202 protein-coding genes and 6 pseudogenes (2 of these 208 running past the window's edge) are annotated in these 229,141 nt (G+C 67.3%); 121 read left to right on the forward strand and 87 right to left on the reverse strand.

Annotated elements, in window-relative coordinates:
- From WS75_RS09365 to WS75_RS09405, 9 genes are all read left to right on the forward strand, one after another.
- On the forward strand, positions 1-1,254 hold the 3' portion of the coding sequence (locus WS75_RS09365; RefSeq protein ID WP_059528858.1) for a carbon starvation CstA family protein. The gene continues 825 nt to the left of window position 1, outside the view; only the last 1,254 of its 2,079 coding nucleotides appear in the window; its start codon lies off the left edge, out of view; it ends in the stop codon at positions 1,252-1,254.
- Positions 1,255-1,266: 12 nt separating this feature from the next.
- Positions 1,267-1,473 (forward strand): YbdD/YjiX family protein, encoded by a 207-nt coding sequence (locus WS75_RS09370; RefSeq protein ID WP_059598899.1) that lies wholly within the window; start codon positions 1,267-1,269, stop codon positions 1,471-1,473.
- A gap of 215 nt (positions 1,474-1,688) precedes the next feature.
- Positions 1,689-2,309, forward strand: a complete 621-nt coding sequence (trhA, locus tag WS75_RS09375; protein ID WP_059680228.1) for a PAQR family membrane homeostasis protein TrhA — start codon at positions 1,689-1,691, stop codon at positions 2,307-2,309.
- 380 nt (positions 2,310-2,689) lie between these two features.
- Positions 2,690-3,790: an ABC transporter substrate-binding protein gene (locus WS75_RS09380; RefSeq protein WP_059680229.1), complete on the forward strand. Its 1,101-nt coding sequence runs from the start codon at positions 2,690-2,692 to the stop codon at positions 3,788-3,790.
- Between the two features lie 43 nt (positions 3,791-3,833).
- Positions 3,834-4,727 carry a branched-chain amino acid ABC transporter permease gene (locus tag WS75_RS09385; RefSeq protein WP_059680230.1) on the forward strand — a complete coding sequence of 298 codons (894 nt, stop codon included), beginning with the start codon at positions 3,834-3,836 and terminating at the stop codon, positions 4,725-4,727.
- Positions 4,720-5,607 carry a branched-chain amino acid ABC transporter permease gene (locus tag WS75_RS09390; RefSeq protein ID WP_059680231.1) on the forward strand — a complete coding sequence of 296 codons (888 nt, stop codon included), beginning with the start codon at positions 4,720-4,722 and terminating at the stop codon, positions 5,605-5,607. Before WS75_RS09385 ends, WS75_RS09390 begins: the two co-directional genes overlap by 8 nt.
- On the forward strand, positions 5,604-6,395 hold the full coding sequence (locus WS75_RS09395) for an ABC transporter ATP-binding protein (protein WP_059680232.1): 792 nt from the start codon (positions 5,604-5,606) through the stop codon (positions 6,393-6,395). The genes WS75_RS09390 and WS75_RS09395 overlap by 4 nt, the downstream gene beginning before the upstream one ends.
- Complete coding sequence (locus WS75_RS09400) at positions 6,392-7,111, forward strand: ABC transporter ATP-binding protein (RefSeq protein ID WP_059680233.1); 720 nt, start codon at positions 6,392-6,394, stop codon at positions 7,109-7,111. The genes WS75_RS09395 and WS75_RS09400 overlap by 4 nt, the downstream gene beginning before the upstream one ends.
- A gap of 56 nt (positions 7,112-7,167) precedes the next feature.
- Positions 7,168-10,647 carry an indolepyruvate ferredoxin oxidoreductase family protein gene (locus WS75_RS09405; protein ID WP_218919267.1) on the forward strand — a complete coding sequence of 1,160 codons (3,480 nt, stop codon included), beginning with the start codon at positions 7,168-7,170 and terminating at the stop codon, positions 10,645-10,647.
- Positions 10,648-10,677: 30 nt separating this feature from the next.
- Here the strand turns inward: WS75_RS09405 and WS75_RS09410 are convergent, their stop codons facing one another.
- Positions 10,678-11,400 carry a GntR family transcriptional regulator gene (locus WS75_RS09410; RefSeq protein ID WP_059680234.1) on the reverse strand — a complete coding sequence of 241 codons (723 nt, stop codon included), beginning with the start codon at positions 11,398-11,400 and terminating at the stop codon, positions 10,678-10,680.
- A 275-nt stretch (positions 11,401-11,675) separates the two neighbouring features.
- On the reverse strand, positions 11,676-12,917 hold the full coding sequence (locus WS75_RS09415; RefSeq protein WP_059680235.1) for a D-amino acid dehydrogenase: 1,242 nt from the start codon (positions 12,915-12,917) through the stop codon (positions 11,676-11,678).
- 432 nt (positions 12,918-13,349) lie between these two features.
- On the opposite strand from WS75_RS09415, the gene WS75_RS09420 reads away from it, so the two are divergent.
- Positions 13,350-13,697 (forward strand): RidA family protein, encoded by a 348-nt coding sequence (locus tag WS75_RS09420; protein WP_059680236.1) that lies wholly within the window; start codon positions 13,350-13,352, stop codon positions 13,695-13,697.
- 80 nt (positions 13,698-13,777) lie between these two features.
- Complete coding sequence (locus tag WS75_RS09425; protein WP_059680237.1) at positions 13,778-14,551, forward strand: maleate cis-trans isomerase family protein; 774 nt, start codon at positions 13,778-13,780, stop codon at positions 14,549-14,551.
- A 64-nt stretch (positions 14,552-14,615) separates the two neighbouring features.
- Here the strand turns inward: WS75_RS09425 and WS75_RS09430 are convergent, their stop codons facing one another.
- On the reverse strand, positions 14,616-15,047 hold the full coding sequence (locus tag WS75_RS09430) for a nuclear transport factor 2 family protein (RefSeq protein ID WP_059680238.1): 432 nt from the start codon (positions 15,045-15,047) through the stop codon (positions 14,616-14,618).
- Positions 15,048-15,165: 118 nt separating this feature from the next.
- Entirely contained in the window at positions 15,166-15,519 is a 354-nt protein-coding gene (locus WS75_RS09435; protein WP_059680239.1) for a DOPA 4,5-dioxygenase family protein, read from the reverse strand.
- Positions 15,520-16,011: 492 nt separating this feature from the next.
- On the opposite strand from WS75_RS09435, the gene WS75_RS09440 reads away from it, so the two are divergent.
- The 3 genes from WS75_RS09440 to WS75_RS09455 all read left to right on the forward strand — a co-directional run bounded on the left by WS75_RS09440 (position 16,012) and on the right by WS75_RS09455 (position 17,537).
- The gene (locus WS75_RS09440; RefSeq protein WP_059680409.1) at positions 16,012-16,389 is read left to right on the forward strand and encodes a hypothetical protein; all 378 of its coding nucleotides are present in this window, start codon (positions 16,012-16,014) and stop codon (positions 16,387-16,389) included.
- Positions 16,390-16,615: 226 nt separating this feature from the next.
- The gene (locus tag WS75_RS09450; RefSeq protein WP_059680240.1) at positions 16,616-17,095 is read left to right on the forward strand and encodes a hypothetical protein; all 480 of its coding nucleotides are present in this window, start codon (positions 16,616-16,618) and stop codon (positions 17,093-17,095) included.
- 181 nt (positions 17,096-17,276) lie between these two features.
- Positions 17,277-17,537 carry a hypothetical protein gene (locus WS75_RS09455; protein ID WP_059680241.1) on the forward strand — a complete coding sequence of 87 codons (261 nt, stop codon included), beginning with the start codon at positions 17,277-17,279 and terminating at the stop codon, positions 17,535-17,537.
- A gap of 150 nt (positions 17,538-17,687) precedes the next feature.
- Here WS75_RS09455 and hpnH read toward each other — a convergent pair whose 3' ends face one another.
- Together hpnH and ispH are read right to left on the reverse strand one after the other, a co-directional pair.
- Complete coding sequence (gene hpnH / locus WS75_RS09460) at positions 17,688-18,848, reverse strand: adenosyl-hopene transferase HpnH (RefSeq protein WP_044844979.1); 1,161 nt, start codon at positions 18,846-18,848, stop codon at positions 17,688-17,690.
- Between the two features lie 12 nt (positions 18,849-18,860).
- Positions 18,861-19,802, reverse strand: coding sequence for a 4-hydroxy-3-methylbut-2-enyl diphosphate reductase (gene ispH, locus WS75_RS09465; RefSeq protein WP_059680242.1), 942 nt, complete (start codon positions 19,800-19,802; stop codon positions 18,861-18,863).
- A gap of 418 nt (positions 19,803-20,220) precedes the next feature.
- Between ispH and WS75_RS09470 the strand changes: the two genes are divergently transcribed.
- The gene (locus WS75_RS09470) at positions 20,221-21,408 is read left to right on the forward strand and encodes a glycosyltransferase (RefSeq protein ID WP_059680243.1); all 1,188 of its coding nucleotides are present in this window, start codon (positions 20,221-20,223) and stop codon (positions 21,406-21,408) included.
- 105 nt (positions 21,409-21,513) lie between these two features.
- Here WS75_RS09470 and WS75_RS09475 read toward each other — a convergent pair whose 3' ends face one another.
- Together WS75_RS09475 and hpnA are read right to left on the reverse strand one after the other, a co-directional pair.
- Positions 21,514-22,911 carry a hypothetical protein gene (locus WS75_RS09475; RefSeq protein WP_059680244.1) on the reverse strand — a complete coding sequence of 466 codons (1,398 nt, stop codon included), beginning with the start codon at positions 22,909-22,911 and terminating at the stop codon, positions 21,514-21,516.
- Positions 22,912-23,019: 108 nt separating this feature from the next.
- Positions 23,020-24,027, reverse strand: a complete 1,008-nt coding sequence (hpnA, locus tag WS75_RS09480; RefSeq protein WP_059680245.1) for a hopanoid-associated sugar epimerase — start codon at positions 24,025-24,027, stop codon at positions 23,020-23,022.
- A 204-nt stretch (positions 24,028-24,231) separates the two neighbouring features.
- Between hpnA and WS75_RS09485 the strand changes: the two genes are divergently transcribed.
- From WS75_RS09485 to WS75_RS09495, 3 genes are all read left to right on the forward strand, one after another.
- Positions 24,232-24,528 (forward strand): acylphosphatase, encoded by a 297-nt coding sequence (locus WS75_RS09485; protein ID WP_012367074.1) that lies wholly within the window; start codon positions 24,232-24,234, stop codon positions 24,526-24,528.
- A gap of 12 nt (positions 24,529-24,540) precedes the next feature.
- Positions 24,541-25,440, forward strand: coding sequence for an EamA family transporter RarD (gene rarD / locus WS75_RS09490; RefSeq protein ID WP_059680246.1), 900 nt, complete (start codon positions 24,541-24,543; stop codon positions 25,438-25,440).
- Positions 25,441-25,827: 387 nt separating this feature from the next.
- Positions 25,828-26,952: an OpgC domain-containing protein gene (locus WS75_RS09495; RefSeq protein WP_059680247.1), complete on the forward strand. Its 1,125-nt coding sequence runs from the start codon at positions 25,828-25,830 to the stop codon at positions 26,950-26,952.
- Between the two features lie 87 nt (positions 26,953-27,039).
- Here the strand turns inward: WS75_RS09495 and WS75_RS09500 are convergent, their stop codons facing one another.
- Both WS75_RS09500 and WS75_RS09505 read right to left on the reverse strand, forming a co-directional pair.
- On the reverse strand, positions 27,040-27,246 hold the full coding sequence (locus tag WS75_RS09500) for a hypothetical protein (protein ID WP_059528816.1): 207 nt from the start codon (positions 27,244-27,246) through the stop codon (positions 27,040-27,042).
- 120 nt (positions 27,247-27,366) lie between these two features.
- Positions 27,367-28,890, reverse strand: a complete 1,524-nt coding sequence (locus WS75_RS09505) for a peptide MFS transporter (RefSeq protein ID WP_059680248.1) — start codon at positions 28,888-28,890, stop codon at positions 27,367-27,369.
- 497 nt (positions 28,891-29,387) lie between these two features.
- Between WS75_RS09505 and WS75_RS09510 the strand changes: the two genes are divergently transcribed.
- The 7 genes from WS75_RS09510 (at position 29,388) to WS75_RS09540 (ending at position 37,403) form a co-directional block, all read left to right on the forward strand.
- Positions 29,388-29,969: a cupin domain-containing protein gene (locus tag WS75_RS09510; RefSeq protein ID WP_059680249.1), complete on the forward strand. Its 582-nt coding sequence runs from the start codon at positions 29,388-29,390 to the stop codon at positions 29,967-29,969.
- A 177-nt stretch (positions 29,970-30,146) separates the two neighbouring features.
- Positions 30,147-31,760, forward strand: a complete 1,614-nt coding sequence (locus WS75_RS09515) for a peptide ABC transporter substrate-binding protein (protein WP_059598912.1) — start codon at positions 30,147-30,149, stop codon at positions 31,758-31,760.
- Between the two features lie 11 nt (positions 31,761-31,771).
- Positions 31,772-32,710 (forward strand): ABC transporter permease subunit, encoded by a 939-nt coding sequence (locus WS75_RS09520; RefSeq protein ID WP_059598913.1) that lies wholly within the window; start codon positions 31,772-31,774, stop codon positions 32,708-32,710.
- Between the two features lie 13 nt (positions 32,711-32,723).
- Entirely contained in the window at positions 32,724-33,626 is a 903-nt protein-coding gene (locus WS75_RS09525; RefSeq protein ID WP_059680250.1) for an ABC transporter permease, read from the forward strand.
- Between the two features lie 132 nt (positions 33,627-33,758).
- Positions 33,759-34,751, forward strand: a complete 993-nt coding sequence (locus WS75_RS09530) for an ABC transporter ATP-binding protein (RefSeq protein WP_059680251.1) — start codon at positions 33,759-33,761, stop codon at positions 34,749-34,751.
- Entirely contained in the window at positions 34,748-35,770 is a 1,023-nt protein-coding gene (locus WS75_RS09535; protein ID WP_059680252.1) for an ABC transporter ATP-binding protein, read from the forward strand. The genes WS75_RS09530 and WS75_RS09535 overlap by 4 nt, the downstream gene beginning before the upstream one ends.
- A 160-nt stretch (positions 35,771-35,930) precedes the next feature.
- Entirely contained in the window at positions 35,931-37,403 is a 1,473-nt protein-coding gene (locus WS75_RS09540) for an OprD family porin (RefSeq protein ID WP_059680411.1), read from the forward strand.
- A 67-nt stretch (positions 37,404-37,470) separates the two neighbouring features.
- On the opposite strand, the gene WS75_RS09545 is transcribed toward WS75_RS09540, so the two are convergent.
- From WS75_RS09545 to WS75_RS09555, 3 genes and pseudogenes are all read right to left on the reverse strand, one after another.
- Positions 37,471-38,463 carry a DedA family protein/thiosulfate sulfurtransferase GlpE gene (locus WS75_RS09545; protein WP_059680253.1) on the reverse strand — a complete coding sequence of 331 codons (993 nt, stop codon included), beginning with the start codon at positions 38,461-38,463 and terminating at the stop codon, positions 37,471-37,473.
- 163 nt (positions 38,464-38,626) lie between these two features.
- Entirely contained in the window at positions 38,627-38,896 is a 270-nt protein-coding gene (locus WS75_RS09550; RefSeq protein ID WP_059680254.1) for a hypothetical protein, read from the reverse strand.
- A gap of 239 nt (positions 38,897-39,135) precedes the next feature.
- Positions 39,136-39,669, reverse strand: a pseudogene (locus WS75_RS09555) (phospholipase domain-containing protein); the annotation flags it as partial.
- Between the two features lie 598 nt (positions 39,670-40,267).
- Between WS75_RS09555 and WS75_RS09560 the strand changes: the two are divergent.
- A complete protein-coding gene (locus WS75_RS09560) occupies positions 40,268-40,768 on the forward strand; it encodes a GNAT family N-acetyltransferase (protein WP_059680256.1) in 501 nt (166 codons plus the stop codon).
- A gap of 257 nt (positions 40,769-41,025) precedes the next feature.
- Entirely contained in the window at positions 41,026-42,621 is a 1,596-nt protein-coding gene (locus WS75_RS09565) for a thioredoxin family protein (protein ID WP_059680257.1), read from the forward strand.
- Between the two features lie 48 nt (positions 42,622-42,669).
- Here the strand turns inward: WS75_RS09565 and WS75_RS09570 are convergent, their stop codons facing one another.
- Positions 42,670-42,921 (reverse strand): DUF4148 domain-containing protein, encoded by a 252-nt coding sequence (locus tag WS75_RS09570; RefSeq protein WP_059529113.1) that lies wholly within the window; start codon positions 42,919-42,921, stop codon positions 42,670-42,672.
- 507 nt (positions 42,922-43,428) lie between these two features.
- Positions 43,429-44,832: a GntP family permease gene (locus tag WS75_RS09575; RefSeq protein WP_059680258.1), complete on the reverse strand. Its 1,404-nt coding sequence runs from the start codon at positions 44,830-44,832 to the stop codon at positions 43,429-43,431.
- Positions 44,833-45,158: 326 nt separating this feature from the next.
- Between WS75_RS09575 and WS75_RS09580 the strand changes: the two genes are divergently transcribed.
- The 5 genes from WS75_RS09580 to WS75_RS09595 all read left to right on the forward strand — a co-directional run bounded on the left by WS75_RS09580 (position 45,159) and on the right by WS75_RS09595 (position 50,915).
- Entirely contained in the window at positions 45,159-46,646 is a 1,488-nt protein-coding gene (locus WS75_RS09580) for a sigma-54 interaction domain-containing protein (protein ID WP_059680259.1), read from the forward strand.
- A gap of 66 nt (positions 46,647-46,712) precedes the next feature.
- A complete protein-coding gene (locus tag WS75_RS09585) occupies positions 46,713-47,240 on the forward strand; it encodes a BON domain-containing protein (RefSeq protein ID WP_059680260.1) in 528 nt (175 codons plus the stop codon).
- 61 nt (positions 47,241-47,301) lie between these two features.
- A complete protein-coding gene (locus WS75_RS31795) occupies positions 47,302-47,586 on the forward strand; it encodes a hypothetical protein (RefSeq protein WP_179948890.1) in 285 nt (94 codons plus the stop codon).
- A 103-nt stretch (positions 47,587-47,689) separates the two neighbouring features.
- On the forward strand, positions 47,690-47,986 hold the full coding sequence (locus WS75_RS09590; protein WP_059467298.1) for an H-NS histone family protein: 297 nt from the start codon (positions 47,690-47,692) through the stop codon (positions 47,984-47,986).
- A gap of 571 nt (positions 47,987-48,557) precedes the next feature.
- Positions 48,558-50,915, forward strand: a complete 2,358-nt coding sequence (locus tag WS75_RS09595; RefSeq protein WP_059680261.1) for a GNAT family N-acetyltransferase — start codon at positions 48,558-48,560, stop codon at positions 50,913-50,915.
- A 679-nt stretch (positions 50,916-51,594) separates the two neighbouring features.
- On the opposite strand, the gene WS75_RS09600 is transcribed toward WS75_RS09595, so the two are convergent.
- Together WS75_RS09600 and WS75_RS09605 are read right to left on the reverse strand one after the other, a co-directional pair.
- Positions 51,595-52,146, reverse strand: a complete 552-nt coding sequence (locus WS75_RS09600; protein WP_059680262.1) for a hypothetical protein — start codon at positions 52,144-52,146, stop codon at positions 51,595-51,597.
- Positions 52,147-52,398: 252 nt separating this feature from the next.
- A complete protein-coding gene (locus WS75_RS09605) occupies positions 52,399-53,223 on the reverse strand; it encodes an IclR family transcriptional regulator (RefSeq protein WP_082729546.1) in 825 nt (274 codons plus the stop codon).
- A gap of 663 nt (positions 53,224-53,886) precedes the next feature.
- On the opposite strand from WS75_RS09605, the gene WS75_RS09610 reads away from it, so the two are divergent.
- A complete protein-coding gene (locus WS75_RS09610; protein WP_059680264.1) occupies positions 53,887-54,735 on the forward strand; it encodes an ureidoglycolate lyase in 849 nt (282 codons plus the stop codon).
- A gap of 56 nt (positions 54,736-54,791) precedes the next feature.
- Here WS75_RS09610 and prpR read toward each other — a convergent pair whose 3' ends face one another.
- Complete coding sequence (gene prpR, locus WS75_RS09615) at positions 54,792-56,771, reverse strand: propionate catabolism operon regulatory protein PrpR (protein WP_059680265.1); 1,980 nt, start codon at positions 56,769-56,771, stop codon at positions 54,792-54,794.
- 170 nt (positions 56,772-56,941) lie between these two features.
- On the opposite strand from prpR, the gene prpB reads away from it, so the two are divergent.
- From prpB to prpF, 4 genes are all read left to right on the forward strand, one after another.
- Positions 56,942-57,835, forward strand: coding sequence for a methylisocitrate lyase (gene prpB / locus WS75_RS09620; protein ID WP_057925585.1), 894 nt, complete (start codon positions 56,942-56,944; stop codon positions 57,833-57,835).
- Positions 57,836-57,951: 116 nt separating this feature from the next.
- Complete coding sequence (prpC, locus tag WS75_RS09625) at positions 57,952-59,124, forward strand: bifunctional 2-methylcitrate synthase/citrate synthase (RefSeq protein ID WP_040138846.1); 1,173 nt, start codon at positions 57,952-57,954, stop codon at positions 59,122-59,124.
- 82 nt (positions 59,125-59,206) lie between these two features.
- Positions 59,207-61,801, forward strand: coding sequence for a Fe/S-dependent 2-methylisocitrate dehydratase AcnD (acnD, locus tag WS75_RS09630; protein ID WP_059680266.1), 2,595 nt, complete (start codon positions 59,207-59,209; stop codon positions 61,799-61,801).
- Between the two features lie 26 nt (positions 61,802-61,827).
- Positions 61,828-63,018: a 2-methylaconitate cis-trans isomerase PrpF gene (prpF, locus tag WS75_RS09635; protein WP_059680267.1), complete on the forward strand. Its 1,191-nt coding sequence runs from the start codon at positions 61,828-61,830 to the stop codon at positions 63,016-63,018.
- A 58-nt stretch (positions 63,019-63,076) separates the two neighbouring features.
- Here prpF and WS75_RS09640 read toward each other — a convergent pair whose 3' ends face one another.
- The 7 genes from WS75_RS09640 to WS75_RS09670 all read right to left on the reverse strand — a co-directional run bounded on the left by WS75_RS09640 (position 63,077) and on the right by WS75_RS09670 (position 70,578).
- Positions 63,077-64,015 (reverse strand): alpha/beta hydrolase, encoded by a 939-nt coding sequence (locus WS75_RS09640; RefSeq protein WP_059680268.1) that lies wholly within the window; start codon positions 64,013-64,015, stop codon positions 63,077-63,079.
- 33 nt (positions 64,016-64,048) lie between these two features.
- Entirely contained in the window at positions 64,049-65,203 is a 1,155-nt protein-coding gene (locus WS75_RS09645; protein WP_059680269.1) for an acyl-CoA dehydrogenase family protein, read from the reverse strand.
- Between the two features lie 38 nt (positions 65,204-65,241).
- Complete coding sequence (locus tag WS75_RS09650; protein WP_059680270.1) at positions 65,242-66,564, reverse strand: MFS transporter; 1,323 nt, start codon at positions 66,562-66,564, stop codon at positions 65,242-65,244.
- A gap of 10 nt (positions 66,565-66,574) precedes the next feature.
- On the reverse strand, positions 66,575-67,630 hold the full coding sequence (locus tag WS75_RS09655) for a porin (protein WP_059680271.1): 1,056 nt from the start codon (positions 67,628-67,630) through the stop codon (positions 66,575-66,577).
- Positions 67,631-67,713: 83 nt separating this feature from the next.
- Positions 67,714-68,514: an enoyl-CoA hydratase/isomerase family protein gene (locus WS75_RS09660; protein WP_082729547.1), complete on the reverse strand. Its 801-nt coding sequence runs from the start codon at positions 68,512-68,514 to the stop codon at positions 67,714-67,716.
- Positions 68,511-69,731, reverse strand: coding sequence for a CaiB/BaiF CoA transferase family protein (locus WS75_RS09665; RefSeq protein WP_059680272.1), 1,221 nt, complete (start codon positions 69,729-69,731; stop codon positions 68,511-68,513). The genes WS75_RS09660 and WS75_RS09665 overlap by 4 nt, the downstream gene beginning before the upstream one ends.
- A gap of 64 nt (positions 69,732-69,795) precedes the next feature.
- On the reverse strand, positions 69,796-70,578 hold the full coding sequence (locus WS75_RS09670) for a crotonase/enoyl-CoA hydratase family protein (RefSeq protein WP_059680273.1): 783 nt from the start codon (positions 70,576-70,578) through the stop codon (positions 69,796-69,798).
- A 135-nt stretch (positions 70,579-70,713) separates the two neighbouring features.
- Here WS75_RS09670 and WS75_RS09675 point away from each other — a divergent pair, with 135 nt between their 5' ends.
- The 3 genes from WS75_RS09675 to WS75_RS09685 all read left to right on the forward strand — a co-directional run bounded on the left by WS75_RS09675 (position 70,714) and on the right by WS75_RS09685 (position 72,984).
- Positions 70,714-71,478 (forward strand): IclR family transcriptional regulator, encoded by a 765-nt coding sequence (locus tag WS75_RS09675; protein ID WP_059680274.1) that lies wholly within the window; start codon positions 70,714-70,716, stop codon positions 71,476-71,478.
- Positions 71,479-71,587: 109 nt separating this feature from the next.
- A complete protein-coding gene (locus WS75_RS09680; protein ID WP_059680275.1) occupies positions 71,588-72,640 on the forward strand; it encodes a CaiB/BaiF CoA transferase family protein in 1,053 nt (350 codons plus the stop codon).
- 146 nt (positions 72,641-72,786) lie between these two features.
- The gene (locus WS75_RS09685; protein ID WP_059680276.1) at positions 72,787-72,984 is read left to right on the forward strand and encodes a hypothetical protein; all 198 of its coding nucleotides are present in this window, start codon (positions 72,787-72,789) and stop codon (positions 72,982-72,984) included.
- Positions 72,985-73,047: 63 nt separating this feature from the next.
- On the opposite strand, the gene WS75_RS09690 is transcribed toward WS75_RS09685, so the two are convergent.
- The gene (locus WS75_RS09690) at positions 73,048-73,491 is read right to left on the reverse strand and encodes a PaaI family thioesterase (RefSeq protein ID WP_059680277.1); all 444 of its coding nucleotides are present in this window, start codon (positions 73,489-73,491) and stop codon (positions 73,048-73,050) included.
- A 271-nt stretch (positions 73,492-73,762) separates the two neighbouring features.
- On the opposite strand from WS75_RS09690, the gene WS75_RS09695 reads away from it, so the two are divergent.
- Positions 73,763-75,391, forward strand: coding sequence for a methyl-accepting chemotaxis protein (locus WS75_RS09695; RefSeq protein WP_059680278.1), 1,629 nt, complete (start codon positions 73,763-73,765; stop codon positions 75,389-75,391).
- Here the strand turns inward: WS75_RS09695 and WS75_RS09700 are convergent.
- Positions 75,364-76,473, reverse strand: a complete 1,110-nt coding sequence (locus tag WS75_RS09700) for an AGE family epimerase/isomerase (RefSeq protein ID WP_059680279.1) — start codon at positions 76,471-76,473, stop codon at positions 75,364-75,366. The genes WS75_RS09695 and WS75_RS09700 overlap by 28 nt on opposite strands.
- A gap of 105 nt (positions 76,474-76,578) precedes the next feature.
- Between WS75_RS09700 and WS75_RS09705 the strand changes: the two genes are divergently transcribed.
- The 4 genes from WS75_RS09705 (at position 76,579) to WS75_RS09715 (ending at position 79,770) form a co-directional block, all read left to right on the forward strand.
- Positions 76,579-77,277, forward strand: a complete 699-nt coding sequence (locus WS75_RS09705; RefSeq protein ID WP_059680280.1) for an MgtC/SapB family protein — start codon at positions 76,579-76,581, stop codon at positions 77,275-77,277.
- Positions 77,278-77,381: 104 nt separating this feature from the next.
- Complete coding sequence (locus tag WS75_RS09710) at positions 77,382-78,809, forward strand: hypothetical protein (RefSeq protein WP_059680281.1); 1,428 nt, start codon at positions 77,382-77,384, stop codon at positions 78,807-78,809.
- A gap of 175 nt (positions 78,810-78,984) precedes the next feature.
- On the forward strand, positions 78,985-79,140 hold the full coding sequence (locus WS75_RS34065; protein ID WP_179948891.1) for a hypothetical protein: 156 nt from the start codon (positions 78,985-78,987) through the stop codon (positions 79,138-79,140).
- A gap of 150 nt (positions 79,141-79,290) precedes the next feature.
- On the forward strand, positions 79,291-79,770 hold the full coding sequence (locus WS75_RS09715; protein WP_059680282.1) for a GNAT family N-acetyltransferase: 480 nt from the start codon (positions 79,291-79,293) through the stop codon (positions 79,768-79,770).
- Between the two features lie 168 nt (positions 79,771-79,938).
- Here WS75_RS09715 and WS75_RS09720 read toward each other — a convergent pair whose 3' ends face one another.
- Positions 79,939-82,752, reverse strand: a complete 2,814-nt coding sequence (locus WS75_RS09720; protein WP_082729548.1) for a heavy metal translocating P-type ATPase — start codon at positions 82,750-82,752, stop codon at positions 79,939-79,941.
- 380 nt (positions 82,753-83,132) lie between these two features.
- Between WS75_RS09720 and WS75_RS09725 the strand changes: the two genes are divergently transcribed.
- Complete coding sequence (locus tag WS75_RS09725) at positions 83,133-84,572, forward strand: DUF1254 domain-containing protein (RefSeq protein WP_059680283.1); 1,440 nt, start codon at positions 83,133-83,135, stop codon at positions 84,570-84,572.
- A 152-nt stretch (positions 84,573-84,724) separates the two neighbouring features.
- Positions 84,725-88,501: a DUF748 domain-containing protein gene (locus tag WS75_RS09730; protein WP_059680284.1), complete on the forward strand. Its 3,777-nt coding sequence runs from the start codon at positions 84,725-84,727 to the stop codon at positions 88,499-88,501.
- A 69-nt stretch (positions 88,502-88,570) separates the two neighbouring features.
- On the opposite strand, the gene WS75_RS09735 is transcribed toward WS75_RS09730, so the two are convergent.
- Positions 88,571-88,792: a hypothetical protein gene (locus tag WS75_RS09735; RefSeq protein ID WP_059448952.1), complete on the reverse strand. Its 222-nt coding sequence runs from the start codon at positions 88,790-88,792 to the stop codon at positions 88,571-88,573.
- Positions 88,793-89,081: 289 nt separating this feature from the next.
- Between WS75_RS09735 and WS75_RS09740 the strand changes: the two genes are divergently transcribed.
- Positions 89,082-90,758: an alkaline phosphatase family protein gene (locus WS75_RS09740; protein WP_059680285.1), complete on the forward strand. Its 1,677-nt coding sequence runs from the start codon at positions 89,082-89,084 to the stop codon at positions 90,756-90,758.
- A gap of 79 nt (positions 90,759-90,837) precedes the next feature.
- On the opposite strand, the gene WS75_RS09745 is transcribed toward WS75_RS09740, so the two are convergent.
- Entirely contained in the window at positions 90,838-91,734 is an 897-nt protein-coding gene (locus WS75_RS09745) for a LysR substrate-binding domain-containing protein (RefSeq protein WP_059680286.1), read from the reverse strand.
- Positions 91,735-91,896: 162 nt separating this feature from the next.
- On the opposite strand from WS75_RS09745, the gene WS75_RS09750 reads away from it, so the two are divergent.
- The 6 genes from WS75_RS09750 to WS75_RS09775 all read left to right on the forward strand — a co-directional run bounded on the left by WS75_RS09750 (position 91,897) and on the right by WS75_RS09775 (position 96,551).
- Positions 91,897-92,748: an ABC transporter permease gene (locus WS75_RS09750; RefSeq protein WP_059680287.1), complete on the forward strand. Its 852-nt coding sequence runs from the start codon at positions 91,897-91,899 to the stop codon at positions 92,746-92,748.
- 7 nt (positions 92,749-92,755) lie between these two features.
- Complete coding sequence (locus WS75_RS09755) at positions 92,756-93,787, forward strand: ABC transporter ATP-binding protein (protein WP_059680288.1); 1,032 nt, start codon at positions 92,756-92,758, stop codon at positions 93,785-93,787.
- A gap of 35 nt (positions 93,788-93,822) precedes the next feature.
- A complete protein-coding gene (locus tag WS75_RS09760; protein ID WP_059680289.1) occupies positions 93,823-94,911 on the forward strand; it encodes an extracellular solute-binding protein in 1,089 nt (362 codons plus the stop codon).
- A gap of 25 nt (positions 94,912-94,936) precedes the next feature.
- Positions 94,937-95,752 carry an ABC transporter permease gene (locus WS75_RS09765; RefSeq protein ID WP_179948892.1) on the forward strand — a complete coding sequence of 272 codons (816 nt, stop codon included), beginning with the start codon at positions 94,937-94,939 and terminating at the stop codon, positions 95,750-95,752.
- A 70-nt stretch (positions 95,753-95,822) separates the two neighbouring features.
- Entirely contained in the window at positions 95,823-96,302 is a 480-nt protein-coding gene (locus WS75_RS09770; RefSeq protein ID WP_156429749.1) for a TIGR00725 family protein, read from the forward strand.
- A 54-nt stretch (positions 96,303-96,356) separates the two neighbouring features.
- Positions 96,357-96,551, forward strand: a complete 195-nt coding sequence (locus WS75_RS09775; protein WP_059680292.1) for a YqaE/Pmp3 family membrane protein — start codon at positions 96,357-96,359, stop codon at positions 96,549-96,551.
- A gap of 103 nt (positions 96,552-96,654) precedes the next feature.
- On the opposite strand, the gene WS75_RS09780 is transcribed toward WS75_RS09775, so the two are convergent.
- The 3 genes from WS75_RS09780 to WS75_RS09790 are packed head-to-tail and all read right to left on the reverse strand — an operon-like array spanning position 96,655 to position 99,264.
- Positions 96,655-96,834, reverse strand: a complete 180-nt coding sequence (locus tag WS75_RS09780; RefSeq protein WP_059680293.1) for a hypothetical protein — start codon at positions 96,832-96,834, stop codon at positions 96,655-96,657.
- Positions 96,806-97,813, reverse strand: a complete 1,008-nt coding sequence (gene cydB, locus WS75_RS09785) for a cytochrome d ubiquinol oxidase subunit II (protein ID WP_059680294.1) — start codon at positions 97,811-97,813, stop codon at positions 96,806-96,808. Before cydB ends, WS75_RS09780 begins: the two co-directional genes overlap by 29 nt.
- 29 nt (positions 97,814-97,842) lie before the next feature.
- Positions 97,843-99,264 carry a cytochrome ubiquinol oxidase subunit I gene (locus WS75_RS09790; protein ID WP_059680295.1) on the reverse strand — a complete coding sequence of 474 codons (1,422 nt, stop codon included), beginning with the start codon at positions 99,262-99,264 and terminating at the stop codon, positions 97,843-97,845.
- Positions 99,265-99,746: 482 nt separating this feature from the next.
- Here WS75_RS09790 and WS75_RS09795 point away from each other — a divergent pair, with 482 nt between their 5' ends.
- From WS75_RS09795 to ltaE, 3 genes are all read left to right on the forward strand, one after another.
- Positions 99,747-100,073 (forward strand): hypothetical protein, encoded by a 327-nt coding sequence (locus WS75_RS09795; protein WP_059680296.1) that lies wholly within the window; start codon positions 99,747-99,749, stop codon positions 100,071-100,073.
- Positions 100,074-100,086: 13 nt separating this feature from the next.
- A complete protein-coding gene (locus WS75_RS09800) occupies positions 100,087-100,614 on the forward strand; it encodes a glycine zipper family protein (RefSeq protein WP_059680297.1) in 528 nt (175 codons plus the stop codon).
- A gap of 218 nt (positions 100,615-100,832) precedes the next feature.
- Complete coding sequence (gene ltaE / locus WS75_RS09805) at positions 100,833-101,846, forward strand: low-specificity L-threonine aldolase (protein ID WP_059598955.1); 1,014 nt, start codon at positions 100,833-100,835, stop codon at positions 101,844-101,846.
- Between the two features lie 109 nt (positions 101,847-101,955).
- Here the strand turns inward: ltaE and WS75_RS09810 are convergent, their stop codons facing one another.
- The 5 genes from WS75_RS09810 to WS75_RS09820 form a co-directional block, all read right to left on the reverse strand.
- On the reverse strand, positions 101,956-102,168 hold the full coding sequence (locus WS75_RS09810; protein WP_059680298.1) for a DUF1059 domain-containing protein: 213 nt from the start codon (positions 102,166-102,168) through the stop codon (positions 101,956-101,958).
- A 106-nt stretch (positions 102,169-102,274) separates the two neighbouring features.
- Positions 102,275-103,180: an HTH-type transcriptional regulator ArgP gene (locus WS75_RS09815; protein ID WP_059598957.1), complete on the reverse strand. Its 906-nt coding sequence runs from the start codon at positions 103,178-103,180 to the stop codon at positions 102,275-102,277.
- Between the two features lie 60 nt (positions 103,181-103,240).
- On the reverse strand, positions 103,241-103,630 hold the full coding sequence (locus tag WS75_RS33450) for a helix-turn-helix domain-containing protein (protein WP_156429741.1): 390 nt from the start codon (positions 103,628-103,630) through the stop codon (positions 103,241-103,243).
- Positions 103,631-103,655: 25 nt separating this feature from the next.
- Positions 103,656-103,799, reverse strand: a complete 144-nt coding sequence (locus tag WS75_RS33455; protein WP_156429742.1) for a hypothetical protein — start codon at positions 103,797-103,799, stop codon at positions 103,656-103,658.
- The gene (locus WS75_RS09820) at positions 103,796-104,074 is read right to left on the reverse strand and encodes a hypothetical protein (RefSeq protein WP_059680299.1); all 279 of its coding nucleotides are present in this window, start codon (positions 104,072-104,074) and stop codon (positions 103,796-103,798) included. The genes WS75_RS33455 and WS75_RS09820 overlap by 4 nt, the downstream gene beginning before the upstream one ends.
- Before the next feature lie 122 nt (positions 104,075-104,196).
- Here WS75_RS09820 and WS75_RS34890 point away from each other — a divergent pair.
- From WS75_RS34890 to WS75_RS09860, 11 genes and pseudogenes are all read left to right on the forward strand, one after another.
- Positions 104,197-104,392 (forward strand): annotated as a pseudogene (locus WS75_RS34890) (DNA adenine methylase); the annotation flags it as partial.
- 222 nt (positions 104,393-104,614) lie between these two features.
- Positions 104,615-113,026, forward strand: coding sequence for a two-partner secretion domain-containing protein (locus WS75_RS09825; RefSeq protein WP_082729549.1), 8,412 nt, complete (start codon positions 104,615-104,617; stop codon positions 113,024-113,026).
- Positions 113,027-113,031: 5 nt separating this feature from the next.
- Positions 113,032-113,244, forward strand: a complete 213-nt coding sequence (locus WS75_RS09830; RefSeq protein WP_257129350.1) for a hypothetical protein — start codon at positions 113,032-113,034, stop codon at positions 113,242-113,244.
- Between the two features lie 56 nt (positions 113,245-113,300).
- Positions 113,301-114,245 (forward strand): VENN motif pre-toxin domain-containing protein, encoded by a 945-nt coding sequence (locus WS75_RS33460; RefSeq protein ID WP_156429743.1) that lies wholly within the window; start codon positions 113,301-113,303, stop codon positions 114,243-114,245.
- Entirely contained in the window at positions 114,245-114,649 is a 405-nt protein-coding gene (locus tag WS75_RS33465) for a hypothetical protein (RefSeq protein WP_156429744.1), read from the forward strand. Before WS75_RS33460 ends, WS75_RS33465 begins: the two co-directional genes overlap by 1 nt.
- Positions 114,650-114,670: 21 nt before the next feature.
- On the forward strand, positions 114,671-116,707 hold the full coding sequence (locus WS75_RS09840) for a two-partner secretion domain-containing protein (RefSeq protein ID WP_059680302.1): 2,037 nt from the start codon (positions 114,671-114,673) through the stop codon (positions 116,705-116,707).
- A gap of 3 nt (positions 116,708-116,710) precedes the next feature.
- Entirely contained in the window at positions 116,711-116,851 is a 141-nt protein-coding gene (locus WS75_RS33470; protein WP_156429745.1) for a hypothetical protein, read from the forward strand.
- On the forward strand, positions 116,848-118,647 hold the full coding sequence (locus tag WS75_RS09845; protein ID WP_257129351.1) for a ShlB/FhaC/HecB family hemolysin secretion/activation protein: 1,800 nt from the start codon (positions 116,848-116,850) through the stop codon (positions 118,645-118,647). Before WS75_RS33470 ends, WS75_RS09845 begins: the two co-directional genes overlap by 4 nt.
- A gap of 81 nt (positions 118,648-118,728) precedes the next feature.
- Positions 118,729-119,574, forward strand: a complete 846-nt coding sequence (locus WS75_RS09850; protein WP_059680303.1) for a peptidylprolyl isomerase — start codon at positions 118,729-118,731, stop codon at positions 119,572-119,574.
- A gap of 430 nt (positions 119,575-120,004) precedes the next feature.
- Positions 120,005-121,075, forward strand: coding sequence for a rhodanese-like domain-containing protein (locus tag WS75_RS09855; protein ID WP_059680304.1), 1,071 nt, complete (start codon positions 120,005-120,007; stop codon positions 121,073-121,075).
- Between the two features lie 123 nt (positions 121,076-121,198).
- The gene (locus tag WS75_RS09860; RefSeq protein ID WP_059680305.1) at positions 121,199-121,858 is read left to right on the forward strand and encodes a glutathione S-transferase family protein; all 660 of its coding nucleotides are present in this window, start codon (positions 121,199-121,201) and stop codon (positions 121,856-121,858) included.
- Positions 121,859-121,994: 136 nt separating this feature from the next.
- On the opposite strand, the gene WS75_RS09865 is transcribed toward WS75_RS09860, so the two are convergent.
- Together WS75_RS09865 and WS75_RS09870 are read right to left on the reverse strand one after the other, a co-directional pair.
- The gene (locus WS75_RS09865; RefSeq protein ID WP_059680306.1) at positions 121,995-122,690 is read right to left on the reverse strand and encodes a phosphatase PAP2 family protein; all 696 of its coding nucleotides are present in this window, start codon (positions 122,688-122,690) and stop codon (positions 121,995-121,997) included.
- A gap of 526 nt (positions 122,691-123,216) precedes the next feature.
- Positions 123,217-123,855 carry a 2-hydroxychromene-2-carboxylate isomerase gene (locus tag WS75_RS09870; RefSeq protein WP_059680415.1) on the reverse strand — a complete coding sequence of 213 codons (639 nt, stop codon included), beginning with the start codon at positions 123,853-123,855 and terminating at the stop codon, positions 123,217-123,219.
- 221 nt (positions 123,856-124,076) lie between these two features.
- On the opposite strand from WS75_RS09870, the pseudogene WS75_RS33475 reads away from it, so the two are divergent.
- Positions 124,077-124,232: pseudogene (locus WS75_RS33475) on the forward strand (amidohydrolase family protein); the annotation flags it as partial.
- A gap of 25 nt (positions 124,233-124,257) precedes the next feature.
- Here the strand turns inward: WS75_RS33475 and WS75_RS09875 are convergent.
- The 3 genes from WS75_RS09875 to WS75_RS09885 all read right to left on the reverse strand — a co-directional run bounded on the left by WS75_RS09875 (position 124,258) and on the right by WS75_RS09885 (position 125,680).
- On the reverse strand, positions 124,258-124,734 hold the full coding sequence (locus WS75_RS09875) for an SRPBCC family protein (protein ID WP_059680307.1): 477 nt from the start codon (positions 124,732-124,734) through the stop codon (positions 124,258-124,260).
- Positions 124,735-124,854: 120 nt separating this feature from the next.
- Positions 124,855-125,340, reverse strand: coding sequence for an SRPBCC family protein (locus WS75_RS09880; RefSeq protein WP_059680308.1), 486 nt, complete (start codon positions 125,338-125,340; stop codon positions 124,855-124,857).
- Positions 125,303-125,680: an ArsR/SmtB family transcription factor gene (locus WS75_RS09885; protein ID WP_059680309.1), complete on the reverse strand. Its 378-nt coding sequence runs from the start codon at positions 125,678-125,680 to the stop codon at positions 125,303-125,305. Before WS75_RS09885 ends, WS75_RS09880 begins: the two co-directional genes overlap by 38 nt.
- Positions 125,681-125,875: 195 nt before the next feature.
- Between WS75_RS09885 and WS75_RS09890 the strand changes: the two genes are divergently transcribed.
- Both WS75_RS09890 and WS75_RS09895 read left to right on the forward strand, forming a co-directional pair.
- The gene (locus WS75_RS09890; protein WP_059680310.1) at positions 125,876-126,406 is read left to right on the forward strand and encodes a GNAT family N-acetyltransferase; all 531 of its coding nucleotides are present in this window, start codon (positions 125,876-125,878) and stop codon (positions 126,404-126,406) included.
- A gap of 172 nt (positions 126,407-126,578) precedes the next feature.
- Positions 126,579-127,157: a hypothetical protein gene (locus tag WS75_RS09895; RefSeq protein WP_059680311.1), complete on the forward strand. Its 579-nt coding sequence runs from the start codon at positions 126,579-126,581 to the stop codon at positions 127,155-127,157.
- A 163-nt stretch (positions 127,158-127,320) separates the two neighbouring features.
- On the opposite strand, the gene fabV is transcribed toward WS75_RS09895, so the two are convergent.
- Positions 127,321-128,523, reverse strand: coding sequence for an enoyl-ACP reductase FabV (gene fabV, locus WS75_RS09900; RefSeq protein WP_059680312.1), 1,203 nt, complete (start codon positions 128,521-128,523; stop codon positions 127,321-127,323).
- A gap of 204 nt (positions 128,524-128,727) precedes the next feature.
- Here fabV and WS75_RS09905 point away from each other — a divergent pair, with 204 nt between their 5' ends.
- The 4 genes from WS75_RS09905 to WS75_RS09920 all read left to right on the forward strand — a co-directional run bounded on the left by WS75_RS09905 (position 128,728) and on the right by WS75_RS09920 (position 131,891).
- Entirely contained in the window at positions 128,728-129,261 is a 534-nt protein-coding gene (locus tag WS75_RS09905) for a GbsR/MarR family transcriptional regulator (protein ID WP_006760784.1), read from the forward strand.
- Positions 129,262-129,405: 144 nt separating this feature from the next.
- Positions 129,406-130,659 (forward strand): SDR family oxidoreductase, encoded by a 1,254-nt coding sequence (locus tag WS75_RS09910; protein WP_059680313.1) that lies wholly within the window; start codon positions 129,406-129,408, stop codon positions 130,657-130,659.
- Positions 130,656-131,126, forward strand: a complete 471-nt coding sequence (locus WS75_RS09915) for a DUF2269 family protein (RefSeq protein ID WP_059680314.1) — start codon at positions 130,656-130,658, stop codon at positions 131,124-131,126. The genes WS75_RS09910 and WS75_RS09915 overlap by 4 nt, the downstream gene beginning before the upstream one ends.
- A 141-nt stretch (positions 131,127-131,267) precedes the next feature.
- Positions 131,268-131,891 carry a glutathione S-transferase family protein gene (locus WS75_RS09920; RefSeq protein ID WP_059608091.1) on the forward strand — a complete coding sequence of 208 codons (624 nt, stop codon included), beginning with the start codon at positions 131,268-131,270 and terminating at the stop codon, positions 131,889-131,891.
- A gap of 66 nt (positions 131,892-131,957) precedes the next feature.
- Here WS75_RS09920 and WS75_RS09925 read toward each other — a convergent pair whose 3' ends face one another.
- Positions 131,958-133,361: a serine hydrolase domain-containing protein gene (locus WS75_RS09925; protein ID WP_059680315.1), complete on the reverse strand. Its 1,404-nt coding sequence runs from the start codon at positions 133,359-133,361 to the stop codon at positions 131,958-131,960.
- A gap of 558 nt (positions 133,362-133,919) precedes the next feature.
- Here WS75_RS09925 and WS75_RS09930 point away from each other — a divergent pair.
- From WS75_RS09930 to WS75_RS09945, 5 genes are all read left to right on the forward strand, one after another.
- Positions 133,920-134,339: an HIT family protein gene (locus WS75_RS09930; protein ID WP_059680316.1), complete on the forward strand. Its 420-nt coding sequence runs from the start codon at positions 133,920-133,922 to the stop codon at positions 134,337-134,339.
- 232 nt (positions 134,340-134,571) lie between these two features.
- Complete coding sequence (locus WS75_RS34070) at positions 134,572-134,736, forward strand: hypothetical protein (protein WP_006760791.1); 165 nt, start codon at positions 134,572-134,574, stop codon at positions 134,734-134,736.
- Positions 134,737-134,903: 167 nt separating this feature from the next.
- Complete coding sequence (locus tag WS75_RS09935; protein WP_059680317.1) at positions 134,904-135,563, forward strand: methyltransferase family protein; 660 nt, start codon at positions 134,904-134,906, stop codon at positions 135,561-135,563.
- Positions 135,564-135,940: 377 nt separating this feature from the next.
- On the forward strand, positions 135,941-136,378 hold the full coding sequence (locus tag WS75_RS09940) for a hypothetical protein (RefSeq protein ID WP_059680318.1): 438 nt from the start codon (positions 135,941-135,943) through the stop codon (positions 136,376-136,378).
- A gap of 700 nt (positions 136,379-137,078) precedes the next feature.
- On the forward strand, positions 137,079-137,915 hold the full coding sequence (locus WS75_RS09945) for a bifunctional allantoicase/(S)-ureidoglycine aminohydrolase (protein ID WP_059680319.1): 837 nt from the start codon (positions 137,079-137,081) through the stop codon (positions 137,913-137,915).
- Positions 137,916-138,017: 102 nt separating this feature from the next.
- Here WS75_RS09945 and WS75_RS09950 read toward each other — a convergent pair whose 3' ends face one another.
- Positions 138,018-138,812, reverse strand: a complete 795-nt coding sequence (locus WS75_RS09950; protein WP_059680320.1) for an aminoglycoside phosphotransferase family protein — start codon at positions 138,810-138,812, stop codon at positions 138,018-138,020.
- Positions 138,813-139,023: 211 nt separating this feature from the next.
- Between WS75_RS09950 and WS75_RS09955 the strand changes: the two genes are divergently transcribed.
- Positions 139,024-141,138 carry a penicillin-binding protein 1A gene (locus WS75_RS09955; protein WP_059680321.1) on the forward strand — a complete coding sequence of 705 codons (2,115 nt, stop codon included), beginning with the start codon at positions 139,024-139,026 and terminating at the stop codon, positions 141,136-141,138.
- 8 nt (positions 141,139-141,146) lie between these two features.
- Complete coding sequence (locus WS75_RS09960) at positions 141,147-141,758, forward strand: trimeric intracellular cation channel family protein (RefSeq protein ID WP_059680322.1); 612 nt, start codon at positions 141,147-141,149, stop codon at positions 141,756-141,758.
- Positions 141,759-142,082: 324 nt separating this feature from the next.
- Here the strand turns inward: WS75_RS09960 and WS75_RS09965 are convergent, their stop codons facing one another.
- The 4 genes from WS75_RS09965 to WS75_RS09980 form a co-directional block, all read right to left on the reverse strand.
- A complete protein-coding gene (locus tag WS75_RS09965) occupies positions 142,083-142,310 on the reverse strand; it encodes a hypothetical protein (protein WP_059680323.1) in 228 nt (75 codons plus the stop codon).
- Between the two features lie 71 nt (positions 142,311-142,381).
- Positions 142,382-142,765: a DUF6232 family protein gene (locus WS75_RS09970; protein WP_059680324.1), complete on the reverse strand. Its 384-nt coding sequence runs from the start codon at positions 142,763-142,765 to the stop codon at positions 142,382-142,384.
- A gap of 133 nt (positions 142,766-142,898) precedes the next feature.
- A complete protein-coding gene (locus tag WS75_RS09975) occupies positions 142,899-143,159 on the reverse strand; it encodes a DUF2866 domain-containing protein (protein ID WP_059680325.1) in 261 nt (86 codons plus the stop codon).
- Between the two features lie 220 nt (positions 143,160-143,379).
- Positions 143,380-144,540 (reverse strand): porin, encoded by a 1,161-nt coding sequence (locus WS75_RS09980; RefSeq protein ID WP_059680326.1) that lies wholly within the window; start codon positions 144,538-144,540, stop codon positions 143,380-143,382.
- Positions 144,541-144,847: 307 nt separating this feature from the next.
- Between WS75_RS09980 and WS75_RS09985 the strand changes: the two genes are divergently transcribed.
- Positions 144,848-145,654, forward strand: a complete 807-nt coding sequence (locus WS75_RS09985) for a MetQ/NlpA family ABC transporter substrate-binding protein (RefSeq protein WP_059680327.1) — start codon at positions 144,848-144,850, stop codon at positions 145,652-145,654.
- A 142-nt stretch (positions 145,655-145,796) separates the two neighbouring features.
- On the opposite strand, the gene WS75_RS09990 is transcribed toward WS75_RS09985, so the two are convergent.
- From WS75_RS09990 to WS75_RS10035, 11 genes and pseudogenes are all read right to left on the reverse strand, one after another.
- The gene (locus WS75_RS09990; protein WP_059680328.1) at positions 145,797-146,912 is read right to left on the reverse strand and encodes a succinylglutamate desuccinylase/aspartoacylase family protein; all 1,116 of its coding nucleotides are present in this window, start codon (positions 146,910-146,912) and stop codon (positions 145,797-145,799) included.
- Between the two features lie 257 nt (positions 146,913-147,169).
- Positions 147,170-147,952 (reverse strand): ABC transporter substrate-binding protein, encoded by a 783-nt coding sequence (locus WS75_RS09995; protein ID WP_059680329.1) that lies wholly within the window; start codon positions 147,950-147,952, stop codon positions 147,170-147,172.
- A 225-nt stretch (positions 147,953-148,177) separates the two neighbouring features.
- The gene (locus WS75_RS10000) at positions 148,178-149,098 is read right to left on the reverse strand and encodes a LysR substrate-binding domain-containing protein (protein WP_059680330.1); all 921 of its coding nucleotides are present in this window, start codon (positions 149,096-149,098) and stop codon (positions 148,178-148,180) included.
- Between the two features lie 238 nt (positions 149,099-149,336).
- On the reverse strand, positions 149,337-149,930 hold the full coding sequence (locus WS75_RS10005; protein WP_059680331.1) for a hypothetical protein: 594 nt from the start codon (positions 149,928-149,930) through the stop codon (positions 149,337-149,339).
- Positions 149,931-150,084: 154 nt separating this feature from the next.
- Complete coding sequence (locus WS75_RS10010; RefSeq protein WP_059680332.1) at positions 150,085-151,473, reverse strand: NCS2 family permease; 1,389 nt, start codon at positions 151,471-151,473, stop codon at positions 150,085-150,087.
- Between the two features lie 632 nt (positions 151,474-152,105).
- Positions 152,106-152,213 (reverse strand): annotated as a pseudogene (locus tag WS75_RS33480) (aldo/keto reductase); the annotation flags it as partial.
- 20 nt (positions 152,214-152,233) lie between these two features.
- On the reverse strand, positions 152,234-153,349 hold the full coding sequence (locus tag WS75_RS10015; protein ID WP_059680333.1) for an alkene reductase: 1,116 nt from the start codon (positions 153,347-153,349) through the stop codon (positions 152,234-152,236).
- 89 nt (positions 153,350-153,438) lie between these two features.
- Positions 153,439-154,245 (reverse strand): 2,5-didehydrogluconate reductase DkgB, encoded by an 807-nt coding sequence (gene dkgB, locus WS75_RS10020; protein WP_059680416.1) that lies wholly within the window; start codon positions 154,243-154,245, stop codon positions 153,439-153,441.
- A 149-nt stretch (positions 154,246-154,394) separates the two neighbouring features.
- Positions 154,395-155,357 (reverse strand): LLM class oxidoreductase, encoded by a 963-nt coding sequence (locus WS75_RS10025; RefSeq protein WP_059680334.1) that lies wholly within the window; start codon positions 155,355-155,357, stop codon positions 154,395-154,397.
- 13 nt (positions 155,358-155,370) lie between these two features.
- Positions 155,371-155,694 carry a MoaF-related domain-containing protein gene (locus tag WS75_RS10030; protein WP_059680335.1) on the reverse strand — a complete coding sequence of 108 codons (324 nt, stop codon included), beginning with the start codon at positions 155,692-155,694 and terminating at the stop codon, positions 155,371-155,373.
- A gap of 28 nt (positions 155,695-155,722) precedes the next feature.
- Complete coding sequence (locus WS75_RS10035) at positions 155,723-156,925, reverse strand: MFS transporter (protein WP_059680336.1); 1,203 nt, start codon at positions 156,923-156,925, stop codon at positions 155,723-155,725.
- Between the two features lie 101 nt (positions 156,926-157,026).
- On the opposite strand from WS75_RS10035, the gene WS75_RS10040 reads away from it, so the two are divergent.
- The gene (locus tag WS75_RS10040; RefSeq protein ID WP_059680337.1) at positions 157,027-157,971 is read left to right on the forward strand and encodes a LysR family transcriptional regulator; all 945 of its coding nucleotides are present in this window, start codon (positions 157,027-157,029) and stop codon (positions 157,969-157,971) included.
- Positions 157,972-158,072: 101 nt separating this feature from the next.
- On the opposite strand, the gene zwf is transcribed toward WS75_RS10040, so the two are convergent.
- Positions 158,073-159,548, reverse strand: a complete 1,476-nt coding sequence (zwf, locus tag WS75_RS10045; RefSeq protein ID WP_059528548.1) for a glucose-6-phosphate dehydrogenase — start codon at positions 159,546-159,548, stop codon at positions 158,073-158,075.
- Positions 159,549-159,750: 202 nt separating this feature from the next.
- Between zwf and WS75_RS10050 the strand changes: the two genes are divergently transcribed.
- Together WS75_RS10050 and WS75_RS10055 are read left to right on the forward strand one after the other, a co-directional pair.
- A complete protein-coding gene (locus WS75_RS10050; RefSeq protein ID WP_059680338.1) occupies positions 159,751-160,329 on the forward strand; it encodes a TetR/AcrR family transcriptional regulator in 579 nt (192 codons plus the stop codon).
- A 206-nt stretch (positions 160,330-160,535) separates the two neighbouring features.
- The gene (locus WS75_RS10055; RefSeq protein ID WP_059680339.1) at positions 160,536-161,411 is read left to right on the forward strand and encodes an SDR family NAD(P)-dependent oxidoreductase; all 876 of its coding nucleotides are present in this window, start codon (positions 160,536-160,538) and stop codon (positions 161,409-161,411) included.
- Positions 161,412-161,539: 128 nt separating this feature from the next.
- On the opposite strand, the gene WS75_RS10060 is transcribed toward WS75_RS10055, so the two are convergent.
- From WS75_RS10060 to acuR, 3 genes are all read right to left on the reverse strand, one after another.
- Positions 161,540-162,118, reverse strand: coding sequence for a peroxidase-related enzyme (locus tag WS75_RS10060; protein WP_059680340.1), 579 nt, complete (start codon positions 162,116-162,118; stop codon positions 161,540-161,542).
- Between the two features lie 85 nt (positions 162,119-162,203).
- Positions 162,204-163,187: an acrylyl-CoA reductase (NADPH) gene (acuI, locus tag WS75_RS10065; protein WP_059680341.1), complete on the reverse strand. Its 984-nt coding sequence runs from the start codon at positions 163,185-163,187 to the stop codon at positions 162,204-162,206.
- 45 nt (positions 163,188-163,232) lie between these two features.
- On the reverse strand, positions 163,233-163,871 hold the full coding sequence (acuR, locus tag WS75_RS10070; RefSeq protein ID WP_059680342.1) for an acrylate utilization transcriptional regulator AcuR: 639 nt from the start codon (positions 163,869-163,871) through the stop codon (positions 163,233-163,235).
- A gap of 229 nt (positions 163,872-164,100) precedes the next feature.
- On the opposite strand from acuR, the gene WS75_RS10075 reads away from it, so the two are divergent.
- Both WS75_RS10075 and WS75_RS10080 read left to right on the forward strand, forming a co-directional pair.
- Positions 164,101-165,291, forward strand: coding sequence for a M20 aminoacylase family protein (locus WS75_RS10075; RefSeq protein WP_059680417.1), 1,191 nt, complete (start codon positions 164,101-164,103; stop codon positions 165,289-165,291).
- Positions 165,292-165,344: 53 nt separating this feature from the next.
- Positions 165,345-166,676, forward strand: a complete 1,332-nt coding sequence (locus tag WS75_RS10080; protein WP_059680343.1) for an MFS transporter — start codon at positions 165,345-165,347, stop codon at positions 166,674-166,676.
- Between the two features lie 46 nt (positions 166,677-166,722).
- Here WS75_RS10080 and WS75_RS10085 read toward each other — a convergent pair whose 3' ends face one another.
- Positions 166,723-167,643, reverse strand: a complete 921-nt coding sequence (locus WS75_RS10085) for a LysR family transcriptional regulator (RefSeq protein WP_059680344.1) — start codon at positions 167,641-167,643, stop codon at positions 166,723-166,725.
- A gap of 136 nt (positions 167,644-167,779) precedes the next feature.
- Here WS75_RS10085 and WS75_RS10090 point away from each other — a divergent pair, with 136 nt between their 5' ends.
- Positions 167,780-168,553 (forward strand): transporter substrate-binding domain-containing protein, encoded by a 774-nt coding sequence (locus WS75_RS10090; RefSeq protein ID WP_059680345.1) that lies wholly within the window; start codon positions 167,780-167,782, stop codon positions 168,551-168,553.
- Positions 168,554-168,612: 59 nt separating this feature from the next.
- Positions 168,613-169,728, forward strand: coding sequence for a succinylglutamate desuccinylase/aspartoacylase family protein (locus WS75_RS10095; RefSeq protein WP_059680346.1), 1,116 nt, complete (start codon positions 168,613-168,615; stop codon positions 169,726-169,728).
- Positions 169,729-170,011: 283 nt separating this feature from the next.
- Here the strand turns inward: WS75_RS10095 and WS75_RS10100 are convergent, their stop codons facing one another.
- Positions 170,012-170,800: an IclR family transcriptional regulator gene (locus tag WS75_RS10100; RefSeq protein WP_059599073.1), complete on the reverse strand. Its 789-nt coding sequence runs from the start codon at positions 170,798-170,800 to the stop codon at positions 170,012-170,014.
- A 227-nt stretch (positions 170,801-171,027) separates the two neighbouring features.
- Here WS75_RS10100 and pcaF point away from each other — a divergent pair, with 227 nt between their 5' ends.
- Positions 171,028-172,230, forward strand: a complete 1,203-nt coding sequence (gene pcaF / locus WS75_RS10105) for a 3-oxoadipyl-CoA thiolase (protein WP_059680347.1) — start codon at positions 171,028-171,030, stop codon at positions 172,228-172,230.
- Between the two features lie 97 nt (positions 172,231-172,327).
- On the opposite strand, the gene WS75_RS10110 is transcribed toward pcaF, so the two are convergent.
- The gene (locus WS75_RS10110) at positions 172,328-172,807 is read right to left on the reverse strand and encodes a DUF523 domain-containing protein (protein ID WP_373558500.1); all 480 of its coding nucleotides are present in this window, start codon (positions 172,805-172,807) and stop codon (positions 172,328-172,330) included.
- A 536-nt stretch (positions 172,808-173,343) separates the two neighbouring features.
- On the opposite strand from WS75_RS10110, the gene WS75_RS10115 reads away from it, so the two are divergent.
- Both WS75_RS10115 and WS75_RS10120 read left to right on the forward strand, forming a co-directional pair.
- Positions 173,344-174,888 (forward strand): methyl-accepting chemotaxis protein, encoded by a 1,545-nt coding sequence (locus WS75_RS10115; RefSeq protein WP_059680349.1) that lies wholly within the window; start codon positions 173,344-173,346, stop codon positions 174,886-174,888.
- A gap of 398 nt (positions 174,889-175,286) precedes the next feature.
- The gene (locus WS75_RS10120; RefSeq protein ID WP_059680418.1) at positions 175,287-176,831 is read left to right on the forward strand and encodes a methyl-accepting chemotaxis protein; all 1,545 of its coding nucleotides are present in this window, start codon (positions 175,287-175,289) and stop codon (positions 176,829-176,831) included.
- A 117-nt stretch (positions 176,832-176,948) separates the two neighbouring features.
- Here the strand turns inward: WS75_RS10120 and gabD are convergent, their stop codons facing one another.
- Together gabD and WS75_RS10130 are read right to left on the reverse strand one after the other, a co-directional pair.
- A complete protein-coding gene (gabD, locus tag WS75_RS10125) occupies positions 176,949-178,418 on the reverse strand; it encodes an NADP-dependent succinate-semialdehyde dehydrogenase (protein ID WP_059449015.1) in 1,470 nt (489 codons plus the stop codon).
- A gap of 100 nt (positions 178,419-178,518) precedes the next feature.
- Complete coding sequence (locus tag WS75_RS10130; protein WP_059467215.1) at positions 178,519-179,808, reverse strand: 4-aminobutyrate--2-oxoglutarate transaminase; 1,290 nt, start codon at positions 179,806-179,808, stop codon at positions 178,519-178,521.
- 120 nt (positions 179,809-179,928) lie between these two features.
- Here WS75_RS10130 and pdxR point away from each other — a divergent pair, with 120 nt between their 5' ends.
- Positions 179,929-181,437, forward strand: coding sequence for a MocR-like pyridoxine biosynthesis transcription factor PdxR (gene pdxR / locus WS75_RS10135; protein ID WP_059680350.1), 1,509 nt, complete (start codon positions 179,929-179,931; stop codon positions 181,435-181,437).
- A 96-nt stretch (positions 181,438-181,533) separates the two neighbouring features.
- On the opposite strand, the gene WS75_RS10140 is transcribed toward pdxR, so the two are convergent.
- Positions 181,534-182,370, reverse strand: a complete 837-nt coding sequence (locus tag WS75_RS10140) for a DMT family transporter (protein WP_059680351.1) — start codon at positions 182,368-182,370, stop codon at positions 181,534-181,536.
- A 114-nt stretch (positions 182,371-182,484) separates the two neighbouring features.
- Here WS75_RS10140 and selD point away from each other — a divergent pair, with 114 nt between their 5' ends.
- The 3 genes from selD to WS75_RS10155 all read left to right on the forward strand — a co-directional run bounded on the left by selD (position 182,485) and on the right by WS75_RS10155 (position 185,525).
- On the forward strand, positions 182,485-183,549 hold the full coding sequence (gene selD, locus WS75_RS10145) for a selenide, water dikinase SelD (RefSeq protein ID WP_082729556.1): 1,065 nt from the start codon (positions 182,485-182,487) through the stop codon (positions 183,547-183,549).
- A gap of 70 nt (positions 183,550-183,619) precedes the next feature.
- Positions 183,620-184,210, forward strand: a complete 591-nt coding sequence (locus WS75_RS10150) for a LysE family translocator (protein WP_059680353.1) — start codon at positions 183,620-183,622, stop codon at positions 184,208-184,210.
- A gap of 235 nt (positions 184,211-184,445) precedes the next feature.
- Positions 184,446-185,525, forward strand: coding sequence for a purine-nucleoside phosphorylase (locus WS75_RS10155; protein ID WP_059680354.1), 1,080 nt, complete (start codon positions 184,446-184,448; stop codon positions 185,523-185,525).
- Between the two features lie 228 nt (positions 185,526-185,753).
- Here WS75_RS10155 and WS75_RS10160 read toward each other — a convergent pair whose 3' ends face one another.
- Together WS75_RS10160 and ceoR are read right to left on the reverse strand one after the other, a co-directional pair.
- Entirely contained in the window at positions 185,754-186,050 is a 297-nt protein-coding gene (locus WS75_RS10160; RefSeq protein WP_059680355.1) for a DUF4148 domain-containing protein, read from the reverse strand.
- A 395-nt stretch (positions 186,051-186,445) separates the two neighbouring features.
- On the reverse strand, positions 186,446-187,450 hold the full coding sequence (gene ceoR, locus WS75_RS10165; RefSeq protein WP_059680356.1) for a putative multidrug efflux transcriptional regulator CeoR: 1,005 nt from the start codon (positions 187,448-187,450) through the stop codon (positions 186,446-186,448).
- 173 nt (positions 187,451-187,623) lie between these two features.
- Between ceoR and WS75_RS10170 the strand changes: the two genes are divergently transcribed.
- From WS75_RS10170 to opcM, 4 genes are read left to right on the forward strand one after another with little or no spacing between them, the layout of a single operon-like run.
- Positions 187,624-188,484: an alpha/beta hydrolase gene (locus WS75_RS10170; protein WP_059680357.1), complete on the forward strand. Its 861-nt coding sequence runs from the start codon at positions 187,624-187,626 to the stop codon at positions 188,482-188,484.
- Positions 188,485-188,515: 31 nt separating this feature from the next.
- Positions 188,516-189,733: a multidrug efflux RND transporter periplasmic adaptor subunit CeoA gene (ceoA, locus tag WS75_RS10175; protein WP_059680358.1), complete on the forward strand. Its 1,218-nt coding sequence runs from the start codon at positions 188,516-188,518 to the stop codon at positions 189,731-189,733.
- A gap of 46 nt (positions 189,734-189,779) precedes the next feature.
- Entirely contained in the window at positions 189,780-192,980 is a 3,201-nt protein-coding gene (gene ceoB, locus WS75_RS10180; protein ID WP_059680359.1) for a multidrug efflux RND transporter permease subunit CeoB, read from the forward strand.
- 10 nt (positions 192,981-192,990) lie between these two features.
- Positions 192,991-194,526: a multidrug efflux transporter outer membrane subunit OpcM gene (gene opcM / locus WS75_RS10185; RefSeq protein WP_059680360.1), complete on the forward strand. Its 1,536-nt coding sequence runs from the start codon at positions 192,991-192,993 to the stop codon at positions 194,524-194,526.
- Positions 194,527-194,710: 184 nt separating this feature from the next.
- On the opposite strand, the gene WS75_RS10190 is transcribed toward opcM, so the two are convergent.
- Entirely contained in the window at positions 194,711-195,601 is an 891-nt protein-coding gene (locus WS75_RS10190) for a LysR family transcriptional regulator (protein ID WP_059680361.1), read from the reverse strand.
- A 97-nt stretch (positions 195,602-195,698) separates the two neighbouring features.
- Between WS75_RS10190 and WS75_RS10195 the strand changes: the two genes are divergently transcribed.
- Positions 195,699-196,139, forward strand: coding sequence for a PACE efflux transporter (locus tag WS75_RS10195; protein ID WP_059680362.1), 441 nt, complete (start codon positions 195,699-195,701; stop codon positions 196,137-196,139).
- 104 nt (positions 196,140-196,243) lie between these two features.
- Here WS75_RS10195 and WS75_RS10200 read toward each other — a convergent pair whose 3' ends face one another.
- The 5 genes from WS75_RS10200 to WS75_RS10220 form a co-directional block, all read right to left on the reverse strand.
- Complete coding sequence (locus WS75_RS10200) at positions 196,244-197,095, reverse strand: alpha/beta fold hydrolase (protein ID WP_059680363.1); 852 nt, start codon at positions 197,093-197,095, stop codon at positions 196,244-196,246.
- 259 nt (positions 197,096-197,354) lie between these two features.
- On the reverse strand, positions 197,355-197,696 hold the full coding sequence (locus WS75_RS10205; RefSeq protein WP_059680364.1) for a DUF3579 domain-containing protein: 342 nt from the start codon (positions 197,694-197,696) through the stop codon (positions 197,355-197,357).
- 25 nt (positions 197,697-197,721) lie between these two features.
- On the reverse strand, positions 197,722-199,083 hold the full coding sequence (locus WS75_RS10210; protein ID WP_059680365.1) for a sigma-54-dependent transcriptional regulator: 1,362 nt from the start codon (positions 199,081-199,083) through the stop codon (positions 197,722-197,724).
- A complete protein-coding gene (locus WS75_RS10215) occupies positions 199,073-200,977 on the reverse strand; it encodes a sensor histidine kinase (RefSeq protein ID WP_059680366.1) in 1,905 nt (634 codons plus the stop codon). Before WS75_RS10215 ends, WS75_RS10210 begins: the two co-directional genes overlap by 11 nt.
- 157 nt (positions 200,978-201,134) lie before the next feature.
- On the reverse strand, positions 201,135-202,499 hold the full coding sequence (locus tag WS75_RS10220; RefSeq protein WP_059680367.1) for a 2-hydroxycarboxylate transporter family protein: 1,365 nt from the start codon (positions 202,497-202,499) through the stop codon (positions 201,135-201,137).
- Positions 202,500-202,921: 422 nt separating this feature from the next.
- Between WS75_RS10220 and WS75_RS10225 the strand changes: the two genes are divergently transcribed.
- The 6 genes from WS75_RS10225 to WS75_RS10250 are packed head-to-tail and all read left to right on the forward strand — an operon-like array spanning position 202,922 to position 209,141.
- Positions 202,922-203,761 carry a MetQ/NlpA family ABC transporter substrate-binding protein gene (locus tag WS75_RS10225; protein ID WP_059680368.1) on the forward strand — a complete coding sequence of 280 codons (840 nt, stop codon included), beginning with the start codon at positions 202,922-202,924 and terminating at the stop codon, positions 203,759-203,761.
- A 10-nt stretch (positions 203,762-203,771) separates the two neighbouring features.
- A complete protein-coding gene (locus WS75_RS10230) occupies positions 203,772-205,181 on the forward strand; it encodes an LLM class flavin-dependent oxidoreductase (RefSeq protein WP_059680369.1) in 1,410 nt (469 codons plus the stop codon).
- 18 nt (positions 205,182-205,199) lie between these two features.
- A complete protein-coding gene (locus WS75_RS10235) occupies positions 205,200-206,387 on the forward strand; it encodes a methionine ABC transporter ATP-binding protein (RefSeq protein WP_059680370.1) in 1,188 nt (395 codons plus the stop codon).
- Positions 206,380-207,036, forward strand: a complete 657-nt coding sequence (locus WS75_RS10240; RefSeq protein WP_047902352.1) for a methionine ABC transporter permease — start codon at positions 206,380-206,382, stop codon at positions 207,034-207,036. Before WS75_RS10235 ends, WS75_RS10240 begins: the two co-directional genes overlap by 8 nt.
- 54 nt (positions 207,037-207,090) lie before the next feature.
- Positions 207,091-207,933: a hypothetical protein gene (locus WS75_RS10245; RefSeq protein WP_059680371.1), complete on the forward strand. Its 843-nt coding sequence runs from the start codon at positions 207,091-207,093 to the stop codon at positions 207,931-207,933.
- Positions 207,930-209,141 carry an acyl-CoA dehydrogenase family protein gene (locus WS75_RS10250; RefSeq protein WP_059680372.1) on the forward strand — a complete coding sequence of 404 codons (1,212 nt, stop codon included), beginning with the start codon at positions 207,930-207,932 and terminating at the stop codon, positions 209,139-209,141. The genes WS75_RS10245 and WS75_RS10250 overlap by 4 nt, the downstream gene beginning before the upstream one ends.
- A 16-nt stretch (positions 209,142-209,157) precedes the next feature.
- Here WS75_RS10250 and WS75_RS34075 read toward each other — a convergent pair whose 3' ends face one another.
- Positions 209,158-209,967 (reverse strand): hypothetical protein, encoded by an 810-nt coding sequence (locus WS75_RS34075; protein ID WP_059680373.1) that lies wholly within the window; start codon positions 209,965-209,967, stop codon positions 209,158-209,160.
- A gap of 231 nt (positions 209,968-210,198) precedes the next feature.
- Between WS75_RS34075 and zigA the strand changes: the two genes are divergently transcribed.
- The 5 genes and pseudogenes from zigA to WS75_RS10280 all read left to right on the forward strand — a co-directional run bounded on the left by zigA (position 210,199) and on the right by WS75_RS10280 (position 214,900).
- On the forward strand, positions 210,199-211,407 hold the full coding sequence (gene zigA, locus WS75_RS10260) for a zinc metallochaperone GTPase ZigA (RefSeq protein ID WP_179948893.1): 1,209 nt from the start codon (positions 210,199-210,201) through the stop codon (positions 211,405-211,407).
- A gap of 60 nt (positions 211,408-211,467) precedes the next feature.
- Positions 211,468-212,388, forward strand: a pseudogene (gene folE2 / locus WS75_RS10265) (GTP cyclohydrolase FolE2).
- Positions 212,382-212,963, forward strand: coding sequence for a 6-pyruvoyl trahydropterin synthase family protein (locus WS75_RS10270; protein WP_059680375.1), 582 nt, complete (start codon positions 212,382-212,384; stop codon positions 212,961-212,963). Before folE2 ends, WS75_RS10270 begins: the two are co-directional and overlap by 7 nt.
- Positions 212,960-213,520 (forward strand): gamma carbonic anhydrase family protein, encoded by a 561-nt coding sequence (locus WS75_RS10275; RefSeq protein ID WP_059680376.1) that lies wholly within the window; start codon positions 212,960-212,962, stop codon positions 213,518-213,520. Before WS75_RS10270 ends, WS75_RS10275 begins: the two co-directional genes overlap by 4 nt.
- A gap of 3 nt (positions 213,521-213,523) precedes the next feature.
- A complete protein-coding gene (locus WS75_RS10280; protein WP_059680377.1) occupies positions 213,524-214,900 on the forward strand; it encodes a dihydroorotase in 1,377 nt (458 codons plus the stop codon).
- A gap of 211 nt (positions 214,901-215,111) precedes the next feature.
- On the opposite strand, the gene WS75_RS10285 is transcribed toward WS75_RS10280, so the two are convergent.
- A complete protein-coding gene (locus tag WS75_RS10285; RefSeq protein WP_059680378.1) occupies positions 215,112-215,960 on the reverse strand; it encodes a helix-turn-helix domain-containing protein in 849 nt (282 codons plus the stop codon).
- Between the two features lie 98 nt (positions 215,961-216,058).
- On the opposite strand from WS75_RS10285, the pseudogene WS75_RS10290 reads away from it, so the two are divergent.
- Positions 216,059-216,373 (forward strand): annotated as a pseudogene (locus WS75_RS10290) (DUF2167 domain-containing protein); the annotation flags it as partial.
- A 29-nt stretch (positions 216,374-216,402) separates the two neighbouring features.
- Here the strand turns inward: WS75_RS10290 and WS75_RS10295 are convergent.
- On the reverse strand, positions 216,403-217,800 hold the full coding sequence (locus WS75_RS10295) for an MFS transporter (RefSeq protein WP_059680380.1): 1,398 nt from the start codon (positions 217,798-217,800) through the stop codon (positions 216,403-216,405).
- 246 nt (positions 217,801-218,046) lie between these two features.
- Here WS75_RS10295 and WS75_RS10300 point away from each other — a divergent pair, with 246 nt between their 5' ends.
- Both WS75_RS10300 and WS75_RS34500 read left to right on the forward strand, forming a co-directional pair.
- Positions 218,047-219,624 (forward strand): aldehyde dehydrogenase (NADP(+)), encoded by a 1,578-nt coding sequence (locus tag WS75_RS10300; RefSeq protein ID WP_059680381.1) that lies wholly within the window; start codon positions 218,047-218,049, stop codon positions 219,622-219,624.
- Between the two features lie 155 nt (positions 219,625-219,779).
- Complete coding sequence (locus tag WS75_RS34500) at positions 219,780-220,109, forward strand: hypothetical protein (protein WP_257129352.1); 330 nt, start codon at positions 219,780-219,782, stop codon at positions 220,107-220,109.
- Positions 220,110-220,133: 24 nt separating this feature from the next.
- Here WS75_RS34500 and kdgD read toward each other — a convergent pair whose 3' ends face one another.
- Positions 220,134-221,048, reverse strand: a complete 915-nt coding sequence (kdgD, locus tag WS75_RS10310) for a 5-dehydro-4-deoxyglucarate dehydratase (RefSeq protein ID WP_059680382.1) — start codon at positions 221,046-221,048, stop codon at positions 220,134-220,136.
- Between the two features lie 230 nt (positions 221,049-221,278).
- Between kdgD and garD the strand changes: the two genes are divergently transcribed.
- The 4 genes from garD to WS75_RS10330 all read left to right on the forward strand — a co-directional run bounded on the left by garD (position 221,279) and on the right by WS75_RS10330 (position 224,603).
- Entirely contained in the window at positions 221,279-222,832 is a 1,554-nt protein-coding gene (gene garD, locus WS75_RS10315; protein WP_059680383.1) for a galactarate dehydratase, read from the forward strand.
- Between the two features lie 182 nt (positions 222,833-223,014).
- Positions 223,015-223,407: a nuclear transport factor 2 family protein gene (locus WS75_RS10320; RefSeq protein ID WP_059680419.1), complete on the forward strand. Its 393-nt coding sequence runs from the start codon at positions 223,015-223,017 to the stop codon at positions 223,405-223,407.
- 78 nt (positions 223,408-223,485) lie between these two features.
- Positions 223,486-223,941, forward strand: coding sequence for an RbsD/FucU family protein (locus tag WS75_RS10325; protein WP_059680384.1), 456 nt, complete (start codon positions 223,486-223,488; stop codon positions 223,939-223,941).
- A gap of 224 nt (positions 223,942-224,165) precedes the next feature.
- On the forward strand, positions 224,166-224,603 hold the full coding sequence (locus WS75_RS10330; protein ID WP_059680385.1) for a DoxX family protein: 438 nt from the start codon (positions 224,166-224,168) through the stop codon (positions 224,601-224,603).
- 129 nt (positions 224,604-224,732) lie between these two features.
- Here WS75_RS10330 and WS75_RS10335 read toward each other — a convergent pair whose 3' ends face one another.
- From WS75_RS10335 to WS75_RS33490, 3 genes are all read right to left on the reverse strand, one after another.
- Complete coding sequence (locus WS75_RS10335; protein WP_059680386.1) at positions 224,733-226,043, reverse strand: MFS transporter; 1,311 nt, start codon at positions 226,041-226,043, stop codon at positions 224,733-224,735.
- Between the two features lie 320 nt (positions 226,044-226,363).
- Positions 226,364-227,500: a branched-chain amino acid ABC transporter substrate-binding protein gene (locus WS75_RS10340; protein WP_059680387.1), complete on the reverse strand. Its 1,137-nt coding sequence runs from the start codon at positions 227,498-227,500 to the stop codon at positions 226,364-226,366.
- Positions 227,501-227,784: 284 nt separating this feature from the next.
- The gene (locus WS75_RS33490; protein ID WP_156429746.1) at positions 227,785-228,096 is read right to left on the reverse strand and encodes a hypothetical protein; all 312 of its coding nucleotides are present in this window, start codon (positions 228,094-228,096) and stop codon (positions 227,785-227,787) included.
- 63 nt (positions 228,097-228,159) lie between these two features.
- On the opposite strand from WS75_RS33490, the gene WS75_RS10345 reads away from it, so the two are divergent.
- Positions 228,160-228,954, forward strand: coding sequence for an AraC family transcriptional regulator (locus WS75_RS10345; protein ID WP_059680388.1), 795 nt, complete (start codon positions 228,160-228,162; stop codon positions 228,952-228,954).
- A 70-nt stretch (positions 228,955-229,024) separates the two neighbouring features.
- Here the strand turns inward: WS75_RS10345 and WS75_RS10350 are convergent, their stop codons facing one another.
- A protein-coding gene (locus tag WS75_RS10350) for a hypothetical protein (RefSeq protein WP_059680389.1) crosses the window boundary here: on the reverse strand, positions 229,025-229,141 show its 3' end. The gene runs 147 nt beyond the window's last position; only the last 117 of its 264 coding nucleotides appear in the window; the start codon falls outside the window, past its right edge; it ends in the stop codon at positions 229,025-229,027.

Below are 229,141 nucleotides of genomic sequence, written 5' to 3' on the forward strand. Positions count from 1 at the left end.
CTCGCGCCGCGCGACTACCTGTCGACGTTCCTGAAGATCGGCACGATCCTCGGCCTCGCGATCGGGATCCTGGTCGTCGCGCCGGAACTGAAGATGCCCGCGCTGACGAAGTTCGTCGACGGCACGGGCCCCGTGTGGTCGGGCAACCTGTTCCCGTTCCTGTTCATCACGATCGCATGCGGTGCCGTGTCGGGCTTCCATGCGCTGATCTCGTCGGGCACGACGCCGAAGCTGATCGACAACGAAACCAACGCGCGCTTCATCGGTTACGGCGCGATGCTGATGGAATCGTTCGTCGCGATCATGGCGCTGGTGGCCGCGTGCGTGATCGAGCCGGGCATCTACTTCGCGATGAACGCGCCGGCCGCGGTGCTCGGTTCGACGCCTGAAGCTGTCGCGAACACGGTCACGCAATGGGGCTTCGTGCTGACGCCCGACATGCTCACGCAGACCGCGAAGGCCGTCGGCGAAACGACGATCATCGCGCGTGCGGGCGGCGCACCGACGCTGGCCGTCGGCATGGCGCACATCCTGCACCAGGTGATCGGCGGCGAAGCGATGATGGCGTTCTGGTATCACTTCGCGATCCTGTTCGAGGCGCTGTTCATCCTGACGGCCGTCGATGCCGGCACGCGCGCGGGCCGCTTCATGCTGCAGGACCTGCTCGGCACGTTCCACCCGGCGCTCAAGCGCACCGAGTCGCTGCCCGCGAACCTCGTCGCCACCGCGCTGTGCGTGGCCGCGTGGGGCTATTTCCTGTATCAGGGCGTGGTCGATCCGCTCGGCGGCATCAACACGCTGTGGCCGCTGTTCGGGATCTCGAACCAGATGCTCGCCGCGATCGCGCTGGTGCTCGGCACCGTCGTGCTGTTCAAGATGAAGCGCGAGCGCTACGCATGGGTGACGATCGTGCCGACCGCGTGGCTCTTGATCTGCACGCTGACGGCCGGCTGGCAGAAGATCTTCGATTCGAATCCGAAGGTCAGCTTCCTCGCGCACGCGGCGAAGCTGCAGGCGGCGGTGGACGAAGGCAAGGTGCTCGCGCCGGCGAAGTCGATCGCGCAGATGAAACGGATCATCTTCAACGACTACATCGATGCGGCGCTGGCCGGCCTGTTCATCTTCGTCGTCGTGGCGATCGCGGGGTACGGCCTGCTCGCCGTGCTGCGCGCGCGTCGCGAGTCGAAGCCGACCGTGCGCGAGACGCCGTACGAAGCGATGCCGGCCGCGCAGGCGCTCGGCAGCGGACGATAACGGGAGGCCGCGATGTTCACCGATCTCGGCAGCGACCTGCGCAGTGCGGGGCGTTACCTCGGGCAGGCGTTGCGGCTGATGGTCGGCCTGCCCGACTACGACACCTATGTCGCGCACATGCGCGAAACCCATCCGGACCGCGAGCCCATGACGTACGAGGCGTTCTTCCGCGAGCGTCAGAACGCGCGGTACGGGTCGGGGGCAGGGAAGTGTTGCTGAACCGTGCCGGCGCAGCCGGCCGGTGAGGCGGTCCGTTGACGGACCGGGAAGCGCCGCGAAGGCATTCGCGGCGCTTTTTCTTTGGCGGGCCGGTGCGGGATGCGCGAGGCGCCCGTCACGGCGGCGTTTGACGTCGTGCAGCGCGGCAAAGTCCGGGCGCCGGTATCATATGAGGCATCATTTTTTCCCGAAGAATCCGCGCAGGAGAACCCGTCGTGCATGTCGGTGAGCGTTTCAACAGCATTTCCCATCTCGTCGGCGCGGTGTTGTCGGTGGCAGGGCTGGTCGCGCTGGTGACGATGGGCGCGCTCGACCGCGATCCCTACAAGATCGTGAGCTTCAGCGTGTACGGTGCGATGCTGATCCTGCTCTACGGGATCTCGACGGCGTATCACAGCGTGCGCAACCCGCGCCTGAAGGCGATCCTGCAGAAGTGCGACCATTCGGCGATCTATCTGCTGATCGCCGGCAGCTATACGCCGTTTACGCTGGTGACGCTGCGCGGCCCGTGGGGCTGGTCGCTGTTCGGCGTGAGCTGGGGGCTGGCCGCATTCGGCATCGTGCAGGAGCTGACGCTCGGACGGCGCACGCGGCTGCTGTCGATGATCCTGTACGTGCTGATGGGCTGGCTCGCACTGGTCGCGATCCGCCCGCTGATCCATGCGTTGCCGCCGGTGGGAACCGCATGGCTGGTGGCCGGCGGCCTGATCTACAGCGTCGGCATCTACTTCTTCATCAACGACGAACGCATCCGCCACGGGCACGGGATCTGGCATCTGTTCGTGCTGGCGGGGAGCCTGTGCCAGTTCGTCAGCGTGGCGATGTATGTCGCGTGAGCGGGGTGCGGCGCCGGCCGGGTGACGGCGATCCGTTCCGTGGCGTTGCGGCGCGCGCGTTGCTCCGGATCGGGGAAAACTAGAATACAAAAGTGTCGACACTCTGATAGCCTGACGATGTTCGATCAGGTCGAACCCGGTTGGCGCGTCGAACCAGACCCGATCAGGCAGGGCGACGCCGCGGCCGCAATCAGGCTTGGCCGGGCGGCCGCGCCGCTGGCGGCGAACCGGGCTCCGGCATGTCGCGGTGCGGGCTGGCGCGATGCACACGGGCCGCGCGATACCGTTTCATGTCCGAATGACTTTATTGACTTCCTTTTTTTTGCGCTAATGTGTCGACACTTGTGTAGTTTATAAATCCCGAGCGAAGAGGTGATGCCATGAAGCTTGCGAAAGTGCTGTATGCCAGTGTTGCCGCGACCGTGTTGTCGGCGGCGGTCGGTAAGTCGGTTGCCCAGACCGTTTCGGTCGGGGCCGTGCTGCCGCTGACCGGCGCGAGCGCATCGGTCGGCGACGACCAGCGGCGCGGCATCGAACTCGCGGTTGCGCAGGTCAATGCGCGCAACGGCGTGCTCGGACGCAAGCTGCAGGTGATCGTGGAGGACTCGGGCGGCGTCGCCGCGACCGCGCTCGGCGCCGCGCGCAAGCTGGTGTCCGTCAACAAGGTCCCGGTCGTGCTCGGCGAATTCTCGTCGGGCATCACCATTCCGGTCGGCGAATACGTGGTCCAGCAGGGCGACGTGCATATCAACATCGGTTCGTCGAGCCCGCAGATCCGCAAGATCGGCGACGGGTCGTTCAGCGTGATCGGCCTCGACGATCTGTCGGCGCGCTTCGCCGCGACCGACGTGTTTTCGCAGAACCTGAAGGACGTCGCGTTCATCGCGCCGAACAACTCGTACGGGCAGGGCGTGGCGGCCGAATTCAGGAAGCGCTTCGAGGCGCTCGGCGGCAAGGTGTCGTCGGTCGTGCTGTACAGCGAAGGGCAGTCGACCTACCGCCGCGAGCTGCAGCAGATGAGCCGCTCCCGGCCGCAGGCGTACGTATACAGCGCATACGGACAGGAAGCGGCCACGATCAACCGCGAAGCCTACGAGCTCGGGCTCAACAAGACGAAGTGGTATGGCATCTATCTGACGATGTGCACGAGCGATACGGTGCCGCAGGCCGCGCAGGGGCAGGAGGGGCTTGAAGTCGCGTCGATCGGTCAGGGCGGCAAGTCGTACGAGGACGCGTATCGGCAGAAGTACAACGAAGCGCCGAAGTCGTCGTTCGGCAGCTATGCGTACGACGGCGTGATGGTCGCGGCCGCCGCGATCAACCAGGCCGGTTCGACCGATCCCGCAAAAATCCGCGCGGCCATGCGGGCGCTCGGCGCGTACAGCGGCGCGACCGGCACGATCGCGTTCGATGCCGGCGGCCAGCGCCGGGAACAGCCGTACGACAAGGTCCGCTTCGATATCAAGGTCGTGTCCCGATAAAGGTCAGCCGCGCCGCCGCGCCGGCGGCGCCAGGAGCATTGCCATGCTGCAATTCCTCGTCGACGTGCTGATCCGGACGTCCGACATCATGCTCGTCGCGGTCGGGCTGAGCGTCGTCTACTCGCTCGTGCGGTTTCCGAACGTCGCGCACGTCCAGTACGCGATGCTCGGCGCGTTTGCCACGCTCGGGCTGACGCGGGCCGGCCTGCCGTTCGCGCTCGCGCTGGCGGGTTCCTGCGCCGGCGTCGGGCTGCTCGCGGTCGTCCTGAACACGCTGGTGTTCCGGCGGCTGCTGCGCTCCGGCAGCTCGATCGCGATGATCGGCTCGCTCGCGATCTCGATGATCCTGATCGCGGTCGTCCTCGGCGTCGCGGGTTCGCGGCCGTGGCGGTACGCACCGACGCTGTCGAGCCCGCTGCAGGTCGGGTCGACCGTCATCTCGATCGACCAGCTGACGTCGATCGCGTGCGGGGTCGGCTGCATCGGGCTGCTCGCGGTGCTGCTGTTCCGCACGAACGTCGGTCGATCGATGCGGGCGATGTCGTCGAATCCCGCGCTCGCCGCCGCGACCGGCGTCGACGGCGCGCGCGTGCTGAACGGGATCACGTTCCTGAGCGGCGTGCTGGCCGCACTCGGCGGGACCATGCTCGGGCTGACGGAGACGGTGCACGTCGGGCTCGGCAGCAATTTGCTGCTGCCCGTGTTTGCCGCGGCGATCCTCGGCGGGCTTGGCAATCCGCTCGGCGCGGCGGCCGGCGCGCTGCTGATCTCGATCGCGGAAACGCTCGTGACGAACGTCGATTTCGGCTGGGTGGTCGGCGGCTCGGACGTCTATGTGCCCGTCACGTACGTCAGCGCCGCATCGTTCGTGATCCTGCTCGTCGCGCTGTTGTTCAAGCCGTACGGCATCTTCGACCGGGAGGTCCGCCGTGTCTAGCTTCGTCCTGCACGTGGCCACGCTCGGCTGCATCTACGCGCTGCTCGCGCTCGGCCTGAATTTCCAGGCCGGGTTCGCCGGCCTGCTCAATTTCGGATTCGTCGTGTTCGCGGGGATCGGCGCGTACGCGTCGGCGATCCTGTCGTCGCACGGTTATCCGGCGCCGGTCGGAATCGCGATCGGCGTCGTGGCTGCGATGGCGATCGGATGCGCGATGGCCGGCCTGGGCCGCAATCTCGCGGCGGATTACTGGGCGATCGCGACGCTCGCGGTCGCCGAGCTGATCCGGACCGTCGCGCTGAACGAAGACTGGCTGACCGGCGGCGCACAAGGCATCAGCGGCGTGCGTCCGCTGTTCCCGGCGCGCACCGACGCGGGCGGCGATCTCGCGTTCTTCGCGCTGGCGCTGGCCATGACCGCGGCCGCGTATCTGCTATACGCGCGGCTGTCGCAAGGCCGGTTCGGGCGAGCCATCCGGCTGATGCGGGAGGAGCCGGCGCTCGCGACGAGTTTCGGCTACCGGCTGCTGCCGCTCAAGATCAAGGCGACGATGGCCGGCGCGGCCGTCGCATCGATCGGCGGTTCGCTGCTCGCGCACTACATGAGCTTCGTGGGCCCGGACTACATGCTCGCGTCCGAGACGTTCGCGGTCTGGACGATGGTGATGATCGGCGGGCTCGGCAACAGCCGCGGCGTCGTGCTCGGCGCGTTGCTCGTCGAGGCGATCTACAGCGCCGTGCCGTTCGCGAAGGACTATTTCGACATCGGCAGCGACATCGCCGGTGCGGTGCGCGTCGGCACGATCGGCTGCGCGCTGCTGGCCTGCCTGCTGCTGCGTCCCGGCGGCATGATTCCCGAACGGATCCGGAGCCCACGATGAGCGCGATTCTCCGTCTGCATGACGTCTGCAAGTCGTTCGGGGGCAATCACGTGCTCACTGGGCTGAATTTTCAGGTATACGCCGGCGAGATCGTCGGGCTGCTCGGGCCGAACGGCTGTGGCAAGAGTACGGTGCTCAATGCGATCACCGGCTACTGCGCGATCGAGCGCGGCGTGATCGAGATCGACGGCGCGGCGGTCAACGGTCTCGCCGCGCACCGCATCGCGGAACGCGGCGTGCGCCGCACGTTCCAGCTCCCGTCGATGCCCGCGCGGATGACGGTGATGGAAACCGTGATGGCGGCGTCGGTGCGCGCGCACGGCCTGATGAGCACGCTGGCGGGATGGGGCGCGACGCGCCGGATTGAACGGGAAACGCGCGAGCGCGCCGCGCACCTGCTCGACGAACTGCTGCTGACGAAGGTTGCCGATCTGCCTGCCGCGTCGATCTCGGGCGGACAGAAGAAACTGCTCGGGATCGCGTGCGCGCTGATGGGACACCCGACGTTGCTGTTGCTGGACGAGCCGATGGCCGGCGTGCATCCGAACCTGCGCGCGGAACTCGTCACCACGCTGAAGCGAATCAACGGGCAAGGCGTCACGCTGGTCATCATCGAACACGACATGCACTTCATCGCCGAGACGTGCAGCCGGTGCGTCGTGCTGGACAAGGGCAGGACCGTCGCGGACTGCCTGCCCGCCGAGCTCGAAAGCCACGAGAGCGTCGTCGAAGCGTATCTCGGCAGGAAAAGTCCGTTGAACCATCAGGCAGCGGGGACCCCAGCATGATTTCGGTCAACAACGTCGTAGCCGGCTATTCGCGTGACGTCGACATTCTGCGCGGCATCTCGATCGACGCCAGGCCACTCGAAATCGTGACCATCCTCGGCCCGAACGGATGCGGCAAGTCGACGCTGCTGAAGACCATCGCCGGCTACCTGTTGCCGAGGCAGGGCTCGGTTTCGCTGGACGACGCGGATCTCGGGCAGGTGCCGGTCTTCAGGAAGATCCGCCGGCACGGCATCGGCTTCGTGCCGCAGACGGACAACGTGTTCGGCACGCTGTCCGTCCGCGAAAACCTCGCGCTGGGCGGGCAGTTCATGCCGGAACGCGACCGGCGGCTGCGGCTCGAGCAGTTGCATGCCGCGTATCCCGTGCTCGCGCGGAAAGCGTCGGCGCGCGCGTCGAGCCTGTCCGGCGGCGAGCGCCAGATTCTGTCGCTCGCCCGCGCGCTGATGCCGCGTCCGCGCTTCCTGCTCCTCGACGAACCGTCCGCCGGCCTGTCGCCGAAGATGCTGTCGGAAGTCTTCGACGCGATCGTCGCGTTGCGCGATACCGAGCACGTCGGCGTGCTGATGGTGGAGCAGAACGCGACGGAAGCGCTGCGCATCTCGGATCGCGCATACGTGCTGTCGATGGGGCAGGTCGCGCTCGAAGGCACGGCCGCCGATCTGCTCGCGAGCGACGAGATGCGCCGGCTCTACCTCGGCGGGCGAACCCATTGACCGGTATCCGGAACGAGACGACCAGGGCGGCGCGATGCGCGGCCCCGCGCGAAGGAGTGAACGTGGCATTGCGAAAAGTGACCCTCGACGACAAATATGCGCTCGACACGGGCCGGATCTTTCTCACCGGCGTCCAGGCCCTCGTCCGGCTGCCGTTGATGCAGCATCGTCGCGACCGCGACGCGGGGCTCGATACCGCCGGCTATATCTCGGGCTATCGCGGGTCGCCGCTCGGCACGTACGACGGAGAGCTCGGCAAGGCGAGGCGATTCCTTGACGCGGCCAACGTCGTCTTCGTGCCCGGCGTGAACGAGGATCTGGCCGCGACGGCCGTGTGGGGCACGCAGCAGGCGGAAGTGGGTGGCGACGGCAAATACGACGGCGTCTTCGCGATCTGGTACGGCAAGGGGCCGGGCGTCGACCGCAGCGGCGACGCGTTCCGGCATGCGAACCTCGCCGGCAGTTCGAAGCACGGCGGCGTGCTCGTGCTGACGGGCGACGACCACACCTGCGAATCGTCGACGACCTGCCATCAGTCGGAACTGGCGCTGGTCGACGCGTCGATTCCGATCCTCAGCCCGTGCGGCGTCCAGGAGGTGCTCGACTACGGGCTGATCGGCTGGGCGCTGTCGCGCTACTCGGGATGCTGGGTCGGCCTGAAATGCGTGAAGGACACGGCCGATGCGTCGGCGGTGGTCGACGTTGACCCGGCGCGCGTCGACATCGTGCTGCCCGACGACGTAGCGATGCCGCCCGGCGGGCTGAACCTGCGGCAGCCGGATACGCCGCAGGAACAGGAATACCGGCTGCACAACCACAAGCTCGACGCCGTGCGTGCGTTCGTTCGCGCGAACCGGCTCGACCGGGTCGTGCTCGGCAATGCGCGCCCGCGCATCGGCATCGTCACGCACGGCAAGAGCTATCTCGACCTGCTGCAGGCGATCGACGACCTGGAATTGTCGGAAACGGCGCTGGCGGCGCTGGGCGTCGCGATCTACAAGGTCGCGTGCACGTGGCCGCTCGAACCGGAATCGCTGCGCGAATTCGCCGGCGGGCTGGAACTGCTGATCGTGATCGAGGAAAAGCGCAGCCTGCTCGAATCGCAGATCAAGGACTGCCTCTACGGGATGCCGGACGCGCCCGCGGTGATCGGCAAGCGCGACGAACGGGGCGGAAAGCTGTTTCCAGTGGAGATGTCGCTCAACTCGGTGCAGATCGCGATCGCGCTCGGGCAGCGCATTGCGCATCTTGCCGGCGACCACGCGATCGCGGAGCGGGTCGCGTTCCTGACGGCGCTGAGCCAGATTGCGCTCGCGCCCGAGGCGATGCAGCGCAGCTTCTACTTTTGCAGCGGCTGCCCGCACAACACGTCGACGGTGATTCCGCCGGGCAGCAAGGCATACGCCGGCATCGGCTGCAGCTGGATGGCGCAGACGATGGACCGCAGCACACTCGGCTATACGCAGATGGGTGCGGAGGGCATGGCGTGGGTCGGCGAAGCGCCGTTTTCGACGCGCACGCACATGTTCCAGAACATGGGCGACGGCACGTATTTCCATTCGGGGCTGCTCGCGGTGCGGGCCGCGCTCGCGGCGGGCACGAACATCACGTTCAAGATCCTCTACAACGACGCGGTCGCGATGACGGGCGGGCAGCGGCACGACGGCAGCCTGAGCCCGGCGGCGATCACCGCGCAGGTCCATGCGGAAGGCGTGCGCCGGATCGCGGTCGTGTCGGACGACCCGTCGAAGTATCCGGCCGATGCGGGCTGGGCGCCGGGCGTGACCGTGCATCATCGCGACGCGTTGCAGACGGTGCAGCAGACGCTGCGCGACATCCCGGGCGTGACCGTGCTCGTCTACGACCAGACCTGCGCAGCCGAGAAGCGCCGGCGGCGCAAGCGCGGGCAGCTTCCCGACCCGGCGCGGCGGCTGGTGATCAACGATCTCGTATGCGAAGGATGCGGCGACTGCGGCGTGAAATCCAATTGCGTGTCGCTGCTGCCGCTCGAGACCGAGTTCGGGCGCAAGCGCGAGATCGATCCGTCGTCGTGCAACAAGGACGAAACGTGCAATAACGGCTTTTGTCCGAGTTTCGTCACGGTGAAAGGCGGGAAACTGCGCAAATCCGGCGCCGGCGGCCTCGATGCGCAGACGTTCCCCGCGCTGCCCGAGCCCGAACTGCCTTCGCTCGACGCGCGTGCGTTCTCGATGATCGTGACGGGCGTCGGCGGCACCGGTGTCGTGACGATCGGCGCGATCCTCGGCATGGCCGCGCATCTCGAAGGCAAGGGCTGCGGCATCCTCGACATGGCCGGCCTCGCGCAGAAGGGCGGCTCGGTATGGTCGCACCTGCGGTTCGGCAAGCATCCGGCGGCGATCAAGGCGATCCGGATCGCGGCCGGCGGCGCGGACGTCGTACTGGGGTGCGACATGGTGGTGGCGGCCAGCCGCAAGACGCTCGCAACGACCCGCAACGGCCGCACGCGCATGCTGGTCAATACGCACGAAGTGATGACGGGCGAATTCACGCGGCATCCCGATCTTGCGTTTCCGGCGGCGGACCTGCGCGCCGGCATCGTCGATGCGGTCGGCGATACGCAGGTCGAATTCGTCGATGCGACGGGGCACGCGCGCGACCTGTTCGGCGACAGCCTCGCCGGCAACATGTTCATGCTCGGCTACGCATATCAGCGCGGGCTGATTCCGGTTGGCGCGGACGCGATCAATGCGGCGATCGAGCTGAACGGCGCGGCCGTGTCGTCGAATCAGGCAGCGTTCCTGTGGGGACGGCGGATCGCGTTGTTCCCGGACGCGTTGCGCAAGACAGCCGGCGCCGCACTGCCCGCGCGCGATTCGCTGCGGATTTCCGCGACGGTCGACGAGATGATCGAACGCCGCGTCGCGTTCCTCACCGCGTACCAGAATGCCGCCTATGCGCAGCGCTATCGCGCGGGGGTGGACCGGATCCGTGAATGGGAGCGGCGCGTGTCGCCGCGACAGGATGCGGTGACGCGCGCGGTGGCGAGCGCCTACTTCAGGTTGCTCGCGTACAAGGATGAATACGAGGTCGCGCGGCTGCATGCGTCGCCGGCATTTGTCGAGCGCCTGAAGCAGCAGTTCGAAGGCGACTTCCGGATCGCGTTCAATCTGGCGCCGCCGCTGCTGACCGGCCGCGACGAACGGACCGGCGAACCGCGCAAGCGGGAATACGGCGCATGGGTGCTGCCGGCGTTCCGGCTGCTCGCGAAGCTGAAGTTCCTGCGCGGTACGCCGTTCGACCCGTTCGGCCACACGGCGGAGCGCAGGATGGAGCGCGGCCTGATCGCCCGCTACGAGCAAACCATCGACGAGATCGTGCGTTGCGGAAACGCGCGCAATCTGTCCGCCGTGTTGCGGGCGGCGTCGATCGCGGACAGGATCCGCGGATACGGGCACGTGAAGGCGCGCAACGTCCGGTCGGTGGACGCGGAGTGGCAGGCCGCCGTCGCGCAACTGGCGCGGCCGGCCGTCATCGAACTGAAGGAGGTTGCGTAGGCCGGCCGTCGAGCCGCGCGTTGCGTCGCGTTATTGCGAATAAAGCTTCACGACGCCGGCATCGACGACTTTCGTGATCTCTTCCATGCGCCACGTGATGTGCGTCTCGGTCAGTTCGCGGCAGCGCTTCAGGTCGCGCGCCTCGATCGCGTCGAGGATCGCCAGATGCTCGGCGAACGCATCGTGCCCGCGTTGTTCGAGATCGACCCAGCGCACGAAGTGGATGCGCGCGTTGATCGCGTACAGCGCCCGCACCATTTCGTTGTTGCCCGACAGCGCGACGAGCCGGACATGGAATTCCTCGTCGCGCGTGACCAGCTCGGCCGCGGGGGCCGCGGCCTTGCTCTTCATCACGTCTTTCCAGAACTTGCGCAATGCGCGGATGTCCTTCGCATCGGCACGTTCGACGGCCAGCTGCACGGCCGACGACTCGATGCTGCGGCGCAGCTCGAACAGGTCGAAGATGTCCTGTCGGTTGAGCTCACGAATGAAGAAGCCGCGATTGGGGACGAAATTCAGCAGGTTTTCGGCGACGAGCCGATTGAGCGCTTCGCGAAGCGGCGTGCGGCTGACCTGGAATCTTTCGGCGAGCTCGAGTTCGTTGATGCGTTCGCCTGGGCGGATCGTGTAGAGGACCGCCATGGTCTTCAACTGGTCATACAGCTCGTTGACCGTCAGACCGGCCCGCTTGGGAGCGTTGGTCTCGCGCACGCGCGGCCGCGCGTCGCGCAACAATGACGAATAGCCAGCCATGTTCCGAAATTCCTTCGGGCGCCGTCGGCGCCGGTTCATTCAAGGTTGGCCGCCATCGCCGCTGCGCGTACGTCGTGATCGTCGTGCTGCGCGGCGGCGCGGCCGTGTCTGCGTCGCGCCGGCAGGCCGGGCGGCGTACTGCTGAACCGTGAAGCGTTCGGGCGGACCGGATTCACAAGTGTCGGCATGTTTGTATTCTACCGCAGTGCCGATCGGCGACTGCCGCGCGCGTAAGCCCGTGCGTGCCGCGTGCGGCGGCCCGTACAGCGCCCCGTTTACGCGACGAGGCCCTGCATGGGAATGGCCGGCGTGCGGCCGGCGATCAGGTCGGCCGTGATGCGCGCCGAGCCGTGCGACATCGTCCAGCCGATGTGACCGTGGCCGGTATTCAGGAACAGGTTGCGATATTGCCGGCGGCCGAAGCACGGCAGGTTGTTGGGCGTCATCGGCCGCAGGCCCGCCCACATTTCGGCACGGTCGTAGTTCGCGCCATCCGGATAGAGCGCCTGCGTGACGCGTTTCATGAACGCGAAATCCGATGGCCGGTGGCCGGTGTCGTAGCCGGCGAATTCCGCGGTGGCCGTGACGCGGATCCGGTCGCCGAAGCGCGAGATCGCGACCAGATTGTGCTCGTCCACCGCGGCCACGCCGGGCGGCGACGGCCGTCCGTCGATCGGGATCGTGAGCGAGTAACCCTTCACCGGGTAGATCGGCAGATGGATGCCGATCTGCCGGGCCAGGAACGGGCTGTAGCTGCCGAGCGCCAGCACGTAGACGTCGCCGATGACCGGGCCGGTGTCCGTATCGATGCGGATCACTTTGTCGCCGGCGGTTTCGATGCGGCGAATGGTGGCGCCGGTCCGGATCTGCCCGCCGCGAGCGGCGATTTTCCCGGCCAGCGCGCGCGTGAACTTGGCCGGATCGCCGGTTTCGTCGGTCGGGCAATAGATCGCGCCGACGATCCCGTCCCTGGCCGACGACAGCGCCGGATCGACGGCGACGACTTCATCGCGCGACAGCACCTTGATGACCTGACCGTCCGACTCGAGCAGCTTCATCTGTTCGACGCCGCGATCGAGCGCTTCCTGGCTGCGGTGGAAATAGAGAATGCCGCGTTCGTTGCGGTCGTAGTCGAGCGGATCGTCGGCCACGATCTGTGCGAGCACCGCTTGAGAATACGCGGCCAGCCGGTGTTTGAGCAGCGTGTTGCGGCGCGCCTTTTCCGCCGTGCACTCCATCAGGAACTGCCACGACCAGGTATAGAGGCGCGGGTCGGCGGAGAACCGGAAACGCAACGCCTGATCCTTCAGGAACAGCGATTTAAGCAGCGTCATCGGCGCTTTCGGCGACGACCAGACGAACGAATGACCGGGCGCGATCATCCCGGCATTGCCCCAGCTCGTCTCGCCGGCCACGACGTCCTGCCGGTCGATCAGGACGACTTCGTGGCCGTCCTTCTGGAGCTGATAGGCGGTCGTGACGCCGACCACGCCTGCGCCAAGCACGATAGCTTTCATGATGTCCTCGAGTCTGAATGCGGCTCCTGCATGCCGGTGCGGCGAGCGACTGGCGGACCTTCGATCCCGCCTTCCGCGACGAGCATGACGCCACTAAAAAGTGTCGACACAAATGTATATTTAACGAGCGGCAAATGCAATGCGGGTAAGCACGTCGACCCGGTAGCACGGTGTCGTCGCACCGTGCGCGATCGCGCGATCGCGGTGACGGCGATGCGCCCGGAGGGCCGTCCGACAGGGCTTGGCGGCACGTCTCGTTGTTGAGTGACATGTTGTTTCGGGCCCTCGCATGCCGGTTGGCGCGTCCTTCGACGGATCTCATATTCGTGCGAAACAAAGAGTTTGTCGATAAAAGTGTCGACAGATGTGTGTGAAATGATCTAGCCTGTGTCGACCATCAGTGGGTGGTATCGACACTTTTCAGGAGGCGCAATGCAGATCAGGCGTTACGAAAACGGCAAGCGGATGAGCCAGGCCGTCGTACATGGCGGGCTGGCCTTTCTGGCCGGGCAGGTCGCGGGGGATCCGAGTCAGGACGTGAAGGGGCAGACCGCGCAGATCCTCGCGAAAATCGATCGCCTGCTCGAACAGGTCGGGTCGGACAAGACGAAGATTCTGTCGGCCAGCATCTGGCTCGCCGATTACACGACGTTCGACGACATGAACGCGATCTGGGATGCGTGGGTCCCGGACGGACACGCGCCCGCGCGGGCCTGTGTCGAATCGAAGCTGGCATTTCCGCAATACACGGTCGAAATCGCGGTGATCGCGGCGGCATAGCCAGGCGGGCGCGCCGACCGGCGCCGGCACCGCTGCCGGCCTGGCGGCGCACGGCATACACTTGAACGGACATCCTGCACATGGACATCCTGGAATCTGCGGAACGATACGTACGACTGGATTTCTCGCTTGACGACGGCATTGCGCGTCGCGCGGCGATCGGCCTCGTCGTGCTCGCGACCGATCATACGATCGAATACGAATGGCGCAAGCTGCTGGCGCTCGACGGGGTCGGCTTCTATGAAAGCCGTATCGCCAATTCGGCCGACATCACGCCCGAGACGCTGCGCGAGATGGATACGCGGATCGCGCCGGGCGTCGCCGTGATCCGGCCGGGCGAGCGGCTCGACGTGGTTGCGTTCGGCTGCACGTCCGCATCGATGGTGCTCGGCGAGGACAGGGTGATCGAGCGGATTCGCGAGGCGCGCCCGAACGTCGCGTGCACGACGCCGGTCACGGCCGCGAGGGTCGCGTTGAATGCGCTCGGCACGCGCCGCATCGCGCTCCTGACGCCGTATCTGCGGACCATCAACGAATCGTTGCGCGACTATCTCGCGCAGCGCGGCATCGACGTCGTGCGGATGGGCTCGTTCGAGCATTCGGACGACAACGAGGTCGCACGCATCGACGCTGCGTCGGTGCGCCGCGCGATTCTCGAAATAGGCCGTCATCCGGACGTCGAAGCGGTATTCGTGTCATGCACGTCGCTTCGGCTGGCGGATCACGTTGCCGGGATCGAGCGTGAGCTTGGCAAGCCGGTGACGTCGAGCAATCACGCGATGGCGTGGCATGCGCTGCGGCTTGGCGGGGTCGACGATACGCTGCCGCAGTTCGGGCGACTTTTCACGGTCTGACGCGCAGCGCGGCACGCGGCCGAGTGGCGGCAGGCAGTGGCCGACCGGTGCCGTGCCGCGTCCGTCAGGCGCGCTCGCGCGCGGCGGCGGCGGCCGTCAACGCGTGAAACCCGACCCATCCCCAGTACACGCGGTGATGCGCGATCAGCCCGTCGCGCAGATCCATCACCTCGACGAGATCGACCTGATCGCCTTCGGGCGTTTCGCGCGGATATTCCCACGTGAGTTGCCGGCCGTTCGAGAAGAACAGCCCGGTTCGATACCAGCGTCCGAGCTTGTTCCCGGGATTGCGCAGGCCCGCCGCGAAGAACGCGCCGATCGCGGCCTTGCCGTGCAGCACGCCGGAGCCGTGATCGGGCAGCGTGACGACGATCAGCGGCGTTTCGAGTATCGCGTCGTCCGCATACAGCGCCATCAGCGCATCGAGGTCGCGCGCGACGACGGCGGCGTGCCAGTCTTGATGGACGCGTTGCGCATCGGTGTCGGCTTGTGTCATGGCGGCTTCCGGCAAACGTGGGTAACGGAACCACTGTATCGACACCGTGCCGCCGGACGTTTCAGCCCGGGCCGAAACGTGGATGTCGCGTATGCCGAACGCGACCGCGTGCCGCCCGTCAGCCGGCCAGCGCGCCGAGATTCAGGTCATGCGACTTGCCGATCCACACCGCGCTGTCGCGGTGGTCGCGCAGATCGTCGCCGGTATTCGGATGCAGGAAGACGTCGAGCGCGCCGTGATTCAGCACGAGCCACGGCACGATGGTGTCGAACTGCGCGGCGTCGAACGCGATCTGGTAGGACCACGCCGGATGCGGGCCGACGAGACGCTCGTGAAAGCGGCCGAGCTCGATGATCGCGCCGAATCGTTCTTCGACGACGAGGCGGAACGCCCATGCTGCGTCGCGGCTCGCGGCGTCGAAGTAGACGTGTGCGTGCCAACTGTCGATGGCGGTGGTGTCGATGGCAGCCATGGTGGAACTCGAGAGAAGAATAGGGAACGGATAAGTGCCGCGCCTGACGGCGCGATGCGCAATTATCTCGCGTCCTCGCGGGACACGTCTCGTCGCGAAGCGGTAAATCGGCGCGGTGGATTTGTCGTGTGTCAGGGAATCCGGTGCATTCGTCGAATCGTTTCCCGGTTGTGCCGGCGTGTGCGGCATCGTGCCGAAAGCCTAGCCTGGCAGGGCTTGTACCGAAATCGCATCGGCAATACGTCATTTCAAAAACCGCAAAAGCGATTGACGTGCCTCGTCGATTCGTCTGCAAAAACGCGATCAGGTAGTTGAATGAAATAAAGAAATTCCGCTCAGGCAGCATTGGCGAATCGCGTGGATCGCACCCCGTCCGTCGATGCCGAAAATATCCATTGCGGAATCGGCTATTCAAGCGCGTGGCCTCGCGACATACGATGATTGCACCGCATCGACGACGATCGATGCGGACACAACCATCTGGAGGCCATGATGCGATCCGTTGTTTCCCTTGCTTTCCTGTCCGGCGCGCTTGCCGTGTTGCCCGCCGCGAGCTTCGCGCAGTCCGTCGATACCGAGTGGCAGTCGAACGTCGCGCCGTTGACCTGGTCGGCGGCGCGTGCCGAAACCGATATGCAACTGACGCAGATGACGCGCGCCGGCTATCGTGCGACGACAGCCGGCAACCAGAACTATCCGCTCGCGATGCAGCGTGCGATCGAACGCGTGAGGTACCCGGTGCCCGACCGCTCGCGCGAGGAGAAGGCCGCGATGGAAGCGCGCGCGGCCAGCGCAGCGCAGAGCGGCCATCCGGTGAAGGCGTTCTTCGTGAAGACCGCGTACTACCTGAAGGGCGAGAACACGTTCTGATGCAGGAGCAGAGCATGGCATGCCTTGACCGACTCCCCGACGTGTTGCGCGCATCCGCGATTCGCCGGTTACCCCAGGCGTGCGCGACGCGGCGGCGGTGCGACGTGTGCGGCGGCGCGCGACGCCGCGCGAACGGCCATCGCGACGCGCGCCGCGGCGCCGTCGCGTGCCGCACCGCGTGGCCGGCATTCGACGTGGACGACGTCGCGGCAGGCGAGGGCGAATCATGAAGGCCGCTCGAAAAGGCCGTCGCCGCACGCCGTTGACGCGCGAGTGGCTGCTGCCGCTGCCGCCCGCGCATGTGCGCGACATCTCGCTGAAATGCCACATGGCGCTCGTCGCGCTGCGCGGCGAGCACGGCAGCGAAACGTTGCTGATGCGGCTGCGCACGAGCGTCTACCTGGTGTTCCTCGCGCTCGACGACGCGGTATCCCCGGATGCGAACATCGACCTGTGCGTCGACGCGGAGCGCGTGCTCGACGCGAGCATGGCGCGCGCCGCGCAAAGCGGCGCATGGACGCTGCACGACGACGAGTGCGCGGCACTCGAGCGTCTGCTCGCCGCGAACGACGCGTGCGTCGCGACGCTCACGCGGCACCGGCTCGCCGAGCTGTGGCGCCACGTGTGCGCGTTCGCGTCCAGCGAGCAGCCGGGGCTGGTCGCGCAGGCGGCGGCCCGAATGCGGGAACCGGCCGTACTGCATTGAGCGGTGGCAACGCAGCCGGCACCCTGGCTGCGTTTCATGCGTGTTCCGGTCCCCGGGGCTGCCGCTCGCCGCCCAATGTCACGACACGAGCCGAACGGCTTCGGTCGATGACGATCCATCCTCGCGTTCGCGGCGATCGTGCGTGTCGCCGCGAGTGCATTCGTTTCAGTCAGGAGGCGCGATGGCGCTATACAGGATCGGTGGCTACTTCACGTGCGGAAGCGGCCGCGCATTCAACGAGAACCTGCCGCCGGGAAGCGAGACGCCGGTTGCGGGCATCTATCGATGCACCGTTTGCGGCGACGAGATCGGCATCGCGAAGTCGCAAGCGTTGCCGTCCGACGACGCGCATCGGCACGATCTCGATCCGCCGTCCGACCCGCTGCTCGATCGCGGGCCGACCGCATGGCAACTGATCGCGGCGGCGGAGTCGAGACACTAGGCGTGCGGGCGTTCGCATGCTCGTGCATGCAGGAATGCACGCGGCCTTGCGACGACGCCCGACAAACAAAAGCGCCACGGAGCGAACTCCGTGGCGCTTCTTCGATGCGGGCCGCAGCGGAGGCGCGAACCTCCGTGCGGCGATACGCGCTTAAGCCGCCGTTGCCGGCTTCGCCGGCTTCTGCAGCTTGCCCTTGCCGGCGCGCTGGATTTCCTCGAGCTTGATCTCGACGTGGCGCGAGAACACGTACTCGGCCGGGCGCTGCTTCGCGATCGAGATGTCCGGCGCGAACGCGCCTTCGGTCTTGATGCCCTTGCGGCTCACGGCGAACGCCTTCAGCGGATGCGCGATCGTGTCCATCACGGCGGTGGCTTCGAAGCCGCAGTGGACCATGCAGTCCGCGCACTTCTCGTAGTTGCCGACGCCGTAGTTGTCCCAGTTCGTGTCTTCCATCAGTTCCTTGAAGGTCTTCACGTAACCTTCGCCGACCAGATAGCACGGCTTCTGCCAGCCGAACACCGTACGCGCCGGGTTGCCCCACGGCGTGCACTTGTACGTCTGGTTGCCGGCCAGGAAGTCGAGGAACAGCGACGACTGGCTGAACGACCAGCGCTTGCCGCCTTCGCCGCGCTTCAGGATTTCGCGGAACAGGTTCTTCGTCTTGTCGCGGTTCAGGAAGTGCTGCTGATCCGGCGCGCGCTCGTACGCATAGCCCGGCGACACGGTGATGCCGTCGACGCCGATCGGACCCAGCGTGTCGAAGAACTTCGCAACGCGCTCGGGGATCGCATCGTTGAACAGCGTGCAGTTGATGTTCACGCGGAAGCCGCGGCGCTTCGCTTCCTTGATCGCCGCGACGGCCTTGTCGTACACGCCATCCTGCGACACGGAGTGATCGTGCATCTCCTTGTCGCCGTCGAGGTGGACCGACCAGACGAAATACGGATTCGGCTGGTAGTCGTCCATCTTCTTTTCCATCAGCAGCGCGTTCGTGCACAGGTACACGAATTTCTTGCGCTTCATGATGCCCTTGACGATCTCCGGCATCTCCTTGTGGAGCAGCGGCTCGCCACCGGCGATCGACACGATGGGCGCACCGCATTCGTCGACGGCTTCCAGGCATTCCTCGACGGACAGGCGCTGGTTCAGGATCGGGTCCGGATAGTCGATCTTGCCGCAGCCGTTACAGGCGAGGTTGCAGCGGAACAGCGGCTCGAGCATCAGCGCGAGCGGGTAGCGTTTGTTGCCGGACAGGTGTTGGCGCATGATGTATGCGCCGACGCGGACTTGCTGGAGCAGCGGAATAGACAAGAGTTGTCCTCCTTAAACTTCGCGGGCGACAGCTTGCGTAAGCTTCGCCGGCAACTTGAATTCGACTTTTTCCTCACGGCCCGCCATCGTCGTGACATCGACGGGCCCCAGCGCGCGCAGCGCGCCGATTACATCCTCAACCATTTCCTCGGGCGCCGACGCGCCGGCGGTCAGGCCGACCGTCTGCACGCCCGCGAACCATTCGGGCTTCACTTCCGAGCCGTCGGCGACGAGATAGCTCGGCACACCGCTTTCGGTGCCGATCTCGCGCAGGCGGTTCGAGTTCGAGCTGTTCGTCGCACCGACGACCAGCAACACGTCGACCTGGCTGCTCAGCTCGCGCACGGCGGCCTGGCGGTTCTGCGTTGCGTAGCAGATGTCGCGCGTGTCCGGGCCGACGATGTCGGTGAACCGGCGCTGCAGCGCTTCGATGATGCCGCGCGTGTCGTCGACCGACAGCGTCGTCTGCGTGACGTACGCGACCGGCGTGTCGACCGGCAGCGTCAGCGTAGCGACTTCTGCCTCGCTCTGCACGAGGATCACCTCGGCCGGAATCTGGCCGATCGTGCCCTCGACTTCCGGATGGCCCGCATGGCCGATCAGGATCAGCCGGCGGCCCGCCGCGACGTACTGGCGGCCCTGCACGTGCACTTTCGTGACGAGCGGGCAGGTAGCGTCCAGCACGTCGAGCCCGCGCGTTTCGGCGTCGCGTTCGACCGTCTGGGCGACGCCGTGCGCGCTGAAGATCGCCACAGCGCCATGCGGCACCTCGTCGAGCTCCTCAACGAATCGTGCCCCTTTATTACGCAGGTTTTCGACGACATGCCGGTTATGCACGATCTCATGACGCACATAGACCGGCGCGCCGTGCTGTTGCAGCGCGCGATCGACGATCTCGATCGCACGGACAACCCCCGCACAAAAGCCGCGGGGCTGGGCAAGGATGACTCGCATAAGTGAGCGAACTCCGACGACAGACGCCGGGGTTCGAGGAGCTGGCACTGCTCGCTCGCCCCGGCTTGATGTTATTAAGGCAGGAAACGAACCGGCCACGCCAGGCCCCGGAACCCCGAATTAATCGCGCATTTTAACCCTATCGCGCCGTCCTTGCTCTGGTGCTGTATCGGCCGTGTTGCATTCGCCGCAGAGCCGCGTCGGCGCTCGCGCGCGCGGAACCCGGTAAACTGCGCGGTTTCGCGGGCAGTCTGTCCGGCTGCCCGGCGTCGCGCTCATTTCAAGGCCATTCGATGACCGTCGATTATTACGCATGTTGCCCTGCCGCCGATGCGGTCTTGGGTGTTTTAACTCCGACCCTGATTATGGCGGGACGATCCGGTGCCGTTCGCGCGGGCATCCGGCAGGAGGCGTGCCGATGATGCTGGCGATTACCTTCCTGGTGTCCGGCCTGTCGCTGCTGATCTGGATCGTGCTGCTCGTTGCGCGCGGCGGCTTCTGGCGCGCGCGCCCCGCGCGGGCGCTGCCGCCCGAGGCGCGCGGCGCCGCGGCCGAGGCAGGCTGGCCGGCCGTCGTCGCGGTCGTGCCGGCGCGCAACGAGGCCGACGTGATCGCCCGCGCGGCGACGTCGCTGCTCGAGCAGGATTATCCGGGCGACTTCCATCTGATCATCGTCGACGACCACAGCGACGACGGCACCGCCGACGCGGCGCGCGCCGCCGCGCTCGCGATCAACCGCGCCGACCGCCTGACGGTGCTGGCCGCGAAGCCGCTGCCGGCCGGCTGGTCGGGCAAGGTGTGGGCGCAGTCGCAGGGCATCGCCGCGGTGCGCACGCTCGGGCTGCCGGCCGACTATCTGCTGCTGACCGATGCCGACATCGGCCATCCGCCAGACGCCGTCGCCCAGCTCGTCACGCGTGCGCAGGCCGAACAGCGCGATCTGGTATCGCTGATGGTGCGGCTGCGCTGCGATTCTTTCTGGGAAAAGGCGCTGATTCCGGCGTTCGTGTTCTTCTTCGCGAAGCTCTATCCGTTCTCGTGGATCAACAATCCGCGCAACCGGACGGCTGGCGCCGCGGGCGGCTGCATGCTGGTCAAGCGCAGCGCGCTCGAGGAGGCGGGCGGCATCGAATCGATCCGCGGCGCGCTGATCGACGACTGCAGCCTTGCCGCGCAGATCAAGCATCGCGGCAGCGGCCGGCATCCGATCCGGCTCGATCTGGCCGACCGCAGCGTGTCGCTGCGTCCGTACGACAGCTGGCGCGACATCTGGAACATGATCGCGCGCACCGCGTTCACGCAGCTCCACTATTCGCCGCTGCTGCTCGCCGGCACGCTGCTCGGCATGACGATCATCTACCTCGTGCCGCCCGTGGCCGCGCTCGCGTATGGCGCGCGCGCCTGGCCGGCGTGGCTCGCATGGGCGTCGATGTGCACCGCCTATGCGCCGATGCTGCGCTACTACCGCCGCTCGCCACTGTGGGCGCCAGCGCTGCCGCTCGTCGCGCTGTTCTACGTCGGCGCGACGTTCGCGTCGGCGTGGCGCTACTGGCGCGGCAAGGGCGGCCAGTGGAAGGCGCGTGTGCAGGCGCCGGTGGAGCGCTGACAGGCGCCGGCGGATGCCGGTCGTTTCTCCGGATTTCGGCAAGCAAAAAGCCCGATCGATTGTGAGTCGATCGGGCTTTGTCGTTTACGGCGTCGCCACGCGTGCTTATCGCTGCGTCAGCATCATGTACATCTGGATCACGACGTCCGGCGAGAACGTGAACGGCACCCAGCCGTAGCCGGTGTGGCGCGCGACCAGCAGGCGGTCGCCGTTCGACTGCTTCTGCACGGCCATCATCGGGTTCTTCGTCGTCACGAAGCGCCAGCCGGCCGGGATGCCCGGCGGCGGTTCCGGCTGCATCGACGCGCGCGCATGCGCGAGTTCCTCGATCAGTTGGCCGACCTGCTCCGGGTGCAGCGTGATCGACTGGCCGTTGACGGTCAGCGTCAGTTCGTTCTGCGACGGGCGGGCGACGTGCAACGTCGGCTTGTCCGCGGCGGCGTCCGCTGTTTCGGCAGCGGGGGCGACTTCGATTGCGGTGCCGGCGGCCGGCGCGACGACAGCGGTGCCGGCCTCGGCGGACGGTGCCGTGGCTGCGTCCGCCACGGCCACGACAGCGGATTCAACAGCGGATTCGACAACCGGCTCTGCGACTTCAGCCGCGACGGCCGGGGTGGCTGCCACAGCCGCCGCGTTCGTCGCGGCGTCCTTCACGACGGCTTCGACCAGCGCTTCCGCGTCGGCGATCGCCTTCGCGTGACGCTCGGCGGCCGCTTCGGCCTGTGCGATCGCTTCGGCGTGGCGTTGCGCGACGGCCTCGGCCTCGGCAGTCGCCGCCGCGTGGCGTTGCGCGGCCGCATCGGCTTGCGCGATCGCTTCGGTGTGACGCAGCGTGACGGCTTGTGCTTCGGCGGTTGCCTCGACATGGCGCTGCGCGGCGGCTTCCGCTTCGGCGATCGCCTGCATGTGACGTTGCGCGAGTGCCTCGGCCTCGGCGATCGCCTGCGCGTGACGTTGCGCGAGTGCCTCGGCCTCGGCGATCGCGGCTGTGTGGCGCTTCGCGGCGGCTTCGGCTTCCGTGGTGGCCGCTGCATGACGTTGCGCGGCGGCATCCGCTTCGGTCGCGGCGGCGTGATGACGCTGCGCGGCGGCCTCGGCTTCGGCGATCGCGGCCGCATGACGCTGCGACGCGGCTTCGGCATCCGCATGACGCTGCGCGAGCGCTTCGGTCAGCGCGGTCGCCTCGGCGTGCCGCTGGGCGGCGGCCTCGGCCTGTGCGGCGGCTTCGATGTGGCGTTGGGCGGCGGCTTCGGCCTGTGCGGTGGCGTCGGCGTGGCGCTGCTGCGCGGCCTCGGCGTCGACGGCTGCGGCCGTGTGGCGCTGCGCGGCGGCCAATGCTTCGGTCTCGGCGGCGGCGTGACGTTCGGCTGCGGCCTGGGCTTCCGCGGCGGCGGCGCGCGCGAACGCTTCCGCGCTGCGTGCCGCCTGCTGCGCGGCATGGTGATCGTGGAGGAGCCGATCGACGCCCGCGTTGAGCGAATCGATCTGTTCGTTCAGGTTCATGCGTGTCTTCTCTGCGTAAGACCCGCGATTTTAACCGCTGCGCCGGTGCCGGTCCGTCAGCGACGTGTAACAAAGTGCGCAAAGCGGCGTGAAGCACGCCGCTTTGTGTTACTTCAGGTAGCCCGCCGAGGCGAACCAGTCCAGCGCGTCGCGCAGTCCTTCGCGGTACGGACGCGCGCGGTAGCCGAGCTCGCGTTCGGCCTTCGCGGACGTGAAATACATCTTGTTCTTCGACATCCGCAAGCCGTCGACGGTCACGAACGGCTCCTTCTTCGTGAACTTCGCGACGGCCTCCGCACCGATCGCGAGCGGATAGAGCGGCCAGCGCGGCAGCGCGATCGTCGGCGCCTTGCGGTTCGTCATCTGCGCGATGTCGGTCAGCATCTGCTGCAGCGGCAGGTTCTCGCCGCCGAGGATGTAGCGCTCGCCGATGCGGCCGCGCTCGAGCGCGAGGAAGTGGCCGTGCGCGACGTCGTCGACGTGCACGAGGTTCAGGCCGGTATCGACGAACGCGGGAATCTTGCCGAGCGCGGCCTCGACGATGATGCGGCCGGTCGGCGTCGGCTTCACGTCGCGCGGGCCGATCGGCGTCGACGGGTTGACGATCACGGCCGGCAGCCCTTCGTCGGCGATCATCCGCTCGACCGCGCGCTCGGCCAGCACCTTGCTGCGCTTGTACACGCCGATCGCCTGCTCGGCGGTCAGCGGTCGGTTTTCGTCGGACGGATCGCCTGCGCTCGTGACCTTCAGCGTCGCGACGCTGCTCGTGTAGACGATCCGCTCGACGCCTTCGGCACGCGCGGCGCGCATCGTCGCGACCGCGCCCTCGAGGTTCGCGCGCTCGATCTCGTCCGGATCCGGCGCCCACAGCCGGTAGTCGGCCGCCACGTGCAGCAGGTAGCGCACGCCGCGCAGCGCAGCGCGCATCGACGTCTCGTCGCGCATGTCGCCGGTGACGATCTCGGCGTCGAGATCCGCGACGTTCGTGCGCGGGCTGGTCGGGCGCACCAGCACGCGCACCGCATAGCCTTTCTGCTGCGCGATGCGTGCGACGGCCGAGCCGACGAAACCGGACGCGCCGGTGACGAGAACGAGATCGCGGGGGGTATCAGTCATGCGTTTCCTTCAGGGCCGCGCGCGGGCGGCGCGGCGGTTGTGCGTCGGCGAGATTGTACGTGGTCGGCGCGCCCTGCGACGCGAGCGCCGCACGGCGGCCGCAGCGGGCGACGGCCGCCGCGCGCGGCCGGCTTGCCGGGCACGTGTGCGAAGCGGCCGACGCGACTACAATGCCGGGCTTGAATGCTACGGGAGGGCGACGCGATGAGCCGTAATGAACTGGACGAACGGATCGAGACCTACTACGTGCGGGTGCGCGGCGTCGTGCAGGGCGTTGGCTTCCGTCACGCGACGGTGCGCGAGGCGCACGCGCTGAAGCTGCGCGGCTGGGTCGCGAATCTCGAGGACGGCAGCGTCGAGGCGATGATCCAGGGCCCCGGCGCGCAGATCGACCGGATGCTCGCGTGGCTGCGCCACGGGCCGCCGTCCGCACGCGTGACCGAGGTCACGTTCGAGGAGCGTCCGATCGAAAAGCGTTTCGAGCGCTTCCAGCAGCAGTAAGGCGAAAACGACATGACGGGGTATCCGGAGGCCGGGCGCGGCATCCTGCTGTCGGTGCTGGCGTCGACGCTGTTCGCGCTGATGTCCGCCTACGCGAAACTGCTCGCGCCGCTCACGGGGCTCGACATCTTCGCGTGGCGCATATTGTGGACCGCGCCGGGCGCGCTCGCGCTGATCGCGCTGCGCGGCCGCTGGCCGGCGCTCGTCGAGCTCGTGCGGCGCAGCGTGCGCGACTGGCGCCTGCTGATCGCGCTGCCGGCGAGCGCGGCGCTGCTCGGCCTGCAGCTGTGGTTGTTCCTGTGGGCGCCGCTGCACGGGCGCATGCTCGAAGTGTCGCTCGGCTATTTCCTGCTGCCGCTGACGATGGTGCTCGTCGGCCGCTTCTACTATCACGAACGCCTCGACCCGCTGCAATGGGCAGCGGTCGCGTGCGCGGCGCTCGGCGTCGCGCACGAGGTATGGGCGACGCGCGCGTTCGCGTGGCCGACGCTCGTCGTCGCGCTCGGCTATCCGCCGTATTTCGTGCTGCGTCGCCGGATCAACGCCGATTCGCTCGCCGCGTTCGCGCTCGAGATCGCGCTACTGTGCCCGGTCGCGCTCGCGATGGTGTCGACAAGTGCGACGCCGGTCGCCAGCCATCCGCTGCTGTGGGCCATGCTGCTGCCGGGGCTCGGCGTGCTCAGCACGCTCGCGCTCGCGAGCTACCTGAAGGCGAGCCGGATGCTGCCGATGGCGCTGTTCGGGATCCTCGGCTACGTCGAGCCGGTGCTGCTCGTCGCGGTGTCGTTGTTGCTGCTCGGCGAGGCCCTGAGCGTCGCGCAGCTCGCGACGTACGGGCCGATCTGGGCCGCCGTCGCGCTGACCGCGTGGCACAGCGCGCTGCTGATGCGGCGCTTGCCCATGCGCGGCTGAGCGCCGTCGCTCGGCGGCGCGACGGCGGCAACGAACGTGCCGCGCGGCGTGTGTTCGTTGCGTCGAATCTCGCGATGCTGGCGTCGGACTGGCATCGCGCTGACGTCCGGCTGGCGGCGTTGCCAGCTTGGCATCGCCGACGTCTCGCCTGTAATCGAACAGAAGATTCCGTTGCACTTTGTTACTTAGGGTATCCCCCCGCCGGCCGCTAGACTGACCTGACCGTCTTCTCTTCGTATGCGGCTTTTCCATGAACGGTCATCTCCGTGCCGGGCCGGCCGGGTTGGCGCGATGCGAGCATACGCGCATCGCCGCCGATCGCGCTCGCCCTCTCCCTTCCGAATCCTCCGCCGGCGCGTGCCGCACCGGCGTCGCGCAGGTGCGGCCATGTCGTTGAGCATGCCGCCCGCCGTCTCGGTGCCGCCGGCGCGCGGCGGCCGCCTGATCGAAGTCGATTTCTTCCGCGGCATCGTGCTGCTGATGATCGTCGTCGATCACATTGGCGCGAGCATGCTGTCGCGCGTGACACTCCACGCATTCGCGCTGTGCGACGCGGCCGAGGTGTTCGTGTTCCTCGGCGGCTTCGCTACCGCGAGCGCGTACGGCGCGATCGCCGACCGGCACGGCGCGCGCGCCGCGCAGCAGCGGTTCGTGCGCCGCGCGATGCAGATCTATCGCGCGTTTCTCGCGACGTCGACGCTGATGCTCGTCGTGTCCGCCGTGCTCGACCATTACGGGATCGACGCGCCCAACCTCGCGCTCGACGACGTCAGCGTGATGCTCGCGTCGCCGCTCACGGGCGCGGCCGAGCTGCTCACGTTTCAGCGCCAGCCGTATCTCGCGTCGGTGCTGCCGATGTACGTGCTGTTCGCGCTGGCGTCGCCGGTGCTCGTGCCGTTCGCGCGCCGCCGTCCGTGGCTGCTCGTCGCGTTGAGCGCGGCGTCGTGGGGCGCGGCCGGCTGGCTCGGCCCCGAGCTGCTGGACACCGATGGGTTCCGCTGGAGCTTCAACCCGTTTGCATGGCAACTGATGTTCGTCGCCGGCGTGCTCGCGCGCTGCCAGCCGTTCTATCGGCACGTCGCGCTCGGGCGCTGGGGCGCCGCGGCGACCGGCGTCGCGTGCGCGATCGTGCTCGGTTGCGCGAGCTACAAGCTGTTCTCGGGGCTGCCGGTGCCGGAAGGCGTGCTCAAGCGCGATCTCGCGCTGCCGCGTATCGTGAGCTTCGCCGCGATCGCGTGGCTGATGGCCGATTGCGCGCGCCGCGGCTGGATCGCGCGCATCGCGCAGGCCGTGCATCCCGTCGTCGCGGTCGGCCGGCGCGGCCTGATCTGCTTCGTCGCGGGTGCGGCGATCTCGCTCGTCATCGATTCGCTGCTGCATCCGGTTGCGAACGGCGCCGAGGTGCGGCATATCGGCGTGGGTCTCGCGGCCGACGCATGCGCGATCGGGTTGATGATGGCCGTGGCGGGTTCGGGAACGTGGTTCGCGCGCGGGCGCGGCGCGGCCGCATGAGCGGCGAGGAAGTACCGGCAACGCGGAAGCACGGGAAACGCGGAAGCGCGGAGGCGGCACGCAGCGTCCCGCGCGGCGTCGGTGCGGTCAGTGAGGTGAGCCGATACGGGAGCGGGGGACGGCGGTCGCGTCGTCGGATTCAGCGTCGTCGCGTTCGTCGGACTTCGGATCGTCCTGCTCCGCGAGCACCGCGTCGGCTTCGGCCGCGGCCCGGGCGGCGCGCAATGCGGTGCAGCGCTGCGCGTGCCGGATGTCCGACAGTATCCTCAAGAGCCGAGTCGTTTTGCTTTTCATGATCTTCTCCCGCCAGTGCGCATCGCGACGGAGCGGATGCGCCGTTGCAACCAGTGTAGGACGTGCTGGCCGCGCTGGCGGGAGAATGTGGCGTGCAGGCCGCACGCCGAGGGATAGTACTTACTGCGCCGAGGCCATCGCCTGCGCCTGTACCGCTTCTTCCTCGCGGCGCTCTTCCGCGCAGCGCTGATGCTGACGCGACAGACGGTTCATCATCGGCAGCAGCAGAAGCGCGAGCAGCATGCCGATCGCGGCGAGCCAGCCGAGCTTCTCGAACAGCGACAGGTAGAGCGGCAGCGATTCGGTGGCCGGCAGGTCGTGCGACGGCATCTGCGCGAAGTTCGCGACGACGCTGCCCAGATACTGCGACACACCCGTCGCGACGAAATACGCGCCCATCATGAAGCCGCTCATGCGCGCCGGCACGTAGCGGGCGATCATCGCGAGGCCGAGACCGCTCACCAGCAGTTCGCCGAGCGAGTAGAGGCCGTAGCCCCACACCATGAACCACGACGACACGCGACCGTCCACCGCGTAGCGGCCGCTGATCGTGAACACCAGATAGCCGGCAGCCACGGCGCCGAAGCCGAGTGCATACTTAGCCGCGACCGGCAGGTCACGGCCGCTCTTCGAAACCGCGTTGTAGATCCACACGAGCACCGGGCTCAGCATCATGATCCAGATCGGGTTCAGCGCCTGGAACTGCGCGGCGCTCCATGTGAACAGCGTCGTGCCGAACAGGATGAAGCGCGGATCGACGTTGCGCAGCGCGAACAGCGTCAGCGATGTCGACATCTGCACGTAGAAGATGAAGAACAGGATCACCTGGCCGATCAGCACGAGCGCCGCGATCAGGCCCGCGCGCTCCGAACGCTCCGACTTCGCGATCATGTACGCGAAGATCGCGAGGATCGCGAATGCGGCCGTCCACACGCTCGCGACCGCGAGCTGCTTGTGTTGCAGCACGTACAGCGTGATCAGCGCGAGCGCGACGCCGCCTGCCGCCACGCCGCCGAGGCGCTTCCAGCGGATCGGCTCGTCGTCGGGCTGCGAGCCGATGTGCGCGAGCGTGCGGTGCATCAGCATGAAGTTCAGGATTGCGAGCAGCATCCCGGCGCAGCAGACCGCGAACGCGGTGTGCCAGCCCCAGTGATCCTTGATCCACGGCGTCGCGAGCATCGACACGGTCGAGCCGATGTTGACCGCCATGTAATAGATCGTGAACGCGCTGTCGATGCGCGCATCGTCGCCTTCATAGATGCGGCGCACGAGGTTCGCCGCGTTGGCCTTGAACAGGCCGTTGCCGACGACGATCACGCCGAGCGACGCATACATGTATGCCAGCGCGTCGTTCGGCACCGCCAGCATCAGGTAGCCGGCGCACAGCACGGCCGCGCCGATGATCATCGTGCGACGGGCGCCGAGCACCTTGTCGCCGATCCAGCCGCCGATCGACGGCGACGCGTAGACGAGCGCGGTGAACGCGCCCCAGGTCAGGTTCGCATGGCTGTCGGTGAAACCGAGCCGGTCGACCATGAAGAGAACCAGGAGCGCGGCCATGCCGTAGTAGCCGAAGCGCTCCCACATTTCGATAAGGAAGACCGTCGTAAACGATCGGGTCTGTGAAACAGGTGCGTGCATCATCAATCTCGTTTGAAACGGACGGCGCGGATCGCGCGTCGCCTTGGGGTCGAACTGGCGCCGGAGCACTGTGGCCGGGTAGGCTTTGCGTCGGCGATGGAGCAGTCGGGCGGTTAGCCCGGGCCGGGGTCGGACGCCGCCAGGCAAGGCGGTGCACGACCCCGACCGGCGCGCGAATGGTAACGTTTGCCGGTCCGGTGCGTCAGGTCTGCGCCACTCAGGGAAACTCCCGATATGGCAGCAGCTTTCAGGAATATTCGTCTCATCATCTATTTGTAAGAATCGCGCCCGTCCTCCGCAAATTCCCGGAGAGCCGCTTGCAGCTTGCCTGTGAAGCGGGCGAGTCTGGCAAGATAGCGCGTCGTTTCGCTCGCTTCGTGCCCTGTTTAGTGCACCGGGCTCAACACCGAAGACGTGTGCGAACCAGAAGACTAAGCCAAATCGATCTAACTTAGTTACTTTCCATCAAACATTTTTTGACGACCACTTTTCGGCCTGCTATGGTTCCCCCCACTGAAAACTCGCAGTCGGCAGACGCTGCCGCAGCACTGGGCAGCAAGATCCGCGCGTTGCGCCAACGACTCAAGCGCACGCTCGACGACACCGCTACCGCCGCGGGGATTTCGAAGCCGTTTCTGTCTCAAGTCGAACGCGGGCTGGCGTCGCCGTCGCTGACGTCGCTGGCCGGTATCGCACAGGCGCTCGGCGTGACGGTGCAGTACTTCGTGGATACGCCGAGCGAGGAACGCTCGGTCTGCAGAGGCGATCAGTTGCGCTTCTTCGGATTCGCCGATTCGGCGAACCTGTTCGCGAGGCTGACCAACGTGACCGAAGGGCGTCAGCTCGAGGCGATCCTCGTGCGGATGCCGCCGGGGCAGAAGCGGTCGGAAGTGACGACACATGCAGGAGAGGAGTTCCTGTATGTGATTGAAGGGGAAGTGTCGCTGACGCTGGAAGGCAAGACGTTCGTCCTGCAGGCCGGCGACAGTTCGCATTATCAGTCGACGGTTCCGCACAGCTGGGTCAACACCGCGACGATCGAGTCGGTGGTGGTCTGGGTCGGTACACCGCGGCTGTTCTAACGCACAGGTATTCCTTCGTTTCGGAGACGGAATACCTGTCGAAAGAAACGTAAGGAATACTAAGATGCAATACGAGAATCACGGGCCTCCTCAATCGCTGCACCCGTCAGCGTCTCAAGCGTAACCGCGGCATTCGCCGCGCATCGCTCACCGAACAACCTTCTCAAGACTGCCACGATGAAATCCTTGCATGCCATGTCGGCCGTGCTGGCCGCGCTCGCCCTGACGACGCCCGCCGCTCACGCCGTGACCGTTCCGTCGAACGTCGCGCTCGCTCCTCAACAGGACCTGACGCGCCAGGTGCCCGCCGAAGTCGAGTCGCTCGACCCGGCGCACATCGAGTCGTGGACCGGCAACACGATCGGCCTCGACCTGTTCGAAGGCCTCGCCCGCATCGATGCAGCCGGCCAGGTCGTGCCGGGCGTCGCGCAGTCGTGGGAGCGCAAGTCGCCGCAGACGTGGATCTTCAAGCTGCGCCACGATGCGAAGTGGAGCAACGGCCAGCCGGTGACGGCAGCCGATTTCGTCTATGCATGGCAGCGCCTCGTCGATCCGAAGACGGGCTCGAAGTACACGATCCTCGTCGAGTTCGTGAAGAACTCGAAGGACATCATCGCCGGCAAGGCCGCGCCGACGACGCTCGGCGTGCGCGCGGTCGACCCGTACACACTGGAAGTGACGACCGACGTGCCCGTCGCGTTCTTCCCCGAACTGACCGCGATGGTGCCGCTCGCGCCGGTGAACAAGGACACCGTCGCGAAGTTCGGCGACGCATGGACGCGCCCGGGCAACATCGTCAGCAACGGCGCGTACCAGCTCGTCGACTGGCAGCCGAACAACCGCATCGTGATCTCGAAGGACGCGAAGTACTGGAACGCGCCGAAGGTCGTGATCAACAAGGTCACGTACCTGCCGATCGAAAGCGACGAAACGGCGATGCGCATGTACCAGGCCGGCCAGATCGACTACAGCTACTCGATCCCGTCGGGCATCTTCCAGCAGGTCAGCAAGCAGTTCGGCGGCGAACTGCGCCCGGGCCTGCAGCTCGCGACCTATTACTACTACCTGAACAACAGCGATGCGGCGCTCAAGGACAAGCGCGTGCGCCAGGCGCTGTCGATGGTGATCGATCGCGACGTGCTGACGTCGAAGCTCACGCAGGCGGGCGAGAAGCCGATGTACGGCCTGATGCCGAACGGCACGAAGGGCGTGCAGCCGTTCACGCCGGAGTGGGCGTCGTGGCCGATGGCCAAGCGCATCTCGACCGCGAAGGACCTGCTCAAGCAGGCCGGCTACTCGGACGCGAAGCCGCTGTCGTTCACGCTCACGTACAACACCAACGACCTGCACAAGAAGGTCGCGCTGTTCACCGCATCGGAATGGCGCACGAAGCTCGGCATCAACACCAAGCTCGAGAACGTCGAGTTCAAGGTGCTGATGAAGGAACGGCATGACGGCAAGGTGCAGATCGCGCGCGACGGCTGGTTCGCCGACTACAACGACGCGATGACCTTCTTCGACCTGATCCGCTGCGGCAGCTCGCAGAACACCGTCGGCTACTGCAACAAGCAGGTCGACACGCTCGTCGACGACGGCAACCAGAAGCTCGACGACAAGGCCCGCGCCGCGCTGCTCACGCAGGCGCACGACACGGCAATGAACGACACGCCAATGGTGCCGCTGTTCCAGTACTCGGCCGACCGCCTCGTGAAGCCCTACGTGGGCGGCTACTCGCTGAAGAACGTGATCGACATGCGTGCTTCGCAGGACATGTACCTGATCAAGCACTGAGTGGAGCGATCATGCTGGCCTACGCATTGAGACGCACGTTGTGGGCGGTGCCGACGATTCTCGCCGTCATCACCGTCTGCTACCTGCTGCTGCACTTCACGCCCGGCGGTCCGTTCGATACGGAGAAGCAGCTGTCCGCGGCGACGCTCGCGAACCTGAACGCGAAGTACCACCTCGACGAGCCGCTGTGGAAGCAGTACCTGCTGTATCTCGGTTCGCTGCTGCAAGGCGATCTCGGCCCGTCGTTCCGTTACGTCGACTGGTCGGTGAACGATCTCGTGAAGAAGGCGCTGCCCGTCAGTCTCGGCGTGGGCGGCGTGTCGATCCCGATCTCGATCGTGTTCGGCGTGCTGCTGGGTACCGTCGCGGCCGTGCGCCGCGACAGCGTGATCGATCGCTTCGTGATGCTGATCGGCAACTTCGGCAACGTCGTGCCGCCGTTCGTGCTCGGCCCGGTGCTCGTGTGGATCTTCGCGATCCTCTTGAAGACGTCGGCCGGCAACGGCTGGCTGCCGGCCGGCGGCTGGGGCGACGGCGGCTGGCAGTACCGGCTGCTGCCGATCGTGCTGCTGACCTTCATCAACGTGTCGCTGCTCGCGCGCGTGATGCGCGGCTCGATGATCGAGACGCTGTCGAGCAACTACATCCGCACCGCGCGCGCGAAGGGCCTGCCGGGCTCGACGATCGTGCTGCGCCACGCGCTCAAGCCCGCGCTGATGCCGGTCGTGTCGCTGTTCGGCACGGTCTGCATCACGTCGATCACGGCGGCCGTCGTTACCGAATCGGTGTTCGCGCTGCCGGGGCTCGGGCAGCTCGTCGTGAACGGCGCGATCAACCGCGACTACACGCTCGTGCTCGGCCTCGTCGTGCTGACCACCGTCTGCGCCGTGCTGTTCAACCTGCTGGTCGACCTCGCGTATGCGTGGCTCGATCCGCGCATCCGTTATTGAGCGAGGCACCGCGATGACTCCGACTACTCCTGTCGTCGGTCTGCCCGTGCAGACCGATTCGCCGCCGCGTTCGCGCTCGCCGCTCGCGCTCGCGTTCGCGCGCTTCCTTCACAACCGCGCGGCCGTGTTCAGCCTCGTGCTGCTCGCGCTCATCACGCTCGCGTGTTTCGTCGGCCCGTGGCTGCTCGCGGCCGATCCCGCCGCGAGCGACTGGGGCGCGATCAGCCTGCCGCCGACGCTCGCGAACCAGCACTGGTTCGGCACCGACGAGCTCGGCCGCGACCTGCTCGTGCGCACGCTGATCGGCGGCCGCGTGTCGATCGAGGTCGGCCTGCTCGGCACGCTGGTGTCCGGCCTGTTCGGCGTCGCGTGGGGCGCGACCGCCGGCTTCGCGGGCGGCCGCGTCGACTCCGCGATGATGCGCGTGGTCGACATGATGTACGCGATCCCGTACCTGCTGATCGCGATCCTGATGATGACCCTGTTCGGCCGCTCGTTCATGCTGGTCGTGCTGACCATCAGCGCGTTCTCGTGGATCGACATGGCGCGCGTCGTGCGCGGCCAGACGCTGTCGCTGCGCAACCGCGAGTTCGTCGACGCGGCGCGCGCGATCGGCGTGTCGCCGACATCGATCGTGGTGCGCCACGTCGTGCCGAACCTGCTTGGCGTCGTCGTTGTGTATGCAACTGTTTCGGTGCCGAACATCGTGCTGACCGAATCGGTGCTGTCGTTCCTGGGCCTCGGCGTGCAGGAACCGATGACGAGCTGGGGCGTGCTGATCCAGGACGGCGCGCAGAAACTGGAATCGATGCCGTGGCTGCTGCTGGCCCCGGCCGTCATGCTGTGCGTGACGCTCTACTGCGTGAACTTCGTTGGCGACGGCCTGCGTGACGCGCTCGACCCGAAGGATCGCTGAGATGAAACAACCCCCACGCTCACTACGTTCTCTGTCGACCGGAGTTGGCGCTTCAGCGCTTACTCCGGTCCCATGCACGGCTCCCCCCGAGGGGGCGGTCAGCCTCCTTGGGACGGCCCGGCGGAGGCTGACATGACCGCATTGCTCGAAGTTGAAAACCTCGGCGTGCGCTTCACGCGCAAGGACGCGCCGCCGATCGACGCCGTGAGCGGCGTGTCGTTCGCGCTCGAAGCCGGCAAGACGCTCGGCATCGTCGGCGAATCGGGCTCGGGCAAAAGCCAGACCGTGATGGCGCTGCTCGGCCTCCTGGCCGGCAACGGCACGACGACGGGCACCGCGCGCTATCGCGGTGACAACCTGCTCGAGATGGATACGCGCGCGCTGAACGCGGTGCGCGGCGACCGGATCGCGATGATCTTCCAGGATCCGATGACGTCGCTCAATCCGTTCCTGACGATCGAGCGGCAGATGACCGAGACGCTGCAATTGCATCGCAAGCTGTCGCGCAAGGAGGCGACCAGGCGCGCGATCGAGGCGCTCGAGTCGGTGCGCATTCCGGATGCGGCGCGCCGTATCCGCATGTATCCGCACGAATTCTCCGGCGGCATGCGTCAGCGCGTGATGATCGCGATGGCGCTCCTGTCCGAGCCGGAAATCCTGATCGCCGACGAGCCGACCACCGCGCTCGACGTGACCGTGCAGGCGCAGATCATCGATCTGCTGCGCGAGCTGAACCGCGAGCGCGGCACCGCGATCGTGCTGATCACGCACGACATGGGCGTGGTCGCCGGCCTCGCGGACGACGTGATGGTCATGTATGCGGGCCGCACCGTCGAATACGCGCCGGCCGAATCGATCTTCGCGGCGCCGTCGCATCCGTACACGATCGGTCTGCTCAACGCGCTGCCGCGCCTGACCGACGCCGACGACGCGCCGCTCGTCGCGATTCCCGGCAATCCGCCGATGCCCGGCACCGCACCGGCCGGCTGCGCGTTCGCGAAACGTTGCACGTATGCGGAGGAGCGCTGCGGTGCCGCGCGCCCCGCGCTCGAAACCTATGGCCCCGCGGGCGCGGTGCGCGCGTGCCACCGGCCGCTGGCCGATCTGACGGGAGGTCTGCGATGAGCGTCGATGAACGCCGCAATGCCGGCGCGACGGGCGACACGCTGCTGTCCGTCGAGGATCTGAAGGTGCATTTCCGCGTGCCGCTCGGCGGCTATCCGTGGTCGCCGAAGGGCACGCTGCGCGCGGTCGATGGCGTGTCGTTCGACGTGAAGCGCGGCGAGACGGTCGGGCTCGTCGGCGAGTCGGGCTGCGGGAAGTCGACGCTCGCGCGTGCGCTGATCGGCCTCGTGCCGATGACGGCAGGCACGGTGCGCTGGCGCGGCGAAGCCGTCGCGCCCGATCACCTGCGCGGCACCGCGATGCGCCGCGAAGTGCAGATGATCTTCCAGGATCCGCTCGCGTCGCTCGATCCGCGCATGACGATCGAACAGATCGTTGCGGAGCCGCTCGTCACGCACCACGCCGGCCTTGGCCGCGCCGAAGTGCGCCGCCGCGTGGTCACGATGCTCGAGCGTGTCGGCCTGAACGCGCATCACCTGCTGCGTTACCCGCACGAATTTTCCGGCGGACAGTGCCAGCGCGTCGGTATCGCGCGCGCGTTGATCGGCGAGCCGAAGCTCGTGATCTGCGACGAGCCCGTATCGGCACTCGACGTGTCGATCCAGGCGCAGATCGTGAACCTGCTGCGCGATCTGCAACGCGAACTGTCGTTGTCCTATCTGTTCGTCGCGCACGACCTGGCGGTGGTGAAGGCCATCAGCCAGCGCGTGCTCGTGATGTATCTCGGCCGCGTGATGGAGTTCGGCACGCGGCATGACGTGTACGGCGTGCCGCAGCACCCGTACACGAAGGCGCTGCTCGATGCGGCGCCGACGCCGGAGCCGGCGCGCGAGCGTGCTCGCCGTCCGATGCTGCTGGCGGGCGAGATGCCGTCGCCGCTCAACCCGCCGTCCGGCTGCGCGTTTCGCACGCGCTGCCCGGTCGCGATCGACGCGTGTGCGCAGGACGTGCCGCTGCCGGAAGTGCGGCACGGCTCGGCGGCGCGTGTCGCGTGCATCCGGGCGGGCGCGGCGGCGTGAAGTGACGCAGCAAACATAACCAGGCAGGTCAACAGGGGTAGGGTGCGGCGCGAACGATCTTCGCGTCGCGGGTAAAGGCGCGTCCTTAACCGGGCTCGCCGGGGGGCTGGAAGCGGATCGCAACCGGCGTGGACGACATCAACACAAGACGAGAATGACGATGAAAAAGCAAAAGACGATCGGGACGGCATCGAAGATGCTGCTTGCATGGGGCTTGCCTGCGCTTGCCGGCGTATCGCTGAGCGGTGTCGCGCACGCCGACGACGCGGCTCCCGCACCGCTGACGGTCGCGCAGGCCGCGCCGTCCGCCGGCGCAAGCACGTCGGTTGCGCAGGCAACGACCCCGAACGCCATTATCAACGCCGAGGCGAACCAGGCCGTCACGCCGCCCGATGAGCCTTCGGCGCAGTCGAAGTCGAACGGCTTCATCGCCGACAGCCACCTGAACTTCCTGTTCCGCAACTATGCGGACACGCTGGACAACAAGGGCGGACCGCATCGTCACGCATGGGTCCAGGGCGCGATGGCGAACTTCGAGTCGGGCTACACGACCGGCCTGATCGGCATCGGCTTCGACGCGTCGCTGTATGCGGCGCTGAAGCTCGACGGCGGCGCCGGCGCCGGCAGCATGGTGCACATCGCGAAGGGTGGCGGCGGTTCGAACCAGCTCGCGTGGGCCTATCCGGGCATCTACGACGTGAAGGCGCGCATCTCGAACACGGTGGTCAAGTACGGTCTGCAGGCCGTCGACAACCCGTTCATGGAGCAGCATGACAACCGCGCGCTGCCGCCGACGTTTCTCGGCGCGACGATCGTCAGCAACGAATTCAAGAACGTGATGCTCGAGGCCGGCAGCTTCACGAAGACCGATGCGCGCGGCCACACGACGCTCACCAACCTCACGACGCAGTATGGCGGCACGCGCATCAATCGCCTGACCTACGTCGGCGGCACGTGGGACTATTCGGACAACGGCGAAGTCGCGCTGTACGCAAACCAGGCCGATGACGTGTGGCACCAGTACTACGCGTCGGTGAAGCACAGCATCGGCGACGTGAAGTCGATCAAGTGGACCGGCTTTGGTAACGTTTACTCGACGCACGATACGGGCGACGCGCTGCAGGGCAAGATCAACAACAACGCGTACAGCCTGTCGGTGGCCGCGCAGCACGGTCCGCACGAACTGCTGCTCGGTTATCAGCAAGTGCTCGGCGACCAGTTCTTCGACTACCTCAATGAAACCAACGGCATCTTCCTGACCAACTCGATGGACGTCGACTACAACGCGCCGCACGAAAAGTCGCTGCAGCTGCGTTACACGTTCTACGGCAAGGAAGCGGGCCTGCCGGGCTTCAAGGCGATGGTCTGGGGCGTGACGGGCTGGGGCGCGGATGCGAGCGCGGGCGCGGCGGCGGATCCGAGCAAGTCGAGCATCTACTGGAGCAACGGCGCACCGGTGCAGGGCCGTCACCACGAGTTCGGCTTCATCCCGTCGTACACGTTCCAGAGCGGCAAGCTGAAGGACACGAAGGTCACGTTCATCGCGATGTGGCACAACGGTTCCGCGCACTACTCGGATGCGACCAACAAGGAATACCGCCTGGTCGTGAACGTGCCGCTGCACGCGTTCTGATCGAGGGGGGGCGCAACGCCCCCTTCGACATTGTTTGTCTCGCGCGGCCGGCCTGCGATCAGTTCGATCAGGCCGGCTTGTGCAACCCCGCCACCGGATCGTTCGCGGCGGGGATGTCTTCCAGCAGCGACGTGAGCTGGCGGCCCGTGTCGCGCCAGGCGTCGAGGCCGCCGCGCAGCGGCATTGCGTCGGTGAAGCCTGCATCGAGCAGGCGCTTGGCCATCAGCGCGGCCGTCACTTCGTTCGGGCACGAGCAATACACGACGAACTTCTGCGAGAACGGGTAGCGCGCGACGATGTCCTCGATGTGCCGCTCGTCCGCGAATTGCGCGCCGGGAATCGTGAACGGGTCGAGCTTGCGGTGCTCGGGCGATCGCACGTCGAGCACCACCGGCGCGGCCGCGTCGCGCAGCAGCAGGTCGAGCTCGTCGACGCCGATCCGCGCGCTCGCGAGCTGGCGGATCAGCGCGCGGCGGCGCATCCAGCGCACGGCAGCATAGATGGCCAGCAGCGCGACGATCACCAGCAGCACCGCGCGGCCGAGCCGGCTCGCGCCGGCGAACAGCCAGTCGATCTGCCGGTAGAACACGAGCCCCGCGGCGAGCCCGACGGTCGTCCATAGCGCGGCGCCGAGCGCATCGTAGCCGGCGAACGTGCGATAGCGCGTGCCGAGCGCACCGGCCATCGGCACCGACACGAGCGACAGCCCCGGAATGAAGCGGGCGACCGCGAGCACGCGCACGCCGTAGCGGCCGAAAAAGCGTTCGGTTTTCCTCACGCAGGTATCGCGCGACAGCGACAGCCGGCAGATCGTCTTGAGCGTCGTGCCGCCGTAGCGCCGCCCGGCGATGTACCACACGGTGTCGCCGATCAGCGCGCCGAGGACCGACAGCGCCAGCACCGTCAAGAGCTGCGAGCCGATCATCGCCGGCTGCATCGCGGCCATCGCACCGAACAGCACGAGCGTCGGCATCGCCGGCACGGGCAGGCCGATGGCCGCCGCGAGTACATTGGCGAAGACGAGAAGCGGCCCGTATTGGGCGACGAGGTCACGAAGCATGACGGCTGGCCGAAAAGGAAGCGCGTGAGGATGATGCGCGGATTGGCCGATTATCGGCCATTTTCAACCGGGCGGAGGGGAATGACGGAAAGCGCCTGACGGCGGCAGGGAAATGCGGGCAGAACGGTGAGCCAGTGCGTTGCACGTGGCTCACCGTCGGACGTCAGGAAGGGGAGCGGGCGAGCGAGGCGGCGCCGTGGTTTTCTCCGGGCAACTCGGCGCCGTGCGAGCGGATCGCGGCGATCAGTTCGGCCGGCGTGATCTCGTAGCGGACCTCGCGGTGAATGCCGGGCTTGCGTTCGTCGATCTCGATCAGCAGCACGCTCTTGCCGTCGGCGGTCGATTCGAGCCTGAGCGAGCGCAATTCGCGGCCGTCGGCCGGGTCGTGTTCGGTGAGCAGGGTCATTGCCCCGGATGAGCCGGTAGTGCGCATCGAACCTATCCTCGTGTCGTGTGTGCCAGATTGGCGAAGATGTCGTTGTTGAATGCAGCTTGCCGAAGTTTAACGCGAACGGGCCGCAACACGGAGCATTTTCGTGGACATGAAATGAGGGCTGCACCACCTATCCTTCTGATGTTTGAGCCGCGCCGGGCGGGCGTTTCAGCCGGATCGGACCGCGCCGCGCCAGGCGCCCGGCCGGTGCTCGGGCCGGGCGGGCGCTGGTGCCGTCGGAAGCGGGCGGCGAACCTCATCGCCGGGTCGCTGACCGAGTGGCGACCCGTTTCGACGCGGCCGGCCATGCGGCGCGGGAAGCGCGCGTCGCTGTCGGCGGTGACGGCGAAGTCGTACCCATGGCCGGTCGAGTCGAGCTTCCAGTGCAGTGCCGACTGGCCGCCGGCGTGTACCGCGACGGTCCACGTCGTGCCCGTGTCGTTGCCGTGACCGCGGTCGTGGTTCGCGCAGTAGCCGGACAACTGGCCGTACACCTTGTTCGACTTCACCGTGCCCCCGCCGTCGTCGGTCAGCGCCGCCCAGTCGCCGCGCAGCACCTTGCCTGGTTCGACGACGTAGCGGCGCGGCACGCGGTCGAGATGCAGCTTGTCGTAGACGTGGAACACCGCGGCCGTGAGGCCCGTGTTCGCGAACTTCAGCGTGACGGTGCCCTTGCCGGCATCGACCTGCGCGCTCGCATGCAGCTCGTACGGCAACGCGCGCGACGGGCGCACGCCGGTGGTCAGTGCAGGCGGCGACGGGGCCGGAACCGGCGGTCGGCTGAAGGAGTTTGCGGCGTGACGTCATGGCGCTTGGATCCTGTGAGGGTGGGACCGTTCGCGAGTTCGTCTGGCGGTGATCGGGCATCGTCCCGCCCCGGGACGATCGGCTGTGCGTGCGCGTTCGGGGCATCGGACGCGTATCGCGGCGATGCGCGACGTCGCGCGGATGCCGCGGCCGCCGTCGCGATCGTGCGTGCCGCGCGCTCGTGATGCGCGGGGCAGGTGTCGGCACACACCGGACCGGCGCGTGCCGGGATGGAGCGGCGTCCAGTCTAGGGAGGCGACATGACGTCGACGTGATGAACAAACGACATCGCATGTCGCTCGCATGACGTTGCGTGCGCAACGATTAGTTCGAGCGCGATGCGAGATTGAAAACAGTAAAGAATTACCGATCGGTGCACGCGTGACCGGTCAGAATTTTCCGGACGGGCGGGGATCGCGCGAGCGCGCTTCGTTGCGGATACAACCTGACGTGCAACGGCGTGATCCCCGTGTTTCAAATGCGTGAAATCGGCTAAGCTCGATGCGTTGCTGCGCGCCTGCGCAGTCCGCGCCTTCGGAGCGCCTTTTCGGAACCGGCCCACCCATGACCGATATCACGATCCGGCACAGCGAGACGCGCGACGTCGACGCGATCCGACAGATCGCCGCGCATCCCGCGGTGTACATGAATACGTTGCAGCAGCCGTTTCCGTCGCTCGAAAAATGGCAGAAGCGGCTCGACAACGTGCGCGAGCACGGCGTGAGCCTCGTCGCCGAAATCGACGGCACGGTGGTCGGCCATCTCGGCCTGCATCCCGAGCCGAATCCGCGCCGGCGCCACGCGGCGGCGCTCGGCATGATGGTCGACGCGGCCCGTCACGGGCGCGGCATCGGCGGCCGGCTGCTCGCGGCCGCGATCGATCTCGCGGAGAACTGGCTGAACATCACGCGTCTTGAGCTGACCGTGTTCGCCGACAACCACGCGGCGATCGCGCTCTACGAGAAACACGGTTTCCGCATCGAGGGCGAATCGCCGGATTACGCGTTGCGCGACGGCGTGCATGCGTCCGTGTATCACATGGCCCGGATCAAGGCGCGGCAGTGAAGGACCGGCCGTCGCGGACGTGACGGCACGCGGCCGCGAGGCCGCGCGTCATATTCAATCGAGAATTCGTTCGTTTTCCTTCGGCTGTACCCGTCGTATCGTCGAACGATTTGCCGGTCGATGCGGCCGGCTTCGCTTTTCCGTATCGATGCATGCGCGGCGCTGCATGTCGGCCGGCCTCATCGTCATCGCTTCACGGCCCTTGTTGCGTGCGCGGCATCCCCCTGAAACCGTCTTGTTCAACGGAACCCGCTTCGATGAAAACCGCTCTTCGCAATCTCACCGCCGCCTGCCTGTTCGCTGCCGCCAGTGCGGCGCTTGCCGCTGCCGCGCCCGCGGGCGCCCCGGTGGCGAACGCATCGCCCGACAGCGCGCATCTGCCGCCCGGCATCGCCTGGCAGCAGGGCGACGTCGATGCCGCGTTCGCGCTCGCGAAGCGCACCGGCAAGCCGCTGCTGCTGTACTGGGGCGCCGTGTGGTGTCCGTCGTGCAATCAGGTGAAGTCGACGATCTTCAGCCAGCAGGCATTCAAGACCCGCTCGTCGTTCTTCGTGCCCGTCTATCTCGACGGCGATACCGAAAGCGCGCAGAAGCTCGGCGAGCGCTTCAAGGTGCACGGCTATCCGACGATGATCCTGTTCCGCCCGGACGGCACCGAAGTGACGCGGCTGCCGGGCGAGGCCGATCTCGACCGCTACATGCAGGCGCTGTCGCTCGGGATGACGGCCGCGCATCCGGTGCGGCAGACGCTCGCGACCGCGCTGAACGACGGCGCGTCACTGACGCCGGCCGAATGGCATCTGCTGGCCGACTATTCCTGGGACACCGACGGCGCGCTGCCGGTGCCGTCCGACCGTATCGCGGTGACACTGCAGACGCTGTCGCAACGTGCGCGTGCGGCCGGCGCAAAGGCGGACGCCGCGCGGTTAGCGCTGAAGTCGGCGGTGGTGGCGGCATCGGACGATCCCGCGCAAGCCGGCGCGCTCGACAAGGCGGCGCTCGTCGACGCGCTGCGTGCGGTGCTGCGCGAGCCGGCGCTGGCGCGTGCCGATTCGGACGTGCTCGTCGCAGCGCCCGCGCGCGTGGTCGCGTACCTCGGCGCCGACGCCGCGCAGCGCACGAAGCTGCGCGGCGCATACGACACGGCGCTCGCGCGCCTGTCGACCGATACGACGCTGTCGTCGATCGACCGTCTGATGGCGCTGCACGGCCGCGTGCTGCTCGCGCGCGGCGATGCGCACGACGGCGCGCCGCTCGCCGCGCCGGCGCTGGTCGATACCGCACGCAAGCAGATCGCTGCATCGGTGCAGGGCGCCGCGAACGCGTACGAGCGGCAGGCGCTCGTCAGCGAAGCGGCGGACACGCTGACCGACGCCGGGCTGTACGACGAATCCGACGTCTTGCTGAAGGCCGAGTTGTCGCGTTCGGCGACGCCGTACTACTTCATGTCGGGACTGGCGGCGAATGCGAAGGCGCGCGGCGACAAGGCCGCGGCGCTCGACTGGTACCGGAAGGCGTACGACTCGGCGAGCGGCCCGGCGACGAAGCTGCGCTGGGGCGCGACCTATTTCGCGAATGCGGTCGCGTTGGCGCCGGACGATTCGGCGCGGATCGAAGCGATCGCCGCGAGCGTGCTCGCGCAGGCCGGCAAGACCAAGGATGCGTTTTATGGGGCGAACCTGCGCGCGCTGACCAAGGTCGTCACGCAACTGAATCGCTGGCGCGGCGGCGGCGCGCACGATGCGTCGGTCAGGTCGGTCGTGAAGCAGTTCGACGGGGTGTGCGCGAAGTTGCCAGCGGGCGATCCGCAGGCAGCGGCATGCGCGAAACTGATCGAGCCGGTGAAGGCGTGATGGCTTGCGCGGAAGCGGCCGGACGGGACGGCCGCGTCGTGACGGCGATTAGTGGCTCGACTCCGACGATGCACCTTGGTCGCTGCCATACCCGGCACTCTGCTGACGGGCGATCTTCGCTTCGGCGGAAACGATGCTGGCAGGGTAGAACCAATCGCTCGGCTGGAAGCCGGCCTGCTTGAGCGCCTTCACTTCGGCGTGAACCTGCGCGCGCGTGAGCGGCGGGTTCGACTGCGCTTGCGCGGCAAGCGGCGCGGATACGGCCAGGGCAACGGCAACTGCGTGAATCAGGCGCTTCATGATCGTGACCTCCATGTTTCCATCCGTGCGGCCGGCCTTCGTTCGACGGAGCGGCGGCGGTTGAAAGCAGTGTAGGCCCGGCCGCGGGCGCGAAAAATGCGATCGCGCCCAACTCAGTGTTCTGCCGCCGGCAACAATGGATGGCGGACGTGGACGTGGACGTGGACGTGGACGTGGACGTGGACGTGGACGTGGACGTGGACGCGGACGCGGACGGTGCCGGATGGCGGTGCGTGACGGGCGTCGGGCCGCGCGGCGATGTAGCGCCCGAGCGGCTCCGGTCGGACGGGGGACGAACCGGCGGATGGGAACCCCGGCGATCCGCTCCGGTTTGCGCGCGGAGGTGTCGGGAAGGTGCGGCGCGTCGCGACCAGCGTTGCGCTGCCTGCTTCGACGATGCCGGGCCGGTTGCCCAGCCCTGGCGTGCAGAGGAAGGAAGCTGCGCCGGCCGCGGCGATGCGGCCGGCCGAGGTGCGGCGGCGTTCGGAACGCCGCCCGATGCGGGGCTTACACGAGGCCCGTCGTGTAGTACACGGCGATCACGAAGAACACCGCGAGCGTCTTGATCACGGTGACCGCGAAGATGTCGCGATACGACTCGCGGTGCGTGAGGCCCGTGACCGCGAGCAGCGTGATGACCGCGCCGTTGTGCGGCAGCGTGTCCATGCCGCCGCTGGCCATCGCGACGACCCGGTGCAGCACGTCCATCGGAATGTTGGCTGCCTGCGCGCCCTTGATGAACAGGTCCGACATCGCGGCGAGCGCGATGCTCATGCCGCCCGACGCCGAACCCGTGATGCCGGCGAGCGAGCTGACCGACACAGCCGCGTTCACCAGCGGGTTCGGAATGCTCTTCAGCGCGTCGCTGACGACGAGGAAGCCCGGCAGCGCGGCGATCACGCCACCGAAACCGTATTCCGACGCCGTGTTCATCGCGGCGAGCAGCGCGCCGCCGACGGCGGCCTTTGAACCGGCCGCGAAGCGGTCGCTGACGCGCTTGAACGCGGTCAGCACGACCAGCACGATGCCGAGCAACAGCGCGGCCTCGACCGACCAGATCGCGACGACGGTCTTGATCGACGTCGTGACCGGCGTGTGCACGCCGGGCAGCACGTCCGGCGCGACCGTGTACGACGCGGCGCCGTACCACTGCGGAATCAGTTTCGTGAACGTGAAGTTCGATGCGCCGACGAGGATCAGCGGCAGGATCGCCAGTGCCGGATGCGGGAGTGCCGTCGCTTCGACGCGCTCCGGCTCGTTGACGAGCGACGTGCCGTAGCCTTCGCCCTTCGCCATTGCCGAACGGCGGCGCCATTCCAGATACGAGAGGCCGACGACGATGATGAACAGCGAGCCGATCGTGCCGAGCGCGGGTGCGGCCCAGGCGGTCGTCTTGAAGAACGTGGTCGGGATGATGTTCTGGATTTGCGGCGTGCCGGGCAGCGAATCCATCGTGAACGAGAACGCACCGAGCGCGATCGCGCCGGGCATCAGCCGCTTCGGAATATTGCTCTGGCGATAGAGTTCGGCCGCGAACGGATACACGGCGAACACCACGACGAACAGCGACACGCCGCCATAGGTGAGCAGCGCGCACACCGCGACAATCACTGCATTCGCACGCGAGCGGCCGATGTAGCGGATCGCGGCATGGACGATCGACTCGGAGAATCCGGACAGTTCGATCACCTTGCCGAACACGGCGCCGAGCATGAAGACCGGGAAATACAGTTTGACGAAGCCGACCATTTTCTCCATGAAGATGCCGGAGAAGACCGGTGCGACGGCGGCGGGTTCGATCAGCAGGACCGCGCCGAGCGCGGCGATCGGCGCGAACAGGATCACGCTGTAGCCGCGATACGCGGCGAACATCAGGAACGCCAGCGCGGCAAGGACGATCACGAAAGACAAGGGAGTCTCCTAATAGCTTGGAATGGCTTTGGTTGTTGTTCGATCGCGGGACGCGCCGCGAACCGGCTCAGGTTCGTGCAGGTTTCGTGCCATCGGCCGGATTGCGCCGCCGGACGTGGATCCGGCGCTGGCTGGCGGGCCCGCGCCGGCCAATGTCTGAAGATTCTACATAAATCGTCTCGATCGGGAGACGATTCGGTCGCCGAAACTGCCCTCTGAATCGGGCAGGGCTTTCCCGGACAAGGCATTCCGGGATGTCTCCGAAATGAGATACTGCGTCTCGTTCTGGAGATATCCGGCCAAGCATACGCGGAGACAACGACACGATGATGAACGACTGGGCCCGCCTGCCCGTCAATTACGGCGATGTGCTGCGGCGCGCCGCCGAGTCGCTGTTTCGGACTTTCGAGGATTCGAGCGCGGGCACGGTGGTCGTCGATCGCGATGCGCGCGTCGTGTGGATGAACGAGCGTTATGCGGCGCGCTTCGGGTTCGCCGATCCGCAGCAGGCAGTCGGCCTCGACTGCGAGGCGGTGATTCCGAACAGCCTGATGCGTGAGGTCGTGTCGACCGGACAGCCGATCCTGCTCGACATCATGGAGACGGGCCGCGAGCCGCTCGTCGTCACACGCCTGCCGTTGAAGAACGAGGCGGGCGAGACGGTCGGCGCGATCGGCTTCGCACTGTTCGACCAGCTGAAGACGCTCACGCCGATCTTTTCCCGTTACGCGCAGCTTCAGCAGCAGCTGATCGCGACGCAGCGTTCGCTCGCGCAGGCACGCCGTGCGAAATACACGTTCGCGAGTTTCGTCGGCACGAGCGCCGCAAGCCTCGAAACCAAGCGGCAGGCGCGGCGCGCCGCACAGGTCGATTCGCCGGTGCTGCTGCTCGGCGAGACGGGCACCGGCAAGGAACTGCTCGCGCATGCGATTCACGCGGCGTCGGCGCGCGCGCTCCAGCCGCTCGTGACCGTCAACGTGGCCGCGATTCCCGACACGCTGCTCGAAACCGAATTCTTCGGCGCGGCGCCGGGCGCGTATACCGGTGCCGATCGCAAGGGACGCGTCGGCAAGTTCGAGCTGGCCGATCGCGGCACGCTGTTTCTCGACGAGATCGGCGACATGCCGCTGCCGCTGCAGGGCAAGCTGCTGCGCGTGTTGCAGGACAAGGAGTTCGAACCGGTCGGCTCGAACCGGATCGTGCGTGCCGACGTGCGGATCATCGCCGCGACGTCGGCTGACCTGCCCGCGCTGGTCGAGGCCGGCCGCTTTCGCGCGGATCTCTATTACCGGCTCAATGTGCTGACGATTCATGCGCCACCGTTGCGCGAGCGCGCGTCCGACATCGCGGCGCTCGTCTACGCGACGCTCGAGGAGTTGGCCGCGCAGCACGGCCGCGCTGCGCACTGCGAACTGACCGACGATGCACTGCGGATGCTGTGCGCGTACCCGTGGCCCGGCAACGTACGCGAGCTGCGCAACACGCTCGAGCGTGCGCTGATGCTGTCGGATCGCTCGGTGATCGATGCGGGTGCGCTCGCGCCGTTCCTCGGGCCGGTGCGCGTGGTGCCGGATAGCGTGCCGGCGGGCACGCGGGCTGCTCCGTCGCCGGTCGGCCGGGATGCGGGCGATGCAGCGGGGGCGCCTGGTGCGCCGGTCGTTTCGTATGCCGATGCATTGGCCGCGTGGGAGCGTCAGTTCCTGATCGACGCGCTTGCGGCCTGCGACGGGAAGGTGGTCGAAGCGGCCGCGCGCATCGGCATCGGCCGGGCGACGCTGTACAAGAAACTGACGGCGCTCGGGATCGACCGGTAGCACGCGGCGGTGGATGCGCCCGGACATGAGGAGCGGCACCGGTGAAGTGCCCGACAGGAGACGACGATGAAGCGAATCGCAATTGCCGGATGGCTGGCCGTACTGGTGGCGACGTCCTCGCTCGCACAGGCGGGTGATGCGGACGCACCCGCGGTACGGCGCAACTGGTACAACGATCCGTTCGTCGCGCTGTCGCGAGGCTTCGCCGAATGCCCGCTGCCGCTCGGCCCGTGGATGACGCGCGCCGAGATGGAAGACGACGCGCATTACCGCGTCGAGCGCGGGACCACCTGCTGGCTCGCCCACCGCTGCACGAAACCGAATTCGTATATGTATGACGCGCCGATCGCCGAGGCGGCGAAAGCGCATTTCGCGGGCACCGATCGGCTGCAGGGCACGAGCCTGTGGATCACCGTGCAGCGGCGCTTCATCTATGTCGAAGGGTGTGCCGATCCGGCATTCGATCGGAAGGCGCTGGAGCGTGAACTCGGCGCGCTTCCCGACGTCGAGCAGGTGTTCGTTCGCATCACCGACGATCCGCACCGTGCCGTGCCGTACAAGACGCGCGGACGGCCGGACCGGGCGCCTGACTGAACGCGTGACGACGGTGCATGGCATACTCGCGGCATTAAAAAATCGGTTGACGGAAAGAACAATGAAACACATGCTTGCGTCGGTCTGTCGGTGGCCTGGAATGTATTGGCGTCAGGCCGGATTGTTGGCCCTCGTTGCGGGGCTCGGCGGGTGCGGCGGCGGGGCGCCACTGTTCACTTCGGATGGGCGTCCGACCACGCAGGTGCAGTGCACCGGTAGCGACTGGAGCAATTGCACGGACAATGCCCGAGCCATCTGCAACGGTGAATTCGACGTCCTTCAGCAATCCACCGATGACGCAATGCGAAATCTTCTCTTCGCATGCAAGAAGAAAAGCGGTTATTGATCCCGACATGACCGGATAAAGAGACCGTAATCGGGAGAGACGCTTTTCTATTCGCTTGGAGTCGGCTATTTTTCATGAATATCACTCACGGAGTCCCATCCATATGGCGACCTACAGGCAACTGACAGCGCAGCTCGAAAGACTTCAGCAAAAGATCGACAAGGAACGCGAAAAGGCGATTGCCGATGCGATTGCCGCCATTCGGGCAAAAATCGAGGAATTCGACATTACCGCGGAAGAGCTCGGTTTTCGACCGATCGGCGCTGCTGCTGCCGCGAAGCCGAAGCGTCCGTTGCCGCCGAAGTACCTGAACCCGAAGACGGGCGAAACGTGGAGTGGCCGCGGGCGGGCGCCGGCATGGCTCGGCAAGAACCGCGCGCGTTTCCTGATCAAGGACTGACTCCCGAAAATCCTCACCTTTCGTGCGCTGACTGACGGTGCGAACGGCCATGTGGCCGTCGCACCGTTTTGTTTTTGGGCAGCCGCGGCACGACTCAAAATCGCGAGTTGAACACCAATGCCGCGCGATTAACGGATATCGTTTTGCGAATTCGCCGCGATTCGACCGGATATCGCCGTGAATTCCCGTAAACAACCCCGCAATTTCGCGGCATGCGCGCATTGGCGTTCTCGATCTTAGCGGTGCAGGCGTACCGCCGATTGCGATCACCTCTCGCGCACTTGCGCGGCGTGCCCTGCTATTCCCGAACTTGCTCACCATGCCTCCTGTAAATCCTCACCTTCGAAACGGCGACCGGATGGGCGCATCGTGTCACCTTCGCCCGTTGCGTCGTGCAAAGACGTTGGTGACCGGCCCATGTTGCGGGCATTGATGCGCGTCGCACAGTTGGCCGTTTGGCATATAGGCAGCCGCATCGGGTTCGCCTATGCTTGGAGTTCGCGTCGACCAGCGCACGGCCATTCGGCTCGTGTGCCGGTCGGGTCGTTATTCGTTACCGTGTGGAGCCGATGTGACCGTCCGCCATCTCGATGCGTTGTTCCAGCCCAGGTCCGTTGCGGTCGTCGGTGCATCGTCGCGCGCGGGCAGTATTGGTGCGATGGTGTGGGCGCGCCTGCTCGACGGCGCGTTCGAGGGGCCCGTGTGGCCCGTCAATCCGAAGTATCACGAGCTGAACGGGCACGCGGTCGTGGCCGATGTCGACCGGCTGCCCGCACCGCTTTCGGTCGCCTTGATCTGCACGCCGCCTGCCACGTGGGCCGGCATCGTGCGCAAGCTCGGCGAGATCGGCACGCGTGTCGCGGTGATTGTCGGTGAGGCCCGCACCGACGCCGACCGCGCCGCGCTCGATCGCACGCTCAAGGCCGCGAAGCCGTTCGTGCTCCGTATCGTCGGGCCCGGCAGTCTCGGCGTGCTGTCGCCCGCGCGGCATGCGCATTTCGGCGCGCCGGCCTATACGGTGCGACCGGGTGGCGTCGCCTGGGTGTCGCAATCGAACGCGCTGACGAATGCGGTTCTCGGTTGGGCCGATGCACGAGGCCTCGGCTTTTCGCATGTCGTCGCGTTGGGTAGTGAGGCCGACGTCGATGCAGGCGATGTGCTCGACTACCTCGCGAGCGATCCCGGCACGCGCGCGATCTTGCTCGAGCTCGACACCGTGTGTGCCGCGCGCAAGTTCATGTCGGCAGCGCGTGCGGCGGCGCGCAACAAGCCGGTGCTCGCGCTGCGCACCGGGCGCGCCGATCCCGGTGATGCGCTTTACACGGCGGCGTTCCAGCGTGCGGGGATGGTGCGTGTCGATGCGCTCGACGATCTGCTCGACGAGATCGAGACGCTCGGCGTCGGGCGCGTCACCGCGCGCGGCGCGGCGACACTCGTGACGAGCGACGCAGGCGTCGCGAAACTCGCGGTCGATGCGGTCGCGGAGGTGCGCGACGTGCTGGTCGACTGGCCGGCCGAGGCAACGTCGGCGGTCGCGGCCGCGCTGCCGCATCTCCCCGGGCCCGGCAATCCGCTGACGCTCGGCGACGATGCGCGCCCCGAGCATTTCGGCGCCGCCATCAAGGCGCTTGCGCCGTTTCCGCAAACGGGCACGCTGTTCGTCGTGCATTCGACGTCCCACAGCGCGCCGGCCGACGCGGTCGCGCGCACGCTGATCGAATCGCGGCAGTACGCGCACCGCGGCATCCTCGCGTGTTTCTTCGGTGCGGTCGACGCGGCGACGCGCGACGCACTGCACGCGAACGGCATTCCGGTGCACACCACACCGCAGCGGCTTGCGCGCGCATACGCACGGCTCGTCGACTACAACCTCGGGCGGCAGTTGCTGATGCAGACGCCCGAGGGCACGCCGCTGCAGCCGGCCGAGTGCGTTGCGTCCGCGCAGGCCGAGGCCCGACGGATGGTCGAGGCCGGCGAGCATGAACTGGCCGGCGAAGCAGCGTTGCGCTGGTTGTCGCACTTCGGCGTGCACGGCGAGCCGGCCGATGCGCCGGTGGGCACCCGGGTCGTCGACGTCACAGTCGACATGTACGACGATTCGAACTTCGGCCCGGTGTTTCGTTATGCCGTGCCGCCGGCCGACGGCGTATCGGCGCCGTTCGTCGTGTACGGGCTGCCACCGCTGAATACGGTGCTCGCCCGCGCGGTGATGGAGCGTTCACCCTATGCGCGCCGCACGCCCGTCGAACCCACGCTCGATGCGCTGACGGCGCTGTCGCAAGTTGTTTGCGACGTGCGCGAGGTCGTCGCGATGTCGGTCACGCTGCGCGTGCTGTCCGACCGGGCATACGTGGTCGCGCCGCGCATCACGCTGGCGGCCGGGCGCAGCCGGCTCGCGATCATGCCGTATCCGCGCCATCTCGAGCAGACGCTCGAATGGCACGGCGAGACCCTGACGATCCGGCCGATCCGTCCGGAAGACGAGGAAGCGCACAACGAACTGCTGGGCGCGATGACGCCGGACGATCTGCGGATGCGTTTCTTTGGCGCCGTGCGCAGCTTCGATCATTCGCAAGTCGCGCGCATGACTCAGATCGACTACGACCGTGAGATGGCCTTCATCGTGTCGTTCACCGACGTATCGGGCCGGTCGCACACACTCGCGGTGGTGCGCGCGGTTGCCGATCCCGACAACGAGACGGCCGAGTTCGCGATTGCTGTCCGGCCCGATCAGAAGGGCAAGGGGCTCGGGCGGCTGATGATGGCGCGTATCATCGACTACGCGCGATCGCGCGGCACCGCATGGATGGTCGGCGAGGCGCTGCGCGAGAACACCGCGATGATCTCGCTGGCGAAATCCTGCGGTTTCGAGGTGTCGACAACGGAGGAACCCGGCGTGGTGGGATTCAGGATGAAGCTGCAGCCGTAATCGCGTCGGCGAGCGTGCCTGAACGTTCGGCGGTGTCGTGCGCAGCCGCTACGGAACGCGCGATGCCGGTGATGCGCAGCCGCGACCGGGCGAATTGTAGTTCGGAATGCAGATCGTTCGACACTTTCGCCTCACTGTGCGGATCGGTACGACGCTCGCTTTGCGACCGGCGGGAAAGGGCGATCTCGTCGAGTTACAGCGCCCGCGGTGGGCGGTTGCGTACGCTGGCGACCTCCGCGTATCGCCGGTTCCGGCGCAATATTCGAGCGCATTGACGCCCGTCTTGCGTACCGCCAGCATCGAAAGCGGACCAAAGGTGAGATTTTTCAGGAGCCGAAAGTGAGCTTTTCCGGGAGCAATGGGGTGAGTCGATACGGAAGCACCCGGTGAGCCTTCGCGGGAGCTGCCGGTGAGCCCTTGCGGGAAGCCCCGGTGAGCCTTTCCGGGAAGGGGTGGTGAGCGTCTGCGGGATGCGTCGGTGAGGACGTTCGGGAGGGGCTGGTGAGCGTCTCCGGAAACTTCAGGTGAGCTTTTACGGGATGCTCAGGTGAGCGCTTACGGGATGCTTCGGTGAGACTTTTCGGGAGCCTGCGGACGCAGTGCTCCGGCTGGCGCGGCGCGGGTTTCGGCCGGCGTCCGCGCCGGTGCGGGCACGCATGAACCGTGCCCGCGATCGCATTTATGCAGCAAGTTTCGACGCTGCGTCGTTCACCTGGTCACGCGAAATCGCGAGTTCTTCGAGGTGCGCGTCGGCATAAACGCCGCCGGTTTCGCGCTCGAGGCGGGCGATCGTCAGGGCGCAACGCGCGGTGTCCTTCGGCATCGCGATGAAGCGCTTGACCGATTCGCCGGACGTAAATGCATCGAACAGCGCGCTGCGCACGTCGTCCGGAAGCGTCTTGGTCCATTGGTACGGCTTGCCGTTGAACGTGATCGACGGCGGCAGCGTGCGCTCCTTCTTGGTGGCCGTGATGAGACCGTAGGTGCGCGCGGCGTCGCCGATCTGCTCGGGCGAGAAGAGTTCGTCGGGCGTGATGTCGAACTGCTCGATGTAGTTCTCGATCGCCCGCATCGCTTCGGCACGGTCGTCGCGCTTCTTCTGCGCGCGCGCGACGATGTCGCGCAGCTCGTCCGCTTCCTCGGGCGTGATCGTGAAGCTCGCCTGCTTCTGCTGAAGTTCGGAGAAACGCTGGAATTCTTGATCGTTCAGAAGTTTGGCCATGACATCCATCGGATACGACGGCCGCGACAGCCGGCCGTCGTCGTTTTTGAGAGGGCCGCTATTCTAGCGTAGCGCGGCGTCCGCGCATCCGGAAACGGTCTGCCGGATGCCGGTACGAGAGCCCGCGTGGCCAGCACGCATCGCACTCCGCGTACGCGAGTCGCGCCCGCCCGCCTGCCCGATCCGCTGGCCGTATGACCGAACGATCGCCCGCGCCCGAACGGTCTGCCACCTTCAGCGCGGTCGACCGTTCCGCAACGTTCAGCAAGTCTCCGCGCGGTGCATCGACAACTGGCCTGCCGTATCGCGCAGTCCTGCGAAGACCACCTCGACCGACGGCGCCAGATGCGCGTCGATCCGGCGCATGTACGGGCACGTCAGCACCGCGATCGCATGGCCGGACGGGCCGAGGATCGGCGCGCTCAGGTCGGTCACGCCGTATGCCTGGCGGCTGTCCTGGCGCACGTAACCCGACTGGCGGATGGACTGGCACGCGTGCGCGAGTTCCTGCTCGTTCATCGGGGTTTCGCCCTTGACCTTGCGATGCTCGGCCAGCATGTGCGCACGCTGCTCGGTACCCTGGAACGACAGCATCACGCGCCCCGACGCCGTATCGGCGAGCCCGACGCGCGAGCCGAGCCGCACCGACACACCCCATGGGCCGGGGCCGTCCACCTGCGCGATCACGAGCAGGTTGCCGCGATCGTAGACGGTCAGGTGGCACGACTGTTCCGCCACGTCGGCAAAGCGCTGCATCAGCGGCAAGGCCTCGGCGATCAGCCGGTTCATCGGAGGATGACGATGCGCGAGGGCGAACAGTTTCAGGCTGAGCGTGTAACGGTCGCCGCCACTCGAGCGCATCACGTAGCGGCGTGCGACGAGACGCTCGAGCATCCGGTAGATCTCGCTCGCGTTGCGGCCGAGTTCCTTCGTGATTTCGGTGCGGGTGAGTCCTTCCTTCTGTTCCGACAGGAGTTCGAGAATGTCGAGACCCTTGTCGAGCGCGGGTGCGCGATAGCGGTCGGCTGGGCCCATCGACCCCCGTGCGTCGCTGCCGGGGAGCGGATTATTGGTCGTTTGCATCATGGGGTAGGAAGTCCGGGGATTGCCAATCGGTTGGCGACGCACGCTGGCCGGTTTTGCACGCGAATTCGTGAAGCCGCATGCGGATGTGACTGCCATCCGCGCGAGCTTAACAACAAACATTCAGTGTGCAATGCAGCGTCTTTTTACCGATCGTTACCCAGCAAGAACGGATTACATATCGTTCCCGATGACAGGTTCATAATAAATATTCGCAATTCATCTTTGGGTGTCGACGGACGGCGTCTTTTGGCGTGAAGCCGAACGGTTCGGCAGGCCCGATGCTGCGGTGCAACCTCCATAGGCGCACCAATAGTCGGTATCCGTCGCGCGCCATTTCACGGCGGGCCGCCGATGGTACAAAGAGCGGCGGGCCAGCGACGGCGCGGCCGCGCGTGAAGCCGGCCGGCACAGCACAGGCCGGCACGTGTCGCGAATGCCGGGCCGTCGTCGCCGATGCGCAGACCGGCGGCCGCCCGTTCGATGCGCGTCGCACTCCGGTGCGGCGCCGCGATCGCTGCGCCTGCGCGAGCCTCGCGTGTCGATTGGCCTGCCGGATGCGGCGCCGACGCGCGTCATCGACGATCGACATTCAGTCCGGCGAGTGGCCGTCAACGGCTGCGTCGGCCGGTATCCTGTCACATTCGACAACAGAGGTTGAGCACGATGAAACTGCTTCGCTATGGCCCGTCGGGCCAGGAAAAGCCCGGTATTCTCGACGCGGACGGCCGGATTCGCGACCTGTCCGCGCACGTGCCGGATCTTGCTGGCGACGCGCTGTCCGACGCCGCTCTCGCGCGCCTGCGCGCGATCGATCCGGCCACGCTGCCGCTCGTCCCTGGCGAGCCGCGCATTGGCGCGTGCGTCGGGCGCGTCGGCAAGTTCATCGGCATCGGTCTGAATTATGCCGATCACGCGGCGGAAGCCGGCATGCCGGTACCGAAGGAGCCGGTGGTATTCGGCAAATGGACGAGTTCGATCTGCGGCCCGAACGACGGCATCGACATCCCGAAGGGCTCGGTGAAGACGGACTGGGAAGTCGAGCTGGGCGTCGTGATCGGCGCGACATGCAAGGACGTCGACGAGGCGCGCGCGCTGGATTACGTCGCCGGCTATTGCGTCGTCAACGACGTCAGCGAGCGCGAGTGGCAGATCGAACGCGGCGGCCAGTGGGACAAGGGCAAGGGCTTCGATACGTTCGGCCCGATCGGCCCGTGGCTCGTGACGCGCGACGAGGTGCCCGATCCGCAGCGCCTCGACCTGTGGCTCGAGATCGACGGCCACCGCTACCAGAACGGCAACACGCGCACGATGGTGTTCACCGTCGCGCAACTGATCGCCTACCTGTCGACCTGCATGACGCTGCAACCGGGCGACGTGATCACGACTGGTACGCCGCCGGGCGTCGGGATGGGCATCAAGCCATCGCCGGTGTTCCTGAAGGCCGGCCAGACCGTGCGCCTCGGGGTCGAGGGGCTGGGCGAGCAACGGCAGGTCACGCGCGACGCGCAGTAGGCCACGGCGGCGCGCGTCCGGTGCGGCATCACCTGCCGCACGTGTCTCGCCCGAACCTATTTCGCCGACAGCTTCCGCCACAGCGTCGTCTTGCTGATGCCGAGCATCGCGCACGCGCGATCGCGATCGCCGCCGCACGCATCGAGCACCGCGCGGATCTCGTCGGCTTCTGCGCGGCGTCGGCGCGCCTGGAGTGTCTGCGCGTCGTCGGTGTCGGTCGCGTCGGGCGGCGCCGCGAACAACTCGGGCGCGATCGCCTGCAGCGCATCGGGCGTGAGCGCCGCGCACGCGGCGCCCGGATCCGCGTCGCCTTCCTCGGCCAGTTCCACCGCGATCCGCTCGACTACGTTCTGCAGTTCCCGCACGTTGCCGGGCCATCGGTAGCGAGCGAGCGTCGCCTGCGTCGCCGCGAGCACGCGCACCGCATCGCCGACCTCGCGCACGCGTTCGGCCAGCCGCGGTTCGCGCCGCGCAGCCTGCACGAGCAGCGTGGCCGCGAGCGCCGGAATGTCGGTGGCGCGCTCGCGCAGCGGGGGCAGGCCAATGTTAAGGATGTTGAGCCGGTAATACAGGTCCGCGCGGAACGTGCAGTCCTCGACGGCCGCGAGCAGCGGGCGGTGCGTCGCGGCGATCACGCGCACGTCGATGCGGATCGGCTCGGTCGAGCCGAGCCGGATCACCTCGCGCTCCTGCAGCACGCGCAGCAGCCGGCTCTGCAACGACGGCGGCATTTCGCCGATCTCGTCGAGAAACAGCGTGCCGCGGTGCGCGGCTTCGAACAGGCCGGTCTTGCCGCCGCGCCGCGCGCCGGTGAACGCGCCTTCCTCGTAACCGAACAGCTCGCTCTCGAGCAGCGCCTCCGGAAACGCGCCGCAGTTGATCGCGACGAACGGATAGCTGTGCCGCACGGACAGCGCGTGCAGGCTCTGCGCGATCATCTCCTTGCCGGTGCCGCTTTCGCCGAGCACGAGGACGGTCGCGTCGGATTTCGCGTAGCGCCGCACGAGATCGCGCACGCGCGCCATCGGCGCGGACGCGCCGATCACGTCGTCGAGCGTGTAGCGCGCCGCGAACTGCTGCGTGTTCGGCTGCGAGCGCAGCGCGCGGTCGAGCCGTTCGACCGCGCGCGATTCCTGGAACGTCAGCACGCTGCCCGACGTCACGCCGCGATCGACGAGCGGCCCGCGATGCACGACGTAGCGCACGCCGCGCACGGTCGCAAGCGCGTCGCCGTCCTCGCCGCGCAGCGTGCGCAACTCCGGGCGCAGGTCGACCAGCGCGCGGCCGACGGCCGCCGCGGGTTCGACCCCGAGCGCCGACGCGAGCCGTTCGTTGATGGCTTCGACGCGGCCGCGCGCATCGAGCGCGACCACGCCGTCGCGCAGATGCTGCAACAGGTTGTCGAGTCGCTGGCGGCGAAACGCCTCGGCGTGCGTCGCGTACGCGACTTCGAGCGCCGTCTCGACCGCCTGGCGCACCGACGCGTGCGAATACAGGAACACGGCGCCCATGCCGGCGCTCGCCGCGAGATCGGTTACGAGGCCGGGGCCGACGATCGTCTCGATGCCGCGGTCGTGCAGGTCGTGCACGCAGGCTTCCGCTTCCTGCGCGGACTGATATGACGCAAACTGCACGTCGAGGCCGTAAGCGGCGACGAAGCGACGCACTTCGGGCGGCGTCTCGCCGGCGCTGACGAGCGCGATCCGCGTGGCATCGCGCCGTGCGCGCGCGAGCGCCTGCATCACGTCGAAGCCGGTCGGCGACACGACCACGACCGGCACCTGCGCACGCGTTTTCAGGAAGCCGCCGTTCGAGCCGGCCGCGACGATCACGTCGGGCCGCGCGGTGCCGGCCTCCGCGATCGCGCTCAACGCATCTTCGTACGCGCGCGTGACGATGCGCACGTCGGCACGTTCGTCGAATTCGCCGGCGATCTCGCGAAACAGGTCGCGCAGGCGGCTGATGCCCATCGCCCAGATGCGCGGGCGAACGGTGCGGTCGGCCGGGCCGACGGGCTTGGTCGAGGAGAGGTCCATGGCGATCGATTATGCGCGCGCGATTTCATTTTTGAAACTCGAAATTGCTGAATTGAAATAACCGGACGATTCATCGCGCGTGCCGGTTGCTTAAGAATCAGTGGGTTAGCGGTGTTTCGCGAGCTGGCCCGGTCCTTGCTGTTGATGGGCATTCCTTCAGGAGGCCGTTCATGAGCAATACGCATCTTCAAAGCGCCGGCGCGAAATTCCGCGCGGCAGTCGCGGCCGAGCAGCCGCTGCAGGTGGTCGGCGCGATTACCGCGTATGCAGCCAAGATGGCGCAGGCCGTCGGCTTCAAGGCCGTCTATCTGTCGGGTGGCGGCGTCGCCGCGAATTCGCTCGGCATTCCCGACCTCGGCATCAGCACGATGGAAGACGTGCTGATCGACGCGAACCGGATCACCAACGCGACCGACCTGCCGCTGCTGGTCGACATCGACACGGGCTGGGGCGGCGCGTTCAACATCGCGCGCACGGTCCGCTCGTTCATCAAGGCCGGCGTCGCGGCCGTCCACCTCGAGGACCAGGTCGGCCAGAAGCGTTGCGGCCACCGTCCGGGCAAGGAAGTCGTGCCGACCGAAGAAATGGTCGATCGCGTGAAGGCTGCGGTCGATGCGCGCACCGACGACCAGTTCGTGATCATGGCCCGCACCGACGCGGCTGCCGCCGAAGGGATCGACGCCGCGATCGAGCGCGCGATCGCATACGTGGAAGCGGGCGCTGACATGATCTTCCCGGAAGCGATGAAGACGCTCGACGACTACCGCCGCTTCAAGGCCGCCGTGAAGGTGCCGATCCTCGCGAACCTGACCGAATTCGGCTCGACGCCGCTGTTCACGCTCGACGAGTTGCGCGAGGCGAACGTCGACATCGCGCTGTACTGCTGCGGCGCCTATCGCGCGATGAACAAGGCCGCGCTGAATTTCTACGAGACGTTGCGCCGCGACGGCACGCAGAAGGCTGCGGTGCCGACCATGCAGACCCGCGCCGAGCTGTACGACTTCCTCGGCTATCACGCATACGAGCAGAAGCTCGACGAACTGTTCGCGCAGGGCAAGAAGTAACGCGGCCCGCGCGCCGGGACACGGTTCCCGGAATGCTTTGCATGAAGCCGGCCCGCGCGCACCCGCGCCGCGCCCGGCTGACATGACACCCCCGATACCCATTGGAGAACGGAAACATGAGCGAGACGAAAGACGCAGCAGCACCGGCCGCCGCAGGCGCATTCAAGCCGAAGAAGTCGGTGGCGCTGTCGGGCGTGACGGCCGGCAACACGGCGCTGTGCACGGTCGGCAAGACCGGCAACGACCTCCACTATCGCGGCTACGACATTCTCGACGTCGCCGAATCGTGCGAGTTCGAGGAAATCGCGCACCTGCTCGTGCACGGCACGCTGCCGAACCTGACCGAACTGGCCGCGTACAAGACCAAGCTGCGCGCGCTGCGCGGCCTGCCGAGCGCGCTGAAGGCCGCGCTCGAGCAGATCCCGGCATCGGCCCACCCGATGGACGTGATGCGCACCGGCGTGTCGGTGCTCGGCACCGTGCTGCCCGAGAAGGACGATCACAACCTGCCGGGCGCGCGCGACATCGCCGACCGCCTGATGGCGTCGCTCGGCTCGATGCTGCTGTACTGGTATCACTTCTCGCACAACGGCAAGCGCATCGAGACGGAAACCGACGACGACTCGATCGGCGGCCACTTCCTGCACCTGCTGCACGGCAAGACGCCGTCGAAGTCGTGGGTCGACGCGATGCACACGTCGCTGATCCTGTACGCGGAGCACGAGTTCAACGCATCGACGTTCACGGGCCGCGTGATCGCGGGCACGGGCTCGGACATCTATTCGGCGATCACCGGCGCGATCGGCGCGCTGCGCGGGCCGAAGCACGGCGGCGCGAACGAAGTCGCGTATGAAATCCAGAGCCGCTACAGCTCGCCGGACGACGCCGAAGCCGATATCCGCCGCCGCGTCGAGAACAAGGAAGTCGTGATCGGCTTCGGCCATCCGGTCTACACGATCTCCGATCCGCGCAACAAGGTGATCAAGGGCGTCGCGCACAAGCTGTCGAAGGAAGCGGGCGACCTGAAGCTGTACAGCATCGCCGAGCGCCTCGAATCGGTGATGTGGGACGCGAAGAAGATGTTCCCGAACCTCGACTGGTTCAGCGCGGTGTCGTATCACATGATGGGCGTGCCGACCGCGATGTTCACGCCGCTGTTCGTGATCTCGCGCACGTCCGGCTGGAGCGCGCACATCATCGAGCAGCGCATCGACAACAAGATCATCCGCCCGAGCGCGAACTACACGGGTCCGGAAGACCTGCAGTTCGTGCCGATCGAGAAGCGCTGAAACGCCTGCCGCGCGCGCCGGCGCCCGTGATGCGGGCCGCCGGCGCGCGCGGCACGTCTTACCCCGATTTCCGCCCCACATCATGAATACCGCCTACCGCAAACCCCTGCCCGGCACGTCGCTGGACTTCTTCGACGCGCGTGCCGCGGTCGAAGCGATCGCCCCCGGCGCGTACGACACGCTGCCGTACACGTCGCGCGTGCTCGCCGAAAACCTCGTGCGCCGCTGCGATCCGGCAATCCTCGCCGATTCGCTGAAGCAGATCATCGAGCGCAAGCGCGAACGCGACTTCCCGTGGTTCCCGGCGCGCGTGGTGTGCCACGACATCCTCGGCCAGACGGCGCTCGTCGACCTCGCGGGCCTGCGCGACGCGATCGCCGAGCGCGGCGGCGACCCGGCGAAGGTGAACCCGGTCGTGCCCGTGCAGCTGATCGTCGACCACTCGCTCGCCGTCGAGTGCGGCGGCTTCGATCCGGACGCGTTCGCGAAGAACCGCGCGATCGAGGATCGCCGCAACGAGGATCGTTTCCACTTCATCGAATGGACCAAGCAGTCGTTCGAGAACGTCGACGTGATCCCGCCGGGCAACGGCATCATGCACCAGATCAACCTGGAGAAGATGTCGCCGGTGATTCAGGTGCAGGACGGCGTGGCGTATCCGGACACCTGCGTCGGCACCGACAGCCACACGCCGCACGTCGATGCGCTCGGCGTGATCGCGATCGGCGTGGGCGGGCTGGAGGCGGAGAACGTGATGCTCGGCCGCGCATCGTGGATGCGCCTGCCCGACATCGTCGGCGTCGAACTGACCGGCAAGCGCCAGCCCGGCATCACCGCGACCGACATCGTGCTCGCGCTGACCGAATTCCTGCGCAAGGAAAAGGTGGTCGGCGCGTACCTGGAATTTCGCGGTGCGGGCGCGGCGAGCCTCACGCTCGGCGACCGCGCGACGATCTCGAACATGGCGCCCGAATACGGCGCGACGGCCGCGATGTTCTTCATCGACGGCCAGACGACCGACTACCTGCGCCTCACCGGCCGCAGCGACGAGCAGGTGAAGCTCGTCGAGACCTATGCGAAGGCGGCGGGCCTGTGGGCCGACACGCTGAACGGCGCGCAGTACGAGCGCACGCTGACGTTCGACCTGTCGAGCGTGGTGCGCAACATGGCCGGCCCGTCGAACCCGCACAAGCGGCTGCCGACGTCCGACCTCGCCGCGCGCGGCATCGCCGGCCAGTGGGAGGAGAAGGCGGGCGAGATGCCCGACGGCGCGGTGATCATCGCCGCGATCACGAGCTGCACGAACACCAGCAACCCGCGCAACGTGATCGCTGCGGCGCTGCTCGCACGCAACGCGAACGCGAAGGGCCTGACGCGCAAGCCGTGGGTGAAGAGCTCGCTCGCGCCGGGCTCGAAGGCGGTCGAGCTGTATCTGGAAGAAGCGAACCTGCTGCCGGAACTCGAGAAGCTCGGCTTCGGCATCGTCGCGTTCGCGTGCACGACCTGCAACGGGATGTCGGGCGCGCTCGATCCGAAGATCCAGCAGGAGATCGTCGATCGCGACCTGTACGCGACCGCCGTGCTGTCCGGCAACCGCAACTTCGACGGCCGCATCCATCCGTATGCGAAGCAGGCGTTTCTCGCGTCGCCGCCGCTCGTCGTCGCGTATGCCATCGCCGGCACGATTCGCTTCGACATCGAGAAGGACGTGCTCGGCCACGATCAGGACGGCAAGCCCGTCACGCTGAAGGACATCTGGCCGACCGACGAGGAGATCGACGCGATCGTCGCATCGAGCGTGAAGCCCGAGCAGTTCCGCAAGGTCTACGAACCGATGTTCGCGCGCAGCGCGGATGCGGGCGAGCGTGCGGCGCCGCTGTACGACTGGCGTCCGCAAAGCACGTACATTCGCCGTCCGCCTTACTGGGAAGGCGCGCTGGCCGGCGAGCGCACGCTCAAGGGCATGCGCCCGCTCGCGGTGCTCGGCGACAACATCACGACCGACCACCTGTCGCCGTCGAACGCGATCCTCGCGAACAGCGCGGCCGGCGAATACCTCGCGAAGATGGGCCTGCCGGAAGAAGACTTCAACTCGTACGCGACGCACCGGGGAGACCACCTCACAGCGCAGCGCGCGACGTTCGCGAATCCGACGCTCGTCAACGAGATGGCGGTGGTCGACGGCGTGGTGAAGAAGGGCTCGCTCGCGCGTGTGGAGCCGGAAGGCAAGGTCATGCGGATGTGGGAAGCGATCGAGACGTACATGAATCGCAAGCAGCCGCTGATCGTCGTCGCCGGCGCCGACTACGGCCAGGGTTCGTCGCGCGACTGGGCCGCGAAGGGTGTGCGGCTCGCGGGCGTGGAGGCGATCGTCGCCGAGGGCTTCGAGCGGATCCACCGCACGAACCTGATCGGGATGGGCGTGCTGCCGCTCGAGTTCAAGCCGGGCACGAACCGGACGACGCTCGGCATCGATGGCACCGAGACCTTCGACGTGGTCGGCGCGCGCACGCCGCGCGCGGACCTCACGCTCGTGATCCATCGGAAGAACGGCGAGCGCGTCGAGGTGCCGGTGACGTGCCGGCTCGATACGGCGGAGGAAGTGTCGATCTACGACGCGGGCGGCGTGCTGCAGCGTTTCGCGCAGGACTTCCTCGAATCGTCGCAGGCTGCCTGACCGGGTCACACAGGGACAACGCAAACATGGCTCACATTCCACAAATCAGGATTCCGGCGACGTATATCCGCGGCGGCACCAGCAAGGGCGTGTTCTTCCGGCTGCAGGATCTGCCGGACGCCGCGCAGGCGCCGGGCGCCGCACGCGACGCGCTGCTGCTGCGCGTGATCGGCAGCCCCGATCCGTATGGCAAGCAGATCGACGGGATGGGTGGTGCGACGTCGTCGACCAGCAAGACGGTGATCGTGTCGAAGAGCACGCGGCCCGGTCACGACGTCGACTACCTGTTCGGGCAGGTCTCGATCGACCGCGCGTTCGTCGACTGGACCGGCAACTGCGGCAACCTGTCGGCGGCCGTCGGGCCGTTCGCGATCAGCGGCGGTCTCGTCGATGCGTCGCGCGTGCCGCGCGACGGCATCGCGACCGTGCGTATCTGGCAGGCGAACATCGGCAAGACGATCGTCGCGCACGTGCCGATCACGAACGGCGCGGTGCAGGAGACGGGCGATTTCGAGCTGGACGGCGTCACGTTTCCGGCCGCCGAAGTGCAGCTCGAGTTCATGGACCCGGCCGCCGAGGAAGAAGGCTCGGGCGGCTCGATGTTCCCGACCGGCAACCTCGTCGACGACCTCGCCGTGCCGGGCATCGGCACGCTGAAGGCGACCATGATCAACGCGGGGATTCCGACCATCTTCGTCGAGGCCGAGGCGATCGGCTACACGGGCACGGAGCTGCAGGACGCGATCAACGGCGACCCGAAGGCGCTCGAGAAGTTCGAGACGATCCGCGCGCATGGCGCGCTGCGCATGGGCCTGATCGACACGCTCGACGAGATCGCGACGCGTCAGCACACGCCCAAGGTCGCGTTCGTCGCGAAGCCGGCCGACTATGTCGCGTCGAGCGGCAAGCGCGTGAATGCCGGTGACGTCGACCTGCTGGTGCGGGCGATGTCGATGGGCAAGCTGCACCACGCGATGATGGGCACGGCGGCGGTCGCGATCGGCACGGCAGCGGCGATTCCCGGCACGCTCGTCAATCTGGCGGCGGGCGGCGGTGAACGCAACGCGGTGCGCTTCGGTCATCCGTCGGGCACGCTGCGCGTCGGCGCGGAGGCGCGGCTCGAGAACGGCGAGTGGACCGTTACCAAGGCGATCATGAGCCGCAGTGCGCGCGTGCTGATGGAAGGCTGGGTGAGGGTGCCGGGCGACGCGTTCTGAGCGTTGGCGGTTTCAGCAGTGCGGACGCGGGCGGCTTCGGCCGCCCGCGTCGTTTTCGTCATCCGTGCAGGAAGCGGCGCAGTGCGTCGTGGCTGAGGCGGCGTGCGGCTTCGGACACGCGCGCACCGGGCACGATGTCGAAACCGTGCACGCCCCCGGGCAGCACGTGCAGTTCGGTCGGCACGCCCGCGCGCAGCAGGCGCTGCGCGTAGTCGAGATTTTCGTCAAGGAACAGGTCGAGCGAGCCGATCGACAGGAACGTGGGCGGCAGGCCGTCGAGCCGTGTTGCGCGTGCGGCGGCGGCGTACGGCGACACGCCGTCGATGCCCGGCGCGTGACCGAGCAGCGAGGTCCAGCCGAACCGGTTGTTGGCCGCATGCCAGACAAACTCGCCGGCATGTGGATGCGGTGCGCGCGTGCAGGTGCGATCGTCGAGCATCGGATAGATCAGATGCTGGAACGCGAGCCGGTATTCGTTGCGGTCGCGGGCCAGCAACGCCAGTGCGGCGGCGAGCCCGCCGCCCGCGCTCTCGCCTGCCACGCCGATTCGCGATGCGTCGAGGCCGAGCGCATCGGCTTCGCGGAAGACCCACGCGAGCGCCGCGTAGCAGTCCTCGATCGCGCCGGGAAACACGGTTTCCGGCGCGAGGCGGTAGTCGATCGAGATCAGTGCGCAGCCGAGCTGCGTCACGAGCGACCGGTGCACCGCTTCGAGATCCTTCGCCGCACCGCGCACGTAGCCGCCGCCGTGCATGTGGACGATCGCCGGGAGCGGGCGCGTGCCGGCCTCGGGCCGGTAGACGAGGACCGGCACGTCCGGCGCGCCGGCCGGGCCGGGCACCTGGCGGTGTTCGAGCGTGCTGCCGACGAGGTCGGGCGGCGGCAGCGGCAGCACGCGTTCGCGCGACTGCGCGAGGTTGTCGGCGCTGAGCGTGACGGTCGGCCAGATCCTGAGCAGCGGGCGGATTTCAGGATCGACGAGATGCAGGGTATTCAACGCGCGGCTCCATCGTGGAGTTGGGCTGCGCGGTCACAGTACGCTGCGTGCGACGACCCAACGGTGTACCTCGGAAGGGCCCTCGAAGATGCGCATCAAGCGCGCTTCGCTGGCCATCTGCTGCAACGGCATTTCCTTCGTCATGCCCATCGCGCCGAGCGTCTGCATCGCATGGTCGATGACGCTCGACGCCATTTCGGTCGCGAACACCTTGACCATCGAAATCTGCGTTCGCGCGTCCTGCCCGGCATCCACGCGTGCGGCCGCTTCGTAGGTCATCAGGCGGCACGCGTGGATTTGCGTCAGCGCATCGGCGACCCACCACTGGATCGCCTGCCGATCCGCGAGCGGCACGCCGAAGGTCGTGCGCTGTTTCGCATGGTCGCACAACATCGCGACCGCGCGCTCGGCCCGCCCGATGCACCACGCGGCCATCTCCAGCCGGCGGTTCGCGAGCCGTGCCTGCATCGGCGCGAACCCGGCGCCTTCCCGGCCCAGCAGTTGCGCGCCGGGAAGGCGACAGTCTTCCAGCACGATTTCGTACGTGGCCAGCCCGCCGATCATCGGAATCCGGCGTTCGATGACGAAGCCCGGCGTGTCGCGCTCGACGATGAACGCCGACATGCCGCCGCGCTTGCCCTTGCTGCGGTCGGTGAGCGCCATCACGATCGTCCAGTCGGCTTCGGGCGCATGGCTGATCCAGATCTTTCGACCGTTCAGCACCCAGCTGTCGCCGTCCCGCACGGCCGTCGTGGACAACGCGCCCGGGTCGGAGCCGGCACCCGGCTCGGAGATCGCCATCGCGGCGCGCGTTTCGCCGCGTGCGTACGGGTCGAGATAGCGCGCGCGCTGCGCGTCGTCGGCCACTTCGCACAGCATCCGCAGATTTGGCGAATCGGGCGGCAGGATGTACGGGGTGACGGTCGTGCCGATCGCTTCGTTCACGCCGACCATCGCGACGGCCGGCAGGTCGGCGCCGCCCGCGTCGGGCGGCGCGTCGAGCCCCCACAGGCCGAGCTGCCGGGAGCGTTCGTCGAGGTGCGCGCGTTCGTCGTCGAGCAGCCCGAAGCGCTGGCCGTCGGCCTCGCGCGCCATCACGGCCGCTTCGAGCGGAATCAGCTCGTCCTTCACGAAGCGTGCGACGAGGTCGCGGATCATCCGGTGATCGAGTTCGAGTTCGAAATTCATGAGAATCGATGAGGGTGAGGAAGGAGATGGCGATGCGGTCAGCCCGCATCCTGACGAGCCGCTGCGCCGCCGCGCAGCGTGCCGAGCAACGCGATGGCGCCGGCCGCGAGCAGCGCGGCGTTGAAATAGAGCCCGCCGCGCATCGATCCGGTGGCCGTGTTGAGAACGCCCATCAGGAACGGGCTCGCGAATCCGCCGATCGCGCCGGACATCGTGATCGCCGCGATCGCTACCGCCATCGCGCGCTTCGGCAGCGCGAGCCCCGGCAGCACCCAGAACGCCGGTAGCGCGGCGGCGTGCGTGGCGACCGCGATGCACAGCGCGATCACCAACTGCGGCGTGCCCGCGACGCTCGCGAGCCCGGCGAGCGCCGCTGCGCATGCGAGCATCGCGACCGCACCGTGCCCGCGCCATTCGCGCCGGCGTGCGGTGCGCCAGCCCATCCCGAGCATCCCGACGATGCCGCACAGGTAAGGCAGCGCGGACAGCAGCCCGATCTGCATCGCGCCATGCAGGCCGCCGCGATGCAGGATCACGGGCATCCAGAACACCAGCGCATAGCCGGCGGCCGCGATCGCGAAATTGGCCGCGCACAGCAGCCAGAAATCGCGGTGTGCGAGCAGCGGCCGCGCCGCGTGCGCGTTCGGCGTGCCGGCTTCGGCTTGCGTGTGCGCGGCGCGCAGCGCGGCCTTGTCGGCGTCCGACAGCCAGCGCGCGTCGTCCGGCCGGTCGTCGAGAAAGCGCAGTGCGACGAGGCCGAGCATGCTGCTCGGCAGCCCTTCGACGAGGAACAGCCATTGCCAGCCGCTCAGGCCGGCGGCGCCGTCGAAGTACGACAGAATCGCGCCCGACACGGGGCCGGCGATCAGCCCCGCGAGATACAGCGCGGTCATGAAGAGCGCGAACGCTTTCGCGCGCTGCCGCGGCGGATACCACGCGCCGAGATAGAACAGGATGCCGGGGAAGAAACCGGCCTCGAACACGCCGAGCAGGAAGCGACACGCGTAGAACTGCGCGGGTGTCGTGACGAACATCGTCGCGGCCGAGCCGAGCCCCCACAGCACCATGATTCGCGCGATCGTCTTGCGTGCGCCGATCCGTGCAAGCAGCGCGTTGCTCGGAATCTCGAACGCCATGTAGCCGAGGAAGAAGATGCCCGCGCCGAGCCCGTAGACGGCGTCGGAGAAGTGCAGCTCGGCCGCCATCTGCGCGTGCGCGAAGCCGATGTTGATCCGGTCGATGAACGACAGCGTGTAGCAGAGGATCAGGAACGGCAGCAGCCGGCGCGAGATCCGGCGGTAGAGCGCCGGCGTCGCGCCTTCGTCGACGGCGGTCGGTTGGGTCGAAAGGGTCGGGGTCATGGGCACTCCGTCAGAAGCGGTGAACGATGCCGAGCGCGAACACCTGCTCGGTGCCGGCAGGCTGCGGCTGCAGGCCGACGACGATGGTGTTGCGGGCGTCGCCGCCGTTCTTCATGTACAGGTAGCGCGCGTACAGCGACGTGCGCTTCGACAGCGGATGGTCGTAGCCGATGCCGAGCGCGGTCGCGTCGTTCGCCGAGCCTTTCACGTCGCGGCGCACGACCGACACGAGCACGCGATCGAGCGCGCCGACGTCGATCGACGCGCCGGCGCTCGCGGTCGAGAAGGCGGGCAGGTTCGCCGCCGTGCCGACGCCGTACAGAAACGCGGCGTACAGCTTGACGTGCGCGAACGCGTAGTTGGCCGCGAACACGTAGTGGCGGGTGGTCGATGGCGAGACGAGGACGGGCGACAGGTTGCCGGCCGACGTGTCGCCCTGGAAGCCGGCGCCGACGTAGAGCCCGCCGATCCGGTACTGAAGCCCCGCGCCGTAGTTGCGCCCGGCCTGCGCGGACAGCGCGTTCGGCGTCGGGAAGCCATACGTGGCCATCACGCGCAGGCCGTTCCAGGCGGGGCTCAGATACGACACCGCCTGGTTGAAGCGCGGAATCGGCGGCGTCGTGTTGCTGGTGATCGTGTCCGTCGACGTCGCGAGCAGCGCGAGCGGCGACAGCCGTTCGTTGAGTCCGAACGGATCGCCGTCGTACACGACGTAGAACGCGGGTGTGTATTGCCGGCCGAGCCGGAGGTCGCCGTAGCGCGTGTTCTGCAGTGACACGTACGCCTGCCGGTAGAACAGCGTGCCGCCCTGGAACGAGCCGTCCGCCGGCGAGAAGCCGCTTTCCAGTACGAACTTCGTCGACGTGCCGCCGCCGAGATCCTCGACGCCCGTCAGACCGAAGCGGCTCGTCGACGAGCCGCCGCCGCTTTGGCGCGCGCTCGACAGGCTGCCGATGCGATCGAATTCGACGTAGCTGTCGACGATCCCGTACAGCGTGACCGACGACGCGTGCGCCGATGTGGCGCACAGCACGCATGCGCCGACCAGGAATGCTTTCCGTTGCATGAAGGTTGTCTCCGTTCCATGTCTTGTTCGCGCGCCCGCGTTCTGGGAGCGGTTGCGCGCTTTGTCGTCTTGCTGCGTCGTGCTCAGCGCCCCTTGAACACCGGCTTGCGTTTCTCGAGGAACGCGCGGGCGCCCTCGATCCGGTCCTCGCTCGCATAGACGTCGGGGCCGACGTCCAGCCGCAGCGCGGCGGCCACCGGCAGCCCCAGGCTGCGCGTCGCGGTTTCCTTGATGCGGCGGATCGTGAGCGGCGCGTTCGCGGCGATCGTCTGCGCCAGCTCGCGTACGGTGTCGTCGAGTGCGGCGCCTGGCACGACGCGATTCAGCAAGCCGGCGCGCAGCGCGTCGTCGGCATCGAAGCGGCGACCCGTGAACAGCAGCTCCATTGCGATCGCACGCGGCAGCATGTGCGGCAGCAGCACGCTCGCGAAGTTCGCGCCCATGCCGACGCGCGCTTCGGGCAGCGCGAAATACGCGTGATCGGCGGCGATCCGCAGGTCGCACGCGAGCGCGATCTCGCAGCCGCCGCCGACGGCGTAGCCGTTGACGGCCGCGATGGTCGGCTTGCGCAGCTCCAGGATCAGTTCGTGCACGTTGCGTGCGAGCCCGCGCATCGGCTGCATCCCGCGGATCTCGGGGTCGCCGAGATCGATGCCCGCGCTGAACGCGCGTTCGCCCGCGCCGCGGATCACGATGACGCGGATCGACGGGTCGTCGTCGAGCGTGACGAGCTCGTTGCACAGCCGCCGGATCGACTCGGCCGACAGCGCGTTGGCGACGTGCGGACGATGGATCGTCAGCCATGCGATGCCGTTGTCGTCGTCGCGCAGGATCGACGGGGCGTCGTCGCCCGTCGGTGTGGAGAACGAGGCGGATGAGGTCATGACGCGCTCCCGGTGACGTCCGCACGCGTGTCGTGGAGTACGCCCGCTTGACGCAGCGCGTCCCGGCGCGCCGCGTCGATGCCGATCGCGTCGAGCACGGTGTCGGTGTCGGCGGCGAACGGCTGCGGCGGCCGTCGTATCGATCCGGGTGTGCGTGACAGCTTGGCGGGGATGCCCGCGCCGGTGTACGTGTCGGTGTCGACGAACATCGCGTTGCGCGCCGCCTGCGGGTGGCCGAACGCATCGGCCACGGTGTTCACCGGCCCCGTCGCGACGCCGGCGTGCATCAGCCGCTCGACGACCTCGTCCGCCTGCAGTTCGGCGGTCAGCTGGCCGAGCAGCGTGTCGAGCGCTTCGCGATGCGCGACGCGCTGCGCATTGGTCGCGAAGCGTGGATCGCGCGCCAGCTCGGGCACGCCGAGCGCGTCGACGAGCCGCGCGAACGTGCGGTTGTTGCCGGCGCCGGTCGCAACCGGCTTGTCCTTGCACGGATAGACGCCGTACGGCGCGATCGCGCCGTACACGTTGCCGGTCGCGACGGGCACGTCGCCGGTCGCCATCCAGCTCGTGCTGACCGGATGCAGCATCGACAGCGCGGTGCTGAACAGGTCGATGTCGACGTGCTGTCCGAGGCCGGAGCGCGTCCGCTCGACCAGCGCGATCAGGATGGTGGAGACGGCGCTCAGACCCGCCGCGTAATCGACGACCGGAAACGGCACCTTGAGCGGCATGCCGCCCGGCTCGCCGTTGATCGACATGAAGCCGGCGAGGCCCTGCGCGACCGCGTCGTAGCCCGGAAACCGCGCGAGCGGGCCGTCGGTGCCGTAGCCGGAGATCGAGCAGTGGACGAGGCGCGGGAAGCGCTCGCGCAGGCAGTCTTCGTAGCCGATGCCCCAGCGCTCCAGCGTGCCCTGCTTGAAATTGTCGATCAGCACGTCGGCCGTGTCGAGGAGGCGGAACAGCACGTCGCGCCCGCCGGGATGCGACAGGTCGAGTGCGAGATTGCGCTTGTTGCGGTTGAGCCCCCAGTAGTAACTGGAGATGCCGTTCGGCATCGCGGGGCCCCAGTCGCGCGTTTCGTCGCCCTGCGGCGGTTCGATCTTGATGACGTCCGCGCCGTGGTCGGCGAGGGTCTGCGCGCAGAACGGCCCCGCGTAGACGCGGCTCAGGTCCACCACGCGCACGCCTGCGAGGGCGCCTTCGTGACTGCTGCTCATGACGATGTTTCCTTCGATGTGGAGTTCGACGGGTCGCTATGCCCGCCTGCGATGCGTCGCGGATTCAACCGCGTGTGGCGAACAGCGCGTTCACCGCTTCGCGGTGTTCGGGCGTGGCGTGCGCGAACGCCTGGTACGACGCCGACAGGTCGAGCAGCGTGTCGAGGCTCGCGTGGCGGCTTTCTCGCAGCAGCCGCTTGGTCAGGCGCAGCGCGGTGCCCGAGTGACGGGCGATGCGGCCGGCCAGTTCATGTGCGTGCGCAAGGAGCGCGCCGTCGGGAACGACGCGGGACACGAGCCCGCAGCGCAGCGCCGCCTGCGCGTCCAGCGCGTCGCCGGTGAACGACATTTCCGCGGCGACGGCCGCGCCGACGATCTGCGGCAGGAACCACGCCCCACCGTCGCCGGGCACGAGGCCGAGGGCGATGAAGCTCTCGGCGAAGCGGGCGCGATCGGCGGCGATGCGGATGTCGCACATGCACGCGAGGTCGGTGCCGGCGCCGATGGCCGGGCCATTGACTGCCGCAATGGCCGGCACTTCGAGGCGCTGGAACGCGTGCGCGAGCCGCTGGATGCCGTGGCGATAGCGCATGCGGATCGCGGCAAGGTCGTGCGGGTCCGATTCCATCAACGCGCGCATCGCCTTCACGTTGCCGCCCGACGAGAACGTCGTGCCGGCGCCCGTCAGCACCAGCACGCGGACCGATTCGTCGCGGTTCGCGTCGTCGCAGCATTCGGTCAGTGCGTCGATTGCATCGGAATCCGAAATGGCGTTGCGTGTTTCCGGACGGTTCATCGTGACGGTCAGGATCGGTCCCTGCCGTTCACGGGTCAAAAAGGCTGTCATGGTGTCTCCGTGTGCTTTGTACCGCGGGACTTCACGCCGCGGGCCGAAGCCTAGTATCGTCACGATGGTTGGCGGCGGGAAATTCCGTTCCACATATGTGGAACGGGGCGCCCGGTGGCATGAGGAGACGGCGGGATGAGCGGAAACGTGGTCAAGAGCGCGGCGCGCGTGTTCGAGGTGCTGGAGCTGTTCAGCGCACTGCAGCGGCCGCTGAGCGTGCGCGAGATCGCCACGCGCTGCGGCTATCCGGGGTCGAGCGCGGCGGCGCTGCTGACCAGCATGAAGGCGCTCGGCTACCTCGCCTACGACGACGCAACCCATACGTATGCGCCCACGGCGCGGCTAGTCAATCTCGGCGAAGCGCTCGTCGATTCGACGGCGGGCAGCCGGCGGTACTGGCACGCCGTCGCAAAGCGGCTGGCGGTCCGCACGCGCGAGGCCGTCGTGATCGCGGTGCAGAGCGACCTGTACGTGCAGTACATCGACGCGGTCGAGGGTGCGCATACGCTTCCGATCCACTTCTACGCGCCGATCGGCACGCGTCGCGAGATCTGCATGTCGAGCCTCGGCTGGGCGCTGCTGAGCCTCCAGCCGGACAGCGCGATCCGCCGGCTCGTGTCGCGCAGCATCCGCCGGCTCGGCAAGTCGGGCCGGACGATCGACGAGGATGTCGTGCTCGACAAGGTCGAACAGACGCGCCGGTTCGGCTATTCCTATTCGGCGCATACGGTCACGCAGGGCGCCGCGATGATCTCGATGGTGATCGCGGACGCCTGGAACGGCCAGCCGCTCGCCATGGGCGTGGCCGGGCCGGCCGAGCGGATCGACGCGCAGCGCGAGGCGATCGTGCGCGCGATGCGGCAGGTGCTGGCCGGCCAGGGGCCGCACGCCGCGGGTTAGCCTGTCGCGGCCGGCGCGGGCAGGCATTCACATAGAATCAGAATCGGAAGGTTTCGTTGCCCCGAAGGTTTCGTTGCCCCTCTCCCGGCTGCATTTCAGCGAGGTCGCCATGTCATTGAACACGCCGCTTTCCGGCATCCACATCGTCGAATTCGAAGGTCTCGGCCCCGGCCCGCTCGCGGGCTGGATACTCGCCGGGATGGGCGCGCGGATCACGCTGATCGCGCGCCCGTCCGGCCGCACGAGCGCGCCGGATGCGCTGCGGGCCCGCGACGGCGACCTGCTGCGCGAAGGCAAGACGATCGTCGAACTCGACCTGAAAGCGCCCGCCGGCCGCGAAGCCGCGCTCGACCTGATCGCGCAGGCCGACGCGCTGATCGAGGGGCTGCGGCCGGGCGTGATGGAGCGGCTCGGCCTCGGGCCCGACGATTGCGCGCGCCGCAACCCGAAGCTCGTGTACGGACGGATGACCGGCTGGGGCCAGCATGGCCCGCTCGCGGCCGCGGCCGGGCACGACCTGAACTACGTCGCGCTGACGGGGCTGCTGTCGTTATCGGCGCCGAACGACGGCCGGCCGGGGTTGCCGCCGACCGTCGTCGGCGACGCAGGCGGCGCGCTCGGGCTCGCGTTCGGGATCGTCTGCGCGCTGTTCGACGTGCGCGGCGGCGGGGCGGGGCGCGTGGTCGACGGCGCGATCGTCGACATCGTGTCGATGCTCGGTTCGCTGGCATTGTGGGCGCGCGCGAACGGGCAACTCGACGGCGCGCAGCCGAGCCTCTTTCACGATGCGCCGTTCTACGACGTATATCGCTGCGCGGACGGCGAATGCGTGACGATCGGCGCGCTCGAGCCGCCGTTCTATGCGCTGCTGATCGAACGGCTCGGGCTCGCCGACGTCGATCCGGCGTCGCAATACGACCGCGCGCGCTGGCCCGCGCTGAAGGCGCGTTTCGCCGACGTGTTCGCGCAGCAGCCGTCCGCGCACTGGCGCGCGCTGCTCGAAGGCACCGACGCATGTTTCGCGCCGGTATTGAGCGTGGCCGACGCGGCGGCCCATCCGCACAACGCGGCGCGCGGGATCTACCGGACCGACGGGAACGGAAACGTGCGCGCGCGCGTGGCGCCGCGTTTCCTGCCGCTCACGGGCGGTGGGGCCGAGTAGGCGTGCCGGGCTTGACGGCTCGGGAGTGAATTCGGAATGGTTTGTATGGCACCTTGAATCGTACTAAATATGGTGCCAAATAAAGCACAATAGAAATTCAATCGAAACAGGAGCGGACATGCCCCACGGAGCTGAAGCGGAACCCGATGGGAACCGTTGCGGCGGGCGAGGGTTTCCCGGTCGCGATCCTGAATCACAACGAGCCTGCGTTCTATTGCATCCCGGCGAAGATCAAGCTGCGCGGTGTCGGCTATCGTCTCGTATACGAAGTGCGCGATGGGGAGGTCGTCGTACTGGTCGTCGCGAGCGCGATGCCGTCTATCATTGCTGTAATGAAACGCTAGCGCGATACGCGATACCCGTTGCGTGTTCGGCGTTCTCTCATCGACCTTGGGCCGGGCAGCCGCTCAGGCCGTTTCCTCCGGCATATCCGGCACCTTGCCGTCGCCGACGCGGTTGATCGTGCCTTGCGCGATCGCGACGAGCCGCTCGTGATCGCCGTCGATGACGAACACATGACACTGGCAGGTCGCCTGATGCCGGCCCGCATAGACGAGCTTCGCGCGGGCTACCAGCGTGCCGTTCACGGCGGGCCGCAGGTAGTTGATCTTGTATTCGGCGGTGATGACGCGCGGGCCGAGCACGAGCGCGCCTGCGAACGTCAGCGCGTTGTCGGCGAGGTAGCCGATCACGCCGCCGTGCACGAAGCCGTGCTGCTGCCGCAGTTCTTCCCGCACGGGCAGACACAGCGACACTTCGTTGTCGCCGATATGCATCAGCTCCGTGCCCAGCAGCATGCTGAACGGTTGCGCGCGCAATGCGCCGCGCGCGTGGTCCGTGATGTCCGTCATCGACTGCCCTCGCAATGCGTGTCCGCTTGCGCTGAACTCTAGGAAGGGGGCTGCGGATAAGCAAGGAAATTCGTCCGCATTTCGCACAATGGCCAGCGCGATGCGACGCGATTATTGCGCCGAATGCGCACATTGTTCTCGTTTGCTGGCGATTCGGCGGCAATGGCGGCGCTCGGCCGGCCGCTTCTCACCCGCATTCCTAAAGTCCGACGAAGAAATGCCGCTAATGCCGGGGCATTGCTCCATCGTCGCCTTTCCAGGAATCTCCCCCATGTTCGGAAAAATCAAGCTCGCGTCGGGTCTGCTCGGCGTGTTGACCGTGTTTTGCCTCTTTCTGTTCGCGATCGAGGCACTCGGCTTCTGGGCGCTCGCATCGACGCGCAGCGGCGTCGACGATCTGTCGAACGTCGCGATCGCGCAGGTCGACGCGGCCAGCCAGGCGACCGAGCACCTGCTCGACGCACGCGTGAACCTGTCGCGCGCGGGCACGCGGATGGTGCGCGGCGGCCCGAAGCCCGACGAGATCATCCGCCATGCCAGCGCGTCGCTCGCCGAAGCGGACAAGGCGTTCTCCGCACTGACGGCCGCGCAGGCCGTCGACGCGACGAACCGCGCGCGCGTGGCGGCGCTCGCCGAGCGCTATCGCGCGCTGCGCGGCGCGCTGGGCGAACTCGTGCAGTTCCTCGACGCCGACAACATCCAGGCGTTCCTCGACCAGCCGACACAGGGTTTCCAGGACGCGTACCTCGCCGAGCTGCACCGCTTCGCCGACTACGGTGCCGCGTCGAGCCGCGACGCGCTCGGCACGATCGATAGCGGGATTCAGTGGTTCAAGTGGGTCGGCATCGTGCTGCTGGTGGCGATGCTCGCGGCGAGCGCGGCGATTTACGCTGCCGCGCGGCGCGCGGTGGTCGCGCCGCTGGACGAAGCCGGCCGCCATTTCGAGCGCATCGCGCAGGGCCGGCTCGACGAAGCCGTGCGGGCAGGCGGCGTGTTCGAGATCGACCGGATGTTGCGCGGCCTCGCCGCGATGCAGGCGAGCATCGCTGACACCGTGCGCACCGTGCGTCACGCATCCGACGCGATCCACCTCGGCGCGGGCGAGATCGCCGGCGGCAACGCGGACCTGTCCGCGCGCACGGGCACCCAGGCCGCGTCGCTCGAGCAAACCGCCGCGAGCATGGAGGAACTGACCGCGACCGTCCGCCAGAACACCGACAGCGCGCGTGCGGCCAGCGCGCTGGCCGACGCGGCGCTCGACGCGACACGTCACGGCGGCGGCGTGGTCGACAGCGTGATCGACCGGATGCGCGCCATCGCTCAAAGCTCCGGGCGCATCGCGGAGATCATCTCGGTGATCGACGGCATCGCATTCCAGACCAACATCCTCGCGTTGAACGCGGCGGTCGAGGCCGCGCGGGCCGGCGAGCAGGGCCGCGGCTTCGCGGTGGTCGCGGGCGAAGTGCGCTCGCTCGCGCAGCGCAGCGCGCAATCGGCGAAGGAGATCAAGGCGCTGATCGAGGAGTCGGTCACGCAGATCGACGGCGGCTCGGAACTCGTCGAACGGGCCGGCGACGCGATGCGAACGGTATCGGCGTCGATCACGCGGGTCGTGCAGACCATGTCGGAGATCACGGCCGCGTCGGTCGAGCAGAGCGTCGGCATCGAGCAGGTCAATCAGGCGGTCACGCAGATGGACCAGTTGACGCAGCAGAACGCGGCGCTGGTGGAGGAAGTCGCGGCGGCGGCCGCGTCGCTGAACGACCAGACCGCGCACCTGATGCAGGCGGTGTCGGTGTTCGAACTGGGCGACGCGCGCGCGGCTCGCGGTGTTCGCGACGAGCGCGCGTCGTCGTCGTTTGCCGACGCCGGTTACGAAACGGCGGGCAGCGCCGCGTAAGCTGTCGCGAGGTGGTAGGGCGTCGTCGACGGCATGTCGGCGCGCGACACCTGCCCGTCGGCCGTCTTGCACTCGAACCAGCCGCGCGGATGCAGGAAGCGCGCGGCGAAGCGCTCGATCTGCTGCGCGAGCGGCGCGGAGGCCGGCGTGCCGCCGTGCATGGCGAGCGCGCGCAGGTATTCGGTCTGCGCCCAGATCCGTTGCGTGCCGTCGATGCATGCGCCTTGCGCGTCGACTGCCGCACACACGGCGCCCGTGCGCGGATCGATCCCGTGCTGCTCGGCGAACGCGAACGCGCGCGCGAGTGCGTCGGGGAGCCCGGTCTGCGCGAGACGCGCGCCGGCCGCATCGACCAGATAGAACCATTCGAATTGATGGCCGGGCTCGAAGCGGTTGTCGGTCGCCCCGAGCGGCAGTTCGGCGATGCAGCCGGTCGCCGTATCGACGAACGTGCGCTCGACGGCCTGCGCGGTGCGCACGAGCGCATCGTCGAACGCCGCGTCGCCGAACGCATCGGCGGCCGCAAGCCAAGCTTCGGTCAGGTGCATCAGCGGGTTCTGCAGCGCGCCGCTGCCCGATGACGAGAAATCGGCGTGACGCGCGGCGTCGAGCAGCGCGTCGCCCGGCTGCGGCGCGAAGCGGTCCTGGATCAGCGCGGCGGTGTCCTCGGCGACCGTGCGCGCCGCGGTGTCGCCCGACGCCGCATGCCATGCGGCGCACGCGAACACGACGAACGCATGCGTATAAAGGTCCTTGGTCGTGTCGAGCGGCGCGCCTTGCGCATCGACGCTGTAGAACCAGCCGCCGTGGCGCGGGTCGCGGAAGCGGCTGCACAGCGAGTCGAACAGCGTGGCCGCGTGCGCGGTGTGGCCGGCCTGCGCGAACACGAACAGTTGCCGCGCGCATGCCATTGCGCGATAACGGGTGACGGGCAGCGGTGCATGGGTGGCCGGATCGACGGCCTCGAACGGTAGCCGCAGCGTCTGGTCGAACCCTGAACCCTGCCAGATCGGCAGGATGACGTGCGCAAAATGGTCGCGCAATCGGGCGGCCTGGGCGGAAGCGGAATCGGGAACGGACATGGCGGGTTGAGCGCTTGGATCGAATTGAGTCGGCGCGGAGCGGCGCGGCCGGGGCCAAGGATAAACCATTCCGCGCGGCCATCCTCAAAACAGGAGAGAAATCGGATGCTCGGCAACCTGGAACTCGTGATGCGGCTGGTTCTCGCGGCGGCGCTCGGCAGCGTCATCGGCTTCGAGCGGGAGCGCCTTTCGTGGGCGGCCGGCCTGCGCACGCACATGCTGGTCTGTGTCGGCTCGACGCTCATCATGATCGTGTCGGCGTTCGGTTTCGCCGATGTGCTGGGCAGCAGCGACCACATCGTGCTCGATCCGTCGCGGATCGCCGCGCAGGTGGTGTCGGGCATCGGTTTCCTCGGCGCGGGCTCGATCCTGCTGCGCGGCGAGATCGTGCGCGGGCTGACGACGGCCGCGAGCCTGTGGTCGGTCGCCGCGATCGGCCTGGCGGTGGGCGGCGGACTGTACGTCGCGGCGATTTCCGCGACGATCATCATCCTGATCATCCTGGCCGGCATCAAGCCGCTCGAGCGGCGCTACTTCACGGTGCGGCAGCGGCGTCAGCTCGCGCTGACGGTGGTGGGCGGCGCGCTCACGTTCGATTCGCTGCACGCGGCCCTCGGCCCCGACAGCGCGCGCGTGAAGCAATTCATCGTGCAGCGCGCCGACGACACGGGCGAGCACGACGAGGTGCGCATCGCGCTCGGGCGCGTGTCGGATCTCGAATACCGAGCGATCTGCGACAAGCTGCGCGGGTTGTCGTGCGTCACGCGATTCGAGGAAGGCAGCGGGTTGTCGGGCGACGAATAGACGGCATCCGATCGGCCGGATCGGCGATCGGTCATGCGACAATGGCCGGTCACTGATTCCGTTCGACATCCGGTTCCGCGTTCGCGGGCCTGTAATCCGACTCCATGACCGAATCCGTTTCCCTGCCTCGCTCCCGTTCCCGCTCCCGCTCCGACCGCTCGTCGGCCCGTTCGCGTCCGCGTTCCGTCGCGGCCGCGACAGACACCGCCGCCAGGGCAACCGCGCGGTCCGGCAACGCGACGGGCGGCGATGCGCCGCGGGACGAACGCACGCTCGACCTGTTCGGCGATCCGGTGCTCGAGCCGGCTGCGCGCGGGCCGCTGGTTTCGCGCGATGACGAGGCGGCGGGTGCCGACACGGTGGCCGCCGTCGCGGACAGCGATGACGCCGGCCGGCAGGCGATGCTGGATGGGTTCGGTACGCCGGGCGCCGACGGCGGGGCGGTCGAGCCGGCGCCTGACGTTGCGAAAACGACGGGGTCTGCATCGACGCGTGGAACCGGCGATGTGGCCGATGCCGAGGTCGCGCGCGCGTCCGCTACCGATGCCGATGCAACGCGGCTCGGCGAGGCGCGGCTGTCCGATGGTAGCGCCGCGACTGCAGCCGGCGAGCCGGCAACCGACGGCAGCCCGGTGAAGGCCGGCAGTGTGTCGGAAGCCGGCGACCCGGCCGGGACGCACGCCGATCGTTCGACGGCGAATGCCGGGGCGGCGGAAGGTGCGGTCGATGCGGTCGTCGGCGACCGACCCGTGAAAGCGGACGGTGAGCCCGAAGGCGCCGCGGTGCCGGCCCCCCGCGACGAAGCAGTGCGGACGCCCGGTGAGCCCACGAAGGGGCGTCGCGCGGCTTCCGGTGGCAAGCGCCGGGTGGCCGCAGGCGCACGCGAAGCGGCAGCGTCGCGCGGCGCGCCGGAAGCGCTGGCCGTCGACGCGCAGTCGGACGTGACCTCGGCGCAGCATGCTGCGCCATCCGCTGAGCCGTCGGCGACCGCCGAACCGGCGCAGCCCACGATTACCGCAGTTGCCGAGAGTGCCCGTGACGCCGCGCGAGCAGCCGCAGCGCCGGTCTCGCCAATCGTGCAGCCGGTTGCATCCGCGGCGTCGTTCGTGACGAAGCCGTCGGCGGATCGTGCGCAACCTGCCACGTCGAGCGCGTCGTCTATCGACCCCGACACGCAACTGCGCCCGCTGTCGGATCGGCTTGCCGCGCTGCAGGCCGAGACGGCCGGCATGAAGCAGGCGGCCGATCGCGAGATGCGTCGCGTCAACCGGCTGCTGCTGGCGCTGGCGGTCGTCGTGTTCGCGGGGCTCGTCGCGCTGATGCTGCAAACGCGGCAGATCGCGCACCTGAAACAGGAAGTTGACGCCCGGCAGCAGCGTATCGACCGGCTGGCTGCCGATCTGTCGACGCAGCAGGCAACGCTGATGACGCTCGCGGAACACCACGAAGCGATGCTGTCGCAGGTCGACCGGCTGCAGCGCAATGCGAACCGCGAGGCGGCGGCCGCGAAGCGCGCGCGTCGAGCGCATTAAATCGTCCGACCCTACCTGCAAACCCCGGCGTGACAAGGCGCGTCGGGGCGGGCCGTCGATCGGCGGTGGCGCGGGTGCGGCAAACTGATGCGGCGAGCTGGCAGAGTTCAGGGAAAACCCTTAGAATGGCATTCATCTAAGGGAAAACCCTAGACCCATCTGTCAGGAGTCTCACATGAGCTTCATTCTTGCCCTGCTGCAAAAGATCGACGACCTGTTCGTTTCCCCGCACCTGCCGCTCGACGCGGAATATTCGTACGCTGCGCGTCACGCCGAAGCCGAGCGCGTGCGTCGTGCGAACCTCGCGCCGATCGTCCTGTACCGTCGCTGATTCGCTGATTCGCTGATTCGCTGATTCGCTGATTCGCTGATTCAGCGCCGCGCTCGCCGCCACTGCCTGCCCGTTTTCCACCGCCGCATCGCGCGCCGGTGCGACCGTCCCGCTACACTGGAAGTCCGACCTCCCTCGCGACCCCGGGCCATGCTGCAGATGCGGCCGATGACGGCCGGCGAATTCCACGCATACCGCACGCGCGCCATCGACGGCTACGCGCGCGATCTCGTGTCATCCGGACAGAACGCGGCCGACGACGCGGCGAACCGCGCCCGGGCCTGCTTCGATACGCTGCTGCCCGACGGCCTGCTCACCTCCGGCCAGACGCTCGTCCAGCTGATCGACGCCGCGAGCGGCGACACGGTCGGCGACCTCTGGTACGCGATCGTGCCCGAAGGGCCGAACCGTACGCTGTTCATCTACGATCTCGACATCGTCCCGACCCGGCGCCGCCAGGGCTGGGCCATGCGCGCGCTCGATGCGCTGGAGGCCGAGGCGCGCCGTCATGGCGTCACCGAAATCGGGCTATCGGTGTTCAATCACAACACGGCTGCCCGTGCGCTGTATCGGGCGTGCGGTTTCGTGCCGATCACGACGACGCTGATCAAGCCGGTCGTCCAGAGCTGAGGCCAGTCCGCACGCGTCCGTGACGCGCGCTGCCGTTTTCCCGGCCTTCTTCCGGTGATCGGTCCCGACGCAGCGCATGCAATTTGCGCTCCGCCGGTCGGCACGCCATTTCCAATACGACAAGCGCCGGGCCTCCGTCGGATGACCCGTCGCCCGTCGTGGCCCGCATCAGCGTGCGCGGCCTTTCCATCTCCTCAGCAGTAGCGCGTTCGTCACGACGCTGACGCTGGAGAACGCCATCGCCGCACCCGCGATCACCGGATTCAGCCAGCCGAGCGCCGCGAGCGGCACCCCGATCAGGTTGTAGACGAACGCCCAGAACAGGTTCTGCTGGATCTTCCGATACGTCCGCTTCGAGATGTCGATCGCATCGGCGACGAGCGCCGGGTCGCCGCGCATCAGCGTGACGCCGGCCGTATGCATCGCGACGTCGGCGCCGGTCGCCATCGCGATGCCGACGTCGGCCGCGGCGAGCGCGGGCGCGTCGTTGATCCCGTCGCCGACCATCGCGACGATTCCGCCGTGCGTGCGTTTCAGTTCGGCCACCACGCGCGCCTTGTCGTCGGGCAGCACCTGCGCATGCACTTCGCCGATCCCGAGTGCCGCCGCGACGGCAGCCGCGCTGCCGCGGTTGTCGCCCGTGACGAGTACGCTCGCGACGCCACGCGCCGCCAGTGCCGCGACCGCGTCGCGCGCGCCCGGCTTCACGGTGTCGCCGAATGCGATCAGCGCGAGCACCGCGCGCGGCGCGTCGGCACGCATCAGCCACGAAATCGTGTTGCCCGCGCGCTCGAGTTCCGCGGCACGCGCGTCGAGTGCGGGCGGCACGACGATGCCGAGTTCGTCGCGCCAGCGGCTGCTGCCGAGTGCGAGAAGCTGACCGCCGACGCGCGCCTCGACGCCGCGTCCGGCCACCGCGCGCGCATCGGTCGCGACGACCTCGGCCGAACCAGCGCCGCCGCCGCGGGCCACGACGTCCGCATCTTGCGCGGCCACGACGGCGCGAGCGAGCGGGTGGTCGCTTTGCCGCTGGACCGCGGCCGCGAGAGCGAGCGCTTGCTCACGTGGGATGTCGACGGCCTCGAATGCCGTCACGGACGGTTTGCCTTCGGTCAGCGTGCCGGTTTTGTCGAACGCGATCACCGTGGTGCGCTGCGCGAGTTCGAGCGCCTCGGCGTCCTTGATCAGGACGCCATGGCGCGCCGCGACGCCGGTGCCCGCCATGATCGCGGCGGGCGTCGCGAGGCCGAGCGCGCACGGGCACGCGATGACGAGCACCGCGACCGCGTTGAGGATCGCTGTTTCGATGCCGGCGCCGGCGATCAGCCAGCCGACCAGCGTCAGCACGGCGATGCCGAGGATCGCCGGCACGAACACTTCGCTGACGCGATCGACGAGCCGCTGGATCGGCGCCTTTTCCGCCTGCGCGGATTCGACGAGGCGGATGATGCGCGCGAGCGTCGTCTCCGCGCCGATCGCGGTGGTTTCCACGACGAGCGCGCCTTCGCCGTTGATCGAGCCGGCCGTGACCGGATCGCCGTCGTCCTTCGGCACCGGCAGGCTTTCGCCGGTGATCAGCGATTCGTCGACGTGCGAGCGGCCCGACACGATCCGGCCGTCGACGGGCACACGCTCGCCCGGACGGATGCTGACGGTCGTGCCGACGCGCACCTGCGCCAGCGGCACGTCGCGTTCGACGCCGTGCTCGACGACGCGCGCGCGGTCGGGACGCAGCGCGTTCAGCGCGCGGATCGCCTCGGTGGTCTGGCGTTTCGCGCGCGCCTCGAGCCATTTGCCGAAGCGCACCAGCGTGATGATGACGGCCGATGCCTCGAAATACAGATGGCCGGGGTGCGCGGGGTCGCGCAGCAGCATCCACAGGCTCAGGCCGAACGCGGCCGACGTGCCGAGCGCGACGAGCAGGTCCATGTTGCCGGTGCGTGCCTTCACCGCATGCCAGGCGGCGCGGTAGAAGCGGGCGCCGAAGCCGAACTGGACGATCGACGCGAGCACGAGCTGCAGCCAGCCGGGCAGCATCGCGTCGATGCCGAACGGCGCGGCGAGCATCGGCACGACGAGCGGCACGCTCAGCACGGCCGAGCCGATCACGAGATTGCGTTCGTGGATCGCTTCGCGGCGCTTGCGGGCGTCGGGGGCTTGCGTGGGTTCGCCGGCGCGGGCGTCGGCGTCGGTCGAGGCGCTCGGGTCCGGCGCAACGGCGAGCGACGCCCGATAACCGGCCGTCGTGACCGCCGCGATCAGCGTGGTGGCGTCGAGCGCGCCGGTGCCATGCACCGTCGCGCGTTCGGTCGCGAGATTGACCGACGCGCGCGTGACGCCAGGCACGGCGGCCAGCGCCTTTTCGACGCGGCCGGCGCAGGATGCGCACGTCATGCCGCCGATGTCGAATTCGACATCGCGGGAAGCGGCCGGCGGCGGCGCGGCGACCCATGTCGCGCCGTAACCGGCTTGCCGCACGGCTTCGGCCAGTTGCGACGCGGAAACGTCCGGTGCCGCGTCGATGGTCGCGCGCTCGGTGGCGAGGTTGACGGACGCGCGCGTGACGCCGGGCACCTTCGCCAGCGCCTTTTCGACGCGCGACACGCACGACGCGCAGGTCATGCCGTCGATGTCGAGTTCGATGCTGGCGGCGGGCGCGGGCAGTGCCGTCGCCGCCGTTGCGGGCCGGGCGTGCGCGTGCATCGCGTGGTCGACGTGCGCGGACGCAACGGTTTCGACCGCCGCTTCGCGCACGGCCGCGCGATAGCCGGCGGCGTCGACCGCGGCGATGAGCTGCGCAGGCTCGACCGTGTCCTGCGCGGTCACCGTCGCCGCATGCGCGTCGAGATCGACCGCGGCATCGACGACGCCCGGCACGGCGGCCAGCGCACGCTGCACGCGGCCCGTGCAGCCGCCGCAATGCATGCCGTCGACGGTCAGTTCGATCGTCTGCATGTCGGCGGAGGCGAGTGGTTCAGTCATGTCGGATTCCCCAAAAGCGCGGTTCGTGCCGCGACTGACTCCAGTATCAACATTCCCACGATGGGAAGGTCAAGGGGTGGCGATGCAATACGGGATCGTGCCGACGGCCGACCCATTCTCGCCCGTCATGCTGCCCCGCGCAGGTGTCGGGCAGCTCCGGACAAGGGCCGGATCGATGGAAGTCGTGGCTGACGACAGCCTGGCTACCGCTGCGCCCGATATTCGGCATATTGGGGGATGCCCTTAGGCGCTATGATACCGGCCTGACATCAGCGCCCGCTCAGCGAAGCGGCGACCGGGCACGCTGGGGTGCCTTGCTTTCGCCGATCGTGAGTCGAACAAGGCGTTGACTGACAAGAACGATATTCGGCCAGTACTCAATGATTGAAAACCTACGAGAATCAATTTCTCTGCGTCGCGCGGCAGGCGCGTCGCTGGCCCTGGCGGCGCTGCTGTCCGGATGCGCGTCGCAACCGGACGCGATCCAGCGGAAAACCGGCTGGATGCGCGCCGAAGTGGCTGACTCCTATATATATGCGTATCCGCTCGTGCTGATGGACGTCGCGAAGGAAGCCGCGACGGGCGGCGACAGCGCGCAGCCGGGCCAGGCGCCGCTCAACACGCTGCGTCACGCGCAGGCGCTGCCGCCCGTCGGCGCGCTCAACCCGCCGCTGCCGGGCGTCGACACGCTCGACTCGACCGGCTGGCTCGACGTCGGTGCCGAGCCGGTGATCGTGACGCTGCCGGATACCCGCGGCCGCTACTGGGATGCCCGCGCGCTCGACATGTGGACGAACGTGCTGTGGTCATCGTCGAGCGTGGCGGCGCGTGGCGCTCGCGGCGCCGCGCGATCGCAAACGATTGCCTTCGCCGCGAAGGACTGGCAGGGCACCCTGCCGAAGGGCGCATTGCGTATCGACGTGCCGTCGGCCAACGCGTGGCTCGAAGTGCGGCTGCAGACGAGCGGCGGGCGCGACCTCACGAATGTGAAGAAACTGCAGCGGGCGATCCGCGTGGTGCCGCTGTCCGTCTATACGGGCAGCACGCGTGGCGCGTCGGTCGCGGTCCATGCGGGCAGCGCGCCGTTGGAAGCGGTGAGCGGCGGCACGCCGGCCGAGCAGGTGGCCGCGCTCGACCCGAAGGCGTTCTTCACGCGCTTCGCGCAGGCGCTGCAAGACAACCCGGCACCGGCCGACGACGCGCACGCGAGCGAATTGCTCGGCGACATCGGCGTGAGGGCCGGCTATCCGGTGCTGTGGACGGGGGATCGCCTGAGCGCCGCGACGGCCGGCGTCGCCGAGGCGCGCGCGCGGCTCGCGACGCCGCCGTCGAACCTGCTGAGCGCGAACGGCTGGAGCTGGATCGGCGACACGGCCGGCAAGTACGGCCAGGACTACGCGCTGCGCGCGTACGCGGCCTACACGCAGTTCGGCACCGCGACGCGCGACGACGAGACGCTCGCGCTCGTGCGCGTCGACAGCGACGGCCACTCGCTGAACGGCGCAAACCGCTACGTGCTGCATTTCGCGCCGGGCGCGCTGCCGCCGGTGCGCGGGTTCTGGACGCTCACGCCGTACGCGACGAATGGCGCGCTGCCCGACGTCGGCTCGGCGCGCCGCTCGCTCGGCGACCGCGACCGCCTGCGCCGCAACCGCGACGGCTCGATCGACGTGGTCGTGTCGGCGTCGCCGGGCGGCACGCATGCGGCCAACTGGCTGCCGGCGCCGCGCGCCGATTTCGCGCTCGCGCTGCGACTCTACGCACCGAAACCGCAGGCGAGCGACGGCTCGTGGATGCCGCCCGTCGTCGTCCGAAAATGAACCGATGGGCGCCGCCACTGTCCGATGCGCGGGCGCGGCGGCCTCGCCCGACCGTCGTTCCGTCACCACCTGAGCCTATACTTTCGGGATAGCGTGCGCGGCCGTGCCGGTTTTCCGGCGCGGCCGGGCATCCATTCCCGAGGCATCCAAGCATGTCAAGCGCAGACAAAGAAACCAAATCCTCGACCCTTCATGCCCTCGGCGGCGTGGCACGCTCGCGCCGGACCCGGCGCATCGGCCTCGGCGTGCTGATCTTCCTCGTTTTATTCGGACTGCTCGGATTCTTCGCGGCACCGCCGCTGATTCGTCACATCGCTGAACAGCAACTGAGCCAGCAGCTCGGCCGGCCGTCCACCATCCAGCGCATCGCGCTGAACCCTTACACGCTGAACCTCGAAGCCGACGGCGTGCACGTCGGCGAGCGCGGCGGCCAGGGCGACTTCATCGACATCGGCAAGCTCGTCGTGCGGCCGTCGTGGTCGTCGCTGTTCCGCGGCGCGCCGATCGTCAACGAAGTGCGCGTCGACTCGCCGCGCTTCCATGTCGTCCGATACGACGCGCAGCGCTTCAATTTCACCGATCTGATCGAGAAGTTCTCGACGCCGTCCAAACCCGACAGCAAGCCGACCCATTTCTCGGTGTCGAACATTCAGGTCAACGACGGACGGATCGACTTCGACGACCGCCTGCTGAACGAACAGCACGTGGTCGACAACTGGACGCTCGGCATTCCGTTCATCGCAACGCTGCCGTCGAAGACCGACATCTTCGTGCAGCCGAAGCTGCGCGCACGATTCGACGGCAGCCCGATCGCGATCGACGGCAAGACGAAGCCGTTTGCGCTGTCGCGCGAGTCGGAAGTCGCGCTGCAGTTCGACCGGCTCGACGTGCCGAAGCTGATTTCGTACGCGCCGGCGAAGCTGCCGGTGATCGTCACGAGCGGCCTGCTGAGCAGCGACCTCACGCTGAACTTCGTGATGAGCGGCGACACGCCGTCGCTGCGCGTGTCGGGCACCGTCGATCTCAACGAAGCGAAGGTGACCGACCGCGCGTCGGCGCCGCTGTTCGCCGCGCGCGGCGTGCACGTCGCGGCCGCCGGCCTCGAGCCGCTGCGCAACGTGCTGCATTTCGACGAGATCCGGCTCGACCAGCCGGTCGTCGACCTGGCGCGCGACAAAGAGGGCGTGCTGAACGTCGAGAAGCTCGCCGGCCCGCCGGCCGCCGCGCCGAAGGCCGACGCGGGCAAGCCGGCCGCATCGGGCGCCGCCGCATCGACCGCCGTCGCCAACGCCGCGAGCGGTGCGAAGGTCGAAGCCGCCGCGAAGGAAGCGCCGCCGCTCGACCTGACGATCCGTCATTTCGCGATCGACGGCGGCACGATCAACGTCGACGACCGCGTGCCTGCGACACCGACCGCGATGTCGCTGACGAAGCTCGCCGCGACGCTCGACGGCTTCACGCTGCAGGGCAAGACGCCCGCGAAATACACGCTGTCGACGTCGCTGTCGCGCGGCGGCGACGTGAAGGCCGAAGGCGCGTTCAGCCTGGCGGCGAAACAGGCCGACACGAAGCTGACGGTCGACGCGCTCGCGTTGCCGGCGCTGCAGCCGTATCTCGGCGAGGCGACCCGTGCGCGCGTGCTCGACGGCACGCTCGGCGCGAGCGTCAACGCGAAGGCCGACTGGGGCAAGACGCCGCTCGACGCGCAGGTCGCCGACAGCACGGTGAGCCTGAAGTCGCTCAAGCTCGCGACGCCGGACGCGAAGGCGCCCGCGATCGTGCTGCCCGACGCGAGCGCGAAGATCGCGAAGGTCGACGTCGCCGCGCGCACGGCGGAAATCGCGAGCGTCGATGCGACCGGGCTCGCGCTCGACGTGAAGCGCCTGAAGGACGGCAAGATCGACCTGGCTGCGCTGGCCGAACCCGCGCAGAAGGCGGTGCCCAAGCGCACGGTCGCGCGCAAGGCCGAGGCGGCCGCGCCGTCGTGGCATTACCGGATCGACGCGCTGAACGTGAAGGAGTCGTCCGCGAACTTCACTGACCTGTCGACGCCGCGCCCGGTGAAGCTCGCGATCAAGCCGCTCGACCTGTCGGTGCAGAAGATCAGCGACGACGTGACGAAGCCGCTGCCGGTTCAGCTGAAGGCGACGCTGAACCGCAAGGGCTCGGTGAACGTGTCGGGCGACGTGACCGCGCAGCCGCTGAAGCTCGGCCTGAAGATCAACGGCAACCGCCTCGACGCGGCTGCGTTCGAGCCGTACTTCGGCAGCGCGCTGAACGCGACCATCGCGAGCGCGCTGCTCAACGCGCAGGGCAACCTGACGTTCGCGCAGGTGAAGGACGTGCCGCGCGCGACCTATCGCGGCGATGTTGCGCTGGTCGACGTGCGGATGCTCGACAAGGCGACGTCCGACCCGTTCGCGGGCTGGCGCTCGCTCGCGCTGTCGAACCTGAAGGTGAACTACGACGAGAAGGGCACCGACGTCGACGCCGCGCGCGTGACCTTCTCGAACTTCTACGGCCGCGTGCTGCTCGATGCGCAGGGGCGGCTGAACCTGAAGGACGTCGTCGCGAAGGAGACGGGCCCCGCGCAGTCGCTCACGCGCGATGCGAGCAAGAACGAACCCGTGCCGCTGTCGCCGGGCATGACGCCGCCGGCCGCGGCCGTGCAGCAGGCATCCGCGCCGGCCGCCGCATCGGCGACGGTCGTCGTGAAGGCCGCGCCGCCGCCGCAGAATCCGGTGCGCATGCATTTCGGCCAGCTCGTGCTGCAGAACGGCCGCGTGACCTACACCGACAACTTCATCAAGCCGAACTACACGGCGAACCTGGTCGCGATCAAGGGGACGGTCGGCGCGTTCGGCACGGACTCGACGACGTCCGCGCCGGTCGACGTCGCCGCGAATCTCGCGGGCAACGGGCCGATCTCGATCAAGGGCTCGGTGAACCCGCTGATCGACAAGCCGGCGCTGGACCTCACGGCGACCGCGCATGACATCGAGCTGACCAACCTGACGCCGTACTCGGCGAAGTACGCCGGCTACCCGATCACGAAGGGCAAGCTCAACGTCGACCTGCATTACGAGCTCGCGAACGACCAGTTGAAGGCGAACAACCACATCTTCATCGACCAGCTCACGTTCGGCGATCACGTCGAGAACGACACGGCGACGAAGCTACCCGTGAAGCTCGCGATCTCGCTCCTGAAGAACACGCGCGGCGAGATCGACGTGAACCTGCCGGTGTCGGGCTCGCTGTCGAATCCGGAGTTCAGCGTCGGCGGGCTGATCTGGCGCGCGGTGCTGAACCTGATCGCGAAGGCCGTCACGTCGCCGTTCACGCTGCTCGCGAACGCGTTCGGCGGCAGCGGCGAGGATCTCGGGTACGTCGAGTTCGAGCCGGGCTCGTACGCGCTGACCGACGCGCAGCAGAAGAAGCTCGACACCGTCGTGAAGATGCTGACCGAGAAGCCGTCGATCCGGCTGGACCTGATCGGCCGCGTCGATCCGGCGAAGGACACGCCGGGGCTGCGCGACGCGTACGTCGAGCGGCTGGTGCGTCAGCAGAAGCTGAAGGACGTGGTCGGCCAGGGCGAAAGCATCGATCCGATGTCGGTGAAGGTCGAACCGGCCGAGTACACCAAGTACCTGACGCGTGCATACAAGGCCGCCGACTTCAAGAAGCCGCGCAACCTGATCGGCCTGCAGAAGACGCTGCCCGATGCGGACATGAAGAAGGCGCTCGCCGATCACGCGCCGGCCGACGACAACGCGCTGCGCGCGCTCGCGCAGCAGCGCGCGCAGGCCGTGCGCCAGTACCTCGACGGCAAGATCGATTCGAGCCGCATGTTCGTCGTGGCGCCGAAGCTCGATGCGAAGGGCATCGAGGACAAGGGCGCGACGACCCGCGTCGACTTCGGCCTGCAGTAAGCCGCGTCACGCCATCATCCGCCGCCGCCGCGCCCGACCGGCAATCGGGCGCGGCGGCGCGCCTTCCTCTCAGCGCTCGGCGATCGCCGGTTCGCGCTTGTCCAGCTCCTTCCTCGCGGCCAGCGGCAGGCGGGCATCGTCCCACTGCGTCAGCCACTCGACCTCCTTCGCGGTGAACACCTGTCCGTAGTTGCGCAGCGCGTACTGCAGCGCATCGACGACGTGGTGGCGAATGATTTCGGGGGTACGTGCATCGTCCAGCACGAACCGGAGAGCTTCCAGGGTCGACATACTCGTGCTCCGGGTCAGGGAAAACCCTTTATCACACGCCAATAGTCATACGCCAAGTGCGAAAAAAATGCCGCGGCGGGCGATGGCGCGCACGATGCACCGGCCCGGTGCGAACGTCGCGGCGTGCGCCCGCTCGCCTTGCTTTGCGACGGCGTCGTGTCACTTGCGATTGGTTACGTTTGACAGAAAACAGAAAGCCTCGCTTCATCGGACCGCCGCACGATCCGGCCATATTTTGCTCGCCTGTTGGCAGGTCACGCAGTTCAACGTCAATCGATGAGGTGGGGTGATGATGTCTTTCCTTGGTAAGCAGCGGAAGGTGGCGGCGATGGTGGCGGGCGCGCTGGCGCTCGCAAGCGCGGGTGTCTACGCGGCGCAGGACGACGGCAACGGTCACGGCAAAGACGCCGACCGCGGCCGGCGCGTCGTGAAGCACGTGCTGCTGATCAGCGTCGACGGCCTGCACGAGCAGGACCTCGCGCGCTGCATCGGCGCGAACACGTGTCCGAACATCGCGGCGCTCGCGCAAAGCGGCGTCACGTACACGAACGCCTATACACCGGGCCTGTCGGATTCGTTCCCGGGCCTCGCGGCGCTCGTGACGGGCGGCTCGCCGAAGACCGCCGGCCTGTTCTACGACGTGTCGTACGACCGCAATCTGTATGCGCCGAGCGACACGACCTGCTCGGGCAAGCAGGGCTGGAACGTCGTGTTCGACGAGACGACCGGCATCGATGCCATCAATGGCGGCGCGCTCGTGCACCTTGACGGCGGCGGCGCGTTCAACCCGCAGGCGATCCCGCATGCGAAGGTCAATGGCCAGTGCGTGCCGGTCTATCCGCACAACTACGTGAAGACCAACACGGTGTTCGAGGCCGTCAAGGCCGGCGTGCCGAACGCGTACACCGCGTGGGCCGACAAGCACGCGTGGGGCTACGACTGGCTGAACGGCCCGTCGGGCACCGGCGTCGACGATCTGATGCGCACCGAGATCAACTCGATCGACCCGGCGACGAACACCAACTACACGGACGTCTATTCGCATACCGCGCGCTTCGACAACCTGCACGTGCAGGCGCTGGTCAACCAGATCGACGGCCGCGACTCGACCGGCACGAAGAACGCGCCGGTGCCGACGCTGTTCGGCGCCGACTTCCAGACGCTCAGCGTCGCGCAGAAGGCGCCGGTCGCGAACGGCGGCGGCTATCTCGACGCGAACTTCACGCCGAACGGCCAGGTCGCGAACGCGATCACGTACGTCGACAACTCGATCGGCCGCATCGTCGACGAGTTGAAGCAGCGCAACCTGTACACGTCGACGGCGGTGATCGTCACGGCGAAGCACGGCCAGTCGCCGACCGATCACACCAAGCTCGTGAAGAATGGCGACACGCTGACGAAGCTGCTCGAAGCGAACAACTATCTCGACCCGAACGGCAACTTCGGCCAGAACAACACGACGACGGGCAACCTGAACGACGGCTCGGGCCTGGTCGGCACGGGCTTCGTGCAGACCGACGACGTCGGCCTGATCTGGCTGCGCGACCGCGGCCAGCGCACGGCCGTGGTCCAGACGCTGAAGGCGAACCTCGGCTGCAACGCGCCCGGGATCTGCGCGGACGGCTCGCAGGCGTACATCCTGTACGGCGCGGCGCTGGCCGAACGATTCGGCGATCCGGCCAACGGCCGCACGCCGGACATCATCGTGCAGCCGAATCCGGGCGTGATCTACACGTCGAGCACGAAGAAGGACGAGGAGCACGGCGGCAATGCGCCGGACGACAGCCACCTCGGCCTGCTCGTGTCGTATCCGGGTCTTCACCGCGCGCGCATCGTGAACGATCTCGTCGGCACGAAGCAGGTCGCGCCGACGATCCTCGGGCTGCTCGGCGCCGATCCGAAGCTGCTGCACGCGGTCGTGGCCGAGAACACGCACGTGCTGCCGGCGCTCGGCATCGACCACTGACGCAACGTGAGGGGCGGTACGGCGACGTGCTACGGGCGCCGCCGTGCCGCCCAGGCGTGCCCGGCCTTGTCGGGCACGCTCATCGGGCCGCGCATTCGTCGAGCATCCATTCCCTGAAGCGCCGCAACGCGGCGCTCGTCTCCAGGCGCTCCGGCGCGCAGCACAGGTAGTGCCCCTGCGCGTCGACGTCGACGGGCGCGTCGAACGGTTCGACGAGCGCGCCGCTCGCGAGCGTGTCGACGATCAGGAAGCGCGGCACGAGCGCGAGCCCGAGCCCGGCTTGCGCGGCCTGGATCAGCACCGAATACTGTTCGAAGCGCGGCCCCGCGAGCGCGTTCATCCCGGCGACGCGGTGACGCTCCGCCCAGAGGGACCACGCGATCTCCGCCTGCTCGTGCACGAGCCGCGGCGCGGCGGCCGTGTCGGCGGGCGTGCGCAGCGCATGTCGCGCCGCGAATTCGCCGGAACAGACCGGCACGAATGTGCGGCCGTCCAGGTAATCGCATCGGACGCCTTCCCATGCGCCGTCGCCATAGCGTATTGCAGCGTCGAGTCCGAACGGAAACACGTCGCCGTGTGCGAGATGGCGGCGAAAACTCAGCGTGACCTCCGGCGCGCCGGCGAGAAAGCGCGCGAGGCGCGGCACCAGCCACTTCGTCGTGAAGGTCGGCACGCTTGCGATCGTCAGCAGGTCGCTGTCCTCGCGCGCGCTCAGCAATTCGATCGATGCGTTGCCGATCTCGCGCAGCGGGCCGATCACGCGCGCGTGATAAAGCTGCCCGGCCCGCGTGAGCGCGAGATTGCGCCCCTCGCGCACGAACAGCTTCACGCCGAACAGCGTCTCGAGATTCGCGATCTGCCGGCTGACCGCGCTCGGCGTCAGGCCGAGCTCGCGCGCCGCATACGAGAAGTTCAGGTACTTCACGGAACTCGCGAACGCGTGCAGCTCCGCGACGTTGGGAAACAGGTGCTTCACGGCGAACTATTCCTTGCGCGCACAGATCGATGCGGGCGTTGTACGTTTTTTTCATGACGATGCCATGTCGGATCCGCACACTGCGTCCGTCATCACAACGCGTTCCGGCCCGGCCCGGCGGGCGTTGCGTGACCCGTTCCGTGTCCGTCAGCGAGATTCGCCATGCATCCGCCATCCGCTCCGGCCCTTGCCGAAGCTATTCCGATTCGTCGTAACAAACGGCCGCGCGCGATGGCGGGACGCCTGCTGCTGCGGGCGTTCGTCGCGGTGTTCGGGCTGTATCTCGCGCTGCCGATCGTGCTGCTGCTGATCGGCTCGGTCGGCCAGTCGTGGACGAACACGCTGCTGCCGACCGGCATCACGTCGCACTGGTTCGTCGATCTGGCCGCGAATCGCAGCTTTACCCGCGCATTCGGCACGAGCCTCGTGGTCGCGCTCGCCTGCTGCGCGATCAATGCCGTGCTGGCGTTGCCGCTCGCCTATGCGCTGCATCACCGCGCACTGGCCGGCCGCGGCTTCGCGGCGCGCATCGTGATGCTGATGCCGATCGCGGTGCCGGCGCTGACGCTCGGGTTCGGCTACATCGCGATCTTCAGCGGCGATGCGCTGCCGTGGCTTGGCACGCTGGCGCTGATGATCGCCGCGCACGCCGTGCTGACGCTGCCGTACCTGCTGCAGACGCTGCTGAGCGACCTGCGCCACCTGGGCCTCGCGCACCTCGAGGCATGCGCGGCGACGCTCGGCGCGACGCCGCTGCGCCAGTTCTTCACGATCGTGCTGCCGAACCTGCGGCACAGCCTGTTCTCCGGCCTCGTGATGGTCGCCGCGCTGTCGATCGGCGAATTCCAGATCTCGAACCTCATCGCGGGCTTCCGTTACCGCAACTATCCGATCGTGCTGCTGCAGGCGTTCTACGGCGCGTCCGGGATGGCCTGCGCGGCGACCGTCGTGCTGCTCGTCCTCGCCGTGCTCGCGACACTCGCCTCCGTCTTCACCGTGCAACGCCTGAAGTGAAACCGTCATGAGTCTCGATTTCGAAAACGTCAGCTTCCAGTATCCGGGCGCCCGTCACGGCGTCGACGCGGTCACGCTGTCCGCGGCCCAGGGCGAACTGCTCGCCGTGATGGGCCGCAGCGGCTCCGGCAAATCGACGTTGCTGCGCCTCGCCGCCGGCCTGCTCGACGGCTACCGCGGTCGCATCGCGATCGGCGGCCGCGACATGGCCGGCGTGCCGGTGTGGCAGCGCGAGGTCGGAATGGTGTTTCAGCACTACGCGCTGTTTCCGAATCTGTCGGTCGTCGACAACGTCGCCTATGGCCTGAAGATGCGCGGCATCGCCGCGGCGCCGCGCCGCCGCCGCGCGCTCGAGATGCTCGAACGCGTCGGCCTCGCCGCGCAGGCCGATCGCAGCACGGCGCTGCTGTCCGGAGGGCAGCAGCAGCGCGTCGCGCTGGCCCGCGCGCTCGTGATCGAACCGAAGCTGCTGCTGCTCGACGAGCCGCTCGCGGCGCTCGACGCCGGCATTCGCCACCAGTTGCGCGACGAGATCCGCGCGCTGCAGCGCGCCTGCGGCGCGACGACGCTGCTCGTCACGCACGACCAGGACGAAGCGCTCAGCATGGCCGATCGCGTGGCGATCGTCGACGGCGGACGCATGCTGCAGGCCGGCACCCCGCGCGACCTGTACGAGCGTCCTGCGACCGCACAGGTCGCGCGTTTCGTCGGCCATTCGACGCTGCTGCGCGGCCGTGTGCTCGCACATGGCGCGGTCGACGTGCGGTTCACGACGCTGTGCGCGGAGACGGGGGCGCACCGGCCGGGCGACACGGTCGACGTGCTGATCCGGCCGGAACACCTGCAGCCCGATCCGCCCGAATACGTCGCGAACCGCATCGATGGCCGCGTCGGCGAGGTGCGCTACTTCGGCGCGACACAGCGCTTCGACTTCGTGCCGGCCGGCGCGACCGACGCATTGCTCGGCGAAGGGCGCGAACTGCCCGCGCGCTGCGTGTCGATCGAGCCGCGCCACCTGCTCGTGCTGCCCGCCGCGTGAGCGCGGGCGACCTATTCATACAACGGAGAATCACGATGTCTGCACGCCGCCACTTTCTTCATGCGACGCGCCGCCGCCTGCTGGCGCTCTGCGCGTTCGCGACCTTCGCGCCGGCGCTCGCCCATGCCGCGTCGCTGTATCCCGGCGAGGATGCGCTGTACGAGAAGGCCGCCGACGAAGGGCTCGTCGTGTCGTTCGACACGGGCCCGGAATGGGCGAACTGGAAGTCGCTGTTCGCCGAATTCCGCAAGCGTTACCCGAAGGTCGAGATCACGTACAACGACATCGGCTCGGCGGCCACGGTCGTCGCGCTCGACAAGTCGCGACGCCGCCCGCAGGCCGACACGGCGTACTACTTCGCGGCGTCGGCGCTCGATGCGACGGCCAAGGACGTCGTCGCGCCGTTCAAGCCGGTCAATTTCGACAAGCTGCCCACGGTGTTCCGCGCGGCCGACGGCCGCTGGTTCGCGGTGCACTCGCTGAACATCGCGTTGCTCGTCAACAAGAAGCTCGTGAAGAACGTGCCGCAGCGCTGGTCCGACCTGCTGAAGCCCGAATATCGCAATGCGGTCGTCTATCTCGACCCGCGCTCGACCGGGCAGGGGCAGGTCGCCGTGTTCGCCGCCGCCTATGCGAACGGCGGCAGCGTCGACAACCCGAAGCCTGGCGCGGAGTTCTTCGGCAAGCTGAAGCAGGCGGGCAACGTGCTGCGCGTCGAGGGGACGACGCCGTACGCGAAATTCGTCAAGGGCGAGATTCCGATCCTGATCGGCTACGAGAACGACGGGCTCAAGGCCAAGTACACCGACGGCATGGGCGATGCGGCCGAAGTCGTGATCCCGCAGGACGGCAGCGTATCGGCGCCGTATGCCATGAGTCTCGTGAAGAACGGCCCGAACCCGGCCGCCGCGCAGTTGTGGCTCAACCTCGTGATGAGCGATGTCGGCCAGGCGCTGTTCGCGCAGGGCTATGTGCGCCCGGCGGTGCCCGGCACGCCGGTCGCGCACGACGTCGCGGCGAAGCTGCCGAACGCGCCGCAGGTGCGTCCGCTCGACGTCGCGAAGGCCGCGACGCACAAGGCCGAAGTCGACCAGCTCTGGTCGCAGGCCACGCTCGGCAAGTAAGGGGCGCGCGATGCGGGTTTTGTCCATGCGGCATGGCGTCCTGCGCCGCTACGGCGCGGTGCCGGCGGCCGCGCTGTTCGCGGTGTGCTTCGTGCTGCCGCTCGCCGCGCTCGTCGGCGCCGCGTTCGACGGCGGCGGTCGCGCCTTCGCCGCGGTGTTCGGCGATCCGCTCGTCGCCGACGCGATCGTGCGTTCGCTGGCGCTCGCGATCGGCGCCGGCACGCTGTCCGTCGCCGTTGGCGTGCCGGTCGCGTTCGTGCTGGCCGGGCAATCGCCGGCGCGCCGCCGCTGGTCGCTCGCGCTGCTCGGCGTGCCGCTCGCCTTCTCCGGCCTCGTGATCGCGTACGGCTTCATCCTCGTGTTCGGCCGCGCCGGTTTCGTGACGATGCTGCTGGCGTCGCTCGGCGCGGACCCGACCGTGGTCGGCGGCGCGATCTACTCGATGCCGGGGCTCGCGTTCGCCTATGCGTATTACCTGATCCCGCGCGTCGCGCTGATGCTCTACCCGGCGCTCGCGAATCTCGACCGGCGGCCGCTCGAGGCGGCGCTGACGCTCGGCGCACGGCCGTGGCGCGCGTGGTTCGACGTCGCGTGGCGCGAGCTGTGGCCGTCGATCGCGTCCGCGTGGTGCCTCGTGGGTGCGATCGCGCTCGGCACGTACGGCACGGCGCTCGCGCTGGCCGGCACGCAGGTCAACATCCTGCCGCTGCTGATGTATTTGAAGCTGTCCGACGGACAGACCGATTTCTCGCAGGCCGCCGTGCTGTCGATCGTGCTGACGGCGCTTTGCACCTGCGTTCTTGCACTGGGGGAAGGACTTGCACGGCAACGACGTCATTGAATGGTCGAACGACACGCGCGCCGCGCTGGCGCAACTCGCGCAGCGACAGCGCGGCGCGCAACCGCACCGGATGCCGGTCGGCGTGATCGGGCCGCGCGACGCGACGGACACGCAGCTCGCCGTCGCCGAGCGCATCGCGCACGGGATCGCGGCGACGGGCATCGCGATCGTCGGCGGCGGCAAGCAGGGCGTGATGGAGGCCGCCGCGCGCGGCGCACGGGCCGCGGGTGGATGCGCGATCGGGCTGCTGCCCGAGGATGATGCGCGGGACGCGAATCCGTATCTGACCGTTGCGCTGCCGACCGGGCTCGGCATTACGCGCAACGCGCTGATCGCGCGCGCGTCAGTGTGCCTGATCGCGGTCGGTGGCGGTCTCGGCACGCTGTCGGAAATCGCGCTGGGGCTGCAATGGGGCAAGCCGGTGTTCGGCATCTGCGACGCGCCGCAGGTGGCGGGCGTCGAGCGTTTCGACGAAGCGGATCTGCTCGTCGCGCGCGTTGCGCGATGGCTGTCCGGTTCGGAGCAGGTCGGCTTGAAATCGGGGGCATGACGCGCCATATTGGCCGCGTACGTCGTTCCTCAATGATGCGAAAAAGGAAATCCGATGCGTCTGCTGCTTGCCCTCTTGCTGCCGTGGTTCCAGTTCTTCACGATCGGCCGCCCGGTCGCCGGTGTGATCTGCCTGATCCTGCAGCTCACGATCATCGGCTGGCTGCCGGCCGCGATCTGGTCGGTGTATGCGCTGAGCCAGTACAAGACCGATCGGAAGATCGAGGCGGCGCTGCGCGGGCGGAGGTAGGGGCGAGGCGCGCGGCGCCGGCGAGGCCGGCGAATCGGAAAAATCGGCCGGCGATATGAAAACGGCCGCTCCGATCGTCGTTCGATCGAAGCGGCCGCGCCGCTTATTTCACCGCGAACAGCGTCAGGTTCATGAAGATCTTGAACGCATAGCCGAGCGTGACGGCGCCGAGCACGCCGCCCGCCCACAGCACGATGAACCACATCCAGCCGCGCATCCGCGGGCGCGGCGCGTCGGGCTGGCGAGCGGCGGAATCAGTGGTGGTAGTAATGCTGGTCTTCATGGCGCACCTTGCCTCGGAATACCCAGTAACCCATCGTCGTGTAGGCGATGATGATCGGGAGGATAACCGCTGCGCCGACCAGCGTGAAGGTCTGGCTCGAACGCGGTGCCGCCGCTTCCCAGATCGTCATCGTCTGGGGAATCGCATACGGGAACAGCGTGACGAGCAGGCCGACGTAGCCGAGCAGCACGAGGGCCAGCGCGAGCACGAACGGCGTCATGTCGTGCCGGTCGCGCACCGCGCGACGCATCCACACCGCGCACCCGGCGACCAGGAACGGCACCGGCAGCAGGCGCCAGAACAGCCCCGAATCGAACCAGCGCTGCGCGATGGCCGGATCCTGCAGCGGCGTCCACAGGCTGACGACCGCGATGAAGCCGAGCAGCACGACGGTCAGCGGCCACACGACGCGATGCAGGCGCCGTTGCAGGTCGCCTTCCGTCTTCGCGACGAGCCAGCAGCAGCCGAGCAGCGCATACGTGACGATCAGGCCGAGGCCCGTCAGCAGGCTGAACGGCGTGAGCCAGTCGAACGCGCCGCCGGCGTACACGCCGTCCTTCACGTCGATGCCCTGCAGGAACGCGCCGAGCGCGATCCCCTGGAACAGCGTCGCGCCGGCCGAGCCGCCGATGAACGCGAGATCCCACAGCTGCTTGGTGCGCCGCGCCTTCGCGCGGATCTCGAACGACACGCCGCGGAAGATCAGGCACACCAGCATGAAGATCAGCGGCAGGTACAGCGCCGACAGCACCGTCGAGTAGACGATCGGGAACACCGCGAACAGCCCGGCGCCGCCGAGCACGAGCCACGTCTCGTTGCCGTCCCACACGGGCGCGACGGTGTTCATCATCAGGTCGCGTTCCTTCTCGTCCGGGAAGAACGGGAAGACGATGCCGATGCCGAGGTCGAAGCCGTCGAGCACGACGTACATGAAGAGCCCCAATGCGATGATCGCGGCCCAGATTACGGTGACGTCCATAGGTTTTCTCGTTTTCGAATGGGATGGGCTCAGACGGTCTCGATCAGCTCGTCGACGGCCGACATCGGGCGGCGCGCGGTGTGATCGGGGCGCGTGTCGGGCATGTCGTGTTTCGGGTCGTGCTTGACGTCGGGCAGCGCGGGGCCGGCCTTCATCAGCTTCAGCATGTAGTACACGCCGGTGCCGAACACGAGGAAGTACACGATCACGAACGTCATCATCGACAGGCTGACCTGTTGCACCGACAGCGGCGACACGGCCTGCGCGGTGCGCATCACGCCATACACGACCCACGGCTGGCGGCCCGCTTCGGTCGTCACCCAGCCCGCGAGCAGCGACACGAAGCCGGTCGGCCCCATCACGAGCGCGAAGCGCTGGAACCACTTCGATTCATACAGCGTGCCGCGGCGGCGCAGCAGCCACGCGAGCGCGGCGAGGCCGATCATCGCGAAGCCGAGGCCGACCATGATCCGGAAGCTCCAGAACACGACCGTCGAGTTCGGGCGGTCCTCGGGCGGGAAGTCCTTGAGCCCGCGGATCTCGCCGTCCCAGCTGTGCGTGAGGATCAGGCTGCCGAGGTGCGGCACCTTCACCGCGTAGCGGGTGGTCTCCGCCTGCATGTCCGGAATGCCGAACAGGTTCAGCGCGGTGCCGCCCTTTTCGGTTTCCCACAGCCCTTCGATCGCGGCGATCTTCGCGGGCTGGTGCTTCAGCGTGTTGATGCCGTGCTGGTCGCCGATCACGGCCTGCAGCGGCGCGAGCACCAGCAGCAGCCACAGCGCCATCGAGAACATCTTCTTCACGCCCTTGTCGCGGCGCCCCTTCAGCAGGTGCCATGCGCCCGTCGCGGCCACGACGAGCGCGGCGACGATGAACGCGGCGATCGCCATGTGGAACAGGCGGTACCGGAACGACGGGTTGAAGATGATCGCGAACCAGTCGGTCGGCACGATGCGGCCGTCGACGATCTCGAAGCCCTGCGGCGTCTGCATCCAGCTGTTCGACGCGAGGATCCAGAACGTCGAGATCAGCGTGCCGATCGCGACCATCAGCGTCGCGCCGAAGTGCGCGCGCGGGCTTACGCGATTCCAGCCGAACAGCATGATGCCGAGGAAACCGGCTTCGAGGAAGAACGCGGTCATCACCTCGTACATCAGCAGCGGGCCGGTGACGGCGCCGGCGAAGCTCGAGAAGCCCGACCAGTTCGTGCCGAACTGATAGCTCATCACCACGCCGGAGACGACGCCCATCCCGAACGCGACCGCGAAGATCTTCGACCAGAACAGGCAGAGGGTTTTGTAGTACTGCTTGCCGGTCTTCAGCCAGCGATATTCGAGCACGGCGATGAAGCTGGCGAGGCCGATGCTCAGCGCCGGGAAGACGATGTGAAAGGAGACGGTGAACGCGAATTGCAGGCGGGCCAGATCGAGGGCCGAAAAAGCGGTGTCCATACCAGTTGACCGAGGCTGACGATACCCGCCGGCGGGTGCCGGCGGACCCCGGCCGACGGGGCATCGGGGTTGGCTGGAGTATGTGCCGCGATATTGCGCCGCGAAATGCGCCAACTCGTCGCAGATGTCCAGACCGTCGCCTGCGTTTTCGGGATAAATCATTGATTCGTATCAACAACGCCGATCGTCACGTGCGCGATCGTGACGTGGCGGTCTGTCGCACGTGCGTCAATATGGCGCGTCGCGTCATCGGAGCGGCGCGTCGCGAACCTGCGTGCTGCGTGCCCGCGGCCAGTCCGTTTCGGCGCGTTGACGCGTAACGCGTGCAGCCCCGCTGGCGGGCCCTGGCTGACGGGGCCTGTTACATGGGTAACGGCGCGCAACATTGGCGCCCGCGCCTGTAATGGCTGGCGAATCGCGCACGGCGTAGCGTTCGATATGTCCGGTTCGTATCGACGAACCGTCCTGCCGGAGAACGTGACGTGAATGGATTGAAGCTCGCGCTGGGCGCGGTCGCCGCGGTGGCCGTCGCGACGGGCGGCGTGGCGCATGCCGCCCGGGTCGGCGTGTACGTCGGCCCAGGTTACCCGTATGACTACCCGGTCGTTCCCGCGCCGTACTACTACCCGCCGCCCGTCGTCGTGGTGCCCGTCGATCCCGGTCCGCCGCCGGAGTACGTCGAGAAGGACCAGCCGCAGCAAGGCGGCGGCGCGGACGTCTGGTACTACTGCGACGCGTCGAAGCATTACTACCCGTATGTGAAGACCTGCAAGTCGGGCTGGCGATCGGTGCCGGCGCGGCCGCAATGAGGGAGGCGCGACGATGAACCCCATGATTCGATCGCTGCGCGTGCCGGCCGTGCTGGCGCTGGCCGGCCTGCTCGGCGCGTGCGCGTACATGCCGGCCGGGCCCAGCGTGATGGCGCTGCCGGGCACCGGCAAGTCGTTCGACCAGTTTCGCGTCGACGATGCGAACTGCCGCCAGTACGCGTTCCAGCAATCGGGCGGCGTGAGTGCCGGGCAGGCGTCGACCGCGAGCGCGGTCGGCAGCGCGGCCGTCGGCACCGCGCTCGGCGCGGCCGCGGGCGCCGCGTTCAACGGCGGCTCCGGCGCGGCCGTCGGCGCGGGTGCCGGGCTGCTCGCGGGCAGCGTCGCGGGCGCGGGCGCCGCGCAGGGCTCGGCCTACGACGTCCAGCGCCGCTACGACTACGCGTATCTGCAATGCATGTACGCAACCGGCAACCGCGTGCCGGTGCCGGGAGGGATGAGCGGCGGATATGTCGGCGGCGCGCAGCGTGTGGCGCCGCCGATGCCGCCGCCGGGTGTCCAGCCGCCGCCGCCGCGTTATTGACGATGCCGCCCCGAATGCCGGCCGCCCCGCCCCGGCGCGGGGCGCGTCGCTTCGTGCCGGTCGCGGGGGGATCGTGTGTCGGCGGCGCACGATCGATCGCCGCTTCCTTGTGCAGTGCGATGCATCGGCAGGCGCTGCGCGAATTGCGTACACTCTGAGTCTCGTTTCGGCAGGGCCGGGCGCATCGGTTCCGGTCCGCGTTCACTCAGGGCACGAAGATGATCGATTTACGCAGCGATACCGTCACACGTCCGAGCCAGGCCATGCTGGCCGCAATGACTGCCGCCGAAGTCGGCGACGACGTATGGGGCGACGACCCGACCGTGCTGCGCCTGCAAGCGGTCGCGGCCGAGCGGGCCGGCAAGGAAGCCGGCCTGTTCTTCCCGAGCGGCACGCAAAGCAACCTGGCGGCGCTGATGGCGCATTGCGAGCGTGGCGACGAGTACATCGTCGGCCAACTCGCGCACACCTACAAGTACGAAGGCGGCGGTGCGGCCGTGCTCGGCAGCATCCAGCCGCAGCCGATCGAGAACGCGCCGGACGGCACGCTGCCGCTCGCGAAGATCGCCGCGGCGATCAAGCCGCTCGACAACCACTTCGCCCGCACGCGCCTGCTCGCGCTCGAAAATACGATCGGCGGCCAGGTATTGCCGGACGGCTATGTGCAGGAAGCCGTCGCGCTCGCGCGCAGCCGCGGGTTGGCGACCCACCTCGACGGCGCGCGCGTGTGCAATGCGGCCGTCGCGTCGGGCCGCCCGATCGCCGAGCTGTGCGCGCCGTTCGATACCGTGTCGATCTGCTTCTCGAAAGGGCTCGGCGCGCCGGTCGGTTCGGTACTGGTCGGCAATCGCGCGCTGGTCGAGCGCGCGCAGCGCTGGCGCAAGGTGCTCGGCGGCGGGATGCGGCAGTCCGGCATTCTCGCGGCGGCCTGCCTGTATGCGCTCGACCACAACGTCGAGCGGCTCGCCGACGATCACGCGAACGCCGCGCATCTTGCCGCCGGCCTCGCGCGCATCGAGCCGGTGAAGGTGCTGTCGCACGCGACGAACATGGTGTTCGCGCAATTCCCCGAAGCCGATTGCGCGCCGCTCGAGGCGTGGTTGAAGGAACGCGGGATCCTCACGCAGATGCTGTACGCGTCGCGCTTCGTCACGCACTGCGACGTGTCGCGCGCGGATATCGATACCTTCATCGACGCGGTCGGCGCGTATTTCGCGCAACGGCGCGCGTAAGGCGGAATGCGCCGGCCGGCCCGGGGGCGCAGGCGCGGCGCGAAGCGGGGGTGGGGAGGCGACGGGGCGGTGCCGTGGCCCGTCTGTCGATATCGGGCGTGCCGGTAGACTACGCGTGCTTGGGCATGTCGGCGGGCGGCGTGCCGTCGTGGAACAGTGCTTTCAGCTGCGTGCGAAGTTCGGCGCTGTCGGTGTGCTGGTGCACCGAGACCGCATGCTGCACGGCGGCCTCCAGGAGTTCGTTGTCGGAGTCTGCGGAAATCGCGACCGAGCAATGCATCGCGCTGGGAAACTCGCGGCAATCGATATAGCGGCGGGACATGATGTTCTCCTCACGGGAAAGGGAACGGCCGGATGTGCGTGATCGGCCGCGCGGCGCGTTCGCGAGGCCGATGAAAAAAGTATAGGCGACGCGCCGGCGGCGCTCGTCACGACAGCGGTGCGAGCAGCCGGCGCGCCGCTTCGACCACCCGCGTGGACAGCGACGCCATCGTCGGCGACTGCACGGTCCATGCGTGCCAGTACAGCGCGATATCGGTCGGATGCATGGGCGCGAGATCGACGAGCCCCTGCGCGTCGAGCGGCGCGCCGCCGATCAGCGGCTCCGGCACCATCGCGTAGCCGAGCCCGTGCCGCACCGCCGCGAAATGCGCGTGCGTGCCCGGCACGTAATGGCACGGATACGCGCCTTCGGGCAACCCGAATTTCTCCTTGAGGAACGTGGACTGCAGCGTGTCGCGCCGCGAATACGCGACGACCGGTGCGACGCGCGCGCTCGTGCGGCTCAGGCCGCGCGGGAACCAGCGCCCGGCGAACGCGGCGGCCGCAAGCAGCCGGTAGCGCATCGTGCCCAGCGGCGTCGCGACGCAGCCGCGCATCGGCTTCGGCTCGGTCGTCACGCAACCGACGGCCATCCCGCTTTCGAGCAGCGCGAACGTGTGATCCTGATCCTCGACGATCAGCTCGAACAGGATGCGCTCGCCCGCGAGCACCGACGTCAGCGCGGGCAGGAACCAGGTGCCGAGGCTGTCGGAGTTCAGCGCGATCGTGACCGAGATCGGCGATTCGCGCTCGGCCGCGAGCGTGCTCTGCAGGTCGGCCTGCAGCAGCGCGACGCGGCGCAGGTGCTGCAGCACGCGCTGTCCGGCCACCGTCGGCCGGCACGGCCGCGTGCGCAGCACGAGCGGCGTGCCGAGGCTCGCCTCCAGCGCGCGCACCCGCTGCGTGACGGCGGAAGCGGTCACGTGCAGGCGCACGGCGGCCTGCTCGAAGCTGCCGGTGTCGGCGACGGCCAGCAGCGCGGCGGCCTGCTTCGGATCGATCGTCATCGACATGTATCAGATTGCCCGAGACAGATTGTGTTGATCAAATCGGGGGCTGCGCTTTGAGGAATCTCACCGCGCTTCTTCGTAAGCGTAGTGGTGTCGTTTTCCGAGCTTATGCACGTCCCACAGTTCGGCTTTCAGCTTGTCGTGATGCTTCTTGGCTTCCTTCCGGTCAGAAGTCACACAAAAAGCGGCGTATTTTTTCTCCGCTTGGCGTACGGAGATCGAGGTAATAGACGCCGTCGCGCTTTCGGATGGACATTGGAAACGCTCCTTTCCTTCCGTCCGCGCCGGTCGATCGGCATTGTAACCGGACGGTTTCGATTTCAGAATTTCAGGCCAGATTCGCCAAACCCCTCCGACTTTGAAGAAGCCCAAGGCTCGCGGATTTGCATAGATTGTCGAATACGAAACAGCGAGCAAATCTGCAGCTTCTTTGAGGGTTAGTGCTCGTTCCATGGCTGTAGGGATTGCATCCGCGTTTTTAGAGCGTGCGTACGTTCGGTATGCGCCGCGTGAGCGGCGCTTCGTCTATCTGGATCGCGGTTGCGGGCGTCAGCCCACCTTTGTTCGACTGCATCGAATTGCCGTTGACGCTCGCCAGTGCGATAGCCGGGCGCGAGGTCATTTCGCTGCCTCCTGCGCCATATCCGGCGTCCAGTCGGGATTGGGTGACTGCAGGATGTCATCGAGCCATTGCAAGACGAGTGGAAGGTCTTTCTGGTGTTTGATGTTCTCGTGGCCGGGTGTTTTTCTCGACCATCGAGCGCCTTCTTGTGCCGCTTGCATTCGCGTCGGGTAGGTTGTGGTGCCTGCGCCGATCTTCAGTGGCGTCGATACGAAGCTGTCCCCGAAGTTGTACATCGCCGCGCAGATCCCCTGATCGGGTTTCGGCCGGGCCACGTATATTTCCGCGATCGCCTTTTTCGTCCGCTTGCTGATGGGTGAGCGAAGGGTATCGGCAGGAACGCAGCGGCCGTCTTCATCCGGTGCCGTTACGGGGTAAATCCGTGCCTTCTTCGGGAAAGCTGCGCACGATCAAGGGACGCGTGATCGTCAGCCTGAACGACCATCCGGACGTTCGGCATGTGTTCGACAGGTTTCATATCGAGGCCGTGCCGATCCAGTGCACTTTGCGCGGTGGTCGACGGGGCAGCCGAACGAAGCGAACTGATCATTTTCAGCTGGGACGACGCGGCGCAAACGGCCGGGTTGTTTTGACCGCAGGCCGCCGTACGGAACTGTGCGGTGGCCTGTTGCGGAGGTGAAGGTCGGCGGATGAGTGGCGAAATTTATTCGTAAGCTATTGATTCGCTTGACGATTGTTGACGCTTGCCAAAAATAGCATGTGATACGATCCGCGCGATAAATCTAGCAAGCCGTGACATGTCGTGCCGGCATTTCTCCGACACGACCTAACAACAAGCCTTCGTAGAGGCGTAGATGACGAGCAACAAGAAAGCGCAACGTGCCGGGGGCGTACGCGTCGCGCAGCAGCAACTGGCACGCGAATCGGCGTGCACGAATTATCGCTTTGCAGGACCGGCATGTGATGAGACCGCGCGTCCGTTATGGATGCGTGGCGTTGCGGCCATGATGGCGATCGTGATGTATTTCGCGCCGGCCGTGTTTCTTGCCGATGAAGTCGTGCACGCGGCACCGATTATCGATCCTCGCGCGCCGATTCCCTTCCAGCCGACGATCACGCAGACCAGCGCTGGTGTGCCGGCTATCAACATTCCAACGCCCAATGCCAATGGGATCAGCGTTGGTCAGTACCAGTCGTTTAACGTAGGGCCGGAAGGTCTCGTGCTGAACAACAGCACGGTGGCGGGCACTCCATTGCTCGGCGGTACGCTGGGCGCGAATCCGAATCTGAATGGTCGGCCGGCGACGACGATCGTCAATCAGGTCAGCTCGACTGGTCCAGCGGCCTCATTGTTCGGTCCGCTCGAGGTATTCGGCTCACCCGCAGCCGTCGTCGTGGCGTCTCCGAATGGCGTCAGCGTCAATGGTTTGAGCGTGACGAACGTCACGAATTTGACGCTCACGACCGGCACGCCGCAGTTTCTGACGGGTGTCGGCGGCACGGCAACCGATTTTGCGCATGCGGGTGCGGTGGCGTACGACGTTCGCTCAGGCAACATTTCGATCAGCGGGCCCGCCGGTAATGACGGCACGCCGGGGGCCGGAGTGGAAGGCACCGTCGGGAATTTGGACCTCATCGGCCAAAGTGTCACCGTCAACGCACCCCTGAGAGCCGACCAGCGCGTGAACATCGTCACGGGCAACCAGCTCGTGACGCCAGCGTCGTCGAACGAGACCGGCATCACTTACGGAACGGCCGCAAACGGCACGGCAAACACGGCCGCGGCGATCGGCAAGAGCGTCGCGGTCGATGCGAGCCAATATGGTTCGGTGACGAGCGGCACGGTCTATATCGTGTCCACGGCGGCCGGTATGGGCGTGAACACCCAAGGCCCACTGTCGGCGACGGCGGGCAACGTAGTCGTCAATGCGAACGGCGACGTGTCGGTCGGTCAAACGTTTGCCAATCAGAACGTCAATCTGACCAGCACGGGCAACACGACGATCGCGGGTACGGGTCTCGCGAACCAGAACTACACGGTCAATGCGAACGGCGACATCAACGCGCCGGGTGCAGTGTCGGCCGGGCAGAACGTCACGATGACAGCGGGCGGCAATTTGAATGCCGCGTCCGTTGCCGCGAACGGTGCGGCCAGCCTGACGGCCGGCCAATCGATGACGATCGGGGCGCTGTCGGCGCACGACATCGCGCTGCAGACGACGAACGGCGATCTCACGGTCGGGGGCTTGAGTGCGCCCGGCACGGTGTCGGCCAAGGCCGGGCGGGATCTGACAGTCAACGGCGCGGTGCAGGGCGGTAGCACGGTGGCGCTCGCAGGTGCGCGCAACGCAACGATCAACGGGCAGGTGTCAGGCGTCGGCGACACCACGATTGCCGCACAGACTGGCTCGGCGACCGTGAACGGCAACGCGCTGTCGAATGGCGCGTTGTCGGTGACGGCCGGCCAGAATGCAACGATCGGCGGCACCGAGCAGGCACAGGGGCCGGTATCGATTGCGGCACAAGCCGGCTCGATTACGGGCCAAGGCAATGTCTCGTCCTCGCAGGGCGCGGTCAACCTGAACGCAGGCCAGGCGATCGCGCTCAATGGCGCGGTACAAAGCGGCAGCACGGTCAACGCGACGGCTGGCACGAACGCAAGTTTCGGCGGCACGGTGTCCGCACCGGGTGCGGTGACGATTCAGGCGGGGCAGGACACGACGCTCGGTGGGAACGTCACGAGTGGCGGGAATCTGAACGTGACGTCGGGTGACAGCACGACCGTTCAGGGCGTGGCCGCGTCGGTCGGTGATATGACGCTCGCAGCCAACGGCGGGTCGCTCTCGACGACAGGCAACTTGGTCGCGCTCGGTGCGCTGAACGCGAGCGGCAAGCAGGGCGTCAACCTGGGCGGAACGGTCTACAGCGGAGGCAACGCATCGATTGGATCGAGTGCCGGCAACGTGTCGGTCGCGGGGGCCGTGTCGACGCCGGGCGCGGTGAACATCAACGCCGGGCAGGATGCGACGATTGCCGGTACGGTCCAGAGCGGCCAGACCACGACGATCGCAGCTGCACGTGATGTGAGCCTGAACGGCGGTCTTGCGGTCAACAACACCGGCAACGCGAACGTGACGGCCGGACGCGACATCAACGGCACGGGCGCGATCAGCGTCGCGAACGATACGACGCTCAATGCCGGAAACAATGTTGCCGTCTCCGGTGGAATTCAGACCGGCAACAACCTGAGCGCGACGGCCGGTCAAAACCTGTCGGTCGGCGCGACGACGGCGGTCGGCAGCAGTACGCTGACGGCGACCAACGGTAGTGCGACGCTCGCAGGCGATGCGCTGTCGGGCGGAGCGACCACGATCACCGCCGGCACCGACGTGACAGCACAAGGCAGCGTCAAGAGCCTGGGCGATCTGAGTGCCAATTCGAAGGCGGGCAATCTGACGGTGGCCGGTGCTGTTTCGACGGCTGGCAACGCCAACCTGAGCGCCGCTCAAGGCCTGACGCTGAATGGCCAGACGACTGCATCGAAGGATGCGAATCTCACAGCGACCAACATCACGACGCAGGGCGTGGCGGTCGGCGGCAACCTTACCGCCACCGCGACGAATAACCTCGATACGGCGGCGGGCCAGCTCAACCAGACCTTCAGCACTACGGCACCCGCGCTGTCGGTCGGCGGCAACGCGACCCTGTCGGGCGCGAACGTGACGACCGCGAACGCGGTGGTCGGCGGCACGGCGCGGATCACCGGTACGCAAAGCCTGACGACGGGCGGAACGGCGGCTTTCAAGGGCGACGCGACGCTCGCCGGCGGCACGATCAATAACGTCGGTACGCAGATGGCGGCCGGCAACCTGAACGTGTCGGGGTCGACCGTCTCGAATTCGGGCAGCTTGTCGTCGCTGCAAACCGCGAACGTCACCGCGACGAGCCTTAATAACTCAGGGACGATCTACGGGCCGACGGCGAATTTCAACATCTCGGGCGCGACGACGAACTCGGGTGGTTTGCTCGCGACCAACGCGCTGAACCTGACGACGGGCAGCCTGAATAACGCGAACGGTCTCATCTACTCGGGCGACGTCAATAATCCGACCGCTGCAATCGGCAACACGACGGTGACCGTCTCGGGCGGCAATGGATCCTTCGACAACACCAACGGCCGGATTCTCGGGCAAAACATCGCGACGCTGAACCTGCCGAACCAGACGCTCGATCCGTCTGTAGCCAGTTATGGGACGGTCAACGGCGGCAATGGCTTGAACCTGTCCGCGCAGTCGGTGAGCAACTCCGGAACGTGGACGCTGCCGGGAACGGCGGTCACCGTCTCTGCAACGCAAGGCATCAACAACGCCGGCACGATCAATCAGGGTACCGGCTCGCTGACCCTGAACGGGGCTGTCGGGAACGCCGGAACCGTCAACGGTAACGACCTGACGATCAACGGGTCGCTCGCGAACGCGGCAAGCGGTACCGTCACGGCCAATGATGCGTTCACGCTGAATGGTTCGGGCACGAACGCCGGGACGGTGCAGGTGGTCAATACGCTAACGATCACAGGATCGAGCTATGACAACTCAGGCGGCACCACGAAGGCGGGTAATAGCAACAGCCCGGCAGGCAGCGGCAACGCAACGATCAACCTGAGCGGCGATCTTGGGAACGCGGGCGGTACGCTGACGGCGACGAACGATCTGTCGATCACAGCCGTGACCGTCAATAATGCGACTGCTGCATCGGGCTCGTCGACAACGACGACGACCAAGACGGTAGACAACCCCGGACTGTTGTGGTCGACCGTCATCGGCACGATCAATTACCAGTTCTATTTCCCCGGCGTAGGCAACCACGTCGCGGCAGAGAACATCCCGCTGACCCAGCAAGCGACCCTCGGTGACTTGTTGTCGCCCGTGGGTGTCGCAGTTACTCAGGCTCCCGTCGCATCGACCGGCACGTTCACGCTGGTGCAATTGCCCGGAGGCGCATCGCAAGCGCAACCGCAGCTGGGTAGCCTCGGTGCGGCATACTGGTACGTGCAGGACGGCACGCTCGCGAACAATGGCATCAGCAAGACCTTCACGCTGCCGACGGTGACGGAAACGACGACGACAGTCGGCGTGGTGTCCGGGCCGCCGTCCGTGATCGCGGCGGGACACAATCTTTCGATGACGGCCCAGACCCTGAACAATCAAGGCGGGACGGTCAGTGCGGCGAACGACGTTTCGTTGAACGTTCAGACGCTGAACAACGAGGCGCGCTCGTACACGTCGACCGTGATGGACACGGTCGATGCGACGGCATTGAATTCGTTGTTGTCGGGTCTGCAGGCATTGAACGGTTCGACATCGGGGGGATTCCTGGGACAGGGCGGCACGCCGATCGCGGTCTACCAGAGCGTCGGCACCTCGCCGGGGTCTTCGGGCGGCGGTATTGTCGGTACGGGGATCCATGCCTGCGATCTGAACAGCCACTGTTCATACACCATCGGTCTGCCGACGACCTTCTCGATCAGTTCGCCGGGTACGGTAGCGACTCCGACCGTATCGACGAGCACCACGGTGCAGGGTGCAGCGGGACAGGTGCTGGCGGGCCATAACCTGAATGTATCCGGTGGCAACCTGACCAATGCGGGGACGCTGTCGGCAGGCAACGACGTCACGATTCAGGCAACGAGCTTTACGAATCAAGGTTCGAATGTCGGGTCGAAGACGGTGACGGCGGGTTGCGCATCGGGCGTCTCGAATTCGGGCTGCACGTCGCTTCATACGACGAATCCGAACTCGGAGACGTACAGCTATCAACAGACCAACAGCAACGTCACCGCTGGTCACGACATCGTCATCGCCGCGAACCAGGTCAACAACACTTACGGCAATCTGGTCGCGGCGCACGATGTCGTGATCGGCGGCGCAGGCACGACCGCGGGCAATCCGACGCAGGCATCGAGCGTCACGAACACCTCGGCCGCGATCGAAGCCGGCAACAACGTCCAGATCAACGCAGGTACGGTGACGAACACGATCGCCGCACCGGCCACGATCCATCAGAACTACGGAACGGGCTCGCCGTACTCTGGATGCGGACAGAACTGCGAAGCGTATATCGAGGTGCAGTCGGCCCGGCCGTCGACGATTACTGCGAACAACAATCTGTCGATCACGGCGGGCGTGTTCAGCAACACGGGCAGTCTCGTGACGGCTCTGAACAACGCAACGATCAACGCCAGCTCGAGCGCGTCGAGCGACAACCAATACCTACACGCGTATTGGACCGGTAACCCCGCCGGCATTCGCACGTGGGGTTGCCAAGGTTCGGCGGCGACCTGCCAGAACCTGTACGGCGGTGCGTTCAGTCTCGGCGATGCGCAAGCAGCGCCCGGCTTGCCGTCGAATGTCGGCATGTCGGACTTTGTGCCGGCCACGATTCAAGCGGGCAATTCGCTCTCGGTGAACTCGCCGACGCTCACGAACACCGGCAACGTGATCGGCCAGTCCATCGCGCTAACGGGCTCGCAGCTCGTCAACGGGATCACGAATCCGAACGTATTTACACCGCCGCCGGTCGTGTCGGGGCAGGTGATCTCGCTTGGGCCGGTGTCGACGCCGTCCGGCGTGGCCACGACCGTCAACGTGGCGGGCCGGGTTGTCGATGCGAATGGCCAGCTCACGTCGGTGACCGGTTCGGCGGGTTTGCCACCAAACACGCCGATCGGCACGCAAACCGTCGGCAAGCCGGTCGCGCCGATCGTCACGCAGGCGAACGCGCCGCAGAGCGCAACCGTCAAGACGATTTCCGGGCAAACGACCACGGTCACCTACCTGACGAACAACCCGGCCGCGCAGGTCGTGGACACGGTTTCGTCGGCGTCGTTGATTGCCAACCTGCCGGCGAATCTGCAGCCGGGCAATGTCCCGTTCTACTACGACCCGTACACCGAGAATCAGCAGATCGAGCTGGCCGCGCTGCAGGCGACCGGCAAGAGCAGTTTCTACAGCACGACGAGTGCGACGGACAGTACGAGTCAGGCGTCGATCGCCAATCAGGACAAAGCCGCGCTGTACGGTGCGGCACTCGAGTACGCGAAGGACCATGACATCGCGCTCGGAACGAAGCTGTCCGACGCGCAACTGGCGATGGTCGATCATCCGATGCTCTGGTACGTCGAGCAGTCGGTGCCGGAACCGGGCTGCTCGACGACGGGTGGCGCGACGTGCCCGACCGTGCAGGCGCTGATGCCTGAACTGTTGTTGCCGAAGAACTACGCGGTCGTCAATGCCGATGGCGAGATCACTGGCACGAACGTCACGCTCAACTACGCGAACAGCATCCTGAACACGGGCACCGTCACGGCGCAGAACCTGACGGTCAACACGAATTCGCTGACCAACGAACAACGCTCGACGAACATCGGCACGATCTACCAGACCGGTCAGGACGGCATGCTCTTGCAGACCACGGGCACCGTCGTGCAGCAAGGCGGCTTCATGTCGGCCGCCAATTACGATTTGCAAGTGCAAAGCCTGAACCAGATCGGCGGTGCGCTTCAGAAAACCGGCGCGGATGGCACCGTCGACGCAGCCGGCACACAAGCGATGCTGGCGAATCTGAAGGGCCAACTCGGCGGGAACTTCACGCAGCAGACTGTCAGCGACAACCTGCACACGGACGTGCTCGGCGGCGATGCGTGGTACGACCAGGTCTTCATGACGGGGGTGATCGTCGGCTTGTCGATCATGTCGGGGATGGCGGCGTCGGCTGCAATCGGGGCGATGGCGTCGGCAGCATCGGGGACGGCCTTCGCGGCGGCGGTGCCGGCGACCACGACGACGGCGGCGATCGGCGCGGGCACGGCGAACGTCGCGCTGTCGGCCGGTTTTGCCGGCATGATGAACAGCACGATGAGCCAGTTGAATTCCGGCGGCTCGTTCAGTGTCGGGAAGATGCTGGAAACAGGTGGTGTGGCGGCGCTGACGGCCGGTTTGACGAACGGCATCACGTTTGGCAACGGTGCCCCGGGCTGGTCGTGGAATGCCTCGCAGAACAGTCTCGCATCGCTGGCCGGCGTACAGTCGGTTGGGAACACGCTTGTACCCCAGGCGGGTGCGGCAACCGGTTCGTTGCCGACGACGATTACCGCAATCGCGGCCGAATCGGTGCTCCAAGCGACGATTCAAACGACCCTGCAGGGCGGAAGCTTCCTGACGAATCTGCGCAACAGCGCGGCGACGAATGCGGCGGCATCGATTGCCTACACGATCGGCAATCTGAATCAGGACGGCACGCTGACGGGCGCGGCGTACGTGGCAGCTCATGCGGCGCTCGGCTGTGCGGCAGGTGCGGCGACGGGCCAGGGATGTGGTGGCGGTGCGATTGGTGGGGCCGTGAGCGCGGCGCTCTCGCCGGATGTGGTGAAGGCGATTGATCCGACGGGCGCGCCGCTTGATGCGGGTCAGCAGGCTGTACTCGCAGCGTTCGCAACGCTTGCTGGTGGTGGTCTTGCTGGTCTCGCCAGTCAGAATGCGATGGCCGGTGCGACGGCTGCGCAGAACGAGGCGCTGAACAACACGGGGGACCATGCGGCCGACGCAGCGAAAAAAGGCGGCCTGCTGAGCGCGGTCGGCACGTGGCTGCAGAATACCTACGGCGATCCGATCGGCTCCTTCAAGAACTGGGGCAACCAGTTTGTAGGGCTGATGCAGGCCAACAACGGACAGACGCCGCCGTCCGATCCGAATCCGCTGGTGCAGGCGAACAACGGCAATCCGCCGACCACCGGAGCCTCGCCGGTGACGCCAGCGGTGCCCGTATGCGATCCGCCGGTTTGCACGATGGTGCCGGGATCACCGGGCACGCCGAGTAATGCGATTCTGTCGAGCGGTAGTAGCGACAGCGGTTCAGGCGGCACGAACGGTCAGGGTTCCACAAACAACGTCGGATTCGATACATCAAATCTTGAAAGCAAGTTGAACGGCTACTTGTTGGACCCGGCACATCCTCAGAATCAAACTAAGGCGAACTGGTTCAGTCAGGCGCTGGGTTTCGACCAGAGCAACTGGCAAGATTTGGCTAAACAGTTGTACTTTGATACGGCCACGGCAGTGCAGACGAAGACTACCCAATACGGACAAACTTACGAACAGGTCATCCCGATCAAAGGAACTAACGGAAAGATTATAGACACGACGTTTGTCTTCATGAAAGACAATTCCGGAACGGTGCGACTCGTGACAGGTATCCCTGCGAAAAAATGAATGCGATGAAAGAAAACGACACGTTTGTGTTGTCGAAGTCCGTTGAGGCAACAGTCATTGGGGAGCACCGAACTGTGGTGCTGCCACTCGGAACCGTTGTGACCGTAGTGTTGGTGTTCGGTGACCCGAGTTCGCCCGCAGGCTACGAAGTGGAAGCCTTCTTGCCGAAGGACGATGCCTATGCGTTGGCAACTGTTGAGGCTCGTGACGTTGGGTAATTTGTTGCCACAAACAGTGCCGTAGTCGGTGCGGATACGGTGCGATTGGCGGGGCCGTGTCGGCCGCGTTGACACCCGACGTGTTACGGGTGATCGATCCGAGCGGCGCGGCGCTTGATCAAGGCCAGATGGCTATGCTGGCGGCGATTTCGACATGGGCCGGTGGTGGCTTTGCCGGGCTTGCAGGTCAAAACGCGATGGCTGGTGCCGCCGCCGCTCAAAATGAAGCGCTGAATAACGACGGAGGAAGTCCGACCCATACGGCTGCAGCCGTGAGGAATGGCGGGGCACTTAGTGCAGCCGCAGAGATAATCCTTACGGCAATGATGCCGTGGAAAAGCCCGACAATACAAAGCCTCACGCAGCCTGTTACGTCTACGGTAAAGGGCGTTGGGTCGCTGGTTCAGTCTAACAACGGAGGGGCACCACCCGCTGATCCGAATCCGCTCGTGCAGGCGAATGACGGTAATCCGCCAGCGACAGGTGGCGCAGTGGTGACACCACCGACGGTAACTTGTTATCCCGGCGTGGGCTGTGTCGCGACGCCACCAATTGCTTCTGCGGGCGCGACTGGTTCGCCAAGCAATTCGACTCTGTCCAGTGGCGATAGCAATAGCGGCTCGGGTAGCGGCACAGGCGGTCAGGGTGCCACAAATTCGTCTGGAGACGCCGCGCGGCTCGCTGGACAAAATCGCGAAACGTCTGTCGCGAATATTGTCAATGGCTCAGTGTCTGGCGAGAAGGTTGCTGTACCTGGGCTCGGGTCGACGGATATCGACGTTGTCGGCGGGAATGGCAACCTGATCGCGGTTGGTGGTCCGGCAAAGGCGAATAATCTGGGAAAGCTGGGGCAGGAGCTTCGCATCTACCAAGCGATCGCCACCCAGCGAGGTGTCTCTGCCGAGGCCTACTTCGCTGAAGGTACGCCTCAGTCGGCAATTAACCTTGCGACTAAAATACTCGGCGTTGAGAATGTCAAAATTTTCCCCGGGAGCAAATGATGACGAGACCAGTGTGTCGTATACGGATTCCTGAAACTTTGGGTTGGGCATTCCCCTTTGTCGTTTCTTTGATGGAGGCGCTGGGACTGTCGCTTACGAATCCCGGCAACGCTAAGATAACGACATGGAACGATAGTGGTGACCAAATAGAGCTCGCCGCCGAAAAAGTACATTTAGAGGTGATCTCCGGATCTGTTCGCAACATCCAGTTTTGGAAAACTGTCAGTGAAGATGTGTTTGTTGCGTGGGAGAATGTACAAAGTGGATGTACTTTCTCATTCTACTTAGATGGATTGGATCCGACTTTTGCAGTTTTGTTGGCTTCAAAATTCGCGGAGTTAGTATTGACGACGTTCCGCTCCAAATACGACGGCGGTGATGTGTTAACTATTTCATTTGAATAGTAATTTATTGCAGCCGGCGAAATGAAATTAACAAAAGTATCACGCTATCTGATTTTGACTTGGGCCACGTTCGCGGTGCCGGCCTATGCGGCAGGCATCCTGGCTGACGGAGCTACTGCGACGGCCGTATCTTCTGGCGTGGGTGGTAGACAAACCGTCAACATTGCGCCTGCTGTCGGGGGCGTCTCGAATAACACGTACTCGTCGTTCAATGTCTCGAAAGCCGGCGCCGACCTCAACAACGTCGGCATCAACGCGCGCACGATCGTCAATCAGGTCACGAGCACGAACCCCTCGCTGATTCAGGGCAACATCAACGTGCTCGGTCCACGCGCGAATGTGATCCTCGCAAATCCGAACGGCGTCACGATCGACGGCGGGAGCTTCACGAACACGGGGCACGTCGTGTTGTCGACCGGGCAGGTAAGTTTCACCGATCTCACGCTTGCGCCCGGCGTCGTACAGCGCAACGTCGTGCTCACGACCGACCGCGGCGCGATCACGATCGGCCCCGGTGGATTGTCCGGCACGCTGGTCAACCTCGACCTGATCGCGAAGCAACTGAGCATAAACGGGCCGGTCACGAACGATTTCACCAGCTCGACAAGCGGTATTCGCGCTATTGCGGGCGACAGTACCGCGACCTACGACACCAGTTTCTCCCCGTCCGATAATGGCCACGACTGGCTGACTGGCACGTCGTCGCCGGGCACAAAAAGCAACGCCGTCGCCGTCGACATTACGGCGGCCGGCGGATTGACGGCCGGCCGCGTTCAGCTGATTGTCACTGATCAAGGCGCGGGCGTGCACAGCCTCGGCAAGGTCTACGCGAACGCAGGCGATGTCGTCGTGACTGCGAATGGGGACATCGCGATCGCGGATGGATATCTGAAGGCCGAGCGAGACGTCGCGCTCACGACGCCTGGCACCGTGTCGTTAACGGGCGCCCAGGTGACAGCCGCGAACAATGTGAACGTTCAGGCGGGCAACATCGCGCTGTCTGACGATACAACCGGCCAAACCACCTTGAGCGCAGGCAACACGGTCAACCTGACGAGCAGCGGCGCGATCAGCAACACCGGCAGCCTGATTCAGGCAGGCGCGACGGCGAGCGACGGCACGACAACTGGCGGCGACGTGATCCTTACCGCCGCCGGCGACATCACGAACCGTTCGAGCGCGAACAACCTCGGGATCGTCTTTGCCGCCAACGGCCAGACGAAGCTGACGGCCGGCGGCAACATCATCAACGACAACGCCCGCATCCTGTCGAACGACGCGGTGAGCCTCACCGCGGCCGGCGACGTTCAGAACATCATCGACCATACCGGCGGCACGAACGGCGGCCAGCCAACCGCGTATTCCGATCGCGGCGGCAGCTTCCTGTTCTTCGCGCACACCACGAGCGGCTTCAACGTCGACTACGGCACCGTCAGCAATCCCGACCAGCTCGCATATATCGCCGCCGTCCACGGTCCGGTGACGATCAGCGCGCGCAATTTCAGCAATTCGGGCGGCATCGTTCAATCGAACGATGGCGACGTCAACATCACCGCCCAGAACGCCTTCACCAACGCCGCCGTCTTCACGGGCCAGGCGAGCTACACGCGCAGTTGCTGGATCTTCTGCCACGCCGACGCGTCGAGCAACGTCACGCCGTACGGCGGCACGATCCAGGCGGGCGGCAACATCGGCATCAAGGCGGGTACGGTCGCCCGCAACGTCGGCGGCAACGTATTCGCGACGGGCGACATCAAGGTCGATGCTCCCGTCACGTATGCGCAAGGCGTCACGGGCTATTCGGCGATCAACCAGCACCGGGGCTTCAAGGCGTTCTTCGGCAGCACGTGGGCGCAGATCATCGCGATGGATATCGGTGGCGGCTTCACCGCGAACGGCAGCGTGACGCTGACCGGCGACGGCGTGATCGACGGCGGTTCGTTCAGCGGCGGAAAAGGCGTGACGGCGGCCGGTGGCATCACGACCGGACGCGCGCCGTCGCGCAGCCCGGTGCAAATCGACCAGCACCTGGGCCTGACGACGTGGTGGTGGCGCTAACCCATGAACTATCAAAGCAAAAATCGTCTCGGGCTGACCGTCGTCGTTTTCCTCGCAATGGTGATCGTCATTGCCGCCTCGCAAAGCGGTGTTTTCGGTAAGGCCACATTGACGCTCGGGCATCCGCACGCACAACAACGATGAAACCACGCGTTTTCCCTCGATTGAAACTGCCGCTGTTGGTCGCGAGCCTGGCCGCGCTGCATGTATCGGCACATGCGCAAACCCCGCCTCCGGCGGCCCGCCCCGTGCAGGACCCGGCGCAACTTATCATCGAACAGCAGCGCGAGCAGGCGCGCCAGCGGCAGCTCGAGCAGCCGCCCGTATCGATCACGATTGCGCCGACGTCCGAGACGACGCTCGATATCCCGCCCGGCACGCCGGTCGATTCCATCGTCGAAACCGGCCCGACCTTTCCGGTGCAACGAATCGTGCTGCAAACCGCCGACGGGAAGCCGTTCGAACCACCCGGCGGCATCACGACCCAGCAGCTCGACGCGGTCGTGGCGCCGTTCATCGGCCACGATCTCGGCTCGCACCGTATCAACGTGATGCTGAAGCGGATCACGGACGTATTCGTCGAACGCGGCCTCGTGACGACGCGCTCACTACTCGGCCCGCAGAATCTCGCGTCCGGCACGCTCAAGATCACGATTCAGGTCGGCGTGATCGAAGCGTTCACGATCAACGGCAAACCGGTTCACCGGCTCAGGCCGGGCGAGTCATCGTCGGGCGGCGGCTGGTTCACGGACTCTGGCTACGAGAACGCATTCCCGACGGCGTCCGGCGATCCGCTGCGCCTGTCCGACATCGATCAGGGCGTGGCGCAGATCAATCGCCTGCGCCGCAATCAGGCGACGGTCCAGATTCTGCCGGGTCAGAATCCGGGCGAATCGATCGTCGATATCGGCAACAAGCCGGGCGATCGCCTGTATTACACGTTGGGCGTCGACAACTACGGCAGTTCGGCCACGGGCGTGACGCGCTACCGTGCGGGCGTCGAGGCCGACAACCTGCTCGGCCTGCAGGAATCGCTGAGCGTGAATTTCCTCGACAGCCTCGACAGCAACGCGATCGTCGGCTCGTTCGCCGTGCCGTTCGGCCGCCATACGTTCAGCTACACGATCTCCGATTCGGAGTATCAGCAACTGATCGGCACGACCGCGCTCGAATATGGCCGCACGCTTTCGCACATCTTCGGCTGGAACTATCTGGTCAGCCGCAGCGTGAGCGACATCACCAGTGTCGACGCCACAGTGTCCTGGCGCCGCACCGATCGCGAGGTCAACGGCATCGACCTCGATCCGCAGCGCGTCGCTGTATTGCGGCTGGCCGGCAACTGGCTGCACAAGTTCGTGATGAACGATGCGCAGGGCAATTTCACGATCAACGGTGGGTTGTCGCAGGGGCTGCCGTGGTTCGGCGCGAACCACGATCCGCATGGCATCTCGCGCGATGAAGCGCACAGCCAGTTCACCAAGGTGGATGCGACGGCCGCCTTCACGCTGCCGCTGCCGAAGATCGGACGCGCATTGCTCGCCTATCGGGGCGTGTTGAGCGGGCAATATACGAACATGGCGCTGTTCGGTTCGGAGCAACTGTACCTCGGCGGGATGGATACCGTCCGCGGCTTTCGGTCGGGAGAAATCGCCGGCGATCGCGGTTTCTACTCGCGCAACGAGCTCGCGTGGGTGAACGCGCCGGCCTGGAAAGACGGTCGAATCGAACCGTACGTGTTCGTCGACGCTGGCAAGGCCAGCCTCGTCGCGGTGCCGGGTTTCCCGACGCTGGCCGGGGCGGGCGCGGGACTGCGCGCCCAATGGCAATGGCGCAAACAGTTTCTGTCCGGCGAGGTCCTGATCGGCCGGGCGCTGATGCAACCGGCCGCACTCGGTCCGAAAGCAACGCTGGTGCTGGCCACGATGAACTGGAATTACTGATCGGCCGCACCCGTCATTCCAAGGAACGGGTGCATTTGTGCGAAGCGTCTGCTTCGCGGCTTCTTGTTCGACGAATAGACGATGATGAAAGCGACACTGAATTATGCGTTGATGGTAACCGCGCTCACCGGCGCACTTGCCGGGTCTGCCCACGCCCAAACGCCGGCCGCGTCCGCGGCAACGAACACCGTAGCGACGGTGAACGGCACGGCAATCACGCAGGCGGAAGTCGATGCCGTGCTGCGGGCGTCGCGGCAACCGGATACGCCGCAGGTGCGCCAGGTGATCAAGAATCAGCTGATCGCACGCGTGCTGATCCAGCAGGCAGCGGAGAAGGCAAACTACGGCAGCAAACCCGAAGTGCAGACGGCCATGCAGGTGGCGAAAGCGAATGCCCAGACGCAGTTGTATCTGAAGGACAACGTGAAGCCGGAGCCGGTCACGGATGCGCAGGTGAAGTCGCGCTACGACGAAATTGTCGCGTCGCTCGGCAAGGACGAATACAAGCCGCGCCTGATCGTCGTCAGGGATGCCGCGACGGCGGCGACCGTCGTGAGCGAACTGAAGGCAGGCAAGTCGTTTGAAGGTCTGGCTCGCCAGTACAGCATCGCGCCGAGCCGCGATAGCGGTGGGGAGTTGCCGTGGGTGAGCTTCAAGACGCCGGCGACGGAAGGCAAGACGTCCGGATTGCCGGTCGCGATCGCGCAGGCGCTCGAGAAACTGCCGGTCGGCGCCGTCACGCCAGATTCGATCCCGGTCGACGGCGCGCGCGCCATCGTGAAACTCGACTCCAAGCGACCGACGCAGGTGCCGGCATTCAACCAGGCGCAGGCCACGATCCGCCAGCAACTCGAGGCGCTTGCACTGGAAAAGGCAAGTGCGCAGTTCGTCGGTGGCCTGTTGAAGACCGCAACGATTCAGCAGTAGGCAATCGATCGGTATGTCGCATCAACGCTCCGCGCGCCGGGTTAGAACGAAGGCAGAACTGCTTCGGCCTGTTTCAACACCGCCACACATCTGCTCGACACTGAAGCGCTTGCGTTTCATCGTACGGCTCCTTTCATACTGAAAAAGTCCGCCGAAAACTCGCTTACATCATGGCACTGTTTACTGGGGGGGCGCTCACTCCACCCGCCACCGTTCGTAAGACGAGAACAGGCGGTAGTGTAAGGCAGCGCGCGCGACGCTACGGGCGCGGCATGACGTCCCCGGCGCGTGCAGCGATGCCAGTGGCGCGCGTGTTTTGAACTACGCTGTATGAACGTGCGCCCCGCGCGGCGGCGATACACGCGGTGCGGGTTGTACGCCCCGCACCCTCCATCCAACCCGCACGCCCAGCCGACGGAGCGACTTCGCCATGATCTTCCGGCAACTCTTCGACCCGCAATCGTCGACCTACACGTACCTCCTTGCCGACGGCGCATCGCGCGAAGCGCTGCTGATCGATCCCGTGTTCGAGCAGGTGCGCCGCGACGCGGCACTGCTCGACGAGCTCGAGCTACGGCTCGTCGCGACCGTCGACACGCACGTGCACGCCGATCACGTGACGGGCGCGTGGCTGCTGAAGCAGCGCACCGGCAGCGCGATCGCGATTTCCGCCGCGAGCGGCGCGCAGGGCGCCGACCGTTACCTGAACGACGGCGATCGCTGCGCATTCGGTTCGCGCTACCTCACCGTGCGCTCGACGCCCGGCCACACGAGCGGCTGCATCAGCCTCGTGCTCGACGACGAAACGATGGCGTTCACCGGCGACTGCCTGCTGATACGCGGCACCGGCCGCACCGATTTCCAGCAGGGCGACCCGCGCGCGCTGTATCGCGCGGTGCATGGCCGGCTGTTCACGCTGCCGGCCGCCTGCCTGCTGTATCCCGCGCACGACTATCGCGGGCTGACGGTGACGAGCGTCGGCGAGGAGCGGCGCTTCAACCCGCGCCTCGGCGGCGATCTCAGCGAGGACGATTTCGCGGGCTACATGCGCAATCTCGGGCTCGCGCATCCGCGCCAGATCGACGTCGCGGTGCCGGCGAACCTGCAGTGCGGCGTGGCTGCGAACGCACCCGACGCGCACGCGGTGGCCGACTGGGCGCCGCTCGTCTACACGTTCGCCGGGTTCTGGGAAATCGATCCGCAGTGGCTCGAGGATCACCTGCCGGAGGTGCAGGTCGTCGACGTGCGCGAGCCGGACGAATTCTCGGGCCCGCTCGGCCACCTGCCCGGCGCGACGCCGATTCCGCTCGGGGAACTGGCCTCGCGCACCGGCGAGCTCGCGCGCGACCGACCGATCGTGACCGTGTGTCGTGCCGGCGGCCGCTCCGCGCAGGCGACGGTGATCCTCCTGAAGGCCGGTTTCGATGCGGTCGCGAACCTCGGCGGCGGGATGCTGCGCTGGCGCGGCGAAGGCCGCGTCGTGATGGATGGCCGGTCGTAACGGTGCGATACCGCATACGAAAAAATGTTCGGGCCGCTGTCGAATCGGCGAGGCGCCGTTCGTCGTCAAGGTATCCGATCACATGGCGCTGCATGACGCGGCGCCGAAACCCGAGAGCCCGCAATGACGCCGACGCTATCCGCCCATCCCTTTTCGTCCTACTGCCAGAAGGTGCTGACCGCGCTGTACGAGAACGGCACGCCGTTCGCGTATCGCGTGCTCGCGCACGACGATCCGAAGCCGATGCAGGAATTGGCCGCGCTGTGGCCGATGAAGCGTTTCCCGGTGCTGGTCGACGCGGGCCGCACCGTGATCGAGGCGACGATCATCGTCGAATACCTCGACCTCTACCATCCGGGCCCCGTGCGACTCGTGCCCGACGACCGGCGCGCGGCGCTGGACGTGCGGACGATGGATCGTTTTTTCGACAACTATGTATCGACGCCGCAGCAGAAGATCGTGTTGGATGCGCTGCGTCCGGCGCACGAGCGCGATGCGCGGGGTGTCTCCGACGCGCGCGCGATGCTCGAAACGTCGTATGCGTGGCTGGATCGCACGATGGCCGATCGCGAATGGGCGGCCGGCGACCGCTTCAGCCTCGCCGACTGCGGCGCGGCGCCGTTCCTGTTCTACGCGGACTGGACGCACCGGATCGATCCATCGTTCGCGAACGTGATCGCGTATCGCAAGCGGCTGCTTGCGCGGCCGTCGTTCGCGCGTGCGGTCGACGAGGCGCGGCCGTATCGTGCGTTCTTCCCGCTCGGCGCGCCCGATCGCGACTGACATGCGCGGCCGCGTGTGCCGACGCGGCGACGACCTGACCGGCGGCGCGTGCGGGGCGTGATGCCGCCGCGCAGGGGCGGCAGCGCGTGCCCGGGCGTCGTGACGACAGCAGCGGATGCATGGCGGCGCCGTCCCGTTACATCGTCGTGTGCTTGACCGACTGCGCGAGCGTCAGCAGTTCGTCGAACTGCGTGATCAGCTCGAAGCACAGCAGGAACGCGAGCGTGTAGGCCGGCGCGGGGAAGCGCCGGATCGCCTCCAGCACTTGCGGCGCGAAGCGCGAGCGAATCGCATCGCGCGTCAGCAGCCACGCGATCGCGATGCCGATCGCCGCACCGGCGATCAGGTCGGTCGGGTAGTGATAGCCGAGATAGGCGCGCGGCACGCAGATGAACACGACCGCATACAGCAGCGCGAGCACGCCGGCCCGGCGCGCGATGATGAAGATGCCTGTCGCGATCGCCAGCCACAGCATCGCGTGATCGCTCGGAAACGAACTCCACGCCTGCAGCGTGGCCGCGCGCAGTTCCTCGGACGGGAAGTGCAGGTGCAGATCGGGGTTGTAGATCGGCCGCACGCGGAACGGCAGGACTTTCGCGAGCAACCGGCCGAACGCGAGCGCGACGAGCCCGCTCGCGACCGTCGCGATGACCAGCTCGCGTTGCCGTTCGCGTTCCGGTCCCGGCTGGAACCACAGCCAGCACAGCACGGGAATGAGGATGAAGCCCTTGAACGTATAGAGGCCGGCGATCACGCGGATCGCGTGATTCATCAGCGGTCCGAACGAGACGTGGGTGAGGAAGGTCTGGATCGCGGTGTCGAAATTGTTCATGTTCTGCGCCCCCGGCGGACGCGCGGCACATGACACGCGACCGGCAGGGATCAGGAAGCGCGCTCGCACGGGAGCGCAATGGGGGGCAAGTATGTCACCGGTAATTTCGAAGAAAATGGGAAAAAATACCGGGATTCCCCTGAGAAAACGCGATTTTCAGATGGGGCCGGATTTGAGATGACCGTGCGGCGCGGTCATGTTGAATCATCTGACGGTTGCGCGCGCGGTCACTGCGCATCGTCGAAAAATAATGTGTTGAACTGGACGATTCGGTGAGCCATCGCGCACTTGCATCGGATGATCGAATGCGCGTCGCATCCCGCGTGGATCTGCCGTGCTGCGCCGGGCCGCGATGCGCCGAACGAAAATGAAAAGAAAAGGTGTGCAAGCCGTTTGGGCCTGCCCGCGCCGCATTGGCGAGCAGCGCTTGCGCTAGGCGCTGCTCGTGGACTTCGTCGCGATGAGGCGCGAAGCCGTGACGCTGCGCGTCGAAGGGCGCGACACGCGAGCGTCGTCGCGCGTGCCGTCAGCCGCGCCGGATACCTTCGGGCAGCGCGCTGATGCGGCGCACTTCGGGCGAGTCGAGCCACGCGCGCGACGTCGCACAGTCGACGAACATGTCGGTCGCGTCGTCGCCCCAGAACAGGTCGCCGTCGAGTTCGAAGGTCGGCACGCCGAACACGCCGTGCGCGATCGCCTGATCGGTGTTCGCACGCAGAGCGTCCTTCACCGGTTGGGCTTCGACGGCCGTCACGCCTTCCGGAAAGCCGACCGCCTCGCACAGCGCGGCGAAGCCGTCCGGCGTCGATACGTCCTGGCCGTCGCGCCAGATGTAGCGGAAGATCCGCCGGATCGCCTCGGGCGAGCCGCCCATCGCGATCGCGAGACGCAGCGGCCGGATCGGGTTGAACGGATGGGCGGGCGGCATCCGGAACGTAATGCCGAGCTTGTCCGCGCGGTATTGCGCGTGGCGATACGTGAAGATGCGCTTCGCCGCGATCTCGGCCGGCGCCTTCTGGCCCCAGTGTGCGAGCAGCGCGCCGAGCACGATCGGCTTCGGCGCGTATGCGGCGGCAGGCGGCAATTGATCGAACCGTTCCTGCTGCAGATACGCGAACGGCGAAACGAAATCGAAATACCAGGTGGCGGTGCGCGCGGCGTTCATCGTGGGGTTCCCTTGCGTGTCCGGACGGCGGTTGCATGTGCGGCGCCGTTCGACGGCGTGCTGCATGCGTCGACGGCCAGTGTCGCATGCGACCGCCTTTTGCGCTGCCTCATCGCCGCATGCGCGGCCGGTTATGGCTGGGCGGGGCCGTCCGGTCCCGCGAATCGGGCGAGACTGTCGCGCACGGCCGGTGCATCGTGGCGCGCGCCTGCGCCGCCGAGCGCTGCATGTTCTAGAGCAATTTCCCGGTCGACAAGGGTTCGTGTTCGTACGTGAACGGCTGGAACGCGTTCAAGCGGTTGACCATGCACGCGGGTCCGAGCGAGCGCGATGCGCCGTTCCGCGGGACCGTCACGCGCGCGTACCGGCTCGGCTGATGTTTCCTGCGCCCGTCGCCTCGCGCTAGCCCGTCTCGACCAACGCGGCCAGCCGGGCGAGCGCCATTTGCCAGCCGGCCTCGTTGTCGGCGGCCGGCACGCCGGGCGGCACACCGTCGTGTACCGCATCGATGCGTGTGCCGCCTGCTTCGTCGGACAGCATGATCGTGACCGTCATCGCGCCGCGCAGCATCGGATCGTCGGTTTCGAACACGTCGATTTCGACGATCTTCTGGTCCGGCACGAGCGTCACGAAGCGGCCGTGATAGGTGTCGGTGTGCGCGGTGGTCTTGCCGGTGCCGTCCGACGGTTCGTCGTAGCTCAGCGACACGCGCAGCGCGCCGCCTTCGCGCGCGTCGTATGCGTGCACGCGGCACGTCATGCCGTCCGGCACTTTCCATTGTTCGACGGCACGCGGATCGAGCAGCGCGCGGTAGACGCACCCGCGCGGCGCGTTCAGGTGCCGGCTGACCCGGGTCGAATGCGTGTGCATGTGCAGCATATGGCCTCCCGCGGAACGCGCACGACGGCGCACGCCGGATGCTGGCGTCTGGTCATGCGCCCTTCAGGAATCCTAGGCGCGCGTGCGGCCGCATGCAATGGCCCGCGCATGCGGCCGCATTCAGCGCAACGCGGCCGCGAATTCGTCGAGCTGCGTGATGCAGATGTTCCAGCCATCGAAAAAGCCGAGGGCCTCGTGCCGCTCGCGCGTGGCGGCATCAGGGTGCATCACGCGCGCCTCGTAGCGGCAGCCGGCACCGTCGTCGGCCATCGTGATGACGGCCGTGAAGCCCAGCCACGGCACCTGCGGCCGCCAGCCGCCCGTGAGCATCGACGTGAATACGATTCGCGCTTCCGGCACGATGTCGAGGAAGCAGCCGGGGTTGTCGCTCGTGCCGCCGTCGGGGCCGCGCATGAACGTGTGGAAGGCGCCGCCCGGGCGCAGGTCGAACGCGTGCACTTCGGTGGTCCACGGTTTCGGGCACCACCATTGCTTCAGCAATTCCGGGTCGGTCCATGCGCGCCAGAGTGCCTGGCGCGGCGCGCGCAGCGTGCGCGTGATGACGAGGTCATGGGCTTCGGCGGGGTCGACGTGGCTGGCTGACATGCGCTTGCTCCTCCTGGTGAAGGCGTTCGACGAATTCCACGAGACGATCGGAGCGCGCTTCCCAGTGCGCGCGCTGCGCGGCGAGCCACTTCTCGGCCTCCGCCAGCCGGCTGCCGACCAGCTCGCAGGTGCGCGAGCGGCCAGTCTTGCGGGTCGTGACGAGGCCGCTGCGCTCGAGCACCGCGAGATGCTTCATGAACGACGGCAGCGCCATGTCGAACGGCGCGGCCAGTGCCGAAACGGTCCGCCCGCCATTGCCGAGCGCGCCGACGATCGCGCAGCGTGTCGGATCGGCGAGTGCGTGGAATACGTCGCTGATGCCGGGTTGAAAGTTAGCCATGTGGCTAAGCATAGGCGATTCAGCCGGATTTTTCATCGCGTAGCATGATGGGGCGGTAACACGCGCCAATCGGGCTGGAGCCGTGTTGCCTTGCACCGGCCGCCGTTGCGCATGCATCGAGTGCACGTCGGCATTCCATTCGATCCGGGCGCACGCAGACCGAACGCGTGCCCCACCTGATATACCGGAGAGGGTATGACCGAACCCATGACCGTGCGCCGCGTCGATGCGATCGAAGCGCATGCGTGCATCGACGCGCTGGCCGACGTGCTGATCGATTGCGTCGAGGGCGGCGCGTCCGTTGGTTTCATGTTGCCGGTCGAGCGTTCGACCGTCGTTGCGTTCTGGACGCGCGTCGCCGCGGGCGTCGCGGGCGGCGAGCGCATCCTGCTCATCGCCGAGGACGTCGCCGGCCGGATCGTCGGCACCGTTCAGGTCGTAACCGCGCAGCCGGAGAACCAGCCGCATCGCGCGGACATCGCGAAGATGCTCGTGTCCCGCCATGCACGCCGGCAGGGGATCGCGGCGCGGCTGCTGACGGCTGCCGACGAAGCCGCGCGCGATGCCGGCAAGACCGTGCTCGTGCTCGACACCGTGACGGGCGGCGATGCCGAGCGTCTGTACGAGCGGGCCGGCTGGGAGCGCGTCGGCGTCGTGCCGAACTTCGCGCTGATGCCCGACGGCGCATTGTGCGCGACGACGTATTTTCACAAGCAGCTCGCGTAACCGGGCTGGATGCGATCGCAATCCGGTTCGCGATCGGCGCGCAGTGCGGCGGAGCGGGGCCGTGGGCCGGATGCCGGACGCCGGGCGGAAAAAATGTCGGATGGCCACGGCGCCGCTCCGATATATTCGTGCTGGAACACGCCACCACCATGCCAACGGAATCGCCGCCCCGATGAAACGCTCCCATATCGCCTTAGCCCTCACGGGCCTGCTCGTCGCGGTGCCGATTGCCGCCTTTGCACTCGTCAAGCCGCTACGCGTCGTCGCGCCCGCGCTGCTTCCCGGCGTGTCGTGCCCCAGTGCGGACATCTGCACGGACGATGCCGCGAAGTTCGACGCCGCGCAGCAGCTCTATCGCGACGGTTATGCGCGCGCGGCGGCGGCCGTGGGCCCGTTTCGCGAGGCACCGCGCGTCGTGTTCTGCTCGACGCGCGAGTGTGCCGACAAGTTCGGTCTCGGCGAACGCGCGGCCCTGACGCTCGGGGATTTCGGCGTGGTCGTCGCGCCGCGCGGCTGGCAGACCTTCTTTCTTGCGCACGAGCTGATCCATCATCGTCAGGCCGAAGTGCTCGGCAACCTCGCGGTGGCGACCAAGCCGCGCTGGCTGATCGAGGGGATGGCGTATGCGCTCAGCGGCGATCCTCGTCATCCGCTGACGGAGCCGTTCGAGTCGTGGCGCGCGCGTTTCGGCGTGTGGCATGCGGCGCTGGGTGGACAGCCGCTGTGGGATGCCGCAAGGGCGGTGAAATAGCGCGGGACGCGATCGCCCGATACGCGGATGGCGCCGCCGACGCGCTCGCACGGCAAGTGCGAACCGCGCTGCCGGCGGCGGTGCCCGACGGGGCGACGCCGTTCGGGCTTCGCTGCCGGAGAGTCAGCCCGCCGCCACGCGTCGCGCGCGGCGGGCCCGGTCGTCAGACCGTGGTGTCGATGATGCCCGGGATCTTCACGTCCGGGTTCACGTCCGCGTCGTAGTCGACGCCGGCGATCTCGAAGCCGAACAGGCGCAGGAACTCGGTCTTGTAGCCGGCGAAGTCGGTCATCTCGTACAGATTCTCGTTCGTCACCTTGTCCCACATGGCGACGACGTTGGCCTGCACTTGCGGATCGAGCTCCTTGTAGTCCGCGCGCAGGCGGCCTTCGTCGTCGATGTGCGGCTTCGCGCCGTACAAGCTGTCCTTCAGGAGCCCGTACACCTGCTCGATGCAGCCTTCGTGCGTGCCCTTTTCCTTCATCACCTTGAACAGCAGCGACAGGTAGAGCGGCATCATCGGGATCGCCGAGCTCGCCTGCGTGACGACGGCCTTGAGCACCGACACGCGGGCATCGCCGCCGTGCGCGGCCAGCTTGTCGCGGATCGACAGCACCTTCTTGTCGAGATCCTTCTTCGCTTCGCCGATCGAGCCGTTCCAGTAGATGTCGTGCGTGATCTGCTCGCCGAGATACGTGAACGCGGTCGTCTTCGCGCCGTCGGCCAGCACGTCGGCTTCAGCGAGCGCGTCGATCCACATCTGCCAGTCCTCGCCGCCCATCACGGCGACGGTGCCGTCGATCTCTTCCTGCGTCGCCGGCTCGAGCGAGACTTCGCGGATCACTTCCTTGTCGGTGTCGAGGCCGCGGAACGTGACCGACTTGCCGACCGGCTTCAGCGTCGAGCTGATCGTTTCGCCCGTCTTCGGATGCGTGCGGCGCGGTGCCGCGAGGCTGTAGACGACCAGGTCGACCTTGCCGAGATCCTGCTTGATGGTGTCGATGGTGATCTGCTTGACCTTGTCGGAGAATGCGTCGCCGTTGATGCTGCGCGCATAGAGCCCCTTTTCCGCGGCGAACTTCTCGAACGCGGCGGTGTTGTACCAGCCGGCGGTGCCCGGCTTCGTTTCGCTGCCGGCGCGCTCGAAGAACACGCCCAGCGTGTCCGCGCCAGAGCCGAATGCGGCCGAGATCCGGGCGGCGAGGCCATAGCCCGTCGACGCGCCGATCACGAGCACCTTCTTCGGGCCGTTGGGGATCGGGCCGTGCGAAGTCACGTAGTCGATCTGTTCCTTGACATTGGCTTCGCAGCCGACCGGATGAGTCGTCACGCAGATGAAGCCACGCACGCGCGGTTTGATGATCATGGAAACCTCTAGTCAGAAAGGCGGGGACGGCCTGAAATCGGAAAAATCCCGCGCATTGTAATGGAAGCGGGCGGGCAGGGCGGGAAACGCGGGCGGTGGCGGCATGCGCAGTTGCCCGGGGTCGGACCATCGACGCGGCGATTCGCGTAGCCGTCAGTTATTTCTCTCTTGACAGAAATAACTGAAAAAACTAAATTTCCCGACATGGAACTCACACCGATTGCCGAACGATTCATCCTCCACTGGGGCGAAATGGGCTCGCGATGGGGCGTCAACCGCACCGTCTCGCAGATTCATGCGCTGCTGTACCTGGCCGGAAGGCCGGTCGCGGCCGACGAGATCGCCGAGACGCTCAACGTCGCGCGCTCCAACGTCAGCACGAGCCTGAAGGAGTTGCAGGCATGGCGGCTCGCGAAGGTCGTGCACGTGCTGGGCGATCGCCGCGACCACTTCGAGACGTCGACCGACATCTGGGAACTGTTCAAGCTGATCGTCGAAGGACGGCGGCAACGCGAGATCGAACCGACGCTCACGGTGCTGCGCGATTGCCTGACGAGCCCCGAGATCGCCGACGAGAGCCGCGAAACCGAACAGCGCATTCGCGACACGCTGCAGTTCGTCGAGACGCTCACGACCTGGTCGGACGAGATGCTGCGGCTCAAGCCCGACACGCTGATGAAGGCGCTCGGGATCGGCGCGAAGATCAGCCAGACGGTCAGGCGCAAGTCGTCGAAGTAGGCGGCACCGGACGTGCGGGCACGCAGCCCGCTTTTTTTGGCATCCATATTTCTGTCGTTACAGAAATAACTGAATATAGAGGATGAAAAAAATGAACGAGATGACGCTGCCGATCCGCCGGCATTCCGCATCGCGGAGTGCGACATGAACATCCTCGTCTGCGGCGCGAACGGCTTCATCGGGCGGGCGCTGAGCGCGCGGCTCGAGGCCGGCGGCCATCGCGTGCTGCGCGGCGTGCGGCAGGCGGTCGGCGCGCACGACGTCGCGATCGACTTCGCGAAGGACGTCGATCCCGACGCATGGCTCGCCCGGCTGGATGGCGTCGACGTGGTGATCAATGCGGTCGGGATCCTCGCCGACCGGCGTGATGCGACGTTCGACACCGTGCATCGCGCGGCGCCCTGCGCGCTCTTCACCGCATGCTGCCGTGCCCGCGTGCGACGCGTGATCCAGATCTCGGCGCTGGGCGTCGAGCGCGGCGACACGCCGTATTTCGCCAGCAAGCACGCGGCCGACACCTTCCTGCAGACGCTGCCGCTCGATTACCGGATCGTGCGTCCGGCACTCGTCTACGGAACCGCCGGCACGTCCGCCCGGTTCTTCCGAATGCTCGCGAGCCTGCCCGTGCACGTGTTGCCTGCGGGCGGCCATCAGCGGCTGCGCCCCGTGCACGTCGACGATCTCGCCGAGCTCGTCGCGCGGCTCGTCGATGCGTCGGCGGCCGGTCGTCCGGTCATCGACGCGGTCGGTGGCGACGAAGTCGAGTATCGCGAGATGCTGAGCGTCTATCGCGCCGCGCTGGGTTTCCCGCCGGCGGCGCGCGTCGCGCTGCCGGGCCCGCTGGTCGGCACGGCGGCCGCGCTGCTCGGCACGATGCCGGGCGCGATGCTGACCCGCGACACGTGGACGATGCTGCGCGGCGGCAATACCGGAGATCCCGCCGCGCTCGCGGCCGTGCTTGGCCGGCCGCCGCGCGGGCTGCGGGATTTCATCGGCGCGAACGCGGCCGCGCTGCGCTGCGATGCGCTCGCGATATGGCGGCGGCCGCTGCTGCTCGGCGCGCTCGCGATCGTCTGGATCTGGACGGCCATCGCCAGCGCGTTCATCCATCCGCGTCACGACAGCCTCGCGATGCTCGCCCGCGCCCACCTGAGCGGACTGCCCGCGCTGATCGCGCTCTACGGCGCCTGCGCGCTGGACTTCGCGTTCGGCGTGGCGACCGTCGCCGCGCCGTCCCGGCGTCTGTGGGCCGTGCAAGGCGCGCTGATCGTCGCGTATTCGGCCGTCATCGCGGCCACGATGCCTGGCCTGCTCGCCGAGCCGTTCGGCCCCGTGCTGAAGAACGTGCCGATTCTCGCGATCCTGTTGATCCTCTATTCAGAAGAAGAACGCGCATGAACACCTATCTCGTGATCAAGACGCTGCATATCCTGTCCTCGGTGCTGATGGTCGGTACGGGCTTCGGCACCGCGTTCTACCTGTTCTTCGCGAACCGCACGCGCTCCGTGCCGGCGATCGCTGCGGTGTCGCGCCTCGTGGTGCGCGCGGACTGGTGGTTCACGACGCCTGCGGTGCTGTTCCAGCCCGCGTCCGGACTGTGGCTCGCGCACACGGCCGGCTGGCCGTGGACGACGCCATGGCTGACCGCGTCGATCGTGCTGTATGCGATCGCGGGCGCGTGCTGGCTGCCGGTCGTGTGGCTGCAGATCGAGCTGGCCGCGATGGCGACGCTCGCGCATGCGAATGGCGATGCCGAGCTGCCGGCGCGCTACTGGCGTTATGCGAAGCGCTGGGAGCTGCTCGGCTATCCGGCGTTCTTCGCGATGCTGAGCGTGTATTTCCTGATGGTGGTCAAGCCTGTGTAAGCGAAGCAGCGGGGCCGCGCGCGGCGATTTCGCCGGACGCCCTGTCGATTCCCGTGAGCTCGTGTATAACTTCGACAGGAGCGCGTTCGGGCCGTTTCGCGCGATCCGGACGCTTCGCATTCGACCTCACAAGGAGCCTGCATGCTGCACATCCTGGGCAAGATCCCGTCCATCAACGTTCGCAAGGTGCTGTGGCTGTGCACCGAACTCAACCTGCCGTTCGAACAGGAAGACTGGGGCGCGGGCTTTCGCACGACGAACGATCCGACCTACCTCGCGCTGAATCCGAACGGCCTCGTGCCGGTCATCAAGGACGACGACTTCGTGCTGTGGGAGTCGAACACGATCATCCGCTATCTCGCGAACCGCTATGGCGGCGACGCGCTCTACCCGGCCGAGCCGCGGGCGCGCGCACGCGTCGACCAGTGGATCGACTGGCAGGGCACGGACCTGAACCGTTCGTGGGTGGGGGCGTTCCTCGGCCTCGTGCGCAAGTCGCCCGATCACCAGGATCCGGCGGCGATCGCGCAGTCGATCGCGGGCTGGACGAAGCACATGCAGATACTGAACGCGCAGCTCGAGGCGACCGGCGCGTTCGTGGCCGGCGACCACTTCACGCTCGCCGACATTCCGATCGGCCTGTCGGTGAACCGCTGGTTCGGCACGCCGTTCGAGCACCCGGAATTCCCGGCGGTGAAGCGCTACATCGAGCGTCTGGCGACGCGCGAGGGCTTCAAGCAGTATGCGGGCAGCGCGAACCCGTAACGCATTGCATCTCACGCGCGTCGGGGCGGCGTGACTGCCGCCGCAACGCTGCCTCCCCGCGGCACGTCACGTGCCGGATGCCGGTACCGCCTCGAGCACGCGCGCGAGAAACGCCTCGTGATTCCACGCGGATTCCGGCCGCGACAGCCCGAGCCGCACGACCACGAGCTCGCGGCTCGGCACCACGCTCACGAACTGGCCTTCATGGCCGACCGCATGAAACGCGTCGGCGGGCAGTGGGCGCGCGTGTGGATCGCGATCGTTGAACGGCTCCGGCACCTTGACCCATAGATGCGCGCCGAATTCTCCGCGCGTCGACAGCGGCGTTGCGCGCGTCAGGTAGCGCACCCAGCCTTCCGGGAGCCGCCGCTGCCCGTCCCACACCCCGTCCTGCAGCAGAAGCTGCCCGAAGCGCGCCCAGTCGCGCGCGCTCGCGTACATGAACGACGCGCTGCCGAGCGTGCCGGCCGCATCGGGCTCGAACACCGCGCTGCGCATCCCGAGCGGCGCGAACAACGCGCGGCGCGGAAACGCGAGGTAGTCGCTCTCGGTGCCGCCCATTGCCTCGCGCATCACACGCGCGACGATCGCGCTCGTGCCGCTCGAGTAGTACCACTGCGTGCCGGGCCGCGCGGCGAGCGGCTTGGCCGACGCGAAGCGCGCGGTGTCCGGCTGCGTGAACAGCATCACGGCAACGTCGGACAGCGGGTCGTCGTAGTCTTCGTTGAATTGCAGGCCGCTCGTCATCCGCAGCAACTCGTCGAGCGTGATCGCCGCGCGCGGGTCGCCGCTGTCGCGCCATTCCGGCAGCAGCGCCGACGCGTCCGGCGACAGCTTGTGCTGCGCGACGAGCATGCCGGCCAGCGCGGCCGTGACGGTCTTCGTCATCGACCAGCCGGGTAGCGGCGTGTCGGCCGTGAAGCCGGGCGCATAGCGTTCGGCGATGACCTGGCCGCGCCACATCACGACGACCGCGCGGGTGCGCCGCGGCCGCGCCGGATCGGGTTCATCGAACGCGCGGTCGAGCGCGGTCTGCAGCTTGCGTGCGTCGATGCCGGCGGGCGGTGCGGCCGGCGCCGCTTCCTGCGCGGGCGGCGGATCGGGGACGGGCGGCAGCGCGGCCGGCAGCACGCCGGGCGACGGCCCGAGCGCGAGCGTGCAGCCGAGCCCGGGCCGGAAGTTCGCTTCGCGTTGCGCGAATCCGGCGAACGTTGCGATGGCCCGATGATGCTCGGGATCGATCGACGGGCGCACCAGTTTCAGCAGCGGGTGCACGCCGGCCATGATGTCGACATCGATCACCGACGCGGCCGGACGGCCCGACACGAACACGCCCGAACACAGCGCCTTCGCGGCATAACCCGTCGCGATCGGGGCGAGCCGCGACAGCATGTAGCCGGTATAGCCCACCGCGGCGACGAGCGCGACGGCGACGCCGCGCAGGATCAGCGATTTGAAGGGGATCGTCATGCGCGAGCGTCCTCGGTGGCGTGCCGGCCGGCAACGATCCGGCAGTGTCGCAGGTTCGGGCAAGCGGTGGCAATCGCGGGAGTGGCGACGCCGGGCGGCGTCGATCAGGCGGCATGGTGCCCGGCGTGTGCGAATCGCATGTGTCGATCGCGCAGGTTCGAACGGGCCGCATTCGGCCCGTCCACGCGGTGCGTCATCGTGCGTTGTGGTTGTCCGAACGCCGTGTCCGGATCGGCGCGGTATTCGTGTTGTCGCTGGTGGACGCGACATACGGCACGTCGATGTTCGGCGCGTACGCGAGGCCGGTCGGGCCGATCACCCGCGCGTTGGGACCGGTCCGGCGCGCATCCGCAGTCTTGTCGGGCGAACCCGCACTCGAACTAAGAGGATGGCGACGGCCGGACATGCCACCCGGCGCGCGACATGACACGCGAGCCGGCGTGCATTGTTCACCGCGATCGCGACACGGCCTGACAAGTTGAACTCCGACCCGCCGTCGGCCGATAATCGTCCGGCATCGTTCCCAGTCAAACCGCAATCGCAAAATCGGAAAACGCCATGTCCTACGACAACAACAACCCGTTCGCCCGGATCCTGCGCGGCGAACTGCCGTGCGTGAAGGTCGCCGAAGACGACGCAACGCTCGCGATCATGGATCTCATGCCGCAGGCCGACGGTCACGTGCTCGTGATCCCGAAGGAGCCGGCCGCGCAGATCTTCGAGCTGTCCGGCGACGCAGCGGCGGCCGGCATCCGCATGACGCAGCGCGTCGCGGCGGCCGTGCGCGCGGCGCTCGTGCCGGACGGCGTGTTCATCGGCCAGTTCAACGGCGCGGCGGCGGGCCAGACGGTCCCGCACGTGCATTTCCACGTGATTCCGCGCTGGGAAGGCGTCGACCTGCGGATGCACGCGCGCGACATCGCCGACGCGGCCACGCTCGAATCGCTCGCCGAGCGTATCCGCGCGCATTTCGTGTAACGCATGGATGGCTCGTGATTCGGGGGCGCCGTTCGCACCTGTTTCAGCGGTCACGCCACGTAACACGTGTAACCGCTCGCGAAACTCGGCCTGGCGGCTCCGGCGCTAGACTCCGCGCATTGCTGCATCGAGCGACAGGAAGGGGCGGTTGCCGCTTCGTGCCGGCCGTCAAGGGCTGCGACGGCACGGCTTTCGCGCGATGCGACGTGTCCTCCTTGCCGGGAATCGAGCCATGTACAAAGTTCTCATCACGTTTGCGCTGATCGGCGGCCTGTCCGGCTGCTATGTCGCGCCGCCTTACGGCTACGCGCCCGCGCCGGCCTACTACGGCTATGCGCCGGCCTATTACGCACCGCCGGTCAGCGTCGGGATCGGCGGCAACTTCCGCATTCGCTGACCGGGTGGCGGCCGCGGGCGCCGCCCGCACGTCGAACGAGCGCGTCGTTCGACCCGCCGCCGCCACTTCTCGCAGCGCAAACTCGCGCGCCGCTTGACGGCGCGCGTGCGCATCGCCCGCCCGGGTTCCTATACTTCACAGGAAAGCCCACTCCGGCGAGGCAAGCCATGGCCGTTACGCGCAAGTTCGCAATCGTTGCGAGTGTCTCCACGCTCGTCTATCTCGGGCTCGCCGTGCTCGGCATCGGTGGGTTCGCCGCCTTCTTCTCGCATCCGCAACTGACCGTCATCGCCGTCGTGACGCTCGCGCTGGCCGCTGTCGCGTTGTTGACCGAGGGCAACCTGAGCGCCGGCGAGCGCGAGGACCGCGACAATCGCTGGGTGCTCGCGGCCTTCGGCGTCAGCGGGTTGCTGCTCGCGTATGTGCCGGCGCTGACCGACCGGCTCGACGTGTGGACCCTCGGCGGCGCCACGGTGCGCTGGATCGGCGTCGTGCTGTACGTTGCGGGCGGCGTGCTGCGCATCTGGCCCGTGTTCGTGCTCGGCAAGCGCTTCAGCGGGCTCGTCGCGATCCAGCCGGGCCATACGCTGGTGACGGACGGCATCTATCGCCGGATCCGCAACCCGAGCTATCTCGGCCTGATCGTCAATTCGGCCGGCTGGGCGTTGGCGTTCCGCTCGGGCGTCGGGCTGCTGCTCGTCGCGTTGACGATGATTCCGCTCGTCGCGCGCATCCGTTCCGAGGAGGCGTTGCTGCGCGCGCAATTCGGCGCCGAATACGACGCGTACTGCGCGCACACCTGGCGGCTGATTCCGGGCCTGTACTGACCCTCGTTTGGCCCGAACGAGCAGGGCGATGCGAGCCGGCTCGCGGCGCGCCTCCAATGTGTTGCCACGTGTGTCCGAACCCGCGCGACGGGCGCGTTCGGCAATGCCGAAAAACGGGGCATGACCACGCCCGGAGCCCCTGCCGGCGGGCTTTTTCGGCGGTTTCCGGCAACCTTTTCCGGTCCTCTTTCGGTAAACAACTTGTTACCAGAATGTCGACGGCAAGCCGGCTCGACCGGTGCTATTCTTCGCCGCAAGCTCATTGAAATGAATTGGTCCGGGATTCGGCACAATGCCGGCATCGACGTCGATCGATTCAGATCGTCGTATCGAGCGGACTTTCGATAACCAGATTGCGAACAAGGAAGAATACGGGAATGTGGAAGAAAATCGCCCCCGCTCTCGTCGTCGCCGCGTTGACCGGCGCGACCGCACTGCCGGCCATGGCCGGTGACCTGAACAATGCGCTTGGCGGCGCGCTCGGCGGGGTTGCCGGCGCAGCGGTCGGGGGCGCGGTCGGCGGCAGCACCGGCTCCGTCATCGGCGGCGCGATCGGCGGCGGCGCGGGTGGTGCCGTGACGTCGAACCGTCGCGAGCGCACCGGCGCAATCATCGGCGGCGCCCTCGGCGGCGGCGCAGGCACCGCCGCCGGCAACGCAATGGGCGGCCGCACGGGCGGCCTGCTGGGCGCGGCCGTTGGCGGTGGCGCGGGCGCGGCGCTGGGCGGCAACCTGTCGCGCAGCTCGTACGAACGCGATCACGGCGATCGCGGCTATCGTCACCGCAAGCATCACCACCACCGCGACTGGGACTGATCGACTCGGGTGCGGCACGGTGCGCGGCTTGCGCACCGGCGCGCCCGACGCGTCGGCACCCGATCCGACAGCCGGCCCGGCGGCCTCAGCCGGGCGGCCGTCGCCGGCAAGACCGGCGGCCCTTCACCCTCTGGCAGTCCATGCCCGGCCCCGCTCGACGGGTCGGCACACGCTCTCCCGCTTCATCTTTCCCGCTTGTAGACGATACCGCCAGTTGCATCGACATGCAGCCGCGCAGGTTCGGTCATCCTCATGTCGCCCTCGCCGATCGACGCGCCGCCGTCCGGTCATCAGGATTTCCCTGATGCGCAGACGTGTCCGCGGCACGCGTTCACGGGCCATCGCGCGCGATGGCGGGTAGTGCGAAATCGAATGGATGTCATCGCAACATTTAATTGGTCGATCGGGATCGACTTCGCTATCGTCAGCGCTGCCCGCGTACGGAATCGAACCGTGCCGTCCCCCGTGCCCCGCCGCATGACCCCGAGTGTCCGCGGCCCGGCCGCCGGACCCGCAAGCATGGCTCGCCCCGCCCGCTGAACCGGGCGGGCCCGTCGCGAAGCCTGGCCGACCGAACGAAGGCGCACGCGCTTTCAAGCCACCCCGGCAGCGATGTCCCGCCGCCGCATGCGTGCCCCACACGCGTGCCGCGCCCGCCGTTGCGACCCGGGGCCGGACCAACCCATTGCCTGGATGCTTTATGTCTAAGACAACGTATTACGCGCCGCATGGCGGCCACCCGCCGCAGACCGATCTGCTGACCGATCGTGCGATGTTTACCGAGGCGTACGCGGTCATTCCGAAGGGTGTGATGCGCGACATCGTCACGAGTTGGCTGCCGTTCTGGACCAACACGCGCCTGTGGGTGATCGCGCGTCCGCTGTCGGGTTTCGCCGAAACCTTCTCGCAGTACATCGTCGAAGTGAATCCGGGTGGCGGCAGCGACAAGCCCGAGCAGGACAAGAACGCCGAAGCCGTGCTGTTCGTCGTCGAAGGCGAGGCCGAACTGACGCTGCAAGGCAAGCAGCACACGCTGAAGCCGGGCGGCTACGCCTTCATCCCGCCGGGTGCCGACTGGACGCTGCACAACGTCAGCGATGCCGCCGTGCGTTTCCACTGGATCCGCAAGCACTACCAGGCCGTCGACGGCATTGCGCTGCCGGAAGCGTTCGTGACCAACGAGCAGGACGTCGAACCGATCCCGATGCCGGGCACCAACGGCGCATGGGTGACGACGCGCTTCGTCGACATGAGCGACATGCGTCACGACATGCACGTGAACATCGTGACGTTCGAGCCGGGCGGCGTGATTCCGTTCGCCGAGACGCACGTGATGGAGCACGGCCTGTACGTGCTCGAAGGCAAGGCCGTCTATCGCCTGAACCAGGACTGGGTCGAGGTGGAAGCGGGCGACTTCATGTGGCTGCGCGCGTTCTGCCCGCAGGCATGCTATTCGGGCGGCCCCGGCCGCTTCCGTTACCTGCTGTACAAGGATGTGAACCGTCACATGAACCTGACGCTGAATCCGGCGCGCTAAGCGTCGCGCACGTCGGACACGAAAACCCGCTGGTGCATGCCGGCGGGTTTTTTCATGGGCGCCGCGACGCGATGCAGCCGACGTGGTGACGGCCGTCGCACGTTACGCGTCGAGCGCTGACGCCGCCATCCTCGCGACCTGCACACGCGTATCGGGCGGCAGGTCGTCCTCCATCAGCCAGACCGCGGACAAACCGGCCCAGGCGAGGATCCACTGCAGCAACCTGCGGCGGTCGAGTCGCGCGGCCTCGGCGACGAGCGCGCAGCGCCGCGCGAAGCGGGCGGGATCGACGGCGATGTCGTGCGCGGGATTGCAGAACAGGTTCGCGTAATCGAACGCGCGGTCGCCGCGCAGACCCTTCGGGTCGATCGCCAGCCAGCCGCGATCGCCGAAGTGCAGCACGTTGCCGTGATGGATGTCGCCGTGCAGCACGACGTCGTCGACGGGCGGCGCGGCCAGCAGCCGGTGCGCCGTCGCGGCCGAACGTCGCAGCGTGTCATCGCCCGTGTCGTGCGACAGCAGCGCGTGGAACCAGTCGGTCAGCGGCACGACCTCGGGCGTTGCCGGTGCGCGATGCGCATGCAGCCGCGCGACCACGCGGCATGCGATCCGGATCGTATCGTCGTCGTGGCCCGCGACGGACAGGCCGATGAGCGTGGGTGCCGGTTGCGCGCGTTCGAGCAGCACTGCGTCGCTGTCGTGCAGCCACACGCGCGCGGCGCCATCCCCGTTCCACCAGGTCATCAGCGCGTTGCCTCGGCGCTCTTGGTCGCAGGTCGCGACCTTCAGCATCGCGGGCCGCGCGTGCCAGACGACGGGCAGCACGCCGCCGCTCGCGGTCAGGATCGGGCCGCCGTCGGGAACGAGGTTCCACAGGCGCAGGTACGTGTCGAACATGCAGACGATGGTACAGGCGAACCGGCTCGTGCGCCGCGCGGTTCGCCCGGCACAGCCGCCCGCGCAACCATTCCTAAATAAAATTTAGCTAGCAAAACTTAGGCTAAAGAATGTTCCGGTATCCCGGCATCCCTTCGACAATGCGCGCCTTTCGTGACCGACGGGCGCCTGTTGCGCGCCCCGCGTTCGCCGCATTGAAGAAGGAGCCTGCATGACCGACCACACCGCCAATCTTCCGCCGCCACCGCCCACATCGCCGCGCCGTGCATGGCGCATGCTCGCGGGCGCGCTGGTCGGCCTGACGCTCGCGTGCGCGGGCATCGGCGCATGGACGATCCACCGTATCTGGACGCAGCTGCCATCCGTCGAGCACCTGGCCGACTATCGTCCCGCGCTGCCGCTGCGGATTTTCTCGCGCGACGGCGAGCTGCTGGCCGAGTACGGCGTCGAGCGCCGCGAGTTCGTGCCGCTCGAACGCATTCCGCCGCTCATGCGGCACGCGCTGCTCGCGGCCGAGGACGCGAAGTTCTACCAGCACGGCGCGATCGACATCGGCGGCCTCGCGCGCGCAACGTTCGCGAACGTCGTGACGGGACAGCCGGGGCAGGGCGGCAGCACGATCACGATGCAGGTCGCGCGCAACTTCTACCTGACGCGCGACAAGGTGCTGAGCCGCAAGCTCGCCGAGATCCTGATGGCCATCAAGCTCGAGCGCGAGTACAGCAAGGACAAGCTGCTCGAGCTTTACATGAACCAGATCTATCTCGGCGAGCGCGCGTATGGATTCGCGGCGGCCGCGAATGTGTATTTCGGCAAGCCGCTCGACGCGCTGAGCGCGGGCGAAGCGGCCGTGCTCGCCGGATTGCCGAAGGCACCGTCCGCGTTCAATCCGGTCGTCAATCCGGCGCGCGCGACCGCGCGGCGCAACTACGTGCTCGGCCGCATGCATGCGCTCGGCGAGCTCGACGACGCGACGTATCGCGCGGCGGCCGACATGCCGATCGCGCTGGCGACCACGCCGCCGCCCGGCATCGTCGCGGCGCCGTACGTCGCGGAGCGCGCGCGCCGGATGATGGTCGAGCGCTTTCGCGACGACGCCTATACGCTCGGCCTCGACGTGACCACGACGATCTCGATGCGCGACCAGCGCGCGGCCGAAGCCGCGCTCCAGCGCACGCTGAGCCGGCAGCCGGGCACGAAGCGCGATGCGCGCAACGGGCTCGAAGTCGCGCTCGTGTCGCTGGATGCGGCGACGGGCGACATGCTCGCGCTCGTCGGCGGCGCGGATTTCAACCGCAACGTGTTCGACCATGCGCTGCAGGCGTATCGCCAGCCGGGTTCGAGCTTCAAGCCGTTCGTCTATTCGGCGGCGCTGGAGAAGGGCTACTTTCCGGGCGTGCTGGTCGACGATACGCAGCGCACGCTCACCCATGAGGAAACCGGCGCGCGGCCGTGGCGCCCACGCAATTTCGGCAACCGCTACGAGGGCTTCATTCCGGTGCGGCGCGGGCTCGTGCGCTCGAAGAATCTGGTCGCGGTCAGCCTGATGCAGGCCGCCGACGCGCGCTACGTGCAGCAGCACGCAGTGCATTTTGGTTTCGACGCGCAGCGCAATCCGGCGTCGTTGCCGCTCGCGCTCGGCGCGGGCGCGGTGACGCCGCTCGAACTCGCGAGCGCGTACAGCGTGTTCGCGAACGGCGGGACGCGGATGGAGCCGCGCCTGATCCTGTCGGTGAAGCAGCGTCACGGCGGCGCGATGTACGAGGCGACGACGCCTGAAGGCGCGCGCGTCGTGTCGGCGCGCAACGCGTTCGTGATGGACAGCATGCTGCGCGACGTCGTGAAGGCCGGCACCGCGCGTGGCGCGCTCGCCTTGCGTCGCGACGACGCGGCCGGCAAGACGGGTACGTCGAACGGATCGAAGGACGTCTGGTTCGCGGGCTACTCGTCGGGGATCGTCGCGGTCGCGTGGCTCGGCTACGACACGCCGCGCCCGATGGGACGCGCGACCGGCGCGACGCTCGCGCTGCCGGTCTGGCTCGACTACATGAAGACGGCCGTCGACGGCCGCACGCCGGTCGATGCGACGCCGCCGCAGGACGTCGCGCTCGTCGACGGTGATTTCGTGTACGCCGAATACTCGCGCGGCGCGTGCACGGCGGACGTGCCGCCGTTCATCCGCAGCCGCTTCGCGTGCGGCGGCGCGCCGGCGTCCGACGCGCCGGATGCATCGGGCGAGATGGGCAAGCCCGACGAGCCGATGCCCGCAGCCGTCGATGCGGCCGAGCGCGAACGCGTGCTCGACCTGTTCCGTACCCAGGACTGAGGCGCGCGATGCATACGATTTATCTGATCGCGATCGTCGCGGAGGCGATGTCGGGCGCGCTGATGGGCATGCGACGCGGGATGGACCGCTTCGGGCTCGCGCTCGTCGGCGCGGTGACGGCGCTCGGCGGCGGCACGGTGCGCGACGTGCTGCTCGGCCACTATCCGCTCGGCTGGATCGCGCATCCCGAGTACCTCGTGATCACGCTCGCCGCGGCGACCGTCGCGTCGTGGGCCGCGCGGCACGTCGCGCGGATGAAGACGCTGTTCGTCACCGTCGACGCGATCGGTCTCGCGGCGTTCACGATCATCGGCTGCGATATCGGCGCGTCGACGGGCGCCGCGCCGATCATCGTCGTGCTGGCCGGCGCGATCACGGGTGTCTGCGGCGGGATGCTGCGCGACCTGCTGTGCAACGAGATGCCGCTGATCCTGCGCGAGGAACTGTATGCGAGCGTTGCGTTCTTCACGGGCACGCTGTACGTCGGGATTCAGCATCTGGGCATCGATGCCGGGTTGGCGTCGGTGGTCGCGCTGGCGGCGGGCTTCACGACGCGCATGCTTGCGGTGCGGCTGGGATGGAAAATGCGGACGTTCGGTGTCGCGGACGTCGAGCATTGAGCGAGGTTGCCGCGCGGATGCGACGATACGCGCGTGCAACGCCGGCACCATGACCGGTGGCGGCCCGTCGCCGCATAGCAAGGCACAGGTGGTCGCCCATTGACGATGACGAGCCCGAAGGCTGGCTGGGTGACGCGTTCACCTGGCTGGCCCGTTCGCGCGCGGCTGGTGGTGATCGGAGAATGGAAGGGGAATCGATCATTTCATCAACGCAAATGAGAATCATTATCGATGCGAGAGAGAAAAGCGGCGCGTGCGGACGCGCACCGTCGGCGCGGATCGGGCGAGCCGCGCGGCGTGACATGCGGTGAACGCCGGCCGGCCCTAGGCCAGCGCTTCGATACGAATCAGCAGGTTGCGCGCATGCGCGATGAACGCGTCGTACGTCGCGCGATCGCCGTGGCCTTCGAAGCCGGCCTGTTCGGCGAACGCGAGCTGTTCGGCGTAGAGGTCGACGAGCGCGCTGCGTGTGTCGGGCGGCAGCGTGCGGATCATCGAGACGAGCAGCAGTTCCTGCGCGCGCAGCATGCCGGACAGCGATTGGGCGTTCATGCCGACCTCCTCGAACGACGCGGCGGCGTGCCGCTCATTCCATAGTAGGTGGTCGGCGCGCGCAGCGGAAATCAGCCGGCGGCCGTCGCCGTCCGTGCGTCGCGCACGACTTGCGCGACGCGCTCGACGAATTCGGCGTCGACGCTGGACAGTGCTTCGCGCTTGCCGTCGGGCATCTCGACCATCAGCCGGTAGGTGATGTCCTGCGTGGTCCAGGCGAGATAGCCGACGACGGCGAGCATCACGCCGACGACCAGCGCGGCGCTCGATGCGCCGATGCCGCCTGCGACGGCGGTGGCCACGCCGATCAGCGAGATCAGCGACGGCACGAGGCGATTCTTCGGGATCTTGACGACATCGACGTTGCGGATGTCACGCAGCGGGAAGACCTGCCCGGCGGCCGACAGGCCGTTGCGCGTGACCATCACGCCGCGTTCGTTGAATGCGTTTTCCATCGTATGTTGCGTGGACGAAAACGCGCAGCGTAGCAGACTTCGTTGCCGCGTCAAACGAGACCGAGTGCCGCACGACGCGTGCGGGCCGGCCGCGACGCGGGCAACGGCGGGTAACGGTTGGTAACGGCAGGAGTCAGAACTGCAGCTGGCCGTCGCCGTACAGTCGGCCCGGCACGTGCGACGCGACGACCTCGGCGATTTCTTCGTCGGTCGATTCGGCCGGCACGATCTGGCGTCGCGCGGGCGCGTCGAGATGCATCGTCCATTCGACGAGCCGGTACGGGCGGCCCCACGGGCGCTGCATTTCCACTGACACGCGGCAACTCTGGACCGGCAGCGAATGCCGGCGCGTCAGAATCGCGTGCAGATGGCTGAAAACGGTATCTTCGATCATCTTGGGCTCCGATCCTGTCTTGTGGGCAGTTGATGCCGGTGCCGTAGTGGGTCTCAAAAAAAAAGCCGCCGATGCTCAGGCGGCCAACAGGGGGGGTGAGAGCATCCTCTCAGCCCAGAATTAAGCGAAACTTAAAAGCCCATAAAAAAGCGCCCCGCGTGGAGCGGGGCGCTTCTTGCCGTCGTCGTCCGCGAAATGAGCGGACAGTTAAGCGGATGCTTTAGAACTTGTGACGGATACCGACGCGAGCGGCCAGCTGGTTCGACGAACCGTTGCCCGACGTGCTGAAGTAGCTCGTGCTCGAACCGATCTGCGCTTGCACGCCGTTGCCCGACGCCTTCTGGTAGACCACCAGGCCGTACACGTCCGTACGCTTGCTGAGCGCGTAGTCGAGGCCCAGGTCGCCCTGGTTCCAGTGCGCCGAGTTGCCGCTTTGCGTTGCGTTCGTGTACGTGTAGCCCGCTGCTGCCGACAGGGCCGGCGTGATCGCGTACTTCACGCCTGCTTCATACGCGTTGTAGAACGTGCCCGATGCGCCAGCCGCGATCGGGGTGAACTGCGTGCGCGTCCAGAGCAGCCATGCCGTTGCCGGGCCGAAGATGTAACGGCCGCCGACGCCGTACGTGCGCAGGTCGCGGATGTTCGTCAGCGCGATGTTCGCGATCGACGTCGAGAATGCCGGCGTCGACTGGCTCGGGAAGCGGATGTCCGTGTAGGCGGCGCCGAGTGCGAACGGGCCGTTCGCGTAGTTCAGGCCGAAGCTGTATGCGCGCGACGAACCGGCCGTCGTCGTGGTGCCCGTCGTCGTCGACGGTGCGCCAGCGAAGTCGGTCGAGTTCGAGAAGCCGTACAACGCGCCGAACGTGAAGCCGGCGTAGTTCGCGCTCTGGAACTTCACCGAGTTGTTGATGCGGCTCGACGTGAGCTGGTCGATGTCGTTCACGTGGTACGCGTAGTTACCCGCGACCGTGTTGCCGCCCGTCGAGTAGTTCGAACCGAGGATGTCGGTCGAGAACGAGTACTGGCGGCCGAACGTGACCGTGCCGTATTGCGACTGGCTCAGGCCGACATAGGCTTGACGGCCGAAGATCGCGCCACCCTGGCCGATCGTGCCGTTGCCGCTGTTGAAGCCGTTTTCGAGCACGAAGATTGCCTTCAGGCCGCCACCGAGGTCTTCGGTGCCGCGCAGGCCCCAACGGCTACCCTGGGCCACGCCGTCGTCGTACTTGAACAGCTTGCCGCTGCCGCCGGTTGCGGTCTTGCTGTGGTTCACGTAGCTGATACCGGCATCGATGACGCCATACAGGGTCACGCTGCTTTGTGCGTGCGCCGCGCCAGCCGTTGCTGCGAGGATGGCGATGGTCAACAGTTTCTTGTTCAAAGGATTCTCCGAGCGAATAAATGGCGTGTCCAGTTGCGGTTCCGGCGCTCTCTCTGGGCGCTTTCACGGACCGGTCGCAACTTTATCGGCGGGCCACGTAATGAATGTGACAGCCTTTGTCATATTACGAATCTGTGGTGCCGATGCGACACTGGATTCTGCCCGGTTGTACAGCGGGGAGTTATACCGATTCCTCCTGAGATTCGATCGGGATCCGGAATATGCACATGAAATAAGCTTGGTTGGTGCCGTTCCGGCCCCGTGCCACGATGCGCGCTTCAACAACGACACGGGACAAGAGGACACCATGCGACGTTCGATCCTGACCGGCCTCGGCGCGCTTGCCGCGGCGCTGGCCTTTGCCGCGCCCGGTGCGCACGCCGACTCCCAGACGCTGAAGATCGGCACGATGAGCGGCCCCGACGCACAGATCTGGACCGAGGTGACGAAAGTCGCCGCACGCGAAGGCCTCGCGATCAAGGTCATCGAATTCAACGACTACGTGCAGCCGAACGCGGCGCTCGACGCGGGCGACCTCGATGCGAACGGTTTCCAGCACCAGCCGTTTCTCGACAGCCAGATCAAGCAGCGCGGCTACAGGATCGTCAACGTCGGGCTGACCTACACGGCGCCGATGGGCTTCTATTCGAAGAAGATCAAGTCGCTCAAGGACTTGCCGGCGGGGGCGAAGGTCGGGATCCAGAACGATCCGTCGAACGGCAACCGCGCGCTGCTGCTGCTGCAGAAATACGGCGTGATCAAGCTGAAGGCGGGCGTCGGCACGAACGGCGTGAACGCGACGCCGCTCGACGTCGCCGAGAATCCGAAGAAGATCAGGATCGTCGAGCTCGACGCCGCGCAGTTGCCGCGCGCGCTGCCCGACCTCGACGCCGCGTCGATCAACACCGACTACGCGGTGAAGGCCGGGCTCACGCCGGTGAAGGATGCGATCGCGATCGAGGATCTGCGCGGGCCGTACGCGAACCTGATCGCGGTGCGCGCGCAGGACAAGGACAAGCCGTGGGTGAAGAAGCTCGTCGCGGCCTATGAATCGGACGACGTGCGCAAGTTCATCGACCAGAAGTTCGGCGGTGCGATCGTGCCGGCGTTCTGAACGTCGGCCGTGGCCAGCCCGCGTCGCGGGCATCGCGCCAGACCGAAAAGCAAATCGCCCGCGCAAGCGGGCGATTTCGTTGGCGCGCCGTGCTGCGGCGCGCGGGCCGGCCGCCATTCAGGCGGCTCAGGGGCTCAGGGGTTCAGGCCGACAGCAGCGACCCGGTGCGGATCGGCGTCGCGCCGGCGATCCGCGCGACTTCCATCCCGGCGGTCGCGAAGCGCACGATCTGGCGCGCGTACAGCACGCCCGACACGCTGCTCTTCAGCGTGATGACGCGATCGGTCAGCGGATCGACGATGTCGGCCACGTCCTGGCCGGCCTCGATCCACGCGCCGACCGGCGTGCGGAACACGATGACGCCCGACACCGGCGCGACGAGCGGATCGGTGCCCGCGAGCGGCGTGGCCGGATGCGCGAGCGGCGGCAGCGGCGCCGGCGTGCCGTCGATGATGCCGCGCTCGGTCAGGTATTCGACGATCGCTTGCGCGTCCTTCTCCGCGAGTTCGTACGACACGTCGCGCTCGCTGCGCAGTTCGATCGTGACGGAGATCGCGCCGTTCGGGATCGGGAAGCGATCGCCGAAGCGGTTGCGCAGATCCGACCAGCAGAAGCTGTGGATCTCGTCGAACGGATTGCCGACCGAATTCAGCGCGAGCAGCGACGCCTGCGCGTCCAGATAGCGCGACAGCGGCTCGACGTCTTCCCACAGATCGGGGTTCGTATACAGGTGCATCACCGCGTCGCTGTCGCAATGCAGGTCGAGCACGATGTCGGCGTCGAACGACAGTTTCTGCAGCGCGAGGCGCTGCGATTCGAGCTCGGTGCGCGGCTTCTGTTCGTTCAGCGCCTCGCGCATCGCGGCGCGTACCGCGACGAGGTTGCGCTGCGCGTCGTTCGTCAGGCGGCCTTCGATGCGCGGCAGCACGAGCGCCGCGAGATCGTAGAAATTGCGGTTGAAGTTCTGCATCGAGCCGAGCTCGAAGCGGCCGAGGTGATCGCCGAACACGTGCTGCGACAGGCCGATCGGGTTCGGCACGGGGACGATGACCACCTCGCCGCGCAGCTTGCCGGCCGTCTCGAGCGCGGCGATCTTGCGGCGCAGCAGCGCGGCGACCAGCATGCCGGGCAGTTCGTCCGCGTGCAGCGACGACTGGATGTAGACCTTCTTCTCGCCGCGCGGGCCGTAGTGGAAGCTCGTGATCTGGCGTTCGGTGCCGACGGCGGGGGAAATCAGCGGATGGGTCTGCGTTTGCATGATGAGGGGAGGGCGGCGCAGCCGCGAGTGATCCGTATGCGTGGAAGATCGATTGTACGTTGCCTTGCGCGAACCCATCAAACCGCGCGCCCGGCAAGTCGATTTCCTTTACGAATCATCGGGTTGTTGCGTAAAAAATAACGGTGCTGCAGCCCTTCGGGCATGCGTGCCGCGCCGTCGTTCGTCGCGCGCGGGCAAAAAAAACGGGCTCCTTGCGGAGCCCGTCTGCGCGGATGCGAAGCGCGCGTTGCGCGGTGTTACTTGCCGTACACGTCGAAATCGAAGTACTTCTTCGCGATCTTGTCGTACGTGCCGTCCTTGCGCATGCCGGCGATCGCGCCGTCGATCTTCGCCTTCAGGTCGGTGTCTTCCTTGCGCAGGCCGATGCCGGCGCCGTTGCCGAGCGTCTTCGGATCGTCGATGTCCTTGCCGGCGAAATCGAAGTTCGCGCCGCGCGGCGTCTTCAGGAAGCCGATTTCAGCCTGCACCGCGTCCTGCAGCGCGCCGTCCAGACGGCCCGAGATCAGGTCGGCGTAGACCTGGTCCTGGTTCTGGTAAGGCACGACGTTGACGCCCTTCGGAGCCCAGTACGTCTTCGCGTACGTTTCCTGGATCGTGCCCTGCTCGACGCCGACCGACTTGCCCTTCAGCGATTCGGCCGTCGGCATCAGGCCGGCACCCTTCTTCGCGACGAGGCGCGTCGGCGTGTTGAACAGCTTCGACGAGAACGCGATCTGTTCCTCGCGCGCCGGCGTCATCGACATCGACGACAGGACGCCGTCGAACTTGCGTGCCTTCAGCGCCGGGATCATCCCGTCGAAGTCGTTTTCGATCCACACGCACTTCGCGTTCATGCGGCGGCAGATTTCGTTGCCGAGGTCGACGTCGAACCCGACCACCTTGCCGTCAGCGCCTTTCGATTCGAAAGGCGGGTAGCTTGCGTCGACGCCGAAGCGCACGGTCGTCCAGTCCTTCGCGTATGCAGTGCCGGCCGATACGGCGAGCAGGGCTACGGTCACAGCCGCAAGAATCTTTTTCACTCGGTGACTCCTCGTTTTGTTCGATGGGTGCGCGGTTGTGCCGCGCCGTAAGCCTTCGGCCCGGCGCGGCTTCGCGTCGGGCTGTCCGTTTCGCTGCCCGATGCGGGCGCGCGACGTGCGCAAGATTATCAAGACAAAATACCGGCAGGGCGCCTAGGACATGCCCCGATACCGGACCCGACGGTCGTGCGTGCGGCGTGCGACCGTTTCAGACGTAGGAACGATTCAACCGAGCGTTTCGTTGACCGCGCGCTGCAGGCAGGTGACGAATTGCGACACGGCCGGCGTCGGCAGCAGGTCGCGGCGCGCGATGATCGACAGGTCGAAGCGCGGCATGCTTTCGTCGAGGTCGGCCGTGCGAATCCCGAGCGGCGCCACCATCGCGGCCAGCGGGCGCGTGAAGCAGCCGATCACGTCGGAGCGCGCCACGAGCCCGAGCGTCACCGCGAACGACATCGGCGAGCGCAGCAGGCGCTTCGGCGGCGGCAGCCCGCGCGCCGCGAACATTCCGACCATCACGCTGTGCGGGAATTGCTCGGCCCCGACCGTGACGATCCATTCGGCGTCGAGCAATTCCTCTAACCGGCGCGCGTGCGCGAGCGGGTGGCCTTCGCGCATCACGATGGTGAACTCGGTCGACAGCAGCGGCACCTGCGTGAAATCGCGGTCGAGCGCGGGCACATGGTGCATCGCAGCGATGTCGAGCGTGCCGTTGCGCAATTGCGCGAGCGCGTCCGGCACCGTCACTTCCACCAGATGCAGGTTTACGTTCGGCATCGACTGGCGGAATGCGGTGACCGCGCGCGGCAGCGCGGTCAGCGCGATGGACGGCATCGTGCCGACCGCGACACGTCCTGACATCTCGCCTTTCACCTGCTCGACGGCCTCGACGGTGCGGCGCATGTCGCCGAGCAGTTGCTCGGCGCGCGGCAGCAGCGCATGGCCGCACGCGGTCAGCTCGACGCCGCGCACGCTGCGCGCGAGCAGTTCCGCGTTCAGCGCCGACTCGAGTTCGCGGATCGTATGCGTGATCGCGGGCTGCGTGACGCCGAGTTCGCGCGCGGCGGCGCGCAGGCTCTTGTGATGCGCGGCGGAGACGAACGCCTGGAGCTGCGCGATGTTCAGGTGGTTTCGGATGCGGGTCATCGATCGGTTCGGATCTGGCGGCGGGCCGGGGCGCCGCCGCGAAGACCGATAGGGTAGCGCGCCGCGGCGGCGAACGCCTGGCGGAACAAAAAACGCGGGGCACACACCGGCATGTCTTCGCCGAGATCGACGGCGAACCGATCAGGATTGCAGATGATGGTACGTGCGGGGTCGTGACGTCGTCGCGATGCGTCGCGCCACGACGCACCGCGTGAAGATATCGTGGCGGCCGGGTGTGTCAGGCAAGCGCCAGTTCGACGGCCGCGAGCGTGCGACGGCGGATCCAGCCGCTCGCGAGCCGGATCGCGAGCCAGTACGGCAGAAACAGCAGGCGCGTGCGCGTGCTCGGACAGTGCACGAAGGTTTCGGTGCGCAGCAGGCGCGTGCCGGACGACAGTCCGACGACCTCGAACCGCAGCACCAGCTTCGCATCGCGCGGATCGTCGTGCCGGACGAAGGCCTCGGCGTCGTCGATCGTCCGCACGTCGGGCGTCGGGCGCCAGAAGCGTCCGATGAGCCCCAGCGACAGCGACGTCTCGTCGCGATGCAGCAGCGTGAACGTATCGAAGCCGAAGCGTTCGCGGGCGCCTTCGGCGGGGCGCTTGGCCAGCGCACGTGCGATGGCCGCCGGCGATTCGCGCACGGCAAGCAGCGCATCGATGACCGGATCGGCGCGCATGTCGAGCGCGGCCACGGCGTCGATGATGCGCGACGGCGGCGCGTCGATCGGCCGGGATTCATGAACTTCGACGAAGCCGAACGACGGGATGAACGGCGGTTTGCTCGCCGCGGACCGCGTGTCTGATTCAGAGACGATGCCGAACGGATTCATGGGCGTTCCGGGGGACAAAATGCGATCGTAGCACCGCGTGCGCACGCGCGGTGCGACGCGCCGCACCGACAAAAAAGGCCTGGAAACATGCGTTTCCAGGCCGGGAGGCCATCAACGACGATGGTGGAGGAGACGGGGGCGTCGCGATGCGCGCTCAGATCGCCCAGCCGCCGAGATAGAACGTGACGAGCACGGCCGCGATGAGCACGGTGCCGACGTTGAGCTTGCGGAATTCGCCGCTGGCGATGCGGCCGATCACGAGCGTCGAGAAGCCGAGCATGATGCCGGTCACGATGTTCGCGGTCAGCACGATGAATACCGCGCACACCAGTCCCGACATCGCATCGACCATGTCGTCCATGTGCAGCTTGCTCACGCTGCCGAGCATCAGCAGGCCGACGTACATCAGCGCCGGTGCGGTGGCGTACGACGGCACGAGGCCCGCGAGCGGCGAGAAGAACATCACGACCAGGAACAGCACGCCGACCACGGCGGCCGCGAGGCCCGTCTTCGCACCGGCGGCCACGCCGACGCTCGACTCGATGTAGGCCGCGGCCGGCGCACCGCCGAGGAAGCCGGAGAAGATCGAGCTGATCGAATCGGCGGTCAGCGCGCGGCCGCCGTTGATGATGCGGCCGTTCTCGTCGAGCTGGCCCGCCTGACCGGCGACCGCGCGGATCGTGCCGGTCGCGTCGAACACGGCGGTCATCACGAGCGCCAGCACGCTCGGCAGCACGGCCATCGACAGCGCGCCCTTGATGTCCATCGCGCCGATCAGCGAGGCGTGGCCCGGTGCGCTCAGCGACGGCAGCGCGAAGATGCCGCGATACTTCACGGCCGGATCGAACGCGAGACCGATCAGCGAGATCGCGACCACGACGAGCAGGATGCCGCCCGGCACGCGACGCTTCTCGAGCCCGAAGATCGCGGCGAGGCCGACGACGGACATGATGACCGGGAACGCGGTGATCTGGCCGAGCGAGACCGGCAGGCCGGCGCCTGGATTCTTGATCACGAGGCCGACGTCGTTCGACGCGATCAGCAGCAGGAACAGGCCGATGCCGATGCCGGTGCCGTGCGCGACGCCCGCGGGCAGGTTGCGCAGGATCCACGAACGCACGCCGGTGACCGAAATGCCCGTGAACACGAGACCCATCAGGAACACGGCGCCGAGCGCGACGGTCGGATGCAGGCCCTTGCCGAGCACGAGGCCGAACGCCGTGAACGCCGTCAGCGAGATCGCGCAGCCGATCGCGATCGGCAGCTTCGCCCACAGGCCCATCAGCAGCGAACCGAAGGCGGTGGTGAGGCAGACCGCGACGAATACCGCGCTCGTGTCGAAGCCGGCCTTGCCGAACATGCCGGGGACGACGAACACGGAATAGACCATCGCGAGGAAAGTGGTCACGCCCGCGACGATTTCGCGACGCTGCGTGCTGCCGCGCGACGAAATGCCGAAGTACCGGTCGATGACTCCCTTGGTGCCGAAGTCCGTTTCTTCCGCGCCGACGCCGACCGTCGGCTGCACCGGGGTATCACTCATGAGCTTGCTCCTTTATCAGCATGCTGAAACGGCCTGTGGCAGGCCGTCGTCAGGGTGTCTCGTATCTGGTTGAAATTATCGGCAGCGTCGTGGGGACGCATCACGCGCGATTCGTGTCGTCGTCCGCGCGTCGATGGGCGCGCGTGTCGAGTCGTACGACGCGTGGCGTAGTCGACCCCGTCACGTGTGCTTTGCCGTAGCGAAGGTTAGGCGAACGGCCCGTCACGTCCCATTGGGGAAAGAGCATGCAGCGCATGTCGCAACGCTTATATCGGCGTGCAACGGGGCTTCGTCGTCGCGGAACGCGTGTATACGCCTAGTTCGAATCCGTTAAGGCGATTATTTGAATGCTGGATCGGCGGGCAGGGGCGGGGCGGGTGACGCATCGGATATTACGAATGTCTTTCATCGAGGCCGCGCAGGTGCGTGAATACGGCCGCGCGTGACGCGCCGCGCCGCCGTGCGCAACGAGAAACCGGATGATACCGGGGCCGCGCGCGTGCTGCGCTGGCGCGCGTCGTTGCCGTCGTTGCATCAGCCGCGCGCGAGCTGTGCGAGATACGCGCAGAACAACTCGGCCATCGCGGCCGAGTACGCGTCGATTACCGCAGGCGTGCGCCCGGTTTCCTCTCCCAGGCCGCGTCGACGGTGGCCAGTGCTTCTTCGCTCGGGATGTCCCGATCCATGTTGCCCAGTGGCGCGGTGCCGAAACCAAGTCGGGAAGGGGACGTGATTCTCATGTCGGAGTCCTGTCGATCGGTCAGGCCGCGGTCTGCGCGAGCGTCGGATAGTCGGTCAGGCCCCGTGCGCCGCCGCCGAACAGCGTGTTGCGGTCGTGCGGCGTGAGCGCGGCGCCGGTGCGCAGGCGCTCGGGCAGGTCGGGGTTCGCGACGAACGGTCGGCCGAAGGCGACGAGGTCGGCCCAGCCGGCGGCGATCGCTTCCCGCGCGCGCTCGGCGGTGTACGCACCGGCGTAGATCAGCACACCAGGAAACGCGGCACGTAGCTGCTGCTTGAATTCGACCGGCATCAGCGGGGCGTCGTCCCAGTCGGCTTCCGCGATGTGCAGGTAGCCGACACCGAGTTCGCCGAGCAGCTTCGCGGCGGCGAGGTAGGTCGTCTGGGGATCGTCGTCGACGCAGCCGTTCAGCGTGGTCAGCGGCGCGAGGCGGATGCCGACGCGCGACGCGTCGCCGGTGCCTTCGATCAACGCCTGCGCGACTTCACGCAGGAAGCGCAGCCGGTTGTCGAGCGAGCCGCCGTACGCGTCGGTGCGCGTGTTCGCGTTCGAGTCGATGAACTGGTTCACGAGATAGCCGTTCGCGCCGTGCAGCTCGACGCCGTCGAAACCGGCTTCGATCGCGTTGCGCGCGGCGGCGCGGTATTGATCGACGATCTCGCCGATTTCGTCGACGGACAACGCGCGCGGCTCGGACGCCTGCACGAAGCCCGGCGTGCTGCCGTCTTCACCGGCGACGAACACGTTCACGCCCTTCGCCTGGAGCGGCGACGACGAAACGGGTTGCCGGCCGCCGAGCAGGCTCGTGTGGCTCAGCCGGCCGACGTGCCAGAGCTGCGCGAAGATGCGGCCATGCGCTGCGTGGACGGCGTCCGTCACCTTGCGCCAGCCGGCGACCTGCGACGGCGTGTGGATGCCGGGCGTCCATGCGTAGCCCTTGCCGAGCGGCGCGATGTAGGTGCCTTCGCTGACGATCAGGCCCGCGCTTGCGCGCTGCGCGTAATACGCGGCCATCAGTTCGTTGGCTTCGTCGCCGGGCTGGCTGGCGCGCGAACGCGTCATCGGCGGCATCACGATGCGGTTCGGCAGTGTCAGCGAGCCGAATTGCAGCGGTTGGAAAAGCGGGTCCTGAGTCATGGTGGATTCCTGTCGGTGCCGCGGCCGGCTGGCCGCGGACGGTTCGATTGAGGGGGCGGTGCCGGGGCCTGTGATCGGCGGGAACAGGCCTAGTCCCACTTCGGCGCGAGGCCGGCCGGGTCGACTTCGCGGCCATTGCGCTCGAGCGCGGCGATCTGCGCCATGTCCTCGTCGGTCAGGCGCACCGTTTGCGCGAGCAGGTTGCTTGCGAGGTTTTCGCGCTTGGTCGACGACGGGATCACCGAGTAGCCGAGCCGCAGGGCCCAGGCCAGCGCGACCTGCGCCGGCGTCGCGTCGTGACGTTGCGCGATCGCGCCGATCACCGGATCGCCGAGCACCTTGCCGTATGCGAGCGTCATGTACGACGTCACGTGAATGCCTTCGCCGTTCAGGAATTCGACCAGCTTGCGGTTCTGCAGGTACGGGCTCAGTTCGATCTGGTTCGTCGCGATCGCATCCTTGCCGACCACCGCGATCGCTTCCTTCGTCAGTGCGATGTTGAAGTTCGAGATGCCGATCTGGCGCGTGAGACCCTTCACCTTCGCGTCGGCCAGCGCGGTCATGAATGACTGCACCGACACGCCGCTCTCCGGAGCCGGCCAGTGGATCAGCGTCAGGTCGACGTAGTCGGTGCGCAGCTTGCGGAGGCTTTCCTCGAGGCTGGCGACCAGCTTTTCCGGCGCGTAGTTGTCGACCCAGATCTTCGTCGTGAGGAACAGGTCTTCGCGGCGCACGCCCGATGCGGCGATCGCTTCGCCGACTTCGGCTTCGTTGCCGTAGATCTGCGCGGTGTCGATCGCGCGGTAGCCGACTTCGAGGCCGTTGCGGACCGAGTCGATGACGACCTGGCCTTGCAGGCGGAAGGTGCCGAGGCCGAATGCGGGAATGTTGCTCATCATGTGTTCCTGGAAGAGGTGGAGCGATTGCGGTATGAAAATCATTCTGGCGTCCTGGACTGATGAGATAAACGCCTTTAGAGGTCAAAAATATTTGATTTAAATTCAAATATCGGTCGTGGATCCGGCTGGCTGGCGGCGTGCCGGCCTCAGGCGGCGCCCGTCAGCGCGTTCGCATCCGCTGCGGCATTCGCGTGGAACACCGGCAGCACGTCCGACGCGATCTCGGCCATCGTCTCGTCGAGCGGGCGGCGGTTGCGGCGGAAATGCAGGCCGATGTGCTGCACGCCGGCGGTGCGCATCGCCGCGAGTTCCTCCGTCAGCGCGATGCGTCCGGCGCGCGCGCCGAAGCGGTGCCGCTGCAGCGGCTCGTGCGGATCTTCCGCGAGGTCGAGGTGGATGAAGCTCACGTACGGCTTGTCGCCGGCCACCGCGCGCCAGTTCGCGACGCGCTGCAGGTGATCGGCCGGCGCGCCGGGATACGCGAGGCAGCCATCCATGTGCTCGCCGATCCATGCGGGCGTCTGCTGCGCGAGACCCGCGACGAGCAGCGGCACCGGCGATCGCGCGGCGGGCAGCACGTCGAGGCCGGGCGGCAGATGCCCGCGCGCGCCGTCGCGCAGCAGCGCGATCTGGTCGCGGAAATTCGCGCCGCGCGATGCGAAGTCGCGGCCGAACAGCGGATATTCGACCGGCCGGTCGCCGCTCGCGACGCCGAGCAGCAGGCGGCCGCCGCTCAGTTCCTGGATCGTCGCGGCCGATTTCAGCGTCAGCAGCGGCTCGCGCAGCGGCAGCACGACGGCCGCCGTGCCGAGCAGGATGTCGCGCGTGATGCCGGCGAGGTAGCCGAGATACGAGAAGGTCTCGAACACCTGCGCGGCGTCGCCGAACGACGGGTCGTACACCGGCACGTCGCGCACCCAGAGCGCGCGGAAGCCGAGCGTGTCGGCCAGTTGCGCGAGCTCCGCGTGGATTTCGAGGTCGGGCACGCCGGGGCGGCGGCCGTCATGCTGGCGCTTCGCGTCGCCGGCCGGCGACCAGTCGTTGTCGAGCGGCAGTTCGATGCCGATGGTGAAGCCGCCTGCGGCGAGCCTGTCGAGAGAAGTGGACATGATCGGGCTCCGTTCAGATCGCGCGCAGGCTGCCTTCGAGCCGGCAGAAGTCGAGCGACGACGCGGTGAAGAACGAGCGCGACGTGCCGGCGGCAAAATCGTCGATGTGCACGACCGTCGCGCGGTCGGCTTCCAGCCACAAGATCGCGTCGGTCTCGCCGGCGACGTGCTGCCACGTGAAGGCGACTTCGCCCGTCGCGCCGGCGTATGCGCCTTCGGTTATCGAGTCGCGCATGGGGAGGCCGTCGTCGTCATACGCGTTGAGGGCGGCGAGGCCGTCGTAGCGGACTTCGACAGTCTTGCCGGCGAACGGCGGACGTCGGGTCGATGCGTTCATGCGGTGCGGCTCCTGCGGAAAGTGACGTTCAATGGGCGAGTTCGACGGGTTCGGCCGTGCGTTCGGGCAGGCCCTGGCCGCGATCGAGGCGGCCGCTCAGCGCGGTCAGCGCGAACGCGCCGAGCGTGACGACGGCGGCGATCCACGGCGTATGGCCGAGACCGACGTCCGCGACGATCAGGCCGCCGAGCGACGAGCCGCCCGCGACGCCGAGGTTGAACGCGGCGATGTTGAACCCCGATGCAACGTCGGTGGCGTCCGGCGCGAAGTGGCGCGCCTGCTTGACGACGTACACCTGCAGGCCCGGCACGTTGCCGAATGCGACCGCGCCCCACGCGAGCATCGTCAGCACCGCGAGCCACTTCACGTGCACCGTGAAGGTCAGTGCGAGCAGCACGATCGCGAGCAGCAGGAAGATCTGCTTGAGCGCCTTGACCGGGCCGACGCGGTCGGCGAGCTTGCCGCCCCACACGTTGCCGAACGCGACCGACACGCCGTAGCCGACGAGCACGAGGCTGACCTGCGACGGCGTGAAGCCGGCGATCTGTTCGAGCAGCGGTGCCATGTAGGTGAACGCGATCAGCGAGCCGCCGTAGCCGACCGCCGTCATCGCATAGACGAGCAGCAGGCGCGGCTGGGCCAGCACGCGGAACTGACGGGCGAGCGGCGCCGGCGGCGTCCGCGGAAGGCCGCGCGGCACGAAGGCCACGGCGCCGAGGAACGCGACGAGGCCGAACAGCGCGACGATCAGGAACGTCGCGCGCCAGCCGAAGTGCTGACCGATGAAGGTGCCGAGCGGGATGCCGGCGACGAACGCGACGGTCATGCCGCTGAACATCGTCGCGATCGCGCTGGCGGCCTTGTCCTTCGGCACGAGCGTCGTCGCGATGATCGAGCCGACCGAGAAGAACACGCCGTGCGCGAGGCCGGTGAGCACGCGCGCGACGATCAGCGATTCGTAGCCCGGCGCCTGCCAGGCGACGAGGTTGCCGATCGTGAAGAGCGCCATCAGCGCGGCGAGCAGCGTTTTGCGCGGCACGCGGCCGGTGAGCGCGGTGAGGAGCGGCGCGCCGATCGCGACGCTCAGTGCGTAGAGGCTGACGAGCAGTCCGGCCGACGGCAGGCTGACGCCGAGATCGGCGCCGATCGTCGGGATCAGCCCGACGATCACGAATTCGGTCGTGCCGATGGCAAAGGCGCTGATGGTCAGCGCAAGCAGGGCGAGTGGCATGGCGGGGTCCAGGTTCCAGTAAGAATGGATCGCAGTGTGCCGCCTTTACTTTTGCTGAAAAACTGGTCTATAAACCAAATTGTTTTGATTTCAGATCAACAATGAAAATCACGCTCGACGAACTCCAGGCCTTTGCCGCCGTGGTCGACACCGGTTCGATCACCGCCGCCGCGCAGCAGCTCGACGTCACCGTGTCGGCGGCGAGCCGCACGCTTGCGCGGCTCGAGGAGAAGCTGAAGACCACGCTGCTGCGCCGGACCACGCGCCGGCTCGAACTGACCGAAGAGGGGCGCGCGTTCCTGCAGGACGCGCGCGCGATCATCGAATCGGTCGAGAACGCCGAGGAGCAGATGCTCGCGCGGCGCGAGATGCCGTCGGGGCGGCTGCGCGTCGACGCCGCGACGCCGTTCATGCTGCATGTGATCGTGCCGCTCGTGCGCGGCTACCGTGAACGCTTCCCGAAGGTCGAGCTGGAGCTGAACAGCAACGAGGGGATCATCGATCTGCTCGAGCGGCGCACCGACGTCGCGATCCGGATCGGCCGCCTGAAGGATTCGACGCTGCACAGCCGGCGGATCGGCAACAGCCGGCTGCGCATCCTCGCGAGCCCCGCGTACATCGAAGCGCACGGCCAGCCGCGCAAGGTGGAGGATCTCCGCAAGCACACGCTGCTCGGCTTCACGCAGCCCGAATCGCTGAACGTATGGCCGATCCTCGGCGCGGACGGCGAGCCGAGCCGCATCGAGCCCGGCATCTGGTCGTCGAGCGGCGAGACGCTGCGGCAGCTCGCGCTGGAGGGGGCGGGCGTGGTGTGCCTGTCGGACTTCATGACCGCGCAGGATCGCGAGGCCGGCCGGCTCGTGCAGGTGCTCGCGCGGCAGACGCTCGAGGTCGAGCAGCCGATCAACGCGGTGTATTACCGGAACACCGCGATCTCGTCGCGGATCGCGTCGTTCGTCGATTACATGATCGAGGTGCTGGGCGGCGGGAGCAGCGGCAGCGATGCGCCGACGCGGCGCAAGGCTGCGTGGATGGGGCCGCTGTAACGGCGGCGCGCTGGAAGGGAAGCGGGGGACCGGCTTCGGGCGCCGGCGTGACCCGGCGTGCCGCACGGCGCTTGCGCCGCGGGCACGCCGTCTTGCAAGGCTTACGCTTCCTCAGACCACGACATGTTGTCGCGCGCCAGCAGCGCCGACGATGCCGCCGGTCCGAACGTGCCCGCGGTGTAGAGGCGCGGGCGATCGCCGAGCTGCTTCCAGCCGTCGAGGATCGGCTCGACCCACGACCATGCGGCTTCGAGCTCGTCGCGGCGCATGAAGTGCGTGAGGCGGCCGCGGATCACGTCGATCAGCAGCCGTTCGTACGCTTCCGCGCGCCGCTCCGGAATCGCCTGCTGCAGATCGAGGTTCAGGCTCACGGGCACCATTTTCATCCCGCTGCCCGGCTCCTTCGCGAGCATCTGCAACTGGATCGACTCTTCCGGCTGGAGCTGGATCACGAGGCGGTTGCTGTAGTGGCGCGGGCCGCTCGGGATGATCGAGAACGGCATGTCCGCGAACTCGATCACGATTTCCGACTGGCGGCGCTGCAGCCGCTTGCCGGTGCGCAGGAAGAACGGCACGTTCGCCCAGCGCCAGTTGTTGATGTGCGCGCGCAGCGCGACGAAGGTTTCCGCGTGGCTGTCCGCCGGCACGTTGTCCTCCTCGAGATAGCCCTTGACCGGCTGTCCGTCGACCGCGCCGGCCGTGTACTGGCCGCGCACCGTGTCGCGCGCGACGTCCGACAGCGCCATCGGCCGCAGCGAGCGCAGCACCTTCAGCTTCTCGTCGCGCACCGCGTCCGGGTCGAGCGACACCGGCGGCTCCATCGCGACGATGCACAGCAGTTGCAGCAGGTGGTTCTGCACCATGTCGCGCAGCGCGCCGGTGTGGTCGTAGAAGCCCGCGCGGCTGCCGACGCCGACCGTCTCCGCCACCGTGATCTGCACGCTGCGGATGCTCGGCGCCTGCCACAGCGGCCCGAAGATCGGGTTGCCGAAGCGCAGCACCATCAGGTTCTGCACGGTTTCCTTGCCGAGGTAATGGTCGATCCGGTAGATCTGCGATTCCGCGAAATGCTTGCCGACCGCATCGTTGATCGCCTGCGCCGACGCGAGATCGTGGCCGAGCGGCTTTTCGAGGACGACGCGCGAGCGCGCGTCGACGAGGTGCGCGGCCGACAGATTGTCGCAGATCGTCGTGAACAGCTCCGGCGACGTCGACAGGTAGAACACGCGGATCGCATCGCCGCGCGCCGCGTCGGCGAGCCGTGCGTAGTCTTCCGGCGCGTTCACGTCGATCAGCACGTACTTGAACAGGTCGAGGAAACGGGCCCATGCGTCGGCGTCGAACGCCTTGTCGTCGATGAACGGGCGCGATTGCTCGTCCATGAACTTGCGATAGCCGTCGATGCCCCAGTCGCGCCGGCCGACCGCGATGATGCGCGTCTCCGGCGGCAGGTTGCAGTGCAGGTGCGCCATGTACAGCGCGGGCAACAGCTTGCGGGCGGCCAGGTCGCCGCCGCCGCCGAAGATGATCATGTCGACGGGCTGGTCGGCTTCGGTCTGGTTGGGCTTATTCGTCATGAGTGGATCGCGGTCTGAAGCGGTGTGAGCGTGGAACGAACGTCGAAGCGCCGGGCGCCGGTGCGTTGGCGCGCCAGTACGTGAAAACGCTAATAGTGCACGCTTTTGATCGATTGTGTATGTGTTCCCGTTTCGTAACAGCGCTTGCATGGCACGCTTGCCGCGATTATGATTGAGCGCTCACTCATTAAAGGAATCGAACGTGGCCCGACCGCGCAGTCCCGACAAGCACGACGCCATCCTCGCCGCCGCCGCCCGCGCGCTCGCGGAGGACGGCGCGAGCGCGACCACCGCGCGCATCGCCCGGCTCGCCGGCGTCGCGGAAGGCACGGTGTTCACGTACTTCGAGACCAAGGACGCGCTGCTGAACGCGTTGTATCTGAGCCTGAAGGCCGGGATGCGCGAAGCGATGATGGCCGGGTTTCCGGAACACGCGCCGGTCGAGCAGGCCGTGCGGCATGCGTGGAACGGCTATGTGTCGTGGGGCGTCGCGAATCCGGATGGGCGCCGCGCGCTGCAGCAGCTCGGCGTGAGCGGCCGCATCGACGACGCGCATCGCGCGGCCGGGGCCGAAGGGTTCGGCGGGATCAGCTCGCTGCTGCGCGCGCAGGTTGCGGCTGCGGGCGGGCTGAAGGCCGACGATGCGCACGCGTTCTGCGCGGCGCTGTTCACGTCGATTGCGGAAACGGCGATGGAATCGATCGCGCGCGATCCGGCGCTGGCCGACGGATACCGGGAAGCGGGGTTTCGTGCGCTTTGGGCCGTGTTGCACGCGGTATGAGTGGACGGCTCGCCGGGCGGGCTGCCTGGCGGACGGCGGACGGCGGGAGACGGGTGATTGGCGGCGCGTTCGGTTCGGGCGCATCCGCCGCGGCGGAAGGCGGTTTCAGGCAGGGCGCGGCACGGTGAAAATCGCTGTTTCAGCGCCCATATTAATGAGTGAGTAATCATTCATTTTGTGATTTCAACCTTGTCGAGGAGTGGAAAATGTCGAAAGTCTGGCTGGTAACAGGGGCCGCACGCGGCCTAGGGCGCTCGATCGCGGAAGCGGTGCTGGCGGCGGGCGATCGTCTGGCGGCCGGTGCGCGCGATCCCGCGCGGCTCGCGGATCTGGAAGAACGGTACGGCGACCGGCTGCTGCCGATTGAACTCGACGTGACCGACGCAGCGGCGGCCGCGCATGCGGTGGCGGCTGCCCGCGACGCGTTCGGCCGCATCGACGTGCTGGTGAACAACGCGGGCTACGGCCATACCGCGCCGTTTGAGCAGATGGGCGCCGACGATTTCCGCGACCAGATCGAAACGAACCTGTTCGGCGTGATCAACCTGACGCGTGCAGTGTTGCCGACGATGCGCGCGCAGCGCGCGGGGCACATCTTCCAGGTGTCGTCGGTCGGCGGGCGCACGTCGACGGCCGGCTTGTCCGCGTATCAGGCCGCGAAGTGGGCGGTCGGCGGGTTCAGCGACGTGCTGTCGAAGGAAGTCGCGCCGTTCGGCGTGCGCGTCTGCACGCTCGAGCCGGGCGGGATGCGCACCGACTGGGCCGCGCAGGCGAAGCGCGAGGTCGAGGGCCTGCTGCCCGACTATCGGCCGTCGGTCGGGAAGATTCTCGAATTGCTCGGCGCGTACGGCGGCCACGAGGTAGGCGATCCGGCGCGGATCGCGAAGCTGATCGTCGAGTTGTCGCGTCGCGACGACGTGCCGATGCGTTTGCTGCTCGGCGGCGACGCGCTGTTCGTGTGCGAGCAGGCGGAAGCGCAGCGTGCAGAGGAGGCGGCGCGGTGGCGCGATACGACGCTGTCGACGATGTTCCCGGACGCGAAGTTGCCGGAGGGATTGCAGGCGTTGAAGAAGGTCGGGTAAGTCTGGGAGCCGGGGCAGCGCGGGTTCGCTCGAGCGCGGCGCCGACGCCCCGCCGACGCACGGCGACCGGATGACGCCCGGTCGCACGCACGCCGGTCTTCGATCACGATCGCCTTTGCCGGCCGCCCTCAGCGCCCTAGCGCGTAGAACTCCGCGTTGGGCCGCATGTTGGTCACGTTCGCGATGCGATTCGACATCCCGAAGAACGCCGAGATCGCCGCGATGTCCCAGGCGTCCTCGTCGGTGAAGCCATGCGACTTCAGCGTATCGAAGTCCGCTTCGCCCACCTGGTGCGCGGTCTGCGAAACCTTCATCGCGAAGTCGAGCATCGCCTTCTGTCGCGCGGTGATGTCGGCCTTGCGATAGTTGGTTGCGACCTGGTCGGCGATCAGCGGATCCTTCGCGCGAATGCGCAGGATCGCGCCGTGCGCGATCACGCAGTACTGACACTGGTTCACGCTGCTGGTGGCCACGACGATCATCTCGCGCTCGGCCTTGCTCAGGTTGCCCGGTTTGTCCATCAGCGCGTCGTGGTAAGCCATGAACGCGCGAAACTCGTCGGGGCGATGCGCGAGTGTCAGGAACACGTTCGGGATGAAGCCCGACTTTTCCTGAACGGCCGCGATGCGCTCGCGAATGTCCTCGGGCAAATCGTCGAGCGCGGGCACGGGAAAGCGGCTGATGGGGGCGGGGTTCGGGGCGGTCATGAGGTCTCCTGGATAAAGTGGCGCGGGTGCGCTCGATGCGCGAGCCACCGGCCTGGAAAAGATACGCCGGTGGTCGTCAGCGGCGTCACGCGTTGACGTCGACGACGATGCGGCCGCGAACCTTGCCGTCGATCAATTCCCCTGCAAGCGGGATGACGTCGCCCAGGCCGACCTGGTGACCGATCGCGCCCAGCTTCTCGACGTCGAGGTCGGACGCGAGTCGGCGCCACGCTTCCAGGCGGTCGGCGCGCGGGCACATGACGCTGTCGATCCCGACGAGCGTGACGCCGCGCAGGATGAACGGCATGACGGTCGCGGGGAACTCCATGCCGGCGGCCAGGCCGCAGGCCGTGACGACGCCGCGGTACCGCGTGGTCGCGCACACGTTGGCGAGCACGTGGCTACCTGCCACGTCGACCGCGCCGGCCCATCGTTCCTTGCCCAGCGGCCTGCCGGGTTCGCTGAATAGTGACCTCTCCAGGATCTCCGCCGCGCCGAGCTGCCGCAGGTAGTCGGCGTCGGCGGGGCGGCCCGTCACGGCGACGACGCGGTATCCGAGCCTGGCGAGAATGGCCGTGGCGACGCTGCCCACGCCGCCTGCCGCGCCGGTCACCACGATCTCGCCGTCGTCCGGGCGTACGCCATGCCGCTCCAGCGCCATCACGCACAGCATCGCGGTGTAGCCTGCCGTGCCGATGGCCATCGCCTGTTGCGGCGAAAAGGCGAACGGCAGCGGCACCAGCCAGTCGCCATCGACGCGGGCTTTCTGCGCAAGGCCGCCCCAGTGCGTTTCGCCGACGCCCCAGCCGTTGAGCACGACCCGGTCGCCGGTACGATAGTCCGGGTGCGTGCTCGCTTCGACTTCGCCAACGAGATCGATGCCGGGCACCATCGGGAACGTGCGGACCACCGGGCTCTTGCCGGTGATCGCCAGCCCGTCCTTGTAGTTCAGCGTCGAATAGCCCACGCGTACCGTGACGTTCCCCGCGGGCAACTGCGCGTCGTCCAGCGTCTGGAGCCGGACCTGCTGGCCGGTTTCATGCCTGTCGATCACGATGCCTTGAAACATATGTCCTCCTTTCTGGACCGATCGTCTAGTTAATGGCAAAAAAATTCAGCGGCGGGGCAGTCCATCGAAGAAAAACTGCGCGAACAGCGTCAGCGGCCCGTCGTTGCGCTCCAGCTTCGCGCGCAGCACGGCGCCTTCCCAACCGATCCAGAAGAATGCGGCCAGTTCGGCGGGATCGGCCGAACCGGCCAGTTCGCCGGCCTGCTGCGCGGCGGCCAGGCATTCGGCGAGGCGGCGTTGCCAGTCCTCGAACGTGGTGCGCAGGCGCGCGCGGAAACTTTCGGGCAGCGCGCCCATTTCCTGCCCGAGGTTGCCGATCAGGCAGCCGCGGCTGTAGGCGTAGCGGGCCATGCCGTCCCGGGCATCGTCGACGAACGCGCGCACGCGCTGCAGTGGCGAGCGTGCGGGGTCGCTGAAATGACGGTCGAGCTTGCGCGCGAAGAAGTCGGCATAGCGGTCGATCAGTTCGAGGCCGAACGCTTCCTTGCTGTCGAAGTAGTGATAGAAGGAGCCCTTGGGCACGCCGGCGCGACCCAGGATCTCGTCGAGCCCGGTGGCCGAAAAGCCTTTCTCGGTGAGCACTTCCAGCCCGGTGCGCAGCAGCATGTCCCGCGTGGCGACGAGGTCCTCGTGCTGTTTCGGTGGCCTGCCGCGACGGCGAGGCGGATCAGTTCGAACGTCCATGTGCGAATAATAGACCGTTCGTCTCAAAAATCAATGGGGCGCGTATCGAGCGCGCCGGGCATGGCCGATCCGGCAAGCCATACTCGTATTAACCCTGATTAATAAACCTTATCGCGGTGAAAAATTTCGCATCTTATTGAACCGATATCGGCTCGCTATAGTGGCTCGCTTTCCCGCACGCAACCGTTCGCGTGCGGCTGACACGCTGACGATCAGCAGGAGCCGCTTGATGACCACCGACGTCCGATTCACCGAAATCGAAGATCTGATTCCCGCCGCCGGCGGGTTGCGCGAGATTCGCCACCACATTCATCACCATCCGGAGCTCGCGTACGAGGAGCACGAGACGGCCGCGCTCGTCGCGGACAAGCTCGAGCAATGGGGCTGGCAAGTGACGCGCGGGGTCGGCAAGACGGGCGTCGTCGGCACGCTGCGCGTCGGCGACGGCACGCGCAGCATCGGCATCCGTGCGGACATGGACGCGCTGCCGATCCTCGAGGCGACCGGCCTGCCGTACGCAAGCGGCACGCACGGCAAGATGCACGCATGCGGCCACGACGGCCACACGACGATGCTGCTCGGCGCCGCGCAACACCTCGCGAAGACGCGCAACTTCTCCGGCACCGTGCACCTGTATTTCCAGCCGGCGGAAGAGCACGGCATCGACAGCGGCGCGAAGAAGATGATCGAGGACGGCCTGTTCGAGCGCTTTCCGTGCGATGCGGTGTTCGGCATGCACAACCATCCGGGCGCGGCGCCCGGCGTGTTCCTCACGCGGCGCGGCCCGTTCATGTCGGCCGGCGACAAGGCGATCATCTCGATCGAGGGCGTCGGCGGCCACGCGGCGCGGCCGCACCTGACGGTCGACCCGGTGGTCGTCGCGGCGAGCATCGTGATGGCGCTGCAGACGATCGTCGCGCGCAACATCGACCCGTCGCAGCCGGCGGTCGTCACGGTCGGCTCGATGCACGCGGGCACCGCGAACAACGTGATCCCGAACGGCGCGCGCCTCGAACTCAGCGTGCGGTCGTTCAGCCCAGACGTGCGCGCGCTGCTCAAGCGCCGCATCGTCGAGCTCGCCGAGTCGCAGGCCGCGAGTTACGGCGCGACCGCGCACGTCGAGTACATCGAAGGCTATCCGGTCGTCGTCAATTCGGATGCCGAAACGGATTTCGCCGCGCAGGTCGCGCGCGAGCTGGTCGGCGACGCGCACGTGGTCGAGCAGGCCGACCTGCTGATGGGCAGCGAGGATTTCGCGTTCATGCTGCAGCAGCGGCCCGGCTCGTTCGTGCGGCTCGGCAACGGCGAAGGCGAGGACGGCTGCATGGTGCACAACCCGAAGTACGACTTCAACGATCGCAACCTGCCGATCGGCGCGGCATTCTGGACGCGTCTCGTCGAGCGATACCTCGGGCAGTAACCCGGGCGGCGCGCGGCCGGCGCATCCGGCCGCATTGAGAGGAGAAACGAACGATGCAAAAAAACCATCTCGCGCTGCACCCCGAGTCGACGGGGGCTGCCGAAACCGATACGCGCGGCGCGCCGGCCGTCACGAAGCGCGGCGCGATCGCGGCGGCCGTGATCGGCAACTGGCTGGAGTTCTTCGATTTCACCGTGTACGGCTTTTTCGCGGTGCTGATCGGCAAGCTGTTCTTCCCGTCGAGCGATCCGACCACGTCGCTGCTGCTGTCGGTCGCGACGTTCGCCGCCGGCTTCTTCACGCGGCCGCTCGGCAGCGTCGTGCTCGGCGTCTACGCGGACCGCAAGGGCCGCAAGGCCGCGCTGAACCTGACGATCATGCTGATGGCGCTCGGCACCGGCCTGATCGCGATCGCACCGACCTACGCGCAGGTCGGCGTGGCCGCGCCGCTGCTGGTCGTCTTCGCGCGGCTGATGCAGGGCTTCTCGCAGGGCGGCGAGTTCGGCGCGGCGACTTCCACGCTGATCGAGCAGGGCGGCACGTCGCACCGCGCGTTCCGCGCGAGCTGGCAGCTGGCGACGCAGGGTGGCGCGGCGCTGATGGGGTCGGGCTTCGCGGCGCTGCTGTCGAACACGCTGACGAAGGACGCGCTCGAGGGCTGGGGCTGGCGCCTGCCGTTCCTCGTGGGCGTGCTGATCGCGCCGGTCGGCATGGTCCTGCGCCGCCGGCTCGCGGACGATGCGCCCGGCGACAGCCATCACGGGATCGAACGCGGCGTGCTGCGCGAGTTGTTCTCGAAGCACACGCGCACGGTGCTGCTGCTGATGCTCACGGTGATGGGCGGCACGGTGTCGACCTACATCCTGACGTTCTACATGCCGACCTATGCGATCCATACGCTCGGGCTGCCGATGAAGCTGTCGATGTTCGTCGGCGTCGCGTCGGGTTGCGTGATGCTGGTGACGTGCCCGCTGTTCGGTTGGCTGTCGGACCGCCTCGGCAGCCGGCGCCTGCCGATCTTCGTCGGACGCGGCGTGCTGGTCCTGCTGCTGTTCCCGGCGTTCTGGCTGATGAACCATCATCCGACGCTGCCGGTGATCCTGCCGCTGACCGCGCTGATGCTGCTGTTCTATTCACTCGGTTCGGCATCCGAAATGGCGCTGATGTGCGAATCGCTGCCGCGCCACGTGCGCGCGACCGGCATCTCGATCGCGTATGCGCTCGCGGTGACGATCTTCGGCGGCACGGCGCAGCTGATCGCGACCTGGCTCGTGAAGACGACGGGCAGCAAGCTCGCGCCGGCCGGCTACGTGGCCGCGTGCGTGGTGCTGTCGCTGATCGCGGTCGCGATGCTGCGCGAGACGGCGCGCGAATCGATGGACTGACGCAAAGCATGGCGCGGCACGACGGGCGGCAAGCGGCGATACGCGCTTACCGCCCGCGCACCACCCTTAAGTACGACGCGAGCATCGTCGCGAGTTCCTGCGCGGCTGGCGTCAGCGGCACGGCCGCGCGCTGCAGCAGACAGATGTCCTGCGATTCGGCCTGTTCGCGCACGGGCACCTTCGCGAGCGCGCCGGCAAACGGCCCGTGCCGCGTCACGGCTTCGGTTTCGAGCGACAGGCAATCGGTCTGCGTGACGAGCTGCAGCGTCTCGAACATCCCTTCGACGGTGGCGAGGATCTTCGGCGGCGGCAGGCCGTGCACGTCGAAGTAGGCGAGCAGGCGGTTGACGACGGGGTCGGCGCTCAGGTTCGGCGAGCGCGTCGACACCCACGCGTAGCCGGCCAGTTCGGCGAGCGATTGCGCATGCATTGCCGGATGCCCGTTGCGGCACACGACCACCGGCGCCGATGTACGCAGCGGCGTGACCGCGAGATCGGTCGTGTCGGTCTGCTTCGCGACGAGCGCGATCGCGAAATCGACCGCGCTTTCCCGCAGCCAGCCGATCATCATTCGCGACGTGCCGGTGCGCAGGTGCACGTCGACCTTGTCGAAGCGCGCGCGGAACGCGCTCAGCACGGGTGCGAACGCGTCGATCAGCGGCTCGGCCACGAGGCCGAGCGTGACGGTGCCTTCGTACGCGCCGCTCAGTTGCCGGATCTCCCGCTCGACCTGCTCGCATTCGCCGAGGATCGAACCGGAGCGCGCGAGCAGCCGCTGGCCGACGGCCGTCGGCACGATCCCGCGATTGGTGCGCGTGAACAGCGTCGCGCCGAGCGTCGCCTCGAGGCTCTGCAGCTGCTGCGTGACGCCGCTTTGCGCGAGATCGAGCGCGCGCGCGGCGGCGCGCAGGCTGCCGTGCTCGACGACGGCCTGGAAGATGCGGAGCTGGGAGAGCGTGAACGCCATGGGCAAGCGCGAGGCCGGTGATCGGGAAATGTGATCATGATAAGGCAGCGGGCGATTCCGGCGGGGGCGCGTGCGCACTACGATCGCAGACAGTCCGGCTCGCGCCGTTTGTCCCTCGTCCCGCCCTTCGTCGACCATGAAACGCACCCTCATTCCGCTCGTTTCCCTGTGCCTTGCGCTTGCGGCCAGCGCCGCGCACGCGCTCGATGCGCGCCCTGTGCGCCTCGGCATCGATCCGACCTATCCGCCGATGGATTCGAAGGCGCCCGACGGCAGCCTGAAGGGCTTCGACGTCGACCTGGGCAACGAGATCTGCCGCCGCGCGCAGTTGCGCTGCCAGTGGGTCGAGCTCGAATTCTCCGGGATGATTCCCGCGCTGCAGGCGCGCAAGATCGACGCGATCCTGTCGTCGATGGCGATCACCGAGAAGCGCGAGAAGCAGATCCTGTTCTCGTCGAAGCTGTTCCGCTTCAAGTCGCGGCTCGTCGCACGGCCCGCGAGTGGCGTCGACAGCACCACCGCGTCGCTCGCGGGCAAGCACGTCGGCGTGCAGTCGGGCACGCAGTTCGAATCGTGGGCGCTCGCGCACTGGGCGCCGGCCGGCGTCAACGTGGTGCCGTACAAGAGCCAGGACGACGTGTTCGCCGATCTCGCCAACGGCCGCCTCGACGCGGCGCTGCTCGGCACCGTGGAAGCCGACTACGGTTTCCTGCGTACGCCGAAGGGCAAGGGCTTCGCGTTCGTCGGCGCGCCGCTCGACATGGGCGATCGCGGTGTCGGCATCGGCATGCGGCAGTCGGATACGGCGCTCAAGGCGTCGATCGACGGCGCGATTGCATCGATGCTGAAGGACGGCACGTACGAGCGGATCGCGAAGAAGTATTTCGACTTCAACCCGTACGGCGACTGAGCGCCGCGCTTGCTGCCGTTTTCACGCGCTTCCCCGTTTTCATCCGTTCGAGACCATCGATGCAGATTCGCACCACGCCGCTCCTGTCGCCGTCGATCGGCACGCAGCGCACGCTGACGAGCTTTCATTTCGGGCCGGCCGGCACCGGCCGCAAGATCTACCTGCAGGCCGCGCTGCACGCGGACGAGACGCCCGCCATGCTCGCGGCGTTCGTGCTGAAGCAGCGGCTCGCGCAGCTCGATGCCGAAGGCCGGCTCGCGGCCGAGATCGTGCTCGTGCCGGTCGCGAACCCGGTCGGCCTCAATCATCATCTGCTCGGGCAGTTCGTCGGCCGTTTCGATCTTGCGAGCGGCCGCAACTTCAATCGCGGCTTCCTGCCGCTCGCGGAGATCGCCGCGCGTGCGCGCGACCGCCTCGGCGACGATGGCGAACGCAATCGCGCGATCGTGCTCGAATGCGTGGGCGCGGCGCTCGACGAGATCGCGCCGCGCACCGAATTCGATGCGCTGCAACTGGCGCTGCTGAAACTGTCGCTCGACGCCGATGTGGTGATCGACCTGCATTGTTCGCTCGAAGCCGTGATGCACGTGTACACGAGCGACACCGCATGGCCGGAGGTCGAACCGCTTGCGCGCTATCTCGGCGCGGAGGTGTCGCTGCTCGCCGAAGATTCGGGCGGGCACGCGTTCGACGATGCGCATCACCTGCTGTGGAAGCAATTGCGGCAGCACTTGCCGGCAGGCACGCCGATGGCGGCCGGCACCGTGGCCGTGACGGTCGAGTGCCGCGGCCAGCGCGACGTGACGTACGAATATGCGGAACGCGATGCCGATGCGCTCGTCGACTATCTCGTGTGGCGCGGCGCGGTGCACGGCGAACGCGTGCCGCTGCCGCCGCTCGCGGCGCCGGCCACGCCGCTCGCGGGCAGCGAGCAGTTCTACGCGCCGGTGAGCGGGATACTCGTGCACCGCGCAGCGATCGGCGCGACTATCCGCGTCGGCGATCCGCTGTTCGACATCGTCGATCCGCTGACCGACGCGATCACGACGATCTCGAGCGGCACTGACGGCGTGTTCTACATGCGCCGCGCGATCCGGTTCGTGACGGCGGGTGCGCCGCTCGGCCGCGTGACGGGCACGGTGCCGGTGCGCAAGGGGATGCTGCTCGGCGCGTGAGGCGCCGCGGGCACGATGTCCGATAGGTCCCGTGCAATTTCGTTCTTGTCAGATTGACCGGGCTTGCGCGCGTTACGCAATTGCGTCGCGCGGAGTTTGCGCCGTGTGCCGTGAGAAGAGCGTTGCAACAGCGTCAGAGAATCGAGCGGGCGGCCCGGTGCCGCCCGTCATTTTTTCGAGAATCGCGGTGTTGCCGATACGGCAATCGAGCCGGATGTTGCCCCGTTCGCGGGGGAAGCGCCGTGCAGGCGCGGCCAACCGCGCGTGGCGCGCGCCCCTGCGCTCATCCGCGCCGCGCGACCAGTTCCGACACCGTCTGCGCGGCCTGCTGCAGCGGCCCGAGAAACTCCTTCACCATCTGCTTCGCGGTGTGCCGCTGCGCGTTACCGCTGATGTTCATCGCGGCGATCACCTGCCCGCGCCGGTTGCGGATCGGCGCCGAGATCGACATCAAGCCCACTTCCAGTTCCTGGTCGACCACGGCCCAGCCTTGCTGGCGCACCTGTGCGATCGTCGCCTTCAGCTCGCCGATGTCGGTGATCGTGCGCGGCGTGTGCGCGCGGATGCCGCTTTGCGCGAGCGTTTCGTCGAGCGCCGCGTCGTCGAGCGCGGACAGCAGCACACGGCCCATCGACGTGCAGTATGCGGGCAGGCGGCTGCCAATCGACAGGTTGATCGTCATGATCTTGCGGGTCGGCACGCGCAGCACGTAGACGATCTCGGTGCGGTCGAGCACGGCGGCCGAGCAGCTTTCGTGGATCTGCGCGGACAGCTGCTCCATGACCGGATCGGCGAGATTCCAGAACGGCATCGACGTGAGATACGCGAAGCCGAGTTCGAGGATCTTCGGCGTGAGCCGGAACAGCCGGCCGTCGGCCTCGACATAGCCGAGCGTCTGCAGCGTCAGCAGGATCCGGCGCGCGCCGGCGCGCGTGAGCCCGGTGGCCGAGGCGACCTCGGTGAGCGTCTGCTCCGGGCGCTGGGCGTCGAATGCGCGGATCACCGCGAGGCCGCGCGCGAACGACTGCACATAGGAGTCGCCCGGTTTCGTCTGGATGTCTTCGGTTGTCATGAACGGTCGGATTGTCGTGCAGCCGAGAAGATAGCGCATGGGGCCTGACACGCCAACCGCACCGCGGACCGGGCGCTTGACAGGTCGTCCCCGCACTCCCTATGATGCATTGAACGTTCGATACACGATCTTATGTTCGTATATAGAACATTTAAGCGCATCCCGGCGGGCAAAGCAAGGGGCGCGTTTCATTCACTTCCCAGCCTTGCATGAGACCGGAGACACTGATGACCGAAGCTTTTCTGTGTGATGCGATTCGTACCCCGATTGGCCGTTACGGCGGCGCGCTGTCCGGCGTGCGCGCCGACGACCTCGGCGCGGTGCCGCTCAAGGCGCTCGTCGAGCGTAACCGCGACGTCGACTGGACGGCGATCGACGACGTGATCTACGGCTGCGCGAACCAGGCCGGCGAGGACAATCGCAACGTCGCGCGCATGTCCGCGCTGCTCGCGGGTTTGCCGGAGGGCGTGCCGGGTTCGACGATCAACCGCCTGTGCGGTTCCGGGATGGACGCGGTCGGCGTGGCCGCGCGCGCGATCAAGTCGGGCGAAGCCGCGCTGATGGTGGCCGGCGGCGTCGAAAGCATGACGCGCGCGCCGTTCGTGATGGGCAAGGCTGCCAGCGCATTCGCGCGTCAGGCCGACATCTACGACACGACGATCGGCTGGCGCTTCATCAATCCGCTGATGAAACAACTGCATGGCGTCGATTCGATGCCGGAGACGGCCGAGAACGTCGCGGTCGATTACAACGTCAGCCGCGCCGATCAGGACCTGTTCGCGCTGCGCAGCCAGCAGAAGGCCGCGCGTGCGCAGCAGGACGGCACGCTCGCCGAGGAAATCGTCCCGGTGACGATTCCGCAGAAGAAGGGCGATCCGGTCGTTTTTTCGCGTGACGAGCATCCGCGCGAAACGTCGCTCGAAGCGCTCGCGAAGCTGAAGGGCGTCGTGCGTCCGGACGGCTCGGTGACGGCCGGCAACGCGTCGGGTGTCAACGACGGCGCCGCCGCGCTGCTGCTCGCGAACGAAGCCGCTGCGAAGCGCTTCGGCCTGACGCCGCGCGCACGCGTGCTCGGCATCGCGACGGCTGGCGTTGCGCCGCGCGTGATGGGTATCGGCCCCGCGCCGGCCACGCAGAAGCTGCTCGCGCGGCTCGGGATGACGATCGACCAGTTCGACGTGATCGAGCTGAACGAAGCGTTCGCGTCGCAGGGCCTCGCGGTGCTGCGCATGCTGGGCGTCGCCGACGACGATCCTCGCGTGAACCCGAACGGCGGCGCGATCGCGCTCGGCCATCCGCTCGGCGCGTCGGGCGCGCGCCTCGTGACGACCGCGATGTATCAGCTGCATCGCACCAACGGCCGCTTCGCGCTGTGCACGATGTGCATCGGCGTCGGCCAGGGCATCGCGATCGCGATCGAGCGCGTCTGATCGCGTCACCCGGTCAAGCGGCGAGGTTCACGCCGCTCGACCGGGTTGCCTGTCCAAACGATGTGGCTGGCACGCGATCATCGCGCCGGCCACATCGTCATTCAGCTTGCGCTCGTTGCGCGAGGCGTGCGACGAGCGCGTCGATCTCGGTGTCCGCGAACACCTCGATGCCATGCTGGCGCAGCAGCGCCGCCGTCACACCGGCGCCGGCATGCCGCCGGCCCGCAAAACTCCCGTCGTAAATGAAACTGCTTCCGCACGACGGACTTCCGTCCGCCAGGATCGCGTAGCGGCAGTCGTGCGCGCGAGCCAGCGCGAGCGCGGTGCGCGCGCCGTCGACGAACGGCGCCGTCACGTCGGTGCCGTGCACGTCGACGATGCGTGCGGCGCCCGACAGAACGCGTTGCCCTGATTCCCCGTCGGCGATTTCGGCGGGCGGACGCGGCACGCTCAATCCCCCTGCCAGTTCCGGACACACGGGCACCAGGCGCCCTTCGCGCTGCCATCGTGCGAGCGTTTCGTGCGCGGCGGTCTTCGCCGCGCCGTTGTAACGGACGGGGTGGCCGAGCACGCACATGCTGACGAGGATCTTCGGCGAGGCGGGTGGCGGCGACGCGTTCTGCAATGTCGTTCTCCGAGCGGGCGGTGGTGTTGAGCGAGCGGAAATTCTACGCACGGGGTGCATTCGCGCGCATACGGACGACGGATGATCTCGCGCCCAGCGGCATGTCCGCCACCGCATTCCGACACGACCGATTCCATTGGTCGCCGGATTAGTTCGTCGAATTCATATGCCGGTCGAATGGAGTCGACCAGGCCGACTCGTTTCGCTGCGTGCAATGGTTGTCTGAGCCGATGCGTCGCCCGACGTAATCCCGCCAAGCATCGGGCGGTATCCGCAAAGCGCTGGACGCGATTATCGCTGGAATATTTGATCGAAATCATGTCGATGACGAAATCCGATATTTCACGCGCTTTCGGACTAAGGATTTCCCGGTGATTGCCGACAGTAAGGACGAGACCGTCGTAAAGCGATAAACCGTTTTTCGGCTACTGAGCGTGATTTTCGCGCCGCGCGGATCCCGCAGACGGATCCGCCTTTCGGAGCCTTGCATGCGCAACAACCAACCTGTCACCCAACAAGAATTCGACTTTCCCGATGACGTCACGCTGATGTCGACCACGGATGCCGACAGCATCATCACGTACGCGAACACGACGTTCGAATACGTGAGCGGCTTCTCGAACGACGAACTCGTCGGCCAGCCGCACAACGTCGTGCGGCACCCGGATATGCCGAAGGAGGCGTTCGCCGACATGTGGGCGACGCTGAAGAACGGCGAACCGTGGACCGCGCTCGTGAAGAACCGTCGCAGGAACGGCGACCACTATTGGGTGCGCGCGAACGCGGTGCCGGTGATGCGCGACGGCGTGCCGCGCGGCTACCTGTCGGTGCGCACCAAGGCGCCGCGTGACGAGATCGCCGCGGCCGACGCGCTGTATCGCGCGTTCCGCGAAGGCAAGGCGGGCAATCGCCGGTTCCACAAGGGGCTGATCGTCCGGAGCGGGCTGCTGCGGATCGTGTCGCTGCCGCAGACGATGTCGGTGCGCGCGCGCGTGCATTCGGCGCTGTGCGTGCTGGCGCCGGCCGTCGTCGGGGCGGGCTGGGCATGCGGGCTGACCGGCGGCGGGCTCGCGGCGTTTGCCGCCGCGACGGCCGGCGTGTCGGTGGCCGCTGGCCTGTGGCTCGATGCGCAGATCGTGCGTCCGCTGAAACGGCTGCGCGACCAGGCGCTGAACGTCGCGACCGGCGAAAGCCGCCGCGGCGTGCGTATGAACCGCGTCGACGAGATCGGCGTGACGCTGCGCACGATCAACCAGCTCGGGCTGATGTTCCGCTGGCTCGTCGACGACGTCAGCGAGCAGGTACACAACGTGCAGCGCGCGAGCAACGAGATCGCGCAGGGCAACAACGACCTGAGCGCGCGCACCGAGCAGGCCGCGTCGAGCGTGCAGGAAACCGCCGCGTCGATGGCCGAGATGACGGCCACCGTCGACAGCAATGCCGAGACCGCGCTGCAGGCGAACCAGCTCGCCGTGTCCGCGAGCGAGGCGGCCGAGCGAGGTGGGCAGGCGGTGAGCGAGGTCGTGACGACGATGCACGACATCACGGCGAGTTCGCGCAAGATTTCCGACATCATCGGCGTGATCGACGGCATCGCGTTCCAGACCAACATCCTCGCGCTGAATGCGGCAGTCGAAGCCGCGCGCGCGGGCGAACAGGGGCGCGGCTTCGCGGTGGTGGCGGGCGAAGTGCGGGCGCTCGCGCAGCGCAGCGCGAACGCGGCGAAGGAGATCAAGACGCTGATCGGCGCGAGCGTCGAGCGGGTCGAGTCGGGCGCGCGGCGGGTCGACGATGCGGGCAGAACGATGGAGGACATCGTCACGCAGGTGAAGCGCGTGTCGGACCTGATCGCGGAGATCAGCTCGTCGACGGCCGAGCAGAGCACGGGCGTCGCGCAGGTCGACCAGGCGGTCGTGCATCTGGACAACATCACGCAGCAGAACGCGGCGCTGGTCGAGCAGAGCGCGGCGGCGTCGGAAAGCCTGAAGCAGCAGGCGACGCGGCTCGTCGATGCGGTGAACGTGTTTCGATAATCGGCGGGGGGGGGGGCGGGCGTCTGCGCGTTCCGTCGCAACGAACGGGTTAAATCCCGGCGTGCCGACTCGATTCGCATATATACAACGAGAAGAATTCTCATTTCCGAGCCCGGATTTATTCGCTGATCCGGGCGAAGGATATGTTTCAATTAATCAGACGATTTACGGCCAATTATTTGATAAGACGGGGTTTTGATTCACCTGTGAACAAAGTTTTCGGATGAATCAAGATGATGCGAAATTAATACATATTTACCCGTGGTCGGCATAATGTTTTCATCAAATTTGCCGAAAGCGCAGGAATGCGATCGAACGCATGCGGGACGACCGCGATGCGTCCGGTCTCGATCCAATCCACAAGCGGGCGCAAGATCCGCAACCGGGAACTCCACACCATGCGCAATAACCAGCCTGTCACGCAACGCGAATTCGAATTCCCCGATGACGCGACGCTGATGTCGACCACCGACGCGGACAGTTACATCAAATACGCGAATGCCGCGTTCATCCAGGTCAGCGGATTTTCCCCCGAGGAGATCGAAGGCCAGCCGCACAACGTCGTGCGGCACCCGGATATGCCGAAGGAGGCGTTCGCCGACATGTGGGCGACGCTGAAGAACGGCGAACCGTGGACCGCGCTTGTAAAGAATCGCCGCAAGAACGGCGATCACTACTGGGTCCGTTCGAATACGGTGCCGGTGATGCGCAACGGGCAGCCGACCGGCTACATGTCGGTGCGCACGAAGGCGTCGCGTGACGAGATCGCCGCGGCCGACGCGCTGTATCGCGCGTTTCGCGAAGGCAAGGCGGGCAGTCGCCGGTTCCACAAGGGGCTGATCGTCCGGACCGGGTTGATGCGCGTCGCGTCGCTGTTCCAGACGATGTCGGTGCGCGCGCGGCTGCATTCGACGCTGTGCGTGCTGGCGCCGGCCGTCGTCGGCGCGGGCTGGGCGTGCGGGCTGGCCGGCGGCGGGCTCGCGGCGTTTGCCGCCGCGACGGCCGGCGGGTCGGTGGCCGCTGGCCTGTGGCTCGATGCGCAGATCGCGCGTCCCCTGATGCAGCTGCGCGACCAGGCGTTGCGCGTCGCGACCGGCGAGAGCCGTACCGGCGTGGCGATGAACCGCGTCGACGAGATCGGCATGACGCTGCGCACGATCAACCAGCTCGGGCTGATGTTCCGCTGGCTCGTCGACGACGTCAGCGAGCAGGTGCACAACGTGCAGCGCGCGAGCAACGAGATCGCGCAGGGCAACAACGACCTGAGCGCGCGCACCGAGCAGGCGTCGACCAGCGTGCAGCAGACGGCCGCGTCGATGGCCGAGATGACGGCCACGGTGTCGAGCAATGCGGAGACGGCGCTGCAGGCGAACCAGTTGTCGGTTTCCGCGAGCGAGGCGGCGGAGCGAGGCGGGCAGGCGGTGAGCGAGGTCGTGACGACGATGCACGACATCACGGCGAGTTCGCACAAGATTTCCGACATCATCGGCGTGATCGACGGCATCGCGTTCCAGACCAACATCCTCGCGCTGAACGCGGCGGTCGAGGCGGCGCGCGCGGGCGATCAGGGGCGAGGCTTCGCGGTGGTCGCCGGCGAAGTGCGGGCGCTCGCGCAGCGCAGCGCGAACGCGGCAAAGGAAATCAAGACGCTGATCGGCGCGAGCGTCGAGCGGGTCGAATCGGGCGCACGGATCGTCGACGGCGCGGGCAAGACGATGGAGGACATCGTCACGCAGGTGAAGCGCGTGTCGGACCTGATCGCGGAGATCAGCTCGTCGACGGCCGAGCAGAGCACGGGCGTCGCGCAGGTCGATCAGGCGGTCGTGCATCTGGACAACATCACGCAGCAGAACGCGGCGCTGGTCGAGCAGAGCGCGGCGGCGTCGGAAAGCCTGAAGCAGCAGGCGACGCGACTCGTCGATGCGGTGAACGTGTTTCGTTGAAGGCGGCGCAACGAGGTGACGCGGGCGCGGCGGAGAGGGGGCGCCGGCCCGCGTCGGGACCGCCCGGTTTCGGCCGGGCGGTCAGGGCCTGTCACGGACGCGACAGGCCCCGAACCGTCAGACGGCGAGACAGAGGTACTTGATCACGACGTAATCGTCGATGCCGTAGTGCGAGCCTTCGCGGCCGAGGCCGGACTGCTTGACGCCGCCGAACGGCGCGACTTCATTCGAGATCAGGCCCGTGTTGACGCCGACCATCCCGTATTCGAGCGCCTCGGCGACCTTCCACACGCGGCCGATGTCGCGGCTGTAGAAATACGCGGCGAGACCGAACTCGGTGTCGTTCGCGAGGCGGATCACCTCGTCGTCGCTGCCGAACTTGAACAGCGGCGCGAGCGGCCCGAACGTCTCTTCCTTCGCGACCTTCATCGCCGGCGTGACGCCCGTCAGCACGGTCGGCTCGAAGAAGCCGTGGCCGAGCGCGTGGCGCTTGCCGCCCGTCACGACGGTCGCGCCCTTCGCGAGCGCGTCCTCGATGTGCGCCTCGACCTTCAGCACGGCCGCTTCGTTGATCAGCGGGCCTTGCGTGACGCCCGGCTCCGTGCCGCGACCGACCTTCAGCTGGCCGACCGCCGCCGCGAGCTTCTGCGCGAACTGGTCGTACACGGCTTCATGCACGTAGAAGCGGTTCGTGCACACGCACGTCTGGCCGCTGTTGCGGTACTTCGACGCGATCGCGCCCTGCACGGCCGCATCGAGATCGGCGTCGTCGAACACGATGAACGGGGCATTGCCGCCGAGCTCCAGCGACACCTTCTTGACCGTCGCCGCGCATTGCGACATCAGCAGGCGGCCGACCGGCGTCGAGCCGGTAAACGACAGCTTGCGCACGATCGGGTTCGACGTCAGTTCGCCGCCGATCGCCTTCGGGTCGCCCGTGACGACGCTGAACACGCCGGCCGGCACGCCCGCGCGCTCGGCCAGCACGGCCATCGCGAGCGCCGAGAACGGCGTGGCTTCCGCCGGCTTAACGACGATCGGGCAGCCTGCCGCGAGTGCCGGGCCGACCTTGCGGGTGATCATGGCCGCCGGGAAGTTCCACGGCGTGATCGCCGCGCACACGCCGATCGCTTCCTTCGTCACGACGATGCGCTTGTCGCTCGCCGGCGTCGGGATCGTGTCGCCGTACACGCGCTTGCCTTCCTCCGCGAACCACTCGAGGAACGATGCCGCATAGCCGATCTCGCCTTTCGCTTCGGCCAGCGACTTGCCCTGCTCGGTGGTCAGGATCAGCGCGAGGTCGTCGGCGTTTTCCATCATCAGGTCGTGCCACTTGCGCAGGATCGCCGCGCGTTCCTTCGCAGTCTTCTTGCGCCACGCCGGCCATGCGGCGTTCGCGGCTTCGATCGCGTGACGCGTCTCGGCCGCGCCCATCGCCGGCACGGTGCCGAGCAGGCCGCCGGTTGCCGGGTTGCGGACTTCGAACGACTCGCCGTTCGCCGCGCCTTGCCATTCGCCGTTGACGTACGCCTGCTGACGGAACAGCGACGGGTCTTTCAGTGCCAGGGTTTCCTGAACAGTGCTCATTTGCTTCGCCTGCTTTGAAAAGGACGGATTAGGACGGATGAAAACGACCGCCGCCGTCTTCACGACGGCGGCGGCCCATTCAGTTGAAGCGGACGGGCACTCAGGCCGGCACGCCGACCGTTTCCTTCAGCACTTCCTCGAGGATCACGAGCGCTTCGTCGAACACGGCTTGCGGGATCGTCAGCGGGAACAGGAAGCGCACGACGTTCGAGTACACGCCGCACACGAGCAGCAGCAGCCCGCGCTCGAGCGCACGCGCCTGCACGCGCTTCGTGAATTCCGCGTCCGGCTCGCCCGAACCCGGCTTCAGGAACTCGACCGCGATCATCGCGCCCGGGCCGCGCACATCGGCGATCTGCGGCACGTCGGCCTGCAGCGAATTCAGCTTCGCCTTCAGCACGTCGCCGAGCTGCGTCGCGCGCTCGCACAGCTTCTCTTCGTCGATGATCTCGAGCACCGCGTGCGCCGATGCGACGGCCAGCGGGTTGCCCGCGTACGTGCCGCCGAGGCCGCCGGGGGCTGCCGCGTCCATCACGTCGGCACGGCCGACGACGCCCGACAGCGGCATGCCGCCCGCGAGGCTCTTGGCCATCGTGATCAGGTCGGCCAGCACGTCGTAGTGCTGCATCGCGAACAGCTTGCCGGTACGCGCGAAGCCGGTCTGGACTTCGTCGGCGATCAGCAGGATGCCGTGCTCGTTACAGATCTTGCGCAGCGCGCGCACGAACTCGGCCGGCGCCGGGTTGAAGCCGCCTTCGCCCTGGACCGGTTCGAAGATGATCGCGGCGACGCGCTTCGGATCGATGTCGGCCTTGAACAGCATCTCGATCGCCTTGATCGAGTCGGCCGTGGTCACGCCGTGCAGCGCGTTCGGGTACGGGGCGTGGAACACGTCGCCCGGGAACGGGCCGAAGTTCAGCTTGTACGGGGCGACCTTGCCGGTCAGCGCCATGCCCATCATCGTGCGGCCGTGGAAGCCGCCCGAGAACGCGATGACGCCCGGACGGCCGGTCGCCGCGCGCGCGATCTTGATCGCGTTTTCGACGGCTTCGGCGCCGGTCGTGAAGAACGCGGTCTTCTTCGGGAAGTCGCCCGGTGCGCGCTCGTTGATCTTTTCGGCCAGCTCGACGTACGACGCGTACGGGACGATCTGGTAAGCGGTGTGCGTGAAGCTGTTCAGCTGATCCGCGATCGCCTTGACGATCTTCGGGTGGCGGTGGCCCGTGTTCAGCACCGCGATGCCGGCGGCGAAATCGATGAAGCGGCGGCCTTCGACATCCCACAGCTCCGCGTTTTCGGCGCGGGCTGCGTAGAAATCGCACATCACGCCGACGCCGCGCGGGGTGGCGGCGTTCTTGCGGGCCTGCAGGTCGGCATTCTTCACGGTCATCTCCTTGATGTTCTGTCCGGTGGGATAAAAATCGGCCGCGTTGGCAGCCCATGGAGGCGACTATAATCACATTTGGCTCTGGAAATCAGAGCCATTTCAATAAATATTCAGGAGCCAATCATGCGCGCAAGCGTGTTGTCGGACTGGCTGGCGCAGCGCCTCGTGCGCGGCGGCGAACAGCCGATCTACCGGCAGCTGCATCGGCTGCTGCAGCAGGCGATCCTGTCGCGCGAACTGCCGGCCGGCACGCGCGTGCCGTCGTCGCGGCTGCTCGCCGCCGAGCTCGGGATCGCCCGCAACACGGTCACGCAGGTTTACGAACAGCTTGCGCTCGAAGGCTATGTCAACTCGGCGACGGGGCGCGGCACCTTCGTCGCCGACAGCGCGCCGGACGAGATCGTCGGTGCGCCGGCTGACGCGGGTGCCCGGCCGGCGGTGGTGCCTTCTTCCGCGCGACGGCTGTCCTCGCGCGGCACGCGGCTCGTCGAAGGCGCGGGCGTGTCGAAGCGCCAGGGCGGCGCGTTCATGCCGGGCGTGCCCGATGTGTCGCGCTTTCCGGCGCGCGTGTGGACGCGGCTGCACAACAAGTATTGGCGGCGCCTGCGCCCGGATCTGCTGACCTACGCGCCGGGCGGCGGGCTTGCGCTGTTGCGCGAGGCGCTGGCCGACTACCTGCGCACGTCGCGCTCGGTGCGCTGCACGCCCGAGCAGATCGTGATCACGACCGGGATCCACCAGTCGATCGACCTCGCGGTGCGGCTGCTGACCGATCCGGGCGATGCGATCTGGACCGAGGATCCGTGCTACTGGGGCGTGCGCAGCGTGCTGAACGTGTCGGGGCTCACCACGCGGCCGATTCCGGTCGACGAAGAAGGGATCGCGCCGTCGGCCGCCGATCTCGCCGAGCCGCCGAAGCTGATGCTCGTCACGCCGTCGCACCAGTATCCGCTCGGGATGGTGATGAGCCTCGCGCGGCGCCGGATGCTGCTCGAATACGCGCGCCAGCACGGCTGCTGGATCATCGAGGACGACTACGACAGCGAATTCCGTTACGGCAGCCGCCCGCTCGCGTCGCTGCAGGGGCTCGATACGGCCGGGCAGGTGATCTACGTCGGCAGCTTCGGCAAGACGCTGTTCCCGGGGCTGCGGGTCGGGTATCTCGTCGCGCCGGAGCCGCTCGCGGAGAGCTTCGCGACCGCGAGCGCCGAGCTGTATCGCGAAGGTCAGCTGCTGCAGCAGGCGGTGCTCGCGGAGTTCATTGCGGAAGGGCACTTCGTGTCGCATATCCGCAAGATGCGCACGCTGTACGGGCAGCGCCGCGAGATGCTGCTCGACGCGGTCGCGCGCCGCTACGGCGACACGCTGCAGGCGCTCGGCAGCGACGCGGGGCTGCATCTCGTCACACGGCTGCCGGACGGTGTCGACGATCGCGCGGTCGCGCAGGCCGCGCTCGAACGCAACATCGTCGTGCGGCCGTTGTCCGGTTATTACGCGCAGCGCGAACGTGCGGCATCGGGCTTGCTGCTCGGTTATGCGTGCGTGCCGGAGGACGAGATCGCGACGGCGTTCGCGACGCTGGCCGAGGCGATCGACGAGCGGGCGTTCGGCCAGGTCGTCGCGACGGTCTGACGAGAACGGGACGGCGGCATGCGCGTGTTGCGGGGCGGGGCGCCGGCAGGTTGGCGAATGAGTGTCGCCACCCTACCGGCCCGTCGTTTCCGCACGTCAAAGCCGGATCAACGCCGCGCCCGCGACCACCAGCACACACGCGGCGAGCCGCTGCGCGCCGGGCCGTTCGCGCATCACGAACCAGCCGATCGCGACCGCGAAGATCGAGCTTGTTTCGCGCAGCGCCGACACCGTCGCGACCGGCAGGTGCCGGTACGCGAGGATCACGATCGCATACGCGGCGAGCGAGATCGTGCCGGCGATCGTGCCCTGCGTGAGCGCGGTGCGCGAGCCGAGCACCGCGCGCGGGCCGCCGCGCAGCACGCAGACGAGCACGAGCTGCGGCACGCTCCACAGCAGGTACACCCACGCGATGTAGCCCAGCGCGCTGCCGGACACGCGCGAGCCGATCCCGTCGCAGATCGAATACGCGGCGATGAACACACCGGTGAGCAGCGCGTACGGCACGCCTTCGCCGGAGAACCGGAAGCCGCGCCGCAGCGCGAGCGACATGATGCCGAACGACACGAGCGCGATGCCCGCGAAACCGAACGGCGTCGGCCGCTCGTGCAGCATCGCGAGCGCCAGCACCGACACAAGTAGCGGCGAGATTCCGCGCGCGATCGGATAGATCTGCCCGAACTCGCCGTTGCGGTACGCGCGCGCCAGCGTGAAGCAGTACGCGACCTCGAGCACCGCCGACGCCGAGACATACGGCCAGGCGGCGGGCGCCGGCGCGGGCAGTAGCACGGCGCCGGCGATGCCGAACGCGAGATACGGCAGCGACATCGTGCCGAGCTGGACGAGCCGGTCTTCGCTGACGTGGAGGAAGGCATTCCAGATCGCGTGCAGCAACGCGGAGCACAGCACGAGGCCGATGAACAGGTGATCCATGAACGAAGGTGCGGACGGGAGGGGGAGCGGCAAGCGCCGTCAATTATGTGGGTATCCGGCGCGCTCGCGCGGAATTGTCGATAATGGAGCGTTGTTATTCACCGGATGCCGACGATGACCGAAGCCACCCTCACCCCGCCCGCTGTTCCGCGCCTCACGAGCCTGTCACACGGCGGCGGCTGCGGCTGCAAGATCGCGCCGGGCGTGCTGTCCGAACTGCTGAAACGGGCCACGCCGCCAGCGCTGTTCCCGGACCTGCTGGTCGGCACCGAAACCTCCGACGACGCGGCCGTCTACCGGCTGAACGACGAACAGGCGATCGTCGCGACCACGGACTTCTTCATGCCGATCGTCGACGACCCGTTCGACTTCGGCCGCATCGCGGCAACCAACGCGCTGTCCGACGTCTACGCGATGGGCGGCAAGCCGATTCTCGCGCTCGCACTGGTCGGGATGCCGATCAACGTGCTGCCGCACGAGACGATCGCGGCCGTGCTGCGCGGTGGCGAATCGGTGTGCGCGGATGCCGGTATTCCGGTCGCGGGCGGCCACTCGATCGATTCGGTCGAGCCGATCTACGGGCTTGCGGCGATCGGTGTCGTGCATCCGTCGCGCGTGAAGCGCAACGCGGCCGCGCGCGCGGGCGACGTGCTCGTGCTCGGCAAGCCGCTCGGCGTCGGCGTGCTGTCGGCCGCGCTGAAGAAGAACCAGCTCGACGACGCGGGCTACGCGCAGATGGTTGCGACGACCACCAAGCTGAACCGGCCGGGCGCCGAACTCGCCGCGCTGCCGGGCGTGCATGCGCTGACCGACGTCACGGGCTTCGGGCTGCTCGGCCACACACTCGAACTGGCGCGCGGCGCGCACCTCACCGCGCGCGTGCATTACGCGTCGCTGCCGTGGCTGGCGGGCGTCGAGGCGTTCGTCGCCGACGGCGTGTTCACCGGCGCATCGGGCCGCAACTGGGCCGCGTATGGCGCCGACGTGCGGCTCGCCGACGGGCTGCCGCCGGTCGCGCAGGCGCTGCTGACCGATCCGCAGACGTCCGGCGGGCTGCTGGTCGCGTGCGCGCCGGACGCGGTCGACGACGTGCTCGCGTGCTTCCGCGCCGACGGTTTCGACCGCGCGGCGGTGATCGGCGAGATGGTGGACGGCCCCGCGCGCGTCGACGTCGCCTGACGCGTGTCCTGACTGCGGATCGCTTTCGGTCGCTAGAATCGAGACCTTCCCTCGAAGGCATCGACGACCGATGAACGATTTCCTGTTCGGGCTGACGATCGCGCTGTCGGTCGGGCCCGTCGCGCTGATGATCGCGAACCACGGGATGCGCGCCGGCATCGCGAGCGGCGTTCGCGCGGCGGTCGGCGTGGCGTTGGCCGACGGCTGCTATGCGCTCGTCGCGTTCACGATCGGTGCGTTGCTCGCGAGCACGCTCGCGTCGTACCTGCCGCTGTTCCGCTTCGTCGGCGCGCTCGTGTTGCTCGCAATGGGCGCGCGCATGCTGTGGCAGGCGTTGAAGGATCGGCGCCGCACGCTGGATGGCGCCGCCCCGGGGTCGGGCACGCGCCCGTTCACGTCGATGTTCGTCGTCACGCTCGCGAATCCGCTGACCATCCTGCTGTTCTATGGCTATGCCACTGCCGCGGCCGGCGCGCATCGGCACTGGCTGTTCGGCGCCACGTGCGTGTTTGCCGGCAGTCTCGCCGGACAACTCGTATTCGCGTTCGGCGGCAGCGTGATCGGGCGCATCGTGAAGTCGCCGCGATGGCTCGTCGCGAGCCATGTGCTGGCGGCGCTGGTCGTGCTCGGTTATGGCGTCGCGGGGATGCTGCGCGTGTAGCGAATCGGGTGCCGTCGTCCGTCACGATGGGTAGCGGCGATGTCGCGTCGCCAAATCGAATGGCATTCCTGATTTTTTGTCGGATATCGTTCGAACCACGCGCACACGAAACGCGTAACCAAACACCGCAGCTCGTTTCGTAGCCGGGTTCCTCCTCGCGCACGCGCGTTCTATACTCCCTCGCGCAGTCTCCGAGAGCCGTTCTCACCCAACATCCCCGAAACAAGGAACGCCGATGCTGACTCGCTCCATTCTTTCCGCCGCAGCATTCTCGCTTGCCGCCTGTGCGACCGTGCCGTCGATCGCGCAGGACAACCCGGGCAACGACGCAGGCAATACGGCATTCGCCGAGACCGGTGCACAGGGCCGCCCGGTCAAGGTCATGATCATCACGATGTTCGGTCCGGAAGGCCAGGCATGGCTCGACCGGCTCGGCCCGTGGCGCGACATCACCGTGCCCGGCCTGTCGCCCGACTATCCGGCCGTTCACTGCAACAAGCAGGACGTGTGCGTGGTGACGACCGGCATGGGCTATGCGAACGCCTCCGCGACGATCATGGCGCTCACGTTCTCGCAGCGCTTCGACCTGCGCCGCACGTACTTCCTCGTGTCGGGCATCGCGGGCGTCGACCCCGCGCAAGGCACGGTCGGTTCCGCCGCATGGTCGAAATATCTGGTCGACTTCAGCCTGCAGTGGGAGCTCGATGCGCGCGAGATTCCGCCCGGCTGGAACACCGGCTTTCTCGGCATCAACACGAAGAGCCCGAACGACAAGCCGCCGCTCGACTACCGCACCGAAGTATTCCAGCTCAACCCGCAGCTGACGGACGCCGCCTATGCGCTGTCGCGCAACGTCGTGCTTGCCGACAGCGCGCAGGCCCAGGCCGCGCGCGCGAAGTTCACGTATGCGCCGGCGAACCGGCCGCCGACGGTGATCCAGTGCGACACCTCATCGGGCAATACGTGGTTCTCGGGCACGTTGATCGGCGAGCGCGCGCGTCAATGGACGAAGATCCTCACCGACGGCAAGGGCACTTACTGCATGACCGCGCAGGAAGACAACGCGACGTATGAAGCGCTCAAGCGCGCGGCGAGCGTGAAGCGGGTCGACCTGTCACGCGTCGCGGTGCTGCGCACGGGCTCCGATTTCGACCGGCCGTATGCGGGGCAGACGAGCGCGGACAACCTGCTGAACTACGCGGACCAGGGCGGCTTCGCGCCGGCGACCGAAAACCTGTATCGCGCCGGCAACCCGCTCGTGCAGGACATCGTCACGCACTGGGGCGAATGGCGCGACGGTGTGCCGCGCCGTTGAGGGCCGGACGCTGTCGACCGGACGTCGGCGCGAAGGTCAACGCGATTGCGGCGCGGAACGGAACGGCGTCCACACCGGCGTGGTGTCGTCCCAATGATCGAGCGGCGAAGGAAGTTGGTCGTTCATCATAGACTCCTGCAACTGACTGACTAATCGAGTGTTCGACGGCGGTATCGCGACGCCGCGCGGCGGATCATCCGCGGCGCGGCATTGCACGTTGACCGACGTTTAGCGGCCGCCGCCTGCGAGCTGGTTGCTCTCCGGCATCGAGCGATACGGGCCTTCCGCGAGTTCGAGCCCTTGCGGATACGAATTCGCCTTGCGCAGCCAGGCCAGCGTGCCGTCGCGGCGAGCCTGCACGACTTCGGCGCTCACTTCGGCGCGCGTGCGCGGGCCGTTGTTCTGCTGCGTGTACCACGACGTGTTGCCGTAGTCGCCGGCGTGCGGGGTGTTCGTATCGGCGAAGGCCGGTGCGGACACGGCGAGTGCGAGGGCAACGGCAGAGAGCAGATGGCGGCGGTTCATGACGTAACTCCTGTGTTGATCGGAGTTGGCGCGTGAGCGCTCGCTCCGGTCCCGTCAAACGGGGCTGTTCGATGCGCAACGAGGTGCGCGACAGGGTTTACTCTAGGTATCTGTTCCGGCGCGATAAATGCGGCAGACGCGAATTGATTTGTCGTGTTGGAGGAACAATCGCGATTCGCAACGTCGTCGGGGCGATGTCGAAATCGCCCGCAGCCGCCTGCAGCGGGCCTCGCGGAGGTATGCCGCCGCTCGCGCGATGACGTGCGCGGACGATTGCCGCACGCGGCGCAAAGGTGCGATGCGGATTCGGAAAAGGTGAGGTGCGCGGCGAGGAAGGTGGCGCGAAGGCGGGACGGCGCGCGGGCCGGACAGCCCGCGCGCCGCGGTTCAGGCGATTACGCGACCCACTCGTTGATGACCGGCGTGTCGAGCGCCGGTGCACGCTCGGCTTCCTCGAACGTGCGTTTGCTGCACGTCGCGTCGAGGCTGCCCTTGCCGCTCAGCAGCGGGCAGCGGTCGAACACTTCGGCGATCCAGTCGACGAACACGCGCACCTTCGGCGACAGGTGCCGGCTGTGCGGATACACGACCGAGATCGGCATCGGCAGCGGTTTCAGGCCGGGCAGCACTTCCTTGAGCCGGCCGTCGCGCAGGTGCGGCAGCACCATGAACAACGGCGGCTGGATCAGGCCGAAGCCTTCGAGCCCGCAGGTCACGTACGCATCGGCGTCGTTGACCGACACGATCGAGTTCATCTTGACCTCGACTTCCTTGCCGTCCGTGAGGAAGGTCCAGTCGATCGTGCGGCCCGTGCGGCTCGAGAAGTAGTTGACGGCCTTGTGGTCGTTCAGGTCCTCGATCGCTTGCGGCTCGCCGTACTTCTCGAGATACGCGGGCGATGCGACCGACACGCATTCGAACAGGCCGACGCGGCGCGCGACGAGCGACGAGTCCTGCAGCGCACCGACGCGGATCACGCAGTCGACGCCTTCCTGCAGCAGGTCGACCGGTCGGTCGGACAGGCCGAGCTGCAGGTCGATGTCCGGATAGCGCGTGTGGAATTCGCACAGCGACGGGATCACGAGCAACCGTCCGATCGAGCCCGGCATGTCGATACGCAACTTTCCGTGCGGCTTCCGGTTGTTGTTCTGGAAGCTTGCTTCGGTTTCCTCGACATCGGCGAGGATCCGCACGCAGCGTTCGTAGTATGCGGCGCCGTCAGGCGTCAGCGACAGCCGGCGCGTAGTCCGGTGCATCAGGCGCACCCCGAGGAATGCTTCGAGATTCTGGATGATCGTCGTGACGGACGCCCGCGGCAGGCTGAGCGTTTCTGCTGCCTTGGTGAAGCTGCTCGTATCGACGACGCGCGTAAACACCTGCATGGCTTGAAGCCGGTCCATCACAACCTCCGCAATCTAATTTGCCGCCGGAACAAGAAGGCTGCGCCGCTTTGTAGGCGGAGCAGCCTGGGATTGTTCGGGGGTGTTGAATTGTGTTGCCGGATTATAGGCATTTATCCCAATGTCTGCCGGACCCAGAATTCGTTCCATCTCGAAATGGATGCTGCATCGTCATGGACGCTTCTGAATTCAGCAAATTCCTGAAAGCCGCATTGCCTGCCGAAGCCAGAGCCGGCGCGGCATTGACGGTGGCTGAGGTGGAAATCCCCGGCTACGCGCAGGACATCGTGCTGCGCCTGTATCGGCGTGCGGACAAGACCGGACTGCCGGTAGTGCTTTATTTCCACGGCGGCGGTTTCGTGCGCGGCACGCTCGACGACGCCGACTTCGCCGCGCGCTTTTTAGCAGAACGCTTACCAGCTCTCGTAGTGTCGGTCGATTATTCGCTCGCGCCGGCCTTTCCTTTTCCGGCCGCGCCGGAGGATGCGTATCGCGCCGCCGTATGGGCCGCGACGCGCGCCCGCGCGTTCGGCGGCAATCCGAAGAAGATCGGCGTCGCGGGGCACGACGCGGGCGGCCAGCTCGCGAACTGTCTCGCGTTCATCGCGCGCGATCGCGGTGAAGTGTCGATCGCCGCTCAGGCGCTGTTCGGGCCGATGCTCGACCCGAGCATGACGCGCATCGGCGACGCCGAACGCCTTTCGTCGGACATCACCGCGCGCGAATGCGCGGCCTGTTATCGCGCCTATCTGCCGCAGGCGGCGCAGCGCATGCACCCGTACGCGGCGCCGCTCGAATCGGTGCGCCTCGCGGGCCTGCCGCCCACGCTCGTCGTCACCGCGCAGAACGACGTGCTGCACGTCGAAGCGGAGAAATATGCGGGCTGCCTGATTTCATCGGGCGTGCTCACGCAGGTGATCCGCTACCCGGACGTCACGCACGCGGCGCTCGCGATGCACGAAGCCGCGCTCGAGGAAGCCGTGCGCTTCTTCCAGTGCCGCTTCCAGGCGCGCCAGCCGAATCGTTCCGAATAACCACACCAATCCACGCTTATTGGAGATCCACATGGCCATCCTACGCACCTCCCGTTCCCGAATCGCGACGGCGGCGATCGTGACGCTCGCCGTCGTCGGCCTCGGCACGTTCGGCGCGATGCGCGTGAACGCGAACGCACCCGAGAAAGCGGCGGCGCCGCTGCCGGAAGTCGACGTCGCGACCGTCGTGCCGCAGACCGTCACTGATTGGCAAAGCTATTCGGGCCGCCTCGAGGCGGTCGAGAAAGTCGACGTGCGCCCGCAGGTGTCGGGCACGATCGTCGCGGTGAACTTCAAGGACGGCGCGCTCGTGAAAAAGGGCGACGTGCTGTTCGTGATCGACCCGCGCCCGTATCAGGCCGAAACCGACCGCGCGGCCGCGCAGCTCGCCGCCGCGCAGGCCCGCAACGGCTACGCGCAGAGCGACTGGCAGCGCGCGCAGCGGCTGATCGGCGACAACGCGATCGCGAAGCGCGACTACGACGAGAAGCAGAACGCCGCGCGCGAGGCGAGCGCGAACCTGAAGGCCGCCGAAGCCGCGCTGGAAACGGCGCGCATCAACCTTGGCTATACGCGCATCACCGCGCCCGTGTCGGGCCGCGTGTCGCGCGCGGAAATCACGCTCGGCAACGTCGTGTCGGCCGGTGCGTCGGCCGCGCCGCTGACGACGCTGGTGTCGGTGTCGCCGATCTATGCATCGTTCGACGCGGACGAGCAGACCTACCTGCAATACATCAACGGCGCGCGTAACGGTCGCAAGGTTCCGGTCGAGCTCGGCCTCGCGAATGAAACAGGCTACTCGCGCAGCGGCGAGATCGACTCGGTCGACAACCGGCTCGACACGTCGTCCGGCACGATCCGCGTGCGCGCGCGTTTCGACAACGCGGACGGCACGCTCGTCCCGGGCCTCTACGCACGCGTGAAGGTGGGCGGCAGCGCGCCGCACCCGGCACTGCTCGTCGACGACGCGGCGATCAACACCGACCAGGACAAGAAGTTCGTGTTCGTCGTCGACCAGCAGGGCCGCGTGTCGTATCGCGAAGTGCAGCAGGGCCTGCAGCACGGCAACCAGCGCGTGATCGTGAGCGGTCTGTCCGCCGGCGACCGCGTGATCGTGAACGGCACGCAGCGCGTGCGGCCGGGCGAGCAGGTGAAACCGCACATGGTCCCGATGACGGGCGGCGATGCGCCGTCCGCGCCGCTCGCGAATAACGCGAAGCCGGCCGCACCGGCGAAGGCGGAATCGTAAGCGGCCCGCCGCTACGGTTTCCGCGTTCAACCAGACAGAGCCACACATGAACATTTCCAAATTCTTTATCGACCGGCCGATCTTTGCAGGAGTCCTATCGGTGATCGTCCTGCTCGGCGGGGTGATCGCGATGTTCCTGCTGCCGATTTCGGAATATCCGGAAGTCGTGCCGCCTTCGGTGATCGTGAAGGCGCAGTACCCCGGCGCCAACCCGAAAGTGATCGCCGAGACGGTCGCGTCGCCGCTCGAGGAGCAGATCAACGGCGTCGAGGACATGCTCTACATGCAGTCGCAGGCGAACAGCGACGGCAACATGACGATCACCGTCACGTTCAAGCTGGGCACCGATCCGGACAAGGCCACGCAGCTCGTGCAGAACCGCGTGAACCAGGCGCTGCCGCGCCTGCCGGAAGACGTGCAGCGCCTCGGCATCACGACGGTCAAGAGCTCGCCGACGCTGACGATGGTGGTCCACCTGATCTCGCCGGACAACCGCTACGACATGACCTACCTGCGCAACTACGCGCTGATCAACGTGAAGGATCGCCTGTCGCGGATCCAGGGCGTCGGTCAGGTGCAGCTGTGGGGTTCGGGCGATTATGCGATGCGCGTGTGGCTCGATCCGCAGAAGGTCGCGCAGCGCGGGCTGTCCGCCGAGGACGTCGTGCAGGCGATCCGCGAGCAGAACGTGCAGGTCGCGGCCGGCGTGATCGGCGCGTCGCCGTCGCTGCCCGGCACGCCGCTGCAGCTGTCGGTGAACGCGCGCGGCCGTCTGCAGACGGAAGACGAGTTCGGCGACATCGTCGTGAAGACGACGCCGGACGGCGGCGTCACGCACCTGCGCGATATTGCACGCATCGAACTGGATGCGTCCGAGTACGGGCTTCGCTCGCTGCTCGACAACAAGCCGGCCGTCGCGATGGCGATCAACCAGTCGCCGGGCGCGAACTCGCTGCAGATCTCCGACGAAGTGCGCAAGACGATGGCCGAGCTGAAGCAGGACATGCCGGCCGGCGTCGACTACAAGATCGTCTATGACCCGACGCAGTTCGTGCGTTCGTCGATCAAGGCCGTGGTGCACACGCTGCTCGAAGCGATCGCGCTGGTCGTGATCGTCGTGATCGTGTTCCTGCAGACCTGGCGCGCATCGCTCATTCCGCTGATCGCGGTGCCGGTGTCGATCATCGGCACGTTCTCGCTGCTGCTCGGCTTCGGTTATTCGATCAACGCGCTGTCGCTGTTCGGGATGGTGCTCGCGATCGGTATCGTGGTCGACGATGCGATCGTGGTCGTCGAGAACGTCGAGCGCAACATCGAAAGCGGGATGAACGCGCGGCAGGCGACCTACAAGGCGATGCAGGAAGTGAGCGGGCCGATCATCGCGATCGCGCTGACGCTTGTCGCCGTGTTCGTGCCGCTCGCGTTCATGTCGGGCCTGACCGGCCAGTTCTACAAGCAGTTCGCGATGACGATCGCGATCTCGACGGTGATTTCGGCGTTCAACTCGCTGACGCTGTCGCCGGCGCTGTCCGCGATCCTGCTGAAGGGCCATGGCGACAAGGAGGACTGGCTCACGCGCGTGATGAACCGCGTGCTCGGCGGCTTCTTCAAGCGCTTCAACAAGGTGTTCCATCGCGGCGCGGAGAACTACGGCCGTGGCGTGCGCGGCGTGCTGTCGCGCAAGACGCTGATGCTCGGCGTGTACCTCGTGCTGGTGGGCGCGACCGTGCTCGTGTCGAAGATCGTGCCGGGCGGCTTCGTGCCCGCGCAGGACAAGGAATACCTGATCGCGTTCGCGCAGCTGCCGAACGGCGCGTCGCTCGATCGCACCGAGAAGGTGATTCGCGACATGGGCTCGATCGCGCTGAAGCAGCCGGGCGTCGAGAGCGCGGTCGCGTTCCCGGGGCTGTCGGTGAACGGCTTCACGAACAGCTCGAGCGCGGGCATCGTATTCGTCACGCTCAAGCCGTTCTCGGAACGGCACGGCAAGGCGCTGTCGGCCGGTGCGATCGCCGGTGCGCTGAACCAGCAGTACGGTGCGATCAAGGACTCGTTCGTCGCGGTGTTCCCGCCGCCGCCGGTGCTCGGCCTCGGCACGCTCGGCGGGTTCAAGATGCAGATCGAGGATCGCGGCGCGGTCGGCTACGCGAAGCTGTCGGATGCGACCAACGACTTCATCAAGCGCGCGCAGCAGGCGCCGGAACTCGGCCCGTTGTTCACGAGCTACCAGATCAACGTGCCGCAGCTCAACGTCGACCTCGATCGCGTGAAGGCGAAGCAGCTCGGCGTGCCGGTCACCGACGTGTTCAACACGATGCAGGTGTATCTCGGCTCGCTGTACGTGAACGACTTCAACCGCTTCGGGCGTGTGTATCAGGTACGCGTGCAGGCCGATGCGCCGTTCCGCCAGCGCGCGGACGACATCCTGCAGTTGAAGACGCGCAACGACCGTGGCGAGATGGTGCCGCTGTCGTCGCTCGTCACGGTGACGCCGACGTTCGGCCCGGAAATGGTCGTGCGCTACAACGGCTATACGGCGGCCGACATCAACGGCGGCCCGGCACCGGGCTTCTCGTCGGGCCAGGCGCAGGCCGCGATCGAGCGCATCGCGCACGAGACGCTGCCGCGTGGCGTGCGGTTCGAATGGACCGACCTCACGTACCAGCAGATTCTTGCCGGCGATTCAGCGATGTATGTGTTCCCGATCAGCGTGCTGCTCGTGTTCCTGGTGCTCGCCGCGTTGTATGAAAGCCTGACGCTGCCGCTCGCGGTGATCCTGATCGTGCCGATGAGCATTCTGTCGGCGCTGACGGGCGTGTGGCTCACGCAGGGCGACAACAACATCTTCACGCAGATCGGCTTGATGGTGCTGGTGGGGCTGTCGGCGAAGAACGCGATCCTGATCGTCGAATTCGCGCGTGAACTCGAACACGACGGCAGGACGCCGCTCGAGGCCGCGATCGAGGCGAGCCGGCTGCGGCTGCGCCCGATCCTGATGACGTCGATCGCGTTCATCATGGGCGTGGTGCCGCTCGTCACGTCGACGGGTGCCGGTTCGGAAATGCGCCATGCGATGGGTGTCGCGGTGTTCTTCGGGATGCTCGGCGTGACGCTGTTCGGGCTGATGCTGACGCCGGTGTTCTACGTCGTGCTGCGTACGCTCGCGGGCGGCAAGATCCACGTCGCGGGCAAGGACTCGGCCGGTTACGGCGTGACGGCCCCGGGCGTGCCGGCATCGGATGCTTGAGGATAAGAAGATGGACAACATGCACAACTCGAATGGCCTGATGCGCTTCGCGAAGGTGGCGGCCGCGAGCACCCTGCTCGCGACGCTGCTCGCCGCGTGCGCGGTGGGGCCAGACTACAAGCGCCCGGACGTGTCGACGCCCGCGGCGTTCAAGGAAGCGCCGACGCTCGCGGCCGGCGAACAGGCCGGCACGTGGAAGACCGCCGAACCGGCGGACGGCGCGCATCGCGGCGAATGGTGGAAGGTGTTCGGCGATCCGGTGCTCGACTCGCTCGAGTCGCAGGCGCTCGCCGCGAACCAGAACCTGAAGGCCGCGGCCGCGCGCGTCGAGGAAGCGCGCGCGGCGACCCGCACCGCGCGCTCGCAGTGGTTCCCGCAGGTCGGCGCCGGGTTCGGGCCGACGCGGGAAGGGCTGTCGTCGGCGTCGCAGTTCCAGCCGCAGGGCACGGGCCCGACCAACGCGACACTGTGGCGCGCGCAGGGCACGGTGTCGTACGAGGCCGACCTGTTCGGCCGCGTGAGCCGCAACGTCGAGGCGTCGCGTGCCGACCAGGCGCAGAGCGAAGCGCTGTTCCGTTCGGTGCAGCTCGCGCTGCAGGCGGACGTCGCGCAGAACTATTTCGAACTGCGCCAGCTCGACGCGGATCAGGACCTGTACCGCCGCACGGTCGAACTGCGCGACCAGGCGCTGAAGCTCGTGCAGCGCCGCTTCAATGAAGGCGACATCAGCGAGCTCGACGTGTCGCGCGCGAAGAACGAACTGGCAACCGCGCAGGCCGATGCGGTCGGCGTCGCGCGCCGGCGCGCGGCGTCGGAGCATGCGCTCGCGATCCTGCTCGGCAAGGCGCCCGCGGACTTCGCGTTCAAGGAGACGCCGATCGTGCCGGTCGCTGTGAAGGTCCCCGCAGGCCTGCCGTCCGCGCTGCTCGAACGCCGCCCGGACGTGTCGGCTGCGGAGCGCGCGATGGCGGCCGCGAACGCGCGGATCGGACTCGCGAAGTCGGCGTATTTCCCGAAGCTCGATATCACGGGCGCGTTCGGCTATGAAGCGTCGACGCTCGGTAACCTGTTCCTGTGGTCGAGCCGCACGTTCCTGCTCGGGCCGTTCGCCGGCACCGCGCTGACGCTGCCGCTGTTCGACGGCGGGCGCCGTGCGGCCGGCGTGCAGCAGGCGCGCGCGCAGTACGACGAGCAGGTCGCGAACTACCGGCAGCAGGTGCTCGTCGCGTTCCGCGAGGTCGAGGACAATCTCGCCGATCTGCGTCTGCTCGACGACCAGATTCGCGCGCAGGATGCGGCCGTCAATGCGTCGCGTCGTGCGGCGACGCTGTCGCGTACGCAGTACCAGGAAGGCGAAGTGGCCTATCTCGACGTGATCGACAGCGAGCGGTCGGTGCTGCAGTCGCAATTGCAGGCGAATCAGCTGACCGGTGCGCAGGCCGTGTCGACCGTCAACCTGATCCGCGCGCTCGGCGGCGGATGGGGCGCGGCGCCGACGGCGGTCGGCGATGCGGCGACGGGCAAGCAGGACGTCGCCGGGCGTTGAGGTGTCGGTGCGCGTGGCGGTTCGCCATGCGTCACCGAAACCGGTGTTGGGTCGACGATCGACACAACCGATCCGTGGCGACGCGGATCGGTCGATCAACGGGGCAACGACGACACGGCGACTGCAACTAACGGTCAAGCCGCCGCGCGTTGACCCACGGTGCGGCGATGATTCGCCGCACCGGTCAGCTGAAACTGTCTTCAGCCCGCAGTGCCCGCACCAGTTCGCTGGCCGCCTTGCCGAGCCCCGTGTGCTTCGGCCGGCGCAGGTACACGGGCAGCCGCAGCCCGTTGCGGATGTTCGCGAACACGAGCGGCGCCAGTTCTCCGTCGGCGACATACCGGCCGATCACCGAATCGGGCAGGTTCGCCCAGCCGTGCCCGGCCTTCACGAGCGCGATCGCGGTGGCCATGTCCGTCACCTTCCACGTGCGGTTGCCGATCACGGGGCGCACGTCGGTGAGCGGCCGTTCCGGGTCCGCGATCACGATCTGCCGGAATCCCGACAGCCGCTCGATCGCCTCGGGATGCGCGGCTTCGGCGATCGTCGGATGACCGGGCGCGGCGACGGCGATCAGCGTTTCGGTCCATAGCGCATGGATCTGTTCCTGCGGATGAAGATCGAGCCCGCCGTACGCGACGCACAGATCGACCGCGCCGCGATGCATTGCGTCGACGATCGCGTCCTGCGGCGCGGTGACGATGCTGATCGCGAGCGCCGGATATGTCGCGGCGACGGCGGTCAGTGCGCGCGCAACGGGCGCGCCGTCGAGCTCCGCCGCGAGGCCGAGCCGCAGCGTGTCCTCGACGCCTTCCGACAGATGCTGCGCATGCGCGCGCAATGCCTGCAACCGTTCGGCGATCGACCGCGCATCGGGCAGCAGCGCGGCCATCGCGGCCGTCGGCGTCGGCTCGCGCGTGGCGCGGTCGAACAGCACGAGGTCCAGCTCGGCCTCGAGGTTCGCGATCGCCATGCTGACCGCGGACGGCGTGCGGCCGAGCGCGCGCGCGGCCGCCGAGAACGAGCCTTTGTCGATGACCGTCAGCAGCATGTCGATATGGTCGCTGGTCAGCACGCGCGCCTCCTGTCAGAAAAATTGAAAGGACCTGACTTTTGCGGGCGAAGTGCCCGCTGTAGTCTCGCCACCTCGTTCGACAGAAAGGTGGTGGGTCATGCAAGGATGGAAGAGACGCATAGTCTACGTCGTGATGTTCGAGGTGCTCGGCATCCTCGTCGCGTCGTCGGTGCTCGGCATGCTGAGCGGCGCGAGCGCGACGACGAGCGGCCTGCTCGGCGTGATGATCTCGACGACGGGTGTCATCGTCAATTTTCTGTACAACCTGGGATTCGAGGCGTGGGAGCGGCGGCGTGCGGAAACGACGCGCACCGTCGCGCGGCGCGTCGTGCATGCGATCGGCTTTCAGGTCGCGCTCGTGACGTTCCTGATCCCGCTGATCGCGTGGTGGCTCGATGTATCGCTGCTGCAGGCGTTCCTGTACGACGCGGTGCTGATCGTGTTTTTTCCGATCTTCACGTTCGCGTACAACTGGTCGTTCGACAGCCTGTTCGGATTGCCTGATGCGGTGACGCGCAAGCGCGAAACGATCATGTGACGCGGAGGCGGACGAAGCGACGCGATGCAGGCAGTCCGCATCGCATCGCTTCGCTTCGAATGAGAAAGGGGAGTCACGGGCGGCGCGTATGCCGCCCGCGAGCGTTACGCGGCGACGAACTCGTGCACGTAACGGTTGAACACCGCGGGGCTCGCCGCGTTCATCCCGTGCGACGCACCGGCGACGGTCTGCCGTTGTGCAGCGCCGATCCACTGCGACAGCGTGTCGACGTTGTTGCGGAACATCTTCGGGCTGCGCTGGCCGTCGATCAGCAGCGTGCGGCATGCGATGTCCGACGCCGTGTGCTGCGAATACGCGGGCAGCGGATCCTGAAGCTGCTTCGGCAGCGTGCTCGCGTTGTCGATCGCCATCGTGCGAAAGCGCGACGTGCTCTTCTTCCATGCGCCGGGCAGGCTGACCGAATCGACGAATATCTCGAGGCCGGCTTCGACTTCGCCTTGCCCGATCAGGTTCACTGCCTTGGTGCGCAGTGCGATCGCGGCGGCCGGCAGCGCGGCTTCGCGCACGCCCGGCCGCTGCAGCGGGCCGCCCGGATCGGCGAGCGTGAGTGTGTCGACGAGCTGCGGATGCTGGCGGGCGACGTTGAACGCGACGCTGCCGCCTCGCGAGTGGCCGACGAGATGCACGGGGCCGAGGTCGAGCGCGTCGATGAATTCGGCGAGTTCGTCGACGTGGTTCTGCCAGCTGAACTCGTCCTGGATGCCTGCTTCGACGGCCGGCCAGTAGTGGCTGAGGCTCGGCGCGATGCAGCGGTAGTGGGCCGACAGCGACGCAAGTTGCGGATCCCAGTAACGGTAGTCGCACAACGATCCGTGCACGAACACCATCGGCGCGCCGCTCCCCCGCTCGACATACGGCAGGCTGATGCCCGACGAAAGCGTCGCAAATTGCAGGTCGGGGTTCGCGAGCACCGACGGCTCGATTCGCATGTTCATGACTGAAAACTCAATGGGTGCGTCATCACGTCGCAACTATGCCTCACGGCAAGCTGCAAGGAAAACGCATAATTTTCATCGTCACGATCAATTTTATTGATGGCAAGGCTGAAAACCCTTGTCGCAGCTTGGGGATATGTCGGATCTTTCAATCGTATGACGATTGATTGCGCGGCTGAAAGCACGTGCCGACGCCTGCGCACGCGCGCATCGGAACGGGGAAAACCGGGGGGAAGGGCCGCCGAATGCGGCCCGCGCATTACCGCCCCGCCAGCGCGGGCGCGGTCTGAAGCTCGACGGGAAGATCGTTGTCGGCGGCGAACTGCATCGCGAAGTCGAACGCGTCGGCGCATATGTCGCGCAATTCGTCCGACACGATCAGGCATTTGACGCCGCCGTCGACGATCGGCATCGCGAGCCGCGACAGCGCGCATGGATAGCCGGGGCGCCGCTCGCCGACGAACAGCGTGATGACGCCCGCGAGCCGTTCGGGCCAGTCGCTCGGGCGGAAGGTCTTCTGCGCGCGCGTGACGCCGCGGATCAGGTGGCCGCGGGTTTGGCCGATGAGGCGGCCGTGTTCGGTGACTTCAATGCGATCCATGCTGTGGTGCGTATCCTCGTTCGCGTCACTCGCCGCCGTCGGCAGCCGCGTCGCCGCGCGCGGGAATCCGCAGGTTGCGCAGCTTGTGATAAAGCGTCTTCTTCGGCATGCCGAGCGCGACGCTTGCGTCCGCAACGTTGCCGTGGTGACGCTGCAGCGCGTCCTCGATCAGCATCCGCTCGAAATAGGCCATCTGCTCGGCAAGCGTGCCGCCTGCCGCCGGTTCGCCGCCGGACGACAGCAGGCTGTCGCCGGTCAGCCCGAGCACGAAGCGATCGGCCACGTTCTGCAGTTCTCGCACGTTGCCGGGCCACGCGTGCGTCATCAGTTCGGACACCTGCGCAGCGGTGACGACCGGCGCCGGCTGCCCGAAGCGCCGCGCGGCCGCGAGCACGAAATGCTCGAACAGCAGCGGCACGTCCTCGCGCCGCTCGCGCAGCGGCGGCAGCTCGATCTGCGCGACGTTGAGCCGATACAGCAAGTCCGCGCGGAAGCGCCCGTCGGCCGCGAGTTCGGCGAGATCGGCCTTCGACGCGGCGACGACACGGCAATCGACCGGAATCAGCTCGTTCGCGCCGAGCCGCTCGACCACGCGCTCCTGCAGCACGCGCAGCATCTTGATCTGCAGCGGAATCGGCATCGTCTCGATCTCGTCGAGGAACAGCGTGCCGCCGTGCGCCCATTCGATCTTGCCGATGCGCTTCTTGATCGCGCCGGTGAACGCGCCGGCCTCGTGGCCGAACAGCTCGCTCTCGAAGATCTGCTCGGGCAGCCCGCCGCAATTCAGCGCGACGAAATGCGCGTCGCGCCGGCCGCCGAAGTCGTGCAGGCTGCGCGCGATCAGCTCCTTGCCGGTGCCTGTCTCGCCGGTGATCAGCACCGACACCGACGTATCGGCGAGGCGCAGGATCTTCTTGCGCACGTCGGCCATCGCGGGCGACTTGCCGAGCACGAACGCCTCGATGCCCTGCCAGTTGTTGAGCGCCGCGCGCAGCCCCTGCACCTCGAGCGTGAGCCTGCGCTTCTCGACCGCGCGCGCGACGCGGCCGGCGATCACGTCCGACGAGAACGGCTTCTCGATGAAGTCGTATGCGCCGTCGTGCATCGCGCCGACGGCCGTCGAAATGTCGGCGTGGCCGCTGATCAGCACGACCGGAATCTGCGTATCGACGGCCATCACGCGGTCGAGCAACTGCAGCCCGTCGATGCCCGGCATCCGCACGTCCGACACGATCACGACGGGTGCGCCGGGCGCGACGTGCGCGAGTGCGTCGGCCGCCGACGCGAATGCGTCGACCGGGAACCCGGCGAGCGCGACGGCCTGCTCGACGCCGATCCGGACGTTTTCATCGTCCTCGACGACCAGCACGCGAATCTCATCTTCCATGCTCTGTCCTTTGTTGCGGCGTGACCGCCGCGAATTCTATGGTGAACTGCGCGCCGCCGGCGTCGCGGTTCGTCGCGGCGATCTTCGCGCCGAACGCCTCGACGATGCGCGACGTGATCGCGAGGCCGAGACCGAGGCCCTGGCCGCGCGGCTTGGTCGTGACGAACGGCTCGAACAGGTGCGGCAGCACCTCGGGCGCGATGCCGGCGCCGCTGTCGGCGACCGTGAAGCGCACGCGGCCGCCTTCGTCCGCTTCGTCCGCATCGTCGGCTTTGGCGGCTTCGATGACGATGCGCCGCACGGGCGCGTCATGCACCGCGTCGAGCGCGTTGCCGAGCAGGTTCACGATCACCTGCTGCAACTGGCTCGACTCCGCGGAGACCGTCGTGCCAGGCGCGATGTTCACCTCGAGCTGCACGCCTTCGTCGCGGATCCGCGCATCGTAGATGAGCCGCGCGTGCGCGACGGCTTCGTTCAGCGACACGGCGACACGCTCGACGTCGGGCTTGCGCGCGAAGGTCTTTAGCTCGCCGGTGAGCACGGCCATGCTGTCGACCAGCTTGCCGACCCGTTCGAGATTGGCGTACGCCTGTGCCGGCTGGCCGCGCTCGAAGAACGTGCGCGCGTTGTCGCACAGCGTGCGGATCGCGACGAGCGGCTGGTTCAGTTCGTGCGTGAGGCCGGCGGCCATCTGCCCGAGCACCGCGAGCTTGCCCGCGTGCACGACTTCCTGCTGCGAATCGCGCAGCCGCTGCTCGGTGCGTTCGCGTTCCGCGATCTCGCGCTGCATCCGCTTGTTCGCGGCCGTCAGCGCGGCCGTGCGCTGCGCGACGGTCAGTTCGAGCTGGTCGTTCGCGCGGCGCAGCGCGTCCTGCGCGTTCAACCGCGCGACGATCGCCCGGCGGCGCTGGATCGCGTAGCCGACCAGCAGCGCGGCGATCAGGAACGCGCCGGTGACGAACACGAACGCGGTCTGCTGCTGGCGCCGCGCGCCGGCGATGTCGAGCAGCACCATCAGCGAATCGCCGGCCTGCGGCGCGGGCCGCGACATCACGAGATAGCGTGTGCTGCGGCCGGTGTGACGCGTATCGGGGAACGTGCCGAACCATGCGGCGGCGCTGCGGTCGCCGATGTGGCGGTACGGCAGCATGTCGACCGTGCGGCCCGCGTATTGCCGCGACGCCTGGATGTCGCGCTGCTGCTGCGCGGTGATCGGACGCAGCGCGGTGAATTTCCACGCCGGCTCGGTCGAGATCACGACCACGCCGTTGCCGTCGACCACCATCGCGGCGACGCCCGGCGCGCGCCACGCGGACTCGAGCGGGTCGACGCTGATCTTCACGGCTGTCGCGCCGATCGGCACGCCGTCGTCGCGCACCGCGCTCGCGAAGTAGACGCCGGGCACGCCGGTGTTGGTGCCGATTCCGAAGAAGCGGCCGCTGCCGTGTGCCAGGGCATCCTTGAAGTACGGCCGGTACGACACGTTGGTGCCGACGAAGCTGATCGTCTCGTTCCAGTTGCTGGCGGCGATCACTTCGCCCTGCAGGTCGATCACGTCGACGGCACCGCTGCCCGCGTCGCGGTTCACGGCTTCGAGATACGTGTTCACGGTGTGCGTAAGCGCGGGCCGGTCTCGCGGCGCGGCCCGCAGCAGCGCGCGCACGCCGTCCTGACGGGCGACCAGGCCGGGCAGGATCTCGAAGCGGCCGAGTTCGCTCTTCAGGCTCGACGCATACAGGTCGAGCCGATGTGCGCCGGTTTCCTCGAGCGCGTCGATCGCGCGCTCCCACGCAAAATCGACGGCCGCGCCCGCCACGCCGACATACAGCGCGGCGGCCGACGCCCAGCCCCACCACGGGATTCCCTTGAAGCTCTTCTGCACGTTCGCCCTCATCGAAGCCCGCAACCGGTCGTCCGCCACCGGCCGTCCGCAACCGGCCGTCCGCGACCGGCCGCTCGGAGCGACGCCCCGAACGACGCGCGCCGCGCACCGGCAAGGCCGGCGGCGGCGCGTGCGAAGCAGCCTGCGCGACGGTGCGCGCAGCGGCGCGTCATCCGAAGTGCGCGACCAGGATCAGCGTCACCGTGACGACGATCGCGCCGCCGATGCGCGTCGCGATCTGCGCGAACGGCATCAGCTGCATCCTGTTCGCGGCGGTCAGGATCGCGACGTCGCCGGTGCCGCCTTGCCCGCTGTGGCAGGCGTTCACGATTGCGGTGTCGATAGGGTACATCTTCAGCAGGCGGCCGACCACGAAACCCGTGCCCATCAGCGTCGCGACGGTCGACACGATCGTGACGACGTTGACGATCGTGAAGGCGGCGGTCAGCTTGTCCCACGGCGTCATCGCGACGCCGATCGCGAACAGCAGCGGATACGTGACGGCGGTCGAGAAGAACTTGTAGACGACGAATGCGCCTTCCTGCAGCGGCGGCGACACCGCGCGCGCGAGCTTCACCAGCACCGCGAGGAACAGCATCGCGACCGGCGCGGGCAGGCCGAACAGCTTGTGCGCCATCAGGCCGACGAGGTACAGCGTGATCGCCGTGATGCCGGCGCCCGCGATGTGCGTGACGTCGACGTGGCCGCGGATTTCCTCGTTCTCCGGCGTCATGTCGCCGGTTTCGCCGACCTGCAGGCGACCGTTGCCGGTCAGGTGCGGCAGGCGCTTGCCGAGCATGTCGAGCGCGCCCGACAGGATGATCGCGGTCAGGCTGCCGAGCATCACCGGCGGCAGCACCATCGCGAACATCTCGCCCTGCGGCAGGTGCATCAGTTCCGAATAGCCGATCGACAGCGGAATCGCGCCTTCGCCGACGCCGCCGGCCATGATCGGCACGACGATGTACAGGAGCGTGTGGCGCGCGCCGAGGCCGAGCGCGGTGCCGACCGCCGTGCCGACGATCGCGGCCGCGACCGAACCGGCGGCGAGCGGAACGAAGATCTTCAGGAAGCCCTGGATCAGCACGCGCCGGTCCATGCTCAGGATGCTGCCGACGATGATCGACGCGATGAACAGGTACAGGAAGTTCGTCGACTTCGTGAACTCGACGGTGAGGTTCAGCACCGGCTTCGGCAGCACGTGGTAGTAGGTGAGCGCCGACGGCACGAAGGTCGCGAAGATCGCGGCCGCGCCGATGTTGCGCAAGAGGGGCAGGCGCTTGCCGAGTTCCGCGCAGGTGAAGCCGAAGAACGCGAGCACGGCGATCGCCATCGAGATCTCGCCGGGCACCTTGCCCGTCACCGCGAAGCCGACGATCAGCCCGAACAGGATCACGTAGACCGGCAGCGGGATGATGCCGATGCGGATTTCCATCAGCTTCCACCAGCCTTCCGGCCAGAAGCGCTCGCGCGTGGCGGGATCGGCTGCGGCAATCGGCTCGGATTGGGACGGGGTATGGATAGAGGTCTGCAAGACGTGTCTCCTGATGTTTGGAATGCCTGCATCGCTTCGCGGCATCGTGTGCCGTCTATTACGCAACCCCCGTGCCAGGATTCCGGTCTGCCGGAATATTTTTAATCCGTTGATTCATAAGGGATTTGTTTCGTCTGCTGAAAGGGTTTGCGAGTCGTGGTGGCCGAGATTTCGGAATCGGCGCGGCGGCCAGGCCGAGATTTCGGCCTGGCGGCGGCCCGGGCAGCCGGCCGTGTCCGACGCCCGCCATATCGCCGCACGCGATTTTCTTCGCACAATCGCTTCGTAGACCGCCCTCCCGCCGCTCTCTATCATCGACTGATCTTTTTCCGATGCGACGACGACTGTCCGGAGAACGCCCGCGCGTTCGCCGCGGCGTCGCTCATCCGTCGATACCGTCTTTGGACAGGAGAGTGGTTTCCATGCTGGATCCCGTTTTTTCCGCCCGCTTTTCCGCCGGCCGTGTGGCCAGCCTGGCCCGCCTGCTGGCGGCCGCGCTGCTCGGCGTCGTGATGCTGAACGGCGCGCGCGCCGATACCGCGCCGCTGAAGGTCGGCATCTCGACGAGCCCGCAGATCGAGGCGCTGAAGATCGCCGCGAAGGAGGCGAAGGAGCAGGGCCTCGACGTGCGGATCGTCGAATTCACCGACTGGAATACGCCGAACGCGGCGCTCGCGAACAAGGACATCGACGTCAACTACTTCCAGCACATCCCGTTTCTCGAGAACGCGAAGAAGCAAGGCGGCTACAACTTCATCTCGATCGCGCCCGGCACGATCATGAAGATCGGCCTCTATTCGAAGAAGGTGAAGCGCTTCGACGAGCTGAAGGACGGCGCGCGCGTCGCGATCGCGAACGATCCGGTGAACGGCGGGCGCGGGCTGTTGCTGCTGCAGCGCGCGGGCCTCATCACGCTGAAGCCGGGCGCCGACTACCGCGCGACCACGCGCGACATCGTGTCCAACCCGAAGCACCTGAAGATCATCCCGCTGGAGGCGTCGCAGCTCGCGCGCTCGCTCGACGACGTCGACCTCGCGCAGGGCTACCCGAGCTTCATCAAGCTCGCCGGCACGACCGACCCGAACAGCGCGCTGCTGTTCGACGGCACCGAGAACAAGAACTTCGCGATCCAGTGGGTCGTGCGGCCGGAGAGCGTGAACGACGCGCGCATCCGCAAGTTCATCGCGATCTACCAGCACTCGCCGGCGGTGCGCCGGGCGCTCGACAACGCGTTCGGCTCGCTGTACGCGATCGCGTGGTGACGGAGGCGACATGACGACGGCGAACCGCAAGAAGATCCTGCTCAACGCGTTCAACATGAACTGCGTCGGGCACATCAATCACGGGCTGTGGACGCATCCGCGCGACCGCTCCGCGCACTACACCGATCTCGATTACTGGGCCGATCTCGCGAGGACGCTCGAACGTGGCAAGTTCGACGGGATCTTTCTCGCGGACATCGTCGGCGTGTACGACGTGTTCGGCGGCGGCCCGGACGCCGCGCTGCGCGAATCGGTGCAGGTGCCCGTCAACGATCCGCTGCTGCTCGTGCCCGCGATGGCGCAGGTCACGCAACATCTCGGCTTCGGCGTGACCGCGAACCTGACCTATGAGCCGCCTTACTTGTTCGCGCGCCGCATGTCGACGCTCGACCACCTGACGAAGGGGCGCGTCGGCTGGAACATCGTGACCGGCTATCTCGACAGCGCCGCGCGCGGGATGGGCCTCGCGCAGCAGATCGGCCACGACGACCGCTACGAGCGCGCGGACGATTACATGGATGTCGTCTACAAACTGTGGGAACAGAGCTGGGACGACGACGCGGTGATCCGCGACGCGCACGCGCGCGTGTTCGCGCAGCCGGGAAAGGTGCGGCGCGTGAAGCACGACGGGCCGTTCTATTCGGTCGATGCGATTCACCTGAGCGAGCCGTCGCTGCAGCGCACGCCGGTGCTGTACCAGGCCGGCTCGTCTGCGCGCGGCGTCGAGTTCGCGGGGCGACATGCGGAATGCGTGTTCGTGAACGGGCAGAGCAAGGCCGCCGCGCGCGCGGCCGCGCTCGACATCCGCGCGGCTGCCGCCCGGCAGGGGCGCGACCCGGCGTCGATCAAGATCTTCGCCGGCGTGAGCGTCGTCACTGCCGAGACCGAACTTCTCGCGCGCGAGAAATTCGACGAATACCGGCGCTACGCGAGCCCGGAAGCCGGCCTCGCGCATTTCGCGAGCTCGACCGGCATCGACTTCGCGAAGTACGGCCTCGACGAGCCGATCTCGTACGTGAAGACCGACTCGATCCAGTCGGCCGTCGACGCGATCTCGCGCAAGAGCACGACCGGCACGTGGACCGTGCGCCGGATGCTCGAACAGATGTCGCTGGGCGGTCGATATGCGCCGATCGTCGGTTCGCCATCGCAGGTCGCGGACGAGCTGCAGTCGTGGATCGACGAGACGGGCATCGACGGTTTCAATTTGACGCGCACCGTGATGCCCGAGTCTTTCGAGGATTTCGTCGACTGGGTCGTGCCGGAGCTGCAGAACCGCGGCATCTACAAGGAAGACTACGATCCCGCCCCGACGCTGCGCGAGAAGCTGTTCGGCGCCGGCGCACGGCTGCCGGCCTGGCACACGGGCGCGCGGCACCGACCCGCCGCCGCGCCGGCAACGGAACCCGCGCATGCCTGAACGTGACGGAGCGAAGCGATGACGCAATTGTTCGATACGCTGGGTTTCATCGAGGCGTCGGCCGTGCGGGCCGGCGCAGGTGCGCACGCACATGGGGCGCTCGACGAAGCGGCAGCGCGTGCTGACGGAGTCGCCGTATCGCTCGCACACGTCGGCAAGGTGTTCGCGACGCCGCGCGGCCAGGCCGCCGCGCTGCGCGACGTGACGCTCGACGTGCGGCGCGGCGAGGTGTTCGGGATCATCGGCCGCAGTGGTGCAGGCAAGTCGACGCTGCTGCGGCTCATGAACGGCCTCGAACGGCCGAGTTCGGGCCGCGTGTGCGTGCAGGGCGTCGATGTTGGCGCGCTCGACGAGGACGGGCTCGTCGCGCTGCGGCGTCGCACCGGCATGGTGTTCCAGCATTTCAACCTGCTGTCCGCGAAGACGGTGTTCGAGAACGTCGCGCTGCCGCTGAAGATCGCCGGCGTGCCGAAGGCCGAGCGGGTGCGCAAGGTCGAGGCGCTGCTCGAACTCGTCGGGCTGTCCGCGAAGCGCGACGCCTATCCGGCCAGCGTGTCGGGCGGGCAGAAGCAGCGCGTGGGCATTGCCCGTTCGCTCGTGCACGATCCCGAGGTGCTGCTGTGCGACGAGGCGACGTCGGCGCTCGATCCGGAGACGACGCAGTCGATCCTCGCGCTGCTTGCCGACATCAACCGCCGCCTCGGGCTGACGATCGTGTTGATCACGCACGAGATGGAAGTGATCCGCGCGGTGTGCGACACGGTCGCGGTGATCGAACAGGGTGAAGTCGTTGAAACGGGCCCCGTGTGGCGCGTGTTCGGCGATCCACGCCACGGCGCGACGCGTGCGCTGCTCAGCACGCTGGTGCACGACCTGCCGGCCGAACTGGCCGCGCGCGTGCGGCCGTTGCCCGAGCAGGCCGCGCTGCCCGACGGCGCGCAGGTGGTACTCGACGTCCGCTATACGGGCGAGAGCGGCGGCGAGCCGGACGTCGGCGCGCTCGCGGCGGCGCTCGGCGGCTCGGTGCGCCTCCTGCACGGCGGGATCGACCGGATCCAGGGGCATGCGCAGGGGCGGCTCGTGATCGCGGCATCGCCGCGCGCCGATGACGCCGGCCAGTCGCCGGCCCGCGGCGGCGCGGTCGCCGCGTTGCTCGAACGCGCGCGCCGCCACGCGAATCAAGCGGAGGTGCTCGGCTATGTTTGAACTCTGGTGGCCCGAATTGCTCGACGCGATCCGCGACACGTTGTCGATGGTCGCCGCGTCGGCCGCGATCGCCGCCCTGATCGGCATCCCGCTCGCGGTGATCCTGGTGACGACCGCGCCCGGCGGCATCTACGCGCGGCGCGGCGTGAACGCGGTGCTCGGCGCGCTCGTCAACGTGTTCCGCTCGACGCCGTTCATCATCCTCCTCGTCGCGCTGCTGCCGTTCACGCGCGTGCTGATCGGCACGACCATCGGCGTGTGGGCGGCCGTCGTGCCGCTGTCGATCGCCGCGATTCCGTTCTTCGCGCGGATTGCCGAGGTGAGCCTGCGCGAAGTCGATCGCGGGCTGATCGAGGCCGCGCTCGCGATGGGCGCGAAACGCCGCCACATCGTGTGGCACGTGCTGCTGCCGGAGGCGCTGCCCGGCATGCTCGGCGGTTTCACGATCACCGTCGTCGCGCTGATCGGCTCGACCGCGATGGCGGGCGCCGTCGGCGCGGGCGGGCTCGGCGATCTCGCGATCCGCTATGGCTATCAGCGCTTCGACACCACCGTCATGGTGACAGTGATCGTGATCCTGATCGCACTCGTTTCGGCCGTGCAAATCACGGGCGACCGCCTGGTCCGACGCGTGACCCGGCGTACCTGAGCGGCGCCACGAGCGCCGGCTCTTTTCATTGAAGACCCTGAGAGAACGATACCCATGACCTTACCCACCGGCGCGCCGCGCGAATGGAACGGACAATTCGAGGAAGCGCTGTTTCTGGACGTCGCGCGACGCCATCGTCCCGGCTTCCCGGACAAGCTGGCGACACCGCCGCGTGAGCCGCGCGATGAAGACGAACTGGGCGCCGTCGCCGACTACTACACGAAGATGGCGTCGCACGACCTGTTCATCGTTCAGGTCGTCGCGAAGGCGATCGACACGCTGTTCCGCGACGACCCGCACTTCCAGCTAATCCTGTCGCGTCAGCTCGGCGACGACGGCGCGCACGCCGTGATTGGTCGCGAACGCGTGACCCAACTGACCGGCCGCGATCCGCTGCCGGAAGTCGAGCGGCTCGTCGCCGCGCACTGGGCGCGCATTGGCGATATCGCGGTGCGCGACGTTGCGGGCTTTCTCGCGTTCGAATGGCATTACGAACTGCACATCCTCGCGAAGCTGTGGATCCAGCGCAAGACCGGCCGCATCGCCGACGGCGCGATGCGCGAGCATGGCGAGAGCCGGATTCGCCCGGACGAGGAGTGGCATCGCGTGCAGATCGTCCAGTGGTGGTTCGACACGTTGAAGACGCTGCCGGCCGCCGAGCGCGACGCGCTGATCGATCGCGTGATCGCGGCCGACGAGGAAACGCAGGCACGGCTCGACGGTTATCTGCACGACGAATACGCGCATACTGCGCACGTGTTCGGTGCCGATATCGCCGAATACCGCGCGATCTACGACGACTGGCGCCACGAGATCCTGTCGCGGCTGACCGGCCGTGAGCTTGGCGCGCTCGTACCGCTGTCGGGCGAAACCGTTGAACAGGATGCTGTCGCATGAACGATCCCCGCGGCCCGGCGACGCTTGTGCCGGATACCGAGACACCGCCCGTCGACCGCGCTGCGCTGGCACGCGCGATCGACGCGCTGCGCGTGACCGCCGCCGAGCGCGATCGCGCAGGCGGTCATGCCGCGCAAGAAAAGCAGTGGCTCGCCGATGCGGGCCTGCTGACGCTCGCGGTCCCGCGCGCGTTCGGCGGCCAGGAAGCGGCGTGGCCCGCGATCTACGACGCGATTCGGCAGGTCGCGCGGGTCGACAGCGCGCTCGCCCATCTCGTCGGGTTCCAGTGCCTGCAGGTGGTGAGCGTCGACGTGTGGGGCAACGCCGCGCAGCGCGAGCGCTACCTGCGCGGCACGGTCGACGGGCGCTGGTGGTGGGGCAACGCGGTCAATCCGCTCGACACGCGGCTCGTGGCCACGGCGACGCCCGACGGCGGCTACCGGCTCGACGGCGTGAAGGGATTCTGTTCCGGCACGCGCGGCTCGCAGCGGATGACGGTATCGGCGCACGATCCGGCCATCGGCCGCACCGTGTTCGGCGTGGTGCCGACCGATCGTGCGGGGATCACCGTCAACGACGACTGGGATCCGGTCGGCCAGCGCCAGACCGACAGCGGCAGCGTGCGCTTCGACGGCGTGACGCTCGCGGCGGACGAGGTGCTGCACCGGTCGGAAGCGCCGCCGACGCCGCGCGCGACGCTGCGCACGCTCGTGTCGCAGCTCGTGCTGACGAACCTGTTCGTCGGGCTCGCGGAAGGCGCGTTGGCCGAGGCGCGCGACTACGTGCGGCAGCATGGCCGCCCGTGGATTCACTCGGACGTCGAGCGGGCCGAAGACGATCCGTACACGCTGCAGCGTTTCGGCGACATGCGCGTGCGAGCGGTTGCCGCCGCGTCGCTGGCCGATCGCGCGGCAATTGCGTTGCAGCACGCGTGGGCGCGGCAGGATGCGCTGACGGCGGACGATCGCGCCGAGGTCGCGCTCGCGGTATCGGACGCGAAGATCGTCGCGCAGCGCGCGGCGCTCGACAACGGCGAGGCGCTGTTCGATGCGTGCGGCGCGCGCGCGACGGCCGCGTCGCTCGGCCTCGACCGCTTCTGGCGCAACGCGCGCACGCATACGCTGCACGATCCGCTCGACTACCGGCTGCGCGACGTCGGCCGGTTCGCGTTGACGGGGGAATTGCCGCAGGCGTCGCTCTATACGTAAGTGAGCGCGTGCCGGGTCACTGGTCGCCGGGAGGCGGGCCGTCCGGCGCAACGGAGGCGGGCGCGGGGCCGCCGGCCAACGGTATGACGCTGTCCGTCCCGGCGCGCTTGTACGATGCGAGTTCGTCCGAATAGCGCGCTGTCCGCACGCCGTTCATGTCGTAGTACTCCTCGACCGACTTGACCCAGCGGCCGACGGCCGGCACGTACCAAAACGCCTTGTAGGTTCTGCCGGTCTGTTCCGCCGTCCCGTTGGTGTGACTCTGCACCACGATTGTCGAGCCGCCCGCATTGCGCGAGATCCCGGACGTGACCGACTGCCCGGGCGCGGCTTGCGCCTGCCACGTGCCTTCCGCCTCGATCTTGATCGCGTCGAACTTGCCGCCCGCCACGGTGACGGTATCGGGGCCGATCACCTTGTAATGCGTGTCGTACGCTTCCGACGCATGCCGAGGGTTCGGGTGCGATTCGCTGTACCTGACCGTCCAGGTCTTGCCGGCCGTCAGCGGAAACGCCAGCGGGCGGTTCACCACGGTTTCGGTGCCGTTGACGCTGCGCGAGCGGCTCCAGTCCGAGTCGACGACCAGCTCGCGCGGCGCTTGCGTCGTGCCGCTTTGCCGCGTTTCGACGTAGATGCGGTCGGATGTGGCGCGCTGCACGGAAATCTGGTCGCGCGTCTGACGCCAGCCGTTCGGGCCGATCTCGACGGTATCGATATAGGTCCAGGTGTCGCCCGGCTTCAGCGTCGGCGCCACGATCGATTGGGCGAGCGCGATGCCGGGCAGCACGGCGCAGAGTGACAACGCAGCAAGGTTTTTCTTTTTCATGGTCGGGTGTGGGCAGCCATCGGTCTCGCCGACGAGCTTATCAAGCACACCTTTCATTCGGCATGACATGTGCGGTGCCGCTGCCGCTTCCGGTTCGCGTCGAACCGGAGCGCTGGCGGGATTGCGAATCGCGCCACGTAACCGCGCCTGCTGGACGTTCGAAATGATATGTTATATCGTTGCGATACAATATATCATTTCATCCTCAACGCCCTATTCCGGAATCGCCCGATGAGCCCCGCCCTTCATCCGTCCACGCGGCTTCCCGTGACCGTCCTGTCCGGTTTTCTCGGCGCCGGCAAGACGACGCTGCTCAACCACATCCTCAACAATCGCGAGGGCCGGCGCGTCGCGGTCATCGTCAACGACATGTCGGAGGTCAACATCGATGCGGCGCTCGTGCGCGACGGCGTCGCGGGACTGTCGCGCACCGACGAGAAGCTGGTCGAGATGAGCAACGGCTGCATCTGCTGCACGCTGCGCGAGGATCTGCTGATCGAGGTCGATCGGCTCGCGCGCGAAGGGCGCTTCGATCAGCTCGTGATCGAATCGACCGGCATCTCGGAGCCGCTGCCGGTGGCCGAGACGTTCACGTTCGAAGGCGAGGACGGCCGCAGCCTCGGCGAGGTCGCGCGGCTCGACACGATGGTGACGGTGGTCGACGCGTTCAATTTCCTGCGCGACTACGCGTCGCGCGACAGCCTGCAATCTCGCGGCGAATCGATGGGCGACGAGGACGCGCGCACGGTCGTCGATCTGCTGATCGACCAGATCGAGTTCTGCGACGTGCTCGTGATCAACAAGATCGACCTGATCGACGTCAGCGCGCGCGAACAACTGGTCGCGCTGCTGCGCGGACTGAACCCGCGCGCGCGGATCGAGATCGCCGAATTCGGCAAGGTGCCGCTGGAACGTGTGCTCGATACGGGCCTGTTCGATTTCGACGCGGCGTCGCGCGCGCCGGGCTGGCTGCAGGAATTGCGCGGCACGCACACGCCGGAGACCGACGAATACGGGATCCGCAGCTTCGTCTATCGCGCACGGCGGCCGTTTCATCCGCAGCGCTTCTTCGATCTCGTCGAAAGCGAATGGCCGGGCGTCGTCCGCTCGAAGGGATTCTTCTGGCTGGCCACGCATCCGACCATCGCCGGTTCGTGGTCGCAGGCCGGCGCGGTCGCGCGGCACGGGCCGGCCGGCTACTGGTGGGCGGCCGTGCCGCCCGAACGCTGGCCGCAAGACGCGGAAGCCGTCGCGCAGATCCGCGCGCGCTGGGACGAGCACGTCGGCGATGCCCGGCAGGAACTCGTGCTGATCGGCATGGACATGGACGAGCCGGCACTGCGCGGGCGCTTCGACGCATGTCTGCTGACCGACGCCGAGATGGCCACCGGCCCCGAGCACTGGACGACGTGGGACAACCCGTTTCGCGATTGGTCCTGACCTGAACGCGCGCTTCCTGCATCGATCCGGATGGAGAAGGCGCTCCACCGGATTTCAAGCATGAATGCAGCGCTTCCCGATATTTCCCTGACCGATGCCGCGCCGCGCCATCGCCCGCTCGAATGGGTCGGCATGCAGGGCATCGACCTGCCCGTCGTCGTGGCAGAGCCCGGCTGCCGGCGCGACGTGCATGCGCGTGTCGACGTCCAGGTCGATCTGCCTGCGCCGCACGTGAAAGGCATCCACATGTCGCGGCTGTACGGGCTGCTCGACTGGCTTGCCGATGGCGAAGCGCTGTCGCCGGCCGGCCTGCGGCACGTGCTGCGCGCGATGGTCGACAGCCACCGCGACTGCGATACGCGCAGCGCGCGCGTGCGGCTGAACTTCGACCTGCTGGCCCGCCGCGCGGCGCTCGTAACCGACGGGCTGGCCGGCTGGAAGGCCTAACCGGTGCGCATCGACGCGACGCTGTCCGGCGACGCATTCGAGTTGCGCGCGCAGGCGACGGTCGTCTATTCGTCGACGTGCCCGTGCTCGGCCGCGCTGTCGCGGCACTGGATCGAACAGGCGTTCCTGACCGCGTTCGGCCGCGAGGAGCGCGTGGAGCCGGCGGCGGTCGCCGCATGGCTGAAACGGCATGCGTCGGCCGCCACGCCGCACAGCCAGCGCAGCGAAGCCGTCGTCAGCGTGGCGCTGCCCGCCGACGGCGCGACGCTGGGGCTGATCGACCTGATCGATCGCGTCGAGCATGCGCTGGGCACGCCGGTGCAGACGGCCGTCAAGCGTGCGGACGAGCAGGCGTTCGCGGTGCTGAACGGCGGGAACCTGATGTTCGTCGAGGATGCCGCGCGCCGCGTGCACGTCGCGCTGGAAGATCGTCATGCGCGCCCGCGCGTGCGCGTGCGCCATCTCGAAAGCCTGCATCCGCACGATGCGGTGGCGTGGGCCGCGCCGCTGGATGAAGGCGCCGACGCATGCTGATCCGCAAGCTGTTCCGGTTCGAGAACGCGCACGTCGTGCGCGGCTGCAGCACGCGGCGCTGCTCGCATTCGATCCACGGTCATTCGTACCGTATCGAGCTGCTGCTCGAAGCGCATGCGCTGGACCACGGGCAGATGATCTACGACTTCGGGCTGCTCAAGGGCGACGTGCGCGACCTGATCGACGCGTTCGACCATGCGGTGACGCTGTGGTCGGACGACGATCCATGCTATGTCGAAAGCATGCGCCACCATTCGGAGCGCTGGGTTCTGCTGCCTGTTTCGCCGAGCGCCGAGCAGTTCTCTCGCGTGTTCTTTCGCCTCGTCGACGCGGCGCTGTGCTGTACGCGCATGTCGAACGGCGAAGCGGACGTACGGCTACATTCGGTGATCGTTCACGAAACCGAGACCGGCTACGCGCAGTGCTTCCGCGACGACGCATTCAACCCGCGGATGGGCCACATCGACCTCGACGCGATCGTGTTCGCGCCCGCCATCGTCGCACAGTGGCGCGATCCGGGCCTGTTCGAGCGGCTCAAGCGAAGCCATGTCCTTTCCATACAGGAATCCTCATGATCCGAAAGAACCCGCGCGGCGACCTGCCGACGATTCATCCGAACGCGTTCGTCGACCCGACCGCCATCCTGTGCGGGCGCGTGATCGTCGAGGAGAACGTGTTCATCGGCCCGTACGCGGTGATCCGCGCCGACGAAACCGATGCCGACGGCCAGATCGCGCCGATCGTGATCGGTGCGTATTCGAACATTCAGGACGGCGTCGTGATCCATTCGAAATCGGGCGCGAGCGTGACGATCGGCCGGCACACGTCGATCGCGCATCGCGCGATCGTCCATGGGCCGTGCAAGGTCGGCGAAGGCGTGTTCGTCGGGTTCAACAGCGTGCTGTTCAACTGCACGATCGACGACGGCTGCGTGGTGCGCTACAACGCGGTCGTCGACGGCTGCCACCTGCCGCCGGGTTTTTACGTGCGCTCGACCGAACGCATCGGGCCGGAAACCGACCTCGCCGCATTGCCGCAGGTCACGGCCGACGCGAGCGATTTCTCCGAGGACGTCGCGCGCACGAACAACGCACTGGTGCTCGGCTACAAGCACATCCAGAACGAGTTCTGAATCATGGGCGAGCGGATGCAGCGGGAAGGGGGCGACCGATCGCAACGACGGCACGCCGATCTGCTGGTGCACGGCGGCACGGTGATGACGCCGAACGGCGCCGAGCGAATCGACGTCGCGTGTGCGGATGGCCGCGTCGTCGCGCTGGGCGCGTTGCGCGGTACGTGGCGCGCCGACGTGTTGCTCGATGCGCGCGGATTGCACGTGCTGCCGGGCGTGGTCGACAGCCAGGTGCATTTCCGCGAACCGGGGCTCACGCACAAGGAGACCATCGAGGCCGGCACGCGCGGCGCGGTGCTCGGCGGCGTCACGACGATCTTCGAGATGCCCAATACGCATCCGCTGACGCTGAGCGAGCAGGATCTGGACGCCAAGCTCGATCTTGCGCGCAGCCGTGCGTGGTGCGACTACGCGTTCTACATCGGCGGCTCGGCCGTGAATGCCGAACGGCTGCCGGTGCTCGAACGGTTGCCCGGCTGCGCGGGCGTGAAGGTTTTCATGGGCAGCTCGTTCGGCGATCTGCTGGCCGACGACGAAACCGTGTTGCGCCGGATCCTGCGCAACGGCCGGCGACGCATGGCCGTGCATGCGGAGGACGAGGCGCGGCTGCGCGAACGCAAGGCGATCGCCGACGCGAGCGGCGACGTGCGCGACCATCCGCACTGGCGCGACGCGCAAAGCGCATTGATGGCGACGCGGCGCATCGTGGGATTGGCCGCGGAAGCGGGGCGCCGGCTGCATGTGCTGCACGTGTCCACGGCGGACGAAATGGCGTTTCTCGCACGGCACCGGCGGCGCGTGACGGTCGAAGTCACGCCGCATCACCTGAGCCTGCATGCGCCCGATTGCTACGAGCGGCTCGGCACGTTCGCGCAGATGAATCCGCCCGTGCGCGAACGGCATCATCGGGATGCGCTGTGGCAGGCCGTCCGCGACGGCGTGGTCGACGTGATCGGCAGCGATCACGCGCCCCATACGCGCGACGAAAAGCGTCGTCCGTATCCGCAGTCGCCGAGCGGGATGACCGGCGTGCAGACGCTGCTGCCGCTGATGCTCGACCACGTGCATGCCGGCCGGCTGAGCCTCGAACGGCTGGTGGACCTGACGAGCGCCGGGCCGGCGCGCATCTTCGGCATCGAAGGGAAGGGGCGCATTGCGGCCGGCTACGATGCCGATTTCAGCATCGTCGACCTGCGCGCGCGGCGGATCATTCGCGACGAATGGATTGCCAGCGTGAGCGGCTGGACGCCGTACGACGGATGCGCGGTCACGGGCTGGCCCGTGCATACGGTCGTGCGCGGGCAGGTCGTCGTGCGTGATGGGGCGTTAAGCGGGCAGCCGGCGGGGCGGCCCGTCGCGTTTCTGGATGCGGCGGCTTGATCCGACCGGCGTGCGGCCCGGAGGAGCGTCAGCTCAGTAAGCCGCATCCCGCACGAGCGTGTGGGCCTTGCCCGACTGTGCCTGGACGATCGACATGCCGTCGGCGATCGGCCCGTCGGTCTTGCCGACCGCCTGATCCGAAGGGCGTGCTTTTCCATCCGACGCGCGAGCGCCGCTGATCGCGGCCGCGGCGCCGGCACGCCCTCCGGCTCTATTCCGCGGGAAACGCGTCCGCCAGCGCCCGCATCGCATCCACTGTTGCCGGGTTCGCCGGGAAAAACGCCTCGATCGCAAGTTCCGACAGCGTCACGTCGACCGGCGTGCCGAACACCGTCGTGGTGCTGAAGAACGTCAGCTCGCCGCTCGCCGTGCGTAGCCGCAGCGGCACGGCGATATCCGCGAAATCGGTGCGTGCATGCGAATCGTCGGGCTGGCCGGCCGGAGCAGGATACGCGGCGAGCTCGTCGCGCAGCGCATGCAGCGTGCGGTCGCCGCTCGCGTCGATTTGCCGTTGCAGCCGGTGCAGGATATGCGCGCGCCATTCGTGCCAGTTGACGATCTGCGGCGCGAGGCCGTCAGGATGCAGACTCAGGCGCAGCACGTTGACGGGCGGCCACAGGAGCGCCGGATCGGCCTGCGCGACCAGCGCGCCGAGCATCCGGTTCGCGGCGAGCAGCGTCCAGTGGCGATCCACCGCGAGTGCCGGGTAGGGTTCGTGGCCGCGCAGCACGGCTTCAACCGCGTGGCGCGCCGCATCGAGCTGCGGATCGGAGAAGGGCCGCTCGCGAAACAGCGGCGCATAGCCGGCCGCGACGAGCAGCGCATTGCGCTCGCGCAGCGGCACGTCGAGGCGCTCCGCGAGATGCAGCACCATCTCCCGGCTCGGCTGTGCCCGCCCCGATTCGACGAAGCTCAGGTGCCGCGCGGACACCTCGGCCTCCAGCGCGAGGGCCATCTGGCTAAGGCGCCGGCGCTGACGCCAGGTGCGCAGCAGCGAGCCGATGCCGGACGCGCGGCCGGCTGACGGGGGGAGCGATTGAAGGGCGGCGGTCGAGTTCATGACGAGGATGATAGGCAATCCTGCGCGTAGCGGACATTACCTGCGACGTAAGCATTCCGGATCGATGTGTAGCGGGTGTGCATCGCCGACTCCGCCCGCTGCTGCCCGAGGACCCGGACGCCGGCTGGATCTCGGTCGTGTCCTTCGAGCCGAGCGGCTACATCCGCGACGACGACGTGAAGGACTGGAAACCCGACGAATGGCTGAAGAGCCTGCAGGCCGGCACCGAGGAAAACAACCTGGCGCGCAAGGAGCGCGGGCTGCCCGAGACCGAGGTGGTCGGCTGGGCGCAGGCGCCCGCGTACGACGCCGCCACGCACCGGCTCGTGTGGTACGCGATCATCCGCGACACGGGCGCGGGCGCGAACGCGGAGAGCGACGGCGTGAACTACCGGCTGCTCATGCGCGGCCGCCGTCGTCTTCCCGCCATTCCCGCCGAAGATCACGCGTCGCGATGACGCAGCTCGACGCGCCTGATGTCCTTCACGATCACCAGATAGCTGAGCACCGTGACGAGCGCGTTCAGCCCGACGAACACGAGCGCGCCGTTGAACGAGCCGCTCGCGCCGACCAGGTAGCCGATCGCGATCGGCGCGACGATGCCGGCCGTGTTGCCGAACATGTTGAACAGGCTGCCCGACAGACCGATCGCCTCCTTCGGCGCGGTGTCCGCGACGACGGCCCAGCCGAGCGAACCGATTCCCTTGCCGAAGAACGACACGGCCATCAGCACGATCACCAGTGCTTCGCTGTCGACGTAATTGCAGCCGATGATGACCATCGACAGCAGCATTCCGCCGACGATCGGGATCTTGCGCGCGAGCGTCAGCGACACGCCGCGACGGATCAGCATGTCCGACAGCATCCCGCCGAGCACGCCGCCGAGGAACCCGCAGATCGCCGGCAGCGACGTCATGAAGCCGGCCTTCAGCAGCGACATTCCGCGCGCCTGCACGAGGTAGATGGGAAACCACGTGAGGAAGAAATACGTGAGCACGTTCACGCAGTACTGGCCGAGATAGACGCCGAGCAGCATCCGGTTCGACAGCAGCTGGCGCACGTAGTACCAGCCCGCGACGCGGCGGCCTTCGGATGCCGATCCCGCGCCGGCGCCGCGCGCCCCGGTCGATTGGCCCGTGGTGCGCACGAGGCCGCCGCCTTGCTCGATGTGCTCGAGTTCCGCGCGGTTCACCGCCGGATGGTCGACCGGATCCTTCATCACGCGCAGCCAAAGGAACGCGAGCGCGATGCCGGCGAGGCCGAGCCACAGGTACACGTGGTGCCAGCCGTACGCGTGCGTGAGCCACGCCATCAGCGGCGAGAACACCACCGCCGCGAAATACTGCGCGGCATTGAAGATCGCCGACGCCGTGCCGCGCTCGGCGGTCGGGAACCAACTCGCCACGACCTTCGCGTTCGCGGGAAACGCGGGCGCCTCGGCGATGCCGACCGCGAAGCGCATCACGAACAGCGCGGCGACCGCGAACGCGGCGCTGCCGCCGAGGCCGATCGTGCTTTGCAGCAGCGTGAACGCCGACCACAGAAAGATGCTCGCTGCATACACGCGGCGCGCGCCGAAGCGGTCGAGCAGCCAGCCGCTCGGCAATTGCGCGAGCACGTACGCCCAGCTGAACGCCGAGAAGATGTAGCCCATCGTCACCGGATCGATGCCGAAAGCCTTGCGGATCGGCGTGCCGGTGATCGACAGCGTCGCGCGGTCCGCATAGTTGAGCGTCGTGACGACGAACAGCATCGCCAGGATCCAGTAGCGCACGGCGGTGCGGCGCGCGGTGTGCGCAAGGTCGATCGGAAGATCGCGAGGGGCGGTTTGATTGGACACTTCAATGTACGTCGTCGTATAACATGGGTGGAAGTTTATGAGGGTTGGTTGCGCTCAGAAACCTCGGGTTTTCCCTTGTGACGCCATGCAAAATGGTCAAAATATGGGCAAAAGCTGAATAAATAAGGGATTCATGCCTGGTGTGGCAAGATCGGCGGCCGGCACGAATTGTGAAATGCTGTCGGCAGACATCGTATCTGTTGGGCTACAATGAACCCATCATTCCCGAAACACGGAGCACACCCCATGCAACTGACTGGAGAAATGCTGATCGGCGCCGACGCGGTTGCCGGCTCGGCCGGTACCTTGCACGCGTTCGACCCGACGAAGGGCGCACAGATCGATGCGCCGGCATTCGGCGTGGCGACGCAGGCCGACATCGAGCGCGCGTGCGAACTCGCACGCGACGCCTTCGATGCGTACCGCGCGCAGCCGCTCGAGGCCCGCGCGGCGTTTCTCGAAGCGATCGCCGACCAGATCGTCGCGCTCGGCGACGCGCTGATCGAGCGCGCACACGCCGAAACGGGCCTGCCCGTCGCGCGGCTGCAGGGCGAGCGCGGCCGCACCGTCGGCCAACTCCGGCTGTTCGCGCGCGTCGTGCGCGACGGGCGCTTCCTCGCCGCGTCGATCGATCCCGCGCAGCCCGCACGTACGCCGCTGCCGCGTTCGGACCTGCGGCTGCAGAAGGTCGGGCTCGGGCCCGTCGCGGTGTTCGGCGCGAGCAACTTCCCGCTCGCGTTCTCGGTGGCCGGCGGCGATACCGCGGCGGCACTCGCGGCCGGCTGCCCGGTGATCGTGAAGGCCCATGAGGCGCATCTCGGCACGTCCGAGCTGGTCGGCCGCGCAATTCGCGCCGCGGTGGCGGAATGCGGGATGCCGGCGGGCGTGTTCTCGTTGCTGATCGGCCACGGCCGCGTGATCGGCGCGGCGCTCGTCAGCCATCCGGCGGTGCAGGCCGTCGGCTTCACCGGGTCGCGCCAGGGCGGCATGGCGCTCGTGCAGCTCGCGAACGCGCGCCCGCAGCCGATTCCCGTCTATGCGGAAATGAGCAGCATCAACCCGGTCGTGCTGTTCCCGGCCGCGCTGGCCGCGCGCGGCGACGCGATCGCGACCGGCTTCGTCGATTCGCTGACGCTCGGCGCCGGCCAGTTCTGCACGAACCCGGGCCTCGTGCTGGCGGTCGACGGCCCCGACCTCGACCGCTTCGAGTCCGCCGCCGCGCAGGCGCTCGCGAAGAAGCCGGCCGGCGTGATGCTGACGCGCGGCATGGCGGACGCGTATCGCAATGGCAGCGGCAAGCTGGCCGAACTGCCGGGCGTGCGCGAAATCGGCGCGGGCGAGGCGGCGCAGACCGAATGCCAGGCACGCGGCGCGCTGTACAAAGTCGCCGCGCAGGCGTTCCTGGCCGAGCCGGCGTTCGGCCACGAAGTGTTCGGGCCGACATCGCTGATCGTGCGCTGCCGTGATCTCGACGAAGTCGCACGCGTGCTTGACGCGCTCGAGGGCCAACTGACGGCCACGCTGCAGATGGACGCCGACGACAAGCCGCTCGCGCGCCGCCTGCTGCCGATCCTCGAGCGCAAGGCCGGGCGCCTGCTCGTCAACGGCTACCCGACCGGCGTCGAGGTGTGCGACGCGATGGTGCACGGCGGGCCGTTCCCGGCGACGTCGAACCCGGCCGTCACGTCGGTCGGCGCGACCGCGATCGAGCGTTTCCTGCGGCCCGTGTGCTATCAGGATTTCCCGGACGACCTGCTGCCGAAGGGGCTGCAGGAAAGCAATCCGCTCGGCATTCCGCGGCTGCGGGACGGCAAGGCGGAGTGACGGTGCGGCGGCGCGGCGCGAAGCCGCACCACATGCTGAAGGAATGAAAGCGGGGGCGGCCGGCTGGCTGCCTCCGCTTTTTTCATGATGGGTTGGGTTCCGCGTCACCGGAATGTCTCCTGCAGGAGCGGGGCCTCGGGCCGCCCGGCCCGCTGATGCAGGCCAGCAGCGCGTTTCTGACCGCGAAGCAGTCGGCAACGATGACGGGCGGCCGGTTCTTCGATGCAGTCGTCGATCGCGACGTGCTGGGGCAGATTCCCGGTGACGAGTCGAACGCACGCGTGCGTGCGGGCGCGCAAGGGCAGGTCGAGGCGACCCGGATCAAGCTCGGCAACGTGCGTCACCGGATCATCGGCGTCATCGCGCAGATGACACCGCGCGCATCGCGGCGGGATGCGTGGCATGCCCGCCGCTGCAAACGACCGCGGCCGGCAGGTGCCGGCCGCGATGCAACACAGGCAACGAGCCGGTCGCGGTGCCGTTGAAGACGCCGCGCCGGCCGTACCCGCTTACTGTGGGCCCATCTTCTTGATCAGCACGTCCAGTTCGGCCATTTCGGCGTCGGTGAGGTCGACGAGCGGCGCGCGCACCGGGCCGGCGTCGTGGCCGACGAGCTTCGCGCCCGCCTTCACGATGCTGACCGCGTAGCCCGCGCGACGGTTGCGGATATTCAGGTACGGCAGGAAGAATTCGTCGATCAGGCGGCCGACCGTTGCGTGGTCGTCCTTCGCGATCGCTTCGTAGAACGCCATCGCCGTCTTCGGGATGAAGTTGAACACGGCCGACGAGTACACCGGCACGCCGAGCGCCTTGTACGCGGCTGCGTAGACTTCGGCCGTCGGCAGGCCGCCGAGATATGCGAAGCGGTCGCCGAGGCGGCGGCGGATCGTGACCATGCTCTCGATTTCACCGACGCCGTCCTTGAAGCCGATCAGGTTCGGGCAGCGATCGGCGAGGCGCTCGAGCATGTCGGCGTTCAGCTTCGAATTCGCGCGGTTGTACACCACGACGCCGATCTTCAGCGCGCGGCACACCTGCTCGACGTGTTCGGCGATGCCTTCCTGGCTGGCTTCGGTCAGGTAGTGCGGCATCAGTAGCACACCGCTCGCGCCGAGGCGCTCGGCTTCCTGCGCGTATTCGATCGCGACGCGCGTCGCGCCGCCGGCGCCGGCCAGGATCGGCACCTTGCCCTTGCACGTTTCCGTCGCGACGCGGATCACGTCCGAATACTCGCGCTGCGTGAGCGAGAAGAATTCACCGGTGCCGCCGGCCGCGAACAGCGCGGTCGCGCCATACGGTGCCAGCCATTCCAGACGCTCGGCATAGGTGGTCGGGCGGAAGCTGCCGTCCGCGTCGAAGTCCGTCAGCGGAAACGACAGCAGGCCGTGGGAGATGATCTGTTTGAGTTCTTGCGGTGAAGTCATGGTTGGGTCGTCCGTCTTGCGCGAGTGCTGGGTTCGTCGGGTACGGCATCCGAGCCATATTGGCGATGTCGTTGTATGTCATCGTACAACGCAAGAAAGAGCAGTGCAAGCGGTTTGCCGGCTGGAAAAGGGTAGGGTCTTTCCGGATAAGGGTTTACGCAGCATCGCAGGTTGGTGTTGAATGTCATATGATGACTAACGATTTGACTGGTGGCCTTCCAGGAATTCCGATGACTGCTTCCCCGCTTTATATCCGCGTGCACCCCGACGACAACGTCGCGATCGTCGTCAACGATGGCGGCCTGCCCGAGGGCGCGACGTTCGCCGACGGCCTGACGCTGCGCGAAGGCGTGCCGCAAGGGCACAAGGTGGCGCTGGTCGACCTTGCGGCCGGCGACCCGATCGTCCGCTACAACGTCGTGATCGGCTATGCGCTCACCGAGCTGCGTCGCGGCAGCTGGGTCAATGAGCGCACGATGCGCATGCCCGAGCCGCCGGGGCTCGACGACCTGCCGCTCGCCACGCGCGCCGCGCCGCCGCTGGCGCCGCTCGAAGGCTATACGTTCGAGGGCTTCCGCAATCCGGACGGTTCGGTCGGCACGCGCAACATCCTCGCGATCACGACGACCGTGCAGTGCGTGTCGGGCGTCGTCGAGCATGCGGTGAAGCGGATCAAGGACGAACTGCTGCCGCGTTACCCGAATGTCGACGACGTGGTCGGGCTCGAGCACACGTATGGCTGCGGCGTCGCGATCGATGCGCCCGATGCCGACATCCCGATCCGCACGCTGCGCAACATCAGCCTGAACCCGAACTTCGGCGGCGAGGTGATGACGGTGAGCCTCGGCTGCGAGAAGCTGCAGCCCGAGCGCCTGCTGCCACCCGGCGCGATTCCGCTGACGGCCGACGGCGCGACGGACAACGGCGGCGTGGTGTGCCTGCAGGATGTCGCGCACGTCGGCTTCAACTCGATGATCGACTCGATCATGAAGATGGCCGAATCGCACCTCGAGCGGCTGAACCGCCGCCGCCGCGAGACGTGCCCGGCGTCGGATCTCGTCGTCGGCGTGCAGTGCGGCGGCAGCGACGCGTTCTCGGGGCTCACCGCGAACCCGGCGGTCGGTTTTGCGGCCGACCTGCTCGTGCGCGCGGGCGCGACGATCATGTTCTCCGAGGTGACGGAAGTGCGCGATGGCGTCGCGCAGCTCACGTCGCGCGCGGCAAACGAGGACGTCGCCCGCGAGATCATCCGCGAGATGGACTGGTACGACCGCTACCTGCAGCGCGGCCGCGTCGATCGCAGCGCGAACACGACGCCTGGCAACAAGAAGGGCGGCCTGTCGAACATCGTCGAGAAGGCGATGGGTTCGATCGTGAAATCGGGCAGCGCGCCGATCGCCGGCGTCGTGCGGCCCGGCGATCGGGCGCGGCAGAAGGGGCTGCTGTACGCGGCGACGCCCGCGAGCGACTTCATCTGCGGCACGCTGCAGCTCGCGGCGGGGATGAACCTGCACGTGTTCACGACCGGCCGCGGCACGCCGTACGGCCTCGCGCAGGTGCCGGTGATCAAGGTCGCGACGCGCAGCGATCTCGCGCGCCGCTGGCACGACCTGATGGATCTCGACGCGGGGCAGATCGCGACCGGCGCGGCCTCGATCGAGGACGTGGGCTGGGAGCTGTTCCGGCTGATGCTCGACGTCGCGAGCGGCAAGCGCCGCACGTGGGCCGAGCAATGGAAGCTCGCGAATGCGCTGACGCTGTTCAACCCGGCGCCGGTGACCTGACGCGCGCGGTTGCGGCGGGCAGACGATGCGGGCGCCTTCGAGCGCCCGTTTTCGATTGCGGCGGCGCGATTTCCTTACCTCGAACGTAATCGACCGCCCATGCGAGGCCGGTGACGATGACGGCACGCGAACACGAAACGTCCGCGGCGCTGTCCTTCCTTCATCCAGACCAGGAGCCTCGCATGAACACCGCCCAAACCGTCCAGTCGGCTCACGCCGACCTGATCGACCGCTATTTCGACGCCTGGAACGAGCCCGACGCCGCACGCCGGCGCGCGCTGATCGATGCGACCTACGCGAGCGACGCGGCCTATCGCGATCCGCTGATGGCCGGCGACGGCCACGCGGGCATCGACACGATGATCGCCGCGGTGCAGGCGCGCTTCCCCGCGTTCCGGTTCCGCCGCACGACCGACGTCGACGGCTTCGGCCAGCACCTGCGCTTCTCCTGGGCGCTCGTGTCGCCCGACGGCGCGGCGATCGTGAAGGGTTCGGATTTCGGCACCGTCGATGCGTCGGGCCGCCTGAAGTCGGTCACGGGCTTCATCGACGAAATGCCGGCCGCGGCGTCGTGACGTGAGCGATGCACGCCCGGTGACCGCCGGGATCGGGTAACTTATGCCGTTCGTTCCCGATCCCGGAGATGTGCCCACATGCTGAAGAATCTCGATCCTCTGCTGCACGCCGACATCCTGCACACGCTGCGCGCGATGGGCCACGGAGATGAAGTGGCGATTTGCGATGCGAATTTTCCGGCGGAATCCGTCGCCGAGCACACGGTGGTCGGCCGCGCGCTGCGCATCGACGGCGCCGACTCGGCGCGCGTCGCGCGCGCGGTGCTGTCCGTGCTGCCGCTCGACACGTTCGTCGATACGCCCGCGTGGCGGATGGAAGTGGTCGGCGACCCCGCCGCGGTGCCGCCCGTGCAGCGCGAAGTGCAGGCCGAAATCGATCGCGCGGAAGGGCGCGCCGTGCCGCTCGAGGGCCTCGATCGATTCGCGTTCTACGAGCGCGCGCAGCAGGCGTATGCGGTGATCGTCACCGGCGAGCTGCGTGGCTACGGCTGCTTCCTGTTCAAGAAAGGTGTGCTGTTGAGCGACGCCGCTTAGGGCCTGTTCCCTTTATTCGCGGCGACGGCGGGCGTCGTTCTTCGTGGTGCCGTCATGCTTGCGTCGCCGCCGCAGCGTAAAGATTTGCTACAACCTTTTTCTTGGACACCGCGAAAAGTCCCTCTATGCTGGCCCATTTGCCGCGGGCCCGACAGGGCCGCGCGGTTCCGAACCGCACGGGCACGCCCCGCGCGGACGGCCGAACTGCATACGAGGAGAGAGGCATGACGCGTTCCGTCGATTCCGGCGTCATTTTTTTCGCGCGCCTGGCGCTGGCGGCGTTGTTCTTGTGGGGCGGCGTGATGAAGCTGCTCGGCTACAGCGACTTCATCGGATATCTGCATGGGCTGAACGTGCCCTATCCGCAGGTGATGGGCCCCGTCGTCGTCACGATCGAGGCACTCGGCGGCCTGCTGCTGATCGTCGGCTACAAGGTCAAGCCGCTCGCGTTGCTGATGGCGTTCTATACGATCGCGACCGCGATGGTGGGACACAATTTCTGGGACGCGACGGACGCCGCGGTCCAGCACGACATGGTGATCCACTTCTGGAAGAACATCGCGATCGCCGGCGGTTTCCTGCTGCTGTTCGTGACCGGTGCGGGCGGCGCGAGCATCGACGCGCTGCGCCGGCCGAGTTCGTCGTACGGCGTGCTGCGCTGAGTCGAACCGGGCTGAACGGCGCGATGCACGCACGTCGCGCGCCGCGCTGAGCCAACACAAAAGGGCCGAATCCCGCACGCCGCGGGATTCGGCCCTTTGTTCATCCGGCCGACGCGTGCGCGCCGGCGTTCAGCGTGCGTCCTTCAGGTCCTTCGCATCCTTCGAGAACTGCACGGCGATCGCGCCGAGCACGCAGATCGTCGCGACGTACACGACCGGCGCGAGCGGGTTCGACTTCATCATCAGCGACACGATCACCGGCGTCAGACCGCCGAAGATCGCATACGCGACGTTGTACGAGAACGAGATGCCCGAGAAGCGCACGACCGCGGGGAAGCTCTTGACCATCACGAACGGCACCGCACCGATCGTGCCGACCATGAAGCCGGCAATCCCGTAGTACAGCGGCAGTGTCGACGCGTCGGCCGCGACCTGCGCGAACAGCAGGTAGTAGCACGCGGCCAGCACGAGGCCGCCGATGCCGAGCACGCGCTTCGCGCCGATCCAGCCCGCGAGCGAGCCGGCGGTGATGCAGCCGGCCGTCAGGCACAGCGTCGCGATGCTGTTCGCGAACAGCGTGGTCGCGGGCGTCAGGTGAAACTGCTTCTGCAGCAGCGCGGGCGTCATCAGGATCACGACGACGATCGCCGCCGACAGCATCCACGTGAGCAGCATCGACACGATCACCGCGCGACCGTGGTCGCGCAGCACGGCCTTCAGCGGAATCTCGGCCGCGAGCGCCTTCTTCGCCTTCATCTCGGCGAACACCGGCGTCTCGTGCAGCCAGCGGCGCAGGTAGACGGAGAACAGGCCGAACACGCCGCCGAGCAGGAACGGAATGCGCCACGCGAATGCGATGACTTCGGCGCCCGAGTAACGGCTGTTGATGCCGGCGGCGACCAGCGAGCCGAGCAGGATGCCGGCCGTGAGGCCCGCGGTCAGCGTGCCGCACGCATAGCCGATGTGGCGCGACGGCACGTGCTCCGACACGAATACCCATGCGCCCGGCACTTCGCCGCCGACCGCCGCGCCCTGCAGCACGCGGAACAGCAGCAGCAACACCGGCGCGAGGATGCCGATCGATTCGTACGTCGGCAGCAGGCCCATCAGCAGCGTCGGCACTGACATCATCAGCACGCTCAGCGTGAACATCCGCTTGCGGCCGAACAGGTCGCCGAAGTGCGCCATGATCACGCCGCCGAGCGGACGCGCGAGATAACCGGCCGCGAAGATGCCGAACGTCTGCAGCTGGCGCAGCCAGTCGGGAATGTCGTGCGGGAAGAACAGCTGTCCGATCGCGGGTGCGAAGAACACGAAGATGATGAAGTCGTAGAACTCGAGGGCACCGCCGAGTGCGGCAAGGCCAAGAGTTTTATAGTCGCTGCGCGTGAGCGCGCGTTCGGCGGCGCGAGGCACGCCGCTCAATTCGGAAGCTTGCATGGTCAGGACGATCGGTTTTTGAATGTTGTTGTCGGTGCTGCGTCTCCAGAGCCCGCTATCGGCATGGACTGGCAAGGCGCGGCTTGCGTCGTCGAGCGTGTGCCGAGCGCCGGATGGGGCACGCGACACGCACCGTCGCACCGGGATGGGGCGCGACGCAGACGAAGCGTCAAAGCGGGTGGGGGGATTCTACAGGAGCGCGAAATGCGCGCGCGCGGGGCCGCGCCGAGGAATGCTTCGGACTTCGTCGAGCCGAAACGCACGCGGCGCGGCAGGCGGGTGATCCGCAGGCCGCGCCGCGCGTGACAGGGACTGCGCGATCAGTTGCCGGCGATCGTGTCGACCGGCTTGAACGCGCCGTGCTCGACCTTGTAGATCGTCACCGGCGCATCCTTCAGGTCGCCCTTCGCGTCGTATGCGATGCTCGGCGCCGACACGCCCTTGATCGACACCTTGCCGAGATACGGCGTATAGACCTTCGGGTCGGTCGAGTTCGCGTTCTTCATCGCGGTGAGCAGCGCGATCGTGCCGTCGTACGAGTAGGGCGAATAGGTGATGACGTCTTCATTGAAGCGTGCCTTGTAGCGCGATGCGTAGCCGGCGAAGCCCGGCATCTTTTCCTTCGGCAGCCCGCCCATGTAGACGATCGCGCCTTCGGCCGCTTCGCCGCCGACCTTCAGGAACGTCGGCGAGCGCGACATCTCGCCGGTCACGAAGGCGGACTTCATCCCGAGCTGGCGCATCTTGCGGATCATCGGCGAAGACTGCGCGTCGCCGCCGCCGTAGAAGATCGCGTCGGGGTTGAGGCCCTTCAGGTTGGTCAGGATCGCCGAGAAGTCGAGCGCCTTGTCGTTCGTGAAGTCGCGCTTGACGATCGTGCCGCCCGCGGCCTGCACGGCCTTCGCGAATTCGTCGGCGATGCCCTGGCCGTAGGCCGTGCGGTCGTCGATGATCGCGATGCGCTTGAAGCGCAGCGTCTTCACCGCGTACGTGCCGACGATGCGGCCGGCCTGCGCGTCGCTCGTCAGCAGCCGGTAGGTGGTCTTGTAGCCGCGCGCCGTGTATTGCGGCGACGTCGCCATCGAGATTTGCGGCAGCCCCGCGCGATCGTACAGGTCGGACGCCGGAATGCTCGTGCCCGAGTTGAAGTGGCCGATGACGCCGCGGACGTTGTCGTCGATCAGACGCTGCGCGACCGTCGTGCCGGTGCGCGGGTCGGCCTGGTCGTCCTGCGAGTCGAGCTGGAACGTGACCGGCTGTCCACCGATCGTCGGATGCGTCGCGTTGAAATCGGCGATCGCGAGTTGCACGCCCTTCTGCATGTCCGTGCCGTAGTTCGACTGCGGCCCCGTCAGCGGTGCGGCGAAACCGATCTTGACGACGTCGGCGGCGATGGCGTGTGCGCCCGACAGTGCGCAGGCAGCGGCCAGCGCGACGTGCGATACCTTCAGCTTCACTTTCACTTCCCCTTGATGGCGTGGTTGGGCCGCCGCCGGCCAGCGGGCCGGTGCGGTAAACCGGGCGAGACGTATCGGTCTGCAGGCCTGTGCGACAGCCGTGCGGGGTGTGCCATGCGCCGCGCGGGTTATGCCGGAATCGGCGTGCGCGGTGTTGGCGGGATGTCGTCTCGTAACCGTTGATCGAAGTCTAGGTAGCGAAAATGCGCGCGTCTTGCGCGTTCGATGCGTGACCGGCGACGATTTCGGCATATCGTAGATAACCCTGATATATGCCGAAATCGTCATGTAGAACGCGCAATCGCGCCAAGACGTGACGCGCCGGCATTTCTAGGATGGCGGGTCCGGGCGGAGGTTGTCTCGGCATCAGTTGGGTGCATCGATATCGCCGACGTTGCCGACCGATGCCCGGCGCCATGCAGCGGGCCGATGCGAAATCGACGCCGCCCGGCAAGCGCGCGGCGCAGTGGTTGCGCGCACAACCGCACGACGTGCGATGCGCCGACGTAGGCGGCCACCCGTTCGTCGCCGATCGGCGGGGCGTTGCGCGGACCGCCGTTCGCCGAGCCGCCCGATCGCTTGCCCGAGATCGCCACGACGTGTTCTCGGGCGCGCTCCTATAATCGACGCCATCAGCCACTCCCTTCGCAGATGCCGGGATGACGACCTTCCTTGCCGTACCGCCCATGAGCCTGTCCGACACGCTGCGCTACCAGCCCGACAACGCCGATCTCGGCGCGATGCTCGCGCACTTCCGCCTGCTCGAGCCGGTGTTCGACGCGCTGCCCGACGTCGCATTCTTCGTGAAGGACGCGAACGGCCGCTACGCGCTCGTCAACCGCACGCTGGCGATGCGCTGCGGCTACAAGGACAAGCGCGACCTGCTCGGCAAGACGACCGACGAAGTGTTTCCGCGCCGCTTCGGCCGGACCTATTTCGAGCAGGACATGGCGACGATCACGGCCGGCCAGCAGCTGATGGACCAGCTCGAGCTGCATCTGTATCCGGGCCGCCAGCCGGGCTGGTGCCTGACCTGCAAGGAGCCGCTGCGCGATGCGGGCGGCAAGGTGGTCGGTCTCGCGGGCATCTCGCGCGACCTGAAGGCGCACGAGGGTTCGCATCCGGCCTACAGCAAGCTCGCCGACGTGGTGCAGCACATCCAGGATCACTACGTGCAGCCGTTGAACCTGAAGCAGCTTGCGCAGATGGCCGGGATGTCGGTCGCGCAGCTCGAACGCTACTTCCACAAGGTGTTTCACCTGACGCCGCGCCAGGTGCTGCTGAAAACGCGGCTCGACGCGGCCACGGCGCTGCTCGTCACGCACGACAAGGTGACCGACGTCGCGGCGCTATGCGGTTATACGGATCACAGCGCGTTCACGCGCCAGTTCAAGGCGACGGTCGGCATGACGCCGACGGAATACCGGCTGATGCTGCAGGATCGGGCGGGGTGAAGTGACGCGCCGGGCGGGCCGGCGGGTCTGAGGGATCGGGGCGATGCGGGGAGGCGGTGAAAACCTTGGCTCAGCGGTAGCCGAGCCCTTTCAGGACGGCCGTGCCGTCTTCGGTCAGCCGGAAGCTGGGGGCCGTATCGGGGTCGAGCCTGACCATTTCGACGAGACCGGCTTCCTGCAGCGCAGG

It is taken from the genome of Burkholderia sp. FL-7-2-10-S1-D7 (assembly GCF_001524185.1).
GTDB lineage: Bacteria > Pseudomonadota > Gammaproteobacteria > Burkholderiales > Burkholderiaceae > Burkholderia > Burkholderia diffusa.

Excerpts from the sequence above, each read along its gene's own strand:
- WS75_RS09370 (WP_059598899.1), top strand. The coding sequence starts at position 1,267 with ATGTTCACCGATCTCGGCAGCGACCTGCGCAGTGCGGGGCGTTACCTC.
- WS75_RS09380 (WP_059680229.1), top strand. The coding sequence starts at position 2,690 with ATGAAGCTTGCGAAAGTGCTGTATGCCAGTGTTGCCGCGACCGTGTTG.
- WS75_RS09385 (WP_059680230.1), top strand. The coding sequence starts at position 3,834 with ATGCTGCAATTCCTCGTCGACGTGCTGATCCGGACGTCCGACATCATG.
- WS75_RS09395 (WP_059680232.1), top strand. The coding sequence starts at position 5,604 with ATGAGCGCGATTCTCCGTCTGCATGACGTCTGCAAGTCGTTCGGGGGC.
- WS75_RS09400 (WP_059680233.1), top strand. The coding sequence starts at position 6,392 with ATGATTTCGGTCAACAACGTCGTAGCCGGCTATTCGCGTGACGTCGAC.
- WS75_RS09410 (WP_059680234.1), bottom strand. The coding sequence starts at position 11,400 with ATGGCTGGCTATTCGTCATTGTTGCGCGACGCGCGGCCGCGCGTGCGC.
- WS75_RS09415 (WP_059680235.1), bottom strand. The coding sequence starts at position 12,917 with ATGAAAGCTATCGTGCTTGGCGCAGGCGTGGTCGGCGTCACGACCGCC.
- WS75_RS09420 (WP_059680236.1), top strand. The coding sequence starts at position 13,350 with ATGCAGATCAGGCGTTACGAAAACGGCAAGCGGATGAGCCAGGCCGTC.
- WS75_RS09425 (WP_059680237.1), top strand. The coding sequence starts at position 13,778 with ATGGACATCCTGGAATCTGCGGAACGATACGTACGACTGGATTTCTCG.
- WS75_RS09430 (WP_059680238.1), bottom strand. The coding sequence starts at position 15,047 with ATGACACAAGCCGACACCGATGCGCAACGCGTCCATCAAGACTGGCAC.
- WS75_RS09435 (WP_059680239.1), bottom strand. The coding sequence starts at position 15,519 with ATGGCTGCCATCGACACCACCGCCATCGACAGTTGGCACGCACACGTC.
- WS75_RS09440 (WP_059680409.1), top strand. The coding sequence starts at position 16,012 with ATGCGATCCGTTGTTTCCCTTGCTTTCCTGTCCGGCGCGCTTGCCGTG.
- WS75_RS09450 (WP_059680240.1), top strand. The coding sequence starts at position 16,616 with ATGAAGGCCGCTCGAAAAGGCCGTCGCCGCACGCCGTTGACGCGCGAG.
- WS75_RS09455 (WP_059680241.1), top strand. The coding sequence starts at position 17,277 with ATGGCGCTATACAGGATCGGTGGCTACTTCACGTGCGGAAGCGGCCGC.
- ispH (WP_059680242.1), bottom strand. The coding sequence starts at position 19,802 with ATGCGAGTCATCCTTGCCCAGCCCCGCGGCTTTTGTGCGGGGGTTGTC.
- WS75_RS09470 (WP_059680243.1), top strand. The coding sequence starts at position 20,221 with ATGATGCTGGCGATTACCTTCCTGGTGTCCGGCCTGTCGCTGCTGATC.
- WS75_RS09475 (WP_059680244.1), bottom strand. The coding sequence starts at position 22,911 with ATGAACCTGAACGAACAGATCGATTCGCTCAACGCGGGCGTCGATCGG.
- hpnA (WP_059680245.1), bottom strand. The coding sequence starts at position 24,027 with ATGACTGATACCCCCCGCGATCTCGTTCTCGTCACCGGCGCGTCCGGT.
- WS75_RS09485 (WP_012367074.1), top strand. The coding sequence starts at position 24,232 with ATGAGCCGTAATGAACTGGACGAACGGATCGAGACCTACTACGTGCGG.
- rarD (WP_059680246.1), top strand. The coding sequence starts at position 24,541 with ATGACGGGGTATCCGGAGGCCGGGCGCGGCATCCTGCTGTCGGTGCTG.
- WS75_RS09495 (WP_059680247.1), top strand. The coding sequence starts at position 25,828 with ATGTCGTTGAGCATGCCGCCCGCCGTCTCGGTGCCGCCGGCGCGCGGC.
- WS75_RS09500 (WP_059528816.1), bottom strand. The coding sequence starts at position 27,246 with ATGAAAAGCAAAACGACTCGGCTCTTGAGGATACTGTCGGACATCCGG.
- WS75_RS09505 (WP_059680248.1), bottom strand. The coding sequence starts at position 28,890 with ATGATGCACGCACCTGTTTCACAGACCCGATCGTTTACGACGGTCTTC.
- WS75_RS09510 (WP_059680249.1), top strand. The coding sequence starts at position 29,388 with ATGGTTCCCCCCACTGAAAACTCGCAGTCGGCAGACGCTGCCGCAGCA.
- WS75_RS09515 (WP_059598912.1), top strand. The coding sequence starts at position 30,147 with ATGAAATCCTTGCATGCCATGTCGGCCGTGCTGGCCGCGCTCGCCCTG.
- WS75_RS09520 (WP_059598913.1), top strand. The coding sequence starts at position 31,772 with ATGCTGGCCTACGCATTGAGACGCACGTTGTGGGCGGTGCCGACGATT.
- WS75_RS09525 (WP_059680250.1), top strand. The coding sequence starts at position 32,724 with ATGACTCCGACTACTCCTGTCGTCGGTCTGCCCGTGCAGACCGATTCG.
- WS75_RS09530 (WP_059680251.1), top strand. The coding sequence starts at position 33,759 with ATGACCGCATTGCTCGAAGTTGAAAACCTCGGCGTGCGCTTCACGCGC.
- WS75_RS09535 (WP_059680252.1), top strand. The coding sequence starts at position 34,748 with ATGAGCGTCGATGAACGCCGCAATGCCGGCGCGACGGGCGACACGCTG.
- WS75_RS09540 (WP_059680411.1), top strand. The coding sequence starts at position 35,931 with ATGAAAAAGCAAAAGACGATCGGGACGGCATCGAAGATGCTGCTTGCA.
- WS75_RS09545 (WP_059680253.1), bottom strand. The coding sequence starts at position 38,463 with ATGCTTCGTGACCTCGTCGCCCAATACGGGCCGCTTCTCGTCTTCGCC.
- WS75_RS09550 (WP_059680254.1), bottom strand. The coding sequence starts at position 38,896 with ATGCGCACTACCGGCTCATCCGGGGCAATGACCCTGCTCACCGAACAC.
- WS75_RS09560 (WP_059680256.1), top strand. The coding sequence starts at position 40,268 with ATGACCGATATCACGATCCGGCACAGCGAGACGCGCGACGTCGACGCG.
- WS75_RS09565 (WP_059680257.1), top strand. The coding sequence starts at position 41,026 with ATGAAAACCGCTCTTCGCAATCTCACCGCCGCCTGCCTGTTCGCTGCC.
- WS75_RS09570 (WP_059529113.1), bottom strand. The coding sequence starts at position 42,921 with ATGAAGCGCCTGATTCACGCAGTTGCCGTTGCCCTGGCCGTATCCGCG.
- WS75_RS09580 (WP_059680259.1), top strand. The coding sequence starts at position 45,159 with ATGATGAACGACTGGGCCCGCCTGCCCGTCAATTACGGCGATGTGCTG.
- WS75_RS09585 (WP_059680260.1), top strand. The coding sequence starts at position 46,713 with ATGAAGCGAATCGCAATTGCCGGATGGCTGGCCGTACTGGTGGCGACG.
- WS75_RS31795 (WP_179948890.1), top strand. The coding sequence starts at position 47,302 with ATGAAACACATGCTTGCGTCGGTCTGTCGGTGGCCTGGAATGTATTGG.
- WS75_RS09590 (WP_059467298.1), top strand. The coding sequence starts at position 47,690 with ATGGCGACCTACAGGCAACTGACAGCGCAGCTCGAAAGACTTCAGCAA.
- WS75_RS09600 (WP_059680262.1), bottom strand. The coding sequence starts at position 52,146 with ATGGATGTCATGGCCAAACTTCTGAACGATCAAGAATTCCAGCGTTTC.
- WS75_RS09605 (WP_082729546.1), bottom strand. The coding sequence starts at position 53,223 with ATGATGCAAACGACCAATAATCCGCTCCCCGGCAGCGACGCACGGGGG.
- WS75_RS09610 (WP_059680264.1), top strand. The coding sequence starts at position 53,887 with ATGAAACTGCTTCGCTATGGCCCGTCGGGCCAGGAAAAGCCCGGTATT.
- prpR (WP_059680265.1), bottom strand. The coding sequence starts at position 56,771 with ATGGACCTCTCCTCGACCAAGCCCGTCGGCCCGGCCGACCGCACCGTT.
- prpB (WP_057925585.1), top strand. The coding sequence starts at position 56,942 with ATGAGCAATACGCATCTTCAAAGCGCCGGCGCGAAATTCCGCGCGGCA.
- prpC (WP_040138846.1), top strand. The coding sequence starts at position 57,952 with ATGAGCGAGACGAAAGACGCAGCAGCACCGGCCGCCGCAGGCGCATTC.
- acnD (WP_059680266.1), top strand. The coding sequence starts at position 59,207 with ATGAATACCGCCTACCGCAAACCCCTGCCCGGCACGTCGCTGGACTTC.
- prpF (WP_059680267.1), top strand. The coding sequence starts at position 61,828 with ATGGCTCACATTCCACAAATCAGGATTCCGGCGACGTATATCCGCGGC.
- WS75_RS09645 (WP_059680269.1), bottom strand. The coding sequence starts at position 65,203 with ATGAATTTCGAACTCGAACTCGATCACCGGATGATCCGCGACCTCGTC.
- WS75_RS09650 (WP_059680270.1), bottom strand. The coding sequence starts at position 66,564 with ATGACCCCGACCCTTTCGACCCAACCGACCGCCGTCGACGAAGGCGCG.
- WS75_RS09655 (WP_059680271.1), bottom strand. The coding sequence starts at position 67,630 with ATGCAACGGAAAGCATTCCTGGTCGGCGCATGCGTGCTGTGCGCCACA.
- WS75_RS09660 (WP_082729547.1), bottom strand. The coding sequence starts at position 68,514 with ATGACCTCATCCGCCTCGTTCTCCACACCGACGGGCGACGACGCCCCG.
- WS75_RS09665 (WP_059680272.1), bottom strand. The coding sequence starts at position 69,731 with ATGAGCAGCAGTCACGAAGGCGCCCTCGCAGGCGTGCGCGTGGTGGAC.
- WS75_RS09670 (WP_059680273.1), bottom strand. The coding sequence starts at position 70,578 with ATGACAGCCTTTTTGACCCGTGAACGGCAGGGACCGATCCTGACCGTC.
- WS75_RS09675 (WP_059680274.1), top strand. The coding sequence starts at position 70,714 with ATGAGCGGAAACGTGGTCAAGAGCGCGGCGCGCGTGTTCGAGGTGCTG.
- WS75_RS09680 (WP_059680275.1), top strand. The coding sequence starts at position 71,588 with ATGTCATTGAACACGCCGCTTTCCGGCATCCACATCGTCGAATTCGAA.
- WS75_RS09685 (WP_059680276.1), top strand. The coding sequence starts at position 72,787 with ATGGGAACCGTTGCGGCGGGCGAGGGTTTCCCGGTCGCGATCCTGAAT.
- WS75_RS09690 (WP_059680277.1), bottom strand. The coding sequence starts at position 73,491 with ATGACGGACATCACGGACCACGCGCGCGGCGCATTGCGCGCGCAACCG.
- WS75_RS09695 (WP_059680278.1), top strand. The coding sequence starts at position 73,763 with ATGTTCGGAAAAATCAAGCTCGCGTCGGGTCTGCTCGGCGTGTTGACC.
- WS75_RS09700 (WP_059680279.1), bottom strand. The coding sequence starts at position 76,473 with ATGTCCGTTCCCGATTCCGCTTCCGCCCAGGCCGCCCGATTGCGCGAC.
- WS75_RS09705 (WP_059680280.1), top strand. The coding sequence starts at position 76,579 with ATGCTCGGCAACCTGGAACTCGTGATGCGGCTGGTTCTCGCGGCGGCG.
- WS75_RS09710 (WP_059680281.1), top strand. The coding sequence starts at position 77,382 with ATGACCGAATCCGTTTCCCTGCCTCGCTCCCGTTCCCGCTCCCGCTCC.
- WS75_RS34065 (WP_179948891.1), top strand. The coding sequence starts at position 78,985 with ATGAGCTTCATTCTTGCCCTGCTGCAAAAGATCGACGACCTGTTCGTT.
- WS75_RS09715 (WP_059680282.1), top strand. The coding sequence starts at position 79,291 with ATGCTGCAGATGCGGCCGATGACGGCCGGCGAATTCCACGCATACCGC.
- WS75_RS09720 (WP_082729548.1), bottom strand. The coding sequence starts at position 82,752 with ATGACTGAACCACTCGCCTCCGCCGACATGCAGACGATCGAACTGACC.
- WS75_RS09725 (WP_059680283.1), top strand. The coding sequence starts at position 83,133 with ATGATTGAAAACCTACGAGAATCAATTTCTCTGCGTCGCGCGGCAGGC.
- WS75_RS09730 (WP_059680284.1), top strand. The coding sequence starts at position 84,725 with ATGTCAAGCGCAGACAAAGAAACCAAATCCTCGACCCTTCATGCCCTC.
- WS75_RS09735 (WP_059448952.1), bottom strand. The coding sequence starts at position 88,792 with ATGTCGACCCTGGAAGCTCTCCGGTTCGTGCTGGACGATGCACGTACC.
- WS75_RS09740 (WP_059680285.1), top strand. The coding sequence starts at position 89,082 with ATGATGTCTTTCCTTGGTAAGCAGCGGAAGGTGGCGGCGATGGTGGCG.
- WS75_RS09750 (WP_059680287.1), top strand. The coding sequence starts at position 91,897 with ATGCATCCGCCATCCGCTCCGGCCCTTGCCGAAGCTATTCCGATTCGT.
- WS75_RS09755 (WP_059680288.1), top strand. The coding sequence starts at position 92,756 with ATGAGTCTCGATTTCGAAAACGTCAGCTTCCAGTATCCGGGCGCCCGT.
- WS75_RS09760 (WP_059680289.1), top strand. The coding sequence starts at position 93,823 with ATGTCTGCACGCCGCCACTTTCTTCATGCGACGCGCCGCCGCCTGCTG.
- WS75_RS09765 (WP_179948892.1), top strand. The coding sequence starts at position 94,937 with ATGCGGCATGGCGTCCTGCGCCGCTACGGCGCGGTGCCGGCGGCCGCG.
- WS75_RS09770 (WP_156429749.1), top strand. The coding sequence starts at position 95,823 with ATGCCGGTCGGCGTGATCGGGCCGCGCGACGCGACGGACACGCAGCTC.
- WS75_RS09775 (WP_059680292.1), top strand. The coding sequence starts at position 96,357 with ATGCGTCTGCTGCTTGCCCTCTTGCTGCCGTGGTTCCAGTTCTTCACG.
- WS75_RS09780 (WP_059680293.1), bottom strand. The coding sequence starts at position 96,834 with ATGAAGACCAGCATTACTACCACCACTGATTCCGCCGCTCGCCAGCCC.
- cydB (WP_059680294.1), bottom strand. The coding sequence starts at position 97,813 with ATGGACGTCACCGTAATCTGGGCCGCGATCATCGCATTGGGGCTCTTC.
- WS75_RS09790 (WP_059680295.1), bottom strand. The coding sequence starts at position 99,264 with ATGGACACCGCTTTTTCGGCCCTCGATCTGGCCCGCCTGCAATTCGCG.
- WS75_RS09800 (WP_059680297.1), top strand. The coding sequence starts at position 100,087 with ATGAACCCCATGATTCGATCGCTGCGCGTGCCGGCCGTGCTGGCGCTG.
- ltaE (WP_059598955.1), top strand. The coding sequence starts at position 100,833 with ATGATCGATTTACGCAGCGATACCGTCACACGTCCGAGCCAGGCCATG.
- WS75_RS09810 (WP_059680298.1), bottom strand. The coding sequence starts at position 102,168 with ATGTCCCGCCGCTATATCGATTGCCGCGAGTTTCCCAGCGCGATGCAT.
- WS75_RS09815 (WP_059598957.1), bottom strand. The coding sequence starts at position 103,180 with ATGTCGATGACGATCGATCCGAAGCAGGCCGCCGCGCTGCTGGCCGTC.
- WS75_RS33450 (WP_156429741.1), bottom strand. The coding sequence starts at position 103,630 with ATGGAACGAGCACTAACCCTCAAAGAAGCTGCAGATTTGCTCGCTGTT.
- WS75_RS33455 (WP_156429742.1), bottom strand. The coding sequence starts at position 103,799 with ATGACCTCGCGCCCGGCTATCGCACTGGCGAGCGTCAACGGCAATTCG.
- WS75_RS09825 (WP_082729549.1), top strand. The coding sequence starts at position 104,615 with ATGACGAGCAACAAGAAAGCGCAACGTGCCGGGGGCGTACGCGTCGCG.
- WS75_RS09830 (WP_257129350.1), top strand. The coding sequence starts at position 113,032 with ATGAAAGAAAACGACACGTTTGTGTTGTCGAAGTCCGTTGAGGCAACA.
- WS75_RS33465 (WP_156429744.1), top strand. The coding sequence starts at position 114,245 with ATGACGAGACCAGTGTGTCGTATACGGATTCCTGAAACTTTGGGTTGG.
- WS75_RS09840 (WP_059680302.1), top strand. The coding sequence starts at position 114,671 with ATGAAATTAACAAAAGTATCACGCTATCTGATTTTGACTTGGGCCACG.
- WS75_RS33470 (WP_156429745.1), top strand. The coding sequence starts at position 116,711 with ATGAACTATCAAAGCAAAAATCGTCTCGGGCTGACCGTCGTCGTTTTC.
- WS75_RS09845 (WP_257129351.1), top strand. The coding sequence starts at position 116,848 with ATGAAACCACGCGTTTTCCCTCGATTGAAACTGCCGCTGTTGGTCGCG.
- WS75_RS09850 (WP_059680303.1), top strand. The coding sequence starts at position 118,729 with ATGATGAAAGCGACACTGAATTATGCGTTGATGGTAACCGCGCTCACC.
- WS75_RS09855 (WP_059680304.1), top strand. The coding sequence starts at position 120,005 with ATGATCTTCCGGCAACTCTTCGACCCGCAATCGTCGACCTACACGTAC.
- WS75_RS09860 (WP_059680305.1), top strand. The coding sequence starts at position 121,199 with ATGACGCCGACGCTATCCGCCCATCCCTTTTCGTCCTACTGCCAGAAG.
- WS75_RS09865 (WP_059680306.1), bottom strand. The coding sequence starts at position 122,690 with ATGAACAATTTCGACACCGCGATCCAGACCTTCCTCACCCACGTCTCG.
- WS75_RS09870 (WP_059680415.1), bottom strand. The coding sequence starts at position 123,855 with ATGAACGCCGCGCGCACCGCCACCTGGTATTTCGATTTCGTTTCGCCG.
- WS75_RS09875 (WP_059680307.1), bottom strand. The coding sequence starts at position 124,734 with ATGCTGCACATGCACACGCATTCGACCCGGGTCAGCCGGCACCTGAAC.
- WS75_RS09880 (WP_059680308.1), bottom strand. The coding sequence starts at position 125,340 with ATGTCAGCCAGCCACGTCGACCCCGCCGAAGCCCATGACCTCGTCATC.
- WS75_RS09885 (WP_059680309.1), bottom strand. The coding sequence starts at position 125,680 with ATGGCTAACTTTCAACCCGGCATCAGCGACGTATTCCACGCACTCGCC.
- WS75_RS09890 (WP_059680310.1), top strand. The coding sequence starts at position 125,876 with ATGACCGAACCCATGACCGTGCGCCGCGTCGATGCGATCGAAGCGCAT.
- WS75_RS09895 (WP_059680311.1), top strand. The coding sequence starts at position 126,579 with ATGAAACGCTCCCATATCGCCTTAGCCCTCACGGGCCTGCTCGTCGCG.
- fabV (WP_059680312.1), bottom strand. The coding sequence starts at position 128,523 with ATGATCATCAAACCGCGCGTGCGTGGCTTCATCTGCGTGACGACTCAT.
- WS75_RS09905 (WP_006760784.1), top strand. The coding sequence starts at position 128,728 with ATGGAACTCACACCGATTGCCGAACGATTCATCCTCCACTGGGGCGAA.
- WS75_RS09910 (WP_059680313.1), top strand. The coding sequence starts at position 129,406 with ATGAACATCCTCGTCTGCGGCGCGAACGGCTTCATCGGGCGGGCGCTG.
- WS75_RS09915 (WP_059680314.1), top strand. The coding sequence starts at position 130,656 with ATGAACACCTATCTCGTGATCAAGACGCTGCATATCCTGTCCTCGGTG.
- WS75_RS09920 (WP_059608091.1), top strand. The coding sequence starts at position 131,268 with ATGCTGCACATCCTGGGCAAGATCCCGTCCATCAACGTTCGCAAGGTG.
- WS75_RS09925 (WP_059680315.1), bottom strand. The coding sequence starts at position 133,361 with ATGACGATCCCCTTCAAATCGCTGATCCTGCGCGGCGTCGCCGTCGCG.
- WS75_RS09930 (WP_059680316.1), top strand. The coding sequence starts at position 133,920 with ATGTCCTACGACAACAACAACCCGTTCGCCCGGATCCTGCGCGGCGAA.
- WS75_RS34070 (WP_006760791.1), top strand. The coding sequence starts at position 134,572 with ATGTACAAAGTTCTCATCACGTTTGCGCTGATCGGCGGCCTGTCCGGC.
- WS75_RS09935 (WP_059680317.1), top strand. The coding sequence starts at position 134,904 with ATGGCCGTTACGCGCAAGTTCGCAATCGTTGCGAGTGTCTCCACGCTC.
- WS75_RS09940 (WP_059680318.1), top strand. The coding sequence starts at position 135,941 with ATGTGGAAGAAAATCGCCCCCGCTCTCGTCGTCGCCGCGTTGACCGGC.
- WS75_RS09945 (WP_059680319.1), top strand. The coding sequence starts at position 137,079 with ATGTCTAAGACAACGTATTACGCGCCGCATGGCGGCCACCCGCCGCAG.
- WS75_RS09950 (WP_059680320.1), bottom strand. The coding sequence starts at position 138,812 with ATGTTCGACACGTACCTGCGCCTGTGGAACCTCGTTCCCGACGGCGGC.
- WS75_RS09955 (WP_059680321.1), top strand. The coding sequence starts at position 139,024 with ATGACCGACCACACCGCCAATCTTCCGCCGCCACCGCCCACATCGCCG.
- WS75_RS09960 (WP_059680322.1), top strand. The coding sequence starts at position 141,147 with ATGCATACGATTTATCTGATCGCGATCGTCGCGGAGGCGATGTCGGGC.
- WS75_RS09965 (WP_059680323.1), bottom strand. The coding sequence starts at position 142,310 with ATGAACGCCCAATCGCTGTCCGGCATGCTGCGCGCGCAGGAACTGCTG.
- WS75_RS09970 (WP_059680324.1), bottom strand. The coding sequence starts at position 142,765 with ATGGAAAACGCATTCAACGAACGCGGCGTGATGGTCACGCGCAACGGC.
- WS75_RS09975 (WP_059680325.1), bottom strand. The coding sequence starts at position 143,159 with ATGATCGAAGATACCGTTTTCAGCCATCTGCACGCGATTCTGACGCGC.
- WS75_RS09985 (WP_059680327.1), top strand. The coding sequence starts at position 144,848 with ATGCGACGTTCGATCCTGACCGGCCTCGGCGCGCTTGCCGCGGCGCTG.
- WS75_RS09990 (WP_059680328.1), bottom strand. The coding sequence starts at position 146,912 with ATGCAAACGCAGACCCATCCGCTGATTTCCCCCGCCGTCGGCACCGAA.
- WS75_RS10000 (WP_059680330.1), bottom strand. The coding sequence starts at position 149,098 with ATGACCCGCATCCGAAACCACCTGAACATCGCGCAGCTCCAGGCGTTC.
- WS75_RS10005 (WP_059680331.1), bottom strand. The coding sequence starts at position 149,930 with ATGAATCCGTTCGGCATCGTCTCTGAATCAGACACGCGGTCCGCGGCG.
- WS75_RS10010 (WP_059680332.1), bottom strand. The coding sequence starts at position 151,473 with ATGAGTGATACCCCGGTGCAGCCGACGGTCGGCGTCGGCGCGGAAGAA.
- WS75_RS10015 (WP_059680333.1), bottom strand. The coding sequence starts at position 153,349 with ATGACTCAGGACCCGCTTTTCCAACCGCTGCAATTCGGCTCGCTGACA.
- dkgB (WP_059680416.1), bottom strand. The coding sequence starts at position 154,245 with ATGAGCAACATTCCCGCATTCGGCCTCGGCACCTTCCGCCTGCAAGGC.
- WS75_RS10025 (WP_059680334.1), bottom strand. The coding sequence starts at position 155,357 with ATGTCCACTTCTCTCGACAGGCTCGCCGCAGGCGGCTTCACCATCGGC.
- WS75_RS10030 (WP_059680335.1), bottom strand. The coding sequence starts at position 155,694 with ATGAACGCATCGACCCGACGTCCGCCGTTCGCCGGCAAGACTGTCGAA.
- WS75_RS10035 (WP_059680336.1), bottom strand. The coding sequence starts at position 156,925 with ATGCCACTCGCCCTGCTTGCGCTGACCATCAGCGCCTTTGCCATCGGC.
- WS75_RS10040 (WP_059680337.1), top strand. The coding sequence starts at position 157,027 with ATGAAAATCACGCTCGACGAACTCCAGGCCTTTGCCGCCGTGGTCGAC.
- zwf (WP_059528548.1), bottom strand. The coding sequence starts at position 159,548 with ATGACGAATAAGCCCAACCAGACCGAAGCCGACCAGCCCGTCGACATG.
- WS75_RS10055 (WP_059680339.1), top strand. The coding sequence starts at position 160,536 with ATGTCGAAAGTCTGGCTGGTAACAGGGGCCGCACGCGGCCTAGGGCGC.
- WS75_RS10060 (WP_059680340.1), bottom strand. The coding sequence starts at position 162,118 with ATGACCGCCCCGAACCCCGCCCCCATCAGCCGCTTTCCCGTGCCCGCG.
- acuI (WP_059680341.1), bottom strand. The coding sequence starts at position 163,187 with ATGTTTCAAGGCATCGTGATCGACAGGCATGAAACCGGCCAGCAGGTC.
- acuR (WP_059680342.1), bottom strand. The coding sequence starts at position 163,871 with ATGGACGTTCGAACTGATCCGCCTCGCCGTCGCGGCAGGCCACCGAAA.
- WS75_RS10075 (WP_059680417.1), top strand. The coding sequence starts at position 164,101 with ATGACCACCGACGTCCGATTCACCGAAATCGAAGATCTGATTCCCGCC.
- WS75_RS10080 (WP_059680343.1), top strand. The coding sequence starts at position 165,345 with ATGCAAAAAAACCATCTCGCGCTGCACCCCGAGTCGACGGGGGCTGCC.
- WS75_RS10085 (WP_059680344.1), bottom strand. The coding sequence starts at position 167,643 with ATGGCGTTCACGCTCTCCCAGCTCCGCATCTTCCAGGCCGTCGTCGAG.
- WS75_RS10090 (WP_059680345.1), top strand. The coding sequence starts at position 167,780 with ATGAAACGCACCCTCATTCCGCTCGTTTCCCTGTGCCTTGCGCTTGCG.
- WS75_RS10095 (WP_059680346.1), top strand. The coding sequence starts at position 168,613 with ATGCAGATTCGCACCACGCCGCTCCTGTCGCCGTCGATCGGCACGCAG.
- WS75_RS10100 (WP_059599073.1), bottom strand. The coding sequence starts at position 170,800 with ATGACAACCGAAGACATCCAGACGAAACCGGGCGACTCCTATGTGCAG.
- pcaF (WP_059680347.1), top strand. The coding sequence starts at position 171,028 with ATGACCGAAGCTTTTCTGTGTGATGCGATTCGTACCCCGATTGGCCGT.
- WS75_RS10110 (WP_373558500.1), bottom strand. The coding sequence starts at position 172,807 with ATGTGCGTGCTCGGCCACCCCGTCCGTTACAACGGCGCGGCGAAGACC.
- WS75_RS10115 (WP_059680349.1), top strand. The coding sequence starts at position 173,344 with ATGCGCAACAACCAACCTGTCACCCAACAAGAATTCGACTTTCCCGAT.
- WS75_RS10120 (WP_059680418.1), top strand. The coding sequence starts at position 175,287 with ATGCGCAATAACCAGCCTGTCACGCAACGCGAATTCGAATTCCCCGAT.
- gabD (WP_059449015.1), bottom strand. The coding sequence starts at position 178,418 with ATGAGCACTGTTCAGGAAACCCTGGCACTGAAAGACCCGTCGCTGTTC.
- WS75_RS10130 (WP_059467215.1), bottom strand. The coding sequence starts at position 179,808 with ATGACCGTGAAGAATGCCGACCTGCAGGCCCGCAAGAACGCCGCCACC.
- pdxR (WP_059680350.1), top strand. The coding sequence starts at position 179,929 with ATGCGCGCAAGCGTGTTGTCGGACTGGCTGGCGCAGCGCCTCGTGCGC.
- WS75_RS10140 (WP_059680351.1), bottom strand. The coding sequence starts at position 182,370 with ATGGATCACCTGTTCATCGGCCTCGTGCTGTGCTCCGCGTTGCTGCAC.
- selD (WP_082729556.1), top strand. The coding sequence starts at position 182,485 with ATGACCGAAGCCACCCTCACCCCGCCCGCTGTTCCGCGCCTCACGAGC.
- WS75_RS10150 (WP_059680353.1), top strand. The coding sequence starts at position 183,620 with ATGAACGATTTCCTGTTCGGGCTGACGATCGCGCTGTCGGTCGGGCCC.
- WS75_RS10155 (WP_059680354.1), top strand. The coding sequence starts at position 184,446 with ATGCTGACTCGCTCCATTCTTTCCGCCGCAGCATTCTCGCTTGCCGCC.
- WS75_RS10160 (WP_059680355.1), bottom strand. The coding sequence starts at position 186,050 with ATGAACCGCCGCCATCTGCTCTCTGCCGTTGCCCTCGCACTCGCCGTG.
- ceoR (WP_059680356.1), bottom strand. The coding sequence starts at position 187,450 with ATGGACCGGCTTCAAGCCATGCAGGTGTTTACGCGCGTCGTCGATACG.
- WS75_RS10170 (WP_059680357.1), top strand. The coding sequence starts at position 187,624 with ATGGACGCTTCTGAATTCAGCAAATTCCTGAAAGCCGCATTGCCTGCC.
- ceoA (WP_059680358.1), top strand. The coding sequence starts at position 188,516 with ATGGCCATCCTACGCACCTCCCGTTCCCGAATCGCGACGGCGGCGATC.
- ceoB (WP_059680359.1), top strand. The coding sequence starts at position 189,780 with ATGAACATTTCCAAATTCTTTATCGACCGGCCGATCTTTGCAGGAGTC.
- opcM (WP_059680360.1), top strand. The coding sequence starts at position 192,991 with ATGGACAACATGCACAACTCGAATGGCCTGATGCGCTTCGCGAAGGTG.
- WS75_RS10195 (WP_059680362.1), top strand. The coding sequence starts at position 195,699 with ATGCAAGGATGGAAGAGACGCATAGTCTACGTCGTGATGTTCGAGGTG.
- WS75_RS10200 (WP_059680363.1), bottom strand. The coding sequence starts at position 197,095 with ATGAACATGCGAATCGAGCCGTCGGTGCTCGCGAACCCCGACCTGCAA.
- WS75_RS10205 (WP_059680364.1), bottom strand. The coding sequence starts at position 197,696 with ATGGATCGCATTGAAGTCACCGAACACGGCCGCCTCATCGGCCAAACC.
- WS75_RS10210 (WP_059680365.1), bottom strand. The coding sequence starts at position 199,083 with ATGGAAGATGAGATTCGCGTGCTGGTCGTCGAGGACGATGAAAACGTC.
- WS75_RS10215 (WP_059680366.1), bottom strand. The coding sequence starts at position 200,977 with ATGAGGGCGAACGTGCAGAAGAGCTTCAAGGGAATCCCGTGGTGGGGC.
- WS75_RS10225 (WP_059680368.1), top strand. The coding sequence starts at position 202,922 with ATGCTGGATCCCGTTTTTTCCGCCCGCTTTTCCGCCGGCCGTGTGGCC.
- WS75_RS10230 (WP_059680369.1), top strand. The coding sequence starts at position 203,772 with ATGACGACGGCGAACCGCAAGAAGATCCTGCTCAACGCGTTCAACATG.
- WS75_RS10235 (WP_059680370.1), top strand. The coding sequence starts at position 205,200 with ATGACGCAATTGTTCGATACGCTGGGTTTCATCGAGGCGTCGGCCGTG.
- WS75_RS10240 (WP_047902352.1), top strand. The coding sequence starts at position 206,380 with ATGTTTGAACTCTGGTGGCCCGAATTGCTCGACGCGATCCGCGACACG.
- WS75_RS10245 (WP_059680371.1), top strand. The coding sequence starts at position 207,091 with ATGACCTTACCCACCGGCGCGCCGCGCGAATGGAACGGACAATTCGAG.
- WS75_RS10250 (WP_059680372.1), top strand. The coding sequence starts at position 207,930 with ATGAACGATCCCCGCGGCCCGGCGACGCTTGTGCCGGATACCGAGACA.
- WS75_RS34075 (WP_059680373.1), bottom strand. The coding sequence starts at position 209,967 with ATGAAAAAGAAAAACCTTGCTGCGTTGTCACTCTGCGCCGTGCTGCCC.
- zigA (WP_179948893.1), top strand. The coding sequence starts at position 210,199 with ATGAGCCCCGCCCTTCATCCGTCCACGCGGCTTCCCGTGACCGTCCTG.
- WS75_RS10270 (WP_059680375.1), top strand. The coding sequence starts at position 212,382 with ATGCTGATCCGCAAGCTGTTCCGGTTCGAGAACGCGCACGTCGTGCGC.
- WS75_RS10275 (WP_059680376.1), top strand. The coding sequence starts at position 212,960 with ATGATCCGAAAGAACCCGCGCGGCGACCTGCCGACGATTCATCCGAAC.
- WS75_RS10280 (WP_059680377.1), top strand. The coding sequence starts at position 213,524 with ATGGGCGAGCGGATGCAGCGGGAAGGGGGCGACCGATCGCAACGACGG.
- WS75_RS10285 (WP_059680378.1), bottom strand. The coding sequence starts at position 215,960 with ATGAACTCGACCGCCGCCCTTCAATCGCTCCCCCCGTCAGCCGGCCGC.
- WS75_RS10300 (WP_059680381.1), top strand. The coding sequence starts at position 218,047 with ATGCAACTGACTGGAGAAATGCTGATCGGCGCCGACGCGGTTGCCGGC.
- WS75_RS34500 (WP_257129352.1), top strand. The coding sequence starts at position 219,780 with ATGCAGGCCAGCAGCGCGTTTCTGACCGCGAAGCAGTCGGCAACGATG.
- kdgD (WP_059680382.1), bottom strand. The coding sequence starts at position 221,048 with ATGACTTCACCGCAAGAACTCAAACAGATCATCTCCCACGGCCTGCTG.
- garD (WP_059680383.1), top strand. The coding sequence starts at position 221,279 with ATGACTGCTTCCCCGCTTTATATCCGCGTGCACCCCGACGACAACGTC.
- WS75_RS10320 (WP_059680419.1), top strand. The coding sequence starts at position 223,015 with ATGAACACCGCCCAAACCGTCCAGTCGGCTCACGCCGACCTGATCGAC.
- WS75_RS10325 (WP_059680384.1), top strand. The coding sequence starts at position 223,486 with ATGCTGAAGAATCTCGATCCTCTGCTGCACGCCGACATCCTGCACACG.
- WS75_RS10330 (WP_059680385.1), top strand. The coding sequence starts at position 224,166 with ATGACGCGTTCCGTCGATTCCGGCGTCATTTTTTTCGCGCGCCTGGCG.
- WS75_RS10335 (WP_059680386.1), bottom strand. The coding sequence starts at position 226,043 with ATGCAAGCTTCCGAATTGAGCGGCGTGCCTCGCGCCGCCGAACGCGCG.
- WS75_RS10345 (WP_059680388.1), top strand. The coding sequence starts at position 228,160 with ATGACGACCTTCCTTGCCGTACCGCCCATGAGCCTGTCCGACACGCTG.